Below are 230686 nucleotides of genomic sequence, written 5' to 3' on the forward strand. Positions count from 1 at the left end.
CGATCTCCTCCGGGGACATAATCAGTATGTCGGAAGATCTCTAAAAGTGAATGGTTCGGATTACAGGGATGCTTACAGGAGCAAGAGTAAGACGGGAAAGCATATGATTGTTTTTCATGCGACTTTGCAAAAGTCCTGTTAAACAAGTTTGGAAGATTCCATGAGTTCAAGTGTTTGCCCATCAGGGCTTTGCACGTATATCACTCGGGTCCCGAGTAAAGGGCCCGAGGTTATTTCTTGAGGGTATCCGGGCGCTTTCCAGCCGTACGCAGATATTTTTTAGGAAAAACCTCAAGCAATAACCGATACTGTCTATGCGGAATTCTGGTGAGTGTCAGGACTCAATCAAGCCAGTAAAACCCATAAATGCCAGCGACATCAGTCCTGCAGTGATGAGTGAAATCGATGACCCTTTAAATGGGGCAGGCACATCTGCAACGGATAGACGTTCACGCATCGCGGCAAAGAAAACCATCACAATCGAAAATCCTACTGAAGCACCAAAACCATAAATAGCAGCTTGCATAAAAGTATGGTTGAGGTTTCCACTAATCAAGGGTACGGCGAGCACTGCGCAGTTTGTTGTGATAAGCGGAAGAAAAATCCCCAATAGACGATAAAGTGTTGGACTAGTTTTACGCATCATCATTTCTGTGAACTGAACAATCACTGCGCTCACCAAGATATAAACCAGAATTCGCAGATAGGTGAGGTTTAGAGGGATAAGCATTAGGTGGTTGGCCAACCAAGCAAAAATTGATACCGAGGTGATAACAAAGGTTGTCGCCAAGCCCATCCCGATAGCCATTTCAATGTTGCGTGAAGCCCCAAGAAACGGGCATAACCCTAGAAACTTAACTAACACAAAGTTGTTAACTAGGACAGTGCCCAGGAAAAGGAGCGCATATTCAGACATAATGTTTTCCGTAACAAGTTGAAATATATGATCACGTACCGTGCCTACAGTTTCAACCCCAAAAAAAGTATGACAACACTCAAAGCCAAGTGTGCAAAAACAGTTTTTCGTCGATTTACTAGTCTTGATAAGCGGCAGGTCCACGCCATGCTCAAAGGCCTATTGCTCCAGTACATAACAGAAGCGTAATCATTTTTTAAACATCCGTAAAACTATAACAAAAAATACCGGTACAAAAAATATTGCTAATAAAGTCCCACTTATCATGCCACCGAAGACCCCAGTTCCAATGGCATGTTGAGTGCTGTCACTAGCGCCACTTGCGAGCATCAAGGGTACGACTCCCAGCGTAAAGGCCAGTGAAGTCATCATAATTGGCCGTAATCGTTGTCTGGCTGCCTGCAAGGTCGCAGCGACAATATCCATACCCTGCAAACGTAATTGTCTGGCGAATTCAATAATCAATATGGCGTTTTTGGTCGAAAGTCCAATGATTGTTATCATTCCCACCCGGAAAAAAACATCATTCGACATATTAGCAACCATTACCGCAAACACCGAACCCGCCAACCCCAACGGAACGACTAATATTACAGCAAAGGGTATTGACCAGCTTTCATAGAGTGCGGCAAGCACCATAAACACTACCAGGACGGATAACAAAATAAGTGCTGGAAGTTGAGACGCTGATTCTCTTTCCTGTAGCGAACTACCTGCCCACTCGGCTCTGAATCCCGTAGGTAATACACTCGCAAGGCGATCCATCTCTGCCATGGCGCTACCGCTTGCTTTCCCCGGTGCAGCACTTCCGGTCACTCTGATTGCGGGATAGCCCTGATAGCGATTTAATTGTTGTGGGGCCTGGACCCAAGACGGCGTTACGAAAGAAGAAAGTGGTACCATTCCACCTGTTTTGTTTTTGACCGATACTTTCAGTAAGTCAGTTAACTGCATTCTGTAAGCGGTATCAGCCTGGACTATAACCTGCTGAACGCGGCCGTCATCCGTGTAGTCATTAACATAATAAGAGCCAGAAGCAGCGGAGAGCGCCTGGTTAATCTCATCAAATGACACACCGAAAGCTTCGGCTTTTTCCCTGTCCACATCCAGAGAGACACTTACTCCTTCGGGAAGTCCGTCAATGTGGACATCCGTTAGCAGCGAACTTTTGTTAGCATGTGTGATGAGTTTTTCGGCTGCCGCTTTCAAAGCAGGGTAACCTTTTCTTGCCCGGTCTTCGATATACAGCGTAAAGCCCGATGACGTCCCCATATCAGAGATAGCAGGGGGCAGCAGGCTCAGCGTAGCGGCGTCAGATGCTTCCCCCAAAGCAGTTTGCACAAAATCTGCTTCGCCCTGAGCTGTCGCGCCGTTTCGATATTGCCAATCTTTTAATGTGGTAAACGCCATCGCAGTGTTAGAGCCCGACCCGGAAAAACCAAACCCGAGGATCATCACATTACTTTCGACAGCTTTACGCGTCGCAATGACATCCTCAAAACGCTTCACGGCTGCAAGTGTTCGTTCCATAGTGGCATCTGAAGGCAGTTGGATGGATGACATAAAGTAGCCTTGGTCTTCATCCGGCAAAAATGATGAAGGTAGATTTTGCAGAGCAACCAACAGTAAACCGCAAAGCGCGGTATAAAACAGCAACATCCTTCCAGTTCGTTTCAGTACATATCGCAGTCCTGATTCATAATGAGCTGATACGGCATTAAAATTGCGATTAAACCAGCCCGAAAAACCTTTTTTATCCCCATTTAGTTGAGTATGCGGTTTTAGTAAAGAAGCGCAGAGCGCCGGAGTCAGCGTCAGCGCCAAAAATGCCGAAAAGAGAATCGATACGGCCATAGAGAGCGCAAACTGACGGTAAATAACACCAACTGAACCACTGGCGAACCCCATAGGAATAAATACGGCGGTTAACACCAGAGTAATGCCGATAATGGCGGGGGTAATTTCGTTCATCGCCTCACGAGTGGCCTCTTGTGGTGACAATCCCTTCTCTTCCATCAACCGCTCAACATTTTCCACCACTACGATCGCATCATCTACAATGATGCCGATAGCTAACACCATGCCAAACATGGTCAATACGTTGATAGAAAAACCGCATAACAGCATGATGGTGAACGTACCCAATAACGCCACTGGAGCCACAATAGCAGGGATCAGCGTACAACGGATTTTATGCAGGAACAGCAACATCACCAAGAAGACCAAAACCATCGCTTCAATAAAGGTATGGATAACTTTTTCAATCGACAGCTTGACAAAGGGTGCCGTATCAAACGGTACTGAGAACGCCATCCCTTGTGGCAAGTCAGCAGAAAGCTCTGCAAGTCGTGCATGAATACCGGCTGCCGTACTGATTGCATTAGCCCCCGGAGCAAGTTGGATCGCCGCCGCCGTCGCAGGAAAACCATTTTCACGTATCGCAAAGGCATAACTTTGTAGACCAGACTCCACCCGGGCAATATCTGCCAGCTTTAAGCGGGCGCCGTTGGTATCCGCTCTAATCGTAATATTGCGGAACTCCTCTATCGAAGCGAGCTGCCCTTTCACTATAAGCGGATACGTCACACGCTGGTCGGATGCAGCAGGCTCATTGCCAATACGGCCTGGTGAAACCAGAACATTTTGTTGGCTGAGCGCAGTGATCACTTCATTAACTGACAGCTTAAAAGTGTACATCTTGAGTGGATCCAGCCAGATGCGCATAGCCTTTTCCGCACCAAACAACTGGACTTTACCTACGCCGGGAACACGACGTAGCTCATCACTAACATTACGGGCAAAGTAATCGCTCAAATCAGCTTCCTGATATGTACGGGAGGGCGATTTCAATCCCACCATCATCAAAAATCCTGAGTTTGCCGCTTCTACACTTACGCCATTCTGCCGCACCGCCTGTGGAAGGCGCGGTTCAACCACTTTGATTTGGTTCTGAATATCCATTTGGGCAAGTTTGATATCGGTCCCAGGCTTAAACGTCACCGTAATGGATGCTGAACCCGAAGTGTCGCTGGTTGACTCAAAATACAGCAGGTGATCCACCCCTGAAATTTCACGTTCAAGCAGAGAGACAACCGATGTGTTCATTGTTTCCGGCGTAGCACCGGGATAACTCACGGATATCGTCACGGTAGGCGGGGCCACTGCTGGATATTGAGCCACCGGCAGTTTAGGGATCGCCAGAATACCACTTAGGGTAATAAATAACGCTATCACCCAGGCAAAGACAGGACGCTCAATAAAAAACTGAGACATTGAAGTTAATCCATATTGATTTCTGAATTATAAAAAAGACTGGCGTGATTTACGCCATTTTTTAAGCATGGAAGCGATCATTCCTCTTCCTCTTCCTCTGTGCTTACTCGCTTACCAATATCCTTAAGCTGCGAATATTTCTCCAGCAACTGTGGACCATCATCAAGACTGGTGGCAAACATCCACATATAGGTCATCACTGAATAAATATGCCCGGCACTGATCCCCTTCGACTTCGTCATCCAGATAATGGTCAGACTAAATAACATGGCGACAAGCACACCAATCGACAGGTACCCCGTAGCTTCACGGTCAGAGAGGCGTATACGTAATTTCGCAAGCGTAGAATAATGTCGCTTCAAAGATAACGTTGTAGCCTTTGTAACAAAGTCAACCTCCTTCTCAAGACGATTATTCAGCTTGTTATATAACGCCTCATTTCTCTGGGTAAAACCGGGTAGAAAACAGGCGAGAAAAGCCAGAATGACCAAACAGGCAATGCCTGCCCAAGATTCGATAATCAACAACATTACCGCCGCACCGATCATCGATACCAACGAAGTAATGAGCATAGGCAAGTGCAATTCAAAGAAATCAACAAACTCTCTCGACAACGCTACTCGCGCCGCAACGGTTGAGTGATTAAGATTATTTTTACGTTGCGTCATGACCACAGAAACCGCCAGAACCGCATAAATTCTGGTAAAAGTGCGGGTATCCACGCTTCTGCGCGCTGCGCCTAGGCACCAGATAAATAATATCATCAGCCCATAAAGCACGGCATTTAATGTCTGCCCCGACAGTATGGCGTTAATGGAGACACCAGCAATAATCGGATACAACAGATAGGTGACGTTTTCGGCAACAACCAGCAAAAAGGTAAAGAACAACTTTTTGCGGTGGCGACTGGCCAGTGATTTCAAGGTACCGGAAGCACTTCCGCTTGCGGAGTGCACAGGGAGATTTTCAGTGGTCATTAGTGACAACTCTGTTAAAATAGAGCAATCGCTCAATAATGGAAGTATGCTATTTGAGCAATTGCTCAAAGTCAATAGGGGTGACAGATGCAAGCTAAATCTGAGCTAATGAGAGAGAAGATTCTTAAGGCTGTTGTTGAATTGTTTATCGAGAAGGGTGTTGAAAAGGTTACAACGCGCGATCTGACAGAATATTTAGGCATATCTCGTAGCCATATTTATCACTACTTTAAAGACTGGCAGACCCTGAGTCTTGCTGCAGTAACAAACTTTATGAACGACGAACTCGAAGAGTTTCGTTCACTCATTCAGCCTTTATCCGCTTGTCAGAAACTGGCGGAATATATTGATGGTATGATATCCAACTCTCCAGATCCGACACGAAAGTTATATGGTTATTTATGGTCACTCTCAAGCTATGACAAAGCCTACGCGAGCTTGATGCAGACTTTTTTGGGGGAATGGCATTTGGTATTGGCGAGCATTATTCAGTCAGGTATGGACGAACGCACGTTTCACATTGTCGATGCGCAACGCGTGGCACGGCAATTAGATGCCATGCTATTTGGTTACAGTGAACACCTGTTAACCTTACCCTCCGAAGGTTTAGTGAAGCAGGTGAAAGAAGATATAGACGATTTTATTCACCGAAATATACTGGCATTTTGACGAAGATTTAACCAAAAACTATTGTTCTAAACAGCGAAAATGGCGCATGGCAGATTTTTCATGCGCGGCTTTCTATTGACTCAGAAGAGGGGGCAATGATGGTTGCCACACTCATTTTGCGTATAGAGTATGGCGTTTATTCTTAAGTCAGCAGAGTTTTTTTTGCATAAGCACATAGCTGTAAAATTCATTGATTTTTTTTCTGGTCATGTAACTCCATAATCAGATGTGGGGCCAGAAAATGTTCTACCGGAATAACAGTATTAATTTTAACCGCTTTCACGATTTCAATTACCGAAAAAGTATTTTGGATCAACTGCGTTCTTAGCACCTCAATTTCTGCATGTAGCTGTTTATTTTTATCTAACAATGCTTGTCTTGTTTTCCTGTTAACGTATAACTGTTTTTCTTTAGGCTGCAGGTTTAGCGGATGCAGCTGCTGATCAACATAAACTTCAATCAGGCGTTTACGGACAGGATTGCTCAGTGTGCTTAAATGCTTTTGGGCAGATGAGGGGGCTATTATCCCATACAGGCTGTGCACCATTGCACCAGATAGACTCTGAAACCCCTGGCTGTTGTGACTGCGTAGCGAAAATTTGTTTGGCGTAAGCGTTCGATAATTATCCCGGCAAAGCTGCAAACGGATGTGTAGACGCGAGGCTAAAAGTGTTAATGCTTTGGGCGTGTCGTCCCGGTATGCGGGTGATATGTAAGTGTTAATCAAAAAAGAAAGAAAATGGATCACGGGTACCTAAGGGGATACAGCAACGGCATAGAGGTTTCCGTGTCCATCAGGATCCATTGCCGTTTGCAGCCTGAGATAGCCAACTGGTTTACTGAATACACGACATTTACCCCACAATTACTACGGACATGAAGAGAATGTACTCTGTACCTAATGCAAGAAACGAGAGGGGGATCCAAAATTCTAACGTATTGATTTATCAGTTAGTGGAAATGTCTTATGAAGTTAGTTACCACTGTAGGTGATTTAACATAATATACATTATGCGCACCAAGGTGGTGGTACGTAGAATCTGGGCTTTTGGCCTTTGTCATGGCTTTCACCCATATAATGCTTCAGGCTGATCTTTGCGCCAACCACACTGTACGTCCTCCGCATTCAGGATCTTCGAAAACCGTCTTCAGGACATCAAAACCATTTTCATGCAGCAACTGCCGGTACTCTGTTGGTGCTAAACTTGAATGATACAGCGGCTCCCCTTGAAACATACCAATGGCTTCGCCATCACTGGTGCCACTGGTAAACATCAATACCGCTTTGCTTTTGGCATGCGCTGCGAAAATCGTAAATATCCGGCGTTGGTCATCTCGCGGCAAATGGAAAAAACTATCCCAGGCAATCAGCCCATCAAACATTTCACTGAGCGCCAATGTGCGCATATCCATCACACGCCACTGTTGATGTGGGAGTTTTTTCTGACATGCATCAATCATCGATTGCGAACTATCAATCCCCATCACGTCAAAACCCCGCTGAGTAAAATACGCAGCGATTGGCATTCCATTTCCACATCCGATATCCAGAATCCTACCGGTGGCTGGCACTAAACTCAAAAACCTGTCCAACCATGGCTGCTCAAAGAGATCCGTTGAACGTAGTTTTCCCCAGGCTTCTGCATGCCGTTCGTATAAAGCCATGATGCTCCCGGCTGAAAAATGTGTCATTTGCCCTCCCATACTTTCAACATATGCTTGAATCCTATACGTAATGACCAACATGTTATGATGACCGGGCATTGATTTGCCGCAAATCACGGCTAATGGCTTAAATATAGCCTCAAAACACCCTCTTTTTAGATCGCGCTACGTGAAATCTGAGGAGCGGTGGCTACATTCACCTTGCAGACTTCATCAAAACGCACCGTTCTAATCCGCTACCGAAGGCATAAAACCAGGCTTTTACCCTGGCTGCGTATCAGGATGCCTGACCCAATATATGCATTCCAGCTGTCAACAATGCCATTTATATTTGTGACGTTGTAACATGGCTATCAACCATGGGGTGTCTATGTAGGCTATGCATTTATGACCTATTACGGCGTAATAACAACTTAATCAAGGTTACGCAGAATGGGATTGAGTGACAGTGTCACTCACCCCATTCTGTTAATCACTCTATAAATAACCGTTTACCAGCAAGACCTTAGATCACATATGAAAGCAAGAAAGTCATGCCCAGTGCCAATACCGAAGCGATAAAGGTTGCTGTGGTGTAGTACTTGAAGGTTTCATTTAACGTTGCGCCACAATATTGCTTCACCAACCAGAATAGCGAATCCGTCACGATGGTACAGCCTATAGCACCAGACCCAATGGCAATCGTCACAATCTCCGGGCTCACATTGGGATAAAGCGACAACATTGGCGCGACAATGGCCGTCGCCCCCATCATAGCTACGGTGGCTGAGCCCACGGCGGCATGCAAAATAAGCGCGACTAACCACGCCAGCAGAATCGGATGCATATGCAGGTTGGACAGCATCACTGCCAGGGTGTCAGCTAAACCGCTGGTTTTCAAAATGCTATTGAATGCTCCGCCAGCACCGATGATCAACAAAATATTGGCGATGGAAGAAAAACCGGTTTCTGTGTGGCTTAACAGGGCGCTCATCCCCATATGTCGACGGATCCCAAGCACGTAGTAAGCCACGAACACAGCAATAAACATGGCGATAATCGGGTTACCGATAAACTCCATGGCAGCAAACAAGTGCCCTTCTTTATTCATATTGAGTTCGGCGACCGTTTTGACAAGCATCAACACGATCGGCAGCAAAACGGTAAACAAGGTTGCGCCAAGGGATGGCAATGTATGTTCTTCCCGCACGGCCAGATTGGAAAACTCTGGTGGTACCGCTTTAAACGGCAGGCGCTTGCCCAGCAACTTCAGGAACAGCGGCCCCCCGACCAATGACGCCGTCAGCCCGACGATCAGCCCATAGACAATCACCGTGCCTACGTCTGCGCCCAGCTTGTTCGTTACAAACAACGCTGCTGGATGAGGAGGAACAACACAGTGCACCGCCATCAATGCAGTACACAGAGGGATCGCCAGCTTTAGCAATGAGGTTCCCGTTTTTCTGGCGATGGAGAATGCCAGCGGGATCAGCAAAACGACCCCCACCTCAACAAATAGGGTGATGCCGCAAACCAAACCGACCAACACCATAATGACATCGACAGAAAGCCAACGGCAGCGCTGTAGCGCAATACCAATTCGCTCTGCCGCCCCAGAAACCTCCATCATCTTGCCCAGGATGGTACCCAACCCGATGACGGCCGCCAAAAAGCCCAAGGTGCTGCCGATGCCGTTTTCGATGGCATTGACCATATCAATCGGCCCCATGCCCATCATGCCGCCGACAAAAAAGCTCGCGAGCAACAACGCCAAAAACGGGTGAAATTTAAACCTAACGATAGTCAAAATGATAAGCGCAATACTGGCGATCAGCGTGACAGCAACCCAAACGTGTGAATCCATAGCCTCATCCCCTGCAATTAACCTGCCTTCATTGGACAGGAAAACGACGAACGGTGACAAACGATAAAAATCCACGCTCACATGAGTAAAACAGAATCAAACGAGTGACTTACGCCAAGAAATGGTGCAATTTAGCGACATGGGTCAAGTTTACTCACCAAACAAGTGCGTTAAGCGAAGATATTTTTTAAGCTCCAGGGGGCGTTATGGCGGCAAATCACCTGTTAACGGGTCAGCATCGTTCACTTAATGGTTGGCAATTATCACGGTTATATACCTTTGAAGTGGCAGCGCGTCATGAATCATTTGCGATGGCAGCTGATGAGCTTTCGGTCAGCCCTAGCGCCGTCAGTCATAACATTAATCAGCTTGAGGCGAATCTGGGTATTCAGCTGTTTGTCCGCTCTCATCGTAAGGTGGAACTCACCACAGAAGGCAAACGGGTTTTTTGGGCGCTGAAATCGTCGTTCGGTACACTGAACCAAGAGATTTTGGATATCAAAAATCAGGCGTTGTCCGGGTCATTAACCGTTTACTCACGGCCATCGATCGCCCAGTGTTGGATCGTGCCGGCACTGGCGGATTTCTCTCGCCGTTACCCTGCCATCAATCTGACGATTCTAACCGGCAATGAAAATGTGAACTTCCAGCGGGCGGGGATCGATCTGGCGGTGTACTTTGATGCGACGCCGTCTTCACAGCTGCATTATCAATACCTGATGGACGAGGCGATCATCCCCGTATGTAGCCCGGAATATGCCAATAAATTTGAGCTGGTCAACTTTCCGGGCAACCTTTCCCATTGCACCTTACTTCATGATAGGCAAGCCTGGAGCTATGACTCCGGCACCGATGAATGGCACAGTTGGGCTCAGCATTTCGGCGTGAATCTGGATACCTCTCCGGGAATAGGATTCGATCGTTCCGATTTGGCAGTCACAGCAGCGATGAATCACGTCGGCGTTGCTATGGGCCGTAAACGCTTGATCGGTAAACAACTCAGTACCGGTGAGCTCGTGGCACCCTTCCCCAAAATGGCGTTGAAATGCGATCAGCACTACTATGTGTCGACCCTTTCCGACCGCCAGTGGCCAAAAATAGATGCGTTCATTGTTTGGCTAAAGGCATTGGGAGAGCACCCCCTGTAATTAGCGACGCCACGTGGAAATGATACCCGGAAATAATGCCACACGTCGTAAAGCAGGCGTTAATTCCCCTTGTTGATTGTTTCTTCAATTAACGTGGCATTGCCGGTGAAAAATCCACCGGTAAAGATATAACACCAATTTTATTGCCAGTATTATTTATCAATGTAACCAAGGTGTCTTTTAATGGTGAAAATGGTTGATAACGTGAGATGAATGGCATTTTACTTTGCGAATTAGCTCAGCATGCATAAAATGTTTTAACATTTACGGCATAAAACAGTACAATCCTGCCCGTTAATATCGCGCTATTTTAGGATATATGTGTCGTTAATTCGAACTGCCACATCGCGAAGTTCTCTCCCTGCCTGTTTGGGGATTTTTGCGATCCTGATGTTGTTCATTGCCCCGGTGATCTCTCGATCGCTGGAGCATGCACGTGTCGGGCAGTCTGAATCTACGGGTATGCCTGATTGCGGTATGGATATGTCGATGCCCATGCATCATGAGCCGCCGCAGGACCAGACCAGTAAGGCCAGCCCGCACAGCATGCCGATGTCCATGCAGACCGGCAGCCATAATATGGCGATGATGATGGATGACAGCGCCTGTGGATATTGCGTATTGCTTATCCATGTACCGCTGTTGGACCTGGCTTATTCCCCTCTGTTTTGGTCAGGTTCGTTGCTGTCGCGCGCGCCACCGGCCCATTATATCTTTCCATTATTCGTCCATGTGATTCACGCCGAGTCGCAACCCCGCGCTCCACCAGCATCACTTCCTCTGATTTAAAAAATTAATAGACCGCAGCCAAATGACGCCTGTTGAAACTGTTCAACCAGGTGGGTTACTTATGCCTATAAATTCTACCGCTGCCAGTCATTATTCATCACCCCCCTTCTGACGTTATTTTTTACGCCGGAACTGGGCCAACCCTTTATTAACGGCGGCGTTATGCTCCGGGCGTACTCACGTCTCAATAATACCCGGTTGTGATGAAAACTATTTTTAGCGTCGAAATTTGCATTAAGGAACGATGATGTTCGGAAAAACCAAAAACTATACCAAGCGCCCTCTGTCACTGCACATTAGCGCGGCAATGCCCCTGTTTCTTCTGGCGGCCTTTAATACGCATGCAGCAGAACAGCACCAGCATGACTCGGCGGTTAAAAAGAATGACGGTGACGTGATCACCGTGACTGCACCGCTCTATTCCCCCATGACCATAGTGACATCACCGAAAACGCCACGCCAGCCGGTACCCGCCAGTGATGGCTCGGATTATCTGAAAACCATCCCTGGCTTCTCGCAGATCAGAAATGGCGGTACCAATGGCGATCCGGTGTTCCGCGGCATGTTTGGCTCACGGCTAAAGATTCTCACCGACGGGGGGGAAATGCTGGGTGCCTGTCCAGCAAGAATGGATGCCCCAACCTCGTATATTTCACCAGAAAGCTACGACGTGCTGACCATCACCAAAGGCCCACAAACGGTACTCTGGGGGGCGGGTTCATCGGCAGGCACCGTGCGTTTTGACCGCGAACGCCCGCGCTTTGATCAACCGGGTATCAAAGGCAATGCCAGCGTGTTGGCCGGTTCTAATGGGCGCTGGGATGAAAATATCGATGCCAGTCTGGGGGGCGAACAAGGTTATCTGCGCCTGATGGGCAACAAATCCCGCGCCAACGATTATCAGGACGGTAATAGCGAGCGCGTGCCGTCGCGTTGGGACAAATGGAATGGCGATCTGGCCATTGGCTGGACGCCAGACAGCGACACCCTGCTGGAAGTGACCATGGGCCGCGGCAATGGCGAAGCCCGCTATGCTGGCCGCAGTATGGACGGATCACAGTTCAAGCGTGAAAGCCTCGGGATGCGCGTGGAGAAATCCAATATCGGCGAGGTGTTAGATAAAGTGGAAGCTCAGGTGTATTACAACTACGCCAACCACATTATGGATAACATGACCCTCCGCTCTCCAGGGCAAGGCGGTATGGCAATGGGGCATATGGGGATGTCCATGCCAATGCACAGCGCCGGTATGGCCATGCAGTTGGATCGACGTACCGTCGGCGGCCGCGTGATGGGCACCTGGTTGTGGCAAGATTTCAAGCTGGAAAGCGGTATGGATACCCAAACGAACACGCACCGCAACAAACAGGGCAACGATTGGCAAAAAGATGCGCAATTCCATAACTACGGCGCCTTTGGCGAGCTGACCTGGACCGCAACAGAACAAAGTAAGGTTATCAGCGGTGCTCGCATCGATCGCAGCCTGGTCGATAACGATAAATACGGTAATGACACTGAGCGTTCAGACACATTGCCGAGCGGGTTTACCCGTATCGAGCATACCTTATCTGGCCTTCCGCTAATGGTGTACGCCGGGATAGGCTATACCGAACGGTTCCCTGACTATTGGGAGCTGTTCTCTCCGACCTTTGGCCCGAACGGCAGTAAAAACCCGTTTGATAGCGTGAAGAGTGAAAAGACCACGCAAATCGACATTGGCGCGCAGTACACTGACAAACGCTTTAACAGCTGGGTTTCGGCATACCTTGGCCATGTGAATGACTTTATTCTGTTCAAGTATGATCCGCACCACGCGCGTATCAGCCAGGCCGATAACGTCAACGCCACAATTATGGGTGGTGAGATGGGTATGGGTTACCAACTGACCGAACATTGGAAAACGGATGCCAGCCTGGCTTATTCCTGGGGTAAAAACACCACCGATAACCAACCGTTGCCGCAGATCCCACCGTTGGAAGCACGCTTTGGTTTGACCTATGAGCGCGGCGACTGGAGCAGCACGGGCCTTTGGCGTGTGGTTAGCAGCCAGCACCGCGTAGCGATCAACCAAGGTAACGTTGTGGGCAAAGACTTTGCCGACAGTCCGGGCTTTGGCGTGCTTTCGGCTAATGTGGCGTATAAGGTTAATCCACATGTCAAACTCAGCACGGGTCTGGATAATATCCTCAATAAAACCTACAGCGAGCACCTCAACCTGGCGGGTAACAGCACCTTCGGTTATTCATCCAATACGCCGGTCAACGAGCCCGGGCGCACACTCTGGGCCAAGGTTAATGTAACCTTCTAAGCAGAACCGGGCGATGCGCCGTCATCGCCCGGCAAATGCCCCTCAGGGTACATTATCAATGTAGGCTGTGTCTTCGCTCCCAGGCACGTTGAATTGCCTGGATGAACCCTGAATGATGTCTTATGTTTTCTCTCCCACCTTACTACAACAAGGCGCAGCAATACGCCACGACAGAATGTTATCCTGTCGCGTCAATAAATTCACATTAGAAAAATGAGAGGATCGGTGTCATTCCTCGTGCTGAATCCCGAATCGAATATAATAATATTTTCATTTTCCATTGGTTCTTTCCGGTAAAAACCACTCATTATTCATTGGTATTTTTAGAAAGACATTTTTGTCGATTGAAAATAGCAATGGCTATTGCATTTCATGCATCAGGCTATAATCATGTAAACCTAATAATTCAAAAGCTCAGTATTACGGAATCGTTCCCATCAGAAATATATTATAAAATAAATTTCTCCAACCTTTCCGACCAGTCCTAAAACCTTAAGAATTCGGCACTTAATCTTATGGATCATGGCATTTGAATAAGTCAAATTCACAACACGAATAAACTGGATTCACTCTAAAGTGCAGATTAATTTGACTGGTTAATTAGCATTTTACGGCATATATCACCGAATCAATCGATCGAGATTTCATATCGAAGACCAAATTTTAATAGACACCACCTATCGTTAGGTTGATTTAAGATCGGTTTAAACAACCTGACATTCAACATTCGAGTCATTATAGTGAGCCCCACAAAAATATAGATTTTAAAAATCAATAAAAACCCTACAAATAAAGACGACGCTATCAAGTTAATACGGCACGCCTTTGTGTTTTTTTCCTGAAAACAACGCGGAAAGATTGGGATTTTTATGATTTGTAAATTTATTTCAATAACGGTAATGAAAGCGAAAAATAGCATGATAATCCCTTCGGGAATGTCTCTCGGCCTATGCTTTCTATTGCCTTCTTTATTTCCTGCGCAGGCAGCATCAATCAGAATTTCTCCGGTTAATATCGAGATGCAGGCGTCGCAGAAGGCAACCGCCTTGAACCTAACAAACTCTGGCACTGAAGCCGTCAGTTTGCAGTTACGCGCCTTCGCCTGGTCGCAGCAAAATGGGCAGGATCATCTTGCTCCAACCTCAGAACTCATGATTAGCCCCCCCGCCGTCACCGTACCTGCGGGCGCTTCTTATACCGTGCGTGTGGCACGTACTGCCGTGGCCCCAGCGTCTTCTGAGTTAAGTTATCGTTTACTGATTGATGAATTACCCCGCCCGGTTGATCCAAGAACGTTCAATCCAGGTATTTCAATGATACTGCGGACTTCCCTTCCGGTTTTCGTGGTTGACGATAAGGCTTTCGCCCAACTGGTCTGGCGCACCTGGCAAGATGCCAACGGAATACATGCCGAAGTCCACAACACCGGTAAGCGTCACGCCAAAATCAGCCAACTCACACTGAGCGTCAACAACGTTCCCGTCAGCTTTGGCGCGGGTTTAAACGGCTATGTTCTGGCGGGGACATCACGAACGTTCACCGTGACGCAGCCAAACGCACGGGTGAAACTGACAAAAGGTCAATCAGTCACCCTGAGGGCCAAGGATGGCTACCTGCCGATTGAAGAAACGCTGTATGCGCAGTAATCCAAATTCGTGCCCTTGGTATGGTGCACTGAACAAGGCGATGATTGGCTTGCTGTTCAGCGCTACACCTCTGGCTTTTGCCAGCCAGATTGAACCCGGGCACCTCACGGGCACCCAATCGCTGCTTTTAGCCGTTACCCTCAATGGGTCATCCACCGGAGAACTGCTTGCGGTTCAGCGTTTTCCCGATGGGCATTTCAGCGCGTCTGCGGGCGATTTACGCCTTTTACGTATAAAAGTGCCTGCCGCCATTGCGGATACGGCACCGCAGGCGCTAAACGAGTTGCCTGGCATCCGCGTGCAATATAATGAAGCAACGCAGACATTGGCATTGTCGATCCCTGAGAGCCAATTGAACGCCTACGCGGTCAATATTGGTGAAGCGAATCTGGCACCTGACTTCTCGCAGATCAGCGCCGCGCCGGCGGCCATTCTTAACTACGGGGTTTACCACAGCCGCACCGAGGGTAAAAATCAGTTGGCCGGTTCAGCCGAGGCCTTGTTTACTGGGCGAATGGGCGTGATTTCAACCAGTGGATTGTATAACGGCAGTGGTAACTATAACGGCAGCAAACAGGTACGCCTGGATAGCTACTGGCGCTATATCAACCCCGAGAGCGTACGGGCTTATACCGCCGGTGACTTTGTCAGTAATGCCTTGGCCTGGAACAGTAGCGTCCGACTGGCCGGTTTCCAGTGGGCCAGCGCCTTCGATCAACGCTCAGATTTGGTCACGGCCGCCTTGCCGGAGTTCTCCAGTTCTGCGGCATTACCTTCCACGCTCGACTTATTTGTCAACCAACAAAAGGTTTACTCAGGCGCTGTGCCTTCAGGCCCTTTTGATATCAAATCACTGCCTTATGTCTCGGGGGGAAATGTAACCCTGGTCGCGACCGATGCTACCGGTCGGCAAATCACCACCACTCAGCCTTACTACTATACCGCCAGGTTGTTGCAGCCAGAGCTGTTCCAATTCTCGCTGGACGTTGGGGTTCCCCGTTTTAACTATGGCAGCAAAAGCGACGATTATGACAACACGCTGTTTGCTGCCAACTCCCTGCGTTATGGCTTAAACCGTTCAGTCACACTGGAGAGTCACAGCGAATTCTCCGCTGACGGGCTGGCTAACCTGGGGGGCGCAGTGTCTCACGGACTGGGTGGTTACGGCGTGATCAGCAGTTCCTGGTCAGCCAGCCGTTATGAAGACTATACCGGCCAAAAAACCAGCGTGAGTATTGAAGGCCGTATTGCAGGCGTGCAGATGTATGCCGGTACGGTGCGTACCTTTGAGGACTATTTTGACCTCGCGCGGGTATCCAACACCCGCCTGGCACGCAGAAACACCCTAAACAGAGTGGCAGACAAGACGGATTACTGGCTGGCCAATACGGCCCAAGCCAGCGTTATCGACCGCCTCGGTGTCAATATGACGCCGTTCGATCGGCTTTCAACCAACATGAGCTACAACCGCATCGTCAGCCAGAGCGACGAAACACGCACGCTCAATTTGTCTGTATCGCGGGCGTTGAGCCAAAGCAGCACGTTGTCTGCCAACCTCTATTCGGATCTTAATCACAGCGGCCGGTACGGTGCCTTTCTGACGCTCAATATCTTTCTTGGCGGCAATATCAACGCCGCGGCGGGGATCAGTCGTGACAACGGGGTGACCGGCTTTAGTCAACGCATTTCCGGGGTGGCCGATCAGCGTCAGGGAGCCGTTGGTTGGGGTGTCGCCAATACGACGTATCAAGGCAAAGACGATCAGCGGAACGCTTACATGAGCTATCGCGCAGCTCTGGCTCAGTTACGCGCCCAGATCAATCAGTACGGTTCTGCCACCAGCAGTGAGTTTTCGGCCGAAGGGGCATTGCTGGCCAGTGACAGCGGTATGTTTGCCACCAACAAAATTGGCGATGCCTACACCATTGTGAAAAATGCCGGCCCACATGTCGACGTACTTCAGGGTGGCGTGCGTATGGCGACCACGAACAGTAATGGCAGTGCACTGCTGCCCGATACCCGCCCTTATTACAACCAAAGTGTGTCTATCGATCCTGCGACCTTACCGGACGGTTGGGAAGCTGCCGCCACCGAGCGTACGGCGCTGTCAGGCTATCGCCAAGGCGCGGTGGTTGACTTCGGAACCCGAATCAACCATGCCGCAATCGTCCTTCTGCAGGATCGCCATGGGCAGCCTATCCCGCCGGGCTACCCGGCGCGTCAGGATAACGGCGACGTTAGTCTGGTCGGCTATGAAGGGCAACTCTATGTAAAAGGCTTAGTGGCACACAACCACGTGACCGTCGATCTCGGTGCTGCCGGTCAGTGTTCCGCTCGCTTTGATTATGACCTAAAGGGTCCGGTTCAACCCATGATTGGCCCAGTGAGGTGCGAATGAAAATGCCGTTATCTTCCCCCGTTGTCACTTGCAGGTTGCGGCCCGGCACGGGGAAAACGCTTTGGACTTACAGCCTGGGGATCTTGCTGGTGAGCAGCTCACTGGTCGTGCCCACCTCCGTTCAGGCCGAGATTTCATCGCCATCCTGTCAGTTCACCGGTGGCCAAATGAACCTTGGAACCTATTCCTCCACGACTGCGGTCGACAGTGCCCAGACAATTGGGTTTAGCTGCGCGGTTGGTTTCTCATGGGGCGATCCCGATCCGCGTGCAACCTTCAGGTTGTGCCTGACGATGGGGGAAGATCCGGGAAACCAGGCAGGTTACCAGCCCTGGCGCTATCTGAAGAACAATAACGTGACCGGCACCGGTGAAGCGTATCTGGCCTATAACCTGTATGCCGACAGCGCGCACTCGCAAATCCTGATGCCAGAGAATGCCGGAACGCCTCTGGTCGTCGACTTTACGCTGTCTGCCGGGAACGGCAGCACCTATGTCAGCAACAATGGCAGTATCCCCATTTATGCACGGATTGCCAGCGGCCAGGGTGCCTTGCCGGCCAACATTTATCACAGCTATAACCCGCCGTTCACCCTGCGTTTTCAGGCCGTAAGCGGTGGGACTCCGCCCGCGACCTGTGACGGTGGCTCGTCCACCACCACCTCTGGCGGTATCCAAATCATTACACAGGTCACGGATAGCTGCAGCCTCAGTACGCGTGGCGTCAATTTTGGCACCCTCGATGACGTTGGCCAGCTTAAAACGGCGCGCTTCGCCGAAGGGGCGGTAACCGTACAGTGCAGTTCAGGCAAGCCTTATACCCTCTACCTGGGGAGTGGTAACAATCCTGCCTCTGATGGATACCGGCGAATGGCCAACGCACAGGCGCAGCTTCCCTATCAACTCTACCAGGACAGTGCCCACACCCGAGTTTGGGATGAAACAGGCGGCACAACGCAAACCGGCGGGATAGGCGGTGTCAGTGGTGCAGGCAACGGTGCCAGCCAAACGCTAACGGTCTATGGACTTATTCCGGCGGGGACCCCGGTGCCTGGTAACGTCGGGACTTATTCGGACACGGTGATGGTCACCGTAGCCTACTGAACAGCCGCTTCTGCGGTTCGTTATTTATCAATACTCAAAGGGAGTTTTCCATGCGCAATACATTCGTACCTTTCGCCATTCTGTCCAGTCTGGTTGCTACGCCGGTTATGGCCGCCACGACAACGGCAACACTTACCGTACAGGCAGTCGTTCAGTCTTCCTGCTATCTGGATTCTAACGCGGGCTCGACCCTGGGCAATGCCCTACTCGATTTCGGCACCCTTTCCAATCTGGAAAATAATGTCGATGCCGAGGCGACCACGGCCGGTTCGGCCCTGTCGATCATTTGCACTAACGGTACCACTTATGACGTTGCGGCAAACCTTGGCAGCAATGCCGACGACCAGCAACGTCAAATGGCGAATGGCAGCAATCGCCTGCCGTACAACCTGTTCTCAGATAACGCGCGCAGCACGCAAATTGCCAATGGCACCACCTTCGCTAGCGGAACGGGTAATGGTCTGTCGCAAAACATCAATATCTATGGCCGAATCCCGGCAGGCACCGCGCTACCAAGTCCAGGAAACTATCTGGACACAGTGACTCTGACAGTGACTTACTAAGATATTTTCACCGCCTCAGTCTCCTGGGGCGGTGAAAAAGAACGGTTTTGGTTAGGAAAGAAGCAATGACACAAATATCAGCAACATTGGTTGATTTCACCGCGAGCATGAAGCACATATTTCCTCAGTTTTTGGAAACTGTGCCGATGCCCATAAAAATGACCCACTATTTCTCAGAGAAAAATCTGACTGATTTCACGCATGATTATCAACACCACAGCAAAAGCATTATCATTTTTTACCTTTCCGATCGTCTCAGTAATCTTGATAGGGAAAAAAGTGTGATAAGCGATTTTCGAATGCTCAACCCAAGACAGACGGGCTTTATCATCTCTGGTGGCGACACTTTGATCATTCGAAATCTTATTACCTCCCTGCCGTACGTGTTGCTGCACAAGGATGAGCCGACCCCCATTCTTGCCTATTATCTGATGCAAGGCTGTTGCAATAGGTATGTACATAGTCCATTAATCAACAAAATCAATGAAATGGAGATTCAGCCTCCGTTAAAAGCACGGGTGCAAAATCTCAATGATAGAGAGAAAGCGGTCATGTATGACTTTTTGATGGGGATGCAGTTGGAGGCTATTGCCCAGAAACGGCAATCACCCAAAAAAACCATTGCCAGCCGCAAGTACAGCGCCATGAGAAAACTGGGCATTGATAATAAAATGCAGCTACTGCTGTTAGATCCAGAATGGTTGACGCTCAGCGAGCCGATCGAAGCCATCAGCAGCGATGTTTCTTTGAGCAATACGGCATCCAGAAGAATCACTCGCCCGCGTTCAAAGCAGAAGCGGCCAAATTGGTGAGCGAGCAAGAATATTCGGTGAATTAACCAGCCTCAACAAGGCATCCGTGCCCCCCGTTTGAAAGTGGATAACGGGAGCCCGTGGCCAAACCAAAATTACATTGAATTAACGTCTTTGAGATTACAATGTTGGGGCAGTGACTACACATGCCAACACCGGGGTTAGCGTCAAAGCCACTCGCCCCAACATTGTTCCCACCGCACCTCGCTGAAGGGCATACTCCCTCCCTAAGTGTTATTGCTTCCAATCCCTAAACTCGCTAAGATCGCTTAAAATATATTTTAAATATTAAACAAAATGAATAAATCTGAGTCGACCCCAGATGCCCGTTTCCTGAATTTACCCGCGGGCTATTTTGGCATGGTATTGGGTATCATTGGCGCAGGCTTTGGGTGGCGTTATGCCGCCACTATTCTGCCTGTCCCCGCTCTCGTCGGTGAAGGGCTGGTGGTCATCGCTACCCTCATCTGGTTTCTGTTGAGCTGCGCTTTTATATACCGGTTATGGCGTTTTCCTCTCAGCGTGAAAGCCGAGATTAAACATCCTCTCATGAGCAGCTATGTCAGTTTATTCCCCGCCACGACTATTCTGGTCGCCATTGGCATTGTGCCCTGGTGGCGTTCACTCGCCGTCGCTATGTTCACGGTGGGCGCCGTGGCGCAACTGAGCTATGCCGCCTGGCAAAGTGCCGGCCTGTGGCGAGGAACACACCCTGCTGAAGCCACTACCCCTGGGCTCTACTTACCCACGGTCGCCAATAACTTTATCAGTTGCATGGCTTGCGGAGCACTGGGGTTCCAGGATCTGGGTCTGCTGTTCCTCGGGGCGGGTGTCCTTTCCTGGCTGAGCCTGGAACCGGCTATTTTACAGCGCCTGCGCAGTCACGGGGAAATGCCGGAACCGGTACGGCTTTCTCTTGGTATTCAACTGGCACCGGCGTTGGTCGCCTGTAGCGCCTGGCTGGCGGTTAATGGCGGTGAGGCGGACGTACTGGCCAAAATGCTTTTTGGCTACGGTCTGCTGCAGCTGTTGTTTATGGTCCGCCTGTTTCCCTGGTATCTGAAAGGCCCCTTTAATCCCGCATTCTGGAGCTTTTCATTCGGGCTTTCTGCGCTCGCCACAACCGCCCTGCATTTGGGGCATGCCAGTCACGGGGGGATATTACCCACCCTCGCCTTGCCCCTTTTCATTTTCAGCAATGTTCTGATCGGCCTGTTATTCGTTCGTACACTGATTTTGCTGTTTCAGGGTGACTTACTGAAATACGCTAAACATCCCTGAAGGCAAGGAGCAGGCTCTCAGCTTACCGACGCGACGATATGTTCGCGCAACCATTGGTGTGCCGGGTCACGGTGGGAACGCTCATGCCACAGCATTGCCATTTCGAACCCCGGAATCTCAACGGGCGGTTCAACGACCTGCAAGGCGCTATTATTACGCACCAGGCGTGAAGGCAGCATCGCCACCAGCTCTGAGCTTGCCAACACCGACATCACAAACAGGAAGTGTGGCACAGAGAGCACGACTCTTCGGCTTAACCCGGCGTCTGCCAGCACGTTATCCGTCACACCGAAAAACCCCCCGCCGTCCGGCGACACCATGACATGCTCCAGCATGCAAAACTGAGCCAGTGACGGCGTTTTTTGCAGGCCTGGGTGCCCCGCACGACCGACCAGCACATAACGTTCACTAAACAGGATCCGCTGACGCAGATTAGGCGGCGAGCCTTCACGCGTATGGAAAGCCAAATCAATCTCCCCCAGTTCTGCCTGTTTCGCAATGCGTGACGGTGCCGTTTCAATCACAGCCAAGCGGCTATGCGGCGCCGCAGTGCGTAAGCCAAGCAACGACGGTTGAACAATGGTCGATTCACCGTAATCAAAAGCGGCCACGCGCCAGATGTTGTCCGCAACCTGAGGATCAAAGGGTTTCGCAGGTGATACTGCGCGGTCCAGGGCTTCAAGCGCCAGACGCAAAGGTTCGCGCAATGCATCGCCACGCGCGGTCGGTCGCATTCCGCGTGGCCCAGGCAGCAGCAAAGGATCGTTAAAAATATCCCTAAGCTTGGCAAGATGAACGCTGACAGAAGGTTGGGAAAGGTTCAGTCGCAGCGCCGCACGGGTCACATTATGTTCAGCAAGCAAAGTATCCAGCGTGACCAGCAAATTAAGATCCAGTCGTCTGATATTATCCATGGTAATACCTATAATATTAGAAATTCATTTCTAATATAGCTGACAACAGCCTACTCTGGCCTCCATCAATTACTGGAGGTCCTACAATGAACGTCTTACTCGTCTATGCTCACCCTGAACCGCAGTCACTGAATGGTTCACTCAAAACGTTTTCAATCCAACATCTCAAGGCCGCAGGCCACGAAGTTAAGGTGTCTGATCTGTACGCCATGCAGTGGAAAGCCACGCTTGACGCAGACGACAGTACAGCAGAACCCGGTGCGCGTTTTGATCCCTCCAGGGATTCTCAACATGCGTTTGCTCAAGGCCTGCAGAGTATGGACATCACACTTGAGCAGGAAAAACTGCGCTGGGCAGATACCGTTATCCTGCAGTTTCCACTGTGGTGGTTCTCAATGCCGGCGATCCTTAAAGGCTGGGTTGAGCGCGTCTATGCGTTTGGATTTGCCTATGGCGTGGGAGAACACTCCGACTCACGTTGGGGAGATCGTTACGGTGAAGGAACCCTGGCTGGCAAACGCGCAATGTTGATTGTGACGACTGGGGGATGGGAGTCTCATTACGCGGCTCGGGGTATCAACGGCCCGATCGATGACATTCTGTTCCCTATTCAGCATGGGATTTTGCATTACCCGGGCTTCGACGTGTTACCCCCCTTCGTCATTTATCGTACCGGCCGAATCGACGAGGCTCGATTTGCCCAGATTAGCCACGCGCTGGGGCAACGTCTGGACAACTTAGGGCAAACCGCTCCCATTCCTTTCCGCCGTCAGAATGCCGGTGAATATGATATCCCGGCATTAACGCTGAAACCCGACATTGCCCCTGAGCGGGTGGGGTTTAGTGCGCACATCGAATCGTGATCACGTGCACCCTATTTAGGGTACTGTGCATCGTATATTACGCCATATGAGCAATAAATGACCGATAGCCCGTAGCGCTGCGGGTAATGTCGTTATTATTCAATTTATCCGCAGCAACATCCGATGCCGACTCTGTTCCGTAGAACGCATAATACGCACTATATTTCGCACTTACATAGTTAATGGTTATTTCAAATGGCCGTAAGACGTCGTCCAGTGCATATTTATAGCGCCCCGAGGTTGAATAGTCCTGCTCCCTGATACCGGCGGTCACTGCTAATGCGACTTTACGATCCTTCATCTTATAACCGCTGCCGGATCCATAGGCCCAGCCGTAGGTGAGCACATCGTCAAGCCACTTCTTCAGCAACGGCGGTGAGCTGAACCAGTAAACCGGAAACTGCAACACGATTTTTTCATGTGCTTCAATAAGTTGCTGTTCTTTCTCAACGTTAATCTTCCAGTCGGGGTAAGCATTATATAATTCATGAACGGTATAGAGTTCAGGATATTTACGTAACTCCGTCAGCCAGGCCTTATTTATCACTGAACTCTCTATATCAGGATGTGCAACCACCACCAGCGTTTTCATTTGATTTATTCCTTTGGATTAGTTCACTGGGGGTATCATATGTTATGCTTTTTTAATGTAAAGTACGCACCTTAACGATATATACTAACCCGCAGGATAGTATCAAATGCCAAATAACGAAATATGCAGCCCGACAGGCGTTAGCCTTGAAGAGACCGGATATGGCTATACGCTGTCGGTGATCAGCGGGAAATATAAAATGATAATTATGTATTGGCTTGCGCAGTATAAGCCGGTTCTCAGGTTCAATGAGCTCCAACGCTGTATTGGCACTATTTCGTATAAAACGCTCAGTGCGACGCTAAAAGAGATGGAAAAAGACGGTATTATCTCCAGAAAGGAATATCCTCAGATCCCCCCCAAAGTTGAGTACAGCCTTTCAGCACGTGGACGCTCATTGATCCCTATCATCGATCTACTCTGTGCTTGGGGAGAGGAACACCGCGAGCCTCCTAAGAACGGCGAATAAATCGCTGTTCCGTCATCTGCTGCCCCCATTGTGTACCCGGTTGTTCATCTGTAAGCACAAAACCGACGCCTTCATACAGGTGCCGGGCAGCATCCAGTCCTTTGAACGTCCAAAGGTGTGTTTCATCAAAGCCTTGCTCGTCACAAAAACTAACGGCATGGTTCAAAAGCTGACGGCCAACACCACGACCGCGTAAACTGTCATCAATAATGAAAGCGCGCAAATGAGCGCGGTTATCCCCCAAGCTTTCACCATCAATGGAAACAGAACCAACGATACGATCCCCGCTCAATGCGGACCAGGTTTGGTTCTGTGGGTGTGACAGTCGGTTCGCGAGCTCGGACAGCATCGAACCGACGGTAGCTTCAAAGAAGGCACCGAACCCCACCGCACGTGAATAATATTGCATGTGCATTTCCAGCGCTCTGCCGACAAATCCGGGCAGATAACCGCTCACGATCTCGATAGGCGGAACAGCAACCGATGCTTCACCCAAGCGATGTGCCCGCAATGCAGCGGCATAATGCTGTAAACCCTCGGCAATGCCGGCACTGGCCCCAACCGGTAGCTTTTCCAGGGCGTTAAGTACCTGATGTTCGGCAAATCTATTGATCCCTGCCAGGGTCTTGCGCCCTTTTTCCGTTAACCGCAGTATCTTTTCTCGTGCGTCCCGCTCACTGGGCTGTGTGATCAGTTCTCCGGTTTTGATCAACTTGTTCAACATGCGGCTGACGCTGGATTTCTCCAGATTGAGTACGCTACACAGTTCTGCCGCAGTATCTACATGCCGATCCCCGATTTCAATCAATGCATGCACGGCTGAAGGCGGCAGATCTGTCCCTGCAAGGGTACTGCCCATAAAACCCAATTCACGCACTAAGTGGCGGGATGCATCCCTGATGGGGTGTAAATACGGACTGGATTGCGTTATCGACATGATTGGTACTCTGATATGGTTGTATTGTACAACCATATCAGAGTTATTCAGGAATTCAAACAGCCGCTACGGCCGGAGAAAAAAATACACACGCAGTTATTCTGGCGCTGAGGACAGGGGTAAAGACGCTGATTCAGGCGCAATCCCCCCTAAATATTAGGCGACGCCCTCGCCTTTTTTTAGCTCTTTCAGGTATTTGTACACTGTCGCACGGCCGAGGGATAACACGTTGGCGATATAATCGGCGGCACTTTTGGCTTTAAAGGCGCCTTCTTTATATAAATCGATCACCAGCTGCTTTTTCTGCTCGCGGGTTAAAGACCCCAGCGATGTGTTTTGTTGACGAATCCACTCGTGCAGGAAGGTATTGATCTTCTCCTGCCAGTCATCTTTGAACAACTGTTGCGGCTGAGGCTGTAAGCGCGTGACCGACAAAAACATATCCAGTGCATTCCTGGCGTCCTCAAACATGGCGGTGCTCAGATTGATGCACAAGAGATAACGGGGGGATCCGTGCTCATCCCGGGCGGCAATACTCACCGAGCGCATTTTTTTGCCGTCCCAATTGAGCTTTTCGTATGGGCCAGTGACCTGACCATCACTGTCGAGTTCAAAATCTTCCAGACCGGCGTCATCACCTGGTTTGCGTTTTGACAGATTATTGGCAAGGTAGGCAATTTTGTTGGTTGAGACATCGTGTATCACCACTTCCACGTTAGGAAAAAACAGCGCAGCGATGCCGTCAGCGACTGACTGCAATAATTCAAGTTGGGACGTGGATTTCAACACGTTGCTCTTTCTCCGTAGCGATTATGCCATGATGACAGTGGTCAATTTCTATCATCCGGTCAGCCGCTTAGCATACCTTAGTTGCCATTGAATGCCGAGCAAGAGAGCGGTATTCCTCCCTTGGCTCACCGCTGCGGTGATGAAACATGTTGAACCCGAGGCGGTACAATACCCCCTGCCTTTTTGTTAACGGAAAGTGAATATCGTCACGAATCATAAAACGGTGGCGCGAACAGCGCTATAGCCTACATTTTGCGTGAACTGTCCGTTAATGGCATAAGATTTTTAATATATCAGCCAGTTGAGGCTATTTTCGCTTAATAAAAATACGATGGCAGGCCGTGTTTACATGAATTCCACTCAGCCGTCAGGAAACGGCATTGTCAACATGATGGTTAAATAAAATGAAACTTTTTGATCACATTCAAGCTTCTGACAAATAGATAAAGGCAAAAATTATGCGTTTTTTGTGCATAAAGTATGAATACCTCGCCGAACCTCCTGACAAAAGTAATTAACTATTCATTTTTACGGCTCAAAACCCGCTGGCAACCGGCTTCCAGCCCGATGAGGGGGGGCTAACAAGCGGCATTTTTAATGGTAAATTTAGCGTCGCAAAAGTGTTATGCACTTAGTAATCCACGGTTAAACAAAATAAATACCTCTATATAAAAAAGGTTGGTTATGGAAAAGCTATCCTACGCTTCAGAAAGCAGCACAACGGCCTGGGCCACCTATCTGCAACAAATCGACCGCGTTGCGCCTTACCTCGGTGATCTGTCGCGTTGGGTCGATACCCTGCGTCACCCTAAGCGTGCGCTAATTGTCGACATCCCTCTGCAGATGGACGACGGTTCGATCCGCCACTTCGAAGGTTTCCGCGTTCAGCACAACCTGTCGCGCGGCCCGGGTAAAGGCGGGATCCGCTACCACCCAGACGTTGACCTCGATGAAGTTATGGCGCTGTCAGCCTGGATGACCATCAAATGTGCGGCAGTCAACCTGCCATACGGTGGTGCCAAGGGGGGGATCCGCGTCGATCCTTTCAAACTGTCTGAAGGCGAGCTGGAAAGATTGACCCGCCGCTACACCAGCGAAATCGGCTTTATCATCGGTCCACAGAAAGATATCCCTGCACCAGACGTGGGTACCAACTCTAAAGTGATGGCCTGGATGATGGATACCTACTCCATGAACCACGGCACCACTATCACCGGCGTAGTCACCGGCAAACCTATCCATCTGGGCGGGTCTCTGGGGCGTGAAAAAGCGACGGGTCGCGGTGTGTTCGTGACAGGTTGTGAAGTGGCCAAGCGTTTGGGCGTGCAAATCGAAGGTGCCAAAGTTGCGGTTCAAGGCTTTGGTAACGTAGGTAGCGAAGCAGCCCGCCTGTTTGTTGGTATCGGCGCGCGTGTGGTGGTTATTCAGGACCACTCGGCAACGCTGTTCAACGCTAACGGCATCGATCTGGCTGCATTGACCGAATGGCAAGCCAAGAACAAGCAGATCGCCGGTTTCCCTGGCGCGAGTGAGATCGAAAGCGAAGCATTCTGGTCTGTTGATATGGACATTCTGATCCCCGCGGCGCTGGAAGGCCAGATTACCCGTCAACGTGCAGAAATTCTCACTGCCAAGCTGGTTCTGGAAGGCGCTAACGGCCCAACCTACCCAGATGCGGACGACGTTCTGCGTTCACGCAACATTACCGTTGTACCTGACGTTATCTGTAACGCCGGCGGCGTAACCGTGAGTTACTTCGAGTGGGTACAGGACATGGCCAGCTACTTCTGGAGCGAGAGCGAGATCAACGAGCGTATGGACAAAATCATGACCGACGCTATGGTCCACGTTTGGAACAAGTCAGAAGAGAAAGAGTGCAGCCTGCGCACCGCGGCTTATATCGTCGCTTGTGAGCGCATCCTGACCGCCCGTAAAGAGCGTGGCATTTACCCAGGTTAATGCATTATTCATCCCGGCTTGCTTTGCAGGCCGGGATATTTCCCTTCCCTCCCCGCGTTAAACCGTTTCACGACCTTTCCAGTGCCGACCTTCGTTTCAGGCGAACAGCGTTTCTTCAATATAGATTCATTCGCGCCCTGCACGCGCCACCGACGACGCCAGCGCAACCGGGCAAAACCGATTGCGCTGCGCCGGTTCGATTCAATGTGAGGATTCGTTGATGCCACCGGCGATCACCGACATGCCGCCGTACCCGACCATCAGCGCGTATTGAATCACGCTTTCAATCAGTTTGGCCCGAGGATCCTTGGTCACGGCGATAGGAAACTCGAGTATACCGCCGAAATTAAAGGCAAAGTTTGCGATAGACTCCGGGATCAATGATTTATAGCTGGTGTTCCACTTCTCATGATTTTCAATAATATTCATGATAACCGGCACATTCCAGACCAGATTGATCACCGACTCCACACCGGCAGATATCGTAGTGGCCAGATGTCCCGTTGGCAACGTCGCAAGACGGATGTTAACGAACCCTTTGACAATACTTATCCCGGTCAGCGTATTGTTCATTTGTTGCCACCAGGTGGCGGTCTGCGCATTGATCAATGTCGCCAGATTGGGGGAAACATAAGACACATTGGCAATCGCCCCCACCAAAGCCAAAGTTTTTGGCCAACTAGCCGCGAAACTGCCATCGCCTTCCTCAGTCACGCGTTGCAGTGAAAGGACCACCACCAGTCCTACGCTGCCTGCTAAGGCAAAGAAAGCGGAGACCAGACCAAACACCTTCAGACGTGCATCATCCAGTACCGGCGTTTCAGCAGCGCGATATCGGTTGGCACCAGGCAGCGAAGAGGACGCCAGCGTGAAGAACTGTTGGCGGACCTGTTCAAAATCTTCGGCCTCCAGTAATCCTTGAGTGAATGCATCCCCTTGCGGGAAGGGAGCAGCGCCAAGGGCGATTTTACCGACCAGGGTGGCCGGGATGGCGGCGATAAAACAGAACAGGTCCAAGAAGGAAAGTTCGTCGCCGGTTAATTCTTTGTATAACCAGGAAATCACGGGAATATCAAGAGACGCGTCCAGTAAGCTCAGAAAACCCTCAGCCAATTGAACAAACACATCGATAGCAGCAAGCAGAATGTTCTCCGTGGTTTGCAGTAGGGTATCAACAATAATCGCGGTGAATTTCTGTATGATCTGAGTCACCGACAACGTATCAAACTGGCCGATAATATCCGTTTGGATCGCGTTATAGGCGCCCACTAACGTGGCCTCTTCGCTATCAAGCAAGTTAAGCAGGTCTTGAAAAATCGCCTGATCCACCGAAGGGGAGCTGAATGTCGAACTCGCGCTCGACATATTGCCTTGATAATGGTGTAAACCGAGCTGAGCCGGCGCGCTGTTTTGCCCATCCAACGGTGGATTTACGGCGCTGGTGCCAGCCGGCGTTTGGTTAAACCCCGGAATATCCGCCCATCTATTGATATCGTTTTGCAACGCGAGAAAAACCGCAGACACTTCCGTCTTGAGGCCACTCAAGCTGTTCACGCTTTGCTTCACCCATTGGGTAAACACGTTTTTCATCACGCGATGGGTAATAAGGATATCCTTGAATTCGAACAGGAACTCCAGGAACTGGATCAAGTCCGTAATAGCCGTTTTGATGGCGTTAAAGACCCAAACCGCAGCCTCCACCACTTTTTCAGCAGCGTCCAGTACCGCCGCGTAGACCTTCCCGGCAATCCTGGCAATGAAGTTCCACGTTTTGCTTGCGGCATCCTCAATGATTTGAATAACGGCTTCCACTCCCGACGCCAACCAACTGAAAAGATCACCGATGTCGACCCACAGGGCATCTATCCCATCGACGCTCAATGTGGACGATGTAGGCGACATTTGTTGCGCCAATGCCGTTTTCTGCAAAGCGGCAGTGCCCAATGTGCCGTAAACCTCGCCTAACTGACTATTTGATGCGGCAACACTTTGCAGTTCCGCATTGGAGACGCCGGCACCGATCAAGGGGCTGGACGAGCCGTCAGCATGGGTAATGGTGGCCTGCTTCAGGCTGTCGACGCTATTAAGTTGCGCGATTTTCCGCATCGGTTTGTCCATCGGGTCCACCAGCGTGGCTGGCCCATTGGCGGGTAATACGCTCAATCGGGTCCCGGTCAGGCCGTTTATCCATTCAATGACGGTTATGCTGCCAAACTCATCGGTATTTATCTGAATGCCGGCGGCATCAATAATATAATACAAATGATTGATATAGACGCCGACTCTGGAACCGGCGCTGATGGAGACCCTCTCCCCTGCAAGCGGTTGGTTATTCTCATCGCTGACCTGGATCCGGGTGGTATAGGAGCTGTACTTTTGGGTATCTTTAATATCCGGCGAAGGCAGCGTAATACTCTGTGACGTCCACAGCGTATTGTCGGTCGATTTCACCCATTTATTCAACAGATTGCCCGCTACCGTGAAGAAGGTGTTGCCGTCGTCCACCCGATTCAGATAAGGCGAGAACTGATCGACCGCAGTGACGATCGGCAATGGATAGCTCCATGCTGAAGGCGATGCCAGCTCTTGACCCAGTGGGCAGCGAAGGTAAAAAATCTCGTCGCTGCCATTCAATCCCCAGACAACGGACATATTGTTGGACTGCGCAGCGTACATTTTTCTCACGCCGTTAAATAGGTTGCTTTGCGCCAGTAAAACACCCATGGCGCCATCCGTCTGATTATCACTCGCAAAGCAGTAAAGCCCACCGTTGCTGCAAACATACAGATCGCTGGACATATTAGGTTTACGGCAGGAGGCAATGCTGTCGGCAATCAGGTTGCCGGGGAGTGATAAACGGGCCGAAAGCGCCGGTATATCAGGGTTGAACACATTGTACAGCGGCTGGAAAATCAACTGCGGGTTACCGTCGACCTGTCCGGCAGTATACAACCCATCGATGGTCGGTTGGTGAGGGCTACCGGACAAATACTGGCGGCCCAAACAGCTACTGTAGCTGCCGGCCTCCAAATCTATCGACACATCGTGCGGCATCCAGGCGGGCGTACCCAAGGTGTTGATGTAATAGCGGGAAATCAGATGCTCAGCGCTGCTGGGATCCCTTAATATATCGACAACGATATATTGTTTGTTGTTAAGGGTCTCGCTCAGAAAAACGCCGGCAATAGTGATGTTCTTTGCCGGGTTATCAAACGGATACTGAACCCACACCGGTTTTTTTAACCAATCGGTATCGGCGTTGGAATTGCCCAGGCTCAGAAACAAATGATCGTTTACGCCGTCATTAAGCACCATCGCCAGGCCAACGGTGCCATCAACCACACTTTGCCCCGCATCGAACATTTTACAAACAATGTTACTCTGCCCGGGAAAACTCTGCGCAATCTGCCCGGCGCTGATGTTGTTTTTTTCCCAACCGGTATCGTGTTTTATCGTCTCTTCGGTTGCGTAAAACGCGCCGTCCGAACCCACTGAAAACAAAAGCGAGTTGCCACTGCGGGTTTGGAGAGCTTCAAACTGCTTCTCCGGCGACATCAGTAACGTCTGTTTGTAATTTTTCATCAACTCTACCGAGACTTCTACTTTTGGCGTAGTCATATTATTTACCTTCTCAGAATTTAGCCGGCTTAATCGACTTGGCTGTCAGTCCTGGTTGAACATACGAAATATGTGAAACCAGGTCCTGATTGTTAGAAAAATCTACGTCTTTGAAGGTAAATGTTTTGCCTCCAGGGAAAACGAAACGCTGGGCAACGTTTAACGGCATACTGTGGAATCCGGTCTGAGAAAAACTGCCGGCCCAGTCGGCAACATCACTAACCAGATCATTAAGACCGGTAAAGAGTTCAATAAACCAGTTGGTGCTCGGTGTAGCATCGGAATTGTCGACAGGTACTGAAATCAGACTGGCTGATAAATGCCCTTCTTGGTCGATAGCCAATGTATAGGTATCTGTAATTGTCTTGTTTATTGCCTTCCAGCTTTCCGAGGACTGCAGGGATCGAATATAGACCGACACGACAAATTTCTGCTCAACGACAATGGTATTGCCGGTAAAGGTAACGGTAGCATTGTATGTCGTACCCAATGTCATCTCGCCCATGTCGCCGCCAAGCCCTGCGTCATCATTGTCGGAAGAGCTGTAGGAATAGGTTAAAATAGTACTCCCCGTCGCCGGAATATCGACGGTCGGCATTTGATAAGGGGTCATGGACCAACTGTAATTGATCGTCGTATCAAGAAAACCGGAAAGCCAGACTCTCACCCAGGCCTTATAACAGTTTGCTGATACGTAATTGGATAGCTGACTTTTAAAATAATTTGCGAAGGTATTCCTGTTTATGGCAATAACACCGTCAAAACTGGACTCTTCGGCAGGTTCGACCCAATTCCAGGAGAAAGGTACCGCCGGTGGAAGGCTGTTTCCATTGACTTCACACAGATAATTAAGCGTATTTAAATCATTAGTGCTGGTACTGCTCGGTGTATAGGGGCTGACCTCAAGTTCCATTTTAGTCAACTTTAGGGTCGACGGATTGTTGTCGGGCGTGTTCTGTACGATAGAGTAATTCAACACAGGTTGGGCATTGGCTTTCATTGCCGTGAAATAAGCCCCTAAAAACACTTCGGATAATACCGTGTAGGCCGGTGTGCCTGGCGTAACACCACTGATCGTTGGCGTTGACTCCAGCGCTGCGTTATCTAAATCAAAAAACAGTTGCTGTACGCTGAAAGCATCCGGTCCCAGATTGTTAAGCTGTTCCTGAACGTCCGGCGGCAGATCGGCATTATCCATAATTTGTTTTAATGAAACGAGAGAGGTAAAAAGCCAGGGCGAATTGGTAGGTTGTGTGGCACTGAAAAAACTGGTCAGGCCATGCCTGCCAAAGTTGCAGGTCACGACCGTAAACTGCGCGCAAATAAGATTGAAAATGACTGATTGGCTAGTGGGTTGCAGCGTAACGATATCAGGAATTGCATTAGGCTCTATGTCGGCAGGAATACCTATAGCAGCCTCAAAGGCAAAATAGAAATTGCTGTTATTAATATTTTCTATTTCAGGTGTCATGGGGTCTCCCTGACTCCAACTTGGCACGGTTAGCGGATCGGTTCCCTGAGTTTGCTGCAAGAGTTCATCTCGGGATATAGCTACCGGCTGGCCTTGATCGTCTTGATTCCAATACATCTTTACCGTGGGGAAGACGGAATTGTATAAATATTCTTTCATCGTTCCATTAATACTGGCCTGAGAAGTGGCTACGACAAAGTCATAACCATAGTGAGAGTCTGATAAATTAGATTGATTTGCACTCATGATAAAACGCCTCCTCGTTGCCTACTGAGTAAGCAAAGATATCGTTAAGTTATATTTAGCTGCGCAATAAAACTCCTGAGTTTTAAATTACCTAAAAAATCCACACTGAATACCCGCAAGCGCGAACAAACAAGCAAGTATCATTACTGTTATTAAGCACGGAATTATTGCTCAGAAAAATTGGCAATATATTCCCACGAGTTGGTTTATGAACCCGTTACGTATCGATAAATATGGCTCGGCATACGCACACCCGCTAATACATGCAAGTAATATACATTGTTAGCAGGTTAATAATAATGCATTGTAATGGCTGTGCTTTGTTTTCGACACGAATTTTCCGCGAGAAAAATTAACACGCCACAAACCTATTTCCAGCAGAAATTTTAATATAGGATACCAGTAGGTATATGCAAGTAACCTGACTGATATAAATATCCTGCATTAAAAATAACAAGACTAACAACATGATTATGTTGTTAGATTTAATTTATTTATCTTATTGAAAGAAATTTTTCATCAAAAAGCCCTTAATCAATACCTGTTAAGTTGCTTTCATGATGCGAGTAAAATAATACCTATCACCGCAGGCCGTTTCCAGGCGTATCGACGCGATACCGCAGAGAAGGCAAGCCACTGCCTTGATTCTGGTTCGCGCTCCCTGCCCGCATAAGCTATATGTTAGGGATCCTTTCCCCCTCCGGAGAACGTCCTCATGAGTAAGAAAAAGATCCTGATGCTGGTCGGCGACTATGCCGAAGATTATGAAACTATGGTGCCGTTTCAGGCATTACAGATGATTGGTCACCAGGTTGATGCGGTTTGCCCCGACAAAGTTAAAGGCGACTACATCATGACGGCGATCCATGATTTTGACGGTGCGCAAACCTACAGTGAAAAACCCGGCCATCGCTTTACTTTGAATGCAGACTTTTCAACCGCGAAAGAAGAAAACTATGACGCCTTGTTGATCCCCGGCGGCAGAGCCCCTGAGTATCTGCGCTTGAATCCGCAGGTTATCAAACTGGTACAGGCCTTTGATGCGGCACGTAAACCGATCGCCGCCGTTTGCCACGGCCCCCAGCTGTTGGCCGCTGCCGGCGTTTTAAAAGGGAGAACCTGTAGTGCCTACCCGGCCTGTGCCCCAGAAGTGCAGTTGGCCGGCGGTCACTATGCGGATATCGGAATCGATCAAGCCCACGTCGACGGTAATCTGGTCACGGCCCCGGCATGGCCTGCACATCCGCAATGGTTGGCAAAATTCGCGGAAATATTGCAACAATAGAGTTACAACGTCACATATACGCCTATCGGTCTTTTATCGGTTAGCGTTACCGCACTCTTACAGTACCCTGGCAAGGATTGCTTGCGGTTGGGGTAAATACCGAGAGTCATCAAGACAGGGGCGACATCAGGGCCATCACAGGCTTCCCCGTCGCCCTGCTTCTCAGTCAGAATAAAGCACCTACACGCCATGCTCCGGGGGGCGCTTGAAAAAATTTTCTACCTGCTCCGACGATTTTGAAAAGGGAATAGCAGACTGAACTTTTGTTGCACACATTGTGATTTTCACCTATGCTTTTTGCCAAGGTGATGGTGTTCCACCTTTCCCAACCGCCGGACTGTCCAGTTCGGATGATGACGCCTGATATACATTTTTGCTTTTATCCTTAGGCACGTATGTCAGGTACCGTTATGAAAAAAATTAGCGTTTTCTTCTTCATTCGTTTCTCTTCTGATACCTCAGAGGAGACGGCAAGATGATCTACGTCTTTGGCCATCAAAATCCCGACAGTGACAGTATCTGTAGCACTCTTGTGACCGCGGACTGGCTAAACATGCTTGGGAAGGCCGCAACTGCATTCCGACTCGGTGAAATCACCGCTGAAACTGCGTTCATTCTGCAGCAAGCCGGTGTTGAGCCCCCTCCACTATTGATCGAAGATCTGAATGGTAAACCGGTCTGGCTGGTCGACTTTACCGATGCGGAACAAGGCCCCCTTTCTTTAGCTCTCAGTAATATTATCGGCATCATTGACCACCACCGGCTAGGCACTGTCATGACGCAAAATCCTCCCGACGTTTGGATACGGTCTGTCGGATGCAGTGCCACAATCATCTGGCAAATCCTTGCCCGTGAGAGCCAACTGCCTATATCCAAAGCTCAGGCGACCCTGATGCTAGGAGCCATTTTGAGTGATACTGTCGCCCTCAGTTCACCGACCACTACCCTCCATGATATTGCCGCCATAGAGGCTTTAATCCCCATCAGCAAGCTTAACTATGACGCCTTTGTTAAGGGCTTGCTGGCCGCTAAAACCGATATCCAAGGGAAAAATCCCCATACTCTTCTCATGAGAGATGCCAAACGCTACCAAATTGACGGCCTGTCGGTGTTACTTTCACAAATTGAAATCGCAGCCATGTCTGAAGTAGAAACCCTTCTTCCAGACCTTATTGCCGCGCTTGAGAAGGAAGGTCATTCCGGCGATGTCGATATAGCAATAATGGCTTTCACGGATATTTTTCAAAAAAACTCAACGTTATATTTCTCAGAAAATAATGCACTCAACTTCACCTGTTTGTCCTTGCCGGGGGTTATCAGTAGGAAAAAAGACATCCTCCCCTGGCTGACGAGGGCTATATCAAGGTTATCGAGGTAGTCAATGCCAATGTATAAACATGCTCTCTTATTGATCAGCGATGAGTCTGACGGACAACGTCTACTCCAAAGTGTTGCTCACCGTCTTCAGGAACAAGGAACGGCTATCACCCTTGGACACCTCACTTCGGATTACCGTGAACTCGATATTGCCTCTGATTCTTTAACAAAAGACCGCCAGTCTGCCAACGTTATCGCGGCAAAAGCCATGTTAAGCAGGCTAGTGGTATCAGCCGGCTTCCCTGTTGATGTAAAAGAAATTGTCACGATCGATCGATTCCAAGACGTCGATATCTGCATCACTGACACAGGTGTTGATCTGGTCATTCTGGGCCATAAAAACAGGCTGTTTGGGATGTTCTCATCACATTCCATTGCGTTTATTAACCGCCTGACCGTCGATGTGTTGATTAAACATATTTCTACTCACTGATATACGAGGTTTATATGAGCTTTATTATTGAGAAGATTGTTGCCCGAGAAATTCTGGACTCCCGAGGTAACCCGACCGTTGAAGTCGATGTCATTACCCCCTGCGGCACCTTTGCAAGAGCCTCTGTACCTTCCGGAGCCAGTACGGGTTCCCGTGAGGCCATCGAGCGGCGCGATAATGATAAAACTCGCTTTGGAGGAAAAGGCGTCCTCAACGCAGTCGAAACTATTAACACCAAGATTAATGACAGCCTTAAAGGGCATGATGTACGCGATCAGCGTGGCATAGATGACATTATGATTGCTCTGGATGGAACGGATAACAAGGAACATCTGGGTGCAAATGCTATTTTGGGCGTGTCATTGGCGGTAGCACGACTCGCCGCGCAGTTATGCCATACGCCTTTGTACCGCTATCTTGGCGGTATTGGGGCAAATCTCCTCCCTGTGCCGTGCATGAATATCATCAACGGGGGGGTTCATGCCCGTGGACAAGGTGCTGATTTTCAGGAGTACATGATTGCGCCTTACGGAGCACCGACATTCAGGGAGGCCATGCGCTGGGGTAGCGAAGTCTATCATTCACTCCGCCAAGTCCTTCTTGAAAAGGGGCTGTCGACAGGTGTGGGAGATGAAGGTGGCTTTGCACCTGCCGTTTCTTCTAATCGTGAGCCCCTGGAATTGATTGTTCTGGCGATTGAGCAAGCGGGTTATCGCCCAGGCGAAGATATTGTCATTTGTATGGATCCTGCCTCTAGCGAGTTTTATCGTAACGGCAAATATCACTTGCACACAGAGAATACCGAGCTTACTTCGCAGGAGATGACGAACTATTACCAGACATTGGTTAAAAACTTCCCGATTGTTTTGATTGAAGATGGCCTCGCTGAGGATGATTGGACAGGATGGAAAATTCTCCACGATACATTGGGAGACCAGGTAGAACTGGTAGGTGACGACATATTCGTGACCAACGTGAAGTATATTCAGCGCGGTATTGACGAAAACCTCGCCAATGCCGCATTAATTAAACTTAACCAGATTGGATCCCTCAGTGAAACCTTTGACGCAGTTCAGCTTTGTCATGACAATAATTGGGGGGCTTTTATCTCACACCGCAGTGGTGAAACAGTGGACAGTTTTATCGCTGATATGACAGTAGCAATGCGCGCCGGCCATCTAAAAACGGGTGCGCCATGCCGGGGGGAGCGTATTGAAAAATACAATCAACTCATGAGAATTGAGGATGAGTTAGGCTCATCGGCAAGATTTGCAGGGAAGTCTGCCTTTAAATGAGCTTATTGTGCGTCTGCCCATGGGTTTCGGGTCTCATGTTAATTCCCTCAACCCCGTTATGTTGGACAGTTTGCATGACGCGGTTCATGGGCCCACGTTCGGTAGCGTGCCGAATGTGGGCCTTTTAATGTCATCAGAATTATCATTATTAAATGAACATTCATGTTCTTACTCTTTTTATACTTACTTCAGCGCCACATTACTTTAATTGCTCAATCAGAAAATGGATATCATAAAGCCAGCGCTTGGCCCGGGCCGATCGCACCAGCATATAAACATACAACGGCCGGATCCGTTCTATTTCAAGATCCCAGTGATGACTGCGACGCGTTGATGAAGAAAATAACAGGGCTGATTTTGATGCTGGCCTGAAATATAACTCATGGCTGTAATTGCTGCTGTCGATGAGAAAAGCGTCGAAGTAGCCGCGCATCAAGGTCTCCGATACCGGTAACGACAGGTTTAGCTCTTTGTTTATTTCCGTATTCAGAGTAATGGCTACCCCCCTTTTAAGGAGGCCGGATGGATTATACCGCTCAATTACCGAGATCACCTGTTGCTGAATATCACTTTCCATTTCAACCTCAATGTATTTGGCTGCGCGAATGATGCAATACCATTCAGACTCTGTTGATTGTGACGAGTTCTTTTCAACGAGGTTATTTTCCTTTTCTTTACACTTTCACCACAGAATGGGTATAAAAATACGCAGAGCGGCGTCACTCCACCCTGCGTAATAGCGTTACTGCTGTCGACAAAGTTTATTGGGTTAGCGAGGCATTATTGGCAATGACAGCGTCACTGTGTTTCTCTGCCGTAATACCGCCCCCCAACACCTTATACAGCGTAATCAGGTTCTGGTACTCGGTTTGCCGTGCTGTAATCAACGACTGACGGGCGGTATACAATGTCCGTTGCGCATCCAGCATCGTGAGATACGTATCCACACCATGTCGATAACGCAGCTCCGCAAGGCGGTAATACTCTTGCGACGCCGCCACATAGCCCGTTTGCGCCGCCAACTGTTCCTGAATAGTCCCTTTACGTGCTAACGCATCGGCCGTTTCCTGGAAGGCCGTCTGTACCGCTTTTTCATAGGTAGCGACATACAGGTCTTTCTGCGCTTTGGTGTAGTTCAACTGCGCCGTGTTATAGCCCCCGGTGAAGATCGGCAAACTGATGCTCGGCGCAAAGGACCAAACGCCGACGCCCTTACTAAACAGTGATGACAACTCCCCGCTGCCCACGCCACCGCTGGCGGTCAAGCTGATCGACGGGAAGAACGCCGCGCGGGCAGAGCCGATATTGGCATTCGCAGCCTTCAGATTATGCTCGGCCTCCAATACGTCAGGCCGGTTCAGCAACACCTGCGATGACACACTGGCCGGTACCTCTTTCATGATGTTTGACAGCGCTTCAATCCCCGTTGGCAGCAGGTTTTCTGGCACGCTTTGCCCCACGACCAGGTCCAGGGCATTTTTTGCCTGGGCGGCACTGGTGGTGTAACTGGCCACGTCCGATCGTGCCTGCTGATACACCGTGTCCGCCGAAGCGACGTCGACCATCGACAGAATGCCGTTTTGTTGGTTTTTGCGCGTCACCGCCAAGGATGCGCTGGCGCTTTCCATGGTGCTCTTAGCGACGGTGAGGTTACTGCGCGCAGCCGCAACATTCACCCAGTCAGTGACAATATCGGCGATCAACGTCAGCCGGGTACTTTTCGCGGCTTCTGACTCCGCCAGATAGGTTTCAAAGGTGGAACGTGACAGGCTGCGATTTTTGCCGAATAAATCCAGTTCAAATGCACTGGTGCCTGCCGTCGCTTCATAGCTCTGGCTTATCGCTGTCGCATTACCGTTGCCGGTCAGCGCACGACCACGGCTGCCGTCCACACCGGCATTAACGGTTGGGAACAAATCGGAACGTTGTTCGCCGTACAGCGCCCGCGCCGATTCGATATTGGCAATGGCTTCACGCAGGTCGCGGCTGCTGCTCAGCCCCATCGCCACCACCTGCCGTAACTTGGCATCGACCACATAGTCACGCCAAGGGATATCCGTGTAGCTCAATGACAATTTACCGGAAGGCGCTGTATAAGCCGCCCCCTGCGGTAAATTGGCCGGGACCGGCGCTTGCGGGCGCTGGTAGTCAGGATCCAGCGAGAGACACCCCGCCAGGAACAGCGGAAGTGTCAGAATGATTAAACGTTGCAGCACATTATTCTCCTGCCTGTGGCGCACTATTTTTTACTGGTGTGGCGTGGGTCGTTTTGCGTGAAAACATCCGTCGCACCAATACGTAGAACAAAGGAACGAAGAAGATAGCCAGCAACGTCGCCGTGAGGGTGCCGCCAATGATCCCCGTGCCAATGGCGATCCGGCTGTTGGCCCCTGCACCGCTGGAAACCGCCAACGGCAAGACACCGGCGGTAAATGCCAGGGAGGTCATCAGGATGGGGCGCAAACGCATGCGGGAGGCTTCTATCGCTGCGGCGATTAAGGTTTCACCCCGTTGGTATTTCTCTTCGGCAAATTCAACGATCAGGATCGCGTTCTTGGCCGACAAACCGATAATGGTCAACAGCGCCACCTGGAAGTAAATGTCATTTTCCAGACCGCGCAGCGTGATCGCCAACAGCGAGCCAACCACGCCCATCGGTACCACCATCATCACAGCAAACGGAATGGACCAACTCTCATACAGCGCAGCGAGGCACAGAAACACAACAACCAGCGAGATGGCATACAGCGATGCCGCTTGCCCACTGGTCAGGCGTTCCTGGTAAGAAAGGCCGCTCCACGAGAAACTGCTGGCAGAGGAGAATTTCGCGGCCAGCGCTTCCATTTCATCCATCGCCGTGCCAGAACTGACGCCCGGTGCGCCCTCACCGGTAATTTCAAAGGACGACAGGCCGTTGTAGCGTGATAAGTTTTCCGGTCCGTAGATCCAATGGGAGGCGGCAAAGGCCGAAAACGGTGTCATGCTGGTGGTACTTGTACTGGATGTCCCGCGCACAAACCATTTATCGAGGTCTTCCGGTTTGGCGCGGTATTCCACATCCCCTTGCATATAGACTTTTTTCACCCGGTTGCGATCGATAAAGTCGTTGACGTAGGTGCTGCCGAACGCGCTGGTCAGGGTACTGCTCACGTCGCTGGCGCTAAGGCCCAACGCCTGCAATTTGTCATTGTCGATCTCCACCTGCAATTGCGGCGTATCCGGCAACGTATTGGCACGCACGGCGCTCAGGTTTGGGTTTTTCCCCGCGGCGGCGATGATCTGATCGCGCATCCCCTGCAATTCTGCGCGGGTAGTTGCCCCTTTAGCCTGCAACTCGAAGGTAAAGCCGTCAGACTGCCCAAAGCCGTCAATTGCCGGTGGACTCATTGAGAAGACCTGAGCGTCGCGAATCGTGGCGAAGTGCGCCATTGCACGTTTGGCTATCGCGTCGGCGGTATTCGCAGCGCCGGTGCGTTGGCTCCAGTCTTTCAGGCTGACAAAAGCCATACCGGCATTTTGCCCGCTGCCGCTGAACCCAAAACCATTAATGGTGAAAATAGTACTGACATTGGCCTTCTCATCGTTCAGGAAATAATCCTTCACCACGTCGCTGACCGCGGATGTACGGGCATTTGTTGCCCCAGCCGGCAAGGTATACTGCACCATCACCACGCCCTGATCTTCGTTGGGCAAAAAGCCGGTCGGCAATCGCATATACATCACTGCGGCGGCAATCAACAGCAGGCCGTACAGCAGCAGATACCGCATTGGGCTGTGGATCACCCGGCCCACCTTGTCGGCGTACTTCGCTTGCAGACGGTTATAGCCGCGGTTGAACTTGCCAAGCAGGCCTTTGTTGGTCAAATCCTCATGGGTGGGTTTCAGCAAGGTTGCACAGAGGGCCGGTGCCAGCGTCAATGCCAGGATCACCGACAGCACCATAGAAGCCACAATGGTGACGGAGAACTGGCGATAGATCACCCCGGTCGAACCACCAAAGAACGCCATCGGCAGGAATACCGCTGACAGCACCATGGCAATACCCACCAGTGCGCCAGTGATTTCCGACATCGATTTTTCCGTCGCCTCACGCGGCGGCAGTTTTTCTTCCCGCATCACACGTTCGACGTTCTCCACCACCACGATGGCGTCATCGACCAACAGGCCGATCGCCAACACCATGCCAAACAGCGTCAGCGTGTTGATCGAATACCCGAAAGCGGCGAGCACACCAAAGGTCCCCAGCAATACCACTGGCACGGTAATGGTGGGGATCAGCGTAGTGCGTAAATTCTGCAAGAATACAAACATCACGATCACGACCAGCACCACCGCCTCGAACAGCGTTTTCACCACTTCTTCGATCGAAATGTTGATAAAGTCGGTGCTGTCTTTCGGATAGGCGACCCTGTAGCCATTCGGCATGGACGTTTGGTATTCCGCCACCTTTGCCTTCACCAATTTGGCGGTGTTAAGCGCGTTGGCCCCGGCAGCCAATTTAACCGCAATGCCGGATGCCGGGTGGCCATTCAACCGAGCGCTGGAAGAGTAATCCTCGTTACCCAGCTCAACCCGCGCTACGTCGCCCAGACGCACCAGCGCCCCGCTGCTGTCACTTTTCAAGATGATATTGCGGAACTGCTCCGGCGTTTGCAGGCGTGATTGCGCCTTCACGGTGGCGGTCAGTTGCTGATCGGCACCCGAGGGTAAATCGCCGATCTTACCGGCGGAAACCTGGGTGTTTTGCGCTTCAATAGCCGTTTCTACATCGGATGGCATCAGTGAATAGGACGCCAGCTTGGTTGGGTTTAGCCAAATGCGCATCGCGTATTCTGAACCGAACACCTGCACGTCGCCGACGCCGTCGATACGTGACAAGGGATCCTGAATGTTACTCACCAGATAGTCAGAAATATCCGCCATGCTGGCCTTGTCCGTCTCGTCATACAGGCCGACGATCAGCAAAAAGCTGCTCTGGGATTTCTTCACCGTCACCCCTTGGGCGGTGACCTCGGCCGGCAAGCGGCTTTCCGCCTGTTGTACCTTGTTCTGCACCTGAACCTGAGCGATATCGGGGTCAGTGCCTTGATCGAAGGTGACGTTAATGCTCACTGAACCGTCGGAACTGCTGGTCGCCGAAAAATACAGCAGCCCATCCAGGCCGGTTAGCTGCTGTTCAATCACCTGGGTAACGCTGTTTTCCAGGGTTTCCGCATCTGCGCCCGGATACGTAGCGGAAATGGAAATCTGCGGTGGTGACACGTCAGGGTATTGCGAAATGGGCAGCGAGTTGATCGACATCAGTCCGCACAACATGATGATGATCGCAATCACCCAGGCAAACACGGGCCTGCGAATAAAGAATTGCGCCATGGTTACTGATCCCCGCCGTTAGCCACAGCGGTACCCGCCGGTTTTTGCACCTCAACCGCCTTGACCTCCGTGCCGACAGCCACCTTGTTCGTGCCCTCGACGATTAACCGGTCCCCCTCATTAAGCCCCTGACTGACCAGCCAACTGCTGCCAATAACGCGCTCGGTGGTGACGGTGCGCTGCTCAACCTTGTTTTGGGCGTTAACCACCAGCGCAGTCGCCTCACCCTTAGCGTTGCGGGTTATACCCTGCTGTGGCGCCAGGATCCCCTTGGGATCAACACCGTTATCGACTTTGGCGTGAACATACATGCCGGGTAATAATTCGTGTTCTGGATTGGGGAACACGGCACGCAGCGTGACAGAGCCCGTAGACTCATCTACCGACACTTCTGTCAGTTCGAGCTTGCCTGCATGAGAATAAGGCGTACCGTCTTCGAGATTGAGGGTTACCGGCGTGACATCGTCACGTTGTAACGAAGCCTGCTGTTTGCGTAATTTCAGCAGTTGAGTGCTGGACTGTGTGAGATCGACATAGACAGGATCGAGCGCACGAATGGTTGCCAGCGCATCCGTTTGGCTGGCAGTCACCAGCGCACCGGGTGTCACCGACGAAATACCAATACGGCCGGAGATAGGCGCGCGTACCTGCGTATAGGCAAGATTGATTTTGGCCGTTTCCAGCGTCGCCTTGTACTGTGCCACCGCGGCAACGGCCTCCAGGTAGGACGCCATTGCATCATCTGCGTCTTGCTTGGACACACCGTTCTCTTTGACCAAAACAGCATAGCGTTGTGCTTTCAGGCGACTGGCGTTCACCGTGGCTTGAGCACTTTTCACCTGTGCGGCCGCTTGATCATAACTGGCCTGATAGGTTGCAGGGTCGATTTGATACAGCACCTGGCCGGCGTTGACTTCTGCGCCTTCGGTAAAGAGGCGACGCTGGATAATGCCTTCCACCTGAGGACGGACGTCCGACGTCATGGTGGCGTTCACTCGACCGGTCAGATCGCTGCTCAGCGTTACAGATTGGCCATGCAGTGTCGCCACCCCCACCTCCTGTACGCCACGGGCGCCTGTGGGGGCGCTGCCACTTTGGCCATCACAAGCGGCCAGTAACAACGACAGGCTGACAAGAAAAACCTTTTTCCTTTGCATCGACTTTCTATCCTATTGAGAACGTTTATTCTCAATATATAGAAAGCGACGTTTTTAGTCTGACAGGGTTACGTAAGGATTCAGTAAAATTGCATCGCAGAGCATGAAGAGAGCCGGTGCGCACCTGCTACGCACTGGCAAGCGAACTATTTCTTTCGAAGCGGGATATCTTTCAGCAACCAGGTTAACGCAAATGCCAGTGCCATCACCACGGCGGCAATTTGGTACACCGAGTGAATCGCACCACCGAATGCCTGCAGGTAGTCCTGTTGCAGCGCCGCGGGCAGATGATGCACGGCACTTGCCCCCAGTGAACGTGGCAACTCAGTGCCTTCAGGCAGCAAAGCGGCCAGACGGCTGTGCAGCACGTTGGTAAAAATCGCGCCAAATACGGCGACGCCAATAGACCCCCCGATGGAACGGAATAGCGTAGCACTGGACGTGGCGACCCCCATATGTTTCGGCTCTACGCTGTTTTGTGCCGCGAGGATCATCACCTGCATCACCATACCCAAGCCTAACCCCAACAGGCTGATGTAGAGATACAGCAAATGCACCGGGGTCGAGTTTTTCAACGTACCCAGCAGTATCATCCCCGCCAACGCACACAGCGTGCCGATGATCGGAAAGATGCGGTATTTGCCGTGTTTGCTGATCAACCGTCCGCTGATGATGGAGCTGATCATAATCCCCCCCATGAGCGGCAGTAATTGCATCCCCGCCTGGGTCGGTGTGGAATCCTTCACCACCTGCAGATACAACGGCAGGAAGGTCACCGACCCAAATAGCGACATACCGACGATAAAGCCTATCAATGCACACAACATAAAGGTGCGATTACGGAACAGCCCTAACGGAATGATCGGTTCGCTCGCCAGCCGCTCTTCGTAGATAAATCCGCCTATCGACACCAGACCAAACGCCAAAATGCACCACAATTGGCCGTCAGACCAGGCCATTACCGTGCCACCCTGGCTGGTAAACAGGATGATACAGGTCAACGCTGCCGCGAGATAACTGGCGCCCAGGAAATCAATCTCATGTTTGACCCGGTTAACCTTGGATTGGAACACCGCACCAATCACTAACAGTGCGAAGATCCCCAGTGGCAGGTTGATATAGAAAATCCAACGCCAAGAGAAATGTTGCACCAACACCCCACCGATCAGCGGCCCAACCACCGTCGCCAAACCAAAGACCCCACCAAATAACCCTTGATAGCGCCCACGATCGGCCGGTGGGATCACATCACCCACCACGGCCATGGTCACGACCAACAAACCACCCCCACCCAGCCCTTGCAACGCACGCATCAGGATAAGCTCCGTCATATTCTGCGCTAACCCGCACAGCACGGAACCGAGCAAGAAGACCACAATGGCTATCTGTAACACGATCTTGCGTCCGAACAGATCGCCGAACTTGCCATACAGTGGCACCACAATGGTCGACGCCAGCAGATAGGCGGTCACCACCCACGACAGGTTCTCCAGACCACCGAATTCGCCGACGATAGTCGGCAACGCAGTAGACACAATCGTCTGATCGAGCGCCGCCAGTAACATGACCAGCAGCAGTGCTGAGAACAACAAACGGATCGAGGGGGCCTGTTCATGCACCCTGCCGTTTTCTTCGTTGCCTGCTACGTTATCCGTACCCATGTAAGTGAGCCCGCTTGTAATTAATTAATTGAGTAATTAATATATGAACTATTCTTTTCTCCGGTCAATGGATCTCACCGCGATGACAGCACAAAACGTTCAAAAACCACGGCGCCCCGGTCGCCCTAGCGGCAGTGCTAATGGCGCAGAAAAACGCGAGCATTTACTCGACACCGCGCTGAATATGTTTGCCCGTCAAGGCATTGCCGATACGTCGCTGAATGCCATTGCCCGTGAGGCCGGCGTAACCCCTGCCATGCTGCACTACTATTTTCACAACCGCGAACAGTTGCTGGATGTGCTGATAGACGAGCGTTTTCTGCCGGTTAGGCTTGCTGCCGGCAGCGTGTTTGACGCCAATACAGACGATCCCGTGGCCGCCTTCACCCAACTGGCACAGCGATTTATCGACATCTCGACCGATCACCCATGGTTTGCGCCACTGTGGTTACGTGAAGTGATGAGTGACAACGGCATTTTGAAACAACGCATGAACGAGCGATTTGGGGATACGCAACGCAAAACAGCGCTGCAATCGATCATTCGCTGGCAAGCAGAGGGCAAGCTCAATGCAGGCCTGGAGCCGTCGCTGATGTTTATTACCCTGTTTGGCATGACGCTGTTGCCCTTAGCCACCGCGCCAAAATGGCACCGTAATGACGATGATAATCCGTTGAACGCCGATGTTATCGCCCGTCACGCCATTACGCTGCTGACTCAAGGGCTGGGGCCACAGCGCTAAAGATGAGCACGCTTGAAAAACTGGAATTAATGATTGTGCGGTAAAGCCTACAGATGAGAGAGTGTCACATCACCGCTTTAAGATTGAAGGGATTAACGATGACACAGGAAAGGCGTAAGAGATTGGCACTGGTCGCTGCTGTCGCTTTTGCCATTTATTTGATAACGCATATTGGCGAGTTTGATTTCCCCCTTTCCCTGGCTAAAGCCTGCCTTGCTTCAATCATTGTCACCCTGCTTTACGCATTCCTTTCAAGCCACTTCTGGAAAAAGTATGTTCTGAAGCTAAAGGATTATCAATAAGTTACCCTTTGGCTAACAGGCGTGAAAAATACGTTTACGCACCATCGGCATAATAACCGCAGGGCCAAAAATGACCCTGCTTGACGATGTGCCGTTTACACTGCCGGCAGTTGGTTGGTCACGCAGTGAATCCCCCCACCGCCAGCGGCAATGGCGTCAATATTCAGCTGCACCACGTCACGATCGGGGTAAAGCTCTGTTAACAAATTCAACGCGGCGGCATCCGCCTCAGCGTCGCCAAACTCCGGGGCGATAACCGCACCGTTGATCACAAAATAATTGATATATCCCGCAGCAAAATCCGGATTGCCCTTGCTGAAACGGCTGCGGCGTGGATCCATCGGGGGCGACATCGTATGCACCTTTAACTTGCGACCATCGGCATCGGTTGCTTGTTTGAGGATAGCCAAATGGGCCTGCGTCACCTTGTGATCGTAAGAGTCAGGATCGGTATCTAAATTAGCCACCACCACCCCTGGGCTGGCAAAGCGGGCATAAAAATCGACGTGGGCATCCGTAATATCCTTACCTTTAATTCCCGGCAGCCAGATAATTTTGCGCAGGCCGAGCATCTCTTTTAACTCTTGCTCAACCCGGTCACGGCTCCAGCCAGGGTTGCGGTTAGCATTGACCCAACTGCTTTCGGTCATGATCCCGGTGCCATGGCCATCCACCTCAATGCCGCCGCCTTCTCCCACCAGTCCGCTACGCCGTATATTGGCGACGCCGTAATGTTTCGCTTCAAACGCCGCCAGGCGCGAATCATAAGTATGCTGCTGTTTGTTGCCCCAACCGTTAAAGTTAAAGTCCACGGCCCCCAGCTTGCCTTGATTGTTAACCACAAAGTTGGCGCCAATGTCGCGCATCCAAATATCATCAAGCTCAGTGATAATGAAGGTCACATTGTGGGTACCGCATTTCTCTTCTGCCAGTTGCCGTTCTTTCTCCCGGCAAAATACCGTTAACGGCTGATATTGCGCGATGGCACAGGCAACTCGCCCTAAAGCATCCTGTACGCCCGACGTGTAGTCGGCCCAAATTGCCCGCTGCGCACCGAAGGAGATAAACGCGCGCTGCTGCACCTCTCCTTCATCAGGCATACGCCAGCCCTCTCCAGGTATAGCCTGCGCAGCATGGGCGGGTAGCGACAGCCCCATAGAGGCCGTTAGGCTCATGCCGGCAATCAGGGATGCCTGCTTAATAAATTCGCGACGCGTTGACATGGTTTGCTCCTGTATTGCCGTCATTAAAATAAGATATTCTGTTCAGTTGAAAACGGCGTGATTTCGATGTAGTACATGTTAAGGCTTCCAATACGGCCGGAACAAACGATACATTTAGCAGACACCTGATTAGATAGGCTTATCGATAATGTTAAAACACTGGCCCCCCATGAACGCACTACGCGGGTTTGAAGCCGCCGCCCGGCTAGGCAGCTTCCACCAGGCCGCAGATGAACTGCACCTCACCCAGTCTGCTATCAGCCAACAGATACGCAGCCTGGAGGCCTTTCTTGAACAACCTCTGTTCTTTCGCAGCGGCCGCAGCGTCAGCCTTACCGACGCCGGTCACGATCTCTATAGCACCGCGCAGGTGATGCTTCAGCAACTGGCCATCGGTATCCGTCGTTTGGATCAGTACCGTAAACCCAATCAGCTGATCGTCAACACAACCCCGGCGTTTGCCCGCCACTGGTTGGTACCGCACCTGAAGAGTTTCAATCGCCTGCATCCCGATATCGATCTCTGGCTATTTACGACCTTTGACCCGCCGGATATGGCGACAGAAACCGTCGATCTGGCGATCCGCGACGATCTCAGTGCCCAGGCGGAATGCAGCTTCAAAATATTGCTTCAGGATCGGCTCTATCCGGCATGCCACCCTGACGTGCTGAACGTCGTAGCCGCAGAGCGCACCACTTTGCACGGCGAACGCGAAATGGACTGGAGCCATTGGGCCATTCAGGGCGGCGTCAACATCGGGCAAAGCAGCCATGGGCTGAATTTCTCAGACCCAGGGCTGTTGCTGGATGCCGCCTGCGACGGCCTTGGCGTCGCGTTGGTCAGCCAACTCCTGGCACAGCACGCGCACGACAGAGGGCTGCTGATGCCGTTGACGGAGCAAAAGGTGCGCGGCCCCAATTGGGCATGGCTTATTCACCGCGACAGTGAAAACAACCCGTTTACCCAACATTTTTGTGAGTGGCTGCTAACCCAATTGCCTTCCGCAGTTTAACGTTTTAGCTCACGGTTCCAGACGGTGAATACAGCACGCCAGTTTGTGCAGTGCTACTTTCAATCAAGCGCCCAAACACGCAAACACAATGGCGCTAAGTGATTGTTGAGATTGAATTCACCTGTCATCGTTCAATTCGAAAAGGAACCGCTATGCATTCTGTCATCTTGAAAACATTAGCACTTAGCGTGGCGCTTGCCACCTTCAGCCCCGGGGTATTGGCCGCGAATCTGAGCGCCGGTGCCGTGGCAGCACCGGATCAATACGGTGCAAAAGTGGCTGCACAAATTTTGCAGGCGGGTGGCAATGCCGTAGATGCTGCAGTAGCCACCGCCTTTACTCTCGCAGTGACTTACCCTGAAGCCGGTAATATTGGCGGCGGCGGCTTTATGACGCTGTACGTCGACGGTAAACCCTATTTCCTCGATTACCGGGAAATTGCGCCAAAAGCGGCAACCAAGACCATGTACCTGAATAAAAACGGTGACGTCATTGAAAACCTTAGCCTGGTGGGCACCAAGGCAGCCGGGGTGCCCGGCACGGTGTTAGGCCTGTGGGAGGCACATAAACGCTTTGGCAAACTGCCGTGGGCAGAGTTACTGACCCCTGCTATCGGCTACGCGCAGCAAGGGTTTAAGGTGGCCGAACAGCAATATCAGTACCGTGAAGACGCCAATAAGCTGTTTGCCGGTCAAACCAACTTTGGTGATTACTTTGGCAACATGAAGCCCGGTGTCGTGTTTAAACAACCTGAGCTGGCCAAAACGCTGGAGCGCATCGCCAATAAAGGGGCTGAAGACTTCTATCAAGGTGAAACAGCCAAACTGCTGGTGGCGCAGATGCAGCGTGATGGCGGCCTTATTACACAGTCTGACCTGACGGACTACCGGGTGAAATGGCGCGATCCGATGCAAATCGCCTGGCGTGGTAACATCATCTATACCGCTCCGCTCCCCAGTTCCGGGGGGATCGCGCTGGCACAATTATTGGGGATAAAAGAGGACCGTGCCGCTGATTTCAAAGGTGTCGCGCTGAATTCCGCACGTTACATTCACCTGCTGTCGGAAATTGAGAAGCGTGTCTTTGCCGATCGCGCAGACTATCTCGGCGATCCCGACTTCACGCATGTGCCCGTCGACAAGTTGGTCGCCCCGGGCTACCTGCAAAAACGGGCGGCGGAGATCAATCCCGTCGCGATCTCCCCGACCGAGAAGGTGCGCCCAGGGCTTGAACCCCATCAGACCACCCATTTTTCGATTGTAGATTCTCAGGGTAATGCGGTCAGCAACACCTACACGCTGAACTGGGACTTCGGCAGCGGCGTGGTGGTGAAAGGTGCCGGCTTCCTGCTGAATGACGAAATGGACGATTTCAGCGCCAAGCCTGGGGTGGCCAACGCCTTCGGCGTTGTCGGCAGTGACGCCAACGCCATTGAGCCAGGCAAACGCATGCTTTCTTCCATGAGCCCAACCATCATCACACGTGACGGCGACGTGAGTCTGGTCATTGGGACGCCGGGTGGCTCACGCATCTTCACCTCGATTTTCCAGGTAATAAACAATATCTACGATTACCAATTGCCGTTAGAAAAAGCGGTGGCTGCGCAGCGCGTTCATCATCAACTGTTGCCGAAAGACACCATTTTCTACGACGGTTTTGCCCCACTGACGGGCAACGTGGCCGAACAGCTGAACGCGATGGGCTATAAATTGGAGGATCAAGGCTGGTATATGGGGGATATTCAGGTAATACGCGTTAACGGAAACACACCGGAAACGGCCTCTGATCCCCGAGGCCGCGGCATGGGACGGGTGGTAGAAAAGTAATCTAACATGGCCGACCAACAGGTCGCATCGTGGGTCGGCCATCATTGCGTTTCAGCTTGCGGGTTAATTACCCGCCGGTTTTATCCACTGCACCCTTCGCCAACTCACCGTAAACCACCTGCCCGCGGAAACCACGGCGCACCTGCTGGAATAATTCACGGAACGCCGGATAATCCTGCGCCTGACAAAGGGTAGCCTCACCGTGAATGGCATTCAGCTGTAATGTGTGATTGACGGTGACCTGTTGCCCCTCTCGCTGCCATTTAACCTGATAGTTACCCGCGGTATTACGGAATTGCTGATCCTTTGGAATAGCAATAATGGGAACATTCGCAGGCAATTGCAGACGATAGGTTTCATCAAAGCGTTGCGCATTGCAATAGAATGGCGTTTCGTTCGTCAACGCGGCCGTGGTCGTATACAGTGTGCGGAAAGACTTGCCGCCCGGCGGATTGGGCACTGTCATCCCACCCACTACGCCAAAATCGACATAGTCATCGGCCTTGAAACGGAAGCTGTAACCAAACGGCTTGTTAAGATCCAGCGGATCGCCGCTCATCGCTACCTGCCCACGTCCGTCGATGCCGGAAGAAGACATGATGGACTCCTCGGTTCGCGTCCGATTATGCGGGTTGATTTTCGAGAAATAACCCCGCAGGTTAATCTCATCAACTTCACTCAATTTTCGTTCGGTTTGCCCACGCATCGTGCCCGACTTATCGAATACCACATCCACGTTGAGTGGGCTTTCCGTCCGTTGTGCGTCATTGTTCGGGGTATGTGCCAATGTCGCGTCACGCGTCAATAACACCGGAACGCCCAGGTCGCCCTCCGGCAGTTGACCGAAGCGCGCCCAAGGACTGGTGGAATCCAGATACAGGTCAAATTCGGGCACGTAAGTGATGGCATGGTTAAAGCGGCCCAGCAGCGGCACTTCAGGCAGGATCGGCCCTTTCATCATGCCAATCAACACGGGCGAACTCTCTATCCCCTTGGCCGCCAACAACGCCTCTAACAGCACCACATGATCCTTACAATCGCCATAATGGTTGTCGAGAATACTTTGTGCAGAATTAGGCTCCAGCCCGCCGTTACCCAGGTACACAGCAACATAACGGATATTCTGTGCCACCCAGCGATACATCGCCGCGGCCTGTTCACGACGATCGTCAATGCCGGCTGTGATGTGATCTGCCATTGCCTGCACTGCCGGCGTCACCTTGGCCGCTTCACTGGCCTTCAACTGATAGGCTTTTGCCAACTGTGGCCATTCACGGTAGGTACTGGCCATAATGGTTGGGCTGAAAGTCCAGCGGTCCGCCGCCCAATTCTGCGTCTTCAGCGGTACGCGTCGTTGGTAATGCCAACGCCAGTAAGCCTGCCCATCACGGATCTGCGGTTTATCACTGCCTTCCACATCCCGGGTATAAATATGCATGGGCAAATCTGCCGGTGCCTGCAAATTGACCTCGGCATCATCAAATTGATCGAATACGCTAAAGGTTTCCCACAGGCCAAAATAATCCGGGAAGTAAGGCACATTTTGGGTTTGGCGCAGCTGATAGAGGATACGAGAACCCGGTGCCAGGTTGGGGAAGACGATCACCTTCACTTTACGATCGGCATACACGGCCGCTGACGCGCTGGAGTAGCTTTCCTGGGTATAAATTCGGTCGGGGGCAACATCATGGCGTTGACCGTCAGCCGTCAGTGTATAGGCAGAAACCACCTCCAGCGTTTCCATTTTTTCACTGTAACCCAATCGAATCTGGCTGAATTTCTCGACCGCAGCCTTGGTTTTGAGCAGGACTTCATAACTTTCGGTCTTCACGCTATGGGCATTGGCAAGAACCTGATAGTCAGCGCGGTAACGAACAAAGCTGAAGTCATTGCTGACTGCCGCCTCTTGCCCTGCGGGTAAGGCCGCGTCGGCGGCCAGCAACGTGACAGGATGTACCGCCGTCAAACTGGTGAGTAGCAGTATTGAAGGGATCGCTATTTTCATTTTCATTCCTTTGACAAAGAGTAACCGGCCGTAAAGCACCGCATCCATAAAACGCTAGCACAACACTATGACAATGATTCAGGTGCAACAAACCCAGGAGCGCACTGATGCGTTATTGCCTCAATGCCCCCACGACTAGCCTTGTTCTATCAGCATGACCGCCGTGGTATCCGCTTCCAGGGCTTCAAAGATGTGCTCTCGATCGGCGGAATAACGGATGTAGTCCCCCGCGCCCAGCTCCACTGGCTGTTCTGTCGGCCCAATTCGCGCTCTGCCACTGCTGATAATCACATGTTCAATGGTACCCGGCATATGCGGCCGTGAAATGCGCGACTCCCCCGGCTGTACACGCAGGCGGTAAATATCTCTTTGTGCCCCCGGCGGGCAGGTTGCCAACAGCGTGGCGGCATAATTGGCGTGTTCAGAAACGGTAGTAACCCCTTCATTGGCGCGGATCACCTGAACGTGCTGACGGGGTTGGGAGATTAACCGGCTTACCGGCACATCCAGGGCCATGGCCAACGCCCACAATGTTTCCAGGCTGGGATTACCGCTACCGGTTTCCAGTTGCGAGAGCGTTGATTTGGCAATGCCCGCCCGGCGTGCCAATTCGGTAACCGTTAACCCAATCCGCTCACGCTCTCGGCGGATTGCGGCAGAAAGCAGGCCAATGGGTGTGGCGCTGTTGCTGGCATTATCGCTCATTGTTCACCATATCATCCGTTTGTTCGACTTGACGAACACCCAGTAGGTGTTCATCATAATGTTCAGTTGTTCATTTTAATGTCTTACATTCACGGCGACAAGCGCTTATCACATCAGGGAGAAAATGAATGAAAATAAAAACCAGCGGTGTGCTGCAGATGAGCCTCGCGATGGTAATTTCCGGCACCGTGGGCTGGCCGGTCGTTTTACTGGGGCAGCCGGCACCCACGGTGGTTTTCTGGCGCTGTGCGTTTGGTGCGCTGGCAATGTTGATCGTTTGTGCCTTGCTGGGTCAGTTAAGAAAAGGCGTGTTAACTCGCCGTCAGGCGGCCATTGCGGTACTCGGTGGTCTAGCACTGGTGTTGAATTGGACGCTGCTTTTCGGCGCTTATTCCTACGCGTCAATTGCCGTGGCAACCGTCACCTATCACGTCCAGCCTTTTATGTTGGTCGGGTTGGGCGTGTTGTTTTTTGGTGAAAAAATGACGGCGAATAAACTCGGTTGGCTGGTGCTGGCCTTTGGTGGCATGTTGCTGATCATTACAGGTAAACAGGATACAGGCAGTTCCAATGCCCATTACCTTACCGGGGTGTTACTGGCGCTGGGCGCGGCCTTTATGTATGCGGTAGCAGCCGCTATCGTCAAGCAGTTGAAAGGCGTACCGCCGCATCTGCTCGTACTCATTCAGCTCACCGTTGGCATGGTGCTGCTGGCCCCCTTCGCCGGTCTGGCTTCCTTGCCACCAACAGCCCATACCTGGTTGCTGCTGGCCACTCTCGGCTTGCTGCATACCGGCTTGATGTCTTCGCTGTTGTACAGTGCGATCCAGAAAATCCCCACCACTCTGATCGGGGCTTTATCGTTCATCTACCCATTAATGGCGATTCTGGTCGACTGGGCCGTATTCGGACATCGCCTTAGCCTGATGCAATTACTGGGCGCTGCGGCCATCTTGTTGTCGGCGGCCGGCATGAACTTTGGTTGGCAGCTGTTGCAGGCGAGTAAAGCCGCTCCTCAGGCCGGAGATCGCTAACGGGTTACCCCTCAACAGAGGCGTTATTCCCCGGAGAACCGCATGTTACGGCGCGCTGTTACCGGTTTTACCCCCTTGGTCACATTACCGGTAACACCCTTTTTTAACATCCTTCAGCGTGATATCTGTCGCAAAACCGTCTGTGGAAAACCGCTTTTATAGCAATAACGACGTTACGCTATTTTTGAACAGGTGAAACCATGACGACCCATACGCCCGATGAAGTGCTGTTAATTGCCCCAGTAATGGAAAATCTGCTTGCTCGCCTTGAGGCGACCTTTGTCGTGCACCGCTTATATGAACACGCGGATCCGGTTGCTTTCCTGGCGGCCAAAGGGCGTTCCTTGCGTGCCATTGTCACCCGTGGCGATATCGGCGTCACAACGGCGGTTCTCGAACAGTTACCGCAGTTAGGGCTGATTGCCGTGTTTGGCGTAGGAACAGACGCCATTGACCTGAGCTACACCCGTCAGCACGGTATTAAGGTCACCATCACCTCCGGCGCACTGACTGAGGACGTGGCCGATATGGCTCTTGGGCTGCTACTGGCTACCGCGCGTCAACTGTGTCACAACGACCGCTTTGTCCGCGATGGCCGCTGGTTACACGAGGCACCAGGCCTGTCAGTGCAGGTGAGCGGTAAACGACTGGGCATTTTTGGCATGGGGAATATCGGCCGTGCTATCGCTCAGCGCGCCGCCGGGTTCAACATGCGCATCCAGTACGCCAGTCACCAACAGGACAGCTCACTGCCCTACACCTATTACGCGGATCTGCTGGCATTGGCGCGGGAAAGTGACTTCTTTGTGATCGCCATTTCCGGCGGCAAGGACAGTGCAGGCCTGGTGGATAAAGCGGTATTCGATGCCCTGCCATCACATGCACTGGTGATCAACATTGCCCGCGGCAGCATCGTCAATGAAACCGATCTGATCGCGGCACTGCAAAGCGGCGCCATTGCCGGTGCCGGGCTCGACGTTTATGCCCACGAACCGCAGGTGCCCGCCGCGCTGATCGCCATGGATAATGTCGTACTGCAACCGCATATTGCCAGCGCCACCCAAGAAACGCGGCAAAAAATGAGCGACATCGTGTTTACCAACGTTGAAGCCTTTTTTAACTATGCGCCACTGCCCCACGCCATCGAATAAATAACGCGTTTTCTTTCGATTTTATTACCGCCGAATAACAGAACCTCGCGCTCTGGAGGTTCTCCCTGCGTCCTGTAAAGAGAGATCGCCATGGATAATAAAATACCCAACACCCGCTGGCTGCGGGTCATTGCCCCGATCCTGATTGCCTGCATCATTTCCTTTATGGACCGCGTTAATATCAGTTTTGCGCTGCCCGGCGGTATGGAAAGTGATCTAGGGATCACCAGCCAAATGGCCGGTTTAGCCAGCGGCATCTTTTTTATCGGCTATCTGTTTTTGCAGGTTCCCGGCGGCCGCATCGCGGTTAACGGCAGCGGTAAACGCTTTATCGCCTGGTCATTGTGCGCCTGGGCCGTGGTGTCTGTAGCGACCGGTTTTGTCACCAATCACTATCAACTGCTGGTGCTGCGCTTTGTCTTGGGTATTTCTGAAGGCGGCATGTTGCCGGTAGTACTGACGATGATCAGCAATTGGTTTCCAGAAAAAGAGCTGGGCCGAGCCAATGCCTTTGTCATGATGTTTGCGCCGTTGGGGGGCATGCTGACCGCACCGATTTCTGGTGCCATCATTAACCAACTCGATTGGCGCTGGTTGTTTATCCTCGAAGGTGTGCTGTCGTTAGTGGTTTTAGCCGTCTGGTGGCTATTGATCAGCGATCGGCCACAAGAGGCGCGTTGGTTACCGGCCCGCGAGCGAGAATATCTGGTGGCTGAACTCACGCGGGAACGTCAGGCCCGCAGCAGAACACAACCGGTCAGCAATGCCCCGCTGAAAGACGTATTCCGCAATAAAGGGCTAATGAAGCTGGTGCTGCTGAACTTCTTTTATCAAACCGGTGACTACGGTTACACCCTGTGGCTGCCTACTATTCTGAAGAACCTCACAGGCGGCAATATGGCCTCTGTGGGCTTCCTGGCCATTTTACCTTTCGTGGCAACCTTGTTGGGGATTTACCTGATTTCTGTCCTTACCGACAAAACCGGCAAGCGTCGGCTGTGGGTGATGGTGTCATTGTTCTGCTTCGCTGCCGCCTTGCTGGCATCGGTGGTGTTACGCCATAACGTGGTGGCCGCCTATATCGCGTTGGTGGTTTGTGGTTTCTTCCTGAAAGCGGCAACCAGCCCATTCTGGTCAATGCCCGGGCGTATTGCCTCTGCAGAAGTGGCCGGTGGCGCACGTGGCGTCATTAATGGCTTGGGCAATCTGGGGGGATTCTGCGGACCTTATCTGGTGGGCGTGATGATTTATCTCTATGGGCAAAACGTCGCGGTGTGCGGATTGGCGGTGTCGCTGATCATTGCCGGGATCATCGCATGGCGCTTGCCAAAAGAGTGTGACCTGACCGACAGCGAATCGGCGCATGACGCGCTGCTGGACAAGGCCAAACGGGCCTGAGCGACAACAAAACCACAAGCGGGCAACGGCAAAATTTGCTATGTTAGCCCGCTGATTAAGGTCTGTTGTTACTCGTTGGATAGGTCTATGTTTACCCATAAAGCAATTGCCGAACTCAATGCACTGGAGTTGATGGTTTATAACTACGTCATCAAGAATAAGAACCCCGTGATATACATGACCATTCGCGAGCTGGCGGAGGCCGTCGGGGTATCTACCACCACGGTACTGCGTTTTTGCAAAAAAATGGGCTGTGAGGGTTATTCTGAATTCCGCATTCGCTTTAAGTTGTATCTTGAACAGACCGAAGCGCCACCGATAGATTTCGGCACCAGTGAAATAATCAGTTTCTTTAAAAGTATTAACAACGACGAATTCAACCAGCTTATTGACCAGGCGGTACAATATATTGCCGCCGCAGAACGTATTATTTTTGTTGGCGTAAGCACATCGGGCGCATTAGGGAAATACGGTGCGCGTTTCTTTTCCAATGTAGGTAAATTCAGCACCCATATTGATGACCCTTATTACCCTATCAACAGTGACATGTATAAAAGCGCTGTCGCCATTATGCTTTCCGTGTCTGGCGAGACGGAAGAGATCCTGCGTCTGGCCAGCCAGTTCAGCCTGCATAACTGCAAGATTGTCAGCATCACCAACAATGAAACCTCATCGCTGGCGCGCATGGCAGACTTCAACCTCTCCTACCACGTGCCACCGCAGCTGATCGCCGGGCACCATAATATCACGACCCAAATCCCGGTTATTTACATTATTGAAACCATCGGCAAGCGATTGGGTCATATTAGCGCCGCGAAATAAAACAGCCTGTTTTTTTAATGTAACAAGTCACCCTAAGGGGCGGTTTGTTATATCGTGACATTCAATTCCAGCTTGCTACTATATTCTCATCCGTGACCTTTCATGAATAATGGAATGAGAAACCAACGATGAAACAACAACAGTTACCGAAAGATTTTCTGTGGGGTGGCGCCGTCGCTGCGCACCAGGTTGAAGGCGGTTGGGATCAAGGGGGCAAAGGCCCTAGCATCGCAGACGTATTGTCGGGCGGTGCACACGGCGTGGACCGCGTGATGACCGACGGTGTGCTGGAAGGCTATCGCTACCCCAACCACGAAGCGGTGGATTTCTACGGTCGCTATAAACAGGATATCGCGCTGTTCGCAGAAATGGGGTTCAAATGTTTCCGTACCTCGATCGCCTGGACCCGCATTTTCCCTAAGGGTGATGAGCTTGAGCCGAATGAAGCCGGCCTGCAATTCTACGATGATCTGTTTGATGAGTTGTTGAAATACAATATCCAACCGGTGATCACCCTGTCGCACTTTGAGATGCCCTATCACCTGGTGAAAGAGTATGGCGGTTGGAAGAACCGTCAGGTGGTCGATTTCTTCGTGCGTTTCAGCGAGGTGGTACTGCGTCGTTATCAGCATAAAGTGAAGTACTGGATGACCTTTAACGAGATCAACAACCAGAGCAACTACCAGTACCCATTGTTTGGCTATTGCTGTTCCGGCGTGGTGTATACCCAAGAAGAGAACCCAGAGCAGACGCTGTATCAGGTATTGCACCACCAGTTTGTCGCCAGTGCTCAGGTGGTTAAACTCGGTCACCAGATTAACCCGGAATTCAACATTGGCTGCATGCTGGCCTGCGTGCCCTTCTACCCGTTCTCCTGCAAGCCAGACGACGTCATGTACAGCGTAGAAGCGATGCATTCGCGCTACCTGTTCACCGACGTGCAAGTGCGCGGCTACTATCCGTCGTACCTGCTGCGAGACTGGGAACGCAAAGGCTTCAAGATTGAGATGCAGCCGCAGGACGAACAAACCCTGCGCGAAGGCTGCGCGGATTACATCGGTTTCAGCTACTACATGAGCAATGCTCTGAAGGCCGATGCGGTAAGCACTGGCGATGCGATGTTCGACTTCCCCGGTAACGTACCAAACCCGCATGTAAAAGCGTCCGACTGGGGATGGCAGATTGATCCCGTTGGGCTGCGTTACTCGTTGAACGTGTTGTACGAACGCTACCAGAAGCCGTTGTTTATCGTTGAAAATGGCTTTGGCGCCTTCGACAAGGTCGAAGCTGACGGTAAAATCAACGATGATTATCGCATCGACTACCTAAGCGCACATATCGAACAGATGAAAAAAGCCGTGATCGACGACGGGGTTGATTTGATCGGTTACACCCCTTGGGGCTGTATCGACTGTGTCTCCTTCACCACCGGGGAATACGGCAAACGCTACGGTTTTATCTACGTCGACAAACACGACGACGGTACCGGCACGCTCGAGCGTTCGCGCAAAAAGAGTTTTGACTGGTACCGAAGGGTTATCGCCAGCAACGGCGAACAGCTGTAATACGCCCGTTCCCCCTGTGAGCCACATTTTGTGGCTCTTTTTTATTGTGGCATAGTCATGGCGCAGTCACATATTACTCCCTCCAACCGTCTGCATTTAAAAGAGAAGGATCGATGATGAGTGAAAGCATTCACCAAACCATAATGCAGGAACCACAGATGCAAAACGCAACAACGCACTCGGTTGGACACAGCGTCAACCTGTACCTTGTGAACGCCTTTACCCGGGAGAATTCTGGCGGCAACCCTGCTGGGGTCGTTCTCTACCCGCCCGACCTGAACGTTACGCAAAAAATCGCTATTGCGCGGCAGGTCGGTTTTTCCGAGACCGCATTCGTCTATACCGGTGACGACACAGATTTTAAGGTGGAGTTTTTTACGCCTGAAGGCGAGGTGGATTTTTGCGGGCATGCGACGGTAGCCGTTTTCTCTACGCTGGTTTCGCTCCATCTGCTTAAGCCGGGCCAGTATAGCCAAAAAACCAAAGCCGGTATTCTGAGTGTCGCCGTCAGCCCCCACGATGTCGTTATGGAGCAGACTCTCCCTATCACCCGGCCAGGGCCTGATGTTGAATCTGTTGCGCTTGCCCTCGGCATTCACCCCGAGGTCATTGTGGGGACCGGTTTGCCCATCGCTGTGGTCTCAACGGGATTGCCGGACATCATTGTCCCCGTACAGCCTGGCCAGTTAGACAGCCTGCAGCCCGACGATGAAGCGATCGCCAACCTGAGCCGCCAATTCGATGCTATCGGTTTCCACGTATTTGAACTGAGTCGCCAAGCCCCCATCACCGCCCACTGCCGGAATTTCGCACCGCTCTACGGTATCAGTGAAGAGTCCGCCACCGGCAGTGCCAGTGGCGCTCTGGGATGCTATCTGGTCAATCATGTCCTGCCCGACGATACCCATTTTCTGTTCGAGCAAGGGCGAGCCATGGGTTGCTCGTCTCTGATCCAGGTGACGATTGATACACAGGCGCGGACCATTAGCCGCGTTAGCGTCGGTGGGCAAGCCATTATGATCGGCACAAAAACGGTGGGGCTTTAAAACGTCCACATAAGCACAGGGGTGTGGCCTGCCCGGCATCCTATTTTGCCGGGTTAAATTTAGTGAAGCTTGAGACCACCGCAGTGCCTGGGTCTGGGCAGATCAAAGGCCTTTGGCAATGCCGCGGGTAGCCAATTGCGCCTGGCGGTTATACCCCTTGGCACCCTTTACAAAGATGGCGCAAGCGGTGATTAACGCCGGAATGGCGATAATGGCAAAAATGCGGTCGAACCCCCACCCCAGCGCCAGCATTTCAGCTCCGGCGAAGGCGCTCAGAATGGCGCCAATACGCCCAACGCCGTGCATCCAACTGGAGCCGGTAGCCCGTGCTTCTGTAGGATAATAATGCGCAGACAGCGCATTCATGCCGGTATTCGCGCCGTTCAGGCAAAAACCGCAGGCCAAAGCCACCATGCCAAGCATGACCGTGCTATGGGCCACCAGCCCGATCAATAACGTGAAACACGCACCCAACAAATAGATTACGCCCAACGCCCGGTGCGGATTAACCCGATCCATTAACCAACCGGTAATCAGCGAACCGAAGGTGCCACCTGCCTGATACAGAGCGGTAATCACCGCAGCCTGCGCCACACTCATGCCGATACCTTTAACCAACGTCGGTAACCAGCTGCCCAGCAGATAGACCAGAAACAGCGCCATGAAATAGCCCAACCACAGCATCAGGCTACCGAACCAATACTGTCGTGAGACCACAATCTGCATTGCGCCTTTGCCGGGTTCCACCTGTGTCGGCAACCTGTAACGCGTATAGGGATTTGTGCTACCGGGGGCCAGTTTTTCCACAATTTTGCCAATGCGTTGCTGGCTGGCACGTTTGGCCACCAAAAATCGCACCGACTCCGGCAGCTTGGCGATTAACAGCGGTACGCACACCAGTGGCAGTATGCCGCCCAGTAATAAAAGTGCATGCCAGCCCCTGTGCGGAATGATCCACGATGCGGCAAATCCCCCCAGCGCAGCACCGAAAGTAAAGCCGCAGAACACCACGGTGATAACAAAAGAGCGTTTCTTTTCCGGTGCATATTCAGAGATCAACGTGCCCACATTAGGCATCGCCGCTCCCAGCCCCAGTCCGGTCATAAAGCGGAAGAAAATCATTTGATCAATATTGTGTGAGAATGCGGTGGCCAGCGTCCATACGCCAAAAAAGAACACGCTATTGATAATGATCACTTTGCGACCCAACCAGTCTGCCAACGGACCGGACAGTAATGCCCCTATTGTCAGGCCTATCAGCGCCGCACTGATCACCATACCCAACTGATGATTACCCACGCCCCATTCGTTTTTCAGCTCCGGTGCGATAAACCCCATCAGGGTAATGTCGAATCCATCCAGGGCGATAACAATGAATCCCAGCAAGATGATCAGTTTCTGGTAGGCACATATCGGACGATCGTTGATCAGCGTTCGAACATCAATTTCGTTTGAAACCACAATTTTTCCTTCGCACAAACGCTCAGCATGCCCATGTTCAACCATCGAACAAACCGTGAATTATCGTGCTGCTACTGTAAGAATTCCTGCACGGGTCGGCAACGGAGATTATCGATAATCCGATGCTTTTCGAACCGCAAGGTACATTTTCAACAGTAAGAGATATCACCCCGTCAGCACCAAGCAGGACATTAGGCTGCGCGTTTACCCCGTCATTGCCCTTAACATCCGTAAAACTCGCCGTTATAAAGTGGAAAATAGTCTTGTTTAATGGCAGTTGAGACGTCTATCATTGCTGTTCGTTTACATTTCCGCAACATGATGCCCTTCTCAAAAGTGAAGAGGCGGCGGATTGTATTGACGGGTCACCCCGGTTACTCTTAACCGGTGTCCCCATAAAGATAAGTGACTGATGTTTTGAAGAATGATGAGATCCCTGCCACCAAGCGCAAAAACGACCCCGTCGGCCTGAAGCAACGCATTTTCGCTGCGGCACTGGCTGAGTTTGCCGAAGCGGGCCTAAAAGGCGCTCGCATGGAGAACATTGCAGAGCAGGCTGCGACCACCAAACGTATGGTGGTTTATCACTTCAAGAATAAAGAATCGCTCTACCTGGACGTGCTTGAGCACGTATATCTGCATATACGCGCTCACGAAACGGGGTTGGATTTGCAAGCACTGGCCCCGGTAGAGGCCATGACCCGGCTGGTAGAAGAAAGCTTTAATTACCACGCAGAACACCCTGACTTCATCCGCGTGATCTGCATGGAAAACATGATGCGCGGTCAGTATATCCGCCAGTCACCACGTATTAAGGCCTTGAATCAGAGCGCACTGACACTGCTGGAGGCGATATTGCAGCGCGGTAAGCAAGAGCGGCTGTTCACTCCAGACGCCAGTGCCGCTGACGTGCATCGATTGATCAGCAGCCTGTGTTTCCACTATGTCGCCAACCAGTATACTTTTAATACCCTGTTTGAAAGCCATGAACCGCCCGAAGATCAGGTGATTCATAACCGTCAGTTGGCGGTTGTGGCGACCCTGCGTTACCTGGCGTTGGGACGGTGATGACCAAGGATACGCTCAGAAAGAACGTATCCTGCGGGGTAAAAGTGCACCAGATCTTAGGCTGTTGTCGCACTAATCAACCTGTTGTGCGTTAGCTAAATATTTGGCCATTTCCGCTTCAGGCACCATACCACCGCCCGTTGCCCATACCAGATGGGTAGCACTCTTCATCTGCGCCTCATTCAGCCCCTGACTTGCCAGCCACTCGGTATCTGCCGTGACACGCCATGGCCCCGGCATACCGGCCAAGGCAGAAGGCTCAAGCTGAATGTGCTCATGACGATCCAGCAACCCCAGAAGCGCAAACATCTCATCATCGCTGAGCGTGTAAAAACCGGAAAGCAGGCGCTCCATGGCGCGCCCAACGAAGCCGGATGCGCGTCCAACCGCCAGGCCGTCTGCCGCGGTGTGGTTATCAATGCCCAAATCCTGAACGGCAATGCCATCGTGCAGTCCGGTGTGCACACCCAGCAGCATACAAGGTGAGTGCGTCGGCTCGGCAAAAATGCAGTGCACATGGTCACCAAAAGCCAGTTTCAGCCCAAAAGCGACCCCGCCGGGGCCACCGCCGACACCACAGGGCAAATAAACGAACAGCGGATGTTGGGCATCAACCTGAATGCCTTTCTCGTCAAACTGACGCTTCAAACGCCCACCGGCAACGGCATAGCCCAGGAATAACGTCTGTGAGTTTTCATCATCAATAAAGAAACAGTGTGGATCCTGCGCGGCCTGCAAACGGCCCTGTTCCACGGCGACGCCATAATCTTGTGCGTATTCAACTACGTTGACGCCATTATCACGCAGCTTCTGCTTTTTCCATTCACGGGCATCTGCCGACATGTGCACGCTGACGCTGAAACCCAGTCTGGCACTGATAATGCCGATCGACATACCCAGGTTACCGGTTGAGCCCACCGCAATGCGGTAGTTGCTGAAAAATTCGCGGAACTCCGCCGAGAACAACCTGGAATAATCGTCCGTTAACTGCAGTTTCCCTGCTTCCAGAGCCAGTTTCTCTGCATGTGTCAGCACCTCGTAAATGCCCCCGCGGGCCTTGATCGACCCGGAGATTGGCAGGTGGCTGTCTTTTTTCAGCCATAAACGCCCGCCTAACGGCAGGCTATAGCGCCGATCGAGCGCCGTTTGCATGGCAGGAATCGCGACGACATCAGATTCAATCACCCCGTTGGTGATGCGCGTTTCCGGGAAGGCGGCGCTCAGATAAGGGGCAAAACGCATTAACCGTTGTTCCGCATCGGTCACGTCGGCAGCGCCAAGACCGACAAAGGGCAGCCCCGCGTTCAACGTGGTCGCTCGTGGGTTGAACCAGGTCACCGGTTTAAGGTCGATCAGTGCCTGCACCAGCGGGAATTGGGTAACCCATTGCTGAATCTGTGTCTTTTCCATTTTTGTTCTCTACGCTGCACAAAGGTTAGCTCTAGGGTGCAGCGATTCGTCGACGCTGACAAATGATAAAAATTCAGCCCTGCGTGAGCAGGGTTGATGCAAAAAGGTGATTTGCGTCAATTTACACCCCAGGATGACGCTTTGCATTACACAGAATCACCTAACTGCCCCACAGCCAATATGACTGCGGGGCAGTTAGCTGCGATGTTATCCGCGAGCTGCCGCCTCTAACGCCGCAACATCCAGTTTGACCATCTGCAGCATCGCCTCGGTTACCCTTCTTACCTTCATGGCATCGGGATCGTTCATCAGCTCTGTCAGTCGCTTGGGAACAATCTGCCAACTCAACCCCCAGCGATCGCGCAACCAACCGCATTGCTCAACACGACCGCCGTCGCTCAACGCATCCCACAGGCGATCAACCTCCGCCTGATCTGCGCATTCGACCATAATGGAGAAACTGTGGTTGAACGGATCCAAAGGGCCCGCTTCAATCGCTGCATACCGCTGGTCACCCAGCGTAAAAGCCGCCAGTTTTACGCTGCCTGCCGGGCCGCTGGGGGTGTCGGCAGGCAATGTGGAGTGCCAGGTTAGGGAAGAACCGGGGATCAGATCGATGTAACAGCGTAGTGCTGCATCCATGTCTTTCTCAAACCACAAGTGTTGGGTTATTTTCACAATATCCCCTCCGCTATTGGTCCAGGATAGATTCGAAGCCGCCGAAGATCATTCGCTTGCCGTCAAACGGCATTTTTTCGCCCAACGCTTTCATACGCGGGTCGGTCATCATCTTCTGATTCGCCTCATCGCGTACGGCCTTAGACGGGTATTCGATCCAACTGAATACCACAACTTCATCAGCTTCAGCCTTAACCGCACCACGAAAATCGGTGAGTTTGCCATCGGGGATATCATTACCCCAGCATTCGACGATCCGCGTGGCACCGAACTCTTTAAACAGGGGGGCCGTTGCGGCGGCCAGTTTTTGGTACGCCTCCTTATTGGCGGCGGGTACCGCCACCACAAAACCTTCAACATATTTCATCGGAGATTCCTCTTGTCTGTTCGACAGTCGGTGTGGCGCAGACGGAGCTGCCTACGCCCTCTTCCATTTTAGACGCCATTGGCGGGGGCAACCATTTACACCCCCGGGGGGCTCAAAGGTCGGGGGTGTTTCGAGGGAGTAACTCTGGCGTTGCGACCCGGTTCCGGCCACTGTTTTTGGCTTTGTATACTGCTAAGTCCGCGATTTTCAACAGGTTGTCAAGATTCTGTTCGGAACCGCCAATGCAGGTAACCATGCCGATGCTCACCGTGATTTGCAAATGGTTACCGGCTGGCATGGTGATAGATTCAATTTCAATTCGTCGACGCAAGCGCTCAGCCAGCGACATCGCATCTTGCGGTTGTTCGATCGGCGCCACGATCGCGAACTCCTCTCCTCCCATGCGGCCAAAGAGATCGTGCTCGCGCAGGTCCCCCATGATGGCGCGGGTAAAGGACAACAACGCCACATCGCCGCCAGCGTGGCCAAAACGGTCATTGATCGATTTAAAATAGTCGATATCCAGCATCATAATGCAGACCCGTTCCCCTTTTTGGCTAACCAGGCGCGTGCCACGCTGCATAAAGGCGTTGCGGGTTAATACGTGGGTCAGCGCATCGTGGTTCGCTACGTGCTCTAACCTGCGCAGCAGTGCATTTCGGGCAAAATTCATGCTGGCGACAGCGATCGGCCCCAGCGCCAAAAGCGCCACGCCCAACCGCATCGACACCGTATTTTGCAATATCGTCATGTCGAGATTAATAGCGATCAGCCCCAGATCAATCGCCAGATGGCACCACAATACATAGGCCAACACGGCAATCATCGTACTGAACAGCGAAAACGTCATCGCCAGCCACAGCAGGATTGGCATGGGGAAAATCACCGCGCCGGGGCCGCCAATCACGACGCTGCAGATACAGGCCATCGTCAGCAGGATTAACACGGCGACCTTTGTGCAGATGTTGTACCACTGACTGCGCAAGGTCACTGCCTGCGTAATGCTGCGCAAATACCCTTTCCAGTCTGCCGGTAAAGCCAGAATAAACGGCATTAACGTAATGTAATTGGTGAACTCAGAAGACAACCACAGCGCCAATGAAGGCAGATATTGACGACCGAACAGCAACACTGAAGCCCCTGCACCCAGTAACCCCGTTGCGGTCGCACTCGCCAGGCAGATAGCAAACAGATAAATACTGGACGAGGTACGTTCCAGGGCACGAATTTGCGGCGGCAAAAGCATAAACAGATAATATCCGACCGCCACACCCGCCATATTGGCCCCATTGAGCAATAGGGCTTTGCCCAGCGTACTGCCGGTGAGTAAATCGGCTGCCAAATAACCCAGCATGGCCATCGCCCACCCCACAGGGCTGGCGAGTTTAGGGTAACGCACCAGAACGGCCAGCAACACGGCATTGGTCGGCCAAAATGTCGCCAAAAGGCCGGTAGGTCGGCTTTCAATGCCAAAGATACAGGTTGCAAACACCAGCAAAAGAACGATCACTGCATGCTGTAATTTTGTCGCGCCAGATAACTCGGTGGTGTGCATCTTGCTTCCAGAGGCTTGCGAAGAATACGGATAAAATCTAGCCTGCATAATGGCAACGGATAGCCCGTCTGCCATGCCTGACGGTGCACGTAAAACGCGCAGCCAGACTCATATTATTGCCACTTTTAGCGGGGTTGGCACCCGTTAATTAACGCTTTAAAAATACTATTATGTATCAATCTGTAGCGTTATGTAGTGGCCGAATTCCCATGCTCCCTCGCCTGTGGCGCGTCGTGTTAAACGAGGCCAGATTGCGCTTCACCACAGCGCAAAAGCGTAGCGCGCGGTTTTGGCTGCAAAGCTCCAGGATCGCGTTTCCCCCAATCAGACAAACATTCACTATTCAAATCGTGCATATGCAAATTATAATAAAAATGATAATCGTTATTATTTATTAATTTGATATGGAATTGTATGCACCAGGTAGAAAGTCATCGTCTGAATAAAACAAAAAAATGTCAGGTTTTTCGTTCAATTCCCCTGCTTGTCAGCGTCTTACCGGCACTGCCTGTGGCCACCGCCCAGGCAGAGGACGAGTCGCTCACCGTCACAACCAGCTCCTTGCCAGCAGCGGGCTACAGCACGGATAGCGCGTCCACCGCCAGCAAAACCAACACCCCACTCAGCGAAGTGCCGCAATCTGTCAGCGTTGTCACACCTGACGTCATTAACGACTTCCAGGTCAAAAGCGTCAACGATGCCATGAAATTCGTCAGTGGCGTGACACAGGGTAATACGCTGGGCGGCACTGAAGACGGGTTTGTCAAACGTGGTTTTGGTGTTAACTCGGACGGTTCAGTATTCATCGACGGCGTTCGTAGTAATCAGGGCTTGAGCATGGACGCCACCACTGACCGCGTTGAGGTGCTTAAAGGCTCGGCGTCGTTGCTGTATGGCATTCTCAGCCCTGGCGGCATCATTAACCTCATCAGTAAAAAACCGCAATACGACTGGAACACCCGCCTCAGCGGTGCCACTAACAGTTTTGGTGGCGGCAGCGGCACGGTCGACGTCACCGGGCCACTCGGCAACGGTTTTGCTTTTCGTTTTATTGCCGAGCGTCAACACGAAGATTACTGGCGCAATTTTGGCACCGATGAGCATACGCTGATTGCACCGTCACTCAGTTGGTTTGGCGATAAAGCGTCATTCAACATTGCCTACAGCGAATACAAATACGATATTCCTTATGACCGCGGCACGGCCTTTATCAATGGCAAGCCTGTCGATATTCCTTATAACCGCCGGCTGGACGATTATGCCAACCACGCATGGGGCAAAAACAAACGCCTCAACGCACATTATGACTACGCACTGGACAGCACCTGGACCACCCGTTTCAACTATGCCTGGATGCAACGTCGCTACGACAGCAACGAAGTGCGTGCCACGGCGATCGACACCGCCACGGGAATTGTTTCACGCCGTGCGGATGCCAACCGCGGCTTCAACCACCAGACAAACTATTATTCCTGGGATGTGATCGGGTCGCCGATCGCACTTGGCATGCAACATGACCTGTTGGTGGGCGTCGACTATGAGAAAAATGAGACCTACAAGGCCTACTCCTACCGCGGCAAGGTGTCAAAAACCTTCAATATGTATGATCCTGCCTACGGTGAAACGCCGGTGACCAACAGCAGTACTTACAATGATGCCCTGAGTAATCTACGCAGCACCTTGTACAGTCGTTCGGTCTACGCCAAAGACAGTATTCATTTAACCGACCAGTGGATTGCCGTCCTCGGCGCCCGCTACCAGTCTTATTACCAAAACAACAGTAATGGCTTCCAGAACCCCAAAAACACGCTGAACGACAAGGATGACAAATTCCTGCCGCAGGCCGGTGTGGTGTACAAGCTCACGCCGGCTGTTTCACTGTATGCCAACTACAGCCGCTCTTTCACTCCGTCCACGGCCGTGGATGACAACGGGAACGTTGCTACGCCTGAAACCGGCACTACCTACGAGGTTGGCGGTAAATGGCAAGTGACCCCAGTGGTCGATGCTACGCTGGCGCTGTACCGTATAGACGAAAACAATATGTCGATCTTTATCAACGGCGTCACTCGCAGCATTCCAAAAGCGCGCTCTAGCGGCGTTGAACTGGAGCTAAACGGAGAACTCGCCCGCAATTGGGATCTGACCGCCAATTACAGTTACGACAAAACCGAGATTGTCGAAGATAACCTCAGCCCGGATAACGTCGGTAACCGCCTGGTGAACGCCCCAACCAACATGGGGAGTCTCTATCTCAGCCACCGCATGACGCTACCTGCGGTACCGGGTGATGTACGGCTGGGCGGAGGGGGCCGCTATGTGGGCCGTCGCGCAGGCGATCCGGAAAACAGTTTTACCATGCCTGCCTACACGGTGGCAGATGCGTTTATCGCTTGGGACAGTAAGCTGGTTGGCAAACACACCCAGATCAAGCTGAACGTCAAAAACTTGTTCAACCGCGAATATTATGCGTCCAGTGCGGGTAACCTGCGGGTCATTGAGGGGGAACCGCGCAGCCTGAGCCTGCAGGCAACGGTAGATTTCTGATCGTGACTCCCCGGATGCCGTCCGGGGAGTTGTGTCTTCCGGCAGAAGATAAAAAAACACCCTGTGGGTTCACAGGGTGACAACATATCCTCTGTGGGTACGGTGTTATTTCAGGTTAAGCATCTTCCCGAGTAAAATATCTGTTGATTCGAGCATGTCCGTATCAATACCTGCGGAGGGTGTGAAGGTCAACTCACCAAAAATAGCTTTGCCGTTGGAGATATAGAAATCAACGCGGACAAACTCAAAGGGTTCAGATAATATTCTGGCGTACTCAAAGAGCGCGTCATACCCATCAGGTTTCACAAAGGCGTCAATCTCTTCCTGGCTAAGTGCCAAACAGTCTTGGCTATAACACAAGAATTTGAAGTCTTTATCAAAAAAGTAATATTTCGGCGTGCCGGTTTCCCTGCCGACACACAGCAACGTGCAGTAAGGAACACCGTGGAAGCAGTATATTTTATAGTCATCAGGCCCCTGGCCACTCGATGACGCGATGAACTTTTCACCAATGATTTTTTTGTTAATATTCTTATAGTTTAACTCTGCATAGACCTTCCAGTAGTCACTTTCCATCCAATTTTCAATGGTTTTAGCTGCTTGTGTAATATCTAGCGAGCCTTTGTCCTGGCAAATCAAATTGTAACCAGAACCGTGATTACCTTTAATCACAAACTTTTCCGGCAAAGACGCCCATGGGATTTCATGAACAGAGTCACAGGCGAAATAGAGTTCATTAAGGATCTCCTCACAGCCTTTCTCTTTTATATACTCCCTCACTGCATATTTGTCTGCACATTGCGTGATTAATGCATTGTTACTGTAATCGTTAAGTTTCAGATAATTTATCTTTTCGTTCCACGTGGCCGGAGGGTTTAAATTTAATGTCTTCCCGAAGGCCTTTTTATATATGTATTTCGCTTTAAAAGTCGGCGAGAATGTTGCCAGTTGATTCATGATAAATTTATTAATGTGTTTTCTCATACAACCTGTCTCATCATGGGGTAAACGCGGTGCCCAACAAGAACTCAATAACGTCATCGTGATTGGCCGTTATGGCTCACTGCGCCATTGAATGATCGCCGGGGCCGTACTCAAATCAAATTGGTTTTGGCCGAGAACCCGGTTAAGAATGCGGGCAGCTCGCCAGGCCATCAGGCTGAGCTGGGGATCGGCAATACCGTGGTGATGCATGCTCGCATTGACGGCAAACAAACAGTTCTCATGCGCCCCTTCCCGCTCAAGGGTAAAATCAGGGGCAATACGGTACTGCCCATCATCCGTGGTTGAAAAACGTTCGGACAAGGCGTCAAGAAACACGGGGCGGGCCTGTTCATACCCAGTAGCAAAGATCACCACGTCCACATCAAAGGCTTCTCGCCCCTGATCCAGATGGTGTTCCGTCTCTAACTGATAAAAATTATCTTTGGTGTTAAGGGCCGTCACTGAACGGCTGGGAAGCAGGCGTACCCATCGTTTATTCTGAAGGACATCAAACTGGTGATACATGGCGCGATAAATGGCCAAAAGCGACTCGCTGGTGATCCCATCAGACGTCATTTTTTGTTCGCGCAGCATGTGTTGTTTGGCTGAACTGCCGAGCGTGTAGAAATTCTCAACGTAATCAGGCGTAAAGTACTCGTTAGCAAAGGCAGCTTCGTCCAGCGCGTTGTAGTTGTTACGCCGAGATATCCAACTCAATTGTTCTGGTTGGCCCCATTCCCCCTGAAAAATATTGAGGAACAGATCGGCCCCGCTTTGCCCCCCGCCGACAATTGCCACACGCTTCCCCTTCAGATTGGGTTTGCGGAACATCATTTCGCTCGCGTGGAAACACCGATCATTTTGCTGGGTCACACAGTCTGGCAATTTGATTTTTTTGCCAATACCGACACAGACATGCTTCGCGTAAAACACATCATTCTGGGTGGTGACAACAAAATGCCGCTGATTCTCATCAAAACTCACGGCCTGGACGTCCTGGTTGAATGCCAGCGACGGCAGGCCCGTTGCCGCCCAACTGAGATAATCGGCAAACTCTTCGCGCGAAACGGTATGTTGCTCTGTATTGAGGAAACGGTAAAATTTCTTTCTTTTCACCAGATAGTTGAGAAAACTGTAAGGGTTGGTGGGCGCAACGGCCGTCACCAAATCCTTCAAAAAGTTGGTCTGCATACTGCAGTCCGCCAGGATCATGCCTGGATGCCAAGAAAAATGCGGTTTACGCTCGAGGAATTTGCAATTAAACCCTGCGATTTCGCTTCCAAGTGCCGCAATGCTGAGGTTGGACGGACCGATGCCAATACCGATAAAGTCCAAACACTGGTTCATTGAGTGTGCTCCTGAGTGAATAATTAGATTTATAGCGCTCTATTTGTGGCCTTGGAAATAACGCAACTATCATCACGCATGGCATTAGGATAATTACCCATCAAGGCGAAAGTCTTAATTAAAATCGACACCATTACCCTTTTCCCCATGCGTCATACCATAACGGTCATTGGGCAGGGTATTATAATGGTCATAGCATCCCGTCATCTCACGCTCACAAAAGAGCCAACATATCTTACTTTTGATAACTCACTTTCATTTTAAATAGACGTTGCAGAGTCATGAAAAAAGAATGCTTAGGGAAATGATCTTGAGGAAATAAAAAACAGGTTAACAAAGGATTTCATAACATGTCCCTATGTTAATCTCCCTATTCCACATAGCATCATCCTTAATGAGACATTGCCTAACCAGACTAGCGCTAAAGCGGCTGCCTGGCATGTGAAAAAAGATAATATCAACGCCCTTCCGAGCGTTGTTAATGTAAAATTAAAAGTGAAATCGTAAAAAAATCATAAAACTTCACTTTTGTTTAAGCTTCATTGTAGATATGCCCCATTAATGGCATGCATCACAAAATACAAACATTCATTTATTATCAATGGTTTGCAATGAAAAACAAATGAATCAGGAGACCTTAGGTCTCTGACACTACGAGATCTGTACAGATTCCGCCCACTTACGCCTTGTCTTGCACATTTTGCAAAATTTTCTCTTGCTGCGATGCGATGTAGATACTTAATTGACGGAAATAAACGAGCGAAGCCTGTTCCGCTAAAAAAGAGCAACGACCAAGAATACAAAAGGAACATTTCGTGCGATTTTTTATCCATCACTCAGGCGTAGGATTTTTAATTTCCAGTAGTTTCCTTGCTAACATAGTTCCAGATCTTGCTGGATAACCAGACCGTATTTTAATCTTTGGTGTAAGAAGCAATGGTGAGAGTGTGTTGTGATTCGGTGCGTATTGCAGAGTGGCCATGAATTATGGGTAAATATCTGAAGGGTATTCCCCGAACACAATCGCTGTATTCGGGAAAATGCGTGATGGTTTAATCAAAACTGGAGGCGTCAGGCCATTGGTATATCCGAGCCTCATAAGGACGTAGGCATTGTTGCTCATCATGATGACAATAATTGCCCAATAACCGTTGCCCCTTATCCAAGGCCAACACGTGCGGATCTATCTGCAAAGATTCGCGACTCAAATTGCACAACACCAATACCTGCCGCTCATCCAGGGTGCGGGTGTAAGCATATATTTGCGGGTGTGCCGCCAGGTGTAATTGGTATCGGCCGTAGACCCACACGGGATCCCGTTTACGCAGCCGAATTAACGCCCGGTAAAAGTTCAGCACTGAATCAGGTTCTTCTCGCTGACGCGCCACGTTGATTTGCGCGTAGTTGGCATTCACCCTAAACCAGGGTTCGGCACGGCTGAAACCGGCATTGGGACCGTCGTCCCATTGCATCGGCGTACGCGAATTATCGCGCCCACTGCGGCCCAGAAACGCCAGGATGTGTGCCTCGTCCATCCCTTGCTCGCGCAACATGGCAAAGCGGTTTCTGGCAGCAACATCGTTAAAATCAGCCAGGCCGTCGAAGCGGGTGTTGGTCATCCCCAGCTCCTGTCCCTGATAAATAAAGGGGGTTCCCTGCATTAAAAAATACATCGTGGCGATGGCGGTAGCACTTTCGCGCCAATACTGCTTATCGTCGCCCCATTTCGACACCACGCGGGGAATATCGTGATTTTCGACATACAGTGCATTCCATCCTTTCCCTTCCAGCAATGTCTGCCAGCGGGTAAAGATGCTTTTTAGCCCCATCACGTCCATGCCTGCATCCGGCGCCTGCTGATGCCGTGTTTCCCACAGCTTGACGTGCTCAAACTGGAAAATCATATTCAACCGGTGATGCTGTTCACCCACCCAATCTTCGCCCTGCTCGGCCGAAGCGCCGTTCATTTCCCCCACGGTCATGATGTCATAACGGTTGAACACCTGTTCACACAGGTCATCGACATAATCGAGCAGGCCGTCATAATTCAGGTGACGTTCGAACGACGGCACGTAACGCAGGCCCAGCGGGTTGGGCATATCCGTTAGCCCCGGCTGTTTTTTCATATGGCAGATGGCGTCGATACGGAATCCATCAATGCCCTTATCCAGCCACCAACGCATCATGTCGTACAGCGCCGTACGCACCTCTGGGTTCTCCCAATTCAGGTCAGGTTGACGTTCAGAGAACAGGTGCAAAAAGTATTGTTCACTGCCAGGATCATACTTCCAGGCCGAACCGTTAAAAATGCTCTCCCAGTTGTTGGGTTCCGCCCCTTTTTTACCGTCGCGCCAGATATACCAGTCACGTTTGGCGCTCGATTGGGATGATCGTGACTCAATAAACCACGGGTGTTCGTCAGACGTGTGGTTCACCACCAAATCAAGTATCAACCGCATCCCCCGCGCATGCACCTCTGACAGCAGACAGTCAAAATCCTCCATGGTGCCAAATTCCGTCATTATGGCCTGATAATCACTGATATCGTAGCCATTGTCGTCGTTTGGCGAACGGTACATCGGACAGATCCAAATCACGTCTATGCCCAGCCACTGCAAATAATCCAGCTTGGCCGTAATGCCATTCAGATCGCCAATACCGTCCCCGTTGGAATCCATAAAGCTGCGCGGGTAGATTTGATAAACCACCGCCTGTTTCCACCACCGAACCTTTTGTCCGCCGCCCATATCCCGTTTCCTTTACTCAATTAATGCGTCTTTTCCGACGCCAGAATGCGCTGAAACGCCCGCCCCTGACGATCGAACAGATAACAACACTCCACCGGCAGGCGAACGCCCACGGTATCACCGGCCTCAATAGCCGAGCGTTCAGGGTTGCGCAACACCCAGGGTTCGCCGGCATTGCCGTTATCCAGATAGAGGTAGGTTTCATTGCCCATGTGTTCAACAAACATCACTTCGCCTTGAAACTCGCACTCTGCATGCTCCCCACCGCGAATATGTTCCGGACGAATACCGACGTTTACGCTCTGGCCTTCTGCCTCAGCGGGTGTAGCAATCGGCAGCACCAGCGCCTTGCCGTTATCCAGCTCGACCACGCTTTGGCTTTCACCGGCGCGCCGTAAAATCGCCGGGATCAGATTCATCTTTGGCGACCCGATAAACTGTGCGACAAACTCGTTGGCCGGCTGGTCATAAAGTTCCAGCGGCGTGCCCACCTGTTCAACATGGCCTTGGTTCAACACCACAATGCGGTCTGCCAGCGTCATGGCTTCCACCTGATCGTGGGTAACATAAATAATGGTCGACCCCAGCCGCTTATGCAGCGAAGCCACTTCCATGCGCATTTGTACCCGCAGCGATGCGTCCAGGTTGGAAAGCGGTTCATCGAACAAAAATAATTTGGGCTCGCGGACAATGGCGCGACCAATAGCAACCCGTTGCCGTTGCCCACCGGAAAGATCTTTCGGTCGGCGTTCCAACAAGGGTTCAAGTTGCAAAATACGGGCGCTGTCGCGCACGCGTCGGTCGATCTCTTCGGCCGAATGGCCCGCCAACTCCAGTGCAAACGCCATGTTTTTATAGACACTCATGTGCGGATAAAGCGCATAAGATTGAAATACCATGCCAATGCCGCGTTCTGCCGGCGTATCGTCGTTGACGTAGTGACCATCGATATACATGCCGCCGCTGCTGATCTCCTCCAGCCCAGCGATCATCCGCAACAAGGTGGATTTTCCGCAGCCGGAGGGGCCAACAATCACCACAAATTCCCCACTGTTAATGTGCAAATCCAATGACTTGATGACCTCTGCGTTAGCGCCATAGCGTTTTTGCAGTTTTTCCAGCGTGAGTTGCGCCATATTCCTCCCGTTCGCATCGCAGTTGGCATTAACGGGGCGCGAGTTCACGCCCCGTTATCCGGCTTATTTCAAATAATCGAGCCACGGGCTCTGGCTTGAGATCATCACATCGACCAGTTCAGGGATTGCCCGGCATTTGTCGTTGACCGAATCCACCAGCAGTGCCTGGATCACCAAATCGCGCGAGCCTTCAATCACTGCATCGGCGGTCAGATCGTGGATAGCAATCTGGTTACTGAGCAAGCCACCAATGCCTGCAGGCATATCCACTTTTATGCCATGCACCCCTTTGCGATCGATAATGGCCGGCACCTCGACGGCAATGAACGCCGGCAACTGTTTAATAAACCCCAGGTTGGGGATATTCACCGCCGACTCTTCATAGCCGGAATCCGTCAAGATCCCTTCCATGATCGGCACCACGCGTTCTTTCAGTTTCAATTCGATTTTCGGCTGCACATGGCCCAGGTAATTGCGATAGAAGGTGTAGAAATCGAGGATGCCGCGATGATCGCTGACCTCATTCGCCCAACGAATATACTCGCCAAAGTGGCTGTCGCCGGTGATTGGCAAGTGATGGAATTTCTCCAGAATCTCTTTAAACAAGGTGCGATCGGCCCAAGAATAGGCACTGTCTTTGCCACCCAGCGCCTCTCGCTCGGTGCTGCCTTCTGTCTGAACCCATGTGCCGTGAGTGCGGGTGTAGTCCAGGATGTCGCTGTAGCCTGGCAAACGGGAAAAATAGTCCGGCGCCTTGGCTCGCACGTCGCCATAAGCATCTTGACCACTGTCTTTGTAGCTGGCCTCCAGCAAGACGCTAAAGTGATTGAGCCCGGCGGCACGCAGCGTGAGGTTGTCGAATGACGTTCCGAGCATTTCCGGCAGATAGCGCTCAAGTGACGCAATTTCGTGACACATACCGACAAAATTGAGCTGCGGGAAGCGGCGATGCACGGTAGTACAAATGCGACTCATCGGATTTGAGTAGTTAAATACCCAGGCATTGGGGCAAATGTCGGCAACGTCAGCGCAAATGTCGAGGATCGGTGGAATAATCCGCAGCGAGTGGAACAAACCGCCAGGGCCGCCATTTTCACCATACACCTGCTGAATGCCATACTGCTGCGGAATTTGCCAGTCGAGATCCCACAGCGCAAAGCGATCGCCCACTTCGATGGAGATAATCACAAACTCAGCGCCCCTCAGCGCGGTTTTACGATCGGTCGTGGCGCTCACCGTAAAGGGCAGATCTTCAGCGGCCAAAAAGTCCCGGGCCGTTTTCTCAGTCACCGCCAGTGCGGCCGGGTTGATGTCGTGCAGCACAATCTCACTGCCGTACAGCGTTTTGCTCTGGAAGATATCCCCCAGCGTGCCGTAACCGAATTGCGCACTGCCTGCTCCCACTAAAACGATTTTTGTAGCCATTACTTTTCTCCTGCTTCAGGGTTAATCGAAAATCAGCCTTTTACTGCGCCGTTGGTTAATCCGCTGACGATTCGGCGCTGGAAAATCAGAACCAGTGCGATGATCGGCAGTGTGACGATGACCGAGGCCGCCATGATGGTGCCCCAGGGGAGTTCGAATTGAGAGGCGCCCTGCAACATGCCGATCGCCACAGGGACGGTGCGTTTGCCGCTGGAGATGACAAACGTCAGGGCAAACATGAATTCATTCCATGCGCCGATAAATGCCAGCAGTCCGGTGGTCACTAGCGACGGCCCCATAATGGGTGCAAAGATACGGGTGATGATGGTCCAGGTGCTTGCACCGTCGACAATCGCCGCCTCTTCCAATTCTGCCGGGATCGCTTTCATAAAGGTGGTCAGTACCCAGACGGTAAAGGGCAATGAAAAGGTGGTATAGGACAACACCAACGCCCCGAGGGAGTCATACAGCTCCATAAAGCGCACCAACTCGAACATGCCGGACAGTACCGCCACCTGCGGGAACATTGAGACGCACAAAATGGTGAACAGCAGATATTTGCGACCGCGAAAACGAATGCGCGCCAGGGCAAACGCGGCGGTAATCGATACCAGCAGACAGATACCGACCGTCAGCGTTGCCACCACGATAGAGTTCAACAAGCTGCGAGCAATGCCGTTATCGATCAAGGCTGTCAGATAATTGCCCCAATTCAGGTGGCTCGGCAGATAGGCAACCTGGAACAGGTCCTGCCCCGAACGCAATGAGGTGATCAGCGCGTAGTAGAACGGAAACAGACAGATGATGCTGGCCAACGCGGCGCTGGCAAATATCAGTATCTTATGACCCTTTTGTTGCTGTTGGCGGCTCAGTTTCATGCCTGTTTCCCCTTGTCATTCAGGCGACTCAGCGTGAGGAAACACGCAGCGATGCCCGCAACCATCATGAATACCAACACGGAAGCTGCCGAGCCGGATCCCATTTCCTGATAGCTGACCATGCGATCGCGCGCATAGCCGGACACGGATACCGTGGCCTCGCTGTTGGAGGTCAGCACATAGATCAGATCAAACACCCGCAATGCGTCCATGACCCGGAAAATCAGCGCGACGATCATCGCCGGCATGATCAGCGGCAAGGTGATGCGGCGAAACCGCTGCCAGGCATTGGCACCATCGACCCGTGCCGCCTCGTATAAATCCCCCGGGATCAGTTGCAGCGCGGCCAGCAGCATCAAGGCCATGAAGGGTGTGGTTTTCCAGACATCGGCAATCACCACCGCCCACATCGACAACCCCGGCTCCGCCACCCAGGCCAATGGGGTCGAGATGATGCCGGTCTTGAGCAGCAGGTCATTGACCACACCGTACTGATCGTGAAACATCCAGCCCCACATTTTGGCGGACACGATGGTCGGAATGGCCCAGGGCACCAAAATCGCAGTACGCACGAGCCCCTGGCCGCGGAATTTCTGATGCATCAGCAACGCCAGCAACATGCCAAACACCAGCTCCAATGACACCGACAGCAGGCTAAACCGCAGAGTATTGCCTACGGCCAACCACCACAGTGGATCCGCCAGCACGCCGTAATGATGCCCACCCTCGGTCAGGTCCAGATAGTTGGCAAAACCGACAAACCGGTAGTCATCTGGCGCATCCAGCATGGCGTCGGTAAAGCTGTAAAACAGCGTACGCAGCAGCGGCCAACCCGCGACGACTGCCAGCAACAGCATTGCCGGTGCCACCAAGAGCCAGGCGATGCGACTACGCCGTTGCTGATGATTCAACGTGCGGCGCCTGGCGGAACGTTCCGCCTTCGGTGCCGGGGCCGCCGTTAGGGATAAAGCGTGCGTCTCGCGTTTCATGCGTCTGACTCCAACGGTTAATGGGGATTGCACTGCCTTCAACGCCATCCTCTGGCTTTAATCCGTTCCAGTCGCTGTTGTAAATCCGCCACAGCAGTGACACCGTCACTATCTCCGCGCAATACGTTAAACGTGGCGTTGTAGATCGCTTTCGAAACCTGCGCGTACTGCCTTTTGGTTTGGGTTGCCGGGCGTGGCATTGCCTGCGCGAAGATGCCTTTGAAATCGGCTAAATACGGTGCCTGCGCCAGGACCTGGGGATCGTCGTACAATGCCATCCGTGACGGTGCCAGGCCCATTAATGCCAGCGCCCGTTTTTGCGATTCGGCATCGCTGACAATTTTCAGCAGCGCGATCGCCGCCTGAGGGTTCTTGGTATAACCGTTGATTGCCCACTGCCAGCCGCCTAATGCGCTGACGGACTCACCTTCAGCGCCCTTCGGCAACGGCGTTACGCCGACCTTTCCACGTATTGCACTGCTGCTGTCCTGCGCCAATACGTAGGCGTAGGGCCAATTGCGCATAAATAACGCATCGCCGTTTTGAAACACCGCCCGCGACTCTTCTTCCATGTAACCGAGTGCGCCCTTTGGCGTAATTTTGCCTATCCATCCGGCGGCCATATTTAATGCCTGTGCGGCCTGTGGATTGTTGATGGTGATATTGCCCTGGGCATCAATAAAACTGCCGCCGTTTTGCGACGCCACCCACTCGAGTGCGTTGCACGTCAGCCCTTCGTAGGATTTCCCCTGGAACACGAGTCCCCAAAAATTCTTATGGCCGGCGGCACGCTCCCCCTGCTGAATACGCGTCGCGATGCGGGTCAAGTCGGCCCAGGTCGCCGGGGGCTGCTCGTCGTATTTTTCCAGCAAGTCCTTACGGTAATAGAGTGCGCCACTGTCCAGATAGGCCGGTACCGCTTTAACCCGGCCATTAACCACATTGTTTTGCCAGGCGGCGGGGAAGAAATCCTGCTTGATGTCGCTCACGCTGTCGGTCAGATCCAGCAGATGTTTGTTCAGCACGCCTATCCACACGGTATCGGCCTGGAACAGATCGATGGCGCTGGAATCTTTGGCGGCAAACAGCTGCTGAAATAACGACAGCTTTTCATCGGAGGCCGGGGGAAGATCGATAAATTCCAGGGTATGGCCGGTCTGAGCCTCAAAACGTTGCTTGATCTCATTGCAATACTGACGCCCTTCTTTACTGGGCGCACACTGCATACGCAGCGTATCGGCCAGCGTTTGACCGGACATCAGCGCCAGTGTGGCGGCAACCATACTCGGTATCAGTCTTCTCATTGCGTCCTCTCTGGTGGCGGCTGGGAATACCGGCATCTCCCCGTCATACTTGAAGCTGCATCTGTGTTGGCTGCACCCGCGCACCCCAGTCACGTAGTTAACTAAGCGCCTGGGGATTTACGGCCATGCCGCCTTGATGCAACGCCAATTATTTTGGGTATAGCAGCAAAACTATCGAAGGCGGGTCATTGGCGGAAATCGTTTTTCATCGCTACGATATAGAAACTTTCTATATCACCAGTGGAAAATATGATCGTGGACAAAATTCTGCGGCAGTTTATCGAAGTGGCAATGTTCAAAAATGTGAGTCATGCAGCAAACAAACTCTGTTTGAGTCAGCCGACATTGACCCACAACATGAAGAAGCTGGAAGAGAACCTGGGAGTACAGCTGCTGGAGCGCACCTCAACGGGCGTGAAAACCACCGAATACGGTGACTTGCTGCTGGAGCAGGCGCAAATGATGCAGCGAATTTACGATAATACATTGATTAAAATGGCGTTTATCAAAGCACGTCAAGAGCAAAGCCTGCGCATGGGCACAGGCCATGCGTGGTGGTACATGTTCGTGCGTGACAGCTTCAATGCCTACCGTAAGTTACATCCGCTGGTGAATATTCATATTGATCTGGGCAACCATCTGCGTTTGATGGATCTGCTGTTGGGGGGCGATATTGACTTGTTCATCGGCCATGAAATTCAGGGATTGAACCCCAAGGCCGGCATCAGTTTTTTGCCGTTATTCAGCACCACCGACAGTATGTTTGTACGACGCGGGCACCCGCTGCTCGGTAAACCGGTAAGCCCGGATGCGTTGCTGGATTATCCCTGCGTTGAGCTGACGCCAGATGAAAGTCGCTATCATCATATCGTGGAGGATATGCAGCCGAAAAAGCTGGCACGTAACCGTCTGCACCTGGCGGAACGGGTGATTTGCTCAACCAACTCGATGATGTCGGCCGTAGATATGATCAATGATTCCGATGCAATTTTGTTAGCGTATCCCTCCTGTATGGCGGGCTACTTTGCCGATTATGGTATTGAGCCGCTGACGTTGATTCAACAGGGCCAACGCTGCACCGTCGGTATTTACCTGATGCGCGAAAAAGCGGATGCCCCCCATCTGATGCAAATGCAGGCGTTAATGCAGCAGCATCTGGAGCAGATCCGCCCTTTGTTGGTGTAATTACTTTTCGCCGCTCAATGCGACCAGTGCCTGATATAACGGCCGGGCATTCCCCGGTCCTACCACCAACTGATACTCGGTGGTCCGCTGTGGCGTTTCTACCTCCAGCAATGCTTTAACGCCTGGCAACTGCGTTATGCTTTGCCGCTCTAACCTTGTGCTATCACACAGTTCTGCCCTGACACGGCTGGCACAGTAACGCAGTTTGGTCAGGTTTTCTGCGCCGCCCAAGGCGGCAAGTACCGCTGTCGCCAACTGTTGTTTTTCCATGATGCCTCCTCAAAAAAATTGCCCTATGCCACCGCAGCATAGGGCCGCTGAGCGGCCGAAGTGAAATTGGTTTATTCCGGGGTGATATAGATAAGTTCTATAACGCATGATCGGACGCTCTCGGCGCCTTGCAGTGCATATACTTAAGAACGTGTTCAGATCGGAGGTAACTGAGATGAAGGCAATGATCCCCCTGTTTTTGATCCTGATGCTTTCTGGCTGTATCGGTAAAGGTGGCCCACAGGACGTGCCGCCACCGCCGGTGCATAATGATCCACAGACCTGCAATAATACCGGCGCCAGCGCCAACAGCGATTGCTCCCAATCTGTGGTGCCCGCTATGCATTAAGTGACCTCGGCCCACCTTTCACGGTGGGCCTTTGTGCCACCGGCAGATTACGACGACTGCTCTTCGTCGTTAGCCATATTTCTCGCCTGCTGCTTCATAAATACCACTTCCTGCGGGCTGGACATATTGACCCGTTGCGCGCGCAGCAGTTTGAGAATATTGAACAACAGCTCGCTTTTGGTGGCCCCAACCATGCGCGGACTTGCCACATACCCGGTCACACTGAGGATGATGCCATCCGGGCCGAGCTGGCTGAAACGCACATAGGGCGCAGGTGCCTCGAGAATAGCGTCATACTCTTGGTAGGCACTCAACAAAATATTACGTACCTGTTCCGGATCGATGTCCGTTGGGAAGGTCAGCGCAATCGTCACTACCCCCTGTGCGTTCCCCATCGTCGCGTTACGGACGTTTTGTGAGATTAACTGGGAGTTAGGGACAATCATTGTCGAACGGTCACTGAGTTGAATCTCGGTAGCACGCACGTTAATACGGCGCACATCCCCTTCGACACCGCCAATACCGATCATATCGCCGACTTTCACTGGCCGTTCGGTCAGCAGGATCAAACCGGAAATAAAGTTCTTCACGATCTCCTGCAAACCAAAACCGATACCGACCGATAACGCACTCACGATCCACGCCAGATTGTTCCACTGAATACCCAACGCAGCCAGGGTGATCAAGATCAGTAACACATAACCAACGTTACTGAATAACGTGACCAATGAGGCACGAATACCGATATCTGAAATGGTTTTCGGCAGTAATTCCTGACTGAGCCAACGCTGCGTCACCCGCAGAATGTAAATGCCAATGGCCAGGCAAATAACCGCATTAATCAGGTTACCCGGCACAATATTCAGCCGCTGTAATCCTTCACCACTCAGGATGGCAATAATTTTTTCGAGCAACGAGTTCGGCGTGGTGGTACCAAAAGAACCGTTAAACAGCGAGACGATCATCAACAACAGCAAAGAACATTTGGCAATGGCGGTGAAGATGATGGCCATTTGTTCCAGATGACGGTCTTTAAAGTTAAAGGACTTTTTGAGCATCTTGCCACTGGCGGTCTGCGGCGAAAAGATTGCGCCACACAGATCGGTCGCGAACAGCAGCAGAAAATAAAACGCCATCAATACCAGAGCTATCCAGATCACCTGATAGGTCAGGAAACGGGCGAACGCGATATACCCCACCAACAACGAGAATAAGATCACTACTGAGCATACCAACGTGCCCATGTGCAGCAATCCGCTGATGGTTGAGCGTTTCTCTACATGCTCGCCCTGCTGTTCCAGCTTACGGCGGATACGCTGAGAACGTAGCGGCATCGCCAGCAATACCATGCCGATCAAGCCAGCGACCAAGCCATTGCCGAAAATGGTGGTGCTCAGGCTGGCGCTGACCACGTTATTGATCAGTTCCACGGTACCAAACGCCAGTGCCAACCCAGCCAATAGCGGTGAAAAATAACGCAGCCCGGAAGCAACGGCATCATCCATCGAGGCCAGGCGCCATGATGGCCGATTGAGCGACAGTGTCGCACGTCCCAGCCCGGCAATCAGCGCACAGAAGATCCCCAACCGGTTAAAGCCTTCGGCGAAGTCCTCGAGCATTACCGGCAGCGGTTGCACGCGGGTAAAGGAGATATACAGCAAATTTAACGCAATACTGGTGGTGATCACGGTGACGGTGACGGTCATCAGCGCCATAAAGCTGCGGCGCAAGCGCCCGTCCGGCAGAAAACGAATACTTGCCCAAGCCAGAAAACGCTCAGAGAAGTAACGCCCCCACGACCAGATAACCACGGCCAGTACCAGCAAACCGAGTGTGCCGTAACGCGAGTCCTCTTGCCAACTGGCGTCCCAGGCTTGTTTCATAGCAGCATTGAATTCATCCAATCGCTGCATGTCACTGTCGGAAGGTTGCACCACCGGCGACCAAAACTTGGCGCCCAGCACGCTGCCGGTGTTCAACGCCAACTGGGTTTTGAACGCCACACGACGCAGATCGCTGATTTGTTGCCCAAGGTCGAGCACGCTGGCTTTCATGGCCTGCGCCCGTTTTACCGCATCGTCGAGTTGCTTTTTGCTGTTGTTCAAACCATTACGCTGCTGCACCACGGCTGCGGTTTCTGCCATCGCCCCGGCGGCCGGCGGTGGGCCTAATACATCGAGTTGCGCCTGCAATTTTTCCTGCGCCGGTTGCAGTTCGGTCGCGAGCTTGTCCAGTCCAGCGGCCAGATCGTCGGTGACCAGCTTCAGCTTGCTGAGTTGGTTATCATTATCCGCCTTGGAAACCTGCTGTTTGATGCTATCCAACTGTTTCTGGTAGTTCTTTAGCGCGGTAGCAGGATCCAGCTGGACTTCGGCGGCAGGGGTATCATCCTGTGCAGCGACGCTGGTCAGCGGTGCCAACTGCAAGCCAAACAGCAGGAACAGGAAAAGAAGAATTTGACGGGGCTTTAACATAAATTCATTGCTCGGCATTTGCATGATAGACAGACGACGCAGGCGGGTCGATATACACCGACCCGCCTGGCTAATCATAAACTGTAGTTATGATAACTGCTTAATCTCCGCTTAAATATCAGTATTACTCCCATTCAGCACGATTATTGATGCCGCCCTATCACTCGGCTTGCAACCGGTTGAATTACGGTAAACTTTCCCCTGACGTAACCGATCAGTAGCGTGACTCACAGTGGCATAACCGACCAAAGCGCTTTATACTCAGCGCACCCATTTACCAACATTATAAAAAGGAGGATTACTATGCCGATGTGTGAATTGTTTTTTTACTCACACTTCTATAGTAATTGCCGCTGCTCAAGCATTACCGGTATCGTGCTGCGATAACCCAGGCTTGAGCGAAGCTTACTAAAATTTGAGTCCCTTCCCTCCGGCTTACCGGGTTATCGTCAGCGATGTTTGACGATAGGCATTTGCATGCCTGTAACTCTTGAGTAAGCAATGAGCACATTATTATCTGCACAATCTGTCGGTTTCGACAACGCGTTCGGCCCTCTGTTGGTCGAGGTTTCCTTCAGCCTGAAAAAAGGCGACCGCATTGGTTTAATCGGCCATAACGGCTGCGGCAAAAGTACCCTGTTGAAAATCCTTAGCGGTGATCTCTCTGCCAGTACCGGCAGCGTGACGCCTGCCCATCAGTGCCTGATGGCACGGGTAGAACAACACCTGCCTGATGAACTGCACGGCTGCACCCTGCTCGAGGCAGTACTGGCGCGATTGCCAGAAAATCAGCGCGTCAGCGAAAGTTGGCAGGGAGAAGTCCTGCTCACCAGCCTGGGTTTTGCGCCACCGTCATGGACGCTAACCGCCGGCACCTTGAGCGGTGGGCAGCATACTCGTCTGCTGCTGGCACGTGCGTTAATCCGCCAACCGGATCTGCTCCTGCTGGATGAACCCAGTAACCATCTGGATCTTCCCACCTTATTGTGGTTAGAGCGTTTTTTGCAAAACTGGTCTGGCAGTTTTGTTCTGGTATCTCACGATCGCTACCTGTTGGATCAGGTCACCAACTGCACCTGGATCTTGCGTGACAAAACACTGCAATTCTTCCGCTTGCCATGTACTGCAGCACGCAAGGCGTTAGAGGAACAGGATGCCGCAGATGCGCATCGCCGTCAGGCGGAACAGAAAGAGATCGACCGGGTCGCCAAAAGCGCCCATAGGTTGGCCGTTTGGGGCAAGGTTTACGATAATGAAGACCTGGCTCGCAAGGCTAAACAAATGGAAAAACGCGTTGATCGGATGAAAGAAGAGCAAACCACGTTGACGGCGGGCAGCCAATGGCGGCTTAAGCTTAACGGTGAGGCGCTGGATGCCGATCGCCTGCTGGCTTTGCCGCAGTTGGACGTCCGTCCGGCCGCTGATGCGCCGGTGCTGTTTCACCTGGCGCAGCTGCGGGTCAAAAGCGGTGACCGTATTGCCATCGTCGGGCGTAACGGCTGCGGCAAGTCTTCACTGCTGCAGCACCTGTGGCGGGAATACCAAGGCGCGGCCAGCCAGGACGCGGTTTTCCATCCTCGGGTACGCATCGGCTATTACGATCAAAGCCTGCAACAGCTGCGCGATGACGACACGCTGAGCGAAGCATTGACGCATTTCGCGCCGCTAACCGAAGAACAGCGGAAAATGGCCCTGATTGGTGCCGGCTTCCCTTATCTGCGCCATCAGCAACGTATCAGCACGCTGAGCGGCGGTGAGCGATCGCGCCTGCTGTTTGTCGGGCTGACACTGGCTAACCATTCTTTATTGTTGCTCGACGAACCGACCAACCATTTGGATATGGAAGGTAAGGAAGAGCTGGCCGATACCCTGCGCCAATTTGAAGGCGCTGTGATGCTGGCCACTCACGACCGGATGTTGATCGAAAACAGCTGTAACCGTTTCTGGCTGATTGATAACCAGCAGTTGGAAGAATGGCACGATCTGGAGCCGGTCTACGCACGAATGGCCGAAGAACGTGACGCTCAGCCAATAGCAGCGCCAGGCCGGGTTCTCACCGCCAGTGAGTTACGCCATGATGACGAAGAAATGCTTCTTGCGACGTTGTTTGAAGTGGAAAACAAACTGCAGGAGGATCTGGCGCGTAAGCCAAAGCATCAAAAAACGCACTTGCAGCAACAGTGGCGCGAGGAAATCGCCATCCTCACCGCCCGGTTGAATCTGGACTAACCTTCACAGGCCGCCTATCGGCGGCCTTTTTCTTTTCGGTGGTGATATGAATCTTAATCTCCGGCTGGCAACCCGTGAGGAACAGCCACTGCTGGCGGCCATGCTGCCCGACTACCTGCGAGAATTGGGCGCCGATGTGGACTACCCGCATTTGTCACATTATTGGCGCGAAAGCGGCCGGTACCCGTATTTGATTTTAAATCAGTCGCAGCCAGTGGGGTTTGCGTTGGTCCGCACGCTGGATCCCATCCCGACAATGGAAATGGCAGAGTTCTACATCACCAAACCCTGCCGCAAATACGGTATGGGTAAAACGGTTGTGCAAACCTTGTTCAGGTTGCATCCGGGTCACTGGCAGTTGTCAGTGCTGGCAGATAATCCCGGTGGCCTCGCATTTTGGCTGTCGCTGGTCCCCCCGACAGCCTACCGCGCGTGGATTGAGCGACCGGGTAATCGGCCTCATTGGCGGCTGACATTCTCGGTAGGTATGACGCCCTGATAACCCCATAGACAACCAAGGGGAACGCGGCCTCAAATACCGGGTTTTGGCTTAATGGGTTCCACGTGCCCTACTGCCCGAGAAATCGTTGGATAGCGTGCGCGCAGTTGGCGCTCGATGCTGTCTACCGCTGCATGAGCTGACACAATGGAGGCCGCCGGGGATACCCGACAATGGAAATTGACGATGATACCGCCGGTGGTTTTACGGGCGCGAATATTATGCACGTCCTGCACCATGTCTCCACCCTCCACTACCGTTTGCAGTATCTGACGAATATGGGCCAGTTCATCCGGTGCCACATCCTCGCTGGCAATCCAGTGATGGGTTTGGGGCTCCAGGTGCGTTTCAATCTCTGTCTCTTCACCAATCGCCTGTCGTAGCAGCGTTTCGATTTCGCTGGCGATGTCGTGTGCCTGCGCCACACTGGCGCTGGCCGGGACCGCCAGATCCATGCTGATCGACATCCGTTCGGGCAGCTGTTGTAGCGCCAGATTTTGCACCACGGCACCGTGGTTGGCAGCAATCACCCGGATGCGGGTCGCCATGTCTTCGTCACTGCGGGTTTGTGGGTTGGCAATCACCGTGGCTTCGGCATGTGCGTACTGCTGTTCCAGGCGTTCTGCAATAGACTGTTTTAACGCGTTAATGCGCTCTAACGGCAAAGTACGACAGACGGCGACAGTGACTTCAATGAACAAGCTGGCCCCTGCGTTACGAATACGAATACTCTCGGTTGCCAATATCGCTGGGAAGGTGTCGAGCAATGCGCTGATTTCTTCCTTGGCTCCGGCGGGTGCCGTGTCCATTAACGAATCGAAAGAACGTTTTCCCAGTTTCAGCGCCGCGACCACAATAAAACAGGCGACGATCAAGGCTGCAATGGCATCTGCACGGTTGAAACCCAACAGAACAAAAACCATCCCCAACAGCACAACGGCGGAAGCCAGCATATCGGAGAAAAAATGCAGCGCATCGGCTTCCAGTGCCGCACTGTCAGTGGCTTTTGCCACACGGTTCAATGCTTTAACACGGAAAAAATCGACCAGGATAGAGATCAACAGCACGGCGATCACCACGGGCGCTGCGACGATTTCATGGGCGTCGCCCAGCAGGCTTTTGCCCGCTTCATAAACAATCCAACCTGCCGCCCCTAGTAGCAGCAGCACTTCAAACAGTGCCGCCAGGTTTTCGACCTTGCCGTGGCCAAAATGGTGATCATCGTCGGCAGGTTTATCGCTGATACGTACCGCCAGCCAGGTAATGCTGGTGGCAACAAAATCGGTGAGAGAGTGGATCCCTTCTGAAATAAGGCCAATACTCCCGGTAAAAATACCGGCAGTAAATTTACCGACGGCCAATAGCCCGCTCGCTATCATGGAGTTTCTGGCAACGGATTGCTTTTCATTTTGCATATTACGACTCACATTCAAATGGGTAATTCATTTTTTTATTTTAGTAGACCATTGCCAGACAAAAGCAACCAGCAGCATAGTACCCGAGAATGTCAGCATTAAACTAGAAAGGAATTCTGATTTTCCGGTTGAATAAAAATAAATCTCATTCACACCAACAGAGATCATCAAAATGGCATAAAGTAAGCCAAGAATAGAAATAATCATTATCGTTATACTCCATAAAGCCGCATCCTGCGGTCAGCATTTAAGCGCATCCTCCCCGTCGTAAATAAAGCACGTCGAGGAGGATGCATCCAGGCGGATCTTTAGCGTTCATTAATCATCCCATTTAGTGCTCATATAGGCAGCTAGCAAGCCCAGCGAGCTGATAACACTCAGGAATCCTACAAAGATTGTCATGTTTCCCATTATTTCGTCCTCGGTTAGTTATTATCGATAAATGCCTCTTTAATTAAAAAGCGGATGGGGTCATTGCTCATGGATATTTACGCGTCTCCTGTTTTGTCAGATAAAATTCCCGCTCCGGCAGAGACACGGAGCGGATACGTGTTTAAATCTCCAGAATGTACTGGGCGATTTTGAAATAAATAATCAAACCGGTGCCATCAATAAAGGTGGCAATAAACGGCGCAGAGACCACCGCGGGATCAATACCCAGGCGTTTGAGCAGCATGGGGATAATCGAGGAAACAATGGCGCTCCAGACGGTAATGGCGACCAATGACAGACTGACCACCAATGTCACGTCCATCCCTACGCCCATAATCCAGGCCCGCACCCAGGCAGCCACGCCAATGGTGATGGCGATCAGCAGCGAGGTGGATACCTCCTTGCGGATTACCGCCCCCAGATTGCGCAGGCTCACCTCGCCCAACGCCATGGCCCGTACCAATGTAGACGTGATTTGAGTACCGCTGTTACCGCCGGTGCCGATCAGTAATGGGATGAAAAACGCCAATGCGATAGCGGCTTCCAACTGCTCTTCAAACGCCTTTAATACATTACCGGTATAGGCTTCTGCGACAAACAGCATCAGCAACCATACCGAACGCTTGCGCCATAACGCCCAAGGGCTGGTTTCCAGATAAGGTTTGTCCAGTGGCAGACTGGCACCCTGACGCTGTGCATCCTCGGTATTTTCATCTTCGATCAGCCGGGCAATTTCTCGTTCGCCCAGCACGCCCACCAGCGTATTATTCGCCACCACCGGTACCACATCCAAGCCGCCCTTAGCCAGTAAATGAGCGACATCATTACGATCGTCATCGGGGGAAACCTGGAAATAGCTTTGGTTGATCATCACCCCAACGGCTTTATCATGATCGTCGCACTGCAGGAGTTTTTTTACCGACAATGTGCCACGTAAATGATAATCGTCGGCGGTAACAAACAACTGCGTCGGAATTTCTTCGGTTTTAAGTTGCGAAAGAAAATAATCTTTTGCGTTATTAACCGTCATATTGCCGGGGATAGTAATGAAATCGGCATTCATATAGCCCGCGACCGAAGACTCATCATGAGTTTCAGCAGAGGCAAGCGCCGAGGATGGGTGATTTTGATGTAACTTCATTATGTTAGTCCCTATTTCTGTTTGAACTTCAACAGCGAATCGCATAGGGGCGTTAACCACAGAGGGAGTGCAGACAGCCTATCTCCGCGTCCAGGTTTTAGCACTATACAACGTATCTGATGTATTCATCAGAAGTTACCTTGGGCTGAACCTTAATCCGATAAAGCCTGTCTTAACCTTGGGCATCTCTCGATGTCGTCAGATCAGTAACCTGTGTTTGTATAGGAGCCTCGCCAAACGAGATACTGCATATAAACTACGGGGGGCAGTATAGGCGCGGTTTTTTATCGATGAGGAAAAAGTTGGCTAACCGTTTATGAAACATTTAGAAAAAAGTTTCGCGACAAAATAATAAATGCGGGCCAGTACCCTCCCGGCCCACGCGTTATTCTGTCGTTAATGAGCGAGAATATACACATTCTTGTCGTACAGCGGCCCCTGCCGGGTAAAGTCGATACCTTTCACATAGGGTTTGACCAGAGTGGCGTTCGCTTCGTAGTAAACCGGTGCCACTGGCGTGTCTACCGCCAGCACGTCTTCAGCCTGTTGGAAATAGCGTTGTACCTGCTGTGGCGTCTGCGCCGCGGTCGCCTGGTGTAACAAACGATCGTAATTTTCGTTGGCATATTTGGCTGAATTTTCACTGCTGGTAGCGCGGAACACGTTCAGGAACGTAGACGGATCATTGTAGTCTGCCAACCAACGGCTGAAAGCCACGCTGTACTGCCCATTGTTGATATTGTCCAGCACCACCTTCCGTTCCTGGCTCTGCAAGGTGACGTCCACGCCCAGGTTCTTTTTCCACATCGCACTGCTGGCGATCACTATTTTCTTGATGGTGGCATCGTTGCTGTACAGCAGCGTGAAACTTAACGGATGTGCCGCATCAAAGCCCGCTTCCGCCAATAGCTTTTTCGCCTGTGCGATACGCTGTTCGCGTGGCCACCCTGCTTCTTGGCCCGCTTGCAGCGTAAAACCACCTGCACCGGTTGGCGTAAACGTCCAGGCCGGCTGTTGGCCATAGCCCAGCACTTTGGTGGCTATGATCTCTTTATCCAGCGCCAGATTTAATGCCTGACGCACGCGGACATCATTGAAGGGAGCCTGCCGGTTGTTAAAGGCAAAGTAACTGGTCGACAGCAGTGGATAGGTGATCAACTGTTCATCACCCAGGCTGTTTTTTAACTGCCGGTACAATTCCGGCGGCGCACTGTAGCCCAATTCAATTTCACCGGCTCGGAAACGTGCCACTTCAGGGAACCCCTGTAACGGCAGGAACGTCACTTTATTGAGCACCGTGCGGGCGTTATCCCAATACTGGCTGTTGCGTTCCACCACCACTTTCTCATTCACGACCCACTGCGTCAGACGGAACGCCCCGTTGCCAACAAAGTTCTGCGGTTGAGTCCAATTTTTGCCGTATTTCTCCACCACGTTTCGATTCACCGGCAGCACAGGAAAATGCACTAACTGCTTAAGCAGATAGGAGTTTGGCTCAACCAATGTGACTTGTAGCCTGTGTGCATCCAACGCTTTCACACCCAGCTCGGTTGGCGGTTTGCTGCCGGCGTTAATCTCTGCCGCGTTTAGCACATAGGCCGACGCCAAATAGCTACCATAGGGGGATGCTGTTTTGGGATCGGTGAGGCGCCGCCAGCTGTAGACGAAGTCATCGGCCGTCACCGGATCGCCGTTTGACCATTTGGCTTCCGGCCGCAAATAGAATGTCCAGACATTGCCCTGCTGCACCCATTTTGTCGCCAGCGCGGGGATCACTTCACCGTTTTTACCCACCCGCAGCAAACCTTCAAAAACGTCATTGAAGATATAAAACTCTACGTTACTTTCTGCCAAATTCGGATCAAGCGTTGCCGGCTCATAACCATTGGCCCGGACCAGTTCCTGTACGGTGGCCAGTTGAGCCCCTGCAGGCACGTCGGCGGCGTTAACCGGCACCATCGCCTGTAAAGACAAGATGATTAGACCGGCTAATCCGTTAAGTTTGAATGAATACTTCACGTCGATATCCCTTATTGGTGTTTTGTCGACGTATATATACAGTGAAGCAGTTGAATAAATTAAATGATTAAACGCTATGACTCATAACCAAATAAGCGCGTACCGAACAACATGAATTTCTTTCACAATCAATCGAATATCTGCTGCGTTGGTGAGCCTGTTTGATACTGGTCGAGACGGCGGTTGGCGCTTCCCCATGGCAGCGGGGATCATTGTGATCAACGAAAAGAACAGCGTGGCTTCCGGCGCGTTCTTCAGCTAACGAATACGTCGCGCACGAATTGAAGATGAGGGTTTGAACATAATAAATACTGATGAGAATCAGGTATCAAGGCAGATTATTCAGGCTGAAACTTAATTTTTCCTTAGGATGAGATAATTAGTGAGCAAAATCTAAAAATAAATTAATACGAATCGTTTTCACTATCATTATTAATGTTCTTATATACAATCAGGGCAGCCCAACGCCCGTTAGGCACATTTCGCTTTTATTCTCTGCACTCTCTTAATAAGGATGACTGTATGAAGCTGCGTTTCTCTTCTCTCGGCCCGATTGCCTTGTTGGCATCGTCCATGATGCTGGCGTTCTCGGCCAATGCGGCATCCCAGGATGACGGTATCGTTATTTATAACGCGCAACACGAAAACCTGGTGAAATCCTGGGTTGACGGCTTTACCAAAGACACCGGCATAAAAGTGACCTTGCGTAACGGCGGCGACAGCGAATTGGGCAACCAACTGGTGCAAGAAGGCACCGCATCCCCTGCCGACGTATTTCTGACGGAAAACTCCCCTGCGATGGTGCTGGTAGACAACGCCAAGCTGTTCGCTCCGCTGGACGCAGCAACACTGGCGCAGGTTGAACCGCAGTACCGTCCGCAGCACGGCCGCTGGGTTGGCATTGCCGCCCGCTCAACGGTGTTCGTTTACAATCCGGCGAAACTGACAGAGGCACAGCTGCCTAAGTCCCTGCTGGATCTGGCCAAGCCGGAATGGAAAGGCCGCTGGGCCGCGTCACCTTCAGGTGCTGACTTCCAGGCTATCGTCAGTGCATTGCTGGAGCTCAAAGGCGAAAAAGCCACGCTGGAATGGCTGAAAGCGATGAAGACCAACGCCACCGCCTATAAAGGTAACAGCACCGTGATGAAAGCGGTCAATGCCGGCCAAATCGACAGCGGGGTTATCTATCACTATTATCCGTTCGTCGATGGTGCAAAAACGGGCGAAAACAGTAAAAACATCAAGCTTTACTATTTCAAACACCAGGATCCAGGCGCGTTCGTTAGCATCTCTGGTGGCGGTGTGCTGGCATCCAGCAAGCACCAAAAACAGGCACAGGAGTTCGTTAAGTGGATCACCGGTAAAAACGGCCAAGAGATTCTGCGTACGAACAACGCCTTCGAGTATGCCGTCGGTGTTAATGCTGCCTCCAATCCAAAACTGGTACCGCTGAAAGAACTGGATGCACCAAAAGTTGACGCTTCGTCGCTGAATGGCAAAAAAGTGGTCGAGTTGATGACCGAAGCCGGGCTACTGTAAGCCGGTTTATCAGTACAGAGAGCTTTCAACCCTATGTCGAATATAGGTTTCAACGCCGCGGGCTCAGCCCCGCGGTACGCTTCGACCCGGCGTCATCATCGGCCCGGGCTGTTTATCGTGGCAACGGCCATTTTACTTTCCCTGTTGGCGCTATTGCCGCTGGGGTTTGTCATTAGTGTGGCGTTTGAAACCGGCTGGCAAACGGTTAAAGCTCTGGTATTTCGCCCCCGCGTGGGCGAATTGCTGCTCAACACTCTGCTGTTGGTGATCTTCACCTTACCCATCTGTGCACTTCTTGGGGTGACGCTAGCCTGGCTGACTGAACGTTCGACGTTGCCGGGGCGCCGCATCTGGTCTTTATTGGCGACAGCACCGCTGGCAGTACCCGCCTTCGTGCAAAGTTATGCCTGGATCAGTTTGGTGCCTTCAATGCACGGACTGGGCGCGGGTGTCTTTATTTCTGTGCTCGCCTACTTCCCGTTTATTTATCTGCCGGCCGCCGCGGTTTTGCGCCGCTTGGATCCCGGTATTGAAGACGTCGCCACCTCGTTGGGTAGTCGGCCATTGGCTGTCTTTTTCCGCGTGGTGTTACCGCAGCTAAAACTGGCCATTTGGGGCGGATCACTGCTGATCGCACTGCATTTACTGGCGGAATACGGCCTGTACGCCATGATCCGTTTTGATACCTTTACCACCGCCATTTTCGATCAATTCCAGTCTACCTTTAACGGCCCGGCCGCCAACATGTTGGCGGGTGTGCTGGTGCTGTGCTGTCTGGGGCTGCTGCTGCTGGAGGCCGCCAGCCGTGGTCGGGCGCGTTATGCCCGCGTCGGCTCTGGCAGTGCCCGCAGCCAGACCGCGTATCGACTTGGCAAAATGGCCACCCTATTCGGCCTGCTACTGCCAGTGTGCCTCACGGCGCTGGCACTGGGCGTTCCCTTTATTACGCTAGCCCGATGGCTGGCGCTCGGTGGGCTTGACGTGTGGCGTAACGCCGAGTTATTGCCGGCCTTGCTGCAAACATTGTCGCTGGCCGCCAGCGGCGCATTACTGATCACCTTGTGCGCCATTCCTATGGCCTGGTTGTCGGTACGCTACCCGGCGCGGCTCTATCGCGTGCTGGAAGGCTGCAACTATGTCACCAGTTCACTGCCCGGCATTGTGGTCGCGCTGGCGTTGGTGACCATCACCATTCACAGCTTCCGCCCCATTTACCAAACAGAAATTACCTTGCTGCTGGCCTATTTATTGATGTTTATGCCACGAGCCTTGATCAACCTGCGCGCCGGTATTGCTCAGGCGCCGGTCGAGCTGGAAAACGTGGCACGCAGCCTCGGGCGTTCACCGGCTCAAGCGTTATGGAGTACCACGCTGCGCCTGGCGGCCCCGGGTGCAGCCGCCGGGGCGGCGCTGGTGTTTCTGGCCATCTCCAATGAGTTGACCGCCACTCTGCTACTGGCACCCAACGGGACGCGCACGTTGGCGACCGGTTTCTGGGCATTGACCAGCGAGATCGACTATGTGGCGGCAGCCCCTTACGCTTTGATTATGGTGGGGCTGTCTCTGCCATTGACCTGGCTTCTTTATTCTCAATCCAAACGCACGGCGGGATTATGAGTACGCTTGAACTACACGGCATCAGTAAGTCCTATAACGCAGTTAAGGTGCTGGAGCATATTGATTTACAGGTCGAAGAAGGCAGCCGTACCGCGATTGTCGGCCCTTCGGGCTCTGGGAAAACCACGTTGCTGCGCATCATCGCGGGTTTTGAAATTCCGGATAACGGCCAAGTGATGTTACAAGGCCAGGCGATGGCCAACGGCAACGGTTGGGTACCGGCACACCTGCGTGGCATTGGCTTTGTGCCACAGGACGGCGCGTTATTCCCACACTTTACCGTGGCAGGCAATATTGGATTCGGTCTAAAGGGAAGCAAACGCGACAAACAGTTGCGCATTGATGCATTGATGGAGATGGTGGCGCTGGATCGCCGCCTTGGAGCACTGTGGCCGCACGAGCTGTCCGGCGGACAGCAACAGCGGGTGGCCTTGGCACGTGCATTGTCTCAGCAACCCAAACTGATGTTGCTCGATGAGCCCTTTTCCGCGCTCGATACCGGCCTGCGCGCCGCGACCCGCAAAGCCGTGGCCGAGCTGCTGGCCGAAGCCAAGGTTGCGTCGATTCTGGTGACCCACGATCAAACCGAAGCCCTGTCATTTGCCGATCAGGTCGCGGTGATGCGTAATGGGCGTTTGGCGCAGGTCGGCCCACCACAAGATCTCTATCTGCGACCGGTGGACGAGCCGACAGCCACCTTTTTAGGGGAAACGCTGGTGTTGTCCGCAGAGCTTGAACAAGGCTGGGCCGATTGCGCTCTGGGCCGAATTGCCGTGGACGATTGTCAGCGCCGCGGGCCTGCGCGCATTATGCTGCGCCCAGAACAGATCCAAATTAGCCAGTCTGTGTCACAACAGCAGAGCCAGGCGATCGTGACCAGCATTGATTTTGCCGGTTTTGTCTCGACCTTAAATCTGCGCATGACCGGCAATGACACGGCTATCGAGATTAAAACCGTCAGCCGAGAAGGCATTCGTGCCGGTTCCCACGTCAGCCTGAGTATCATCGGTCAGGCGCACATCTTTGCCGAGTGATGCCGTAGTGGGCGAGTTATCGCCCGCTACCCTGCTGGCCATTTGAGTCGTCTCAATGATCTTCTGCTCTGCCCGCAGCAATGTCGGCACGCAGGCCAATACGGAAAAACCTATCGCAGCCATCACTTAGTAAAACCCCTTCTATCAACTACGATTAATCTGTGACCGGTGTAATCATTCATCCGTCCGGAGATAACCCACAGAGGATTATCATAATTATTCATGCTGTTTGAGCCGCTTCTCTTTAACGCGGCTAAGAAAGGTTAATTATGGCACGTACTACCCCCCTCGAACGCTACCGCAACATCGGCATTTCGGCGCATATTGATGCCGGCAAAACCACCACGACCGAGCGAATTCTGTTTTACACCGGGGTCAGTCACAAGCTGGGCGAAGTGCACGACGGCGCAGCCACCATGGACTGGATGGCACAGGAACAGGAACGCGGTATTACCATTACCTCGGCAGCAACAACCTGTTTCTGGAACGGCATGCAGCATAATTATCCGCAGCATCGTATCAATATCATCGACACCCCAGGCCACGTGGACTTTACCATTGAGGTCGAACGTTCCATGCGCGTGCTGGACGGCGCGGTCATGGTTTATGACTCGGTGGGCGGTGTACAACCGCAATCAGAGACCGTTTGGCGTCAAGCCAATAAATACAAAGTGCCACGTCTGGCGTTCGTCAACAAAATGGACCGCGTCGGTGCGGACTTTTTCCGCGTACGTAAAATGATGATCGAACGTCTGAAGGCCAATCCCGTGCCGATTGTCATTCCTATTGGCGCCGAGGACCACTTCACCGGCGTGGTGGACCTGGTACGCATGAAGGCCATTGTGTGGGACGAAGCGACGCAAGGCATGAGCTTCAGCTTTGAAGAGATCCCCGCAGAACTGCGCGACATTGCCCAAGAGTGGCGAGATAAAATGATCGAAGCCGCCGCCGAAGGTTCGGAAGAACTGATGGATAAATACCTTAATCAGGTGCCGTTGAGCGAAGAGGAGATCGTTCGTGGCCTGCGTCTGCGCACGGTGGCGGGTGAAATCCAGCCCATGCTGTGTGGTTCAGCCTTCCGCAATAAGGGCGTGCAACGCATGCTCGACGCGGTGATCGAACTGATGCCTTCGCCGCTCGACGTTCCGCCCATGGAAGGCCACGATGAGCACGACAAGATTGTTATCCGCCGAGCGTCCGATGACGAAAAGTTTTCCGCGCTGGCGTTTAAACTGATGACCGATCCTTTTGTTGGCCAACTCACCTTTGTGCGGGTTTACTCCGGTGTACTCACCAAGGGCAGCAGCGTTTATAACCCGATCAAAGGCAAGAAAGAGCGTATTGGTCGCATCGTGCAAATGCACGCCAACGATCGCAAAGATGTCGAAGAGCTGCACGCCGGTGATATTGCCGCCTGTGTGGGACTCAAAGACGTCACGACCGGTGACACCCTGTGCGATCCTAACGCCATCATCACGCTGGAAAAAATAGTGTTCCCAGAGCCGGTGATCGCACAAGCCATTGAGCCAAAAACCAAGGCCGATCAGGAGCGAATGGGGATTGCGCTTCAGCGGCTCTCCTCCGAGGATCCCTCTTTCCGCGTGCGCACGGATGAAGACTCCGGCCAGACCATTATTTACGGCATGGGCGAATTGCACCTGGAAATTATCGTCGATCGCATGCGGCGCGAATTTGGCGTGGCAACCACCACCGGCAAACCGCAAGTGTCTTACCGTGAGACGATACGCAAACGCGTGACCGACGTAGAAGGTAAATTCGTGCGTCAATCTGGCGGCAAGGGGCAGTACGGCCACGTGGTGTTGACGGTGGAACCCAATGAACCGGGTAAAGGTTTTGAGTTCATTGATGAGATAAAAGGCGGCGTTATTCCGGGGGAATTCATTCCGGCGGTAAAAAAAGGCGTACTGGAAGCACTGAATAATGGCGTGTTGGCCGGTTATCAGGTGGTCGATGTTAAGGTGCACCTGACCTTCGGTTCATACCACGACGTTGACTCTTCAGAACAAGCGTTCCGCATGGCGGCGATCTTTGGCTTCAAAGAAGCCTGCCGTCAGGCAGACCCGGTAATCCTCGAGCCGATTATGTCGGTAGAAGTAGAAACGCCGGAGGACTACGCCGGCAGCGTGATGGGCGATCTGTCGTCTCGGCGCGGTTTGGTGCAAGGGATGGAGGACCTCCCGGGCGGCGGCGGCAAGGAAATTCACGCCAAGGTGCCGCTGTCCGAGATGTTTGGTTATTCAACTACCCTGCGCTCAATGTCGCAGGGCCGCGCGACTTACACGATGGAGTTCAGCCACTACGCTGAAGCCCCCCATAATGTGGCCGAAGAGATCATCCACCACAGCAAACGCTAAAACCCGCACCTGTCGTGTCCCCACGGCAGGTGTTACTCCTTCGCAGCCAGTGACACCACCACCGGCTGCGGCTTAATCCGCATCGCGTACACCACGCCAATCATCAGGCAGGCAATGCCACCGACGGTCAATAACGGCGGCCACGCCTGACGCAGCATAAAGGTATAGGCGAGCCCTGCCAGAATTTCGAATACGATCAGCGGCCCCACCAACACCGTCGGCAGACGCTGGCTCGCTTCATTCCAGCACAGTGCGCCAATCCACGAGCAGAATATGCCAATAACAAGCATCAAAGGAATAAACAGTTCCGGCCTTGGCCCAAACGGCAATGCAAACGCCGGTTGGGTCATCGCCAACTGGCCGCAAACCAACACGTAGCCCACTAACGCCAGCGGTAACGTCACCAGCCCCTGCGCCGTCGCCCAGGTTGCAGGCCTTTGATTTGGGTTTTCTCGTAACCAGCGGGCATTGCGCAGCGGGAACCAGGTCCAACATGCTACCGCCACTAATGCCAGCCCCAGGCCACTGGTATAGCGCCAGACATCGACAGGTGCCTTATTGCCTTGCAGCTCGGCAACGTTAACCAGTGCCAACCCGAAGGCGATCAACAGCAAGGCTGGCGTGAGTTTACGCCATGAAAGTCGCCCATCCTGTTGGCTGTAAAACAGATTGGCAGTGACCGAAATCACCACCGGCAACGTGCCGATAATCATGGTGGAAACCGGTGCCCCGGTACGTTGTATCGCACTGGCCAGGCACAGGTAATACAACAAGTTACCTATCGCCGTCAGTTTTAATGCTTCCCACCAATCATTACGGTGTAACTTTTTCAATCGACGACGATCAAACCAGGCCAGAGGTAACGCAATCAGGCCAAAAGCCAGGTAACGCCCGGTGGACTGCAATGCCGCAGGATACTCAGGAATTAACACGGGGCCGACAAAAATCAGCCCCCACATCAGCCCGGCAGACAAGGCAAATAACACACCAACAAACATAGTGACTCCGTCAACAACCAGGTACAGCAGCCTGAACCCGTGAATGATATTGGGTGTCAGCCTAATCGACCCGTCAGGGGGAATATTGTAGCAAATTGCTGTTTTACTCACTTTTCGTAGGGACGGGGAAATTCTGCTGCAACGTTGAACGTCTGCAACTTAAGTCCACTCTTGCCATTTAATTGCATAAAAACACGGCCCATTTAAAAAGCCTGCATTGTATGCAGGCTTTCCTTTGGTGCTGGCAGAAATCAGTGCGTCACGCCTGAGTCAATGTTTTTACTCCCACGCGCTGATAGCAAAGGTTCCCTCAGGTTTCACTGGCAAATACTTTTCATAGTAACTTAGGTAATTCTTAACCGGATCAACATCTTTAAACTGTTCTGGATAAAGTGACTTTGCAATAAACTGAATCATGGCAAAATCAGAGAGCGTTCTTGATGCACCTTGATATACACCGAAGAGTTGCTTATTTTTAATGGCTGGCAAAGAACTCCAGCCCTGGCGTGTAGAGAACCTAATAAGCTGTTGAATTGAGATGTTTTTATCAACACCCACCCCCATCGAAAGCGCTGAAGCAATCTTGTTGTTTTCTCTTCCTGAGATGAAAATAGCATCAGGCTTCGAAACGAGAAGTTGTTCTGGATTAATCACGCCCCACCACTCAAAAAGCGGTTCAGCGATATTGTCTGCCCCCGCAAGCTTCAGCATCGCTCCCCACATATTCTTACCGTAAGTGAAGGAGTAATCATCAGGACCTTTATTGCCAAACTCGATATAAACTTTGGGTTTCTTTAATCCTGACGCAGCCACTCTACGTTGTACATCGGCAATGTTATTAGCGTATAACGCTGACAATTCCTGAGCGCGTTTTTCTTGCCCTGTCAGTATGCCAAATATTTTTGTTGAGCTGACATGTCTTTCTACAGTTTGCGCATTGTAGTCTACCACGACGACCGGAATGTTTAATTCTTCAAGGCGAGAGACTTCATGTTTAAGAGCAACGTATTGCCACTCTGCCAAAATAATAACGTCGGGTTTCAATGATATTATATTTTCGAGCGAAATATTATGCAGGTCCACTTCGCCAATATCGGCGATACGGGCCAGCGATGGCATATGCTTAACATACATATTCCAATTCGCAGGGACTTTCCCTCGCCAGGCCTCACGAGAAATACCAATGACGCGTTCGTACGCGGCTTCCCCGCCGACAGCCATGTAGTCTTCAAAGTAAAACCCCAAGATCGCCCTTTTGACGGGGGTCTCAAGCGTAACTTGCCGCCCCAGGACATCCGTTAATGTCGTGGTGGCAGCATTTGTGGTGCCAGACAGGGTTAACAAAAGGGTAAAGAACGTACAGCTTATGAAGTTTCGAACGCCCATAAAATAGCAATCCTCAGGAGTTGGGGTTGTTCTAATAATTTTTCATTTCATTATTCTGAATGCAAAAACGCAAATGATAATAATTTCCATTAAGCTTTATATCAACCAGAATCGCTGTGTCTATTCACGGTTAGAGGTAAAATTCTGCGCGTGACAACCCCTTCAGCATGACTCGCCAGATAATTTTGCTAATGCAGCATAAAAAAAAGAATTATAACGTTAACGGAAAATACATTTTGGACAGAGAACAATCAGCATTCGCCTACTTAGCTTAATGTCGGTGGTAATGACGGAAAGGGTATTAGGCCACGCATTGCCCCTATTTATTGCGCGTTATTCGGTGCCCTTCATCTGACGCATCTTGTGGCCCCTCTTTTCAGCGGCCTCCAACTTGTTTTTGATAGCGGACAGGAGTGACACCGTAACGATTAGCAAAAGCCCGCGTCAAATGCGCCTGATCGGTTAATCCCGTTGCCGCCGCGACCTGTGCCGCAGGTATACCGCGCTCCAACATCTGTTTGGCCTGCGACAAACGGATTGCCATCAGCATCTGCTGGGGAGATACATGGTATTCGGCTTTGAATTTACGTAGAAAATGATAGGGACTGAGAGACACCAACGATGCCAGTTGGCCCAATGTAATCGCAGCGGAGAAGTTATCGTGCAGGTAACTTTTGACGATATCAAAACGGTGCGTCGACTCGGCCTTCAACGATCTTGATACCTGGATATGAGGGCGAAAAACGGCGACGATCTGCAATAACAAACTGTCAATCGTAAGCGGGTCATCAGTTTGCCACAGGGCGGCCAGCATGGCGGACAGTTGCCGCGCCGCTAACGGATCCTGGCGGACCGCATCGGTAAACCAAAACCCCTGCTCACCTGACAATAGCTCCAGCGTCGCCGGCTCCAGATACAGCATGCGGTAATTCCAGCCACCGACGGTTTCCGCCTGGCCGGTATGCAGTTCGTCGGGGTTCATCAACACCAGTGAACCCGGCGCCGCCACATGTTGCGCGCCACGGTAACGGAAACGCTCAGCACCAAAATCGACGGTCCCGATGGCAAAAGCGTCATGCGAATGCGGTTCAAAGGCATAGCGTTCAATATGGGCATGATAAAGTTCTACACCCGGCACCTGCGGCAAACGCCGAAACTGTGCGCTGTCCTTTTCAAAGGGAAACGCTAATGGAACACCCTGCACCGTACCGTCCTGCTTCAATGTTGCTGATGCCGATATGATAGTCAACACAACGGGTTTTGAGTAGTGCACTGCCCGGTACTCTGGACGCTGCGGCTCATTCAGCGTAGGGTATTTTACCCAGTGTCCGGTACCTGCAATTCAGCGCCGGGCTATCGATTATCCCGCCGCAGAGTGGGAACACGGTCTTTAATCCCCTGAAAGTAAGAGGCAACAATGTATCCAGATACCCAACTCTATATTGACGGACAATGGTGCAACGCAGTTGCTGGCAAAACCACGCCGGTCACGAATCCCGCCACCGATGAGGTTATTGGCAACGTGGCTCACGCCACAGCAGCCGATCTCGATCTGGCGCTGACCGCAACCGAGCGCGGCTTCAAAATTTGGCGTGAAACCTCTGCCTATCAGCGGGCCAACCTGATGCGTAAAGCCGCAGCATTGTTGCGTGAACGTGCCGAGAAAATTGCCCTGATCATGAGCCAGGAACAGGGTAAACCGGTGGCGCAGGCCAAGGTTGAGATCCTGAACTCGGCAGACGTGATTGACTGGTTTGCCGGCGAAGCCAGCCGCACTTATGGCCAGATTATTCCATCCCGCAGTCAGGATGTTCAACAGCAAACGCTGAAGCTGCCGGTAGGCCCGGTTGCTGCGTTCACGCCGTGGAACTTCCCGATTAACCAGATTGTGCGCAAGCTGTCCGCCGCTCTGGCAGCCGGGTGTTCAATCATCATTAAAGGGCCGGAAGAAACCCCGGCCTCGCCGGCAGAGTTGATTCGCGCCTTTGCCGATGCCGGCATTCCCGCTGGCGTGATCGCGTTGGTTTACGGCACCCCAGCAGAGATTTCCGAATACCTGATCCCGCACCCTGGCATTCGCAAAATCTCGTTCACCGGTTCCACCCGCGTGGGCAAACACCTGGCGGCGCTGGCGGGTCAGCACATGAAAAAGGCCACCATGGAGCTGGGCGGTCATGCCCCAGTGCTGATTTTTGACGATGCCGATCTCGACACCGCGGCGAAAGAGCTGGCACTGGCCAAGTTCCGTAATGCCGGACAGGTCTGCATTGCACCGACCCGTTTCCTGATCCAGCAAGGCGTTTATGAAGCCTTTGTCGAGAAATTCACCGCAGCAGTACGCGATATCAAGCTGGGCAACGGTCAGCAGGACGGTGTGACCATGGGGCCAATGGTGCTGCAACGCAGCGTAGATGCCATAGAAGCCTTCGTGAAAGATGCCATTACCAAGGGGGCCAAAGCCACCACCGGCGGAAAACGTGTAGCAGGCCCTGGCAATTTCTTTGAGCCGACGGTGTTGCGCGACGTCCCCTTGAGTGCTCGTGCGATGTCTGAAGAGCCGTTTGGCCCGGTCGCCCTGCTGCGGCCATTTGCAACCTATGAGGAGGCTATCGCCGAGGCCAATCGCCTGCCTTACGGTTTGGCAGCCTACGCGTACAGCCGTAGCATCGCGACCGTGAACGCGTTGGGACGCGATGTGGAAAGCGGCATGCTCAGCATTAACCACATTGGTTTTGGCCTGCCTGAAACGCCGTTTGGCGGGGTGAAAGACTCTGGTCACGGCACCGAAGGCGGCAGCGAAGCGATCGAATCTTACCTGGAAACCCGCTTTGTCACCGTCGCGGGCCGTTAATTAACCTAAGCGAAAAAAAATGCCCCGTTCTCACGGGGCATTTTATCATCGGGCCTTGTCGAACAGTTCCCGTGCCGCCGGGGTTAAACCCAGCATATGGATGCAGGCATGTACCATGCCCGGCAGCTGTTCACAGCGCACCGCAACCCCGTCCTCCCGCAGACGCCGGGCATAATCCTCCGCCTCATCGCGCAACGGATCATACTCGCAGCTCAATATGGTTGCCGGGGGCAACCGGCTTAACGTTGCTGCATGCAAGGGTTCTGCGTAAGGCTCTGGGTGATCGCGCTCTTCAGGCAGATACTGACGCCAGCAAAATTCCATCACTTCCCGCGTCAGAAAATAGCCTTGTGCGTAGTCGACGTAGCTGGCCGTATCCATAGCCCGGCTCAAGGCCGGGTACAGCAACAGCTGATGTTCAATCTGCGGGCCATCCCAGTCGCGAGCCAATAGCGCAACGGCCGCGGCCAGATTCCCCCCCGCGCTGTCACCACCAACCGCGATACGTGTGGCATCGAATCCCCACACATCCGCCTGTTCAATCACGCCGCACAATGCCTGATACACGTCGTCCAACGGCCGTGGATAGGGATGTTCCGGTGCCAAGCGATAATCAACCGACAGGATCATGCGGCCTGTGGCATTGGCCAGTGCCTGACAAGGCTGGTCATACAGCGCCAGTGAGCCCAGACACCAGCCGCCACCGTGGGCGTACAACATTGCCGGTATGGGGGCACGCGCATCCACGCCCAATGGCGTGTAAGCACGAATAGCAATATTGTGCCCGTCGCTGGCGGTGACCCATCCGTTCTTGATCCCGCCACTGGCCTCGGGCTCACCTTGCAACTGCAACAGCCCGTTTTCTGCTGCCGCACGCATCTCAGACAGAGATTCCGGTGCGGTTGCCTGCGCCGCGTCAGCCAGGAAGTGGGCAATCTGCGGATTAAGCGGCATCAGCCTGGCCCTCCAGCAAGAAAGGTACCACCAACGCAATAAACGCCTCATGGGACTCTTCGGTAATGAAATGCCCACACTCGGCAACCGTTTCACCACGCAGGTTAGTGGCGTTATCGCGCAAGGTGAGAAAAGGCGCATCTCCGGTGGCGTGATCGGCTCCAATGGTCATCACCGGCATGGTCAGGCGGGTTTCAGCCCGACGCTGATTTTGCCGTATGGTTTCCGGAATGGCGCGGTAGTAATCAAAACCGGCCCGCAGGCTACCCGGTGCCGAATAGGCCGTGATATACGTTTCCGCCGCGACCCGATCGCGGCGATAAGACCAACGATTAAAGATATAGCTGAGGTACTCTCGCTCACGGCCCAACGTCAATGCCTCCGGCAGGTCCGTCAGTTGGTTGAACATGAAGTGCCACAGGAAAATGTTCTGGTCGGCGGGCACAAAAATCGGCGGTGCGGGTGCAAGCCCAGGGATCACCGCCTCCGTCAGTACCACCCCCGTGACCGCCTGTGGGAAGTCACTGGCCATCGCGTACCCGATCCACATCCCTATATCATGACCGACCAATTGATAACTCGGGTACCCAAGCTGCAGCATGGTCTGGTGCAGCGTGGCAGCGACACTGCCGGTGTCATAGCCGCCCACAGGCTTGTCTGAATCCCCGATACCCGGTGGATCTACCGCGATGGCTTTAAAACCGGCTGCCGCCAGCGCTTGCATAACATGCCGCCAGGTGTACCAGGTTTGTGGCCACCCAGGAATCAACAGCACCGGGCGACCTTCGCCAAGCGTTACACAGTGAATTCGGTTGCCATTTACCCGCGCATAGACGTGTTCTGGCTCAGGTCCATGTTGCGTGGACCCGTTATTTTGCAGTGTCATCGGTGTTCTCCGTGAAGGATTAAGGTGGCTCAGCGCAGGCCAAGCAAGGCATTGATTTGTTGTTGGTCAACCGGTGCGCCGGCAAAATCATCAAACACCTTGTCGGTGACGTTGATGATATGGTCACGAATAAAGGCTGCGCCTTCACGGGCCCCGTCTTGTGGGTGTTTCAGGCAGCATTCCCATTCCAGCGTTGCCCAGCCTTGATAACCGTGCTGCGTCAGCCGTGAAAATATGCCCTTGAAATCCACCTGCCCATCGCCCAGCGAGCGGAAACGCCCTGCGCGTTCAGTCCAGGATTGATAACCGCCGTAGATCCCCTGCCGACCGGTCGGATTAAACTCCGCGTCCTTGACGTGGAACATGCGAATAAAATCCTTATAAATATCAATATAATCCAGATAGTTAAGTTGTTGCAGCACGAAGTGACTCGGGTCGAACAGTATCTGACAGCGCGGATGGCCGCCAACGCGCTGATGGAACATTTCGAAGGTCACGCCATCGTGCAAATCTTCGCTGGGATGAATTTCATAGCACAGGTTCACCCCTTGCTCGTCACAGGCATTGAGTATCGGCAGCCAGCGCTTGGCCAACTCATCGAAGGCCGTTTCAATCAGCCCCGCCGGTCTCTGTGGGAACGGGAACAAATAGGGCCAGGCCAGTGAACCTGAAAACGTGCCCATCTCAGTCAGCCCCAGTCGTGCAGAGGCTTTGGCCGCCAACAGGAGCTGCTGGTGCGCCCACTCACCGCGTGCCTTCGGATTGCCGTGTGAAGCCGGTGGCGCAAAGCTGTCACATAGCGCGTCATAAGCCGGGTGTACCGCCATCAGCTGACCAAAAATGTGGGTGGTCAGTTCGCTGACCTCCAGCCCATGTGCTGCCAACATACCGACCAGATCGTCGCAATACGTCTGGCTTTCTGCGGCCGTTGCCAAGTCAAACAGGCGGCTATCCCAAGCGGGGATTTGCAGGGCTTTAAAACCGGTTTTCGCGGCCCAGTCGGCTATCGCCGGCAGGCTGTTAAAGGGGGCAGCGTCGTCGCTGAATTGTGCGAGGTGCAGGCTTGGACCTTTCAGGGTTTTCATCGTAAACTCCTATTGTTTGTTGATCGACAAACAATATGCTTAAATACATTCCTCAGCAAGCGAATTTTAAAAAATCGTTGGTATTAAGGTGGATTTAAGCGATCCTATTTCACTGAAAGATCGGCAAATAAGGGTAGATGAATGGCAGGCAGACCACGCGAATTCGACCGCGAACAGGCATTAGTGAAGGCACGTGACCTCTTTTGGCGACAGGGTTATGAAGGTACGTCGATGTCGGATTTGGTTGCCGAGCTGGGCATTGCCTCCGCACGTATTTACAAGGCGTTTGGTTCAAAAGAGCTTTTGTTCCGTGAAGCCATTGCCTGTTATGAAAGCCATGAAGGTGGGTTTGCCGATCGCGCATTCAGTGAAGAAAGCAGTGTGCATACGGCAATAAAACGCATGTTATACGACGCCGTGGCACTCTATAGCCGCGCTGATGCACCACAAGGCTGCATGGTGGTTTCCTCTGCAACCAGTGTCAGCGACGAAAACGCCGGTATCAAAACCTGGTTGGCAGAACACCGCCGGTTGCGCACTCAGGGCATTATTGAGCGCCTGAAGGCTGCGGTAATCGTGGGCGAACTGCCACCCGAAACCGATGCCGAAAGCCTCGGTGATTATTTTGCCGTCTTCCTGCACGGCTTGTCGGTGCAGGCTCGCGACGGCGTCACGGAGGCACGTCTGCTGGCGGCGGTGAACGTGGCGCTCACCGCGCTTGGCAACGGCGAATAACCTTCTGATTACTGCGGGTGCGTCGCGTTCTTTACAAAATCCGCAATATAAGGATTGGTATTTTCTGGCTTATGAGTCAAGGCAACCTGATACAGGATCGGCTCCCCAATAAGTTTGCAAAAAGAAACATTTGCCCATCCATTTTTTTGCATAAACTCCGGGACAAGACTGACCCCTAACCCCGAAGCAACCAGGCCGACAATCGTTTCCATCTGCAATGCTCGCTGGACAACCTCTGGAATAAACCCTTCCTTTTCACAGGCCTCCGTAATAGAACGATAGAGGCCAGGCCCTTCCTGCTCCGGGAATAATACCCAGGGTTCCCCCGCCAGAGCAGCAAGCGGCAAAGCACCGCTTGCGTTATCCGGGTGTTTTTTTGGCAAAACGGCAACCAGCGGACAGCTAAAAAATCGGTGATAAGAGAGTTTCTGTATTGCGTATTCAGGAACGGGTAACACCACAATGCCAACGTCAAGCGAATCATCCAGAATGCCTGCCACCTGACGTGCGGTTGTCATTTCTTTCAACTCAAGAACAACCTTCGGGCAGGAGACGTGAAAACGAGCAATCATGTCAGGAAGCAAATGTCTGATGGCAGTGGCCACAAAACCGATACGCAAAGTCCCTGTCATTCCCTCGCCAGCACGTCGGGCCAACAACATCGCCCTTTCCATCTGCATGAGCGTCGCAACCGCTTCCTTCTGCAACACCTTTCCTGCTGGGGTCAGTGCCGTGATTCGATTTGTTCGCTCAAAAAGCCGGGTACCCAGCGTCTCTTCCATATGACGGATCGCTTTTGTCAGCGGGGGTTGAGCCATATGTAAACGCTCTGCTGCTTTCCGCATATTCATTGTTTCCGCAACAACCAGAAATTGGCGCAACTGACGCAGGGTGAGCATATCGCGATACCTTTAATGTATTAAGAAAGCACCACAATAGTATTAGACACATCATGGAAGCCACATGAATATACTCCCTGTATATATTCGTGGAGCAGAAAGGACAATGAACATACTCAGATCATTATCACTGCCTTACCGAAGCATAAATATGCTGGCAGCCTTCCTGATGATGTCGGCATCATGCGCGCTAGGCGCGTCAGAAGAAAATGACCTATCCAACCCGATCAGCCGTACAGAGAGATATGTTGCACTTGAGAATGGAGAACGGCTCCACATTAGGGAAGTCAGACTGAAATCAAGCAGGACGACACCACTTTCGCCGGTTCTACTGATTCATGGTGCCCGTGTTCCCGGTATCGCCTCTTTTGATCTGCCCGTTAAGGGCGGCTCTCTGGCAGCAGACCTGGCACAGACAGGGCTTCAGGTGTATATCCTTGATCTGCGGGGGTATGGGTTATCAAGTCGGCCAGTTGAAATGGATGCACCACCTGACCAGTCAATGCCGTTGATGCGCACTGCAGATGCCGTAAACGATATCGCCCACGCCGTACGTGCTATTCAAACATGGAATGGTTCCCCCCGCATTAGTCTCCTGGGATGGGCTACCGGGGGTCACTGGGCAGGCGCTTACGCGTCGCAGTACCCCCAGAATGTTGAACGACTGGTTCTTTATAATACGCTTTATGGCGGAAGCGCCCATCACCCATCACTGGGATATGGCTCGCCACTGGAAGACCCTCGGAACCCCGGGCATTTCAACACGGCAAAATTTGGCGGCTGGGGTCTGAGCACGCGAGACAGTCTGTTTGTTGTCTGGGATAAAAGCATTCCCATGCTGGATAAAACTCAGTGGCGTGATGAAACGGTTAAACGCGCTTACGGTGATGCGGCTCTGGCATCGGACAAAACGTCACAACGCAGAACACCGCAAAGTTTCAGGGCGCCAACAGGTGCAATGGCTGACAGCTTTGAACTGGCCACGGGCAAAAAACAGTGGTCCGCAACCGCATTAACTAACGTTCCGGTGTTGGTTATCCGCTCTGAGCGGGACTTCTGGAGCCGGCCCGAAGATGCTGCGGCCATCATGAAAGATGCCCCCCTGGCAGAGATGCTGGCCATTCCTGAAGCCACACATTTTGTCCATCTTGATCGGGATAACGCCGGCAGAAAACGCTTTCTCGAGGGCATTGCCACATTTCTGGCACAACCGCATTGATCGGTAAGTGGGGCCCCTCTGCCTAGAGGGACTCCGCCCTGGTTCCCCTGCTCGGTAGAGGCACATGAGCCTCATGGTGCTTTGCTCATTGAATGACCGAAATAGTCTTGAACTCGCTAAAAACACCTTAAGTGACCAGCCTTAGGCAGCAGGCGTCCCCTTCGACAGAAACGACGGTGCTCAATCTTCCGGCAGATCGAAGATCACCAGCGTGCCCTCGCTGCCTGGTAATACGCGGTGTGGCACGCCAGCAGAAGCCTGATATAGCTGGCCGGCCCTCACCACAATTTCGTCCCCCGCCACCTGCAACCGCAGTTGGCCGCTGATCACCAGGAGGCCTTCGTTGTAATCATGCACTTCTTCCTCACTGCTACACGAGTCCATGCGCAGCACTTTGATGTTGGCCGAGCCGACATGTCCCAATACGCGGGAACGCCATGCCTGCGGAAGATCGGCAGCCAACGCGGTAAGATCGAACAATGACATACACCCTTCACTCACAAGCAGCGCCCATCGCGCTACCGCAATGTACCCTCTCCCACGCAGACAGTTAAATAACCAATGCTTTTAACCTATAGCCAAGCGCCTCAAACCGGCACCCGGCGGCTAATTTCAACAACCTGATCGCTGGGCAAATAGTAATAATCGGTTACGTGCATACCGTTGCGCACCATCAACGCAAAAATGTTGCGCTGCCACGCCGGTAATCGGTCATTGGCCTCGCGGCGTACCACGGTTTCATGCCCCAGGTAATAGGTCGCGTCATCAAAATTCAGCCCGGTTTTCTGCGCCTCTGCATGGCGTAATAAGCGGGGAATATGGGGCCGCTCCATAAAACCGTAGCTGGCGATTCCGCACCAGAACCCCGGTGACTGTTGTCGGATGACCAACCGCTCGGCATTCGCTACGCGGGGTTCGTTGACGATCATAATATTCAGTGTCAACACGGTGGCGTGCAGCGAACCGTTACGCTTAACGTGCCACTTCATCACCGGCGGCGTGCCATTTAGCGTACGAGTAAGAAATATTGCAGTGCCGGGTACACGGGGGATTTTTTGCTCTTCAAGGTGTGCCAGGAAATCCGTCAACGGCACGCTTTTTTCCCCCAAGGTGCGGGAAGCCGCGATCACCCCGCGATGCCAGATTAGCATCACGCCGTACACCAGAGTGGCCAACAGCAACGGGACATAACCGCCCTGCATCACCTTGCTGAGGTTGGCCAACAGGAAACTGAGATCGACGATAAAAAAGCCGCCTGCCACCAACAAACTGGTGACCACTCCCCATCGCCATACCTCTCGCATCGCCACAAACAGCAGCCCGGTGGTCATGATCATGGTAAGCGACACGGCGATGCCGTAAGCGGCAGCCAAATTATCGGACGACTTGAAGAACACCGTCAGGAAGACGGTGACCGCCATCAGCAACCAGTTGATGGCACCGATGTAGATTTGCCCGTAGCTTTCCTCCGTGGTCTGTTTCACCTGCAGGCGTGGCAGCCAGCCAAGCTGGATAGCCTGACGGGTCATGGAGAAAGCCCCGCTGATGATAGCCTGGCTTGCGATGATGGTGGCCAACGTCGCCAGGATAACCAGAGGGATTTGCAGCACCGGCGGACACAGGCGGAAGAAGATATTTTGGGTCACGTCGGCGCCAGACAGAATGAGCGCAGCCTGTCCGGCATAGTTCAGCAATAGGCTGGGGAAAACGATGCCAAACCACGCGAGCCAGATCGGCTTTTTGCCAAAATGCCCCATATCGGCGTACAGCGCCTCTGCACCAGTGACACAGAGGAAAACGCCACCGAGCACCAGAAAGCTGGTCACCCCATTAGAGAACAGGAAGTTAACGCCGTACAAAGGATTCAACGCCATCAGCACCGCAGGATGCTGAATAATCCCCCAGATGCCCAAGGCCGCGATGGAAAAAAACCACAGCGCCATAATCGGCCCAAACACCCTACCGATGCGTGCAGTGCCGAGCGGTTGAATAGCGAACAGGCTGACCAAGATGGCCACCGCCGCCGGCAAAATATAGGGCTGCGATTCAGGCAGAACAATGTTAAGCCCTTCCAGCGCCGACAGTACGGAGATCGCCGGGGTGATCGCCCCATCGCCGTAGATCAATGCCGCACCAAACAGGCCGGCAAACAGCACCATTGGGCGGGAGCTGGTCTTACTGACCAACAGCGACATCAAGGCCATGATGCCGCCTTCGCCACGGTTATCAATACGCATCGCGAACATTGCGTATTTCAACGACGTAACGATCACCAGTGTCCAGAAAATAAGCGACAACAACCCAAGAATCACGGGTACCGAGGGGGTATCGCCAGAGAGAAACAGCACCGTTTTGAAGGTATACAAGGGGCTGGTACCAATATCACCAAACACCACACCCAGTGCGCCACCTGCCAACAGAGTTAAGCTCGACTTGTTGGGTTGTTCCGTGTCACTGCCGGCAGACATAACGTAATCCTCTTTGAAAATCGAACGGTCATCCTGTCTTAGTCTATGAATTATTATCGCTTCCCCCCAGCAAAGCTACTGCACGATCACGATAATCTGAATTGTCATCCGCCATCGGTACACTGTGGCATGACAGCCACTGAAACGACGTCTGCTGAGTAACGGTTTAAAAATGCCGGTTGGTAATGGTCTATAGTCGTTGTGCTGCCATTACCCTCAAAACTCGACCAATTTTGGTTTAAAGAGAGGTTAGATGAACGTCAGGCTCAATATACACGCCTCCGCCCGGCGTTTACTGCCCAACGGGTGGGATGTTATCGCCTTCCCGATGATTATCGGCACTATTGCGATGATGGCTGTTGGCCTGCATCAAACGATGCAGCCAATCATGACGCTAAAAACCCAGGCGATCTCTCTTGATCCCGCTAACCTGCCTGAATATGCCCTGCGCACCACCTTGCGCATGCTTATCGCCATGGTGGCAGCGCTGATATTTTCCTTGGTTTACGGCACGCTGGCAGCCAAGAGCCGCCGTGCGGAAAAAGTGCTGGTGCCTATTCTCGATATTCTTCAGTCGGTGCCGGTACTCGGTTATATTTCCTTTACCGTGACCTTCTTTATCGCACTGTTTCCCGGCAGGGTGTTAGGCGTCGAACTCGCCGCCATCTTCGCGATTTTCACCAGCCAAGCCTGGAATATGACCTTCAGTTTTTATCAATCACTGCGCACCGTGCCACGTGATTTACTGGAGGTGTCGCGCGGTTTTCATTTGAGCCCCTGGCAGCGTTTTTGGAAGCTGGATGTGCCGTTTTCAATGCCGGGCCTGATCTGGAACATGATGATGTCGATGTCTGGCGGCTGGTTCTTTATCGTGGCGTCTGAAGCCATTACGGTCGGTAATAACACCTTTACGCTACCCGGTATTGGCGCCTACCTCGCACAGGCGATACTGAGTAAAGATCTGCACGCGGTCGGTTGGGTACTGCTCACCATGACCGTGGTGATTTTGGCTTATGACCAGTTGTTGTTCCGCCCATTGGTGGCGTGGGCAGACAAATTTCGCATGGAAACCACCCGCTCAGCCCATGCGCCAAACTCGTGGGTGCTGAACCTGATGCGCCGCACGCGACTCATTCACCTGTTATTGACGCCCTTGGGTGCACTTCTGGCCAAGACCGCACGCCTGCGGCTCAATCTGCCGACAATAAGACGCCGCCGAGCCAGCAACGTGCAACGGCAAAAACGCTCGCGCCTGATCGACCTATGCTGGAGCGGCCTGCTGATCCTGCTGACGATCGCCATTGCTTATCACGTGATCCTTTATGTGCAGACCGGAGTGACGCTGGCGGACGTCGGCCATGTGTTGGTACTGGGTCTCATTACGTTGTTGCGCGTCACCGTACTGATCGCTATTTCATCGCTGATCTGGGTGCCGCTTGGGGTGCTGATTGGGCTGCGCCCTGCGTTGGCCGGCAAAGTTCAGCCTATTGCCCAATTTCTGGCCGCCTTCCCAGCCAACCTGTTGTTTCCCGTATTCGTCATCACCATTGTGCACTTCCACCTCAATCCGGATATTTGGCTGTCGCCACTGATCGTGCTCGGTACCCAATGGTACATCCTGTTCAACGTGGTCGCGGGCACCAGCGCCTTCCCCAACGACTACCGAGAAGCCGCTGCCAACTTCCATATTCGTGGTTGGCAATGGTGGCGTCAGGTCATGCTGCCCGGCATTTTCCCGTATTACATCACCGGGGCCATTACCGCCTCAGGTGGCGCCTGGAACGCCAGTATCGTGGCAGAGTTCGTGCAGTGGGGCAGCACGCAGGTCACGGCACATGGACTGGGCGCCTACATCGCACAAACCACCACCGCGGGCGACTTCCCTAAAATCATTTTGGGCATCGCCGTGATGTCGTTATTTGTCACTCTGTTCAATCGCCTGCTGTGGCGTCCGCTGTATGCCTACGCCGAATCCCGATTCCGCATCGATTAAGGAAGCGTTCAGATGTCAGATCCAGAAAACAGGGTAGCGCCGCTCGCCGGCACGGAAATTTTAGCGGTAAAGAACATCGACCACGGCTTTAACACGACGCACAGCGAACTGCTGATCCTCAATGACGTTAATCTGTCTTTACGGGCCGGGGAGATTGTCGGGTTGCTGGGGCGGTCTGGTTCCGGTAAATCAACGTTGCTGCGGATCATTGCCGGGTTGATCGAGCCCACATCAGGCACGGTTGACTATCTTGGCCAACCGTTAAGCGGCCCGGCCAAAGGCATTGCCATGGTGTTTCAGACCTTTGCCCTTTTCCCCTGGCTCACCGTATTGCAAAACGTGGAGGCGGGACTGGAAGCCTTGGGTGTTGCCGCCAATCAACGGCGTGAGCGCGCGCTGGCCGCGATTGACCTGATCGGTCTGGACGGCTTTGAAAACGCCTACCCGCGTGAGCTTTCAGGCGGCATGCGCCAACGGGTCGGCTTTGCCCGGGCCTTGGTGGTGGACCCAACGCTGCTGTTAATGGATGAGCCCTTCTCCGCGCTAGATGTGCTGACGGCGGAAACACTGCGTACCGACCTGCTCGATTTATGGAACCAGGGCCGTATGCCGATTAAGTCCGTGTTGATCGTGACGCATAACATTGAAGAAGCGGTGTTTATGTGTGACCGAATTTTGGTGCTGTCCTCCAACCCCGGACGGGTCGTTGCTGAAATCAAGGTGCCGTTCAGCCACCCACGTAATCGGCTGGATCCGTTATTCCGCCGTCTGGTGGATGACGTTTACGCCAAAATGACCGCCAGACCGGTGGATGAGAGCGTTAAAAAAGGCCTGAAGCTTGGCACGCGTTTACCGCATGTTTCCACCAACCTGATTGCCGGTCTGATAGAAACGTTGGCTGCCGCGCCTTATTTCGGCCGCGCCGACATGCCGGACATCGCTCATTCGCTCCACCTGGAAGTGGATGATCTATTCCCGATCGCCGAAGTGCTGCAATTTTTGGGTTTCGCAGATGTCCGTGAAGGGGATATTTTTCTGACACCCTCAGCGCGAATCTTTGCCGACTACGATGTCCAGGCACGTAAAGTCATGTTCGCCGAGCATTTACTGCGCTACCTGCCGCTGGCCGCGCTGATCAAAACTGTGCTGGACGAACGCCCGGGCCACCGTGCGCCGCGTATGCGCTTTGAGCAGGAACTGGAGGACTCGCTGTCTGACGCCGCGGCGAAGGAGACACTGGACACCGTCATTAACTGGGGACGTTATGCGGAAATCTTTTCCTATAACGATCAGACCGAGTTTTTCAGCCTGGAAGACGTCGAATTCTGAATCAAATTTGGCGCGGGGTGTTCAAACCCCGGCCTCTTTCAACAACCAGCGTTGCAGATCCAGTCCCTCCGGCGACAGTTCACTGTCTTGCCGCACGCACAGGTAATAATCACGGCCGTCGTCGATCGCCAGATCGAACAGCTTAACCAGTTCACCACTGTTCAGGTAAGGCGTGATCAATGGCTCGCGCATCAGGGCGCACCCCAACCCGGCCTGCACTGCCGCCAAGGTCAATAAACCGTCTTCAAACATCGGGCCGGTGCTGCGTAAGGGGCGCCGCGCCCCGGCTAGCTGAAACCACTGCATCCAGGTCGTGCGTTCTTCATCATGCAACAGCGGCAGTGGCGAGAGTTGATCTGGCGTATCGAACACCCCGTGTAGCTTGATAAAACCCCGGCTGCACACGGGCACCATTTTACCGGACATCAGTTTTTCACTGCGATAACCTGTCCATTGCCCGGCACCAAAACGAATCGAAATATCCGCAGCGTCACTGAGATAGTTACGGTGATTAGCGTACACCACGTTAATGTCGGTCTCGGGGTTCTCACGTAGAAAACCCTGTAGCCGTGGAATAAACCACCCCATGCCAAACAGCGGGATCAGACTGATGGTCACCTGTCGGGATGCTGATTGCTCTCTCACCTGCTCCGTCGCCTGACGCAGTACGTTAAACGCCGAGCGTATCGAACGGTAATAGTCCCGCCCTTCATTACGCAGGATCAGCTTACGCCCTTGGCGTTCGGTCAGCGGCATCTGCAGAAATGCCTCCAGGGTTTTGAGCTGATGGCTCACCGCCGAGGGTGAAATCCCCAGTTCTTTCGCTGCGCCGGTAACGCTGCCCAAGCGGGCAATAGCCTCAAATGCCCGTACAGCACGAAGCGGCGGATCGTTGGGTAACGGCACTGCATATTGTTCTGTTTTTTTCATATATTGGCTATTTTTGTGAAAATACAGCGAAGGTTTAAATTTAATATACAGATAAATCAACCTATTAAAAACACGCGTTTTTTGTATAAGAAATTATTTTTCCGTATTTTACAATTTTTTTTAATTCTCTAGTGTGAGCGTCCTGAATCATTATTTTTCGGGACTCTCCCCTATGGATACGCTGATACAGCAGACCGTCAACGGCCTGATGCTCGGCAGCATTTATGCGTTGATCGCCCTGGGCTACACCATGGTTTACGGCATCCTGCGCATCATCAATTTTGCCCACGGTGATGTGTTGATGGTTGGCACACTCAGCGCACTGTCCGCCATCTGCGTGTTACAGCACCATTTTCCTGCGCTGTCGCCGTATGCCGTGCTGCTGCTGGCGGCACTTATCGCCATGGCGGTCTGCGCCCTGGTATCGATGAGTATCGAGCGTCTGGCCTATCGCCGCCTGCGCAATGCGCCGCGCCTGGCGCCCCTGATCAGCGGGATTGGCGTTTCGCTGCTGCTACAAACGTTGGCCATGCTTATCTGGTCGCGTAATCCGTTGATGTTCCCGCAACTGTTACCCATGTCCCCTATCGCGCTAACTCAAGGCAGTGCTGAACACGCACCGGCGGTGATCACCGGGACGGGCATCGCCACACTGGTCGTTGCCGTACTGGTGATGGTCGGGCTGTTGTTCTTGGTCGAACACTCACGCTTTGGCCGCGCCATGCGCGCCACGGCTGAAAACCCCCAGGTCGCCAGCCTGATGGGTATTGATCCCAACCGCATCATCATTCTGACCTTTGCCCTTGGCGGTGCTCTCGCGGCCGTGGCAGGCATCATGATGGCCAGTAACTACGGCAATGCCGGTTTCTCCATGGGCTTCCTGCCCGGCATCAAGGCCTTTACGGCTGCCGTACTGGGTGGGATCGGCAATCTGCGTGGCGCGATGCTCGGCGGATTACTGCTAGGGCTGTTTGAATCACTGGGCACCGGTTATCTCGGCGAACTGACCGGCGGGACTTTCGGCAGCAACTATCAGGATGTGTTTGCCTTCCTGATTTTGATTGCCGTGTTGGTGTTCCGCCCATCCGGGCTGCTAGGCGAACGCGTCGCTACCCGCGCCTGAGGACAAAAATGACTATTCTGACCACCATGATACATACCGACAGCCCACACCGCGCCAGACTCGGCGTAGTCTTGTTTATGCTCGGCCTGGTGCTGGCCCCCTGGGTGGCCGGTGCCGCAGGCGGCAACTATTGGGTACGGGTGATCGATTTCGCACTGCTGTACCTGATGTTGGCACTGGGGCTGAACATCGTGGTCGGCCTCACTGGCCTGCTGGATATGGGGTTTATCGCTTTTTACGCGGTAGGTGCCTATCTGACCGCGCTGTTGTCATCCCCACATTTGACCGAACAGTTCCCGCTGCTATTGCACTGGTTCCCGAATGGCCTGCATCTGTCGATTCTGTTACTGATCCCCTTGGCTGCACTGCTGGCAGCGCTGTGCGGCATTTTGCTGGGGGCACCCACGCTGCGGCTTCGCGGTGACTATTTGGCCATCGTCACACTGGGTTTCGGCGAGATCGTGCGTATTCTAATGCGTAATCTGGATCGCCCCCTCAACATAACCAATGGCCCGAAGGGGATTTCCGGCATCGATCCCGTCTCATTGTTTGGCCTGACGTTTTCCGGCATGCACCAATGGTTTGGCCTGCGTTTTTCGTCGCTCTACCTCTATTACTATCTGTTCGCCGCATTGCTGTTGCTGATCCTGTTTATCTGTCTCCGCCTGCAACATTCGCGGGTTGGCCGCGCCTGGACCGCCATTCGCGAGGATGAAGACGCTGCACGCGCCATGGGCATCAATACGCGTAACTTCAAGCTGCTGGCATTTGCCATTGGTGCCACCTTTGGCGGTATTGCCGGGGCGCTGTTTGCCGCGTTTCAGGGGTTTGTCTCGCCAGAGTCCTTCACCTTGCAAGAGTCTATCGCCGTCTTGGCCATGGTGGTTTTAGGCGGAATGGGCCACATACCCGGCGTGATCCTCGGCGCTTTGTTACTGGCCGCGCTGCCAGAATTGCTGCGCAGTACCATGGGGCCACTGCAACAGGCGTTATTTGGGCAGGTGTGGATCGACCCGGAAATTATCCGCCAACTGTTTTACGGGCTGGCGTTGATTCTCGTGATGCTCTATCGCCCTGCGGGCTTGTGGCCGGCACGCCACCCACAAGGGGCAACGTCATGACGCCACTCCTCACGCTCAGTAACGTCAGTAAACGCTTTGGCGGGCTCACCGCTGTCGATGACGTCAGCATCAGTATTCGTCAGGGGGAGATTTACGGCCTGATTGGGCCGAACGGTGCAGGAAAAACCACCTGTTTTAACCTGATCACCGGCCTGTATCGCGCCGACAGCGGCGAATTCCGTTTACAGGATCGCCGCTACAAACCACAGGCCATAGATAAAGTGGCGCAAGCCGGTATTGCGCGTACCTTCCAGAATCTGCGGTTGTTCAATGAAATGAGCGTGTTGGAAAACGTGATGGTCGGCTGTCATCTGCGTACCCGCAATGGGCTCTGGGCGGCAATTTCACGCCACCGTCGCGCGCGGCAAGAAGAGCAGGCAACGCGGGAGAAGTCCTACGCGCTGCTGGAGTACGTCGGCATCAGTCAATTTGCCGATTACCGCGCCGGCGATTTGTCCTATGGCCATCAGCGTCGGTTGGAAATTGCCCGCGCATTGGCCACCGAACCCAAATTGCTGGCCCTGGACGAACCGGCGGCAGGCATGAATGCTGCCGAGAAAGTGGCGTTGCGCGATCTGCTGCAACGTATCCGCGAAAGCGGCAAAACCCTGCTGTTGATCGAACATGACGTCAAGCTGGTGATGGGATTGTGCGACCGCCTGACGGTACTCGACTACGGCAAAGTTATTGCCGAAGGCGAACCTGCTCAGGTACGACGCGAACCTGCCGTGATCCGTGCCTATCTGGGAGGGGCTGCTCATGTCTGAACCGTTACTGGCAGTCAAACAACTAAAAGTGTCCTACGGCGGTATTCATGCCGTTAAAGGCATCGATTTTTCGGTGAACAGCGGCGAACAGGTGACATTGATCGGTGCCAACGGTGCCGGAAAAACCTCCAGCCTGCGAGCACTAACGGGCCTGCAGCCCTTCGGGGGCGAGATCCTGTTTGAGGGACGCTCTATTCGCGGCGTACCGACACATCAGCTATTGCAACAAGGGCTGGTCATGGTGCCGGAAGGACGCGGTATTTTTGCCCGCATGACGGTACTGGAAAACTTGCAGCTCGGTAGTTATTTGCGACGTGACAAAGCAGCAGTACGTCAGGATATGGAACAGGTTTGCACCCTTTTCCCACGTCTGCGCGAACGGCTGCAACAGCAGGCCGGGCTGCTTTCCGGCGGCGAGCAGCAAATGGTGGCAATGGGCCGCGCCTTGCTCAGTCGCCCCCGGCTGTTGGTGTTGGATGAACCCTCGATGGGGTTGGCACCCATTGTGGTCGAAGCCATTTTTGAGGTCATCAAACGTCTTTCTGGTGACGGTGTCACGCTACTTTTAGTGGAACAAAATGCCCGGCTGGCGCTGGCATCAACCGACCGCGCCTATGTGCTGGACAGCGGCAGTGTGAGCCACTGTGGACGCTCTGCCGACATGTTGGATGATGAAAAAATCAAACAAGCCTATTTGGGTGAATAACCTTTTTATTTTTAATCACACCGGGAGCTATACATGAACAAGATAACTCGCTTGAAGCCGCTGGCACTTGCCGCCGCCGTTTTGGTTAGCCTGAGTGCGGCATCACCGGCTTTGGCCGATGAAACTATTCTGATCGGCCTGGCGGGTCCGTTGACGGGCCCTTCCGCGCGCATCGGCAAAGATTTGGAGAACGGCGCGCAGCTGGCGATCGCCGATGCCAATGCCCAAAAACCCACGCTGAAAGGCAAGCCGGTCATCTTTAAACTGCTGTCAGAGGACGATCAGTCCGACCCACGTACTGCGGTTGCCGTAGCCCAACGCTTGGTGGACGAAGGCGTCGCAGGTGTGGTGGGCCACTGGAACACCGGTACCAGCATACCGGCAGCACGCATTTACCACGATGCCGGCATTGCCCAGGTCGCGCCCGTCGCCACCGGCCACGGCTATACTCAACAAGGGTTCGATACCAGCTTCCGCGTGATGGGCCATGACGATGACGGTGGCAATTACGCGGGTGAATATGCGGCCAAGGTACTCAAGGCCAAGCGTATTGCGGTAATAGATGACCGTACCGCCTTCGGACAAGGGCTGGCAGATGAGTTTATCAAGTCACTGGCGGCGCAAGGAATTCAGCCGGTAGCGCGTGAATATGTCGACGACAAGACTGTCGATTTCAGTGCGGTATTAACCACCCTGCGCAGCAAGAACGCTGATCTGATCTTCTTCGGCGGTGTTGATTCTCAGGCCGCTCCTCTGGCCCGTCGCATCAAACAACTGGGGATGAATACCCAATTAATGGGTGCCGGTGGTTTTGTCAGCCAGACGTTCCTGACGCTGGCGCAAAAAGAAGGTGAAGGCGTCGTCGCACTGGAGCCCGGTTTGCCGCTGGAACAGATGCCAGGCGGCAAGGCCTTTGAGCAGGCCTACCGCGACCGCTACAAAACCCATATCGAACTGCATGCGCCGTTCGCCTACGACGCCACCCGGGTATTGATTACTGCCATGGAGCAAGCGGGGTCTGCCGATCCAGCCGATTACCTGCCGGCATTGCGCACCATTCATTATCAAGGTGTTACAGGCACCATTGCATTCGATTCGCAGGGCAACCTGCAACAGCCGAGCTTCACCCTTTATCGGGTCGTTGACGGCAAATGGCAGCCGCAGAGCGTACTGGGCGGCGCAAAAACACAATAAGAAATCCGCAAGGCAATGAGGAGCAAGGCGATGAGCGATGCAAAAAACGAATTGGGTATTCTGGCCCGGCGACGCATAGAGGCGGAAATCATTAAACCGATCTATCAGATTCTGGTGCGTGAGATAGGCAAGGAACGCGCACAGGCGGTGATCGGCGAAGCCATCGAAAACGCCGCCATTGAGGCGGGCAAAAACTTTGCTGCGCAGGAGCCCAATGGCGCCGATTTGCAGAGTTTCGCCGCCTTGCAGTACCTGTGGGAAAAAGACGATGCGCTGCAGGTAAAGGTGATCTATCAGGACGAACAACATTTCGACTATAACGTTACCCGCTGCCGCTATGCCGAGATGTACCATCAAATGGGATTGGGCGAAATCGGCCATTTGTTGTCTTGCGCGCGCGACAGCCAGTTTATCGTTGGCTATGCGCCGGATGTCGAGCTGCAACGTACCCAAACCATTATGTCCGGTGCGTCCTGCTGTGATTTCCGCTATGCGACCAAACCGCAGGGAGAGAAGGAATGACACAACGGGTGAATGGGGAGCGCCTGTGGCAAAGCCTGCGTGATATGGCACAGTTTGGCGCCATCCCGAAAGACGGCGTCACCCGGCTGGCGTTGAGCGAAGAAGATCGCCTGGCACGCGACCAGTTGCGTGACTGGGCACTGGAAGCCGGTTGCAGCGTGCGGGTCGATCGCATGGGTAATATGTTTCTGCGCCGTGAAGGTTCTCGCCCAGAACTGGCGCCGGTGATCACCGGTTCCCACGTTGACTCTCAACCCAACGGAGGACGTTTTGACGGCATTTATGGCGTGCTCGCCGGTCTGGAGGTGATCCGCACTCTCAACGATCGCCAGATCACCACGGAACGTGCCGTTGAGGTCGTCAACTGGACTAACGAGGAAGGCGCACGCTTCGCCCCGGCGATGATCTCCTCGGGGGTGTTTGCTGGCGTATTTGACCTGGCGTACGGCCTGTCGCGTCGCGACGATCAGGGTGTCAGCATCGGTGAGGCATTGCAGAAAATCGGTTATGCGGGTGAACATGCGGTAGGCGGAATGCCGATTCACGCCGCCTTTGAACTGCACATTGAGCAAGGGCCGATTCTTGAAGCAGAAAACATTGAGATTGGCGTGGTGACAACGGCGCAAGGGCAACGTTGGTATGAACTGGAAATCACCGGTTTTAGCGCCCATGCAGGTACCACACCGATGGATCGCCGTCGCGATGCCCTGCTCGGTTTTGCCGCCATGGTTATTGCCGTCAATAACATCGGTACGGATTTCATGCCCGACGCCCGCGCCACGGTGGGCATGGCACAAATTAGCCCCAATTCGCGCAATGTGGTACCCGGTAAGGTGTTTTTCAGCGTCGAATTCCGCCATCCGCAAGAGAGGGTACTGGAACAGATGGAACAGCGGCTGTTAGCGGCCGTAGCCGAGGTTGGTACCAAGGGTCTGAGCGCCCACGCCGAACGTATTTTCCAGTATCAACCGATACGCTTTGATCAAGGTTGCATCGACAGCATTCGGCAAGCCGCACGGTCACTGGGCTATTCCCACCGCGATATGGTTTCCGGCGCGGGTCATGACGCCTGCTACCTGAGCCGGGTTGCGCCGACGGCGATGATCTTCATTCCCTGCGTGGAAGGCATCAGCCACAACGAGCTGGAAAATATTTCCCGCGAATGGTCGACAGCCGGTGCCAACGTACTGCTTAACGCATTACTGGCGCAAACCCATGCCTGAACACATTGCCCCGGCCCTTCGGTCGGGGCAATAAAAAATATTCAACAAACTGGTTGAATATTCGCCTGCCTGTTCTATATTCAACCATATGGTTAAATTATCTTCCTCACAGCTGGACGCCATTTTCCGAGCGCTTTCTGATCCAACGCGTCGCGCGATACTGCGTACGTTGGCCGATGGAGAGCACAGCATTGGTGAACTGGCCGCGCCGTTGCAGATGTCGTTTGCCGGCGCCTCCAAGCATATCAAAGCACTGGAGCTTGCTGGGCTGGTGCAACGCACCGTGCAGGGAAGAAACCATATCTGCCGGCTTGAACCCGAGCCAATGGCACAAGCCATGCAATGGCTGCAAACCTACGAGCATTTCTGGACAGAGCGGCTGGATGCGCTGGAAATCGCGCTGCTGCAGCCCGAACCGAATCCTCCCAAGGAGTGAACCATGAACGACTACGGCATGATTATTGAAACCGGCACGCTGCGCATTCAGCGGCTGCTTCCCGGCCCGATCGAGCGAGTATGGGCCTATCTGACGGAATCCGACAAACGCGCCACCTGGCTGGCCGCCGGCGATATGAAACTGGAAAATGGTGCCCAGGTTGAGCTGGTGTTCCGCAATTCTGACCTCACCGGCGAGCATGAACAAACACCGGCCAAATATAAAAACCTTGGCTGCAGCGTCAGCAATATCGGTCACATCACCTGCCTTTTCCCCCCACGCCTGCTGAGCTTTACCTGGGCGGAACAAGGACAGAGTCGCCCTTCCGAAGTGACCTTTGAACTGACTGAACAGGGAAATGCCGTGCTGTTGACGGTGACCCATCGCCGCTTGGCTAACCGCGACGAAATGCTCAGCGTCGCCGGAGGCTGGCACACGCATTTGGATATCCTGGTCGATCGCCTGCACGATCGTCAGCCACAGCCGTTCTGGAGCACCCACGCCAAGTTGGAAGAAGAGTACCGGGCCAGACTCTAGTCAGCTTTCATCCCGGCGTCTGAACGCCAGATAGCCGGTCACCAGCGTAAAACCGCCGACCAGCAACACCAGCAAAATAAAGCCGTGGTGGTTGCTGGCCAGCGGGATCCCTCCCACGTTCATCCCGAAGAAACCCGCAACGATATTGATCGGCAGCGCCAACACGGTGATCACTGTCAGGGTATAGAGCGTACGGTTATTCTGTTCCATCTGCTTGGCGCCAATCTCCTCCTGCAACAGACGAATGCGCTCGGTAAGACTGGCGAGATCGTTCAACACCACGGTAAATTCTTCCGTGAATTGGCGCAGATCTTGTACCACGTCGCGGCTCAACCAGGCCGGTGGCCGGTTGAGCAAACGGAACAGCGCCGCAGGTTCCGGTGCCAGTAAACGCTGAAAACGCAGCAGCATACGGCGCATACGCCCCAGTTCTGTACGGTTTCGTTTAACGTGATTACTCAATAGGCGGTCTTCGATGGTATCGACATACTGGTTGGCCTGTCGCACCACTTGCTCAAGCACGTCCTCCTGTTCTTCCAGCAGATGCGCCAGCAGTTCGGTCGATGATGTCAGTTGTAGCGGCCCCAACCGGCTCAGCAGCCGTTCGATTAAACGCAGAGGCTTGTGCCGTACCGTGACCACCAGCCCGCTACGGCAATACAGCCATAACGTCGCGATCTCTGGATTGTTTTCTTTAGGGTGAAAAATCACGTCGTTGAGCACGGCAAACAGATCGTCGCCCTGACGTTCAATACGCGTGGTATGTGAACCATGACGGATCTCATCGAAGAAAAAGTCGGAAATAGCGAAGTGATTTTTCAGCCATTTCTCAGCGGCTGCATGGTTCAAATTGAGATGTAACCAGATAAAACCCTCACCCGGTGACAATGTCTGATAAGCCTGACAAGCCTGCTGCGATGAAACGCGTAGCGGCGGCTCTGCCGTGCGGAATACGTGGCCATAAATCAGCCCGGTGACCTCATCATCAAAATCAAGTTTGTGCAATTTTTCCGCAACCGTTTGAGCCATAAATCTTTATCCTGAATAACCACACCAATTAATAATCAGCTCCAGCATTTATATCAATCTTTAAATGCCAACGTTAATTATTTTCACTTTTCCCGATGATTAATATTACCGTCATAAAAAAGTCACATTGTTTCCCAATACTTTGATGGCAACAGCGTACGGCTCCGTCAGTATTCTAAATGAAGTTTATCGGGAAGGTCCTTTATGAGCGAAAACAGCGCCGTTCAAGCAGGTGCACCATCTGCATCCAGCCTGCCAAAAATCTACCAAAAGAACAGTCGACTCACTGTTCTTTTTTTTGTGTTTTTATTAGTACTGGGGATAGCTTTTGCCGGGGTTAATTTATTTAACGACGTGAGTGATGCGGGTGCGGTATATACCAGTTACCTCCCGTTCCTTTTATTAGGATTAGCGCTACTGATTGCATTGGGCTTTGAATTCGTTAATGGTTTTCATGATACGGCCAATGCCGTTGCCACGGTGATTTATACCCACTCATTGTCGCCGATGGTGGCGGTTGTTTGGTCAGGCTTCTTTAATTTTCTCGGCGTGCTGCTTTCCAGCGGCGTGGTGGCGTTCGGTATCATTTCGCTGCTGCCCGTCGAGCTGATCTTACAGGCTGGCACCGGTAACGGCTTCGCCATGGTTTATGCGCTGTTGTTCTCGGCGATTATCTGGAACCTCGGTACCTGGTGGCTCGGGTTACCTGCCTCGTCATCTCATACGCTGATTGGCTCAATCATCGGCGTTGGGGTGGCCAATGCGCTGATTCACGGCCGCACCGGCACCAGCGGCGTAGATTGGGGACAAGCAATCAAAGTGGGCTACGCTCTGTTGCTTTCGCCGGTGATCGGCTTTGTGTTTGCCGCATTATTGCTGCTGGCGCTGAAAGTCTTTGTCAAAAACCGCCAACTCTATACCGCCCCTAAAAACGACTCGCCGCCGCCGTTGTGGATCCGCGGTTTACTGATCCTGACCTGTACGGGGGTTTCCTTTGCTCATGGGTCCAACGATGGGCAAAAAGGAATGGGTTTGATCATGCTGATCCTGGTCGGCACCATGCCCATTGCCTATGCGCTCAACCGCTCAATGCCACCCGAGCAAATCCCGCGGGTCGCCGCACTGGCAGAAGTCACCAAAAACCAATTGCTGAGTCAGTTTCCGGCCGTCAACCAGGCACAACCGCGCGACGTGCTGACCGGCTATGTGCGGACCAGCGAACTCTCCCCCGACGTCGTGCCTGCACTGGCCCAATTGACCGGCGCCATTGGCGATCAAATCCGCCAGTACGGTTCGGTCGACAAGATCCCCGCTCAGGCCGTGTCTAATACCCGTAACGATATGTATCTGGCGTCGGAGGTCATTAAACACCTGAAGTCGGAAAAACAACTTCACCTATCCGCCGACTCGCAGCGCAATCTGGATGCCTTGAAAAGCGATCTGGATAGCGCCACCCGCTTTATTCCGTTCTGGGTCAAAGTGGTCGTGGCCATTGCCCTTGGGCTGGGCACCATGGTGGGCTGGCGACGTATCGTCGTGACCGTGGGCGAGAAGATCGGTAAAAGCCATCTCACCTATGCCCAGGGGGCCAGCGCCGAGCTGGTGGCGATGACTACCATCGGGGCTGCAGACATCTTTGGGCTGCCGGTTTCCACCACGCATGTGCTGTCATCCGGCATCGCCGGCACCATGGCAGCCAACCGCTCCGGTCTGCAAATGTCTACCCTGCGTAACCTGCTGATGGCCTGGGTCTTGACGTTACCGGCCTCGGTGCTGCTTTCCGCTGGGCTGTACTGGATTTTCAACCATTTCTAAAACCGGGCTAACACGGAGAATTAACCATGTCTATGCATGAATTTAACCGCGACGAGAGCTTCAACCAGCGCTTGCTGCAAGAATTTTACGACAGCTATGACGAAGAGCTGGAAATGGAGCTGGACGATCTGCGCTTTGACGATACCGAAGTGGACAGCGACTCGAAAAAGGCGTGGCGCAAACAGTACTTCCGCGAATTGCTGCGCTTACAGGGGGAACTGGTCAAACTGCAGGACTGGGTTATGCGTACCGGCCATCGGCTGGTGATCATTTTTGAAGGCCGTGACGCTGCGGGCAAAGGTGGGGTGATCAAACGCATCACTCAGCGCCTGAACCCGCGCACCTGCCGTGTGGCTGCACTGCCGGCCCCTAACGATCGCGAACGTACCCAGTGGTATTTCCAGCGTTTTATTGCCCATCTGCCGGCCGCAGGCGAAATGGTACTGTTCGATCGCAGCTGGTACAACCGTGCCGGGGTGGAGAAAGTGATGGGCTTTTGCAGCGACGAAGAATATGAAGAGTTCTTCCGCAGCGTGCCAGAGTTCGAGAAAATGCTGACGCGCAGTGGCATTCAGATAGTGAAATACTGGTTCTCAATCACCGACGACGAGCAAGAGTTGCGTTTTCTCAGCCGCATCCACGACCCATTGAAGCAATGGAAACTCAGCCCGATGGATCTGGAGAGTCGCCGCCGCTGGGAAGACTATACCGAGGCCAAAGAAGTCATGTTAGCACGCACTAACATTCCTGAAGCCCCCTGGTGGGTAGTTCAGGGTGTCGACAAGAAAAAGGCGCGGCTAAATTGCATCAGTCACCTGCTTGAGCAACTGCCCTATGAAGAAGCGGAGGGCAACGTGATCACCCTGCCACCACGCAAACGCAGCCCGGATTACAACCGTCATCCGGTTCCGGACACCATGGTGGTTCCAGAAGTGTATTGATGTCTATAGGGAGGCGGTACGCCGTCTCCCTGCGTTTTTCTCGCTACAATACCCCCCAAGATTCCTGACCCGTTGTATCAACACCCTATTTTCTCCACATTTGCTGTGCAGACTCTTTCTGATACTCATTCATCAGTCAGGATCATAGTTACGGTTGCCATGTCTTTATTTAATTCCACTGTTCGCGTTCACGCATGCCGCTTCGGCGCCATTTTGGTTCTTGCTCTGCTCTTCCTGCTGCCAGCCGCACAAGCCGCTGCGCCGCTGGCGCTGCACTCGACATCCGTGTTGGTCGTCAATCAACGAACCGGTAAAGTCCTGTATCAGAAGAAGGCTAACCGCGTGCAACCCATTGCCTCGCTGACCAAGTTGATGACAGCCATGGTTACGCTGGACAGCAAACGTCCACTGGGTAACAGAATGCAGGTCACGCCATCGGACCGCGATCTGTTAAAGAAAACCCACTCGCGCCTGACTATCGGCTCAACGCTCAGCCGCCGGGATATGTTGCACATCGCGTTGATGTCATCGGAAAACCGTGCCGCGTCGGCGCTGAGCCGCAACTACCCCGGCGGTCGTAAAGCCTTTGTGGCAAAAATGAACCAGAAAGCACGTGCCATCGGCATGAAGCATTCACACTTTTACGATCCGACCGGACTGACCCCAAGAAATGTCGCCAGTGCCAACGATCTGCTGAAAATGGTTAATCATGCCTACCGTTATCAGACCATTCGACGTTTTAGTACTGACAAACAGCAAATCGTACACCCTGGCCGAGGCCAGTTGGTTTATCGTAGCTCCAATGGGTTAATCAACAATCCCGCCTGGAAAATCCAGTTGCAAAAGACCGGGTTCACCGACGAAGCAGGCCATTGTCTGGTCATGCGGACCCTCATCAAAGGGCAGCCGGTGGTCATGATCCTGCTCGGTTCCCAGCAGCGCTACGGTCACTATAGCGACGCCATTCGCCTGAAAACCTGGCTGGAATCCTGATCCGATTCGGGCGCGCTAATGACGCGCCTTTTTCCGTTCTGCGCATATCTAAATTCGTTTTTTATCAATGGAATATCCTATCCCCAATCAGTATTACGTCCGGGGCATGCAGCATGGTATTTGTCATGAATAATTGATGATAAAGGAGCGGAAAAATGGCTTATGCCCTGAGCGTGTTGGAAAAAAGTCCGATAGCCGAAGGAGAAAGCGCTGCACAGGCGCTCACACGCACGCTGCACCTGGCGCAGCAGGCTGAAATTTGGGGTTACCGCCGTTTCTGGCTGGCAGAACATCACAACACTGCGCAACTTGCCTGCCCTTCGCCCGAAGTGCTGATTGCCTATTTGCTTGGGCAAACGTCACAGATCCGCATTGGCTCCGGCGGCGTCATGCTGCAACACTACAGTGCTTATAAAGTGGCGGAAAACTTCAATCTCTTGGCGACACTGGCGCCAGGCCGGGTTGATCTGGGGGTGGGCAAAGCGCCGGGGGGGCTGCCACTTTCGACCCAAGCGCTACAGGCCGCTCATGACCAACAGAATAAACCGGATTTTCCTCAGCAACTCGCGCAGCTCAATGCCTATCTGAATGATGACGCGCAACCGGGCCTGAGCGCCACGCCGCAGCCGTCACAACCGGCACAACGCTTTCTGCTGGGTGCCAGCGAAGAAAGTGCTCAGTTGGCTGCCGAACACGGCTGGGCCTTTGTCTTTGCTGCTCACCTCAATGGCAATCAGGACGACATTAAACGGGCGCTAGTCCATTACGCCACGCAAAGCGGTGGCCGCAACGCCCTGCTGGCTGTCGCGGTGATCGTCGCCGACAGTGCCGAACAGGCCAACGCACTGGCGTCAGGGATCCAGCAATACCGAGTACACGTAACCGGTGGCCAAAGCGTGACGGTCGGCAGCCTGGAACAGGCGGAGAGTTTTGTGCAACAAGCTGGCGCGACCGATTACCGCATTGAACCCCGCGAAAGCCATATCCTGCGGGGCACCGCTCAGCAAGTACGCCAGCAGCTGGACCAATTGCACCAGCAATATGGCGTGGAAGAGTTTGTGATTGATACCCCCATCACCCAGCCCGCCGCCCGTCTGGCCTCTTTACGGCTATTGGCGCAGGTTTGATTCCGGGGTTAGTTCACCAGAGTACCCGCACCGATAGCAACAACCAGATCCTGCGCCAGTGTTTCCAGCTGTGCTGGGATCAGGTTAGCCAAACTGACACGGATCGCCGGGCCGCTTTTCAGGCGGAACGGCTCACCGCTTTGTACTAACCATCCGCGCTGCGCCATGATTTGACTGGCTGCGGCCTCTGAACGTACCGGCAACCAAATATGGACGCCTTCGCCCGGCGGCAAGGGGATACCACTCAACGCATGTAACCGTTCCGTCAACGTATCGCGCCGTTGCTGATAGGCATGTTGCGCCCGCACCAGCAAACCATCGCGCTGCGCTTGCGCCCATAGTTTAACGGCAATCTGCTGCAAGATATGGCTGACCCAACGCTCGCGAATGTATTGATCCGCACGCATCGCTTGCAACAGTGGCGGCTTGCCGCAGGCCAGTGCAATACGCAGGTCCGGGCTGAGAAACTTACTCAAGGACAACACATACAAACCGTTATCCATGTCACAGGGCAAATACAAAGGCTGCTGTGACAACGGCCCCCAGAAATCGTCAACGATCGCCAAACACGCAGGATTGGCCGCTAAAAATTCACGCCAACTTTTGGCGCGAGCGGCGCTTAGCGACATGCCTGTCGGGTTCTGTGCTCGCGGCGTCAGTATCACCGCGCACCCTTGCGGGCCGGCCTCTTTCTCGGGCAAGCGGCACCCTTGATCGTCTATCGGCAAGGGCAGCGGTTTGAGGCGAAGATGCCGCAACAGCGTCAGTAATGGCGGCCAGCAAGGGTCTTCCACCCACACCGAGGCTCCCGGCGTAGCATGGCTACGCAGTGCCTTCTCAATGGCATCAAGCGCGCCGGAAAACACCGACATCTCACCTGACGATGCCCCTTGTTGGGTTAGCCATTCGCCTGCACGTTGACACAGCGCCGGCAAATCGCCGCTAACGTCATAGCCGTTCTGCTGTGGGAAGACATCTTCTGCACCGAGCGACAGGGCCGGTAACAGTGTGGCGTCCAGGTTGCCGCTGGCCAAATCACGCATACCTTCAGGCACTTGCCTGACATTTCGCGCAGCCATCAAGGGTTGCTCAAGCACTTGCGTCCCTGCACGGCCGCGGGTGGCGACCAAACCGGCATCTCGTAGCTTGGCGTAAGCACTGGCGACCGTATTGGGATTGACCCCCAATTCCACGGCCAGTTGGCGTACAGGTGGCAACAAATCACCCGGTTGCAAATCACCCTGCTTTATCTGCGTGCTGAACTGTTCAGCAATCTGGACAGCACTGCCGCCTTTTGCATACAATGAACCCATACATAAAACCTTTTTGTATTAGTTCAAACAAGATTACCTGTTTCGAACGTAAAAGTTAAGGGGTAAAGATGGAAAAACATTACGTACTCGATATTCAACATGACGGAAAAGCCTTCGCCCGTCTGCAGATGCTCACACCTTGGGCAGAGGCTCATCTGCAACAGGCGCAGGCGCTGTTTCCCGCCGAACAGGGTTATCAGTTACAGGTAAACCAGGTCAAAGAACGCCGGATAGTTTATCAAAGCGGTATCGGCGGCATCACAATTTTGGGCGATACCCTGGAACTTGCCCCTTACCCCAACACCACAGAGGGACAACAATGAAAAAAGTGGTCGCTATCAGACATGTCAATTTCGAAAATCTCGGTATTTTGGGTTCACTGCTTTCATTACGTGGCTATCAGATTGATTATTACGATGCCGGTCGTGACGACATCCGCGCCATTGATAATGAGGAAACCGATTTGTTGGTGGTGCTTGGCGGGCCGATCAGTGCCGCACAGCATTTTGCCGGCCAACAGCACTATCCATTTCTTAATGACGAGCTGGCGCTGGTCACACAGCGGTTGCAGCAAAAACGGCCTACACTCGGCATCTGCCTTGGTGCACAGGTGATGGCTAAGGCCTTGGGAGCTGATGTCATCTCGCTCGGCGTGAAAGAAATTGGCTTCGCCCCCCTGACCTTAACGACACATGAAGACTCCGTGCTGGCCCCCTTGGGCGCAACGCCAGTGCTGCACTGGCACGGCGACATGTTTATGATCCCGGAAGGGGCAACCTGTCTGGCAGGGACCGAGATTTGCCCTAATCAGGCATTCGAATACCAGGATTTTGCCCTTGGGCTACAGTTTCATTTGGAAGCCGATCATCGCGACATTGAACGCTGGCTGGTGGGCCATGCCTGTGAGTTGGGGTTGGCGGGGGTCATTCCGCAGCGTTTACGCCAGCAGGCCGCGCGTTACGGCACAGAGTTAGAACAACGCGCTCGGCAGGTGTTTGCACAGTGGCTGGATAAAATTGAACCAAGGAAGTCCTAGATGCATCAGATTTCTCAACTACAACCACCGCAGATTGATGTGATCAGCATTCAATCCCAAGTGGTGTACGGTAGCGTCGGCAACGGTATCGCCTACCGCACCTTACTGAAAAAAGGGCTGGAAGCCTTGCAGGTACCCAGCGTGCTCTTTGGTTGCCCGCCTTACTATGGCGCCCCCAGTGGAGGTGTCATTTCCGCGGAATGGTTCAGCGGTTTTCTGGAGGATTTGTTGACCCGCGGTGTCATGTTGCGCACCCGAGCCGTCATTGTTGGCTATCTGGGCGATGTCCGTCAGTGCCACATACTGGAAAACTGGTTACAGCGTGTACGCACTATCAATCCGCAGATAAAAATTTATATCGATCCGGTGATGGGCGATTATGGCGAAGGCATTTATGTCGATGAACGCATCGTCGGCTGCTACCGCTCCCCCTTCCTGACGTTAGCCAATGGTCTCACCCCTAACGGGTTCGAGCTGGAGCAACTGTGCGGGCACCCATTACTCAGCCGCGAACAAACCCAGCGTGCCGCAGGGGCATTGTTGAATGACACCACCGAGTGGGTGTTGGTAACCAGTGCGCCGGGGGTAGCAGAAAACGACGACGAAGTAGGGTTGCTGCTGGTCAGCCGCCACGAAGTGCAAAGCTATACCCACCCTAAAATCCAATCGAAGGTCAAAGGCACCGGGGATATGTTCACAGCTTTGCTCGTAAGCCACCTTCTACAGGGTAAAAACCTCAACGAGGCCATCGTCACGGCAAGTGGCGAGGTATGCGACGTGTTGGCAGAAGCGGAGCATTTTGGTTGGGAGGAAATTGGCAGTTTGCGTGCCTTGAAATAGGCCGGGGGTGACGGGGCAGCTGGCTGCCCCACTCGTCTGCCTAACGCTTTTTCTTTTTATTGAAGTCCAATTCGAATGCAAACACTGCGCTCTGAATTTTTCTTTCCATTGCCAAACCCAACTTCATAAAACGGCATGACAGGCGCGAAAAATGCACTAATTTGTCGTCGTCATCCAGCTCTTGATCTTCGTTGATCACCACCAGTTCCATATTGACCTTGAAGCTGCCGTAGCTGCCAAGATCCAATAACGCCTTTTTGAACTGAAAGCCAGGCTGAAGGTTTTCCGGCAATGGGCCATCCACGCGTAAACCGACGCCACCCGCAGAGAGATCGTGGATCCTCAGTTGGTACTCGCTGCCGTCGGCATATTCGCCGCTGCAGAGAAATTCACGCCAGTGTGGCGTCGTCACGCGGAACTGACGACGGCGCTGAATGTAGACCAGTTCCTTCGGCAATTGAGTTGAACATGCATTAACGCCCTGATGATGAGTGGTTTCCGCCTTACCGACAGAGAACTCGATCTTCGCATCATGGCTTTCGATCACAATGGTACATTCGCCGTCGACAACCGTCTCCGCCTCATCGCCACTGAACACGATGTTATCCGGCCCGACACTCAGCAACAGACTCTGAAACTGCTGTCGTTCATTGACAACTCGCAGTGGCGTGCGCTGTTTACAAATTTCGCGCAAAATCGCCAGCACTTCAAAGCGCTCCTGCTTGATAAACAATCCGTTATCATTTTGCTCCACTCGTCGCTCCTGACTCTTCCCAATGACGATTTACACATTCCTTACAGTTATCATCTCTGGGAATATTCCTAAAGTCAAATTTGCCAACGATGCCAAGCCTGTGGCAGCAGTCTGGCGAAGCGTTTTGTCCAGTTCTGCTGGCCTTGTTGATCGGCGATCAGATCCTGGCGGATCTCAATGCCGACATAGGGAAGCTGTCGCCGCTCTGCATGCACCGGCAGCGTGTAATCCGTGGCGTCGGTCATGGCGTAGGGTTCGTTGATCCCCACGTCCAAATCCCCTTCTTCTCGCAACAGTTCAGCCAACAGCAAGGCGAATTCCGGGTGGCGATTAAACAGCAGTCCCACCTGCCATGGCCGCGCACTCCCTTTAAATACCGGCGTGAAACTGTGCATCGCAATAACCGCCGTTGGTAAACCGGCACGTTGACGCTCGTCCAAGGTATCGGCAATGGTGCGGTGATAAGGCAGAAAAATCTCATGCTCACGGGCTAAACTTTGTTCAGCATGAATACCGACATTGCCGGGAATTGGCGTCAGTTCGGACACCTGCGGTATCGAGCTGGCAATGCCGGGCGTACGGTTACAGTCAATCACTAATCGTGAGTAACGCTGGTGAATCAGTGTGGTATCCAGTTGGCGGCTGAGGTGACGTGAAACGCCTAGTGCGCCAATGTCCCAACCGATATGGCGGTCAATCTCCCCCGCCGGCAAGCCCAGATCACCCAAACGTTGGGGGATTGCCTGGCCTGCGTGATCGCACAGCAATAAAAAGGGAGCGATACCCTTTGCTGTTTCAACCGCCACGGCGGCGGGGTCATCCAGGGTTAATAAAGACGGGACAAACGACTGTGGCATGAAAGACTCCGACGCTGGAACAAAGCCTTATCTTAGGCTATATCCCACCGCCGGCGCCAAGGCTCGGATTAGATCAAAAATGCATGAATGAGAAGCTAATCATTCTATGCACGCATCCTGGGGCTGATGTACCGCAATGTAACGCTGGAAACGCGCCGGTTTAAGCCGGGTCAGATCGACCAATACCAGACCATCAATGCAGTTATTGAATGCCGGGTCGGTACCAAAATCAATAAACTGTACCCCGCCCGGTTCACACAGCTCGGTATATTGCTTGTATAGCGTTGGGATAGAGCAACCAATGTTGCTCAGCAGGCTTTTCAGTCTGACCAGGTCTTCCTGATAGTTATCGCCGGCAAACTGCGCCAACACCTGCGGCAATGAGGCAGGATAAGGTTGACGAGACTGCGCCAACGCATGATTGGGCGAGAAGTACAATCGGTAGAAGGCAATCAACAGGTCACGCGCCGTTACCGGCATACCGCCGGAAATGGAAACCGGGCCAAAGAGATAGCGGTACTGTGGGTATTTTGCCAGGTAAGCGCCAATGCCAAGCCACAGATAGTCCAGCCCGCGCTTGCCCCAATAGGCCGGCTGAATGAAGCTGCGGCCCAACTCAATGCCCTGCGCCAGTATGGGTGCCATATCGCGGTCATAATGGAAGAGGCTGTTACTGTAGATGCTTTCCAGCCCTTTGCGTTCTAGCTGCTCGGCGGTTGGAATAAAACGGTAAGCACCGACGATTTCCAACTCGTCCGCGTCCCACAACACCAAGTGGAAATAGTCGTCGTCATAGCTATCCAAATCCCGACGACGTCCCGACCCTTCACCAACGGCCCGGAAGGCGATTTCACGCAGCCGACCCAGTTCACGCAGGATGGGCGTACGCGCCTCATCCTGACGGCGATACAGGAAGATCTCTTTGCCGTCCGGCGTTACCCCTAACCGCTCACAGTTTGCCAGCGCCTTTTTCAGTTCCAACCGGTCTTCCGGCAAGGCAATCGGCGATTCACTGGCAAACAGTCCTTCTTTCCCCTGACCCAGTCGGTATACGTGACGACGGAAGCGTTCCGCCAGATCTTTAGCACTGGTGTGCCCATCGTGCCAGTTGGCGAACGGGATACGCCCTCCAACACGGATTTTGATACGACCCCCTTGCTGTTGGAACATTTCCCGCACCAGCAAGAGCGTCGACAGAGGGCGATAAACCATCGACGTGAAATAAAACAGGTTGCTGTTACGCGCACTGATGTGAATGGGCACAATAGGCGCACGTGCCTTGGCCGCCAGGCGCAAGAAGCCGGTATGCCAGTGACCATCACGTATGCCTTTCGGGCTCATACGTGATACCTCTCCGGCGGGGAACAGGATCAATGCGCCCTGTTTATCCAGCTGCGCCTGCATGCCTTCAATTTGCTTGCGGCTGGTCTTATACCCCACATTGTCAACCGGCACGAACAGGCTGCGCAGCGGTTCAATGTAGGTCAACAATTGGCTGGCGACCACTTTGACATCCGGACGTACCGCCGCCACCGCACGCAGCAGCACCAGCCCATCAAGCGAGCCGATCGGATGGTTCGCGACTAACACCACCGGGCCTTGACTGGGAATATTTTCCAGATCGCCATCCACTAATTCACAACTGAGGTTGAAGTAGTCCACCACCTGCTCGATCAAATCCAGCCCTTTAAGGTGTGGATAGTCGGCGGCAAACTGTTTGAACTCTTTTTCGAAGAGTAATGATCTCAGCAGGCTACGCTGCCAGGCAGGGGTTTTGCGGTGTGGAAATGCATCATGCAACAGAGAGTCCAAGCTAAACATCGCGTTATCTCCTGGCTTAGTCGCTGCAAACTTAAGCCAGCGCTATGACCCTAACATGTCAGTATCATGACAAAAAAATGAAATCCCTCGACCTATCAGGTATAGCAAATAATTGAAAACTTGGTGGCAAGGGTGTGTCCCTCGCCACCTGCGTCGCATTTTCTGCCGCTCCCTACAGCAAGGCTTCGATACGTTTGTTGACCGCTTCGCGTAATCGCAGCAGTGGATCCGCCTGATGCGGGTAGTGTTTAAAGGTGATGCGCATCCCCAATTCCTGTTCAATCAGCGCCTCTACCGCTGCACGATCGGTCAGGCTTTCCAACAGTTGCAGAGCGCGCATGTCCTGCAACCCTTGATGCAACACCCGCAGGCGTAACGACTCCACGGGCTCCCGATTATCGCCGGGATAGACCACAAAGGCATCGCCAGACGGAAACGCGTTCCGGCAGTCCGTCACGGCATAGGGATCGAGTTTTTCTCGTGAATGGCCGCTGTTATAGAAGTTGAAGCCCCAATGCAGAAAACCCGTGATGTCGTACAAATAAAGCTGGATACCCAAAATACGGTTGCGTGCCGAGGGCTGGGCGAAGAAACGGTTGGCTACCTCCTTTTTTTGTACGCAGCAGTAATAAGCCCATAACCCCGGCACCCGGTTTTCAATAAAAGGTTCTATATGATCGGTCGCCGCAACCGGTGTCTCCACCAACCCCTGCTGGTAAAACGCATAGTCTGACAGGGCATCAAACGTACGGAATCCCGCCAGTAGTGGACGTAACGTCATACTGGCGCGTTGGTAAGCGGCGATGTTTTCCAGCGTCGGTTCGTCAGAAATATGGAACCACACGCGCTGCTGCAACTGCCTATCGCGGAACCAGCCAGTCAGCGCCGGCAACAACGCCTGCAGGAACTGTTGATACTCTTGCGCATGTGCGTCGGTATGCCAGCCAAACAACGGACGCAGTTGCCCTTCAACCTCCACCATAATTTTCGGCGCATGCGCGGCACCCCATTGGGTAAACAACGGCGCAATCTCAAAGTGTTCAATACCTTCCTCCTGAGCCAGGTCTACCCACTGGGCCAGGCGTTGGAAATCAAACCGATACCCTTGTGTTGACTGCTGCACCCCCACCAGTTGCACGGTGGTTCGTTCCCCACCGATGGCGGTATCCAGCGGTGGCGTGAAGATTGGCGTCAACAGCATGTTGACCCCACTGTTGACGGCGCTGCGGACAAAATTACGCACCGCCAGCCAGTATTCGGGGCTGAATACCTCGAGACGGTAATAGTCCGCCAGGCAATCAGAATGCAGCCATTCGGTGTGCAACAGGGTTTGCGGGGGCAGCACCTCGGGGACGATATGCAGCGTCAGCGTCGCGCTGGCCAGCACTTCATCAGTCGCAACATCAGACAGCGTGAGGGTTAACGGAGAGTCCCCACCGGCAACCGGCGTCGACGGTGGCGTAAAGGTCAGCCACAGGCTGCCATAATAATGGGTGGCGGCAAAGAAACGACAATCGGTCACCGGGGCCAACGGATCGGGAAATAACCCCGGTTCAGTCCGCAGGTAGTTCTCATCGGTCTCGGCATAACAGGGAAAATGACTGGGCACAGACTGAACCTGACGCACGCTGATATACTCTGCCAGCGGCCCTTCGAGGCGGTACCTTAATTCTCGCCGCGTTTCATTACCCGTCGGATGTAAACAATAGACCCCTTGCCAGGAAACTATTTCGTTACTCAGCCCACTGAGTGTATTTATCTGTGAAATCTGTGGTGCATTGCGGCTATGAAATACTTTTTCCAGACAATGGGTAAAGGTTAATGAAAGGCGCATAACATTAATCTCTCTTTAATTGTTAAATACCGATGAGTGATTTTCAGGCTAAACCCTTTTATCGCAGCAAACAATAGCGGCAATCAAAAATCGATGACAAGCCTGTTCAGGCGTTGCGATATACAATTTTTTTGTTTATTTGCATCACAAAAATGAAAGATAGCCAAGCCTGCACAATAATAATGTTTTTAATCCCCATTATGGTGCAAGGGTTATCACTTATTCCTATGACCGCCACAGTCCGTAAATGGCGTGCGGCAGGGCTAAAATCACCCCAAAAGGTTAATGACTTGTAAACGAATGGCGCTTTCGGTTTGACCCTAAACCCTTTCGATCTTAACAACAACGAAACATTCCCGCCCCATTTTTGGGCAGATCGGGGTGTATTGACACATTGAAAGTTAAGGGATAGAAAGAATTCACGTTACGAAAATATTTATTCGTCGTTCACCGAGGGGAAAGCAATGTCACCGATAAAAAATACCGGCCGTCTTCTTGTGCACTCTGCCATCGCGGCTGCGTTATTATTACCAACCATGTTATATGCCGCAGATCAAATAACTTTGCGCTATGCCGTATGGGACAGAAACCAATTACCTGCCGAACAAGAAATTGCCAAACGATTTGAAAAAGAAAATCCTAACATCAAAATAGCGATAGAATTAACCCCATCAGCGCAATACTTTGTAAAATTAGATTCAGCAGCGGCTGGCGGCGTTGCCCCTGATATATTCTGGATAAACATGCCCTATTTTGTGCAATATGCCAAGAATGGCATTATGCAACCCTTAACACCTTATATGACCGGCAGCAGCGTTAACGTAAATAACATCGTCGCCAGTTCGGTGAAGGCTTATCAGTATGACGGTCAGCAGATGGCTATCCCCCGCGACGTAGACTCCATTGCAGTTTGGTACAACAAAAAGCTGTTTGACCAGGCTGGCGTCAGCTACCCCACCAACGACTGGGATTGGGACACGCTGAAAAGCAAAGCGGCAGCGTTGAAAACCGGCTTGAAAGGCAGCGCCTTCCCCCTGGTGATGGATCTGAGCATTGACGGCCAGGACAGCTATATGAATCTGCTGTTCCAGAACGGCAACCATATTGTGCCGAAAGACGGCCAGCCAACCGATATTGCCAACGATAAGTCGATCTGGGTGTATCAGCAGTTGCAAACCATGATGAAAGACGGGCTGATGCCAAGCGCTCAACAAATGAGCGAAGTCAAAACCGAAAATATCTTCCAGTCCAACCGTGCTGCAATGGTGTATGCCGGCTCATGGTTGGCCGCGCCCTTCGCCAATAACCCGCTGATTAACGACCATATCGGCGTAGTGATGATGCCAAAAATCGAGCGTCAGTCTGGCGTCGCACACAGCCTGGCATTCGCCATGTCCGCCAACAGCGCCCATAAACAGGAAGCCTGGAAATACATCGAATTTATGAGCTCCGAAGCCTCGCAAGCCGAGCTGGCGAAGGTGGTGATCCCAGCCAACAAGGTGGCTGCCAAAGTCTGGGCTGCGGAGATTAAAAAAGTCGATGTCACGCCGTACATTCAAACCCTCAACGTGACCGAGGCTTACCCAACCGCCGGGACCAACACGCCAAAGTGGCAGAATATGTGGATTGCCAGCCTGAAGAAAATCTTCATGGGCGCGGATGCCAAGTCTGAAATGGACAAATCGGTCAAGAAGATCGAACGCGTCATGGAGCAGTAATCACCCCGTGCCGGTAGCGCCTGCCCGAGGGCGCACCGGCTGCGGACACCGCAGAGCAGTTACAGGTGAGGAATGGCAACATGTCGCTGGCAGAAACGGCTACGGTCACCCTAAAACAACAAAAAAGTGTCCCTCGACCGGCACTCAGCCGCCTGGAGCGCGCCGAGCGCTTTTGGGGATGGGTAATGATTTTACCGCTGCTGATTGGGTTGATGGTTTTCTATTTCATCCCTTTTTTGCAGAACATCTTTTACAGCTTCACCGATCTTAATCAGTTTATGCGCTGGACTACGTTCAGCGTTGATAACTACGTCAATCTGTTTGAGGACGACGATTTTTATACCGCTGCCGGTAACACGCTGTTCTACGTGGTGGTCTGCGTCCCTGTCAGCCTGAGCCTTTCCCTGTTGCTGGCGATTGGCTTGAACCAGAACATCCGCGGCAAAGCGGTGTTGCGCACGTTACTGTTCCTGCCTGCAGTCACCATGCCTGCCGCGGTGGCGATGGTTTGGCAATGGCTGTTTAACAAAGACTTTGGCCTGATTAACCAGGCGATGGGTTTCTTGGGTATTTCGCCGGTGGCCTGGCTGTCCGATCCGGACGTGGTGCGGATCAGCGTTTCCATCATCATTATCTGGTCGTCACTGGCGCTGAAAATCATCATTTTGCTGGCCGGGTTACAAAGTATTCCACGCCAACTGTATGAGGCCGCAGACATTGACGGCATCAGCACCCTGCGCCGATTTTTCTGTATCACTCTGCCGATGATGGTACCGACGCTGTTTTTCGTCTCAGTAATGAGCTTTATCGAGATCCTGCAAGTCTTTGACGTGGTGTTCCTGATGTTTGACCGCGCATTGGTGGAAAGTGACGTGATGACTGTCACCAACCTGTTCTACAAATATGCCTTCTATCTGCAGGAGAAAGGCTACGCCTCTGCCATAACCGTGGTGCTGTTCGCCGTCACCCTACTGATCACCCTGATTCAAATGGTGATTGGCAAACGCCTGAAAGTCAGCTGAGGAGCCATGACGATGAGCATAAGTAAAAAAACACTGGTTTATCTGTTTATGGCCCTGGCGGCGCTCGCCTCTGTCGTCCCTTTTATCTGGATGCTGGTTACCTCACTGAAAACGCAGGCCGAGAGTATTCAGATCCCGCTAAAACTGCTGCCGACGCACCCCAGCCTGCAGGCCTACGGCAAGATCATGCATGAAATTCCGTTTACTGATTTTTATGTGAACTCGCTGCTGGCGACATTCTTTACCGTCACACTACAAATGGTCATCGCCACCATGGCCGCTTACGGTTTCTCGCGCTTGCATTTTCGCGGCCGCGACGCGGTGTTCCTGGTCTGTATTTCCATTCTGATGGTGCCTGGTCAGGCGTTTCTGATCCCGCAATTCCTGGTAGTGCAGAAGTTGGGCTTGGTAAACAGCATCACCGGGCTGGTGTTGCCAGGCATTTTCAGTATTTATGCCACTTTCCTGTTGCGTCAGTTCTTCCTGGCGGTGCCAAAGGAGATGGAAGAAGCGGCGTTGATTGACGGCTACAGCTACTTCGCTATTTTCTGGCGCATCATGCTGCCCCTGATTCGCCCCGGCATCATCGCCTGCATCATTATTAATGGCCTGTGGAGCTGGAACAACCTGATGTGGCCGCTGATCGTCAACACCACCACCGAGAAACTGACGCTGCCCGTTGGACTGGCATCACTGTCAAGCCGTGCCGGGGTGGAATATCCGTTACTGATGGCCGGCGCGCTGATGGCGGTCATCCCCATGCTGATGCTGTTCATTCTTTTCCAACGCTACTTCATCCAGGGCATCGCCAGCGCTGGGGTAAAAGGCTAACCGCGAATACAAGGTAACTAACATGGCCGGTATACAGTTAAACAATGTGAAGAAGGTCTATCCCAATGGGTTCAATGCTTTGCATGGGGTCGATCTGGACATCAAAGACGGCGAATTTATGGTATTTGTTGGCCCCTCCGGCTGCGCAAAATCCACCCTGCTGCGAATGATCGCCGGCCTGGAAAGCGTCAGCGAAGGCCAGATCCTGATTCACGACCACTGCGTCAACGACACCATGCCGAAAGATCGCGGCATTGCGATGGTTTTCCAGAACTATGCGCTCTATCCCCATATGACCGTCTACAAGAACATGGCGTTCGGTTTGATCGGCAAAGAAAGCAAAGCCGAAATTGATCGCCGTGTGCGGGATGCGGCCGAAAAATTGGAAATCACCAATCTGCTGCAACGTAAGCCAGGTCAGTTGTCGGGTGGCCAGTGCCAGCGTGTGGCGGTCGGCCGCGCTATCGTGCGTAAACCCAAGGTGTTTTTGTTCGATGAACCCCTGTCGAATTTGGATGCCAAGCTACGCGTCTCGATGCGCGTGCAGTTGATTGAATTGCATAACCAGCTGAAACAGGAAGGTGCGGCTGCCACCATGGTCTATGTCACGCACGATCAGGTAGAGGCGATGACCATGGGAGACCGTATCTGTGTGATGAACCGTGGCGCCATCATGCAGGTAGACAAACCGATCAACCTGTATCACCAACCCGCTAACCGCTTTGTCGCCGAGTTCATCGGCAGCCCATCGATGAACCTGCACGATATGGCGATTACCCGCACCGCTCAGGGAATTGGGCTACGCATCGGTAGCGAATATCCACTCGAACTGCCACCGGCGCTGCAACAGCAATTAGAAAAATACCCGCACCCGCGCGTATGCCTCGGCATTCGTCCAGAGTCCTTGCGGTTGTGCGCTCCCGGCAGTGCCAACTGCTTCCCGGCAAAGATCGTCACCATCGAACGCATGGGCAACGAAGAATTGCTGCACTGCGAGCTGGCTGAGCTGCGGTTTGTGCTTCGTATGGCGTCACAACCAGACTGGGAACCGCGTTTGGGAGAACAGATCCACCTGGCTTTCGATCTGTCCCGCGCACACCTGTTTGATGAAATCAGCGGCCAAAACCTCAAATAACAAGATCGGAGAATGTGCAATGTCGTCATCTCAACAAAATGGTTATGCCGGTCGCCCGGTGAAGGTACTGGTTATTGGCGCCGGAGCGCGCGGGGAAATTTATTCACGTTACGCGTTGGCACACCCGGATTTCATGCAGGTGGTCGCCGTGGCAGAGCCGCGTGATGTTTATCGGCAACAGTTTGTCGAACAACATGGCATAGCGGCAGATAAGGTATTCACTGACTGGCAGCAGGCGGCCAACGCAGGAAAACTGGCCGATGCGGTGCTGATCTGTACCCAAGACACGTTACACCTCGAGCCCGCGCTGGCCTTCGCCAGGCAGGGTTACGCCATGCTGCTGGAAAAACCGCTGTCACCGGATGCCAGTGAATGCCGCACCATCGTTGAAGAAGTGATACGTCAAAAGCTGATTTTCTCGGTTGGCCATGTGTTGCGCTATACGCGCTATACCCAGAAACTGAAGCAGCTGCTGCGTGATAACGTGATTGGTGACATTGTCAGCCTGCAGCACCTGGAACCGGTCGGTTACTGGCACCAGGCTCATTCCTTCGTCCGCGGTAACTGGCGCAATGACGGTGAAGCCGCTTTTATGCTGCTACAAAAATCCTGCCACGACATCGACTGGATCCGCTACATCATGGAGCTGCCCTGCGAGCAGATCAGCTCGTTCGGGGGTTTGCGTCACTTTCGCCAGGAAAATCAACCTGCGGGTGCGGCGGACAATTGCCTGGACTGTTCAGTGGAAGCCCATTGCCCTTATTCCGCTAAACGCATCTATCTGGGCGACGACCACAAAGCGACACCGGGCTTCCTGCGGGTGTTAACGCCAGAGGTCAGTCAGCCACACCTGTTGGCGGCCCTGCGCGAGGGGCAGTATGGCCGCTGTGTCTACCGTTGCGACAACAACGTCGTTGATCATCAGGTGGTCAACATGCAATTTGCCGGTGGACGCACCGCGTCCTTCACCATGACGGCGTTCACCCGCCTTGAAGATCGCAAAACCCGCATTTTCGGCAGCCACGGTTGTCTCGAGGGCGACGGACGCTTCATCCGTATCACTTCGTTCGTTGACGACAGTGAAAAGGTCTACGACGTTGATGAGGCTGAAGATCTGCATACCATGTCCGGTCACGGCGGCGGCGATTACTATCTGATGCAGCATTTTATCGACGCTATTCGCACGAACGACCCTTCACAGGTGCTGTCAGGCCCAGCGGAAACGTTGGAAAGCCATTTGATGGTGTTTGCGGCTGAACGTGCTCGCCGTGAATCTACCGTCATCACCCTGAGCGGAGCCTGAAACGTGGAGGTATCACAGATGCGCTACGGCTTCGACATTGGGGGAACCAAGATCGAAATGGCAGCCTATGACCAACAGCTTACGCAGGTGTTTTGCCAACGCGTCAGTACCCCTACGGGCAATTACCGCGAATTTCTGTCCTGTATCCACCAATTGGTGGATCGTGCCGACCGCGAATTGCATACCCAAGGCAGTATCGGCATCGGCTTACCCGGCGTAACCGATCCTCGCAGCCGCCGGCAACTGGCCGTCAACGTGCCTTGCCTGACCGGTCACTGTCTGGCTGACGATCTGGCCCAAGCATTGTCGCGGCCGGTTGAAATTGAAAACGACTGCCGTTGCTTCGCCCTTTCCGAAGCCAGCACGCCACAGACAGAGCATCTGGCGCTGGTGTTCGGCGCGATTATCGGTACCGGTGCCGGCGGTGGCCTGGTCATGAACAAACAGTTGCATAAAGGCCGCAATGGTCTGGCCGGTGAATGGGGCCACACGCCGATCTCTGCTCAGTTGGCACAACGTTACGATTTGCCGCTATTCACCTGTAATTGCGGCCTGACCGCCTGCTTTGAGCGCTACGTATCCGGCAGTGGGTTGCTGGCGTTAAGCCGCCATTTTGGCCACCCTGCCGATACGGTACCGGCACTGATCGCCAGTTACCGGCAGGGACAGCCAATGGCACAGCACCTGATGGTGATGTACGTCGATATTCTGGCCAGCGCGTTGGCAAGTCTGCAGCTGTTACTGGACGTGGACGCCTTCGTGCTCGGCGGTGGGCTGTCGAACGTCAAGGAGTTGTATTCCCTCCTGCCGCCGGCCATGGGCCAGTGGTTGTTGCCCGGCACGGAACCGGCGGCAGTCTACCCGCCAGTGCACGGCGACAGCAGTGGCGTACGCGGTGCTGCGCTATTACGTCAAAGCTGGCAATAAAAAACAATGAAAAGGCGAACAACAAGAAATGAATGGCGCAGCTTTCACCCTGCTTTTGGTAAATGACAGCAAGCGATGAGTTTTCGCCTGATTAATAACGGATTACCCATTTTCACTTTATTTATTCGCTGCTTTCGGTTTGACTGCAATCGAAAGATAAAATCAACATAAGCAATTGATACATATGATTTTTTATAAAATAACCGATTGCATTTCACTGTTTCGTTTGCTGTAATTCGACACGAACAACTGAAAGCACTCCTGCCAGATTAGCTGCGACGCATTGCGCCGCGGCCGGGTATGACTACAGCTAAATCAGGAGTCACGCGTTAATGATCAATACCGTAAAACGACGGGAATTAATTATCGACCAGCTTTGTCGCGAAGGCTCGGTGCGCGTCGAACAACTCAGCGCCCAGTTTTCGGTTTCCAGCGTCACTATCCGCAGCGATCTGCGCCAGTTGGAAAAAAGCGGCTGCGCCGTACGTGCCTATGGGGGCGCAATGCTCAATAAGCAGTTCGCCTTCGATCGCCCGTTGCAGGACAAGGGCCGTATCAATCGCGATGTGAAATTCGCCATTGCCTGTGCGGCAGCCGAATTGGTCAATGACGGCGATGCCATCATTCTCGATTCCGGCTCCACCACCAGCCAAATGGCACAGCAGTTAGCCGGCAAGAAAGATCTGGTTGTGATGACCAATGCATTGAATATCGCTTTCGAACTGGCCAACAACGAACAGGTGGATTTGATGGTGGTAGGCGGCAGCGTACGGCGCAAATCCTGGTCGCTGTATGGACCGGCAGCAGAGCAGCACATGCGCCAGTTCCGGTTCGACAAGCTGTTTCTCGGCGTTGACGGCTTTGATCTGCTCAGTGGTATCACCACACCAGACCCCGGAGAAGCGCAACTCAACCGCGCTATGTGCGATGTCGCACGCGAAGTGATCGCCGTCGCAGACGCCAGCAAATTTGGCCGCACCAGCTTTTGCATGATCCGTGAAATCGGCCAAATCCAACGTTTGGTCACTGACAGCCGCATTCCGGAAAGCTACCTGCATGCGCTGAAGCATTTAGGGGTCGACGTCATTATCGCCGACCGTTAACAGACGTTTCTTAAGGAGTTTTCAACATGAATGGTTATTTTGCTTACGATGCGGGCTGGCTGGAGCAACGGCATGCGTTGCATACCGCACGTGAAATCTGGCAGCAGCCGGACCTCTGGGCCGCCCTGCACCAGCAACTACACGCGCAACAGGCGCAGTGGCAACCTTTCCTTGCCCCGTTACTGTCGAATCCCCGTTTGCAGATTGTGCTTTGCGGTGCGGGCAGCTCCGCCTTCGCCGGTCGTGCGCTGGCGCCATGGCTCCGCGAGAAAACGGGCCGTGATGTGGTGGCTTATGGCACCACCGATATTGTCGCTAACCCGCACCAATACCTCGACTTGACGCGCCCTACGCTGCTGGTTTCTTTTGCCCGCTCCGGCAACAGCCCAGAAAGCGTGGCGACGGTGGAATTGGCCGATCAGTTGCTGCCCGAAAGCTATCACCTGATGCTGGTGTGCAACCCGGACAGCAAGCTAGCGCAGTACGCACACCAACGCGATAACGTTTGTTCGCTGGTGATGCCGCAAGGCTCCAACGATCAGAGCTTCGCCATGACCTCCAGCTTTAGCTGCATGATGCTGTCCGCAGCGCTATTGCTGGGCCCCTATTCCCTTGCCGACGCGCAACGGCCACTGAGCGCCATGGTGGAACGCTGTCGTGAACTTCGCGAGACACTGCAACCTCAGGTGAAAACCTTGGCTGCCAGTGGGTTCAGGCGCTACATCACGCTGGGTGGCAGCTGTTTTACCGGGCTTGCGGAAGAGGCATCGTTAAAGATGCTGGAACTGACAGCCGGTCAGATTGTTACCCGCTACGACTCCCCGCTCGGTTTGCGTCACGGGCCCAAATTTATGGTCGATAGCCAGACATTAGTCCTTCTGATGTTCTCCAGTGGCGACTATGCCCGTCAATACGATCGCGATTTGTGGAACGAACTGCAGCGTGACGGTTTGGCGATGCAGATGGTCGGCTTGACCGGCAGCACACAACCACTCAGCGACATGATACTGAATCTGCACCATGCCGAGGATGACGTCTGGTTACTGTTCCCCTACTTGTTATTCACTCAGATGCTGGCATTTGAAAGCTCGCTGGCGCTGGGCCTGACGCCGGATAATCCGTGCCCGACCGGTGAAGTTAACCGCGTGGTGAAAGGCGTTACCATTTACCGCTATCCGTCTTCTGTGGCGTAAGGAGCCCCTATGTACCTGATATCCAATCGCGAAATGCTGTTAAAAGCGCAGCGCCAGGGTTATGCCGTACCCGCGTTCAACGTGCATAACCTGGAAACTGTACAAGTGGTGGCGGAAACCGCCGCAGAGCTGGGATCCCCGGTGATCATGGCAGGAACGCCCGGCACTTTCAGCTATGCCGGTACCGACTATTTGATCGGCATCTGTCAGGCGGCAGCGCACCGTTACGATCTGCCCTTTGCGCTGCACCTTGATCATCATGAAGAAATGGATGATATCGAGTTCAAGGTCAAAAACGGCATCCGCTCAGTGATGATTGACGGATCGCACTTGCCCTTCGCACAGAACATCGCCAAAGTCGCCGAAGCCGTCGCCTTATGCCACCGCTATGGGGCCAGTGTGGAAGCAGAACTGGGTCGCCTGGGTGGCCAGGAGGATGACTTGATTGTCGACTCCGCAGACAGTTTCTTTACCGATCCCGCCGCCGCGCGAGAGTTTGTCACCGCTACCGGCATAGACTCGCTCGCGGTAGCCATTGGTTCTGCCCATGGGCTATACCAGGGTGAACCCAAACTGGATTTCGAACGCTTGGCGCTGATCCGTGAGCACGTCGACATTCCCCTGGTGTTGCACGGCGCATCCGGAATTCCTGAAGCCATGGTGAAACGCGCGATTTCGCTGGGTGTATGCAAGGTCAACGTGGCCACTGAACTGAAAATCGCCTTTGCTGATGCCGTGAAGAGCTATTTCGCTCAGCATCCGGACGCCAACGATCCACGCAAATACATCGTACCCGGCAAGCTGGCAATGAAAGAGGTGGTCGCAGAGAAGATCCGCATTTGCGGTAGCAGCGGTATGCTGTAACCCAGAATAGTGCTTTATGTTTGGCCGCAGTGGCATTGGCAACTGCGGCCAGGGGCGTTTTTACCGTGACACAGTTCACAGTACATCCGCCACGTTCGCCTGCTAATCATTAAGCCGCCTTCACTATGATCTAAATCATGGTTTTAGCCACACCCCCTCCCTATTATTAAATCCGCAACACAAAGAATTAAGAATAGTATATAAACCATTCGCAATTGCGCTGCGTAAACTTGTTCGAGAATCGTCATTAACACCTATTTTGTCTTTATTTAATTGGCACCACTTATTTGTTTTTCATTTTAGAAGAGGAGTTAATAATGAAGCGTTCTCTTATCGTACTCGCACTTCTGGCCCTTATTCCCGCAACCTTACAGGCCGCCACAGGCTCCAGCCACCCTGTAGCCTCAGGCACCATTCGCTTTGTCGGCGAAATCACGTCGCCAGCCTGTAACATTAAACAGAGAAATGAAGAACTCGTTTCCAATTGCTTCGGCACAGGTTCAACAAACGGCAACGGCATTGTCACAACGTCATTAAACAATATGCCATCTGAATTGGTTTCTAATGTAACCACCGAATCAGTAAATAATGACCATCGATTAAAGAACATCACGATAAGCTACAAGTAACTCGTAGTGATGTTTATTGTTAACACTGTTTTAACTGATAAAATAATATTTGTATTTTATAAATTTATTTTATCACTTCGCACCCTGAACTATGCTCTGTTCACATCATTACGTTGAAATGGGCAACCCCCGGTTGCCCATTTTCATGTCCGAAATCCGCCATCGCTCCGCTGCATTTCATGTAATAATCTGCCCATCAAACGAGAGGAGTGATCAAAATGCAGACTTTTTTTATTGACCGTATGGCGACGCCAGTGGGCGAGCTGGTTTTGATTGCCGATGAGCAGGACCGCTTGCGCGCTATCGACTGGACCGAACACGAAGTACGCCTGATGAAGCTGCTGAACACACATTACCGGGCCGATCGTTTTCAACTGGTAGACAAGCACAATCCTGGCGGCCTGACTGACATCATGCAGCGGTATTTCTCCGGTGAGTTGGACGTGATCAACAGCGTGCCGGTAATGACAGCAGGTACAGAATTCCAGCGCACGGTGTGGCAGCAGCTGCGCCAGATCCCGTGCGGTGAGATCATTACTTACGGAGAATTGGCAAAGCGCATCGGTCGCCCAACGGCCTCCCGGGCGGTCGGCATGGCAAACGGCTCTAACCCAATCAGCATCGTGGTGCCTTGTCATCGTGTGATTGGTTCACAAGGTGCCTTGACCGGCTATGCCGGCGGTGTTCAGCGCAAAGCGTGGCTGTTGAAACATGAAGGGTATTTGCAAAACGATCTGCTTTAATCAGCCATTGGCGGGATATCGCAGGAAAAGTGCGATATCCCGGCGCTATTAGCGTGGGACGTAATCCGGCGGTGCCCCGCGATCCGTTGGCGGTGGGTAATAGTCCGGCGGAACCGGTGAGGCTTGTTGCATATCCGCGCTGCCGTAGCCATAGGCCACCGGTACTTTATTGCCTTTGGCATACATACATTGGCTGTAGACCGTATCGTAGCGATCTTGCAAATCTCCAGAACTCTCCGACGCGCCGCCGCTGGCCATTGAACTGCCTACCAATAATCCACCGCCGGCACCAATAAGCGCCCCTGGCCCCGCATTACCCGATGCCGCACCGATTAATGCCCCCGCGGCCGCACCAACCAGCGTACCCGCTGCGGCAGTACCCGCCGCATTATTAGACGCGCTCTGGGCACCGCCATTCACGCTATTTTGCGCATAGCCGCGGCACATCGCCTCATCACGATTAAATTGTTCATAGTTTTTGCCGGTGCCCGGTAAAGCCATCACATCCGGACCGGTCGGCGGCGAAACGCAACCACACAGCCCGGCAGCCAAAGCCAGTAACGTAAAAACAGGAAAAAATTTCATCACTGATCCGCCTTAGAGTCACCGAGATGTCGGGCCATCTGTTACCACTTTCATCCAACCGTCAGGGCAACGTGCTACTTGCGGGTAATAGCCCGCGGGACGTCGGCAGTAGTACGCGTAATTGGGTGCCTTTTCTATGTAGTTCTGCGGCGGCGGCGGTGCTACATACACCACCGGCGGTGGCGCATAATAAACCGGAGGGGGTCCCCAAGGGATACCAATCACCACGTTGGGACCGTAGTACCCGTGGCCATAGTATCCGTGACCATAATAACCATGACCGTAATAGCCATGCCCATAGTAGCCGTGTGCAAACGAGGCAGCGCTGGCCGACATCAATGCTCCGGCCGCCAGCATCAATAACATGACCTTTTTCATCATTCACTCCTGAATCTGATTGTCACCACACCCATAGTGAGCAAGATAACGCCACGGAGCGTTTTATCTGCGGCAACGATTGGGATGAATGCGATCGGTTTTCGCCAGCAAATGTGTACAAATATTGACTTGATACGGCGGAAAGCACCTTGGATGAGCAGGGTTAAATATTGCTTACCTAAAAATCCGCGGTGTGGGCCTGACTTTCTCTTTCACCTGCGGTCACCAGCGTATCGGCAATCTGCCGGTGTAAGTAACAAATAAATCAAAACATTTCAGGTAACTAAAGAATAATCGGCGGCATGGCCGCGTGAAATTCGCACAGAATGCCCCCGTTCTTATTAATGCCACCCTTATCACCTGCCGCAAAAGATGTTAAAATTGACGCATATCAATTATTGAATGAGCGTAATCTATGATCCCGGAAAAACGCGTGATTCGTCGTATCCAGTCTGGTGGTTGTGCGATCCATTGTCAGGATTGCAGTATCAGCCAGCTGTGTATTCCTTTTACTCTTAATGCCCATGAGCTAGACCAGCTCGACAACATTATCGAAAGGAAAAAGCCTATCCAGAAGGGCCAGACCCTGTTCAAGGCCGGCGATGAACTGAAATCGCTGTACGCTATCCGCTCCGGGACAATCAAGAGCTACACCATCACCGAACAAGGCGATGAGCAAATCACCGGCTTCCATCTGGCGGGCGATCTGGTGGGTTTTGATGCCATTGGCGGATTAAAACACCCGAGCTTTGCTCAGGCGTTGGAAACGTCCATGGTGTGTGAGATCCCTTTCGAAACGCTGGATGATCTCTCGGGTAAAATGCCGAATCTTCGCCAACAAATCATGCGTCTGATGAGCGGCGAGATCAAAGGCGATCAAGACATGATCCTGCTGCTGTCGAAGAAAAATGCCGAAGAGCGCCTGGCGGCGTTTGTCTACAACCTGTCACGTCGTTTTGCTGAACGCGGCTTTTCACCACGCGAGTTCCGCCTGACCATGACCCGTGGCGATATCGGCAACTATCTTGGCCTGACGGTAGAAACCATCAGTCGCCTGCTTGGGCGCTTCCAGAAAAGCGAGATCCTGAGCGTTAAAGGCAAATACATTACCATCGAAAACGTCGACGCCCTGTCGGTGTTGGCCGGTACGCCACGTATTAACGTGACCGTAAACGCCTGATCCTATGCTGGGTTAGTAATTCCACAGAATTATTGACCCAGCACAACCTCTGCTGCTGTTCTGTTTTTCAATGTTGGGTTACTCTGTAAATTGACAGACTGTTGATTTTCAGCTGTAAGGAGGCCCTATGGCGAAGTATCAGAATCTTCTGGTGGCTATTGACCCCAATCAGGATGACCAGCCGGCATTGCGTCGCGCGGTGTACCTGATAAAACGCAATGGCGGGCGCATTAAGGCCTTCCTGCCTATTTACGACTTCTCATACGAGATGACGACCCTGCTCTCTCCAGACGAAAGAACGGCGATGCGGCAAGGCGTTATTAGCCAACGTGCCGCATGGATCAACGAGCAATGCCGTTTTTACCTCGACGAAGGCGTTCCTATTGAAATCAAAGTGGTCTGGCATAACCGCCCTTATGAGGCGATTATTCAGGAGGTGATCGCCGGCAAGCACGATTTGCTGCTGAAAATGGCGCACCAACATGACCGCCTCGAATCCGTCATTTTCACCCCAACCGACTGGCATCTGTTACGCAAATGCCCTTGTCCAGTGTGGATGGTTAAAGATCAACCCTGGCAGGACGGCAGCAAAGCCGTGGTTGCCGTCAACCTGGCCAGTGAAGAGCCCTACCACGATCCGTTGAACATCAAGCTCGTCCAAGAAACGGTTGAGCTGGCGCACAATGTTAACCAAACGGAAGTTCATCTGGTCGGCGCCTACCCGGTTACCCCGATCAATATCGCCATTGAATTGCCCGATTTTGACCCCAGTGTTTATAACGACGCCATCCGTGGGCAACATCTGATCGCCATGAAGGCGCTAAGACAAAAGTTCTGCATTAACGAAGAATTTACCCACGTTGAAAAAGGCCTGCCTGAAGAGGTCATTCCCGATTTAGCGGAACATTTACAGGCGGGTGTGGTGGTGTTGGGTACGCTAGGCCGTACCGGCATTTCTGCAGCCTTTATCGGTAACACGGCAGAACACGTGATCGATCATCTAAAATGCGATCTGTTGGTCATTAAACCGGATAACTTCAATTGCCCGATCGAAGCTGACGAAGACGACGAGCACGACGACGAAGATTGATGTTTGCCGCATAAAAAAACGGGCCTGATAGGCCCGTTTTTATTTGCTTCCGTTACGCCTGCAGCGCACGCAGTATCGCTTCCACACTCTCTTTGGCATCGCCAAACAGCATTTGAGTGTTCTCTTTAAAGAACAGCGGGTTCTGCACGCCGGCATAGCCGGTGTTCATTGAACGTTTAAAGGCGATGACGTTCTGCGCTTTCCACACTTCAAGCACTGGCATACCGGCAATTGGGCTGCGCGGATCTTCCAGCGCGGCTGGGTTCACCGTGTCATTAGCCCCGATCACCAACACGGTATCGGTATCGGCGAAATCGTCGTTGATTTCGTCCATCTCCAGCACCACGTCGTACGGCACCTTGGCTTCCGCCAACAGCACATTCATGTGCCCCGGCAAGCGCCCAGCGACGGGATGAATACCGAAGCGCACCTTGACACCACGTGCACGCAGTTTCTCGGTAATCTCCGCCACCGGGTATTGTGCCTGCGCGACAGCCATACCGTAGCCTGGGGTGATGATCACCGACGTGGAGTTCTTCAACTGCTCGGCCACGTCTTCCGCCGTGGTTTCGCGATACTCGCCCATTTCTTCCGCATTACCGGTCGACGAGCCGTCAGTCCCGAAACCACCGGCAATCACGCTGATAAACGAACGGTTCATCGCCTTGCACATAATGTAAGACAGAATGGCCCCTGAAGACCCCACCAACGCACCGGTCACGATCAGCAGATCGTTGCTCAGCATGAAGCCCGCCGCCGCCGCCGCCCAGCCAGAATAGGAGTTGAGCATCGACACCACCACGGGCATATCGGCACCGCCGATGGAGGCCACCAGATGCCAGCCAAACGCCAGTGCAATGGCAGTCATCAGCACCAATGCCACAGCCTGCCAGCCCACGCTGTCGGCACGAACGAACACCACCAGCAACAGGAAGGATACGACCAGTGCAGCCAGGTTCATTTTATGACGATTTGGCAGCGCCAGCGGTTTGGACGAGATAATGCCGCGCAGTTTACCGAACGCGACAATCGAACCGGTGAAGGTCACCGCACCGATAAAGATCCCGAGGAAGACTTCGGTCAGATGGATATTTTCCATCACCGGCTCCATCGGTGCGCCGTGATCCAGGTAGCTATTTAAACCCACCAGCACCGCCGCCAGGCCAACAAAGCTATGCAATACTGCCACCAACTCTGGCATTTCGGTCATTTCGACCTTTTTCGCCAGATAGACACCGATAGAGCCACCGATAATCATCGCGATGATTATCCAGCCTACGTTGCCGGAATCCGGCCCCAGGATGGTGGCGATCAGCGCAATGGCCATCCCGGCAACGCCGAACAGGTTGCCCCGTTTCGACGTTTCATGGCGCGACAGGCCTGCCAGACTGCAAATAAACAAAATAGCGGCAACAATGTATGCAGCTGTAACTAATCCTCCAGACATGTGTTACCCCTTAGTTCTTGCGGAACATCTTCAGCATGCGCTGAGTGACGGTGAATCCACCAAAAATATTGATGCTGGCGATCAGTACGGCGATAAAGGAGAGGAAACTCACCCAGCCACCGTGACCAATCTGTAATAACGCACCGACCACGATAATCCCTGAGATCGCATTGGTGACCGACATCAACGGGGTATGCAATGCATGGCTGACGTTCCACACCACGTAGTATCCCACCACGCAGGCCAGCGCAAACACGGTAAAGTGAGACAGGAACTCTTTCGGTGCGGCGTCAGCCAACCAGCCAAACAGAATAATCGCCAGCGCCATCAGGCCGTACTTCAGCCAAGGTGAAACCGGTTTTTCCACTGGTTTGGCGATCGGGGCCGCTGCCTGTGCCTGTTTAGGCTGGGCGGAGACCTGGATTGGCGGGGCCGGCCAGGTGACTTCGCCACTGCGCACCACGGTAACGCCGCGGATAACGGTATCGTCGAAGTCGACATCGATTTCACCGTTTTTCTCTTTCGACAGCAGCTTCAGCAGGTTGACCAGGTTGGTGCCATAAAGCTGTGAGGATTGGGTCGGCAGGCGGCTTGGCAGATCGGTATAACCTATGATTTTCACGCCGTTGTCAGTCACGGTGACGCGATCGGCGACGGTTAGCTCACAGTTACCGCCGTTTTGCGCAGCCAGATCGACAATCACGCTGCCTGGCTTCATCGACGCCACCATCTCTTTGGTGATCAACTTCGGCGCAGGTTTACCTGGGATCAAGGCGGTGGTCACAATAATGTCGACCTCGGCTGCCTGTGCAGCAAACAAGGCCATCTCGGCTTTGATGAAGGCCTCGGACATCACTTTGGCATAGCCGTCGCCACTGCCCGCTTCTTCCTCAAAATCTAACTCGAGGAATTCCGCGCCCATGCTCTGCACTTGCTCTTTTACTTCCGGACGGGTATCAAAGGAGCGAACAATCGCCCCCAGACTACCTGCCGCGCCAATGGCCGCCAGACCCGCTACGCCAGCACCGATGATCATCACCTTGGCCGGTGGAACCTTACCGGCAGCGGTAATCTGGCCGGTGAAGAAGCGGCCAAATTCGTGTGCGGCTTCAACAATTGCCCGGTAGCCCGCGATATTGGCCATTGAGCTTAATGCATCCATAGATTGCGCACGTGAGATACGCGGTACCGAATCCATCGCCATCGCTGTGACATTGCGTGCAGCCAGCTTCGCGATCAATTCAGGATTTTGCGCTGGCCAAATAAAGCTGACCAGGGTGCTGCCCTCACGCATTAACGCGATTTCGTCCTCAAGCGGCGCGTTAACTTTCAAAATCAGATCTGACTGCCAGACATCGGCAGTATCGGTAATCGTCGCCCCTGCCGCTTCATAAGCGACATCGTCAAAGCTTGCCAGTTTACCCGCCCCGCTTTCGATCGCGACGGTAAAGCCCAGCTTCAGCAGTTGTTCCACCGTTTTCGGCGTTGCTGCAACCCGAGCTTCATTGGCCAACCGTTCTCTTGGTACACCAATACGCATAATGTTCCCTTCTCACCTGTCTTTGATGATGTTTATTATCTTCTACCCCATAGCGATGGCGCCGGCTGACAAGTTTTTTCTTAACCTTGTCGGCAGCAAATTAAGGCGTCATCTATAACCTACTGAAAATATGATCGATGATCCATAATTGCTTACGTATTCAGGTCTGTTTTTACATAAAAATCTGGGCAACGTTATGACAAATCGCAATTTAAAGTTAAAAAGCCCGCTGGAATGCCGTTTTAACGGGCACATTGTGATTGTCTTTCACTGGGTGACATCTGGCATCACGCGGCTGGAACGCATGAAAGTTATAAAATTGTGAATAATTAACACTTATGACATCAAAGGCTTTATTATTGAAACTTATGGTGATTCTGCACAAAATAATCGGCACTCGCCTTTGTGGGATTTGTCTCATGGGATGACATAAAATGCTGAGACACTGGTCGAGATTACATGTAATAATCGGCGGCTGAATTACACCTAAACAGTTCAGCACGTTATAAACGTTAATGCGCTAGGCGAAAGGATTTTTTATGAAGCTGAAGAACACGATCATCGCATCAGCCTTGTTATCACTCACTGCCCTGTCTGCTCATGCAGCGCAAGAGTTAACTCCTGAAAAAGCAGCGGCGTTGAAGCCGTTTGATCGCATCACGATTACCGGCCGCTTTAATGCCATCAATGAAGCCGTTGATGCCGTTTCTCGCCGTGCAGACAAGCTGGGTGCAGACGCCTTCTACATTCAGGATAGCAATAACAGCAACAATGGCGGCAACTGGCGCGTCACCGCAGACCTTTATCATAAAGATGCGCCAGAAGTGAGCAAAGAGCCAAAATACCGCGTTATTAATGGCGTCACTGAACTGCCGAAAGAGCAAGCCTTCCTGCTGGAGCCTTACGATACGGTAAGCGTCAGCGGCTTCTACCGCAGCCAGCCAGACATCAACGATGCCATCACCAAAGAAGCGAAAAAGAAAGGCGCGGCCTCCTTCTTTATCGTGCGCCAGGTTGATGCCAACCAGGGGGGCAACCAGTTCATCACGGCTTACATTTACAAAGCCGATGCTCCTAAGCGTGTTGTTCAGAGCCCGGATGCGATCCCTGCCGACTCTGATGCCGGTAGAGCCGCGTTGGCTGCCGGTGGTGCTGCTGCTGCCAAGGTTGAAATCCCGGGCGTGGCATCTTCAGGTTCGCCAAGCCGCGACGTAGGCCGTTTCTTCGAGACGCAGTCTTCTACCGGTCAACGTTATACCGTCACGCTGCCAAATGGCACCAAGATCCAGGAAGTGAACAACGTGACTGCTGCGCAGATGGTGCCGTTTGATTCTGTGACCTTCACTGGCCACTTCAACAGCATGACTGACGTCTCCACCGAAGTGGCGAAACGTGCAGCCGAGAAAGGCGCCAAGTACTATCACGTGACCCGTCAGTGGCAGAACAAGAGCGGCGGCAACCTGACCGTCAGCGCCGACTTGTTCAAATAAGTTCCACTTTAAGGTTTACCATCGGGCAGCCATTGAGCTGCCCGTTTTTTTGTTGCATATCCCCTCACTCAATTGAATAGTTTTTTGTAAATTTCGCATATTCAATCATTGCATCCACGCCGATCCATCCGTAAAATTTGCGCCAATTTTTAGGGCTATTGTCTATTTGTTCAGTAATTGCCATTACGTTGTTACTGCCAAGCAGTTCCCTCCCAGTTGTTTATTCTGCGTTCAGGATCCGTCATTGGAAAAAAAACTAGGTCTTACCGCGTTAACGGCATTGGTACTCAGCTCAATGCTGGGCGCCGGCGTTTTCAGCCTGCCGCAAAACATGGCGCAGGTCGCCAGCCCTGCCGCGCTGTTGCTGGGTTGGGCGATTACCGGCGTGGGCATCCTGTTCCTGGCTTTTGCGATGCTGTTACTTACCCGCTTACGGCCTGATCTGGACGGCGGTATCTTCACCTATGCGAAAGAAGGTTTCGGTGAGCTGGTGGGTTTCTGTTCTGCCTGGGGTTACTGGCTATGTGCGGTGATTGCCAACGTTTCTTATCTGGTGATCGTGTTCGCTGCACTGAGTTTATTCACCGATCGCGGCGGCGAGGTCATTCTGGGTGACGGTAATACCTGGCAGGCACTGTTGGCCGAGTCTGTGCTGCTGTGGATCGTGCATGCATTGGTGTTACGCGGCGTACAAACGGCCGCCAGCATCAATCTGGTCGCAACGTTGGCCAAGTTGTTGCCCCTGGGAATGTTCGCCGTCTTGGCGGCGATAGCGTTCAACATGGATGTGTTTACCCTGGATTTCCACGGGGTCGCGCTGGGTAAACCCGTGTGGGAACAAGTAAAAAACACCATGCTGATTACCCTGTGGGTATTTATCGGGGTAGAAGGTGCCGTGGTGGTTTCGGCGCGGGCACGTCATAAAAAGGATGTCGGCCGTGCTACCATGCTAGCGGTGATTTCTGCGCTGGCCGTGTATTTGCTGGTCACGCTGCTATCCTTGGGTGTTGTGCCACGCAGTGAATTAGCCGAGATGCGCAACCCGTCCATGGCCGTGCTGATGGTTGATTTGATTGGTCCCTGGGGTGATGTGATCATCGCTGCCGGATTGATCGTGTCAGTCTGTGGCGCCTACCTGAGCTGGACAATCATGGCCGCCGAAGTGCCGCTTCTGGCCGCACAACATGGTGCCTTCCCCAAAATATTCCGTAAGCAAAATAAGAATCACGCGCCGTCAGCGTCCCTTTGGCTGACCAACATTGCGGTACAGTTCGCTCTGGTGTTGATTTGGCTCACAGGCAGCAACTACAACTCCTTGCTGACTATCGCGTCAGAAATGATTCTGGTGCCCTATTTCCTGGTCGGCGCCTTCCTGTTCAAGGTGGCAATCCGTCGTCAGGATAAACGCCTGATGTTCGCTGCGACAGGTGCCTGCTTGTATGGGATTTGGCTGCTTTACGCATCAGGATTGATGCACTTGCTGATGTCGGTTCTGTTATATGCACCGGGGTTATTGGTATTCATCTATGCCAGACGTGGGCATGATGACGTCAAGCTGCTGAATCAACTGGAAAAAGGCAGTATTCTACTGTTGCTGGTGGCAACGGTGCCGGCGGGCTGGTTTATGCTGCAATAAGTCGTGTATGACCGGGTGGGACCACCCGGTTAATTACCTTGGGAGATGCGCAGACTGATCGTCATGCGTTCTTCAACCTGAGAAATGATAACGCCCTCGACACACTCTTGTTGAATGGTCGCCAATTGCTGCGTATCCAATGCATACGGCAATTTAATCTCAAATACCGCCAAGCCCTGCTGCTGAGCCAGATCTATCAGGCGTACAATATTGGCTTCGTCGCTGACCTGGGTGGACACGACCTGCAACGCCAACGCCTTCAAATGCTCTTTCCGCGTTTGTGTGGCACTTGCCTGAGACTTCAATACCATGCCAAAAAATGGCATCACACCGTAGATTGCATCAACAAATCGCCAGTGCTTCTTGCACGATGCAGACAGAAATTCCATGTAATCAAAGCAGATTTTTTCACTGCGGGCGACGGGTGCAAGGTGACTGCTGTTCATCCCTTCCTCTCATTGCCTGGGTATTACATCCTGAAATGGATAATCGATGCGAAGCTTTAACGAATTTCCGCCGTATAATGGCATAATTCCCCTATTGTTTGCCAGTCTGTCCAGGAGCTTTAATCAATGGAACATCACAACTCAGCCCCGGTGCTGATAACAGGCGGCGCACGCCGGATTGGTCTGGCACTGGCCAAGTCATTCTTGCAACGCGATATTCCCGTTATCATTGCCTATCGCAGTGACTACCCGGCGTTGAACGAGCTGAAAGGACTGGGGGCAATCTGCATTCAGGGGGATTTTTCAACGCACGACGGTATCTACCTTTTTGCCGAGCAAGTCCGTCTAATCGCGCCTAAACTGCGTGCCGTGATCCACAACGCCAGTGCCTGGCAGGCAGAGTCGCCAGAAGTACCGCCAGAGCAAGTCATGGCAGCGATGTTGCAAATTCACGTTTACACGCCTTATCTACTGAATCAATTGCTGGAACCCTGCCTGCTGGGTCAGGGACAAGCCGGGGCGGATATTATCCACCTAACCGACTATGTGGTGGAAAAAGGTAGCGATAAACACATTGCCTATGCGGCCAGTAAGGCTGCATTGGACAACATGACGCGCTCATTTGCCCGCAAGCTGGCACCAGAAGTTAAAGTGAACGCCATCGCGCCGGCGCTGATTATTTTCAATCCAGGTGACGATGAGCCTTATCGTCAGCAGGCACTGGCAAAGTCACTGATGAAAATCGCCCCCGGCGAGAGTGAAGTGGTTAACCTGGTGAACTACTTGCTCAGCAGTCGTTATGTCACAGGCCGTACCCACGGCGTTGATGGCGGACGTCCGCTGCGTTAGCACAAAGATCTGCATGGCGTATCGCGGAACCCCGCGTTATGCTGAACGCCGTTATTCTGATAAAACCGCTGAATATGCATAAAATTGTTTTTGTAGAAGACGATCCTGAAGTCGGCAAGCTGATTGCCGCCTATCTGGGCAAACACGACATTGAAGTGTTGATTGAGCCGCGTGGCGACAGTGCGCAGGCACGCATCGAGCTGGAGCAGCCGGATCTGGTCCTACTCGACATTATGTTGCCTGGTAAGGACGGCATGACGCTGTGTCGCGATCTGCGTCCGACCTTCCCTGGCCCGATCGTCCTGCTTACCTCACTCGACAGCGACATGAACCATATCCTCTCCCTGGAAATGGGCGCCAATGATTACATCTTGAAGACCACACCGCCTGCGGTGTTACTGGCTCGGCTGCGACTGCACCTGCGTCAGCACAGTAATCAACCCAAGGAAGAGTCGAGCCAGCCGATCACCCAGCACAATGCGTTGCACTTTGGGCTGTTGTGCATCGACCCGGTCAACCGTCAAGTGACGCTGGGCGAAGAGACCATCACCCTTTCCACCTCAGATTTTGATCTGCTGTGGGAATTAGCCACTCACGCAGGTCAAATCATGGATCGTGAAGCCTTGTTGCAGAACCTGCGCGGCGTGAGCTACGACGGCCTTGATCGCAGTATAGACGTGGCCATTTCGCGCCTGCGTCGCAAACTCTATGACAATACCCTTGAGCCATTCCGCGTAAAAACCGTGCGCAACAAAGGCTACCTGTTCGCTCCGAACGCCTGGGAGTTCGTGCAGCAATGAGAAAGCTCTTTGTCCAATTCTTCCTCTTGCTTTTCGTGTGCTTCCTGGTGATGGCAATGCTGGTGGGGCTGGTGTACAAAGTCACCGCCGAACGCGCCGGTCGCCAGTCGATGGACGATTTGATGAAGAGCTCCTTATACCTGATGCGCAGTGAACTGCGGGAAATTCCACTGAAAGACTGGAATAAAACCATCGCGACGCTGGACTTAAATCTGTCGTTCAAGCTGCACATCGAACCCCTCGGTAAACAGGATCTGAGTGAGGATCTGAAGAAACGGCTTCGTCTTGGGGAGATCATCGCCCTCGACGATCAATACACGTTTATGCAACGCATTCCGCGTAGCCACTACGTGCTGGTTGTCGGTCCCATACCCTATTTGTTCTATCTGCATCAGATGCGGCTGCTGGATTTGGCACTGCTGGTGTTTATAGGCATGTCGCTGGCGTTACCGGTTTTCCTGTGGATGCGACCGCACTGGCAAGATTTGCTCAAGCTTGAAAACGCGGCTCAGCGACTCGGCGCCGGGCATCTTGACGAGCGCACCCATTTTGACCCAACGTCCAGTCTGAACCGGCTGGGGGTGGCGTTTAACCAGATGGCGGATAACGTCAATACCCTGATCGCCAGCAAGAAGCAGTTGATCGACGGTATCGCTCATGAATTGCGCACACCGCTGGTTCGTCTGCGCTACCGACTGGCAATGAGTGAAAACCTGTCAGATAGCGAACAACAAGCTCTGAACCGCGACATCGGCCAGTTGGAGTCGCTGATCGACGAACTACTTACCTATGCACGGCTTGACCGTCCGCAGGTCGCACTCAATATTGAACCGCTCGATTTACCCAAGTGGCTAGAAGATAAGGCTGACGATCTGCGCCTAATCCACCCTGAACGCGAAATAGAGCTGGATATCCCCCATACCGGTGATTTTGGTGGCGTTGATTTGCGGTTGATGGAGCGGGTGCTGGATAATCTGGTAAACAATGCGCTGCGCTATTCCGAACAACGCCTGCGTATCGGCTTGTGGTTTGATGGTGACAACGCCTGTCTCCAGGTAGAAGACGACGGGCCTGGCATTCCGCCGGAAGAACGAGAGCGGGTATTCGAACCCTTTGTCCGTCTGGATCCAAGCCGTGATCGCGCCACGGGTGGCTGTGGGCTGGGGCTGGCCATTGTCCACTCTATTGCTGTCGCCTATCAGGGCCAGGTTTACGTCGATGCCAGTTCTCTCGGCGGCGCTTGCTTCCGCTTCTGTTGGCCGGTCAAACCCAATTTCAATTTAAAAGCAGACCCGGTGTAACCCTGCCTACGCAATTGCTTGAAAGGCCTGGAGGGTTCTCCGGATTACAATAATATGGAGCTAAACGATGACATCTGCACATACCCCTTCACCTTCATATGACGAGCTACGCGCCCTTTTCACCCGGTTGTCGCGTTTCGGTCACCTGTCAGCCATTGCCGGTTGGGACATGCAAACCATGATGCCATCGGGCGGCAGTAAAGCGCGCTCAGAAGCACTGGCGGAACTGAGTGTCTTGCAACATCAAATTTTGACGGCAGAAAAAACCGGTCGCCTGTTTGAACGTGCCCAACAAGAAACACTTGATGACATCGATCAGGCCAATCTGTTAGAAATGCGCCGCCAATATGACAACGCAGTGCTGGTGCCTGAGTCATTGGTTGAAGCCAAATCGCTGGCGGGTGCACGCTGTGAACACGCCTGGCGCGCCCAACGTCCGGCCAATGATTGGGACGGCTTTTCAGAAAACCTGCGTGAAGTGGTCAAACTGAGCCGCCAGGAAGCACAGATCCGTGCTGAAGCGGCTGGTTCCAGCCGTTATGACGCCTTGCTGAACCTGTACGAGCCGGGTATGCGCAGCAGCGATATCGACCGCATCTTTGGCGATCTGAAAACCTGGTTGCCTGACCTGCTGCAAAAAGTGGTGGCCAAACAGGCTCAGGAACCCTGCCTTATTCCGCAAGGCCCGTTTAATGTCGATACCCAACGCCAACTGAGTTTGAGCGTGATGAAACTGCTCGGCTTTAACTTTGATGGTGGCCGCGTGGACGTCAGTGCACACCCATTCTGCGGCGGCGTTCCGGAAGATGTGCGCATTACGACTCGCTACAACGACAAAGAATTTCTGACGGCCCTGCTCGGTATTGTGCATGAGACTGGCCATGCCCGTTATGAGCAAAATCTGCCGCGTGAATGGCTGGGTCAGCCCGTAGCACAAGCGCGTTCTACCGCTATTCATGAATCGCAGAGTTTGTTGTTTGAAATGCAATTGGCGCGCAGTAGCGACTTTCTCAAGATTCTGCGTCCACTGATCATCAAACAATTCGGTGAGCAACCGGCACTGGAAGAAAATAACTTCATCCGCCTCAACCAACGCGTGAAACCCGGTCTGATTCGTGTAGACGCTGATGAGGTGAGCTACCCGGCCCACGTGATCCTGCGTTATGAGATCGAGAAAGCCTTGGTCGAAGGCGACATTGAAGTGGAAGACATTCCAGCGCTGTGGGGCGAAAAAATGCACCGCTACCTTGGTTTGGATACTGTCGGTAATTATCGGAATGGTTGTATGCAAGATATCCACTGGACCGACGGTGCCTTCGGTTACTTCCCGACTTACACTCTCGGTGCCATGTATGCAGCGCAGCTTTTCCAGACCATCGGCAAAGCGCTACCTACACTGAACAATGATATCGCCGAAGGCAACCTGACCCCACTGTTCCAGTGGCTGAAGAATAATATTTGGCGTCACGGCAGCCGCTTCCCTACCGATACACTGATCACCAATGCAACCGGTGAACCCTTGAATCCAAGCTACTTCCGTAAGCATCTGGAAAGCCGCTACCTGTAATGCATTCCCCAGGCACGGCTAACCCCGTGCCTTTTTTCCCCTGTTTGACCGTCATTGCGTCATAACCCACTGTCCCTACTTGCGACACCTTGGTTACAGAGTGGAGGTTGGCTACTCACTTAATGTATGTTGTAACTAAAATAAGATTAAGTGATAACCGCCGCAAAGGTGTATATCCGCTCATTTATCATCGCCATTCGCGCCAGACAGCGCATACGCCGGTTGATATTCGCCCCGCCATCCGGGCCCCAAAAACCACGATGTACATTAGGTTACACGCCGAAACCAATCACTCACGGAAAGCATTCCGCGGTTTGCCTACTATCTTAACACCGGCCCCGCAGTGGGCTTGATACATGATGAGTAACTTGAGGAATCAACAATGAAAAAAGTATTAGCTCTGGTTGTTGCCGCTGCAATGGGTCTGTCTTCTGTTGCTTTCGCTGCTGACGCTGCCACCACCACGACCGCACCTGCGGCGACCGCTACCACCACCATGGCTGCACCGGCCAAAACAACTCACGTGAAAAAACATCACGCGAAGAAAGCACCGGTACAAAAAGCGCAGGCGGCTAAAAAGCACCACAAAGCCACAGCCAAAAAAGCCCCTGCTCAGAAAGCACAGGCAGCCAAAAAACACCACAAAAAATCCAGCCATAAAAAAGCTGCGTAACAGCAATCTGATGTGAGGCTCCCCTCACCAGTCCAGGCTTGAGTTTTCCAACACCCGGTTCGCCGGGTGTTTTTTCATCGGGGGTTCTCATCATGCTGCGTCGCTACTTATTTGAAATTATTTTGGCCACTCTGATCCTCTGCGGACTGATCGCCGCCTTTTTTTATCTGTAGCTGCACAGCCTTTCTGGATTAGAAATTATTGAAAAATCAATCACTGCCCATCCACACGGCAACGAAATCAGTCTATAGTTACCATTCAGTGTGTTTATGGATGACCCGTATTTTCCAGGCAAGAAACTTATGCGCATAACCGTTTTGCTGTTGCTGTGCTCATTTCCGCTCGCACTTTCCCTTTCAGCTCGGGCTGATAGCCCATCCGACGCGTCGGCTGCTGAGCAAACCCGCCTATTTTTTGGCAAAGATGAACGCGTTAAGGTCACTGAAACCGACGGTTGGCCGTGGCAGGCGATTGGGCAAGTGGAAACCGCCAGCGGTAACCTGTGCACCGCCACGCTTATTTCCCCTCATTTGGCACTTACTGCCGGTCATTGTGTACTGGCACCTCCGGGCCAACTGGACAAAGCTATCGCGCTGCGTTTTGTTGCCGGTAATAAAACGTGGAAATACCAAACGAGCAATATTGAAACGTTAGTTGACCGCAAGCTGGGCAAAAAGCTCAAACCTGACGGTGATGGCTGGATTGTTCCCCCCGCGGCGGCGGCTTATGATTTTGCGCTGATTCGCTTGAAGGATAAAAATACCTTGCCGATTAAACCGCTGCCACTGTGGCAAGGCGACAGCAAGGCGCTGACCCAAGCGATGAAACAAGCCAAACGCTTAATTACTCAGGCGGGGTATCCGGAAGATCATTTGGACGACCTTTATAGTCACCAAAACTGTAAAGTGACAGGTTGGGCCCAGCAAGGTGTTCTGTCGCATCAGTGCGATACACTCCCCGGCGATAGCGGCTCTCCGTTACTGCTGAAAACGGCCGATGGGTGGTCGTTGATCGCCATTCAAAGCTCCGCACCGGCGGCTAAAGATCGTTACCGTGCCGATAACCGAGCGCTGGCCGTCACCGGCATTCGTGATGCGCTCGACGCATTGGCAGCCGGAAAGTAAGCTATTCCCCTCCGGCGTGGGTCTCCGCGCCGGTTGTTTCTCTTTCGTCTCCTTTCATAAACCGCTTGGGTGTCGTGCCGGTAAACTGGCGGAAGAAAGCGATAAAGGCACTGTCGCTGGAAAAACCCAAACGCTGCGCCACTGAACTGACCGACGACATTTCCGCCAACAGCGCTATCGCCCGCATCAACCGCCATTGCTGACTCCATTGTTGATAACTCAGCCCAGTCTCGCGCTGGAAAATACGCGTTAGCGTTTTGGCGTGCAAATTCAGTTGCTGTGCCAATACACTCAACCCCGGTAATTCATCGTGCCTATCGAGATCCTCCAGCCAAAGGGCCAGACGAGAGTCGCATGGCAGTATCAGGCCGGTATTCTCAAGCCGCGCCATATGCAGTTCGTTAACCAGTACCGGCACCAGATCTCGTGCTGACGGGCATTCAATAACCTGGTTGAGTGGCCAGTAAGCGATACGCTCAATCACCGCGGCCAGCAAAGGATTGGCCGCCAATATTGCACACTCATGCGACATGTTGGGCGCTAACGCAGGCTCCAGATAGATCGAGCGATAAGCTACCTGTCCGTGCAGTTGAACCCGATGCCGGATACCACCAGGGATCCACAAGCAACGCGTTGGCGGCAAAATCAGCCAACGGTCGGCCAGCGTCACCGTCATGCATCCACGTGCGGCATACAGCAACTGCGCACGTCGATGTTCATGCTCTTCAGAATCATGTTTGGCCAATTCCGCTGCAATCCCCAGCAACGGGGCCGGCAGAATATCTGGGTCAAACACATCCTGCTGGGTAATGAATGCCATCGAATTGTCTCTTTTTCGTTGTTTTTTGTCCTTATGATTGTAATCGAGCATGTAGCCTTTCCCTATACTGGCGCGATTATTCACTCGTAAAGGTTTATCTCCATGTCACGCTTACCATTGCCATTAATGGTTGCCGCCATAATGGCTCCACAAGTGCTCGAAACACTCTATAGTCCGGCACTCACGGCAATCCGTGCCGATTTCAACGTCAGCGCTGCTCAGGCCAGCCAGACGCTGTCGATCTATTTCTTTGCTTTTGCCTTAGGCGTTGCCTTCTGGGGGGTGATGTGCGATCGGCTCGGCCGCAGAATGACAATGCTTGCAGGGCTGTCGTTCTATCTTGGCGGTGCCGTTATGGCGCTGTTGAGCAACGATTTCACGCTGCTATTGGCCGCCCGTGCCACCATCGCGTTTGGTGCAGCAGTCGGTTCCATCGTAACGCAAACCATGTTGCGAGATGTTTACCAGGGGCATGCTCTAGGGAAAATCTTTGCCACCCTCGGTATTGCCCTCTCTGTCAGTCCGGTGTTGGGCATGTTGGCGGGGGGAATATTGGTCAACTGGGGTGGCAGTATGGCGATATTCGCCGCTCAATGGGTGCTGGCTCTGGTGCTGTTGATTTGGTGTTGGGCCGCACTGCCGGAAACACAGTCGGCAGACTCCTCGACGGTTTCTTCGGCAAGCAGCGGCTGGATTATCCTGCGGGACCGACATATCTGGTCTTGCGCGTTATTAGTGGCGGGCTTCAATGTCATGGTGTTCAGCTACTTCAGCCTGGCCCCCTTTATGTTCGAACGATTGGGGCTGAGCAGCCAGCAGTTTGGTTACTCGGGCATTGTTCTGGCACTGGGCAGCCTGCTCGGGGCGCTGGTGAACCGTCATCTGTTAGCCAGGGGCATCGGCGCTGAACGTCAGATCCTGATGGGCAGTCTGTTAGCATTCGGCGCCGCACTGGCTTTATGTTACTGGCAAGACAGCCTGATGATGCTGCTACCCAGCATGTTGATCACCCTGGCTTTCGGGTTGGCGATCCCCAACGTATTGAGCCAGGCGCTGAATAACTACCGACAGCAATTGGGCACCGCCGGCGCAATTTTTGGCCTGCTCTACTACCTGCTGATTGGTGTCGGGCTCTCTCTGGCTGCCCTTGGGCAAGACCTGGCAACGACACTGCTGGTGTGCAGCCTGCTGTGTCTGAGCTGTGCAGGCTGCCTGTTAGCGTCGCTTAACCAGAAAGCTGCTCCATAGTCTGCAGAATACGTTTGTCAGAGATAGGGTAAGGTGTCCCCAGCTGTTGAGCGAACAAGCTCACGCGCAGCTCTTCAATCATCCAGCGTACCTCTTTCACCTCATCATCCTGCTGTCGCTTCGGCGGCAGCTTGTTCAGCCACTGTTGCCAAGCCTGCTGTACCTGTTCCACCCGCAGCATCTGTGCACGATCGCGGTGTGGATCGACAGCCAACTTCTCCAGGCGACGCTCAATCGCCTGCAGATAACGCAGCGTATCCGGCAAACGCTTCCAGCCGTTGTTGGTCACAAAACCGCGATACACCAAGCCACCGAGCTGAGCTTTAATATCCGACAGCGCCAGTGCCAACGATATATCCACCCGGCCTTTCAACCTTTTGTTGATGTTAAACACCGCCGTCAGGATTTGCTCAACCTGCTTAGCGACCCCAACCACGGTTTCGTTCAGTTCGCCACGCACCAATTCCTGCAGGCGGGCAAAGTTTTCCTCCTGCCACACCGGCCCGCCATGTTCTGCGATCAGTTTGTCGATGCCACACGAAATGCAGTCGTCGATCAGATCCAACACTTTGCCGTAGGGGTTGAAGTACAACCCCAACTTGGCTTTGTTAGGCAGTTTTTCATGCAGATATTTGATTGGTGAAGGAATATTCAGTAACAGTAAGCGGCGAGTACCCTGCCACATTGCTTGCTGTTGCTCTTGTTCGCTGTCGAACAGGCGGATCGCTACGCTGTCTTTTTCGTCCACCAGCGCCGGATAGGCTTTCATCGAATAGCCGCCGCGTTTCTGCTCATAAAACGCCGGCAATGTACCAAAGCTCCAAATGTGCAGATTGCTTTGTTCCAACCCGTCGTCCGCCACCGCAGATAGCGTCTCTTGCACTTTGTCCTTCAGTTGTAATTTCAGCGCCGTCAGATTTTTTCCTTCGAGCAGGGTTTTGTGTTTTTCACCCACCACCCGGAACGTCATCTTAAGGTGATCGGGCACCTGATCCCATTGCCAATCATCACGTGACACCGTCACACCTGTCATGCGACGGAGTTCGCGTTCTAACGCATCAAGCAACGGCAATTCCAACGCAGTCACTCGCCCAAGGAAGGCTTCTGCGTAATTGGGTGCCGGTACAAAGTTGCGGCGGACGGGTTTGGGTAACGACTTAATCAAGGCAATCACCAATTCACGGCGAACGCCCGGAATTTGCCATTCAAACCCCTTTTCTTCTACCTGGTTCAAAATGGGCAACGGAATATGCACCGTAACGCCGTCGGCGTCGGTACCCGGCTCAAACTGGTATGTCAGACGCAGTTTGAGATTGCCTTGGTACCACGTGTTTGGATAATCCAGCGCGCTGACCTTATTGGCGCCATCCTTGATCAGCATCTCTTTTTCAAAGTTGAGCAGATCCGCATTCTGCTTACTGGCGTTTTTCCACCAATGGTCAAAATGGCGCCCGGACACCACATCATTCGGGATGCGCTGGTCATAGAAACTGAACAGGGTTTCGTCATCCACCAGAATGTCACGGCGACGCGATTTATGTTCCAGCTCTTCCACTTCTGCTCGCAGCTTCAGGTTGGCGCTAAAGAACGCATGGCGCGTTTGCCAGTCGCCCTCCACCAACGCATGACGGATAAACAACTCACGACACAATAAAGGATCGATGGTGCTGTAGTTCACCGCGCGCGCGGCAACAATCGGCAAGCCGAACAGCGTCACTTTCTCACTGGCCATGACCGCTCCCTGGGATTTCGACCAGTGCGGTTCACTGTAGCTATGCTTCACCAAATGCTGAGCCAGCGGCTCTATCCACTCCGGCTCAATCCGCGCGGCAATTCGCCCCCACAGGCGGCTGGTTTCCACCAGTTCGGCCACCATGGTCCATTTCGGTGGTTTTTTGAACAGTCCTGAGCCAGGGAAGATCGAGAAACGTGCGTTGCGGGCGCCGGTGAACTCCTGTTTGTCGGCATCTTTCTGACCGATATGTGACAGCAAGCCGGTCAACAGCGCGGTGTGCACGCTGCGATAATCGGAAGGCTCACTGTTCACCGGCAGCCCCAATTCTTTCACCACCTGGCGCAATTGGGTGTAAATATCTTGCCATTCACGTACCCGCAGGTAGTTCAGGAAGTCATTGCGGCATAGCCGGCGGAACTGACTGGAAGAGTGTTCTTTTTGCTGCTCTTTCAGCCAGTCCCACAGATTCACGTAGGCCAGGAAGTCAGAGTCTTTATCAGCGAAGCGGCGATGTTTTTCGTCCGACGCCTGCTGTTTGTCCATTGGCCGTTCACGCGGATCCTGAATAGACAGTGCCGCGGTGATGATCATCACCTCGCGCACGCTGCCGCTTTTTTGTGCCTCCAGAACCATACGCGCTAACCGGGGATCAATGGGTAACTGTGCCAATTGACGCCCTTGCGGGGTGAGCTGGTAATGGCCGTTTTCCGCTGTTTTAATCGCCCCCAGTTCTTCCAGTAGGCGCACGCCATCCAGAATATTACGCTTGTCCGGGGCCTCCACGAACGGGAAAGCGGCGATATCGCCCAACCCGAGTGAGGTCATCTGCAGGATGACCGACGCCAGGTTGGTACGTAAGATCTCCGGATCGGTAAACTCAGGCCGTGACAGGAAGTCTTGCTCCGCATACAGGCGAATACAAATACCGTCCGATACACGCCCACAGCGGCCTTTACGTTGGTTAGCCGACGCTTGCGACACCGGTTCGATCGGCAAACGCTGCACCTTGGTGCGGAAACTGTAGCGGCTGATACGGGCGGTACCCGGATCAATGACGTACTTGATACCCGGAACGGTCAGTGAGGTTTCTGCCACGTTGGTCGCCAGCACAATACGCCGGCCGTGGTGCGACTGAAATACTCGGTTCTGTTCGCTGTTCGACAGCCGAGCATAGAGGGGCAAGACTTCGGTATGTGGCAGATTCAGACGGTTCAGCGCGTCGGCGGTGTCGCGGATTTCGCGCTCACCGCTCATAAAGATCAGGATATCCCCCGGCCCTTCGCGGCCGAGCTCATCTACCGCATCGAAAATCGCCTGCAGTTGATCGCGATCGGTATCATCGGCGTCATCCACGACGGGACGATAACGTACCTCCACCGGGTACGTACGGCCGGAGACTTCGATAATCGGCGCATTATTAAAATGGCGCGAAAATCGCTGCGGATCGATAGTGGCGGAGGTGATGATAACTTTAAGATCTGGCCGCTTAGGCAACAATTCACGCAAGTAACCGAGGATAAAATCGATATTCAGGCTACGTTCATGCGCCTCATCGATGATCAACGTATCGTACTGCATCAGCAGCCGATCCTGTTGGATCTCTGCCAACAGGATGCCGTCGGTCATCAGCTTGACCAGGGTATTTTCCCCAACCTGATCGTTAAAACGCACCTTATAACCGACACTGCCACCCAACGGCGTTTCCAGCTCGTCGGCAATGCGGTTAGCGACGGTACGTGCCGCCAAACGCCGTGGCTGGGTGTGACCAATCAACCCCTTCACCCCGCGCCCAAGTTCCAGACAGATCTTCGGTAACTGGGTGGTTTTCCCCGAGCCGGTTTCACCGGCGACAATCACCACTTGATGATCGCGGATGGCCTGCAGAATATCCTGCTTTTTCTGGCTGACCGGCAGATTTTCCGGGTAGGTGATTTTCGGGCATGTCGCCGCACGCGACTGCACTTTACGCAGCGCGGTGGTTATGTCACTTTCGATTTCAACGGCCGCCGCCAACTGAGCATCGGTATTTTTGATTTTTCGTGCGCCTTGCAGGCGACGTTGCAGGCGTTGTTGATCACGGAGCATCAGCTCGCCCAGTTGGGCAGACAATGCCGCGAGCGGAGATTTCACGTTCGGTATTCCTTGTTTCATCGCTGCTGTATCAAGCGTTAGCAACGGTATAATGATGTTTTAGCCATTTTTCAGCGTTAGCCGCGCAGAATATCACAAGCCGCTTTCTCCCCATAATCCCGCTGTTTATGTCTCAACAGGTTATTCAATAAAATCGAACAAAGGTCTCGAAATATTGCGCTATCACTGATGAAAAAATGTGAATAGAGTGTACTGCATGCAAGGGACGCTTCGTCCTGATGTCACTGTCATAACGTAAGGAATTAACGATGAGCAAAGTATTGGTTCTCAAATCAAGCATCCTGGCGGGCTATTCTCAGTCAAACCAACTGGCCGATTTCTTCGTTGAACAGTGGGCCAATACCCATGGCAACGACACCATCACCGTGCGTGACTTGGCTGCACAGCCAATTCCGGTGCTGGACGGTGAGCTGGTTGGCGCGCTGCGCCCTTCTGATGCGCCGTTGACTCCGCGTCAAATCGAAGCACTGGCGCTGTCCGATGAGCTGATCGCTGAGTTGCAGGCCAATGACACTATCGTTATGGCAGCACCGATGTACAACTTCAACATCCCAACCCAGTTGAAAAACTATTTCGACCTGATTGCCCGTGCCGGCGTCACTTTCCGCTACACCGAAAATGGCCCTGAAGGCTTGGTAAAAGGTAAACGTGCCATCATCCTGACCAGCCGCGGTGGCATTCACAAAGGTACGCCAACTGACCTGGTAGAACCTTACCTGCGTCTGTTCCTGGGCTTTATCGGTATCACTGACGTTGAGTTCGTGTTCGCGGAAGGCATCGCCTACGGCCCAGACGTCGCGACCAAAGCACAAGCCGATGCCAAGGCTGTACTGGCACAGGTTGTTGCCGCCTGATGACCCACACAGGGGCGTTATGCCCCTGCGAAGTCGCAACGGAAAGCCCCAAGTCCTGTCACACCTGCATTACCCTCATAAAAATCCAATGCTGTATTTTATTGCGCGCCTGATGGCGCGCTTTTTTTTATTTCTTCAGCCACTGACCGTTAATGCCACGTACATACTCCCCTGCGGGTGCACGCGACACCAGTTTCTGCCCGGCCATACGCGCCACATCGTCGATGGCGATATGGTTACCATCCGCAACTTGCTGGTATTTCTCAGTGCGCCCGGCATTGATACTTTTCACCAACGTCAGCGTTTCGGCATCCTGCTTCACCGGTGCGATATAACCGCTGAGCGTTTCCCCTACGCGCCCCTGCAGCTTGGCTTCATCCAGTGTCAGTGCCATCGCCATGCTGCTGAACAACCAACCGGCGCCAATCAAGCCTAAGTAACGTTTTTTCATGTTGGCTCCTAGAATAAACCGCTTTGGTCTTTCAGCAGATTTTCGACGTCTTTATCCACTTTGATGTGAATTTCATGTTCGATCTTCACATTCATGTTGATGGTGATCGGATCTTTAGGTGTAGCGACCTCGATGCGCGGCACGCAGCCGCTCAGCATAGACGTGCTCAGCACGGCAACCAGTAAAGGTCCGCTAATAATTTTCATGGTTGTTCCCCTGGTTTTGAGAGGGCCTGCTCAAGCCACTCCTGTAAATTGTCGCCAAAGCGCAAACTGCGCCAAAGCTGAAACACGTTTTCTTGATGGCTATAGTTCAGGATAACCTCCCGCTTGGCGCTTTTTTGCGGATTGACGCCGTCAATTCGGGCTTTCAGCGTCAACTCACCGAGGTTGTCGAGATCAACGCGGGCCTGTGAGCGGTTGATCTCCATATAGCGCAGCCAATCAATCGCCGCACCGGTCGCCAGATTGTTGCTGCCAATCGCATCGGCCATGTCTTTGTCCAGCCGCAGCGTCAACATGCCCGAATTGGCGATCCAACCGTTATGCACCAACCATTTGGGGTGATTCAGATACAGCGGTAATTCACCGTTAACCCGCCCGGACATCGCAAACTGTTTTGGCTTCAGGGCGGTAAACAACGCGCTGAGGTCAACTTTGTCTAATTTCAATACGGCGGCGTCATGCTGCGGCATTCTCAGCGCCGACAGGCTGATATGCCCATTCAAGGCGTCCATGCCGACATTGCTCAACGTCAGAGGGGCTTGATCGCTGTAAGGATAGGTGCCTTGAAGATCGGCAGTGATGTTCTGCACTTCAAACAGGTTACTGAATGATTTGATGCGCAGCATCACCGGTCGCTTGGCACCCAACTGCCACAAATGGTTTTTCAGCCGGTACGACATGACGAAATCCAGACCGCTCATCTCACCGTCTTTCAACCACATACCGCCATTTTTCACCACCCAATGGCCCCCCGCCTCAAAGCCTTGTTCCCGAGCGGCGGAAAATGCAGATTGAGCGTAAAACTCACCATCGCGCAGTTTGATATTCAGATCGGGCGAAATCAGTGGCTGGAACACGTTCAGCGGCTGTTTAGGCCACCAGCCTTCACCACGTAAACGCTCACCGTCCCAGCGGCCACGTAACGCGATGGGCCCTATTTGCTCAGCCTGCAACTTGCCCTGTAACTGGAAACTGTCCGGCGTCTTGCCCTGCAGTTGCAGTGACAGCACGGGCGCGGGCAGGTAACCACCCTGAGTGAAGTTCACCTTGCCCGAGACCAGTTGCAGCTCACCGTTGAACGCGGGATTTTGCTCATCACGCTGCCATCGCAGCGGCTGGCTGAGACTCAGGCGCGGCGCATCTACCGTCACGATGCTGTACTTCAACTGGTCAAAACCGGTAGAAAGGCGATCGAGAGTCAGTGTACTGTCCTGCCAACTGCCGCTGCCGGCGACGTCCCAGGCGGCTTGTAACGGTGGCAATTGCCCATTGCCCCAGTAGCGCCATTGCCAGTTACCGTGATCTGGCCAAAAGTCCTGCGCTTTGCCATCCAGATGCAGCTTGAAACGGCCCCAGTAACTGTCACTGGCGTTAATAATGGCCTGCAAACGCCCCGTAATACCGGCAGCAGTGACTTTTACGCCAGCCAGCGGCAAACGAGCCTCTTCCAGCTTCATTTCTGGCGTAGCGCTCCCCCACAGGCGTAACAACGCCCCTGGCTGTAATACCAGCGTCGGGTTGAGGATAGTGCCGCTGATAATGCCGGGAATCGAGGCGGTCATCGAGAAGTCGGCCAGATTCGCCTGTCCGGTCAGTTGGAAGCGCAGATTACTGTCGATCAGCCCGATTTTACCCGGCCCCAACGTCAACACCGCATTGCCTTTGCCATTGTGACCGTCGGTGATAACGTTCAAACGAGCGCTGATCTGGGTTTCATCAAACCCTTTGCTCCAATCGTGCAGTGCAATGCTCACCCCGCCGTTAAGCGGCTGCTGGCTGTATGGCCAGTGCCACTCACCCTGCGTAATACTGACCTGCTGTGGATTGATTTCCCACGGCAATGTTGCCAAAGGTTTGTCTTCACCCTTTTCCGTCAGCGTCAGCACACCCTGTTGCTGTTGCCAGCGCATATCCAACAGCAACGGCTTTTTCAGGTAACCGGTCTGCATTTCGCCCTGTAGGGCCCCCTGAGCCGGGATGCTGTCCAAATCCAGCGGAATGGCGATTTTCCCCGTTAGATGCAACGGCTGCGGGCTGTTTGGTGCAGACAATGTCAGGTCGTTGAGTGTCAATTGTTGATGCGGGTCCAACAACGCGTCAACGCTGATGTTTGGCCCTTGATACTGTAAACGCTGGCCCTCTGCGGAGGAATGGACCTGCAGTTTTCCGGCATAGTATTGCCATGGGGTCACTGCGAGATTCTTGATGGTGATATCCAATAGCGGCAATTGCTTTTGCAATTGATCTAACGCCAGTGGCGCACTGCTGGCGTCACCGGGAGGCAATTTTGATAAACAGGCGGTATCGATAGTCAGCGTGTCGCTGACCAGTTGCCAACGCCCTTGATGATAAGCCAAGCGTGTCGGTCCGACGGCGGCAAGTAAGCAGTCCTGCGCTAAAAAACGGGCGCCATCCAACTGCAATGCCCCTTGTTGCCACTGCAGTTTGCCCTGCAAAACCAACTGGCTACCTTGCGGCAACCAGTGAGAAAGCACGCGGGGTAGCCAGCGCGGCAATGTTTGCCATAGCGCCAGCAGCAGGATCAACGTACTAACCACAATCCCTATGAATACTTTCAATCGCTTAGTCATTAAATGATTGCTTCATTCCTGAGTGAGGCACTCTTTTTCGGACCCAAGGCCGTTTAGGGTAAGTCTATGCCTGAATTAGCAATAATGATGGCATGAATTTGACATAGGGTGAAGCCGAGGCCGACGAAGATACCCCGTACAGGCACTTTTACAGGCATTGATACGGAGCCTGTAAGCTTTAGTTACATATTCACCGCATGTATATGACCTGTTTCAGACTTTTGTTATTGTCGTTACATTTGATCATTAATAGTCTTGCAATCATTCTAACAAAAGTCAGCTGCTAGCTAACTATACTAGAGAAGCCATTCCCCACTCCCCCGTGGGGATTTTTTTTATCCTCTGCTCAGCAACGTCCCTTACCCTCCTGCACACACTGAATATCCTGCCTGTTTCAGCGTCGCCAGCTACCTTTATTGATACAGCTTCACCTGATGACCCATACCACTTTTTAGCGTTACCGACATGGGCTAACCAATTGTAGAATTTACCAAAATCTGTTAAATTGATCACAAAATCACGCGGGAGAAACCACGATGAAATTGGCGATATACAGCACCAAACAGTATGACCGTAAATATCTCGAACTGGTGAATCAGCAGTTTGGCTTCGAGCTGGAGTTCTTTGACTTCTTGCTTAGTAAAAAAACCGCCAAAAACGCCGCCGGCTGTAAAGCTATCTGCATCTTCGTCAACGACGACGGTAGCCGTGAAGTCCTTGAAGAGCTGGCGGCATTAGGCGTCGAAATCCTGGCGCTGCGCTGTGCGGGCTTCAACAATGTGGATTTGGATGCCGCCAAAGAATTGGGCATCAAGGTGGTGCGCGTACCGGCCTATTCACCCGAAGCCGTTGCTGAGCATGCGGTAGGGATGATGATGTGCCTTAACCGCCGTATTCACCGCGCCTACCAACGCACCCGTGATGCCAATTTCTCGCTCGAAGGGCTGATTGGGTTCAATATGCATAACCGCACTGCCGGGGTCATCGGCACCGGTAAAATTGGCGTCGCCACCATGCGTATCCTGAAAGGGTTCGGCATGAAACTGTTGGCTTATGACCCATACCCAAGCGATGAGGCTCTGGAATTGGGTGCAGAATACGTCGATCTGAAAACGCTGTACGCACAGTCTGACGTGATCACCCTGCACTGCCCGCTAACGCCGGAAAATCACCACCTGCTGAACACCGACGCTTTTTCAGCCATGAAAGATGGCGTGATGATCATCAACACCAGCCGTGGCGGTCTGATTGATTCATCAGCAGCGATTGATGCGTTGAAACAGCAAAAAATCGGCGCTCTCGGTATGGACGTGTATGAGAACGAACGTGACTTGTTCTTCGAAGACAAATCCAATGACGTGATTCAGGACGATATTTTCCGCCGTCTGTCAGCCTGCCACAACGTGCTGTTTACCGGTCATCAGGCTTTCCTGACGGAGGAGGCGCTGACCAGCATATCGGAAACCACGTTACAAAACGTGAACCTGTTGGATCGCGGCGAGAACTGCCCTAACCAGCTCAATGCCTGATTTTTATACCCTGGATAATTGGCGTTGCGTCGAGGCGGCAAGCCTGTAAATCCCCGGGAGCCTGGTCAACCAGGTGACCGGGGTGAGCAGACGCAGCCAACAAAGAGGCAGTTTCAAGTATGACGGGTTTAGCAAGGAGAGCCGATGAACAAGCCTATCTTGGTGGCGTTAACGGTGCTGCTGTTAGCCGGGTGTGGAATGAATCAGAAAAGTAAGACGGTGACAGAAAGCGATCTGTTGCATCATCACTTTGTGCTGCAAAGTGTCGACGGTATAGCGGTGACGCCAGGGCACGGCAATGGGCCTAATATCGAGTTCGGTGAAACAATGCACGTTTCCGGTGCCATGTGTAACCGCTTCTTCGGCAATGGCCAATTGCAAGACGGCGTATTGACGGTGCAAGGCCTGGCCTCTACCCGCATGCTGTGCACCGATCCGCAGCTCAACCAGTGGGACGCAATGATCGGCGACGTGCTGAGCAACGGGGCAAAAGTCACCCTCAGCGCACAGCAGTTAACGCTGAGCGGCGGTGACCATACCCTGATTTATAAACTGCGCGATTGGGTGCAGTGATCCCTGTGCACCAGGCTGCCCGGCGGCCTGGTGCGCTTTTACGTTAGCCGGCGCTCGCGCAGGCGCCCCGGCCCAACGTGGATTCTTCGCACTGTTTGCCATTCGGCATCTGACACATTCTGATCGCCTCGCCGTTCAAGTTGTGGGTCACGGTAGTGACGCCGCCAACGATGGCGCAGTTTGCGCTAGTCTGTAAGCTATTGATTCTTGCACTGTTGCCTTGTTGGACTGGTTCTTCATTCTTGCTGCTGCAGGCTGCCAAAAGCAATACGGCACTGGCCAGCACCCATTTAGATGTTGTCATTATTCCACTCCTGAACCCGGAACTTCGCTGTGTAAAATCGCCATTGCTGATAACTCGCATCACTTTATTGCGGACGCGTTTTGTTATCTTTGATGCAAACCTATTTAATCTAGCCTGATATATAAATAATGAAAATATATTCCTGCAATTATTTGGCGTTTATTTGAACAGCGCAGTGATTATTATGGTTACCGGGTTTTTCCGTCTTGTCGGCAGCGCAGATGTCGAACCCTCAGTGCGAGGCCCGAGAGCGGGTTAACCTTGGGCGAATTGAGGGGACGGTTGAGGACCTGCAGGCGATTTCAGCTACGCCGAATGGCACAAAACGCAGGCGAGAAAACAGTGCTGATGTTGCTGACAGATGCAGGTGAAACACTGCCGAGAGAAAAGCAATGATTATAATCAATCCATTATTTTCAGTTATTTATTACTGCAATTTTCAGCCAGCGCCGCTGAATGTCACGCTGGCTATTTTTATGTTGGAATAAGGATCAATGCGCGGCAGTTTTTGACAGTAAATTAATCACCAGTACCCCGGCAATAATTAATCCCATGCCAAGTACAGCAGGCAGATCCAGCTTTTGTTGATAAACAAATACTGCCGCAATCGACACCAGAACAATGCCCATGCCCGACCAGATAGCATAAACAATCCCCAATGGCATGGTTTTCACCACCATTGACAGCCCCCAGAAAGCCACACCGTAACCAATCACGACCACCAGTGACGGCCATAGGCGGGTAAAGCCCTCAGAGGCTTTCAGCATGGTTGTCGCGATCACTTCTGCAACAATTGCCATGGCCAAATACATAAATCCACTCATCGTTTTTTCTTCTGTAAGTTTGCCGTTTTACCAGTATGACGTGCCGGAAATAAATTGTCGTTAAACAAGCATGACAATTCTCCATCACAGAACGGTCTCAATTCAAGAAATATCCGTTTACACCGATTTTTGTCGATTTATCGTCCGCCACACAAACGCGATAAAGAGCCAATATATCCCTCTGCTAGACTTTTGTTAATTATTGCAAGAGGTGACTCCTGCAGCTTTTTGAGCAATGAAAGGTAAAGTCGATGATTACTACAGATGGTAATAACGCAGTCGCTTCCGTCGCCTATCGCGCCAGCGAAGTGATTGCCATCTACCCAATCACCCCCAGTTCGACCATGGCAGAGCAAGCCGATGCCTGGTCCGGTGACGGCCGCCAGAATATCTGGGGAGACGTACCGCGAGTGGTGGAAATGCAGTCCGAAGGCGGCGCTATCGCCACGGTACACGGGGCGTTACAAACCGGTGCGCTGTCGACGTCGTTTACCTCATCGCAGGGCCTGCTGTTGATGATCCCGACGCTGTACAAATTGGCCGGCGAACTGACGCCCTTTGTACTGCACGTCGCCGCCAGGACGATTGCAACTCACGCGCTGTCAATTTTCGGTGACCATTCAGACGTCATGGCCGTACGCCAAACGGGGTGCGCCATGCTGTGTGCCAGCAATGTGCAGGAAGCGCAGGACTTTGCGTTAATTTCTCAAACCGCCACCCTCAACAGCCGCCTGCCATTTATTCATTTTTTTGATGGTTTCCGTACCTCGCATGAAATCAACAAGATCATACCGCTGAGCGACGACGTTCTGCGCCAAATGCTGCCACAGGATGCGATTGATGCACATCGCAGCCGCGCCCTGTCGCCAGACCACCCCGTGGTACGCGGCACCTCCGCCAATCCGGACACGTATTTCCAGTCGCGTGAAGCCACCAACCCTTGGTACAACGCCGCGTGTCAGCATGTGATTGATGCCATGGACACATTCGCCCAAATTACCGGGCGGAAATACCAACCTTTTGAATATTATGGCCACCCGCAGGCCGAACGCGTGGTGATCCTGATGGGTTCTGCTATCGGCACCTGCGAAGAAGCGATCGACGCCCTGCTGACCCGTGGTGAAAAAGTCGGCGTGTTGAAAGTCCGGTTGTTCCGGCCATTTTCCGCGCAGCATCTGCTCAGCGTTCTGCCGGAGAGCGCAAAAAAAATCGCCGTACTGGATCGCACCAAAGAGCCGGGGGCATTAGCGGAGCCGCTCTATCTGGACGTGATGACCGCGCTGGCCGAAGCCTTCAGCCGTGGTGAACGTGCCAGTATGCCAATGGTCATTGGAGGCCGTTACGGGTTGTCCTCAAAGGAGTTCGGGCCAGACTGTGCATTGGCGGTATTTAACGAACTGGCATTGGAAAAACCGCGTCCGCGCTTTACCGTCGGCATTTTCGATGATGTCACCGGCCTTTCTCTGCCACTCAGTGAAGACCCCCTACCGCAGCGTGCTTCGTTGGAGGCACTGTTCTACGGCTTGGGCAGCGACGGCTCCGTATCCGCCACCAAGAACAACATAAAAATCATCGGCAACAGCACACCGATGTACGCGCAGGGCTATTTCGTTTACGACTCTAAAAAGGCCGGCGGCCTGACAGTGTCACACCTGCGCGTCAGCGAGCACCCGATCAACTCGGCCTATCTGGTCAGCCGCGCCGACTTTGTAGGCTGCCACCAGTTGCAATTTATCGATACCTACCAGATGGCGGAACGCTTGAAACCAGGGGGTATCTTCCTGCTCAATACTCCATACGGTGCCGAAGAGGCCTGGTCACGTCTGCCGCAGGAAGTGCAGGCGGTGCTGCTGCAACGTCAGGCGCGTTTTTACATTATCAACGCGGCAAAATTGGCGCGTGAATGCCGGCTCGGTGCGCGTATCAATACCGTGATGCAGATGGCGTTCTTCCACCTGACCCAGATCCTGCCAAGCGACGTCGCGCTGCAGCAATTGCAGGACGCCATCGCCCGCAGCTACAGCAGCAAAGGTCAGGACATTGTTGAACGTAACTGGCAGGCGCTGGCCGCCACGCTCGACGCACTGGTTGAAATCCCGCTGCAGCCGGTTAACGACAATAGCCCAATGCGCCCTCCCGTGGTCTCCGACGCGGCACCCGACTTTGTCAAAACCGTGACTGCCGCGATGTTGGCCGGACTGGGTGATGCACTGCCGGTGTCGGCCTTCCCGCCTGACGGTACCTGGCCGGTTGGCACCACCCAGTGGGAAAAACGCAATATCGCCGAAGATATCCCCATTTGGCAGCCGGATCTGTGCACCCAATGCAACCACTGCGTGGCCGCCTGCCCGCACTCCGCGATTCGCGCTAAAGTGGTACAACCGGAAGCGATGGAACATGCTCCTGCCTCACTGCAATCGCTAGATGTGAAGGCACGCGATATGCGTGGCCAGAAATACGTCCTGCAGGTAGCCCCGGAAGACTGCACCGGCTGTAATCTGTGCGTTGAGGTGTGCCCGGCGAAAGATCGCCAGAACCCGGACATCAAAGCGATCAACATGGCGCCGCGCCTGGAGCATTTGGCTGAGGAAAAAGCGCATTACGACTTCTTCCTGCAACTGCCGGAGATCGATCCTGCACAGCTCGAACGGATCGACATTCGCACGTCGCAGCTGATCTCACCGCTGTTCGAATATTCCGGTGCCTGTTCCGGCTGTGGCGAAACGCCGTACATTAAGCTCTTGACCCAACTTTATGGCGATCGACTACTGATTGCCAACGCCACCGGCTGCTCATCTATTTACGGTGGCAACTTGCCTACCACCCCTTACACCACCAATGCCGAAGGCCGCGGCCCTGCCTGGGCCAACTCGCTATTTGAGGATAATGCAGAGTTTGGTCTCGGTTTCCGATTGACGGTCGATCAGCATCGCAGCCGCGTGTTGCGTCTGTTGAACAGCCTGGCACCGCAGTTGCCGGCACAGTTGGTTAATGCCCTGCAGATGGATGATATCGCTCCGGAACCTCGCCGCCAGCAGATTGCTGAACTGCGCAGTCTGCTGATGCAGATTGAAGGTAACGACGCACGCCAGCTGGCGACCGACGCCGATTATCTGGTGGACAAATCTATCTGGCTGATTGGCGGCGATGGCTGGGCTTACGACATCGGATTCGGTGGGTTGGATCACGTCCTCAGCCTGACCGAGAACGTCAACGTACTGGTGCTGGATACCCAATGCTATTCCAATACCGGCGGTCAGCAGTCGAAGGCCACCCCACTGGGCGCCGTCACCAAGTTCGGCGAGCACGGCAAGCGTAAGGCACGTAAGGACTTAGGCGTCAGCATGATGATGTACGGCCACGTGTATGTCGCGCAAATCTCGCTGGGTGCGCAGCTCAACCAGACGGTGAAAGCGATTCAGGAAGCCGAGGCCTATCCGGGCCCGTCCCTGATTATCGCCTACAGTCCTTGTGAAGAGCACGGTTACGATCTGGCACTCAGCCACGATCAAATGAAGCAGTTGACCGCCACTGGCTTCTGGCCGTTGTATCGCTTCGATCCGCGTCGTGCAGATGAAGGTAAAGCAGCACTGGCACTGGACTCACGGCCACCCAACAGCAACCTGACCGAAACCCTGCTCAAAGAGCAGCGCTTCCGCCGCCTGAACTCACAGCAGCCGGAAGTCGCCAGCGCGTTGTATCAGGCCGCCGAGAAAGAGCTGAAGGAAAAGTACGACTTCCTCAGTCTACTGGCCGGTAAAGGAGAAAAAACCTCCGCTGAGTAAATCATTGGGGCGCGACCGGTTCGCGCCCCGCTTCCAGCCAGCTTTGCCGCTGCGCCTCTTTCACCGCACCGCGTACGTAACTGCTTTTGCCCTGCCATTGCCTGACGTCAAATTGCGCTTTTTCAATCACCGTTTGATAGCGTTTGGTTTTCAGCATGCTGTCGGTTTGGATCAGCAGCGGAACAAGACGAACCCCGACCCGATCCAGACTCGGATAAGGCCACGGGTGCGCCGCATCAACATAAGGCGCCATAAAATCCAGCGCAGCCAATAATGAGCTGCCCTGTTCTGTAGGGTAATGCCAGAGATCGATGCCCTGTCGCTGTGCCAAACCCGCCATCAGGACCAAGGCTTGCAGATTAAAGTAACTGTAGTGAAACGAACGAGTACGCAGCAGTTCCTGCGGTTGCGTCCCGTTGACGGCAAGCTGCACATCCAGCTTATGCTGCATCAAAACGGCCATATCACGCACCACGTCGTCACGCCCGAGCCAGGCAGCAATGCCCGCTACCTGCACGGTATACCAACTGCCGTGATTATTCTTTGCGGCGCCCTCCTGTTTACCGGCTGGGCTGTGTAACAACCAGTCAAGGTAACGGGCAAACCATTGCCGCATCTGGCTTTCATCTTGCGCCGTCCACCCCGGAGTCTGTTGCAGCAATAACAGGCTGTCGACAATGCGAATGGCAAAATAGCGCCCATCGAGAATGCCATTACCGCGCCCGCTGTCGCGGCCCGGAATACCCTGAGCGTAGTTGAGGTTTGGGTTCATCCGCGTTGATGGATCGATGAACCAGGTACGGATCAGCCTAATCGCCCGATCGCTGTAACGTTGCTGACCGGAGAAATACCCCGCCAATGCCAGTGTTTGTACCCGCTGGGTGAACTCTGCCAGCCGCACGCCATCACTCTGTTCATTTTTACTGGCCGGGTTCACCTGCCCATCGCGACGAACCCAAGGCAACCCATTGGGTTTACTCGCATCCGGCCACCAATAGGCCCCCAGGCTCAGGTAGTCATGCCTGTCTCCGCTCGGCGGGGTCAGGCCTTTATCAGTGACGCTGAGCAACGGCTTTCGCAGTGCGCTGTCAGCATCACGTATCAGGCGTTGATAGTTGGCATCCCCCTGAGTCTGTGCTTTTACCTGTGACAACTGCGGCTGCTGCAAGAAAATACAGCACTCAACGGCGTTAGCGGCAAAAGGCGTCAGGCAAAGCAAGAGGGCTGCACGCAGGCAGGTACGTATCATCAGGCAGGTACCCCATTATGATCATGAGTGACTGAGAGTATCCTGCCCGGTTTTGTGTGTCCCGACAGATAAAAAACGTTTCTGAGCGTAAAAACGCACGGACACTGGCGCTTGTGAGCCACCCCCTAAAACTTTTCCGAGAGGATCATCTTGCCCAACAAGGAGATAACTGACGATCGTCTCGCCCCTGACTTTCTTTATGGTTGTAATGGCTAAAATTCGATTATACTGTATATAAAAACAGTATAGAGAAATGCACCATGAAACACTTTTTACCCACACCAACCCCAGAGAAACAGCGCATTCCGCTTTACGCCGATAATGTCCCGGCTGGCTTTCCCAGCCCCGCGCAAGACTACATACACGCACGGATTGACCTCAACGAATACTGCATTAGCCACCCTTCGGCGACGTACTTTCTGATCGCTTCCGGAGAAAGCATGATCGAAGCCGGGATCACCGACGGATCCATGCTGGTGGTTGATCGAAGCATTGGCGCCTGCCACGGCGATATCGTGATCGCCAGCATCGCAGGCGAGTTCACCGTTAAGCGCCTGTGTCTGCATCCTGTCGCGCAGCTTGAGCCGATGAATCCGAAGTTCCGGCCAATACCGCTGCGGGATGACAACGACGAGCAGAATATCGTCGGCGTGGTCGTTTCAACCATCACGAGGCTGAAATAATGTACGCCCTGGCCGACGTGAACAGTTTTTATGCGAGTTGTGAAATACTGTGGCGCCCAGACCTCCGTGGGCGGCCCGTTGTTGTGCTGTCTAACAACGACGGCTGTGTGGTGGCGCAGAGTAAAGAGGCTAAAGCCCTGGGCCTGAAAACAGGTGCGCCCTACTTCAAAATAAAGCATGATTTTGAACGTGCAGGCGGTATCGCATTCAGCAGCAACTATGAGCTGTACGCCGATATGTCGATGCGAGTGATGGCCGTGCTCGAAGAAATGGCCCCCCGTGTTGAAATTTACTCCATTGACGAAAGCTTCCTTGATCTTGCCGGCGTACAAAATTGTGTCGATTTGACAACGTTCGGGCACCAGGTTCGCGACCGCGTTTTGCAATGTACCGGCCTCACCGTCGGTGTCGGTATTGCCCAGACCAAGACGCTGGCAAAACTGGCGAACTTCGCAGCGAAAAAATGGGAACAAACCCGCGGTGTGGTTGATCTTTCCAACCTGGAGCGGCAGCGAAAATTAATGGCAAAAGTGCCGGTAATAGAAGTCTGGGGTATCGGGCGACGCTTAACCAAAGAGCTGCAGAATATGGGGATCAAAACCGCACTGCAATTGGCGGATGCCAGCACCACAATGATCCGCAAGCATTTCAGCGTGGTAATTGAACGCACAGTGCGTGAACTGCGCGGTGAACCCTGCTTGTCGCTCGAGGAGTTTGCCCCAACCAAACAGCAGATCATTTGCAGCAGATCATTTGGTGAACGCGTCACCGAATATGGTGATATGCATCAGGCAATCTGTATGCATGCTTCCCGCGCGGCAGAAAAACTGCGTGCAGAGCACCAATATTGCCGGAATATCAACGCATGGGTTAAAACCAGCCCCTTCTCGGCCAACGAAAAGTATTATGGCAACACCGCGAGCATCATGCTCAGTACACCAACGCAAGATACGCGCGACATCATCGCAGCAGCGATTCGGTGCCTTGATAAAATTTGGCAGCCCGGCCACCGCTATCTAAAAGCCGGCGTTATGCTGCAAGACTTTTACTCGCAAGGCGTAGCTCAGTTAGACCTGTTCGATGAATATCAGCCACGCCCCAACAGCGAACGTTTGATGGCCGCCCTGGACAAAATCAATCAGTCCGGGCATTCAGGGGTGTGGTTTGCCGGACAAGGAAACCAGCAAACATGGTCAATGAAGCGTGAGTTTCTCTCTCCGGCTTACACCACACGGGTGGAAGATTTACCGCGTGCTCGCGTGTACTGAAAATCGGCAATCAGCCTTTGCGGCCAAGAGCGTATGGATGAAATACCCAATCAGCCCATAGAATGCTAAACTCGCTGCCTAAAACGTCATGCCCATAGTGCCCCCAATTGAGAACGAGCACGATTTAATGTCAGAAAATCAAACCATTAGCCAAAAAGAGCAGTACAATCTCAACAAGTTGCAAAAGCGTCTGCGTCGTAACGTGGGCCAAGCGATCGCCGATTTCAACATGATTGAAGAAGGTGACCGTATCATGGTCTGCCTGTCCGGTGGCAAAGACAGCTACACCATGCTGGAGATCCTGCGTAATCTGCAGCAGAGCGCACCGGTCAACTTCTCACTGATTGCGGTAAACCTCGACCAAAAACAGCCTGGTTTCCCCGAGCATATTCTGCCAGCCTATCTGGAAAGCCTGGGTGTGGAATACAAGATCGTTGAGGAAAATACCTACAGCATCGTCAAAGACAAAATTCCCGAAGGCAAAACCACCTGTTCGCTGTGTTCACGCCTGCGCCGCGGGATCCTTTACCGCACCGCCACCGAACTGGGCGCGACCAAAATTGCCCTTGGCCACCACCGTGACGACATTCTGCAAACGTTGTTCCTCAACATGTTCTATGGCGGTAAGCTGAAAGGCATGCCACCGAAACTGATGAGCGACGATGGCAAGCACGTGGTCATTCGCCCGCTGGCTTATTGCCGTGAAAAAGACATTGAGCGTTTCTCGATCGCCAAGGCATTCCCGATTATTCCATGTAACCTGTGTGGTTCGCAGCCTAACCTGCAACGCCAGGTCATTGGCGATATGTTGCGTGACTGGGATAAACGTTACCCGGGCCGTCTGGAAACCATGTTCAGCGCAACGCAGAACGTCGTGACCTCGCACCTGAGTGACTTTAACCTGTTTGATTTTAAAGGCATTCATCACGGTAGTGAGGTTGTTGACGGCGGGGATTTGGCCTTTGACCGCGAAGACCTCCCCATGCAACCGATCGGCTGGCAACCGGAAGATGCGGATGACGCCACCCCGGTGCGTTTAGACGTTCTCGAAATTAAGTAAGTCGATATACCGCCCGCACTCTGCGGGCGGTTCCTTTCCTTCCCCGTTTTTGATCCCGCTCGCAATTTCAGCAGAATTCGTCGGACAGTGCGGTTTTTATCCTATACTGTGTTTTTATACAGCAATCAGGAGATTACCGATGAACATCACCCCCTGCTTATCCCACGTTTCTCTCGGCAGCAATAATTTTGAAGCCGCAGCTGATTTTTACGATCGCACGCTTGCCGCATTAGGCTGCCGACGGGTGTTAGAACATCCTGGTGCTATTGGCTATGGGCGTGATTATCCGGAGTTCTGGTTGCAGATCCCGATCGACGGTAAACCGGCGACAACCGGTAACGGTCTGCATGTGGGATTTTTCGCCACCAGCAAACAACAGGTTGATGATTTCTACCGCCAGGCGCTGCAGGCCGGCGCAAAAGATGAAGGTGCTCCCGGCTCACGACCGCATTATGGTGAGGCCTACTATGGCTGCTTTGTGCGCGATCTGGACGGGCACAAGATCGAGGCCAGTTTTTGGGATGAGAGTGCCGCCTGACGGGGAAAATGACAGACAAAAAAATGCCGGTGATTAAACCGGCATCGTATGAATCAATGTGCTATGCAGTAATTCTAAATATAAGAAAGTAAGACAATTATGGAGCACAACGCCCATCGCTTGACGTTGCATTCACCTGCGGGAGAGATCATGCCCCATTTCCCCCCCGGAAAAGTTGATATCGCTCAATGTTAACCGGGTTTTCAGGGCTTTTTGGTTACAGCCAACGGCGCCGCTTCAGCCACCAGCCCACGCCTAGCACCAGAGCGAGCAGCATCAGGCAAAACGACCCAAAACCAAAGGGCGCTGTATTGCCAGGGATGCCACCAAGGTTGACACCAAACAGCCCGGTCAAAAAGGTGGTCGGTAAAAACACCATCGCCAACAAAGACATTGTGTAGGTACGGCGATTCATCGCATCGGCCATTACGGTGGTGATTTCGTCGGACAGGATCGCGGTACGTGCAATGCTGCCGTCCAGGTCATCCAGCCCTCGCCCCAACCGGTCGGCGATATCCTGCATACGGCGACGATCATCATCGTTCATCCAGGGCAGGCGATCGCTTGCCAAACGGGAAAATACGTCACGCTGCGGCGCCATGTAGCGACGCAGTACAATCAATTGTTTGCGGATCAACGCCAACTGCCCGCGTTCAGGGATTTGTTGCTCTAACAGCGCATCTTCCAGATCGATGATCTTATCGTGCAAGTCTTCGATAAATTCACTGGCATGGTCTGTCAGCGCATCGGATATTTCCACCAGCCAATTACCACTGTTGGTCGGCCCGCTGCCATTTTGCAGATCGTTCACCACCTGATCAATGGAGTACACCTTACGGTGACGGGTAGACACGATCAGTTTGTCGGTCATATAAACACGGATCGTCACTAACTGATCCGGCCGCGAGTTAGTGTTGAAATTGATACTGCGCAGCGTGATCATGGTGCCATCGCCAACCCGACTGACGCGCGGTCGCGAACTTTCTCCAGATAACGCCTCCCTTACCGCATCCGGCAACAGCGGCGTGGTGGTCAGCCACTCGGCGCTAGCTGAATGAGCATAATCGAGATGCAGCCAGCAAGGTTCGTCGCAGGTGACTTTATCTTCGTAATCAATCGGTGTTACGCCACCCTTGCCGTCAAGCTGGTAAGCATACACTGCGTCAGGAACCTGTAACTCGCGCCCCTCAATGACTTCCATTCCTCATCCCCTCTGCTTTTCAGTTATCCGAGAGTCTAGCGTTATTGGTATGCAGATCAAAGACCAAGCTGTAAGGGTTGGTTTCTCCCACGCTCCGACCCGAACTCACTATACTTGTGCATACCAAGGAGTGACTGAATACCCGGTGGGAGAGAATCATGTTTGACAGTAGTGCAACGGCAGAATGATGATAATGAAAACAATAACGCGGCTCTGCCGTCTGGTGAGCCTGTCTGGGCTCTTGTACGCTTTCTGCCTGCACGCCAGCCCAGCACTGAACCACTATGCTGAAACTTACCCGCTACAACTGGCGGGGTCAGGCCAACTGCCGTACTTTGTGGCTAAACCGCAGGCTAACTCCCCACGCTCTGCTTTGGTCGTCATTCATGGCCACCCGCGAGATGCCGGTAAAACACTGCAGGCCGCCATTAAGGCCGCCCAACTGTCTGCCAGAACGGGGGACACGCTGCTGGTCGCCCCTCTGTTCCCCGTCAGTGGCAGCCAGGCCACGCACTGCCATTCACCGGGAGTCCCAGCCGCTCAGGCAGGCGACGCGCTGTGGAGTTGCAGTTCCTGGATCGAGGGAGGCCTCGACACTCTGGGGCAAACCAGCTCATTTACCGCACTGGATCGTCTGGTTGCCGAACTGAAAATAAAATGGCCGCAAATACAGTCGATCACCGTTGCTGGTTTTTCCGCCGGTGCGCAATTTGTGCAACACTATGCTGGATTTGCCAAACCGCCTGCCGGCGTGGCGCTGCGTTATGTCATCGCTGACCCAGGCAGCTGGCTCTATTTTGATCGCCAACGGCCACAACCGATAGAGAACACACACCCTGCCGACTGGCGCAACTGTAACCAAAAAGGACGCTGTCGCTTTGATTGGGTTGTGAGCAATACGGACGCTTGCCCGAACATCAATCGTTGGAAATACGGCATTGATTCTATGCCCCCTTTTCTCGGACAAAGCCCAGAGTCTGTACGTCAACGCTATGCAATGGCAGATATCACCTACATTGAAGGCGAGAAAGATACCGGTAATGCACCGGGCACGTTCTACAAGATACTCGATAAATCCTGCGCGGCGCAGGCTCAAGGCCCTTATCGGCTGCAACGCGGTATCGCCTATGCCGCTTACGATCGGCAACTTTTCGCCCCGCACGCCAAGCATGACTTACTGATTGTGCCCGGCTGTGCGCATGACGTAGCCTGCGTATTTCCGTCTTCTCTTGGCCGCAAGGCATTATTTAAGCAAGACGCAGACTAATAATCACCGAGATGAAATAAAATCATTTCCAATCTTGGCGAATAGAGTGAATAAAGCGCTGGCGATGATGCCATTATTATGACTTAACATATTCACAGCAATTTTAATTCAAAATAACAATAAAAAATCAACATAAAGCTGTTCCAGCTCAAATTTCAGAGGCATATACTTCCCTAACTACGAGGAGGTAGTTATGTTACGTGACCATTTAAAATTAGATGACAGCGATACGCTGGAAAAAATCCGCAGTGTCAGTTTTCAAAATCAGGGCCAAGAAGAAATCAGTGAGTTTATCGTCAAGAACGCCCAGGGCGCACACGTTGGCAACGTCTCAGTCCATGACCATTTGAGTACCCGCCGTTCCTATCCAACCAGTTATCGCATTACCCAAACAGATATGACAGGTCGCGTACTGGTCGATGCCATGCGGGACAGCTTATAAGCGATAAATAACGCTACGCGTCGTACCAGGATTAATTGTCCAAATAAAAATAAGCCCATTTTGCTTGAGCCTGAATGATTGCCATGGATGAAATAAACGCCAGAGGCTTATTTTATTCTTCGGCAAGCAAACGTAATCCGGCCCCGATTAACGGAGCCGGATTAACTGTCATTAATGTTGGGTAATATACATCGTTTGGCTGTAGGCCACGTCTTCCGGATTGGTGATCGGATAGCCCTTCACCCAAGGCTTGATTAATCGACCATTGGTGTACTGGTAAATTGGCGCAATCGGTGCCTGTTCGGCGATGATCTGTTCCAGCTTGTTGTAGTCTGTGGTCAGGGACGCGGGATTGGTTTCACGGCTGGCCTGTGCCAACAGTTTGTCATAATTCGCACTTTTGAATTTGGCGATATTGCCGCTGTGGGTAGAGCTCAACAACGACAGGAAAGTCGATGCCTCGTTGTAATCTCCCACCCAAGAAGCGCGCACCACGTCGAAATTGCCGGTATTACGGCTATCAATGTAGGTTTTCCATTCCTGGTTTTGCAGCTTGACGTCGATACCCAGCGTTTTCTTCCACATTGAGGCCACGGCAATCGCTATTTTCTGATGACTTTCCGAGGTGTTATACAACAGTGTCAGCTTCAATGGATTATTCGGGCCATAACCTGCGGCCTGCATCAATGCCTTGGCTTGCGCATCCAGCTCCGCCTGCGGTTGTTGTTGTAACAAGCTCACTTCAGGTTTAAACCCGGCGGTGACGTCCGGCGTGAAGTGGTAAGCCGGTTTCTCACCGGTACCCAGCACCTTCTCGGCGATAATCTTGCGGTCGATGGCGTAAGACAAGGCTTTACGCACCCGTACATCGTTGGTGGGTGCACGTTGGGTGTTGAACGCATAATAGTAGGTACCAAGCTGATCCGGCGTGTACACCTGCCCCGGAATATCTTTCAGCAACTTTTGATACATATTCTTCGGGAAGGACTCCGTGATATCGATATCGCCGGCCAGATAACGTTTGGTGGCGTTGGACTCCTGGTTGATCGGTACAAAGGTCACTTTCGTCAATACCGTATGCGCGTGATCCCAATAGTGTTCATTTGGCGTCAATACCAGCTTCTCGTTGACCACCCGCTCTTGCAGTTTGAACGCACCGTTACCGACCAGATTGCCGACTTTCGTCCAATCGTTGCCAAATTTCTCCACGACGGTCTTGTTCACCGGGAACAGACTGAAGTTGGCAGTCAGGCTGACAAAATAAGGCACCGGCTTGTTCAACTGCACTTTGAAGGTGTAGTCATCCAGCGCCGTGACGCCCAGTTTGTCGGCAGGTAATTTACCGGCAATGATCTCATCCGCATTCTGGATACCCGCAAGTTGAGCAAACCAGGCAAAGGGGGACAAGTTTTTGGGCTCAACCAGCCGTTGCCAGCTATAAACAAAATCCTTTGCCGTGACAGGGTCACCATTGGACCAGCGAGCATCTTTGCGCAACGTGAAGATATAGGTTTGGTTATCTGCAGTTTGCCAACGCGTGGCAACACCAGGGATCACCTTTCCGTTGGCATCCTGATTCACCAATCCTTCAAACAAATCGCGCGCTAGCTGCGCTTCCGGCAACCCCACCGCTTTGATGGGATCCAGTGAGGCCGGCTCATCTTTAATATGACGAACAATTTCCTGTTTTTCCGCCAGAATGGTGCCTGGGGGAACCTGTGCGGCCATCGCGCTGTTCAATCCTGCGCCGATCGCCACTGCACACAATGCCAAACGAAAACCCTGTTGAATTTTTTTTCTCGTCATTCTGATTCATCCCCAGTTAACCATCTGAATTTTTTATCTTATAGCACAAGAGTAGACTCACCTAGAGTTCGAGACGGACAAGATGCAAAAACTGGGGGCCAGGCAATAAAAAATGCCCGCACGACAATGTCGATACGGGCATTTTTACTTCAGACGTTTTTACTCGTAAAGGTGAATGCTATTGATGCGGTAGCTGAACTCTTCACCCTCTTCTTCATCAAAAATGGTGAAGAAACCTTTTTCAGCCAGTGGTTTGGCAGAAATATCGGTTTTCTGCATCTGGCGCGATTCGGCATCATCATAGCCATAATCGAGATAGAAGCTGTTTTTCTGGTAGTCGACGTGCAGGGTAAACGGATAGTTTGACTCATCTCCACGCCCGTCGTCGTTCTTCACCACGCCAAACCACTCCCCCTGACGGATCTGGTTTTCTTCGTCCACGCCACACAGCAACGTAATGGTATCCTTATCATTTTCGCTATAGCTGGCGACTATTCTGGCTACTGGCATGTTAAATCCCCTTGCTGGTTATTGGCTTAGCTTCTGCCGTTAGTATATACCCGTAATACTTGAAGCTGCATCTTTGTTGGCTGCCCTTACTCACCCGAATCACTGACTTGAGTAAGCTCATCGGGATTCATGCGGTTGCCGCCTCGATGCAACTCCAATTATTTGGGGTATAACAACAGCAACCTGCCTGGTGCGGTTTAATTAGCATTTTCGCTGCAGCCGGTTCACACATTGCGCAAAGGGTGCACAAATGCTCTGGGAAAGAGAAGCAAAACCGTAATACACTGAATAAAATGATAATCACTCTCGACCTTTAAATCAGGGACTACAGCATGATCCAGCATCGACCGCGCAGTGAACGTGGCCAATTGGCCGTTGCAGGAGAGAATTACGGCAGTTCGCTGTTGGGCGCGCCGCTCCTCTATTTCCCAGCGGCCATCAGTGGCCCAGAAACCGGGCTGATCATCGCTGGCACCCACGGTGATGAGGGTGCCGCGATCGTTACCTTGTCCTGTGCACTGCGCAGCATCGCGCCAAACCAATTACGTCATCATGTTGTGCTGGCGGTCAATCCTGATGGCTGTCAGCTTGGGCTACGTGCCAATGCCAACGGCGTTGATCTCAACCGTAATTTTCCTGCGGCCAACTGGCGTTCAGGCGACACGGTTTATCGCTGGAACAGCGCAGCAGAGGCCCGGGATGTCAAGCTCTCGACCGGCGGTCGCCCTGGCTCCGAACCTGAAACTCAGGCACTGTGTCATCTGATCCATCGGCTGAAACCACACTGGGTCGTGTCGTTCCACGAGCCCTTGGCCTGTATTGAAGACCCAGCCAGCTCTCGGCTAGGCGTTTGGCTTTCACATAAGTTTGCCTTGCCGCTGGTAACCAGCGTTGGCTATGAGACGCCAGGGTCATTCGGCAGCTGGTGCGCCGATTTGTCGCTGCCCTGCATTACCGCAGAATTCCCACCGATATCAGCCGATGCCGCCAGCGAAAGTTACCTTGATGCCATGGTAGAGTTGCTGACTTACCCGGACTAAACCAGTTATGGGGCGAGGTTAATCGCCCCACATTCAAAATCCAGCCCTAGCTCAACGTCCTTCGCCAACCAGGTCGGCCCATCCAGATCGACAAAACGCGCCCCCGGCGCCAGCGGCAACGCGGCATTGATCGCCCGCGAGGTGCACAGCATGCACCCCAGCATAATGGCAAATCCGTCTTCCCGTGCCTTCTCAGCCAGCGCAAGCCCTTCTGTCAAACCACCGGTTTTGTCCAGCTTGATATTGATCATTTGATAGCGGCCAACCAATTTGGCGAGATCACTGCGGGTATGGCAACTCTCATCAGCACAGATCGGTAACGGATGGATAAAGTTTTCTAGTGCGCCGTCATCCGTCGCCGGTAGCGGTTGTTCCAGCATCGCCACGCCCAAATCCGCGAGCAGTTGGCAACGGGCCGCCAGGCCTTCGACCTGCCACGACTCATTGGCGTCGACGATCAACGTCACATCCGGCACTGCCGAACGGATCGCCACCAGCCGTTCGCTGATCAAATGGTTGTCCAGTTTGATCTTCAGCAATCGCGCGCCCTGCTGCTCAAGCTCCCGTGCGGCGAAAGCCATCGCTTCCGGCGAACCGATACTGACGGTTTGCGCCATCAAAATACGTTCTGGTTCTACAACGCCACTGCGCTGCCAAAGATTCTGACCATTCAATCGGCATTCCAAATCCCACAATGCAGAATCAACAGCATTACGTGCAGCACCTGCTGGCATAAGGGCTTGCAGTTGCTCACGCGTCACACCTTGCTCGACGGCCGGCGCCACGTCAGCAAGCTGCGCCATCACCGAAGTTTCACTTTCACCATAGCGGGGATATGGCGTACATTCACCGATGCCACGCACGCCCTGCTGTTCAATTTCGACCACCACCACGTTGGCTTCAGTACGGCTGCCGCGGGCAATAACAAAGGCAGTATGCAACGGCCAGGCTTCTGGGTAAAAACGCATGCTTCTCATAGCGGCTCCTGGGCGGAAATAGCGCATAAAGTCGGACAGATGCGCGGGCGGTTTTTTCAACACACTCTAATATATACAACTATTTAGCAAACTTTATATATCCAACCCACAATTGTTGACATAAACTGAGGCCAGGGTGTGAACCTAATGTTAAACACGGGCCGAAAGGCACGTCTATTAGGCTCATGCCCTTTGTACGTACCCAAATAAAGGAATCAAGCTAATGACTCAGACAGTACATTTTCAAGGTAACCCGGTAAGCGTTGCAGGACACCTGCCACAGTCAGGCGAACAAGCCAAAGCCTTCTCACTGGTTGCCAAAGACCTGTCAGACGTAGCGCTGAGCAGCTTCGCAGGGCAACGTAAAGTCCTGAACATTTTCCCAAGTATTGATACTGGCGTTTGCGCGGCGTCAGTACGTAAATTCAATCAACTGGCCAGCGGTCTGGATAATACCGTTGTGCTGTGCATTTCCTCCGATCTGCCATTTGCACAGTCACGTTTCTGTGGCGCAGAAGGTCTGAGCAACGTCGTCACTCTGTCTACCCTGCGTGGCGCAGAGTTCAAACAGGCTTACGGTGTTGAAATCGCTGAGGGTCCGTTGGCGGGTCTGACTGCCCGTGCCGTTGTGGTGTTGGATGGTCAGGACAACGTGCTGTACAGCGAACTGGTGAATGAAATCACCAACGAGCCAGACTACGATGCAGCGCTGGCTGCGCTGAACTAATAAAAAAGACCGGTAATTCACCGGCCTTTTTACCTTGAAACGGGCGCTTATTGCGCCCGTTTTTTTATTCTTCGCTTTCCTCTGCCGGCTTACGGCTATTTAAGCCATACTCCCGCAGTTTATTGGCGATCGCGGTATGCGAAACCCCCAAACGCTTTGCCAGTTTTCGCGTACTGGGGTAAGTACGGTACAACCGCGTCAGCACTGAGCGTTCAAAACGTTTGCTGATGTCGTCAAGCGAACCGTCCAACACTTCATCACCCAGTGACATCTCAACGTCAAACTCCGGCAATACAATATCTTGTGGGCGTAATTCGAAGCCTTCGGTTTGTGTCAACGCACGGTAGATTGCGTTTTTTAACTGCCGCACGTTGCCCGGCCAGCCATATTTACTGAGGAAACTGCCCAGATCGCTCGCCAGCTTTGGTCGCGCTACACCCTGCTCATCGGCAAAGCGCGCCACAAACAGCTCGGTCAGCGGCATAATGTCTTGCGGGCGTTCACGTAACGGCGGAATGGTAATGGTCAGTACGTTAAGGCGGTAATAGAGATCCTCGCGGAACTCACCGCGCTGCACCAGCTCAATCAGGTTTTTCTGCGTCGCGCAGATCACGCGCACATCCACATGCACTTCGTGTTCTTCACCGACCCGGCGGAAAGTGCCATCGTTAATAAAGCGCAGGAGTTTTGTCTGCATGCGCGGGGACATTTCACCGATTTCATCCAGCAGCACCGAACCACCGTGCGCCTGCTCGAAGAAGCCCTTCTTGCCTTCAAGCGCATTGGGATACGCACCCGCGGCATGACCGAACAGTTCACTTTCCGCGACATCATCCGGCAATGCGGCACAGTTCAATGCCAGGAACGGTTGCTTGCCCCGCGGGCTACGCAGGTGACAAGCACGGGCCAGAATATCTTTGCCAGTACCGGTGTCCCCCACAATCAGCAGTGGTGCATCCAGCATCGCTAACTTGCGGGCCTGGTCCAACACGTGACGCATTTTCGGGCTGGCGGCGACGATATGATCAAACTCGGTATCATCATTCACCGACAAATTCTGTAGCTGACGCCCCATACGTGCCGTAGATTTCAACATCACTACCGCGCCTACGGCGGCACTCTGCTGGTTTTCGTCTTCCAGATAGATTGGCGTGATATCCATCAGGAAATCCTGGCTGCGGATCACGACACGTTCAGATTGCGGCGTCGTCTGTTCGCTCTCCAACCAGCGGTTGAAGTTATAACCCCCAATCAATGCAGTCGCGGTCTGATTACGGATCTTGTCTTCGCTGAAACCGAACAATGCCTGCGCTGCCGGGTTGGCCAGTTCAACCTTGCCTTTCATATCAATTGAAAATACCGGCTCCGGCATTGACTCCAACAGCGCACGCAGCGCACGGTGTTCACGCTCAGACGGCATGAAATTCACAGTACGGACATCTGTCACGCCGGCAATACGGCGGATCTCCGCCATCAGCGCACGGAAGGTGTCAAAGTCCAATTGGGAAAAGTTGAGGTAAATGCGGCCAATGGGATCGATTTCGATGCCACGTAAATCGATGCTGCGCAATACCAAAAGATCGAGCAACTCTCGAGTCAGACCGAGACGGTCTTCGCAAAAAACTTCCAAACGCATCAGTATTGGCCTTATCTCAGCAGGTGCGGGGATGACTGGCGATGATGATACTCTCTCACCTCAAGCGGTAGAAGCAATCTGTCAGCAAAAGTTGACAGAACTCTGATTTATCGCTGTTGTTGATGATTTTAAACGCAAGTGAATAACACCATCGGCGTCATTTTAGCTTATCTGTAGAGTGTTATCACAACCATCAATAAATTAGCAGATAAATATAATGCATTTGCAGGGGGATCGTCTTTCGTCAAGTGAGGGTTACGTCTTGGCGTTATCGAGGGCTGATCGAGGGCGAAATAAACAACGGCGCCAAAAGAGGCGCCGCCGATCGGTTATTTGGCTTTGTTGTCGCTTTTTTTCAGCGTGTCTTTCAATTGCCCCACCAATTGGCTGCGGAAATCACCCAGCTTTGGTTTTTCCCCTTCAAGCCAGGGCAACGGGCGGCATAGTTCCATCGCCTTGATACCCAGTCTGGCAGTCAGTAAGCCGGCCCCGATCCCCTGCGCCGCACGGGCAGAGAGTCTGGCCGCTAAATCTTGCGACATCCAATCCATACCCACTTCACGCACCAATTCTGACGCGCCGGCAAAGGCAATATTCAACAACACCAACCGGAACAACCGCAGACGACTAAAGTAACCCAGTTCGATGCCATACAACGCCGCAATGCGGTTGATAAGACGAATATTACGCCACGCGATAAACGCCATATCCACCACCGCCAGCGGACTGACAGCGATCATTAACGTAGACTCGGCTGCCGAGCGGCTAATTTCACGCCGCGCCTGGTTATCCAGTACCGGTTGTACCAACTTGGCATAGAGCGCGACAACTTCACGATCGTTTTGAGTTTCATGCAGCGATGCCTGCCAACGTTGCAACGCGGGGTGCCCCTGATCGAGGCCTGCCTGGCGCGCCAGTTTTTCACAAAACTCACGCCCTTTACCCAGCCCGTGGCTATGCAGCAGCTCACGCGCGACATCGCGTTCTTCTGCACGCTGGCGCAACCGATATAACCGACGCCACTCGGTCACGACCGAGCCCACACCGGCAAAGACGATCAAACCGCCTGCCACGCCGCCACCCAGGGCGATCCAATCCTGCTGTACCCAGGCGGTATGCACCCACTGTACGCCCTGTGCCACCACGCTAATGCCAAACAGCCCCAGCCCAGCGGTGACCATTTTGCGCCACAGACTGCGTTTGGGTTTCAGCGCCGCGTTAATAATGCCTTCGGCGCGCCCTTCTTCCTCTTCTTGTTCTAACTCCGGCGCCGCAGGGAAAAAGTGCTCAGCCTGCTGTTCGTCAAACGCCACATTGGCGCGCAACACAGGCTCTTGCGGCGCTTGTAACGGTTCTTCAAAATCGATACGCGGTTTTATCGGCTCGCTCATCGCAATTTATCTCCCAGTAAAAACTCCATTACCGCGTCCAAACGGATATGCGGTAATGGACTGTCCACACTCATGGCGCGTGGACGAAACTCATCGAAATGGAAGCCCTGATTCTGCCAAAATGCCGGCCCCGGCAAACGCGCGGGGACTTCGCCGGGGAATACCGTCAGCGGTGCGCCGTCGTTCAGGCGGTTGCCCTTTAACGCCGGGATCCGCTGCCCCTGGTGGTCAACAATGCCACTTTCAGTGGCCTGCACCGAAGCCAGCCCGACGCAATCCATGCTGATCCCCTCAAACGCGGCATTCTGCCATGCCTCCTGCACTAACTGTTGCAACAGCGACACCAAATTGGCGTGTTGGTCGGCAGTGATGTGATCGGCCTTGGTGGCAGCGAACATCAGTTTATCGATGGTGGGTGAAAATAACCGGCGAAACAGCGTACGCTTACCGTAGTGGAAGCTCTGCATCAATTGGGTCAGCGCCAGCCGCATATCGTTAAACGCCTGTGGACCGCTGTTGAGTGGTTGCAGGCAATCCACCAGCACGATCTGACGATCGAACCGGACAAAATGTTCTTTATAAAAGTTTTTGACGATCGTCTGGCAGTAATAATTGAAACGCGCTCGCAGCATGCCGATGTTGCTGTGTTTATCTGCCTGTGCCAGTTTCAACTCACCGAGACTGTCCACATTTGGCCATGGGAAGAACTGCAATGCGGGTGCGCCTGCCAGATCGCCCGGCAGTACAAAACGGCCCGGCTGAATAAAATGCAGCCCTTCGCTTTTACAGCGCAATAGGTAGTCGGTATAGGCTTGGGCGATCGCCGCAAGCTTGTTTTCATCAGCCGGGGCGAGCGGATCACAACTTTTGCACAGTTCCAGCCAAGGTTTGGCCCACTCGGCACGATCGCCCTGCAGTAAGCCCGCCATTTGACGCGACCAGGCCAGGTAATCCTGTTCCAGCATCGGCAAATCCAACAACCACTCCCCTGGATAATCAACAATCTCCAGATACAGCGTTGAGGTGTCTTTGAAATGGCGGAGCAGTGAATCATTGGAGCGGTAACGTAGCGCCAGACGAATTTCGCTGACGCCACGGGTCGGGGTTGGCCAACTTGGCGGTGTGCCATAAAGCTGTGCCAGCCCTTCATCATACGTAAAACGCTGAATGCCAAGATCGCGCTGCGGGATACGCTTTACACCCAGCAGCCGCTCTTCACGCACGGGTGAGAACAGCGGCATGCGCGCACCGCTGTGAACGTGCAACAATTGATTGACGAAGGCAGTGATAAAAGCCGTTTTTCCGCTACGGCTAAGGCCGGTTACCGCCAGACGCAGGTGGCGATCCATTCCGCGGTTGACCAGCGACGTTAACTCATTTTGCAGTCGTTTCATTGTTCTCCTTGGCATAACGCCCAAATACTTTGTTCAGGCCTTTGCGGAACAAGGGTTCCAGAACCAGCGCCAGTACAAAGCGAATCGGTTTGCGACCGACGGTCCGCAACAGCCAGCCGGCCGCGCCTGCAGGACCGTAATTCAGTAACGCTATGATGATGACTTTAGACAATGTCTTCAACATTGCACCGGCTCCTTGTTTAAATCCACCGGATTTAACGGTGTTTACGGCATGGATTTTGTTCACTATCAATGCCCTCCGGCACAGTTGGGTTCAAAAGGATGTCACGGGTGCAATGCCTGACCTGCGCCAAGCACAGGCCTTCGCACGCTATAACTTGCGGAAACGACTCTGCACGCCAAAGGTATCCGACGTCACATAACGCTCAACCTGCCGCAATTGCTGTTCGCCACTGCCCAATTCATATTCAAGCTGGTCAAGCAACTGCCGCGGTGATTTTTGCTGTTCGCCTTCGAAGCGGCTGGCCGGTGCTTCGTCCAACACAAACACCAACGCGAAATACGCGATCAAGGTGAAGAAAAACAGCCCGAAGAACATCGATAACACCACAATCACGCGGATCAACCGCACCGGCACGTCAAAGTAATGGGCTAAACCGGCGCAGACCCCCTTCAGCATCCCTTCCTCAGGAACGCGATAAAGCTTTTTGCTGCCCAGAGTCGTGTTCATCAAGACTGTCTCCAGTTCGGGTGTTCTGCATCGAGGATCTCTTCCAGCGCCTGGATGCGTTCACGCATGCGCTTGGCATCTTCGGCCAACTGCGCCAACCGCTGCATTTCCTGATGGCTTAGCTGGATGCCGTTTTGTTGCCGATTGCTGTAATGCAGCCAAAGCCAAATCGGTGCGACAAACAACACAAAGATTGTCAACGGAATGGCAAGTAATAGAGCACTCATTTCTTTTCCTTCTCAATGCGTGTTGGGTTGGCGGCCACACCACCGTGGCCGCTGCCGCCTTACTCAGAGCGGTTCATTTTAGCTTTCAGCGCCGCCAGTTGCTCACTGATCGCGTCGTCAGCTTTTAATTCGGCAAATTCTTGATCCAGAGACTTCTTTTTGCCGATGATGACGCTTTCTGCCTCGGCTTCCATATGGTCAATGCGGCGTTCGAACTGTTCGAAACGCGCCATTGCCTCATCCAACTTGCCGCTGTCGAGCTGACGGCGTACGTCGCGGGAAGAGGACGCGGCCTGATGGCGTAATGTCAGGGCCTGCTGACGAGCACGAGTTTCGGTTAGCTTGTTTTCCAGCTCGCCGATTTCGCTTTTCATACGGGCCAGCGTTTCTTCTACGGTAGAGACTTCATGAGTCAACGTAGCGATCAGGTCAGCCACTTTTTGTTTTTCGATCAGGGCCGCACGCGCCAGATCTTCTTTATCTTTACGCAGTGCCAGTTCAGCTTTGTCCTGCCAGTCGCTAAGCTGGTTTTCACCCTGCTCAATGCGGCGCAGCAATTGTTTCTTCTCCGCCAGCGCGCGTGCTGAGGTAGAGCGGACTTCAACCAACGTGTCTTCCATTTCCTGGATCATCAAACGCACGAGCTTTTGCGGATCCTCTGCCTTATCCAGCAGCGTATTAATGTTGGCGTTCACGATGTCGGCAAAACGAGAAAAAATACCCATAATTCACTTCCTCTTGGTTCTGATGGCGTCTGAAGCGCCGCGTTAGGTCATACAGATTGCCCAAAGACTTAATCAAAACCCGTGCCAACTTTTATATTGTTGAATATAAACGATTATTTATTTTTGACTCTCTACACACATACTGTAGAGTGATTATTTTCACCAAACATTGGCGAATTTCATCATGAGCGAACAGTTAGAAAACCTGCTGGGCGAAGCAAACGCCTTTGTCGAAGTATTGGAGCAAGTCTCGAAACTGGCAAAGCTGAACAAACCGGTGTTGGTGATCGGTGAGCGCGGGACCGGTAAAGAGTTGATTGCTCACCGATTACATTACCTTTCCAATCGTTGGCAGGGGCCGTTCATTTCACTTAACTGCGCCGCATTGAACGAAAACCTGCTGGATTCAGAGCTGTTCGGCCACGAGGCGGGGGCCTTTACCGGTGCGCAAAAGCGCCATTTGGGCCGCTTTGAACGTGCCGACGGCGGTACCCTATTTCTCGACGAACTGGCCACCGCCCCCATGTTGGTGCAGGAGAAACTGTTAAGGGTCATTGAATATGGTCATCTGGAACGCGTCGGCGGCAGCCAGCCATTACAGGTTGATGTGCGCCTCGTGTGCGCAACCAATGACGATTTGCCTGCACTGGCTGCGGCGGGTAAATTCCGTGCCGATCTGCTGGACCGGCTGGCATTCGACGTAGTCCAGTTACCACCGTTGCGTCAGCGACAACAAGACATCATGTTGCTGGCCGAGCATTTTGCGATTCAAATGTGCCGCGAGCTGTCGCTGTCATTGTTTCCTGGATTTACCGAGCGGGCCAAAGACACCTTGCTTGGCTATCACTGGCCGGGCAACGTGCGCGAATTGAAAAACGTGGTGGAGCGTTCAGTGTATCGACACGGTACCAGCGCCAGCGAACTGGACGAGATTGTCATTAATCCCTTTGCCCAACGGGCAAGTTCACCGCGGCCTTCTGAACACGTCACCCGTGAGGATGGCCCCTCTCTACCAATGGATTTAAAAACGTGGCAGTTGGCACAGGAAAAGTCGTTAATCGAAGCGGCGCTGCAACAGGGGAGATTTAATCAGCGCAAAGCGGCTGAACTGCTGGGGCTGACCTATCACCAGTTGCGCGGCATGCTTAAAAAGCACGCGTTATTGCAAAATGGTGAGGCGGACGAAGAATAACAGGCAAAAAAAAAGCCAGCACCCGAGCTGGCTTAAAAAAACACTGGAAGCAATGTGAGCAATGTCGTGCCTTTCACAGCTGAACCACCGTGTACGTGGCCTTCCGTGAACTGCCAAATGATGATAATAGTTATCAGTATCATCTGTAAAGCACTTTGTTGAGAATTTTTCTCATTACCACACTGTCATTGTGCAATTACCACTCAGGGAAGGGATCTGCCAGCTCATGCCAATAATCTACCCCCGCCGCCATTTCCTCATCACTCAGCAGGCAAGCGTCAAGTAAACGCGTTATTTCAGCCTCCTGCAGGTTTTGTCCGATAAAGACCAATTCCTGACGCATATCGCCAAAGGGTTCCACCCAGTTGTCCATAATATGCGCCCGGGTCTCTTCATCTTGTGGCCAGTTTTCCTGGGCAATCGCACGCCAGAACGTGCCCGCCAGCCCATAATGAGCGATGCCACCGGCCTGACTCCACTGTCCAGCCTGACGCGGGCGTGTCGCCAACCAGTAGAACCCTTTGGAACGTAACAGCTTGCCACCGCCCCAATCGCCATTAATCACGCGGTAAAACTTATCGGGTGCAAAAGGCCGTCTGGCCCGGTAAACGAAACTGCTGATGCCATAGTTTTCTGTTTCAGGCAGATGTTCACCACGCAGTTCCTTAAGCCAACCCGGTGCCTGCTGTGCTTTATCAAAACTGAAGCTGCCCGTGTTCAATACCGCCTCCAATGGCACCTTGCCGGGGGAGATGGCGATAATAGTGGCGTCCGGATTCAGACTGGCGAGCAACGCCATCACCTCACCCTGCTGTTCTGGGGTCAGCAAATCCGTTTTGCTGACCAGCATCACATCGCAGAACTCAATTTGTTCTATCAGCAGATCCGCCACGCTGCGTAAATCGTCTTCACCCAGGCTTTGCCCTGCCTCTTGCAGCGTTTGTGCCTGCTGGTATTGCTGGATAAAATTCACCCCGTCCACCACGGTGACCAACGTGTCCAACCGGGCGAATTGCGACAGGCTTTCCCCTTGTTCGTCTTCAAAGGTGAAGGTTTCTGCCACCGGCAAGGGTTCGGAAATGCCACTGGATTCGATCAGCAGATAATCAAAACGACCGGCCTGCGCCAGTTCACGCACCGAAATCAGCAGATCTTCGCGCAATGTGCAGCAGATACAGCCATTGCTCATCTCCACCAATTTTTCCTGCTGGCGATCAAGCTGAACTTCGTTCTCTACCAATGCGGCATCGATGTTCACTTCGCTCATGTCGTTAACGATCACCGCCACACGCATGCCCTGGCGATTATTCAGGATATGGTTCAATACTGTGGTCTTACCGGCGCCGAGAAAACCGGAAAGCACGGTTACGGGTAATGGATTCATGGAATTCCTCACTCAAAACTCATTGCGTAATGCCTGGTAGCCGCGAACCAATTCAACGTTGGTGGCCGCTACCTCTTCAGAAAATTGCAGGGCGTTGCGATCAACCTGCGGATACAACGACAGATCGCTGTCGGCGCCGACACGTTCGGTTGAGGGGATATACAGGTTTTCCGGGAGCGTCACCCCGTCCACCACCGCGTTGTAGCGCACCACACACCCGGAGCCGATGTGGCAATTGAACAGCACGCTGTTAAAGCCGATAAACACCCGATCGTCGATACGGCACGGGCCATGAACGATGGCACGGTGGGCAATAGAACTAAAACTGCCGATGGTGACCGCCGCGCCGCTTTTCGAATGGATCACCACACCGTCCTGAATATTGGAATGGGAACCGATAATGATCGGATCCATGTCACCTGCTGCATTCAGCTCATCCGCGCGGATCACCGCGTACGGCCCTACGTAGACAAAATCTTCAATAATCACCCGGCCGCAGATAATGGCGGTAGGGTCGATATAGGCTTTCGGCGAGACCTGCGGCAAATGGCCACTCGGGTTTTTACGTAGCATCCTGATGTTCTCCCCAACTCAATTCCGCCACTGCATTGTGTGCATGCAAGCTCTCTTGATGCTCCACACGCAGCGAAAAGGCACGGTGACTGCACTGGCTGCGCAATGTTCGGTACAAACGGCGCGCAGCGTCCTCACAAAACATCAGGTTCTGCCCGTTGGCCAGTGCAAATGCCTGCTCATCCCGGCGTTTCACCAACGTCTGCAACGGCGTCCCCAACGCATGCTCGATACGGTCAATTAAATTGATCACCGGCAAGACCGTTTCACCGTCATTCAATGTGATCGTCACCCAAGCCCAACTGCGTTGACTGTGAGGTGTGGCAGGCATTCCCTGTTCTCCCAGCCAATCGATAACCTGCTGTTGGTCAACCGCGTCCGGTGCCTGTTCGAAATCAAACTGAAACTGTTGCTGTGCCAGTTGGCGACTCAGCGCCGCCGAACTTGGGCAAGTAGAGGAATACGGCACACCGACCGTCAACGACAGCGTCATTAGGGTTGTCAGCGTGGCGTCAATTTTCAGCGGATAGGCTTTCCAGCCACGGTGAGGTGACAACAACGCCGGACGTGACAACAGCAGTTCGCCGCTGATACTCAGATTTGCGCGATCGCTGTTCTCCGGCTGGGACGCCAAAAAAGCCCGCAGCTGGTCGGCAATGCGTTGCGGCGTCAATTCCCCTTGCGTTAATTCATCCAACGCCAGATAAAGACGCGACATATGTATGCCTCGCGAACCCTGCTGGTTGGCACGCAGATTGATCCCAACGTTGACCCGAGCCATCAGCGGCTTACCTGCCAATTCCAGCGGCAGAGCAATCCCTTGCATCCCGACCCAATCGAGCCCGACATCACTCATTGCGCCCTGCCATGCCTGTGCATCCGGCAGCGGCTGGCAGGGTGGAAGTGCAACCTTGTTCATACATCCCCTTGCGATTATTGGTACATTGCCAGAGAACGGTAACATGAATTTGTAATGTTATAACATAACAAATATAACTTTTTTGCCGACGACCGCGAATTGTTCAATCAAGTAGCAGAAAACTCAGCCATTTTGCTCAATGGATTGGGCTGTTCGCCAGAGTGCGATACACTAATGCTATTGCTTATTAACCCATGAAGCCTCTATGCGTGGTTTACCCCTTTGGATCTTGTCGTTGTGCCTTGCGAGTTCAGCTCTGGCAGCGACACCCCCTTCGCCCGCTGCGGTGCAGCCGTTGCCGGATATCCGCCAGAGCGGTTTTGTTTATTGTGTCAGCGGCATACTCAATACCTTTAACCCGCAGATGGCCAGCAGCGGCCTGACCGTCGACACGTTGGCCGCACAGCTTTACGATCGCCTGTTGGATGTCGATCCTTACACCTATCGGTTGATCCCCGAACTGGCACAAAGCTGGGAAGTGCTGGATAACGGCGCAACTTACCGTTTCCATCTGCGCAAAGATGTGCCATTCCAGACCACGGCCTGGTTCACACCGACCCGAAAACTGAATGCCGACGATGTGGTGTTCAGCTTTGAGCGCGTGTTTAACCAGAAACACCCGTATCACGACGTTAACGGCGGCGAATATCCGTACTTCGATAGCTTGCAGTTTGGCGACTCGGTACAAAGCGTGAAGAAGCTCGACGACTATACGGTAGAAATTCGGCTGCAAGCGCCTGACGCCTCCTTCTTGTGGCATATCGCTACCCATTATGCGCCCGTGCTGTCGGCAGAATACGCAGATGACCTGACGCGTGAAGGCCACCAAGAAATGATCGACCGTGAACCTGTTGGTACCGGGCCGTTCCTGTTAAATGAATACCGGTCCGGGCAATATATTCGTCTGGCGCGCAACGATGTTTACTGGAAAGGCAAACCGCGCATGCCACAGGTGGTGATCGATCTGGGTGCCGGCGGCACCGGTCGGTTATCCAAATTGTTGACCGGTGAATGTGACGTGCTGGCCTATCCTGCCGCCAGTCAGCTTTCGATTCTGCGCGATGACCCGCGCCTGCGTCTGACGCTGCGGCCGGGCATGAATATCGCCTATCTGGCCTTCAACACCCGTAAACCGCCGCTTAATGATTTGAAAGTCCGTCAGGCAATTTCACTGGCGATAAACAACCAACGCCTGATGCAGTCGATTTACTACGGCACGGCGGAAACCGCCGCCTCAATTCTGCCGCGCGCCTCGTGGGCCTATGATAACGAAGCACATGTCACTGAATTTGACCCGGCCAAATCCCGCGAAATACTGAAACAGGCGGGTATTGAGTCGCTAAGCCTGCGCCTGTGGGTGCCAACGGCATCGCAATCCTATAACCCCAGCCCGTTAAAGACCGCTGAATTGATCCAGGCGGATCTCGCTCAGGTCGGCATTAAAGTCACCATCGTGCCTGTCGAAGGCCGTTTCCAGGAAGCCCGCTTGATGGAAATGAATCACGATCTGACCCTCACCGGCTGGGCCACTGACAGTAATGACCCGGACAGTTTCTTCCGCCCGCTGCTGAGCTGCGCAGCAATCCGCTCGCAAACCAACTATGCTCACTGGTGTGACCCAGGGTTTGATGAAGTGCTGCAAAATGCCCTGCTGTCGCAGCAATTATCACAACGCATCGAAAACTATCAGAAGGCGCAGAAAATACTTGAACAGCAACTGCCGGTGCTGCCGCTGGCGTCTTCATTGCGTCTGCAGGCCTACCGTTACGACATCAAAGGACTGGTATTGAGCCCGTTCGGCAATGCGTCATTCGCCGGGGTGTACCGTGAGTCTGCGGAGGGGCCGAAAAAGTGATTATCTTTACCTTACGCCGTTTCTTACTGCTGCTGATCACGCTGTTTTTCCTGACGTTGGTCAGCTTTAGCCTGAGCTATTTTACGCCGCGCGCACCACTCAACGGTGCCGCTCTGTTGGATGCCTATCAGTTCTACTTTGTCAGCCTGCTGCATTGGGATTTTGGCGTTTCCAGCATTAACGGCCAGGCGATCAGTGAACAATTGCGAGAAGTGTTCCCGGCAACCATGGAACTGTGCATTCTCGCTTTCACCCTGGCGCTGTTTATCGGCATCCCTCTTGGCATTATTGCCGGCGTGATGCGTGGTAAATGGCAAGACACCGCCATCAGCACCTTTGCATTGCTCGGTTTTTCGATGCCCGTGTTTTGGTTGGCGCTGCTGCTGATGCTGTTTTTCTCATTGCATCTTGGCTGGCTGCCGGTTTCCGGCCGCTTTGATCTGCTGTATCAGGTTAAACCTATCACCGGTTTCGCCCTGATTGACGCCTGGCTGTCCGACTCACCTTATCGCACTGAAATGATCGGCAGCGCACTGCGCCATATGATCTTGCCGATTGCCGCGCTGGCGGTGGCACCGACAACCGAAGTGGTACGCCTCATGCGCATCAGCACCGACGATGTCCTCAGCCAAAACTACATCAAGGCCGCGGCCACCCGGGGTTTATCCCGGTTCACCATTATTCGCCGCCACGTGCTGCATAATGCACTGCCACCGATCATTCCCAAGCTGGGGCTGCAATTCTCCACGATGCTGACGCTGGCGATGATCACCGAAGTGGTGTTCAGTTGGCCAGGCCTCGGGCGTTGGATGATCAACGCCATCCGCCAGCAAGATTATGCGGCAATCTCCGCCGGCGTCATGGTGGTCGGTACCTTAGTGATCACCATTAACGTATTGGCTGATATTTTAGGTGCTGCCACCAACCCACTGAAGCATAAGGAATGGTATGCCCTTAGATAACGTATACCGCGAAAAGAAAATGCCAAGCCCGCTACTCTATACTTGGCGGATTTTCTACGGTGATGCATTGGCGATGATTGGCTTCTACGGCGTGATAGCGTTATTGCTGCTTTCGCTGTTTGGCAGTCTGTTGGCACCTTATGCGCTTGATCAGCAATTCCTCGGCTATCAGTTATTGCCGCCCTCCTGGTCGCGTTACGGCAACGTTTCCTTCTTCCTCGGCACCGACGATCTTGGCCGCGATATTCTCAGTCGTCTGCTGACCGGTACCGCGGCCACGTTTGGCTCGGCGCTACTGGTGACCCTTGCCGCCGCCCTTGTCGGGGTGATTCTCGGGGTGTTCGCCGGGGTGACCCGTGGCCTGCGTTCTGCGGTGCTGAATCATATTCTCGATACCCTGCTTTCCATTCCTTCGCTGCTGCTGGCGATCGTCGTGGTCGCTTTCCTCGGGCCAAAACTCGAGCACGCCATGTTAGCCGTTTGGCTGGCGCTGTTGCCACGCATGGTGCGTACTATCTACAGCGCAGTGCACGACGAGTTGGAAAAAGAATATGTGGTGGCCGTACGTCTCGACGGCGCCTCCACATTGCAAATCCTGTGGTACGCCGTAATGCCTAATATTGTCGCGGTGCTGGTGACCGAGTTCACCCGCGCATTGTCGATGGCCATTCTGGACATTGCCGCCCTGGGCTTTCTCGATCTTGGCGCACAGCTCCCGTCCCCGGAATGGGGGGCCATGCTCGGCGATTCGTTGGAACTGGTGTACGTAGCCCCCTGGACCGTGATGCTGCCAGGTGCAGCGATCCTGTTCAGTGTGTTGCTGGTTAACCTGCTGGGCGACGGTATGCGTCGTGCAATCAATACAGGGGTGGAATAATGCCATTACTTGATATCCGCAACCTGACAATTGAATTTATGACTGCCGAAGGGCCGGTCAAAGCGGTTGACCGCGTCAGCATGACGCTGAGCGAAGGTGAAGTCCGCGGGCTCGTGGGCGAATCCGGCTCAGGCAAAAGCCTGATCGCCAAAGCCATCTGTGGCGTCACCAAGGACAACTGGCGCGTCACCGCTGACCGTTTCCGCTTTGATGATATTGATCTGTTGCAGCTAACGCCACGTGAGCGCCGCAAGCTGGTTGGCCACAATGTTTCGATGATTTTCCAGGAGCCACAGTCCTGTCTGGATCCTTCTGAAAGCATTGGTCGCCAGTTGGCACAGGCAATCCCCGGTTGGACCTATAAAGGCCGCTGGTGGCAACGCATTAACTGGCGCAAACGTCGCGCTATTGAGTTATTGCACCGTGTCGGCATCAAGGATCATAAGGACATCATGGGCAGTTTCCCTTACGAGCTGACCGACGGCGAGTGCCAGAAAGTGATGATCGCCATCGCGCTGGCTAATCAGCCGCGCCTGCTGATTGCCGATGAACCCACCAACGCGATGGAACCCACCACCCAAGCGCAGATTTTCCGTTTGCTGGCGCGCCTGAACCAAAACAACAACACCACCATTTTGCTGATCAGTCACGATTTGCAAATGATGAGCAAATGGGCCGATCGGGTTAACGTGCTGTACTGTGGCCAAACGGTAGAAAGCGCCCAGTGCGAAGATCTGCTGGCTGCACCGCATCACCCTTACACGCAGGCGTTAATCCGCGCAATGCCGGATTTCGGCCGCGCATTGCCGCATAAAAGCCGCCTCAACACCCTGCCTGGAGCCATTCCGTCCCTGGAGCATTTGCCGATCGGTTGTCGTTTGGGGCCGCGCTGCCCCTATGCGCAGAAAAAGTGCATTGAGACACCGCGTCTGCGTCCGGTAAAAAACCACCTGTTCGCCTGCCACTTCCCGCTGAACATGGAGGAGCAATAACATGGAAACGCTGTTGGAAGTGCGCAATCTGAGCAAAACCTACCGCTATCGTACCGGGCTATTTCGCCGCCAACATGTCGAAGCGGTGAAATCGGTTAGCTTTACCCTGCGCGAACGGCAAACGCTGGCGATTATCGGTGAGAACGGTTCGGGGAAGTCAACATTGGCCAAGATGTTGTCCGGCATGGTAGAGCCATCATCCGGCGAACTGTTGATCGATGACCATCGACTTAACTACGGCGATTATCGCTATCGCAGTCAGCGGATCCGCATGATATTTCAAGATCCGAGTACCTCACTCAATCCGCGCCAGCGTATCGGCCAGCTGCTTGATGCTCCGTTACGGCTTAATACGGACATGGCTGCGCCAGAGCGCGAGCAACAAATCAACCAGACATTACGCCAAGTGGGGATGCTGCCCGATCACGCCAATTATTACCCGCACATGCTGGCCTCCGGCCAAAAACAGCGAGTGGCGCTGGCCCGTGCGCTAATCCTGCAACCCAAAGTGATTGTGGCTGATGAAGCATTGGCCTCGTTGGATATGTCGATGCGCTCGCAAATCATTAACCTGATGCTCGAGCTACAAGAGAAGCATGGCATCTCCTATATCTACGTGACTCAGCATCTGGGGATGATGAAACACATCAGCGATCAGGTCATGGTGATGCACGAAGGGGAAATCGTTGAGCGCGGCAGCACCGCCGAGGTATTGGCTTCGCCGTTACATGATCTGACCAAACGTCTGATTGCGAGCCACTTCGGCGAAGCGCTCACGGCTGACGCCTGGCGGCGCGACGGCGGTAGGTTCTGACAGCCAGCCTAACGAAGACAACCCGCTCCCGAGCGGGTTTTTTACCGCCGGAATTCAGCCGGCCCTTAGCCAAAAACCTCAGATACAAACTACATTTTTGTTATATATCATTATATTTTATTCCATTCAGTTATTGATTAGCACGTAACATTATTTTATCTCGCCAATCGAATCGGTGAGGATATCCCCTACGTTGAGCTTCTTAAACGACAGGATATCGCACTGATGAACAACCTACGCCATCGCCGACTCGCGCAGTTTTTGCTCGCTTTAGCCGCAGGTTTCTCTGTTTATGGTCACGCACTGTGTTGCGATGGCCAGCGCTAATCCTGTCATTTCATGCCCGCTTTCGGGCATGTTGCCTTTTGCCCTGCCGCCGTTGCTCGCCGCACCGGTGGCTGTTGCTCTTGATTAAGGATTATCCTCTATGGAACTACTACGTCGACAACATAATGCCCAGTGGTATCACGAAACCCAAAGCAGCGTACGCGGGGAGCAACCACTGGAGCCGCAGGCGGCAGGTACTCGCGACCGGTTCTTACTCGGGCTGGGTGCCTTTGCCGACGAAGCGCTGAACACCGCACTCACTGCCCGGGCTGGCGTATTCAACGCCTCGCTTGCCAGTTACCACGTGTTGTTTCCCGATCGGGTCGCGTTAACACGAGCAGTGACACTGTCACCCTATGACCGCCTCAGTACCGCGTTGACCGTAGCCCAGGTCACCGGTGTTCAGTCTCTTTGTAGTCATTACGCGGCCCGCCTTGCCCCGCTTTACAGTCCCGATGCCTCACGTGAAAGTAATATCCGTCTCGCACAAATCACTCAATATGCACGCCAGCTTGCCACACAACCAACGTTGATTTGCCGTAAGGCGCTGCAACAGTTGAGTGACGTCGGGCTGAGTCCGGCGGATATCGTGACGTTTTCGCAAATCATCGGTTTTGTCAGTTATCAGGCAAGAGTGGTTGCGGGTGTGGCCGCATTAGCTGGGCGGCCGGCAGGCGTGGTTCCGGGCTTCCCCAAGATAGACGATGCAGCAGGGATAGAATTCACGGAAGAAGAACTGAGGTGGCAATCCCGGTTATCGGTTGTTGAATTGGACAGCGCTCGCGCGGAGCAATTAGACGTACTTGATCAGAGCCACCCCGATGCCCGCAGCGAATCATATTACCTGTTGCTGGCCCACGATGCCCCAGCGCTACGTGAACGCAATGGCGTATTTAACAGCATTAATGCTGACGGGTACGGCTTATCCGGGCGGTTGAAAGCGCTGGCAACACTGGCGGTTTCTCGTATTAACGGCAGTCGTTACTGCGCCTCAACCGTGGCACAGGATATCCAGGACGACTCGCTGACGAATGCGCTCTTTGCCAGCATTCACCACGGGCTGGTAAGTGTGAATAATCCCGTCTCTCATGCGGTGATCGGTGTTGTCACAGACCTGACCCGCACGCCGGAAAAATTCACTCCACGCAGCGTACAGCCGTTGTTTAACAGCGGCCTGAACCAGGCACAGGCCTTGGACGTCATTCTGACTGGCGCACTCTACGCCTGGGAAAACCGTTTACGCCAAACCCTTGGCGACACACAGGGTGTCAGCGAAAGCCAAGCGGAAGCGTTATCGTAACAACCAGCCGCGCGCAGCATCAAAGAAGTGCTGCGCCAACGGTGATGCACGCCCAGGCTCAGCAACAACAACTGCGGCATGGCGCGGCATGGCAGCGATAGCGACCGGCCGGTGATGCAACTCAGGCATCATGGTCGGCAACAGGTTGCCAGGCGGGAATAACCCACAGCCCAACCCGACAAAAATCCCCTGCAGTAACTGGAATATCGACGTAGTTTCCATACGAACATGCAGCGTCAAACCGGCCTCGCGAAAGTTTTGATCGAGGTAACGACGGAAGTAACGCGTCGGTTCCGCCAGGCACAGTGGCAATGCAGCCACGTCCTCCAACGTCAGTGGCGCGTCGCCGACTAATTCGGGAAAGTGTTCAGGGTGGAAAACCAACTCAACGCCAGCGTCCGCCAAGGGCTGCGACTGAAAGTGCAGCTCTTGCAACGTGGACAGTTCAAAGAAACCGATACCGATATCGACAGTATGCGCCGTCAGCGCTTCGAGTAGCTGATCGGCGCTCAACACCGAGACCCGGTAATCTAATTGGGGAAATCGCTCGCTGACCGCCTTTAGCATTTGCGCCAAGGATATACTGCATTGCGGTACAGCACCGATCCGCAACGTGCCGTTCAGGCCGTGCTTAAGCGACTCCACCTCCAGTTTCAACCCCTGATAAACCGATACAATCTCACGCGCCCACGACAGCACCCGCTCTCCTTCGGCAGTGAAACCTTCGAAGTTGTTACCACGGTTGATCAACGCCACGCCAAGCTCTTTTTCCAAATTTTTCAGCCGCATAGATAACGTCGGCTGGCTGACAAAGCTGGCCTCCGCCGCGCGGCCAAAGTGGCGTTCACGCTCAAGATTACACAGGTAGATCAGTTGCTTAATATCCATAAAACGGCTCAGTGAATCACGACTGGCTTGAGTATATCATTGCTACAGAATTTCGGGCGCCGCGCCCAGCGCCCCAAGCATCAGATTTTCAGTTTTACCGCATCCATCAGTCGCGAGAACATGCCGCCTTGTTTGATCTGTTGCAACGCCACCAGCGGTAACGTCTTCAACAGGTTACCGTTGTCACTGATGCGAATTTCACCCACCGGCTGCCCTGGTTCCAGTGGTGCATCCAGGCGCGTTGCAGTCACCACATATTGCGCCTTCAGCTTGTTCGCCTCCGTTTTCGGCAGGCTAATGTATTGATCCTGCGCGCTACCCACGGCGACCTCATGGCGATCGCCATACCACACCTTTTCCTGCCCCAAACGTTGCCCAGCGCTGAAAAGATGGACCGTGGCAAAATCACGCAGGCCCCAGGTCAGCAATTTGCGGGCCTGCTCTTCGCGCCCTTTCGCGCTTTTACCGCCCATCACCACCGCAATCAACCGGCGGTCACCCTCAGTCGCTGAAGCAATAATATTAAAACCGGCAGATTCGGTATGACCGGTTTTCAGCCCGTCTACCTGCAATGCTTTATCCCACAGCAACCCGTTGCGGTTCTGCTGGGTGATGCCATTCCAGGTCAGCGATTTTTCGCTGTAGATATGATATTCCGCCGGTTCACTCATGATGATGGCGCGTGAAATTACGGCCAAATCACCGGCGGTGGTGAACTGGCCCGGGGCGTCCAAGCCGTGGACCGTTTCGAAATGCGTATTTTGCAGGCCAAGCTGGGTGCTCTTTTCATTCATCAGCTTCACGAACGCCGCCTGGCTGCCCGCGACATAATCGGCCATCGCCACGCAGGCGTCGTTGCCGGAGTCAATGATAATGCCTCTACTGAGATCGCGAACCGTGACCCTGTCACCTGGCTTCAGGAACATCAGCGATGATCCCTTGAATACCGGATTCCCCGCCGCCCAAGCGTCTTTACCCACCGTCACCACGTCATCCAGACCGATTTTGTGTTGGTCGAGCGCATGATCAATCACCAACCCAGTCATCAGTTTGGTCAGACTGGCCGGATTACGACGTTCATCTGCGTTTGCCTCAGCCAGCACCTGGCCGGTGGTATAGTCCATCAATACGTAAGAGGCGGCGTCTATCGCTGGCGGCGTATTGAGTGGAAAGTTAAGGGGGGCATCTGTCGCCTGAGCTGCCAACGGCAGCAAAATACCGGTTATCACCGCCAATGTTAAATGCTTCAATCACTGTTCCTCAGGCCCTGGGGGCTAAATAAAATACCAATATAATCTGAGGCATAGACTGCATTAATCGGAGGTAAAGCGGAATCAATACTCTTTTTCAGCGGGTGTCATTATGCAACGATTTGTATGTTAATCATTTCTACGCGATAGACTTGCTCTATGCCGCCATAGTCCTATTCGATTAGACGCCCGTGCCTCACCCTCCTAAACTTGTGACATAAACACTGAAAACGCTTAAAAAAGCGTTCACTTTTTAGCTACAACCACCTGCGAAGACCAATATGAAATTCAAACCGTCAATAAAGCCTTATACCGGCGCGGCGGGCGGCTGGGGTTCACTCGAAGCCACCACTCGCTATGTACTCGACAGCAAACAGACGCTGAAAAACCTGCGTAATCTGATGCGTGTGAATAAAGCGCGCGGTTTCGACTGCCCGGGCTGCGCCTGGGGCGACGACAATCACAGCACCTTCAGTTTCTGCGAAAACGGCGCGAAGGCCGTCAGTTGGGAAGCCACACGTAATGCGGTTGAACCTGAGTTTTTCGCTGCCCATAGCGTCAGTACCTTGCTCCAGCAAAGTGACTATTTCCTGGAGTATCAGGGGCGACTCACCCACCCGATGCGCTATAACGCCGAAACCGATCATTATGAACCGATCGCGTGGCCGGATGCGCTGGCGTTAATCGCCAAGCACATCAACAGCATGGACAATCCAAACCAGATTGAACTCTATACGTCGGGCCGTGCCAGTAACGAAGCTTCATATCTGTATCAATTGTTCGGTCGCATGCTCGGCACCAGTAATTTCCCTGACTGCTCCAATATGTGCCACGAAGCCAGCGGCGTGGGGCTAAAACAGAGCATCGGCGTCGGTAAAGGCACCATCCGTATGGATGACTTTGAAAAAGCCGATGCGATTTTCGTGTTTGGTCAAAATCCCGGCACCAATCACCCGCGCATGCTGCACAGCCTGAAAAACGCCGCCAGTCGCGGGGCCCGTATCGTCAGTTTTAACACGCTGCGCGAGCGTGGGCTTGAACGCTTTGCCGACCCGCAAAGCCCCATTCAAATGCTGACACCTAAGTCATCACCGATCAGTTCTGCCTACTTCCAGCCTAATCTCGGTGGCGATATGGCGGCGGTGCGCGGCATGGTGAAAGCCCTGTTGGAAGGTCACCGCCAGCGTTTGGCCGCCGGTGAGCCCGGCCTGTTCGATTTAGCCTTTATCGAGCAGCACAGTGTCGGTGTAGAGCGCTATTTGGCACAGGTCGACGCCACCACTTGGGATCAGATCACCCATCAGTCCGGCCTGAGCGAGGCGCAGTTGCGCCAGGCTGCTGCCATTTATCAGGGGGCTGAGCGCGTGATCTGCACCTGGGCGATGGGCGTGACACAGCATAAACACTCTGTGCCAACGGTGCGTGAAATCACCAACTTGCAGCTGCTGTTCGGTCAATTGGGCAAACCCGGTGCCGGACTGTGCCCAGTGCGTGGTCACAGTAATGTGCAAGGCAACCGGACTATGGGCATCGATGAGAAATCCCCTAAAGCCCTGCTCGACAGCCTGGAGAAACACTTTAACTTCTCGCCACGCCGTGAACAGGGCCATAACACCGTCGAGGCCATCGAAGCGATGCTGCGCGGCGACGTTAAGGTATTGTTGGCGCTGGGCGGTAATCTAGCCGCTGCGGCACCCGATACCGAACGCACCGCACGTGCCTTACGCTGTTGTGACCTGACGGTGCATATCAGCACCAAACTCAACCGTAGCCATCTGGTGACTGGCAAAGACGCCCTGATCTTGCCTACGCTGGGCCGGACAGAACAGGACCTGCAGGCCAGCGGCCCGCAATACATCACGGTCGAAGACTCCTTCAGCATGGTGCATGCCTCTGAAGGCGTCGGCAAGCCGCTAGCAGAAACACAACGCTCTGAAACGGCAATAGTCTGCGGTATCGCTGATGCCGTATTGGGCAACCAACAGCTCGACTGGCTGGAACTGGCAGATGACTACTCATTGATTCGCGATCATATCGCCGCCACGATCCCTGGTTTTGAGGATTTCAATCGTCGCTGTGATCAGCCCGGCGGTTTCTATCTGGGCAACGCTGCCGCAGAACTTCGCTTCGCCACCCCCAGTGGTAAAGCAGAGTTCGGCTCGGCACCGTTACCGGACAGTTTGTTCCCGCAACTGGATGGCCGTCAGGCGCCCTTCACGCTGCAAACCTTGCGCTCACACGATCAGTACAACACCACTATCTACGGGTTGGATGATCGCTATCGTGGCGTGTATGGCCAGCGAGAGGTGTTGTTTATTCATCCTGAAGACCTGGCCGCACTGGATATGCAAGACGGTGAATTAGTTGAGATCGAAACCCTGTGGAATGACGGTATAACCCGCAAGGTCAGTGGTTTCAAGCTGGTGAGCTACGATATCCCGCGCGGTAATTTGGCCGCCTACTACCCCGAAACCAACCCGCTGGTACCGCTGGCCAGTTTTGGTGATGGCACCGGCACACCGACGTCCAAGTCAATACCGGTCGCTATCCGTCGTTGCGTCGCACAGCCCACGTTACGCATTGCCTGATCTGCTGCGCCCGGTTTACGCCGGGCGCACTAATAGATCGATAGCCGTCTGCAACTCCTCAGAGAGTTGATGGCGGCGCCATACAAAGTACAGATTGCTCACCCCTTCCGCCCCCATCTCCACAACGTTCAGCGCCTGCGACGGCAAAATCATCGGCAGCAACGATCCTGGAATGCAGGCCACGCCGCAGCCCGCTTTTACGCAGGCCGCCATCGACGTGTATGACTCCATCTCCAGCGCCATACGCGGCTTCAGTTGCCGTGAGGCTAGCCAGTGATCTATTTTTAGACGGAAAGAGCACTCGCGACTGAAGGTATAAAACTCCAACTGCGCCAAAGTTGCAGCGTCTAACTGCGTTACGGATGCCGGTATCAGCAGCACCAGACGTTCATCAAATGCCACACGGCTGGCCAGCAGTGGGTGTTCTATGGGGCCGTCTGTCAGCGCCAGATCGAGCTCACTGTCAATCAGCATCCGCTCCAGCACCAACGAGTCCCGGCTCAGCACATTGACCTGCATTTGCGGTTGGCTGCGGCGCAAGTGGGCAATACGGTCAGGTAAATGGCTGATCAGCGAAAAGTCCAGTGCCCCAAGATTCAGCAAACCCTGCGGCTGCCGGCCGGCGAACAGATGTTGACTGCGTGACGCCAGAGCCAGAATTTCGCCTGCCTGCTGATAGAACAACCGGCCTTTGGGTGTCACATACAGCCGATTTTTATCGCGGAAGAACAGCTCACCGCCAAGTGAATCCTCCAGCTCTTTGATGCGTAATGTCACGTTGGAAGGCACACAGTGCAATTCCCGTGCAGCGGCGGCAATGGTTTTATGTTCAACCACGGCGCAGAAAAATTTAAGCTGGCTCAGCTTCATGAAGCATTCACTTTTAATGAGTGTTTTGGTTAAAAACAATCACTTTAGATTAGCATTAATTTACCCTAGAGTCGTATCAACAACCTAAGAGGGATCCCTATGCCACTGAATGATTTACTGACGCTGCCGGGCGTGACCGCACAACCGGAAACGGCCACCGACGGCTACGTGTTCAACCACACCATGATCCGTGTGAAGGACTTAACCAAAGCGCTGGATTTCTATACCCGCGTGCTGGGCTTTACCCCGGTGTATCTGGAAACCTTCAACGAAGCTGCGTTTACCATTTGCTACCTGACCCGCAGCCCGCGTGACCAGATCCCACAGGATGACGATGCCCGTAAACGCTGGGCACTGAACCAACCGGGCATTCTGGAGCTGACCCATAACCACGGTACCGAACAGCAAGCCGATTTTCATTACCACAACGGCAACAGCGAGCCGCGTGGCTTTGGCCACCTCTGTGTGACCGTGCCGGACGTGCGTGCTGCCTGCGACCGTTTTGAACGGCTTGGCGTGACGTTCCAGAAACGTCTGCATGAAGGTCGTATGAATTACGTGGCCTTTATCAAAGATCCCGATGACTACTGGATTGAAATTCTGCAGCCCTCACCGCTACAGGACTGATCTGCCCCTCGTTTCCCCCGGCGTCTCAAGCCGGGGTTTTATTCCTGCCTTTTGAATACTCAATATTCCGCAAAATCGCGCCCCAACGCAGGAAAACCGTGACGTTAGGCTTGCCCGCAGCGGGTGATTCGCGTAAAACTGTCAGCCGCAAATCTTGCCACTCACAACCCATTCACTGGACGATATGTTTCAAGATAACCCGCTGCTGGCGCAGCTTAAACAGCAACTTCACTCTCAGACCCCGCGCGTTGAAGGCGTAGTAAAAGGGACTGAGAAAGGCTTTGGCTTTCTTGAGGTAGACGGTCAGAAGAGCTATTTCATTCCACCCCCGTACATGAAGAAAGTGATGCACGGTGACCGAGTGACCGCGACGCTGCATACCGAGAAAGAACGCGAAATCGCCGAGCCGGAAACCCTGATCGAGCCTTTCTTGTCGCGCTTCGTCGGCCGTGTGCAAAAGCGCGATGACCGTTTGTCCATCGTGCCCGATCATCCGTTGCTGAAAGACGCGATTCAGTGTCGTCCTGTGCGTGGTTTGAACCACGACTTCCAGGCTGGCGATTGGGCGGTCGCAGAAATGTGTCGCCACCCGCTGAAAGGCGATCGCGGCTTCAACGCCGATCTGACCCAATTCATTACCGATGGCGAAGATCACCTTGCGCCGTGGTGGGTTACCCTCGCCCGTCACAATCTGGAAAAAGAAGCACCGGAAATGATCGCTACCCGCGAGCCGGACGCCTCTTTGCCACGTGAAGATCTGACCGCGTTGAATTTTGTCACCATTGACAGCGCCAGCACCGAAGATATGGACGATGCGTTGTTTGTGCAGGACAACGGCGACGGCACGCTGCAGTTGACCATCGCCATTGCCGATCCGACCGCTTACGTCGAACAGGGCAGCGAGCTGGATGAAATCGCCCGCAAGCGTGCTTTCACCAACTATCTTCCGGGCTTCAACATCCCTATGTTGCCGCGCGATCTGTCAGACAACCTGTGTTCACTGCGCCCTAACCAGCGCCGCCACGTGTTGGCTTGCCGCGTAACCATCGGTGCCGACGGCGCGTTGGCCGATGACATGCGCTTCTTTGCCGCTGAGATCGAGTCTAAAGCCAAGCTGGTTTACGACGAAGTGTCCGACTGGCTGGAAGACATTGCCGGCTGGCAGCCGCCAAGCGATGACATTGCACAACAAATCACGCTGCTCAAGCGTGTGTGTGATGCCCGTAATGCATGGCGCCACCAGCATGCGTTGGTGTTTAAAGATCGCCCTGATTACCGCTTTGTATTAGGCGAGAAAGGCGAAGTGTTGGAGATCGTGACTGAACAACGCCGTAGCGCCAACCGTATCGTTGAAGAGTGCATGATCGCTTCCAACGTCTGCGCCGCTATCGTACTGCGCGACCGTCTGGGCTTCGGTATTTACAACGTGCATACCGGTTTCGACCCGCTGCTGGTTGAACAAGCGGTTACCGTTCTGCAAGCCAACGGGGTAGAAGCTGAAGCCGAGAAGCTGCTGACGTTAGAGGGGTTCTGCGAACTGCGCCGCCATCTGGATGCACAGCCGACCCAATTCCTCGACAGCCGTATCCGACGCTCCCAGACCTACGCCGAGATCAGCACGACACCGGGCCCGCACTTCGGCCTGGGGCTGGAAGCCTACGCGACCTGGACCTCACCGATTCGTAAATACGGTGACATGGTTAACCACCGTCTGCTGAAAGCGGTTATCACCGGCCAGCCCGCCGAAAAACCGCAAGATGAAGTGACCATTCAACTGGCTGAACGCCGTCGTCTGAACCGCATGGCGGAACGTGACGTGGGTGACTGGTTGTATGCACGTTACCTGAAAGACAAAGCCGGTACCGATGAGCGCTTCAACGCAGAAATCATCGACGTAACGCGTGGCGGTCTGCGGGTACGTTTGCTGGACAATGGCGCAGTGGCCTTCATCCCAGCACCGTTTATTCACGCGGTGCGTGACGAAATGGTCTGCAGCCAGGAAACCGGCACGGTCCAAATCAAAGGTGAAGTTGTCTACCGCCAAGGTGATAGCCTGCAAGTCACCATTGCCGAAGTGCGTATGGAAACCCGCAGCGTCATCGCCAGACCGGCGGCATAACCTCGTGAGATAGCGCTCACACAAGACAAACACCGGCAGGTAAGCCTCCGGTGTTTTTTTTTGCCATGTGATGCAGTCATCGACCGGGAACAGGTAGACCTGCCTGCACGGGCAGAGCCTGATAACACATGGATAACAGCAATTATCACTTAAAATATAAAGGATTATAAAAATGACCGATTGGGATAAGGAAATCGCACGACACAGGGAAACCAAAGGGTTCTTTTCCACGTTTTTGTTGATGGTAGCCCTGACATTTCTACCACTGCTCTTCCCCAACAGGGAAAAACTGCAAGCCGAGGGATGGCTGGTCCCTATATTACTGGTGATTGAGTTTGTCGTTATCGTTCCGCTATACCTGAAATTTTATAAAAACCGCCCTTCTTTTGGTGCCGGTAATTTCAAACCCGCTTCATTCTTTGGTTTTCTATTGATCATTTTGGCATTGCAATTTATTGCACCACCTTTACTTGGCATAACCAAAACGGAAAGCTGGGTCATTGAACAGGTTTCACGCCAAGGTAACGTGTTTTTCTTGGTGCAGCTCACCCTGATCATCCTCGCCCCCATTTATGAAGAAATCGTCTTTAGAGGCTGCCTTTATGGCGCATTTCAAACCTGGTTTGCCGGCGGTAAAATCGGGGCAGCGATAGTGACATCGATTCTTTTTGCCTTACTGCATACACAATATGCGGATGCGCGCATGCTACTCATTCTGTTTTGTGTTTCATTGACGCTGATAGTCGCCAGGGTCAAATCAAACGGTCTGTTAATGCCCATCAGTCTACATATATCCATGAACGGCATCGTGCTGGGTGTCAGTTATTGGATAATTTAAACCTGGGTGTAAATAGCTACCAGGCGATGCTACAGCGTCGCCTTTTTTATTGCAGGACCGGGTCGCGCCACAACTTCATCACATTGTTTTTACGCCATTACTCAATCTGCTTCACATTTCTCATCCGACCTGCTGTTCTTCACGCGCAAAACTCCTACTTTTAATCTGTACCTAGTCTCCATAAGAACACGCCTTTTATTTCTGCACACCAAGGAGTTGTTGAACATGAAAAACGTCAAGTCCGGGATCATCTGGCTGGTGGTGGCGTTGGTCGGTGCATTTGCCTTCGCCATGCTGGCACTCAGCCGCGGGGAACATGTCAATGCGGTTTGGTTGGTAGTAGCGGCGATCGCCTGTTACAGCATCGCTTATCGCTTCTATAGCCTGTTTATTGCCAAGAAAGTATTTGAGCTCGACGATCGCCGCATGACACCGGCTGAACGTCATAACGACGGACTCGATTACGTCCCCACCAACAAATGGGTGCTATTTGGTCACCACTTTGCTGCTATCGCCGGGGCTGGGCCATTGGTGGGTCCGATTTTGGCGGCGCAAATGGGCTTTTTGCCCGGAACCATCTGGATCTTGGTCGGGGTGATGTTGGCCGGTGCCGTGCAGGACTTCCTGATTCTGTTTATATCTACCCGCCGCGACGGTCGTTCGCTCGGGGAAATGGCCAAGCAAGAACTTGGGGCCTTCGCGGGAGTGATCACCATGCTCGGTGCACTGGGCGTGATGATTATCATCCTGTCTGCATTGGCATTGGTGGTGGTAAAAGCCCTGGCAGACAGCCCATGGGGCTTGTTCACCATCGCCGCGACGATTCCCATCGCGCTATTTATGGGCGTGTATATGCGTTTCATCCGGCCAGGTAAAATCGCCGAAATATCGGTGATCGGCTTTGCACTGATGCTGCTGGCGATTATTTACGGCGGCAATGTGGCACAAGATCCCTACTGGGGTCCATTCTTCACGCTGCACGGCACCACGCTGACCTGGGTGCTGGTGGTTTATGGCTTCGTTGCCTCGGTACTGCCGGTATGGTTGCTGCTGGCGCCGCGTGATTACCTGTCCACCTTTATGAAGATTGGCGTCATCATTGGGCTGGCAGTTGGCATCGTCTTTGCCATGCCGGAAATGAAAATGCCCGCAGTATCACGCTTTATCGACGGTAGCGGCCCTGTGTTCGCGGGTTCACTGTTCCCATTCCTGTTTATCACCATCGCCTGTGGTTCAATCTCTGGCTTCCATGCGTTGGTGTCCAGCGGCACGACACCAAAACTGGTAGAGCGCGAAAGTCACATTCGCTTTATCGGCTACGGCGCAATGCTGATGGAGTCTTTCGTGGCCATCATGGCGCTGATCTGCGCCTCGGTCATCGACCCCGGTGTTTACTTCGCTATGAACTCCCCGGCAGCGCTGATCGGCACCACGGTGGAGAATGCCTCGCAGGTGATTAATAGCTGGGGCTTTATGATTACCCCAGAAACGCTGACGCTGATTGCCAAAGACGTCGGGGAGCATTCAATCTTGTCTCGTGCCGGTGGCGCACCGACCTTTGCCGTGGGGATGGCACACATCATTACTGAGGTGTTTAACAGCCGCGCAATGATGGCGTTCTGGTACCACTTCGCCATTCTGTTCGAAGCGCTGTTTATTCTGACCGCCGTCGATGCCGGTACCCGTGCCTGTCGTTTCATGGTGCAAGATTTGGTGGGTGTTGCGATCCCAAGACTGGCCAACAACCGTTCGTGGTTCGGCAACCTGGCCGGTACCACCGTTGCCGTCGCGGGTTGGGGGTTCTTTGTCTATCAGGGGGTGGTCGACCCACTCGGTGGTATCAACACGCTGTGGCCTTTATTCGGCATCGGCAACCAAATGCTGGCATCAATGGCCTTGATCCTGGGTACCGTCGTGCTGTTCAAAATGAAAAAGCAGCGCTATGCCTGGGTAACAATCCTGCCGACAGTCTGGCTGTTTATCACCTCGATGACCGCCGGCTGGCAAAAAATCTTCCACGAGAAGCCAAGCATCGGCTTCCTGGCACAGGCGAAGAAATTCTCTAACGGCATTGAACAAGGCACGCTGATTGCGCCCGCGAAAACGCTGAAGGATATGGAAACTATCGTTTTCAGCAACCAGATTAACGCCGCACTGTGCGCTTTCTTTATGCTGGTGGCAGTCACCATGCTGGTCTCCGCCTTCTTTGTGATACGCCGTGCACTGAACGCCAACCAGCCTACTGCGCACGAATCGCCGATCGTTCTGCGTGAGAACGGCTGAATGAATGTTTTGTTAATCAGGGCGCTGCGGCGCCCTTTTCTTTGCTTATTTCACACGGCTCAGTTCAGCAAGTTTGTTCCAAACGCGCCCTGCCAGTCCTGCTCGAATTTCTCTACCGCCGCCTGAACCGCTGGGGCCGCAAGAAATTGCTCTGCCACGTCAACCGGTAACGTGATGGCCTGACAGCCCGCCAGCAAGCATTCCAGCGCCTGACGCGGCGTTTTAAAACTGGCTGCCAGCACCCGTGCATTCGGTGCATGCAGCGTTAACAGCTGTTGCAGCTCATGAACCATCTCGATGCCGTCACCGCCCTGGGCATCCAGACGGTTAACATAAGGGGCAACATACTCGGCGCCAGCCAGTGCCGCCAACAACCCCTGACCTGCACCATACACTGCCGTCCCTAGCGTGGGGATCGACATGGACGTCAGTTTTTTAATCGCTGCCAGCCCCTCTGCGGTCGCGGGTATTTTCACCACCAGCCCTGGGACTCGCTGATGCAGCAATGCTGCTTCTGCCACCATACGCTCGGCATCGTTGGCCATCACTTGCGCAAACAACTTGCCGGTGCCGCCCAGGGCATCACGCAGCGCGGGCAACACTTCCCAAATGGGTTTGCCTTCTTTGGCAACAATGCTCGGATTGGTGGTGACACCATGCAATGGCAAGATGCGCGCCAGGCGTTTGACTGCATTTACATCAGCGGTATCGAGATAAAGCTCCATTACGGACTCCTGAATCTTCTGTGGGCGAATTCAAACTCTCATCATAGTAGGACATACAATGCGTTCATATTTGATCGAAATCAAATCAACTTTCATTCGAAACAACTTTAATGAAATAAGAAAAGCAACCGAATGACAGGTGACTCGTGATATTCAATCTGCAGCGCTATTCCACCCACGATGGCCCAGGTATTCGCAGCGTAGTCTTTCTCAAGGGCTGCTCGCTGAGTTGCCGCTGGTGCCAAAACCCGGAAAGCCGTGCACGACAGGCCGATCTGTTGTTCGACCCACGCCAGTGCCTGAGCGGATGCATGTTGTGCCGTGACGCGAACCCGCAGGCAATCCAGCGAGTAAACGACGATCTGGTAATCCAACGCGAACGACTCAATCACGAAGATTATGCCGCATTGGCCGCCCATTGCCCAACCGGCGCGCTCAGCCTGTGCGGAAGCGCGATAAATATCGACGAGATCATGGCCGACGTGTTGCGCGACCGCCCCTTTTATCTGCGGACCGGTGGCGGCCTGACGCTGTCCGGTGGGGAACCCTTTATGCAACCGACAGTCGCGGCCGAACTGCTGCGCCGTGGACGCGAAGCCGGTATTCATACCGCCGTGGAGTCCTGCTTGCACACCCCTTGGTCGTACATCGCCCCCTCGCTCCCCTGGCTTGACCTGATGCTGGCGGATTTGAAACACGTCGATGAACGGCGCTTTAAACAGTGGACCGGCGGATCCGCCAAACGGGTGATGGACAATTTTTGTCGACTGGCTGAGCACGGCACCCAAACTGTCGTGCGCGTACCGCTGATCCCGGCGTTTAACGCCGATCGCCACTCTGTCCGCGCAATTGTCGATTTCGCCGCCGATGAAGCCGGCGTCAAAGAGATTCATTTTTTGCCGTACCACACACTGGGCATCAACAAATATCACCTGCTCGGCGAACCCTATCATGCTGCCCGAACCCCACTGGATGCCCCCGAACTGCTGGCCTATGCCGAGCAGTACGCCGAAACCAAAGGGCTGACTGCTATTTTGCGAGGATAACATCATGACCACTCTGGACTTGACCACCCTGACCGAACGCACCCTGGCCCACAAGAACGCGCTGATACATATCGTTAAACCGCCTGTTTGCACCGAACGCGCACAGCACTACACCGAAGCCTATCAACAACACCTGGATAAACCCTTGCCGGTGCGTCGGGCGCTGGCACTCGCTAACCACCTGGCCAAACGTACCCTGCGCATTGACAATGATGAGCTGATTATCGGCAACCAGGCCAGCAAATTGCGCGCCGCGCCGATCTTCCCGGAATATACCGTCAGTTGGATCGAAGACGAGATTGACCAGTTAGCCGATCGCCCCGGCGCCGGTTTTTCCGTTAGTGAGGAGGACAAGGCTGTACTGCACCAAATTTGCCCATGGTGGCGGGGCCAGACGGTACAGGACCGCTGCTATGGCATGTTTACCGATGAGCAAAAAACCTTGTTGGCCACAGGCATCATCAAAGCCGAAGGCAATATGACCTCGGGAGATGCCCACCTGGCGGTGAATTTCCCATTGCTGTTAGAGAAAGGCCTCGACGGGTTGCGTGACAAGGTAGACGAGCGCCGCAGCCGAATTGACCTCACCGACTGGCATGAGTTACAGCAGGAACAATTCCTGAAGGCTATCGACCTGACCCTGACGGCGCTGAGCGCCCACATCCTGCGCTTTGCCGAACTGGCCCGCAGTATGGCACAGGCAGAAAGCCGTCACTGGCGGCAGGAAGAGCTACTGACCATCGCAGAAAACTGCGAGCTGATCGCCCACCGACCACCGCAGACTTTCTGGCAGGCCCTGCAGTTGTGCTACTTCATTCAGTTAACGCTACAAATTGAATCCAACGGCCATTCGGTGTCCTTTGGCCGTCTCGACCAATATCTGTACCCTTGGTATCGCCGCGATGTCGAGTTGGAGCAGACTCTGCCGCGTGAGCGTGCCATTGAAATGCTGCACAGCTGCTGGCTGAAACTGCTGGAGATCAACAAGATCCGTTCTGGCACCCACTCCAAAGCCTCGGCAGGCAGCCCGCTGTATCAAAACGTCACCATCGGTGGGCAACAACTTATCGACGGTAAACCCTGTGATGCCGTCAATCCTTTGTCTTACACCATCCTGGAATCCTGCGGTCGCCTGCGCTCGACCCAGCCGAACCTCAGTGTGCGTTACCACGCGGGAATGAGCCGTGATTTTCTCGATGCTTGCGTGCAGGTGATTCGTTGTGGTTTTGGCATGCCGGCGTTCAACAACGATGAAATTGTTATTCCCGAATTTATCAAGTTGGGTGTAGAACCGCAGGATGCCTATGACTATGCGGCGATAGGCTGTATCGAAACTGCCGTTGGCGGCAAATGGGGTTACCGCTGTACCGGCATGAGTTTTATTAACTTCGCACGCGTGTTACTGGCAGCGTTAGAACAGGGGCGCGACGCCACCTCTGGCAAGGTTTTCCTGCCACAGACGCTTGCGCTGTCGCAGGGTAACTTCACCCATTTCGATCAGGTGTTGGGGGCCTGGGACGAGCAAATTCGTTACTACACCCGTAAATCGATTGAAATTGAGTGCGTGGTCGATAGCGTATTGGAAGAGAACGCACACGATATTCTCTGTTCGGCACTGGTGGATGACTGCATCGAACGGGGCAAAAGCATCAAGCAAGGCGGTGCAAAATACGATTGGGTTTCAGGTTTGCAAGTCGGTATCGCTAACCTGGGCAATAGCCTGGCGGCGGTTCGCAAGCTGGTGTTCGAACAGGGCGTGATCGGCCAACAGCAGTTAGCGACGGCGCTAGAGAATGATTTCGACGGGTTGAGTGGCGAACAGCTACGCCAGCGGCTGCTCAACGCCGCGCCAAAATATGGTAATGACGTGGATGAGGTTGACCAACTGTTGGTGCGCGCCTATCAGACTTACATTGATGAATTGAAGCAATACCACAACACCCGTTTTGGTCGTGGCCCGATTGGCGGCACCTACTACGCCGGAACATCATCCATTTCGGCCAATGTGCCGTTTGGCGCAGCGACGCTGGCAACACCGGACGGACGCAAGGCACATACGCCGCTGGCGGAAGGTGCCAGCCCTGCCTCCGGCACCGATCATCTTGGCCCAACCGCCGTGTTCAATTCACTGTCCAAATTACCCACCGCGTCGATCCTTGGTGGCGTACTGCTGAACCAGAAACTCAACCCCGCGACATTGGAAAATCCACGCGATCGCGAAAAGTTGATGTTGATGCTGCGCACCTTCTTTGAGACATACCGAGGTTGGCACGTTCAGTACAACATCGTGTCGCGGGAAACTTTGCTTGAAGCGAAGCAACATCCTGACCAGTATCGTGATTTAGTGGTCCGCGTTGCTGGATATTCCGCTTTCTTTACCGCATTATCCCCTGACGCGCAGGATGATATTATTGCGCGAACAGAACATACTATTTAAACAATAAATATTAGCGGCTGCACATTGGTGGCCGCACATCAGGTTGATATGAATTCAAGACAACAGACAATATTGCAATTGGTTAACGATCGCCGGCGCATCAGCGTCAGCGATTTGGCCGCTGCCACCCAGGTTTCAGAAGTGACGATACGTCAGGATCTGAATTTGCTGGAAAAACGCAGCTATTTGAAGCGGGTACATGGTTCCGCATTGGCATTGGAAAGCGACGACGTCGACGCGCGGATGATGTCCAACTTTACGCTCAAACAGAAGTTGGCGCAGTATGCTGCTTCGCTGGTGAATGACGATGAAACCATCTTTATCGAAAGCGGCAGTACCAACGCATTGTTGGCTCGCTATATTGCCGAGCGTAAACGCATCACACTGATCACCGTCAGTCATTATATCGCCAATCTGCTGAAAGAAACCGACTGCGAAGTGATCGTGCTGGGTGGTTTATATCAGAAAAAAAGCGAAACCGTCGTCGGTCCGTTGACCCGTCAGTGCATTCAACAAGTTCATTTCAGTAAAGCGTTTATTGGCATAGACGGTTACCACGCAGAGACCGGGTTTACTGGGCGCGATATGATGCGTGCCGATGTGGTCAACGCGGTGTTGGCTAAGGGTGTCGAGAATATTGTTCTGACAGACTCCTCCAAGTTTGGTCAAATCCAGCCCAACCCATTAGCACAACAGGGTGAGGTTCATCGGGTGATCACCGACTCACGGTTGGCGTTGGAGTATCAGCATCAGTTGAAACGTCAGGGAATACGCTTGGATATGGTGAACGATTAGCCGTTCAAACAGCAGTGAGGGCCGCCCGTTCGCTGCCCTCCTTAATGTTACTGACCGTAGTAGGCATTTTTGCCGTGCTTGCGCAGGTAATGCTTGTCCAGCAGAGTTTGCTGCATGTTCCCCAGCCCCGGCATCAGCTGGCGTGAGAAAATCCCCATATAGGCAATCTCTTCAAGCACCACCGCGTTATGCACCGCATTCTCCGCATCTCTTCCCCAGGTAAAGGGGCCATGTGAATGAACCAGCACAGCCGGGACTTTAGCCGGATCCAACCGACGGTCGCCAAAGGTTTCGACAATCACCCTGCCAGTCTCCCACTCATACCGACCGTTAATCTCTGCATCCCGCATCTGTCGGGTACAGGGAATGTCACCGTAAAAATAATCCGCATGTGTGGTGCCCCAGGCAGGAATATCCAGGCCTGCCTGCGCCCAAATAGTCGCATGACGCGAATGGGTGTGGACAATCCCACCCGCTGACCCAAACTCAAGATAAAGCACGCGGTGTGTATCGCTATCTGAGGACGGTTTTTTTTCACCCTCCACCACTTTCCCCGTTTCCAACTCTACCACCACCATGTCGTCACGGGTCATCGCCGCATATTCCACTCCCGAGGGTTTGATCACCATCAGACCCTCCCGGCGATCGACAGCGCTGACATTACCCCAGGTGA

General features: G+C 53.1%; 196 protein-coding genes, 1 pseudogene and 2 riboswitches (1 of these 199 cut by a window edge). Of the genes and pseudogenes, 108 read left to right on the plus strand and 89 right to left on the minus strand.

The features are described from left to right. Positions 1 to 138 precede the first annotated feature (138 nt). The 4 genes and pseudogenes from AC2FC2_RS11665 to AC2FC2_RS11680 all read right to left on the minus strand — a co-directional run. Positions 139 to 279: pseudogene (locus tag AC2FC2_RS11665) on the minus strand (VOC family protein); the annotation flags it as partial. A gap of 55 nt (positions 280 to 334) precedes the next feature. Continuing rightward, positions 335 to 916: an electron transport complex subunit RsxA gene (gene rsxA / locus AC2FC2_RS11670; RefSeq protein WP_265553241.1), complete on the minus strand. Its 582-nt coding sequence runs from the start codon at positions 914 to 916 to the stop codon at positions 335 to 337. A gap of 189 nt (positions 917 to 1105) precedes the next feature. Then, positions 1106 to 4189, minus strand: a complete 3084-nt coding sequence (locus AC2FC2_RS11675; protein WP_265553243.1) for a multidrug efflux RND transporter permease subunit — start codon at positions 4187 to 4189, stop codon at positions 1106 to 1108. Positions 4190 to 4266: 77 nt separating this feature from the next. Then, positions 4267 to 5166: an ABC transporter six-transmembrane domain-containing protein gene (locus AC2FC2_RS11680; protein WP_490659252.1), complete on the minus strand. Its 900-nt coding sequence runs from the start codon at positions 5164 to 5166 to the stop codon at positions 4267 to 4269. 87 nt (positions 5167 to 5253) lie between these two features. Between AC2FC2_RS11680 and AC2FC2_RS11685 the strand changes: the two genes are divergently transcribed. Further along, positions 5254 to 5835, plus strand: coding sequence for a TetR/AcrR family transcriptional regulator (locus AC2FC2_RS11685; protein ID WP_265553246.1), 582 nt, complete (start codon positions 5254 to 5256; stop codon positions 5833 to 5835). 187 nt (positions 5836 to 6022) lie between these two features. Here the strand turns inward: AC2FC2_RS11685 and AC2FC2_RS11690 are convergent, their stop codons facing one another. The 3 genes from AC2FC2_RS11690 to dsdX all read right to left on the minus strand — a co-directional run bounded on the left by AC2FC2_RS11690 (position 6023) and on the right by dsdX (position 9343). Continuing rightward, the gene (locus AC2FC2_RS11690) at positions 6023 to 6583 is read right to left on the minus strand and encodes a hypothetical protein (protein ID WP_490659253.1); all 561 of its coding nucleotides are present in this window, start codon (positions 6581 to 6583) and stop codon (positions 6023 to 6025) included. A 335-nt stretch (positions 6584 to 6918) separates the two neighbouring features. Then, positions 6919 to 7527, minus strand: coding sequence for a class I SAM-dependent DNA methyltransferase (locus AC2FC2_RS11695; protein WP_490659254.1), 609 nt, complete (start codon positions 7525 to 7527; stop codon positions 6919 to 6921). Positions 7528 to 8005: 478 nt separating this feature from the next. Further along, positions 8006 to 9343: a D-serine transporter DsdX gene (gene dsdX, locus AC2FC2_RS11700; RefSeq protein WP_265553251.1), complete on the minus strand. Its 1338-nt coding sequence runs from the start codon at positions 9341 to 9343 to the stop codon at positions 8006 to 8008. A gap of 206 nt (positions 9344 to 9549) precedes the next feature. On the opposite strand from dsdX, the gene dsdC reads away from it, so the two are divergent. The 9 genes from dsdC to tehA all read left to right on the plus strand — a co-directional run bounded on the left by dsdC (position 9550) and on the right by tehA (position 21391). Then, the gene (gene dsdC, locus AC2FC2_RS11705) at positions 9550 to 10491 is read left to right on the plus strand and encodes a DNA-binding transcriptional regulator DsdC (protein WP_404759603.1); all 942 of its coding nucleotides are present in this window, start codon (positions 9550 to 9552) and stop codon (positions 10489 to 10491) included. Between the two features lie 321 nt (positions 10492 to 10812). After that, complete coding sequence (locus AC2FC2_RS11710; protein WP_490659255.1) at positions 10813 to 11280, plus strand: DUF2946 domain-containing protein; 468 nt, start codon at positions 10813 to 10815, stop codon at positions 11278 to 11280. Between the two features lie 307 nt (positions 11281 to 11587). Beyond that, a complete protein-coding gene (locus tag AC2FC2_RS11715; protein WP_490659337.1) occupies positions 11588 to 13588 on the plus strand; it encodes a TonB-dependent copper receptor in 2001 nt (666 codons plus the stop codon). Positions 13589 to 14523: 935 nt separating this feature from the next. Then, positions 14524 to 15234 (plus strand): fimbrial biogenesis chaperone, encoded by a 711-nt coding sequence (locus AC2FC2_RS11720; protein WP_490659338.1) that lies wholly within the window; start codon positions 14524 to 14526, stop codon positions 15232 to 15234. Further along, a complete protein-coding gene (locus AC2FC2_RS11725) occupies positions 15224 to 17632 on the plus strand; it encodes a fimbria/pilus outer membrane usher protein (protein ID WP_490659256.1) in 2409 nt (802 codons plus the stop codon). Before AC2FC2_RS11720 ends, AC2FC2_RS11725 begins: the two co-directional genes overlap by 11 nt. Next, the gene (locus AC2FC2_RS11730) at positions 17629 to 18735 is read left to right on the plus strand and encodes a Csu type fimbrial protein (protein WP_490659257.1); all 1107 of its coding nucleotides are present in this window, start codon (positions 17629 to 17631) and stop codon (positions 18733 to 18735) included. The genes AC2FC2_RS11725 and AC2FC2_RS11730 overlap by 4 nt, the downstream gene beginning before the upstream one ends. A gap of 50 nt (positions 18736 to 18785) precedes the next feature. Then, positions 18786 to 19298 carry a Csu type fimbrial protein gene (locus tag AC2FC2_RS11735; protein ID WP_265553263.1) on the plus strand — a complete coding sequence of 171 codons (513 nt, stop codon included), beginning with the start codon at positions 18786 to 18788 and terminating at the stop codon, positions 19296 to 19298. 65 nt (positions 19299 to 19363) lie between these two features. Beyond that, positions 19364 to 20110, plus strand: coding sequence for a helix-turn-helix transcriptional regulator (locus AC2FC2_RS11740; RefSeq protein ID WP_490659258.1), 747 nt, complete (start codon positions 19364 to 19366; stop codon positions 20108 to 20110). A 297-nt stretch (positions 20111 to 20407) separates the two neighbouring features. Continuing rightward, positions 20408 to 21391 (plus strand): dicarboxylate transporter/tellurite-resistance protein TehA, encoded by a 984-nt coding sequence (tehA, locus tag AC2FC2_RS11745; protein ID WP_490659259.1) that lies wholly within the window; start codon positions 20408 to 20410, stop codon positions 21389 to 21391. Between the two features lie 17 nt (positions 21392 to 21408). On the opposite strand, the gene AC2FC2_RS11750 is transcribed toward tehA, so the two are convergent. Next, on the minus strand, positions 21409 to 22305 hold the full coding sequence (locus tag AC2FC2_RS11750) for a LysR family transcriptional regulator (RefSeq protein WP_404759596.1): 897 nt from the start codon (positions 22303 to 22305) through the stop codon (positions 21409 to 21411). 86 nt (positions 22306 to 22391) lie between these two features. On the opposite strand from AC2FC2_RS11750, the gene AC2FC2_RS11755 reads away from it, so the two are divergent. After that, a complete protein-coding gene (locus AC2FC2_RS11755) occupies positions 22392 to 23168 on the plus strand; it encodes an NAD(P)H-dependent oxidoreductase (protein ID WP_490659260.1) in 777 nt (258 codons plus the stop codon). Between the two features lie 37 nt (positions 23169 to 23205). On the opposite strand, the gene AC2FC2_RS11760 is transcribed toward AC2FC2_RS11755, so the two are convergent. Further along, a complete protein-coding gene (locus tag AC2FC2_RS11760) occupies positions 23206 to 23760 on the minus strand; it encodes an NAD(P)H-dependent oxidoreductase (protein WP_265553272.1) in 555 nt (184 codons plus the stop codon). A 106-nt stretch (positions 23761 to 23866) separates the two neighbouring features. Between AC2FC2_RS11760 and AC2FC2_RS11765 the strand changes: the two genes are divergently transcribed. Beyond that, positions 23867 to 24229, plus strand: coding sequence for a winged helix-turn-helix transcriptional regulator (locus AC2FC2_RS11765; RefSeq protein ID WP_209633483.1), 363 nt, complete (start codon positions 23867 to 23869; stop codon positions 24227 to 24229). On the opposite strand, the gene AC2FC2_RS11770 is transcribed toward AC2FC2_RS11765, so the two are convergent. Beyond that, positions 24213 to 25166 carry a bifunctional helix-turn-helix transcriptional regulator/GNAT family N-acetyltransferase gene (locus tag AC2FC2_RS11770; RefSeq protein ID WP_490659261.1) on the minus strand — a complete coding sequence of 318 codons (954 nt, stop codon included), beginning with the start codon at positions 25164 to 25166 and terminating at the stop codon, positions 24213 to 24215. The two genes, AC2FC2_RS11765 and AC2FC2_RS11770, sit on opposite strands and share 17 nt — an antisense overlap. 156 nt (positions 25167 to 25322) lie before the next feature. After that, positions 25323 to 25955 carry a helix-turn-helix transcriptional regulator gene (locus tag AC2FC2_RS11775; protein WP_490659262.1) on the minus strand — a complete coding sequence of 211 codons (633 nt, stop codon included), beginning with the start codon at positions 25953 to 25955 and terminating at the stop codon, positions 25323 to 25325. Between the two features lie 684 nt (positions 25956 to 26639). Here AC2FC2_RS11775 and AC2FC2_RS11780 point away from each other — a divergent pair. After that, the gene (locus AC2FC2_RS11780) at positions 26640 to 27914 is read left to right on the plus strand and encodes a Glu/Leu/Phe/Val family dehydrogenase (protein WP_209633491.1); all 1275 of its coding nucleotides are present in this window, start codon (positions 26640 to 26642) and stop codon (positions 27912 to 27914) included. Between the two features lie 201 nt (positions 27915 to 28115). On the opposite strand, the gene AC2FC2_RS11785 is transcribed toward AC2FC2_RS11780, so the two are convergent. Both AC2FC2_RS11785 and AC2FC2_RS11790 read right to left on the minus strand, forming a co-directional pair. Then, entirely contained in the window at positions 28116 to 31532 is a 3417-nt protein-coding gene (locus AC2FC2_RS11785) for a hypothetical protein (protein ID WP_490659263.1), read from the minus strand. Between the two features lie 13 nt (positions 31533 to 31545). After that, on the minus strand, positions 31546 to 33249 hold the full coding sequence (locus AC2FC2_RS11790; RefSeq protein ID WP_490659264.1) for a hypothetical protein: 1704 nt from the start codon (positions 33247 to 33249) through the stop codon (positions 31546 to 31548). 715 nt (positions 33250 to 33964) lie between these two features. On the opposite strand from AC2FC2_RS11790, the gene AC2FC2_RS11795 reads away from it, so the two are divergent. From AC2FC2_RS11795 to eno, 4 genes are all read left to right on the plus strand, one after another. Continuing rightward, positions 33965 to 34534 (plus strand): DJ-1/PfpI family protein, encoded by a 570-nt coding sequence (locus AC2FC2_RS11795; protein WP_490659265.1) that lies wholly within the window; start codon positions 33965 to 33967, stop codon positions 34532 to 34534. Between the two features lie 295 nt (positions 34535 to 34829). Further along, positions 34830 to 34904: riboswitch (Fluoride riboswitch) on the plus strand. 105 nt (positions 34905 to 35009) lie between these two features. After that, positions 35010 to 35912 carry a DHHA2 domain-containing protein gene (locus AC2FC2_RS11800; RefSeq protein WP_490659266.1) on the plus strand — a complete coding sequence of 301 codons (903 nt, stop codon included), beginning with the start codon at positions 35010 to 35012 and terminating at the stop codon, positions 35910 to 35912. Between the two features lie 3 nt (positions 35913 to 35915). After that, the gene (locus tag AC2FC2_RS11805) at positions 35916 to 36344 is read left to right on the plus strand and encodes a universal stress protein (protein ID WP_490659267.1); all 429 of its coding nucleotides are present in this window, start codon (positions 35916 to 35918) and stop codon (positions 36342 to 36344) included. A 14-nt stretch (positions 36345 to 36358) separates the two neighbouring features. Next, positions 36359 to 37639, plus strand: coding sequence for a phosphopyruvate hydratase (gene eno / locus AC2FC2_RS11810; protein ID WP_490659268.1), 1281 nt, complete (start codon positions 36359 to 36361; stop codon positions 37637 to 37639). Between the two features lie 199 nt (positions 37640 to 37838). Here eno and AC2FC2_RS11815 read toward each other — a convergent pair whose 3' ends face one another. From AC2FC2_RS11815 to AC2FC2_RS11835, 5 genes are all read right to left on the minus strand, one after another. Next, on the minus strand, positions 37839 to 38216 hold the full coding sequence (locus AC2FC2_RS11815) for a DUF1493 family protein (RefSeq protein WP_209633498.1): 378 nt from the start codon (positions 38214 to 38216) through the stop codon (positions 37839 to 37841). A 184-nt stretch (positions 38217 to 38400) separates the two neighbouring features. After that, complete coding sequence (locus tag AC2FC2_RS11820; protein ID WP_490659269.1) at positions 38401 to 39855, minus strand: efflux transporter outer membrane subunit; 1455 nt, start codon at positions 39853 to 39855, stop codon at positions 38401 to 38403. Position 39856: 1 nt separating this feature from the next. Beyond that, positions 39857 to 43012 (minus strand): efflux RND transporter permease subunit, encoded by a 3156-nt coding sequence (locus AC2FC2_RS11825; RefSeq protein WP_404759589.1) that lies wholly within the window; start codon positions 43010 to 43012, stop codon positions 39857 to 39859. 2 nt (positions 43013 to 43014) lie between these two features. Further along, entirely contained in the window at positions 43015 to 44169 is a 1155-nt protein-coding gene (locus AC2FC2_RS11830; protein ID WP_490659270.1) for an efflux RND transporter periplasmic adaptor subunit, read from the minus strand. 146 nt (positions 44170 to 44315) lie between these two features. Then, positions 44316 to 45830, minus strand: coding sequence for an MDR family MFS transporter (locus AC2FC2_RS11835; protein ID WP_490659271.1), 1515 nt, complete (start codon positions 45828 to 45830; stop codon positions 44316 to 44318). A gap of 43 nt (positions 45831 to 45873) precedes the next feature. On the opposite strand from AC2FC2_RS11835, the gene AC2FC2_RS11840 reads away from it, so the two are divergent. Next, positions 45874 to 46572, plus strand: a complete 699-nt coding sequence (locus tag AC2FC2_RS11840) for a TetR/AcrR family transcriptional regulator (RefSeq protein WP_209633506.1) — start codon at positions 45874 to 45876, stop codon at positions 46570 to 46572. Between the two features lie 98 nt (positions 46573 to 46670). Next, positions 46671 to 46874 (plus strand): hypothetical protein, encoded by a 204-nt coding sequence (locus AC2FC2_RS11845; RefSeq protein WP_209633508.1) that lies wholly within the window; start codon positions 46671 to 46673, stop codon positions 46872 to 46874. A gap of 95 nt (positions 46875 to 46969) precedes the next feature. On the opposite strand, the gene AC2FC2_RS11850 is transcribed toward AC2FC2_RS11845, so the two are convergent. Then, entirely contained in the window at positions 46970 to 48097 is a 1128-nt protein-coding gene (locus AC2FC2_RS11850; protein WP_490659272.1) for an agmatine deiminase family protein, read from the minus strand. Between the two features lie 148 nt (positions 48098 to 48245). On the opposite strand from AC2FC2_RS11850, the gene AC2FC2_RS11855 reads away from it, so the two are divergent. After that, complete coding sequence (locus tag AC2FC2_RS11855; protein ID WP_490307493.1) at positions 48246 to 49109, plus strand: LysR family transcriptional regulator; 864 nt, start codon at positions 48246 to 48248, stop codon at positions 49107 to 49109. A 152-nt stretch (positions 49110 to 49261) separates the two neighbouring features. After that, a complete protein-coding gene (gene ggt / locus AC2FC2_RS11860; RefSeq protein WP_490659273.1) occupies positions 49262 to 50935 on the plus strand; it encodes a gamma-glutamyltransferase in 1674 nt (557 codons plus the stop codon). Between the two features lie 67 nt (positions 50936 to 51002). On the opposite strand, the gene AC2FC2_RS11865 is transcribed toward ggt, so the two are convergent. Together AC2FC2_RS11865 and AC2FC2_RS11870 are read right to left on the minus strand one after the other, a co-directional pair. Further along, entirely contained in the window at positions 51003 to 52940 is a 1938-nt protein-coding gene (locus AC2FC2_RS11865) for a DUF3857 domain-containing protein (protein ID WP_490659274.1), read from the minus strand. Positions 52941 to 53075: 135 nt separating this feature from the next. Next, entirely contained in the window at positions 53076 to 53645 is a 570-nt protein-coding gene (locus AC2FC2_RS11870; RefSeq protein ID WP_209633518.1) for a helix-turn-helix domain-containing protein, read from the minus strand. A gap of 128 nt (positions 53646 to 53773) precedes the next feature. Here AC2FC2_RS11870 and AC2FC2_RS11875 point away from each other — a divergent pair, with 128 nt between their 5' ends. The 6 genes from AC2FC2_RS11875 to AC2FC2_RS11900 all read left to right on the plus strand — a co-directional run bounded on the left by AC2FC2_RS11875 (position 53774) and on the right by AC2FC2_RS11900 (position 60661). Next, positions 53774 to 54679, plus strand: coding sequence for a DMT family transporter (locus tag AC2FC2_RS11875; protein ID WP_490307491.1), 906 nt, complete (start codon positions 53774 to 53776; stop codon positions 54677 to 54679). A gap of 200 nt (positions 54680 to 54879) precedes the next feature. Then, entirely contained in the window at positions 54880 to 55830 is a 951-nt protein-coding gene (locus AC2FC2_RS11880; protein WP_490307490.1) for a 2-hydroxyacid dehydrogenase, read from the plus strand. 90 nt (positions 55831 to 55920) lie between these two features. Continuing rightward, positions 55921 to 57228: an MFS transporter gene (locus AC2FC2_RS11885; protein WP_490307489.1), complete on the plus strand. Its 1308-nt coding sequence runs from the start codon at positions 55921 to 55923 to the stop codon at positions 57226 to 57228. Positions 57229 to 57315: 87 nt separating this feature from the next. After that, positions 57316 to 58050: a MurR/RpiR family transcriptional regulator gene (locus AC2FC2_RS11890; protein WP_265553304.1), complete on the plus strand. Its 735-nt coding sequence runs from the start codon at positions 57316 to 57318 to the stop codon at positions 58048 to 58050. Positions 58051 to 58178: 128 nt separating this feature from the next. Further along, on the plus strand, positions 58179 to 59615 hold the full coding sequence (locus AC2FC2_RS11895) for a 6-phospho-beta-glucosidase (protein WP_265553306.1): 1437 nt from the start codon (positions 58179 to 58181) through the stop codon (positions 59613 to 59615). A 158-nt stretch (positions 59616 to 59773) separates the two neighbouring features. After that, positions 59774 to 60661 (plus strand): PhzF family phenazine biosynthesis protein, encoded by an 888-nt coding sequence (locus tag AC2FC2_RS11900; protein ID WP_490307488.1) that lies wholly within the window; start codon positions 59774 to 59776, stop codon positions 60659 to 60661. A 102-nt stretch (positions 60662 to 60763) separates the two neighbouring features. On the opposite strand, the gene AC2FC2_RS11905 is transcribed toward AC2FC2_RS11900, so the two are convergent. After that, the gene (locus tag AC2FC2_RS11905; protein ID WP_490659339.1) at positions 60764 to 62125 is read right to left on the minus strand and encodes an MFS transporter; all 1362 of its coding nucleotides are present in this window, start codon (positions 62123 to 62125) and stop codon (positions 60764 to 60766) included. Positions 62126 to 62539: 414 nt separating this feature from the next. Between AC2FC2_RS11905 and AC2FC2_RS11910 the strand changes: the two genes are divergently transcribed. Next, positions 62540 to 63190 carry a TetR/AcrR family transcriptional regulator gene (locus tag AC2FC2_RS11910; RefSeq protein ID WP_209634210.1) on the plus strand — a complete coding sequence of 217 codons (651 nt, stop codon included), beginning with the start codon at positions 62540 to 62542 and terminating at the stop codon, positions 63188 to 63190. Positions 63191 to 63262: 72 nt separating this feature from the next. On the opposite strand, the gene dsdA is transcribed toward AC2FC2_RS11910, so the two are convergent. The 4 genes from dsdA to AC2FC2_RS11930 form a co-directional block, all read right to left on the minus strand. Next, complete coding sequence (gene dsdA, locus AC2FC2_RS11915; RefSeq protein ID WP_490307487.1) at positions 63263 to 64600, minus strand: D-serine ammonia-lyase; 1338 nt, start codon at positions 64598 to 64600, stop codon at positions 63263 to 63265. 207 nt (positions 64601 to 64807) lie between these two features. Beyond that, positions 64808 to 65278, minus strand: a complete 471-nt coding sequence (locus AC2FC2_RS11920; RefSeq protein WP_209633537.1) for a VOC family protein — start codon at positions 65276 to 65278, stop codon at positions 64808 to 64810. A gap of 13 nt (positions 65279 to 65291) precedes the next feature. Further along, positions 65292 to 65645, minus strand: a complete 354-nt coding sequence (locus AC2FC2_RS11925) for a DUF1428 domain-containing protein (protein ID WP_209633539.1) — start codon at positions 65643 to 65645, stop codon at positions 65292 to 65294. Positions 65646 to 65757: 112 nt separating this feature from the next. Further along, complete coding sequence (locus tag AC2FC2_RS11930; RefSeq protein WP_209633541.1) at positions 65758 to 67200, minus strand: GGDEF domain-containing protein; 1443 nt, start codon at positions 67198 to 67200, stop codon at positions 65758 to 65760. Between the two features lie 414 nt (positions 67201 to 67614). On the opposite strand from AC2FC2_RS11930, the gene AC2FC2_RS11935 reads away from it, so the two are divergent. Beyond that, on the plus strand, positions 67615 to 69747 hold the full coding sequence (locus AC2FC2_RS11935) for a TonB-dependent siderophore receptor (protein ID WP_490659275.1): 2133 nt from the start codon (positions 67615 to 67617) through the stop codon (positions 69745 to 69747). A gap of 105 nt (positions 69748 to 69852) precedes the next feature. Here the strand turns inward: AC2FC2_RS11935 and AC2FC2_RS11940 are convergent, their stop codons facing one another. The 8 genes from AC2FC2_RS11940 to AC2FC2_RS11975 all read right to left on the minus strand — a co-directional run bounded on the left by AC2FC2_RS11940 (position 69853) and on the right by AC2FC2_RS11975 (position 80557). Beyond that, positions 69853 to 70731: an ATP-grasp fold amidoligase family protein gene (locus AC2FC2_RS11940; protein WP_490659276.1), complete on the minus strand. Its 879-nt coding sequence runs from the start codon at positions 70729 to 70731 to the stop codon at positions 69853 to 69855. A 69-nt stretch (positions 70732 to 70800) separates the two neighbouring features. Next, entirely contained in the window at positions 70801 to 72078 is a 1278-nt protein-coding gene (locus AC2FC2_RS11945) for a lysine N(6)-hydroxylase/L-ornithine N(5)-oxygenase family protein (protein WP_209633547.1), read from the minus strand. Between the two features lie 1052 nt (positions 72079 to 73130). Then, on the minus strand, positions 73131 to 74825 hold the full coding sequence (locus AC2FC2_RS11950; protein ID WP_490659277.1) for a glycoside hydrolase family 13 protein: 1695 nt from the start codon (positions 74823 to 74825) through the stop codon (positions 73131 to 73133). A gap of 20 nt (positions 74826 to 74845) precedes the next feature. Beyond that, positions 74846 to 75961 carry an ABC transporter ATP-binding protein gene (locus tag AC2FC2_RS11955; RefSeq protein WP_209633552.1) on the minus strand — a complete coding sequence of 372 codons (1116 nt, stop codon included), beginning with the start codon at positions 75959 to 75961 and terminating at the stop codon, positions 74846 to 74848. 63 nt (positions 75962 to 76024) lie between these two features. Next, positions 76025 to 77386: a family 4 glycosyl hydrolase gene (locus AC2FC2_RS11960; RefSeq protein ID WP_490659278.1), complete on the minus strand. Its 1362-nt coding sequence runs from the start codon at positions 77384 to 77386 to the stop codon at positions 76025 to 76027. 32 nt (positions 77387 to 77418) lie between these two features. After that, positions 77419 to 78264, minus strand: coding sequence for a carbohydrate ABC transporter permease (locus tag AC2FC2_RS11965; RefSeq protein ID WP_490659279.1), 846 nt, complete (start codon positions 78262 to 78264; stop codon positions 77419 to 77421). Next, positions 78261 to 79253 (minus strand): carbohydrate ABC transporter permease, encoded by a 993-nt coding sequence (locus AC2FC2_RS11970; RefSeq protein ID WP_209633558.1) that lies wholly within the window; start codon positions 79251 to 79253, stop codon positions 78261 to 78263. The genes AC2FC2_RS11965 and AC2FC2_RS11970 overlap by 4 nt, the downstream gene beginning before the upstream one ends. Before the next feature lie 38 nt (positions 79254 to 79291). Then, the gene (locus AC2FC2_RS11975) at positions 79292 to 80557 is read right to left on the minus strand and encodes an ABC transporter substrate-binding protein (protein ID WP_265553320.1); all 1266 of its coding nucleotides are present in this window, start codon (positions 80555 to 80557) and stop codon (positions 79292 to 79294) included. Between the two features lie 249 nt (positions 80558 to 80806). On the opposite strand from AC2FC2_RS11975, the gene AC2FC2_RS11980 reads away from it, so the two are divergent. Then, positions 80807 to 81742, plus strand: a complete 936-nt coding sequence (locus AC2FC2_RS11980) for a LysR family transcriptional regulator (RefSeq protein WP_209633562.1) — start codon at positions 80807 to 80809, stop codon at positions 81740 to 81742. Here AC2FC2_RS11980 and AC2FC2_RS11985 read toward each other — a convergent pair whose 3' ends face one another. After that, positions 81743 to 82012 (minus strand): PTS sugar transporter subunit IIB, encoded by a 270-nt coding sequence (locus AC2FC2_RS11985; protein ID WP_209633564.1) that lies wholly within the window; start codon positions 82010 to 82012, stop codon positions 81743 to 81745. Between the two features lie 175 nt (positions 82013 to 82187). On the opposite strand from AC2FC2_RS11985, the gene AC2FC2_RS11990 reads away from it, so the two are divergent. Further along, complete coding sequence (locus AC2FC2_RS11990; RefSeq protein WP_209633565.1) at positions 82188 to 82361, plus strand: hypothetical protein; 174 nt, start codon at positions 82188 to 82190, stop codon at positions 82359 to 82361. 47 nt (positions 82362 to 82408) lie between these two features. Here the strand turns inward: AC2FC2_RS11990 and AC2FC2_RS11995 are convergent, their stop codons facing one another. Continuing rightward, a complete protein-coding gene (locus AC2FC2_RS11995; RefSeq protein ID WP_209633567.1) occupies positions 82409 to 84835 on the minus strand; it encodes a DUF3772 domain-containing protein in 2427 nt (808 codons plus the stop codon). A gap of 501 nt (positions 84836 to 85336) precedes the next feature. Between AC2FC2_RS11995 and AC2FC2_RS12000 the strand changes: the two genes are divergently transcribed. Both AC2FC2_RS12000 and AC2FC2_RS12005 read left to right on the plus strand, forming a co-directional pair. After that, positions 85337 to 87064, plus strand: a complete 1728-nt coding sequence (locus AC2FC2_RS12000; RefSeq protein WP_490659280.1) for an ABC-F family ATP-binding cassette domain-containing protein — start codon at positions 85337 to 85339, stop codon at positions 87062 to 87064. Between the two features lie 46 nt (positions 87065 to 87110). Further along, complete coding sequence (locus AC2FC2_RS12005) at positions 87111 to 87563, plus strand: GNAT family N-acetyltransferase (RefSeq protein ID WP_490659281.1); 453 nt, start codon at positions 87111 to 87113, stop codon at positions 87561 to 87563. Between the two features lie 32 nt (positions 87564 to 87595). On the opposite strand, the gene AC2FC2_RS12010 is transcribed toward AC2FC2_RS12005, so the two are convergent. The 5 genes from AC2FC2_RS12010 to AC2FC2_RS12030 all read right to left on the minus strand — a co-directional run bounded on the left by AC2FC2_RS12010 (position 87596) and on the right by AC2FC2_RS12030 (position 92570). Beyond that, positions 87596 to 88978: a cation diffusion facilitator family transporter gene (locus AC2FC2_RS12010; RefSeq protein WP_490659282.1), complete on the minus strand. Its 1383-nt coding sequence runs from the start codon at positions 88976 to 88978 to the stop codon at positions 87596 to 87598. A 27-nt stretch (positions 88979 to 89005) separates the two neighbouring features. Then, positions 89006 to 89185 (minus strand): hypothetical protein, encoded by a 180-nt coding sequence (locus tag AC2FC2_RS12015; RefSeq protein WP_037415475.1) that lies wholly within the window; start codon positions 89183 to 89185, stop codon positions 89006 to 89008. A 111-nt stretch (positions 89186 to 89296) separates the two neighbouring features. After that, positions 89297 to 89389 (minus strand): protein MgtS, encoded by a 93-nt coding sequence (gene mgtS / locus AC2FC2_RS12020; protein ID WP_147284273.1) that lies wholly within the window; start codon positions 89387 to 89389, stop codon positions 89297 to 89299. A 142-nt stretch (positions 89390 to 89531) separates the two neighbouring features. Further along, a complete protein-coding gene (gene mgtE / locus AC2FC2_RS12025) occupies positions 89532 to 90596 on the minus strand; it encodes a magnesium transporter (protein ID WP_209633571.1) in 1065 nt (354 codons plus the stop codon). Positions 90597 to 90626: 30 nt separating this feature from the next. Further along, a riboswitch (M-box (ykoK) riboswitch) is annotated at positions 90627 to 90800 on the minus strand. A gap of 147 nt (positions 90801 to 90947) precedes the next feature. Then, positions 90948 to 92570 carry an ABC transporter substrate-binding protein gene (locus AC2FC2_RS12030; RefSeq protein ID WP_490659283.1) on the minus strand — a complete coding sequence of 541 codons (1623 nt, stop codon included), beginning with the start codon at positions 92568 to 92570 and terminating at the stop codon, positions 90948 to 90950. Positions 92571 to 93092: 522 nt separating this feature from the next. Between AC2FC2_RS12030 and AC2FC2_RS12035 the strand changes: the two genes are divergently transcribed. The 4 genes from AC2FC2_RS12035 (at position 93093) to fusA (ending at position 99135) form a co-directional block, all read left to right on the plus strand. Then, positions 93093 to 94109: an iron ABC transporter substrate-binding protein gene (locus tag AC2FC2_RS12035; RefSeq protein ID WP_265553333.1), complete on the plus strand. Its 1017-nt coding sequence runs from the start codon at positions 93093 to 93095 to the stop codon at positions 94107 to 94109. A gap of 33 nt (positions 94110 to 94142) precedes the next feature. Further along, positions 94143 to 95726: an ABC transporter permease gene (locus tag AC2FC2_RS12040; RefSeq protein WP_209633574.1), complete on the plus strand. Its 1584-nt coding sequence runs from the start codon at positions 94143 to 94145 to the stop codon at positions 95724 to 95726. Next, on the plus strand, positions 95723 to 96760 hold the full coding sequence (locus tag AC2FC2_RS12045; RefSeq protein WP_209633576.1) for an ABC transporter ATP-binding protein: 1038 nt from the start codon (positions 95723 to 95725) through the stop codon (positions 96758 to 96760). Before AC2FC2_RS12040 ends, AC2FC2_RS12045 begins: the two co-directional genes overlap by 4 nt. A 269-nt stretch (positions 96761 to 97029) precedes the next feature. Further along, positions 97030 to 99135: an elongation factor G gene (fusA, locus tag AC2FC2_RS12050; protein ID WP_209633578.1), complete on the plus strand. Its 2106-nt coding sequence runs from the start codon at positions 97030 to 97032 to the stop codon at positions 99133 to 99135. Positions 99136 to 99167: 32 nt separating this feature from the next. Here fusA and AC2FC2_RS12055 read toward each other — a convergent pair whose 3' ends face one another. The 3 genes from AC2FC2_RS12055 to AC2FC2_RS12065 all read right to left on the minus strand — a co-directional run bounded on the left by AC2FC2_RS12055 (position 99168) and on the right by AC2FC2_RS12065 (position 102723). Further along, positions 99168 to 100133 carry a DMT family transporter gene (locus AC2FC2_RS12055; protein WP_490659284.1) on the minus strand — a complete coding sequence of 322 codons (966 nt, stop codon included), beginning with the start codon at positions 100131 to 100133 and terminating at the stop codon, positions 99168 to 99170. Between the two features lie 279 nt (positions 100134 to 100412). Then, positions 100413 to 101519, minus strand: coding sequence for an ABC transporter substrate-binding protein (locus AC2FC2_RS12060; protein ID WP_265553337.1), 1107 nt, complete (start codon positions 101517 to 101519; stop codon positions 100413 to 100415). Positions 101520 to 101895: 376 nt separating this feature from the next. Then, positions 101896 to 102723 (minus strand): AraC family ligand binding domain-containing protein, encoded by an 828-nt coding sequence (locus AC2FC2_RS12065; protein ID WP_490659340.1) that lies wholly within the window; start codon positions 102721 to 102723, stop codon positions 101896 to 101898. A 213-nt stretch (positions 102724 to 102936) separates the two neighbouring features. Between AC2FC2_RS12065 and AC2FC2_RS12070 the strand changes: the two genes are divergently transcribed. Continuing rightward, entirely contained in the window at positions 102937 to 104370 is a 1434-nt protein-coding gene (locus AC2FC2_RS12070; RefSeq protein ID WP_490659285.1) for an NAD-dependent succinate-semialdehyde dehydrogenase, read from the plus strand. A 45-nt stretch (positions 104371 to 104415) separates the two neighbouring features. On the opposite strand, the gene AC2FC2_RS12075 is transcribed toward AC2FC2_RS12070, so the two are convergent. Genes AC2FC2_RS12075 through AC2FC2_RS12085 form a run of 3 tightly spaced genes read right to left on the minus strand, consistent with a single transcriptional unit; the run spans position 104416 to position 107295 of the window. Beyond that, positions 104416 to 105324: an alpha/beta hydrolase gene (locus tag AC2FC2_RS12075; RefSeq protein ID WP_490659286.1), complete on the minus strand. Its 909-nt coding sequence runs from the start codon at positions 105322 to 105324 to the stop codon at positions 104416 to 104418. After that, on the minus strand, positions 105314 to 106210 hold the full coding sequence (locus AC2FC2_RS12080) for an alpha/beta fold hydrolase (protein ID WP_490659287.1): 897 nt from the start codon (positions 106208 to 106210) through the stop codon (positions 105314 to 105316). The genes AC2FC2_RS12075 and AC2FC2_RS12080 overlap by 11 nt, the downstream gene beginning before the upstream one ends. Positions 106211 to 106239: 29 nt before the next feature. Next, positions 106240 to 107295, minus strand: a complete 1056-nt coding sequence (locus tag AC2FC2_RS12085) for a sugar phosphate isomerase/epimerase family protein (protein WP_490659288.1) — start codon at positions 107293 to 107295, stop codon at positions 106240 to 106242. Positions 107296 to 107436: 141 nt separating this feature from the next. On the opposite strand from AC2FC2_RS12085, the gene AC2FC2_RS12090 reads away from it, so the two are divergent. Further along, positions 107437 to 108030, plus strand: coding sequence for a TetR/AcrR family transcriptional regulator (locus AC2FC2_RS12090; protein WP_265553348.1), 594 nt, complete (start codon positions 107437 to 107439; stop codon positions 108028 to 108030). Positions 108031 to 108038: 8 nt separating this feature from the next. On the opposite strand, the gene AC2FC2_RS12095 is transcribed toward AC2FC2_RS12090, so the two are convergent. Beyond that, positions 108039 to 108929, minus strand: a complete 891-nt coding sequence (locus AC2FC2_RS12095) for a LysR family transcriptional regulator (protein ID WP_490307465.1) — start codon at positions 108927 to 108929, stop codon at positions 108039 to 108041. Positions 108930 to 108993: 64 nt separating this feature from the next. Here AC2FC2_RS12095 and AC2FC2_RS12100 point away from each other — a divergent pair, with 64 nt between their 5' ends. Then, entirely contained in the window at positions 108994 to 110148 is a 1155-nt protein-coding gene (locus AC2FC2_RS12100; RefSeq protein ID WP_490659289.1) for an alpha/beta hydrolase, read from the plus strand. A 180-nt stretch (positions 110149 to 110328) separates the two neighbouring features. On the opposite strand, the gene AC2FC2_RS12105 is transcribed toward AC2FC2_RS12100, so the two are convergent. Both AC2FC2_RS12105 and AC2FC2_RS12110 read right to left on the minus strand, forming a co-directional pair. Beyond that, entirely contained in the window at positions 110329 to 110634 is a 306-nt protein-coding gene (locus tag AC2FC2_RS12105) for a cupin domain-containing protein (protein WP_490659290.1), read from the minus strand. Between the two features lie 101 nt (positions 110635 to 110735). Beyond that, a complete protein-coding gene (locus tag AC2FC2_RS12110; protein WP_209633598.1) occupies positions 110736 to 112616 on the minus strand; it encodes a potassium transporter Kup in 1881 nt (626 codons plus the stop codon). 253 nt (positions 112617 to 112869) lie between these two features. On the opposite strand from AC2FC2_RS12110, the gene AC2FC2_RS12115 reads away from it, so the two are divergent. Next, positions 112870 to 114609, plus strand: a complete 1740-nt coding sequence (locus AC2FC2_RS12115) for an ABC transporter permease (RefSeq protein ID WP_490659291.1) — start codon at positions 112870 to 112872, stop codon at positions 114607 to 114609. A 12-nt stretch (positions 114610 to 114621) separates the two neighbouring features. After that, positions 114622 to 115938, plus strand: coding sequence for an ABC transporter ATP-binding protein (locus AC2FC2_RS12120; RefSeq protein ID WP_490659292.1), 1317 nt, complete (start codon positions 114622 to 114624; stop codon positions 115936 to 115938). Positions 115939 to 115959: 21 nt separating this feature from the next. Here the strand turns inward: AC2FC2_RS12120 and AC2FC2_RS12125 are convergent, their stop codons facing one another. Next, positions 115960 to 116868, minus strand: a complete 909-nt coding sequence (locus tag AC2FC2_RS12125) for a LysR substrate-binding domain-containing protein (protein WP_490659293.1) — start codon at positions 116866 to 116868, stop codon at positions 115960 to 115962. 172 nt (positions 116869 to 117040) lie between these two features. Here AC2FC2_RS12125 and AC2FC2_RS12130 point away from each other — a divergent pair, with 172 nt between their 5' ends. The 9 genes from AC2FC2_RS12130 (at position 117041) to AC2FC2_RS12170 (ending at position 124497) form a co-directional block, all read left to right on the plus strand. After that, positions 117041 to 117991 carry a branched-chain amino acid ABC transporter permease gene (locus AC2FC2_RS12130; protein ID WP_490659294.1) on the plus strand — a complete coding sequence of 317 codons (951 nt, stop codon included), beginning with the start codon at positions 117041 to 117043 and terminating at the stop codon, positions 117989 to 117991. An 8-nt stretch (positions 117992 to 117999) separates the two neighbouring features. Continuing rightward, positions 118000 to 119112, plus strand: coding sequence for an ABC transporter permease subunit (locus AC2FC2_RS12135; protein WP_265553362.1), 1113 nt, complete (start codon positions 118000 to 118002; stop codon positions 119110 to 119112). Next, complete coding sequence (locus AC2FC2_RS12140; RefSeq protein ID WP_209633610.1) at positions 119109 to 119879, plus strand: ABC transporter ATP-binding protein; 771 nt, start codon at positions 119109 to 119111, stop codon at positions 119877 to 119879. Before AC2FC2_RS12135 ends, AC2FC2_RS12140 begins: the two co-directional genes overlap by 4 nt. Beyond that, the gene (locus AC2FC2_RS12145) at positions 119872 to 120585 is read left to right on the plus strand and encodes an ABC transporter ATP-binding protein (protein WP_209633612.1); all 714 of its coding nucleotides are present in this window, start codon (positions 119872 to 119874) and stop codon (positions 120583 to 120585) included. Before AC2FC2_RS12140 ends, AC2FC2_RS12145 begins: the two co-directional genes overlap by 8 nt. Positions 120586 to 120618: 33 nt before the next feature. Beyond that, the gene (locus AC2FC2_RS12150) at positions 120619 to 121779 is read left to right on the plus strand and encodes a branched-chain amino acid ABC transporter substrate-binding protein (protein WP_490659295.1); all 1161 of its coding nucleotides are present in this window, start codon (positions 120619 to 120621) and stop codon (positions 121777 to 121779) included. Positions 121780 to 121809: 30 nt separating this feature from the next. After that, entirely contained in the window at positions 121810 to 122301 is a 492-nt protein-coding gene (locus AC2FC2_RS12155; RefSeq protein ID WP_209633615.1) for an L-2-amino-thiazoline-4-carboxylic acid hydrolase, read from the plus strand. After that, positions 122298 to 123524 carry a Zn-dependent hydrolase gene (locus AC2FC2_RS12160; protein ID WP_490659296.1) on the plus strand — a complete coding sequence of 409 codons (1227 nt, stop codon included), beginning with the start codon at positions 122298 to 122300 and terminating at the stop codon, positions 123522 to 123524. Before AC2FC2_RS12155 ends, AC2FC2_RS12160 begins: the two co-directional genes overlap by 4 nt. Before the next feature lie 88 nt (positions 123525 to 123612). After that, positions 123613 to 123960 (plus strand): ArsR/SmtB family transcription factor, encoded by a 348-nt coding sequence (locus AC2FC2_RS12165; RefSeq protein WP_209633619.1) that lies wholly within the window; start codon positions 123613 to 123615, stop codon positions 123958 to 123960. Positions 123961 to 123963: 3 nt separating this feature from the next. Continuing rightward, a complete protein-coding gene (locus tag AC2FC2_RS12170; RefSeq protein ID WP_209633621.1) occupies positions 123964 to 124497 on the plus strand; it encodes an SRPBCC family protein in 534 nt (177 codons plus the stop codon). Here the strand turns inward: AC2FC2_RS12170 and AC2FC2_RS12175 are convergent, their stop codons facing one another. Then, on the minus strand, positions 124498 to 125526 hold the full coding sequence (locus tag AC2FC2_RS12175) for a transporter (protein WP_209633623.1): 1029 nt from the start codon (positions 125524 to 125526) through the stop codon (positions 124498 to 124500). A 204-nt stretch (positions 125527 to 125730) separates the two neighbouring features. Here AC2FC2_RS12175 and AC2FC2_RS12180 point away from each other — a divergent pair, with 204 nt between their 5' ends. From AC2FC2_RS12180 to AC2FC2_RS12195, 4 genes are all read left to right on the plus strand, one after another. After that, positions 125731 to 127341 carry an inorganic phosphate transporter gene (locus AC2FC2_RS12180; RefSeq protein ID WP_209633625.1) on the plus strand — a complete coding sequence of 537 codons (1611 nt, stop codon included), beginning with the start codon at positions 125731 to 125733 and terminating at the stop codon, positions 127339 to 127341. Positions 127342 to 127367: 26 nt separating this feature from the next. Beyond that, positions 127368 to 128282, plus strand: coding sequence for a polyphosphate kinase 2 (gene ppk2 / locus AC2FC2_RS12185; protein ID WP_209633627.1), 915 nt, complete (start codon positions 127368 to 127370; stop codon positions 128280 to 128282). A 159-nt stretch (positions 128283 to 128441) separates the two neighbouring features. Continuing rightward, the gene (gene pbpG, locus AC2FC2_RS12190; protein ID WP_209633629.1) at positions 128442 to 129275 is read left to right on the plus strand and encodes a D-alanyl-D-alanine endopeptidase; all 834 of its coding nucleotides are present in this window, start codon (positions 128442 to 128444) and stop codon (positions 129273 to 129275) included. A 155-nt stretch (positions 129276 to 129430) separates the two neighbouring features. Continuing rightward, positions 129431 to 130402: an LLM class flavin-dependent oxidoreductase gene (locus AC2FC2_RS12195; protein ID WP_209633632.1), complete on the plus strand. Its 972-nt coding sequence runs from the start codon at positions 129431 to 129433 to the stop codon at positions 130400 to 130402. Between the two features lie 8 nt (positions 130403 to 130410). On the opposite strand, the gene AC2FC2_RS12200 is transcribed toward AC2FC2_RS12195, so the two are convergent. Next, positions 130411 to 131715 carry an aminotransferase class I/II-fold pyridoxal phosphate-dependent enzyme gene (locus AC2FC2_RS12200; protein ID WP_209633633.1) on the minus strand — a complete coding sequence of 435 codons (1305 nt, stop codon included), beginning with the start codon at positions 131713 to 131715 and terminating at the stop codon, positions 130411 to 130413. Positions 131716 to 131783: 68 nt separating this feature from the next. Here AC2FC2_RS12200 and AC2FC2_RS12205 point away from each other — a divergent pair, with 68 nt between their 5' ends. The 3 genes from AC2FC2_RS12205 to AC2FC2_RS12215 are packed head-to-tail and all read left to right on the plus strand — an operon-like array spanning position 131784 to position 133591. Then, a complete protein-coding gene (locus AC2FC2_RS12205; protein ID WP_209633635.1) occupies positions 131784 to 132038 on the plus strand; it encodes a hypothetical protein in 255 nt (84 codons plus the stop codon). Beyond that, positions 132035 to 132751 carry a glutamine amidotransferase gene (locus AC2FC2_RS12210; RefSeq protein WP_490659297.1) on the plus strand — a complete coding sequence of 239 codons (717 nt, stop codon included), beginning with the start codon at positions 132035 to 132037 and terminating at the stop codon, positions 132749 to 132751. The genes AC2FC2_RS12205 and AC2FC2_RS12210 overlap by 4 nt, the downstream gene beginning before the upstream one ends. Continuing rightward, on the plus strand, positions 132752 to 133591 hold the full coding sequence (locus tag AC2FC2_RS12215; RefSeq protein WP_490307451.1) for a PfkB family carbohydrate kinase: 840 nt from the start codon (positions 132752 to 132754) through the stop codon (positions 133589 to 133591). Positions 133592 to 133631: 40 nt separating this feature from the next. Here AC2FC2_RS12215 and AC2FC2_RS12220 read toward each other — a convergent pair whose 3' ends face one another. The 4 genes from AC2FC2_RS12220 to AC2FC2_RS12235 all read right to left on the minus strand — a co-directional run bounded on the left by AC2FC2_RS12220 (position 133632) and on the right by AC2FC2_RS12235 (position 138857). Next, complete coding sequence (locus AC2FC2_RS12220) at positions 133632 to 134345, minus strand: flagellar brake protein (protein WP_209633641.1); 714 nt, start codon at positions 134343 to 134345, stop codon at positions 133632 to 133634. 74 nt (positions 134346 to 134419) lie between these two features. Beyond that, positions 134420 to 135202 carry an N-formylglutamate amidohydrolase gene (locus AC2FC2_RS12225; protein ID WP_490659298.1) on the minus strand — a complete coding sequence of 261 codons (783 nt, stop codon included), beginning with the start codon at positions 135200 to 135202 and terminating at the stop codon, positions 134420 to 134422. 99 nt (positions 135203 to 135301) lie between these two features. Continuing rightward, entirely contained in the window at positions 135302 to 137023 is a 1722-nt protein-coding gene (gene olsF, locus AC2FC2_RS12230; RefSeq protein ID WP_490659299.1) for an ornithine lipid synthase OlsF, read from the minus strand. A 172-nt stretch (positions 137024 to 137195) separates the two neighbouring features. Beyond that, complete coding sequence (locus AC2FC2_RS12235) at positions 137196 to 138857, minus strand: DUF4091 domain-containing protein (protein ID WP_490659300.1); 1662 nt, start codon at positions 138855 to 138857, stop codon at positions 137196 to 137198. 464 nt (positions 138858 to 139321) lie between these two features. Between AC2FC2_RS12235 and AC2FC2_RS12240 the strand changes: the two genes are divergently transcribed. The 11 genes from AC2FC2_RS12240 (at position 139322) to ogt (ending at position 150325) form a co-directional block, all read left to right on the plus strand. After that, positions 139322 to 140575, plus strand: coding sequence for an ABC transporter substrate-binding protein (locus AC2FC2_RS12240; RefSeq protein WP_209633650.1), 1254 nt, complete (start codon positions 139322 to 139324; stop codon positions 140573 to 140575). 80 nt (positions 140576 to 140655) lie between these two features. Next, positions 140656 to 141597 carry a carbohydrate ABC transporter permease gene (locus AC2FC2_RS12245; RefSeq protein WP_490307447.1) on the plus strand — a complete coding sequence of 314 codons (942 nt, stop codon included), beginning with the start codon at positions 140656 to 140658 and terminating at the stop codon, positions 141595 to 141597. 12 nt (positions 141598 to 141609) lie between these two features. After that, the gene (locus tag AC2FC2_RS12250; protein ID WP_490659301.1) at positions 141610 to 142428 is read left to right on the plus strand and encodes a carbohydrate ABC transporter permease; all 819 of its coding nucleotides are present in this window, start codon (positions 141610 to 141612) and stop codon (positions 142426 to 142428) included. A gap of 22 nt (positions 142429 to 142450) precedes the next feature. Beyond that, positions 142451 to 143563: an ABC transporter ATP-binding protein gene (locus AC2FC2_RS12255; RefSeq protein WP_209633656.1), complete on the plus strand. Its 1113-nt coding sequence runs from the start codon at positions 142451 to 142453 to the stop codon at positions 143561 to 143563. A gap of 19 nt (positions 143564 to 143582) precedes the next feature. Continuing rightward, positions 143583 to 144866, plus strand: a complete 1284-nt coding sequence (locus tag AC2FC2_RS12260) for a Gfo/Idh/MocA family protein (protein ID WP_490659302.1) — start codon at positions 143583 to 143585, stop codon at positions 144864 to 144866. An 18-nt stretch (positions 144867 to 144884) separates the two neighbouring features. Then, positions 144885 to 145793, plus strand: a complete 909-nt coding sequence (locus AC2FC2_RS12265) for an ROK family protein (protein ID WP_209634215.1) — start codon at positions 144885 to 144887, stop codon at positions 145791 to 145793. Positions 145794 to 146125: 332 nt separating this feature from the next. Next, entirely contained in the window at positions 146126 to 146896 is a 771-nt protein-coding gene (gene agaR / locus AC2FC2_RS12270) for a transcriptional repressor AgaR (RefSeq protein WP_209633661.1), read from the plus strand. Between the two features lie 26 nt (positions 146897 to 146922). Then, positions 146923 to 148089 (plus strand): SIS domain-containing protein, encoded by a 1167-nt coding sequence (locus AC2FC2_RS12275; protein WP_209633664.1) that lies wholly within the window; start codon positions 146923 to 146925, stop codon positions 148087 to 148089. A 9-nt stretch (positions 148090 to 148098) separates the two neighbouring features. Further along, the gene (locus tag AC2FC2_RS12280; protein ID WP_209633666.1) at positions 148099 to 148953 is read left to right on the plus strand and encodes a tagatose bisphosphate family class II aldolase; all 855 of its coding nucleotides are present in this window, start codon (positions 148099 to 148101) and stop codon (positions 148951 to 148953) included. A gap of 317 nt (positions 148954 to 149270) precedes the next feature. Next, the gene (locus AC2FC2_RS12285) at positions 149271 to 149582 is read left to right on the plus strand and encodes a YmdA family protein (RefSeq protein WP_209633668.1); all 312 of its coding nucleotides are present in this window, start codon (positions 149271 to 149273) and stop codon (positions 149580 to 149582) included. A 218-nt stretch (positions 149583 to 149800) separates the two neighbouring features. Continuing rightward, positions 149801 to 150325, plus strand: coding sequence for a methylated-DNA--[protein]-cysteine S-methyltransferase (ogt, locus tag AC2FC2_RS12290; RefSeq protein ID WP_209633670.1), 525 nt, complete (start codon positions 149801 to 149803; stop codon positions 150323 to 150325). Positions 150326 to 150373: 48 nt separating this feature from the next. Here ogt and AC2FC2_RS12295 read toward each other — a convergent pair whose 3' ends face one another. Continuing rightward, complete coding sequence (locus AC2FC2_RS12295) at positions 150374 to 150910, minus strand: glycine zipper family protein (protein WP_490659303.1); 537 nt, start codon at positions 150908 to 150910, stop codon at positions 150374 to 150376. 18 nt (positions 150911 to 150928) lie between these two features. Next, positions 150929 to 151288: a hypothetical protein gene (locus tag AC2FC2_RS12300; RefSeq protein WP_209633674.1), complete on the minus strand. Its 360-nt coding sequence runs from the start codon at positions 151286 to 151288 to the stop codon at positions 150929 to 150931. 415 nt (positions 151289 to 151703) lie between these two features. Between AC2FC2_RS12300 and fnr the strand changes: the two genes are divergently transcribed. Both fnr and uspE read left to right on the plus strand, forming a co-directional pair. Next, a complete protein-coding gene (fnr, locus tag AC2FC2_RS12305) occupies positions 151704 to 152468 on the plus strand; it encodes a fumarate/nitrate reduction transcriptional regulator Fnr (RefSeq protein ID WP_012145310.1) in 765 nt (254 codons plus the stop codon). A 127-nt stretch (positions 152469 to 152595) separates the two neighbouring features. Beyond that, complete coding sequence (uspE, locus tag AC2FC2_RS12310) at positions 152596 to 153558, plus strand: universal stress protein UspE (protein ID WP_209633676.1); 963 nt, start codon at positions 152596 to 152598, stop codon at positions 153556 to 153558. 52 nt (positions 153559 to 153610) lie between these two features. On the opposite strand, the gene pntB is transcribed toward uspE, so the two are convergent. Then, a complete protein-coding gene (gene pntB / locus AC2FC2_RS12315) occupies positions 153611 to 155005 on the minus strand; it encodes a Re/Si-specific NAD(P)(+) transhydrogenase subunit beta (protein WP_209633678.1) in 1395 nt (464 codons plus the stop codon). Positions 155006 to 155015: 10 nt separating this feature from the next. Further along, positions 155016 to 156545, minus strand: a complete 1530-nt coding sequence (pntA, locus tag AC2FC2_RS12320) for a Re/Si-specific NAD(P)(+) transhydrogenase subunit alpha (protein ID WP_490659304.1) — start codon at positions 156543 to 156545, stop codon at positions 155016 to 155018. A gap of 539 nt (positions 156546 to 157084) precedes the next feature. Here pntA and ydgH point away from each other — a divergent pair. After that, positions 157085 to 158035 (plus strand): DUF1471 family protein YdgH, encoded by a 951-nt coding sequence (gene ydgH, locus AC2FC2_RS12325; protein ID WP_209633682.1) that lies wholly within the window; start codon positions 157085 to 157087, stop codon positions 158033 to 158035. A 244-nt stretch (positions 158036 to 158279) separates the two neighbouring features. Continuing rightward, entirely contained in the window at positions 158280 to 159671 is a 1392-nt protein-coding gene (locus AC2FC2_RS12330; protein WP_265553413.1) for an amino acid permease, read from the plus strand. Between the two features lie 29 nt (positions 159672 to 159700). Here the strand turns inward: AC2FC2_RS12330 and AC2FC2_RS12335 are convergent, their stop codons facing one another. After that, entirely contained in the window at positions 159701 to 160117 is a 417-nt protein-coding gene (locus tag AC2FC2_RS12335; protein WP_037415624.1) for a hypothetical protein, read from the minus strand. 126 nt (positions 160118 to 160243) lie between these two features. On the opposite strand from AC2FC2_RS12335, the gene folM reads away from it, so the two are divergent. From folM to AC2FC2_RS12370, 7 genes are all read left to right on the plus strand, one after another. Continuing rightward, positions 160244 to 160966, plus strand: a complete 723-nt coding sequence (folM, locus tag AC2FC2_RS12340) for a dihydromonapterin reductase (protein ID WP_209633687.1) — start codon at positions 160244 to 160246, stop codon at positions 160964 to 160966. Between the two features lie 74 nt (positions 160967 to 161040). Continuing rightward, entirely contained in the window at positions 161041 to 161766 is a 726-nt protein-coding gene (gene rstA, locus AC2FC2_RS12345; RefSeq protein WP_037415986.1) for a two-component system response regulator RstA, read from the plus strand. Then, complete coding sequence (rstB, locus tag AC2FC2_RS12350; RefSeq protein WP_404759541.1) at positions 161763 to 163067, plus strand: two-component system sensor histidine kinase RstB; 1305 nt, start codon at positions 161763 to 161765, stop codon at positions 163065 to 163067. The genes rstA and rstB overlap by 4 nt, the downstream gene beginning before the upstream one ends. Before the next feature lie 67 nt (positions 163068 to 163134). Further along, on the plus strand, positions 163135 to 164634 hold the full coding sequence (locus AC2FC2_RS12355; protein ID WP_265553417.1) for a carboxypeptidase M32: 1500 nt from the start codon (positions 163135 to 163137) through the stop codon (positions 164632 to 164634). A 382-nt stretch (positions 164635 to 165016) separates the two neighbouring features. Continuing rightward, the gene (asr, locus tag AC2FC2_RS12360; RefSeq protein ID WP_265553419.1) at positions 165017 to 165307 is read left to right on the plus strand and encodes an acid resistance repetitive basic protein Asr; all 291 of its coding nucleotides are present in this window, start codon (positions 165017 to 165019) and stop codon (positions 165305 to 165307) included. A 92-nt stretch (positions 165308 to 165399) separates the two neighbouring features. Further along, positions 165400 to 165480, plus strand: a complete 81-nt coding sequence (gene ydgU / locus AC2FC2_RS12365; RefSeq protein WP_490307730.1) for a small membrane protein YdgU — start codon at positions 165400 to 165402, stop codon at positions 165478 to 165480. A gap of 129 nt (positions 165481 to 165609) precedes the next feature. Next, complete coding sequence (locus AC2FC2_RS12370; RefSeq protein ID WP_061806348.1) at positions 165610 to 166431, plus strand: trypsin-like serine peptidase; 822 nt, start codon at positions 165610 to 165612, stop codon at positions 166429 to 166431. 1 nt (position 166432) lies between these two features. On the opposite strand, the gene AC2FC2_RS12375 is transcribed toward AC2FC2_RS12370, so the two are convergent. After that, positions 166433 to 167251, minus strand: a complete 819-nt coding sequence (locus AC2FC2_RS12375) for an AraC family transcriptional regulator (protein ID WP_490307441.1) — start codon at positions 167249 to 167251, stop codon at positions 166433 to 166435. A gap of 102 nt (positions 167252 to 167353) precedes the next feature. Between AC2FC2_RS12375 and AC2FC2_RS12380 the strand changes: the two genes are divergently transcribed. Beyond that, positions 167354 to 168499 carry an MFS transporter gene (locus AC2FC2_RS12380; protein ID WP_490659305.1) on the plus strand — a complete coding sequence of 382 codons (1146 nt, stop codon included), beginning with the start codon at positions 167354 to 167356 and terminating at the stop codon, positions 168497 to 168499. On the opposite strand, the gene hrpA is transcribed toward AC2FC2_RS12380, so the two are convergent. Further along, positions 168477 to 172364, minus strand: a complete 3888-nt coding sequence (gene hrpA / locus AC2FC2_RS12385; protein ID WP_490659306.1) for an ATP-dependent RNA helicase HrpA — start codon at positions 172362 to 172364, stop codon at positions 168477 to 168479. The genes AC2FC2_RS12380 and hrpA overlap by 23 nt on opposite strands. A 269-nt stretch (positions 172365 to 172633) precedes the next feature. On the opposite strand from hrpA, the gene azoR reads away from it, so the two are divergent. Next, on the plus strand, positions 172634 to 173239 hold the full coding sequence (azoR, locus tag AC2FC2_RS12390) for an FMN-dependent NADH-azoreductase (protein ID WP_037415646.1): 606 nt from the start codon (positions 172634 to 172636) through the stop codon (positions 173237 to 173239). Between the two features lie 127 nt (positions 173240 to 173366). Here the strand turns inward: azoR and AC2FC2_RS12395 are convergent, their stop codons facing one another. The 3 genes from AC2FC2_RS12395 to AC2FC2_RS12405 are packed head-to-tail and all read right to left on the minus strand — an operon-like array spanning position 173367 to position 176505. Next, the gene (locus AC2FC2_RS12395) at positions 173367 to 173690 is read right to left on the minus strand and encodes a YdbL family probable chaperone protein (protein WP_209633702.1); all 324 of its coding nucleotides are present in this window, start codon (positions 173688 to 173690) and stop codon (positions 173367 to 173369) included. An 8-nt stretch (positions 173691 to 173698) separates the two neighbouring features. Next, a complete protein-coding gene (locus tag AC2FC2_RS12400) occupies positions 173699 to 173896 on the minus strand; it encodes a YnbE family lipoprotein (RefSeq protein WP_209633704.1) in 198 nt (65 codons plus the stop codon). Continuing rightward, on the minus strand, positions 173893 to 176505 hold the full coding sequence (locus AC2FC2_RS12405) for a YdbH family protein (RefSeq protein ID WP_490659307.1): 2613 nt from the start codon (positions 176503 to 176505) through the stop codon (positions 173893 to 173895). Before AC2FC2_RS12405 ends, AC2FC2_RS12400 begins: the two co-directional genes overlap by 4 nt. A gap of 536 nt (positions 176506 to 177041) precedes the next feature. Here AC2FC2_RS12405 and AC2FC2_RS12410 point away from each other — a divergent pair. Together AC2FC2_RS12410 and hslJ are read left to right on the plus strand one after the other, a co-directional pair. After that, positions 177042 to 178034 (plus strand): 2-hydroxyacid dehydrogenase, encoded by a 993-nt coding sequence (locus tag AC2FC2_RS12410; protein WP_209633709.1) that lies wholly within the window; start codon positions 177042 to 177044, stop codon positions 178032 to 178034. Between the two features lie 144 nt (positions 178035 to 178178). Continuing rightward, complete coding sequence (gene hslJ / locus AC2FC2_RS12415) at positions 178179 to 178607, plus strand: heat shock protein HslJ (RefSeq protein WP_490659308.1); 429 nt, start codon at positions 178179 to 178181, stop codon at positions 178605 to 178607. A gap of 43 nt (positions 178608 to 178650) precedes the next feature. On the opposite strand, the gene AC2FC2_RS12420 is transcribed toward hslJ, so the two are convergent. Together AC2FC2_RS12420 and AC2FC2_RS12425 are read right to left on the minus strand one after the other, a co-directional pair. Next, positions 178651 to 178911 (minus strand): DUF333 domain-containing protein, encoded by a 261-nt coding sequence (locus AC2FC2_RS12420; RefSeq protein ID WP_209633713.1) that lies wholly within the window; start codon positions 178909 to 178911, stop codon positions 178651 to 178653. Positions 178912 to 179402: 491 nt separating this feature from the next. Next, on the minus strand, positions 179403 to 179735 hold the full coding sequence (locus tag AC2FC2_RS12425; protein WP_209633715.1) for an SMR family transporter: 333 nt from the start codon (positions 179733 to 179735) through the stop codon (positions 179403 to 179405). Positions 179736 to 179986: 251 nt separating this feature from the next. On the opposite strand from AC2FC2_RS12425, the gene nifJ reads away from it, so the two are divergent. Continuing rightward, positions 179987 to 183520 (plus strand): pyruvate:ferredoxin (flavodoxin) oxidoreductase, encoded by a 3534-nt coding sequence (nifJ, locus tag AC2FC2_RS12430; protein ID WP_490659309.1) that lies wholly within the window; start codon positions 179987 to 179989, stop codon positions 183518 to 183520. A 1-nt stretch (position 183521) separates the two neighbouring features. Here the strand turns inward: nifJ and AC2FC2_RS12435 are convergent, their stop codons facing one another. Beyond that, the gene (locus tag AC2FC2_RS12435) at positions 183522 to 184766 is read right to left on the minus strand and encodes an alginate lyase family protein (protein WP_265554177.1); all 1245 of its coding nucleotides are present in this window, start codon (positions 184764 to 184766) and stop codon (positions 183522 to 183524) included. A gap of 263 nt (positions 184767 to 185029) precedes the next feature. Between AC2FC2_RS12435 and umuD the strand changes: the two genes are divergently transcribed. The 4 genes from umuD to AC2FC2_RS12455 all read left to right on the plus strand — a co-directional run bounded on the left by umuD (position 185030) and on the right by AC2FC2_RS12455 (position 188318). Continuing rightward, entirely contained in the window at positions 185030 to 185452 is a 423-nt protein-coding gene (gene umuD, locus AC2FC2_RS12440) for a translesion error-prone DNA polymerase V autoproteolytic subunit (RefSeq protein WP_209633720.1), read from the plus strand. Further along, positions 185452 to 186720, plus strand: coding sequence for a translesion error-prone DNA polymerase V subunit UmuC (gene umuC / locus AC2FC2_RS12445; protein WP_490659310.1), 1269 nt, complete (start codon positions 185452 to 185454; stop codon positions 186718 to 186720). The genes umuD and umuC overlap by 1 nt, the downstream gene beginning before the upstream one ends. Positions 186721 to 186847: 127 nt before the next feature. Further along, positions 186848 to 187780 carry a tRNA 2-thiocytidine(32) synthetase TtcA gene (gene ttcA / locus AC2FC2_RS12450; RefSeq protein WP_209633724.1) on the plus strand — a complete coding sequence of 311 codons (933 nt, stop codon included), beginning with the start codon at positions 186848 to 186850 and terminating at the stop codon, positions 187778 to 187780. A gap of 139 nt (positions 187781 to 187919) precedes the next feature. Continuing rightward, positions 187920 to 188318, plus strand: a complete 399-nt coding sequence (locus AC2FC2_RS12455; RefSeq protein WP_209633726.1) for a VOC family protein — start codon at positions 187920 to 187922, stop codon at positions 188316 to 188318. Positions 188319 to 188535: 217 nt separating this feature from the next. On the opposite strand, the gene zntB is transcribed toward AC2FC2_RS12455, so the two are convergent. After that, complete coding sequence (gene zntB / locus AC2FC2_RS12460; RefSeq protein WP_209633728.1) at positions 188536 to 189519, minus strand: zinc transporter ZntB; 984 nt, start codon at positions 189517 to 189519, stop codon at positions 188536 to 188538. 193 nt (positions 189520 to 189712) lie between these two features. On the opposite strand from zntB, the gene AC2FC2_RS12465 reads away from it, so the two are divergent. Then, on the plus strand, positions 189713 to 190786 hold the full coding sequence (locus AC2FC2_RS12465) for a hypothetical protein (RefSeq protein ID WP_490659311.1): 1074 nt from the start codon (positions 189713 to 189715) through the stop codon (positions 190784 to 190786). A gap of 193 nt (positions 190787 to 190979) precedes the next feature. After that, positions 190980 to 191228: a hypothetical protein gene (locus tag AC2FC2_RS12470; protein WP_209633732.1), complete on the plus strand. Its 249-nt coding sequence runs from the start codon at positions 190980 to 190982 to the stop codon at positions 191226 to 191228. A 171-nt stretch (positions 191229 to 191399) separates the two neighbouring features. Here the strand turns inward: AC2FC2_RS12470 and AC2FC2_RS12475 are convergent, their stop codons facing one another. Next, complete coding sequence (locus AC2FC2_RS12475) at positions 191400 to 193034, minus strand: peptide ABC transporter substrate-binding protein (protein WP_209633734.1); 1635 nt, start codon at positions 193032 to 193034, stop codon at positions 191400 to 191402. A 159-nt stretch (positions 193035 to 193193) separates the two neighbouring features. Then, positions 193194 to 193544, minus strand: a complete 351-nt coding sequence (locus AC2FC2_RS12480; protein ID WP_265553442.1) for a hypothetical protein — start codon at positions 193542 to 193544, stop codon at positions 193194 to 193196. Between the two features lie 332 nt (positions 193545 to 193876). On the opposite strand from AC2FC2_RS12480, the gene mpaA reads away from it, so the two are divergent. After that, positions 193877 to 194584 carry a murein tripeptide amidase MpaA gene (gene mpaA, locus AC2FC2_RS12485; protein WP_209633738.1) on the plus strand — a complete coding sequence of 236 codons (708 nt, stop codon included), beginning with the start codon at positions 193877 to 193879 and terminating at the stop codon, positions 194582 to 194584. A gap of 5 nt (positions 194585 to 194589) precedes the next feature. Here mpaA and ycjG read toward each other — a convergent pair whose 3' ends face one another. Further along, a complete protein-coding gene (gene ycjG / locus AC2FC2_RS12490; RefSeq protein ID WP_490659312.1) occupies positions 194590 to 195561 on the minus strand; it encodes an L-Ala-D/L-Glu epimerase in 972 nt (323 codons plus the stop codon). Positions 195562 to 195784: 223 nt separating this feature from the next. On the opposite strand from ycjG, the gene tpx reads away from it, so the two are divergent. Then, the gene (gene tpx, locus AC2FC2_RS12495) at positions 195785 to 196288 is read left to right on the plus strand and encodes a thiol peroxidase (RefSeq protein ID WP_037415704.1); all 504 of its coding nucleotides are present in this window, start codon (positions 195785 to 195787) and stop codon (positions 196286 to 196288) included. A 64-nt stretch (positions 196289 to 196352) separates the two neighbouring features. Here tpx and tyrR read toward each other — a convergent pair whose 3' ends face one another. The 7 genes from tyrR to pspA form a co-directional block, all read right to left on the minus strand. Continuing rightward, entirely contained in the window at positions 196353 to 197924 is a 1572-nt protein-coding gene (tyrR, locus tag AC2FC2_RS12500) for a transcriptional regulator TyrR (protein ID WP_490659313.1), read from the minus strand. 329 nt (positions 197925 to 198253) lie between these two features. Beyond that, positions 198254 to 199315 carry a TIGR01620 family protein gene (locus AC2FC2_RS12505; RefSeq protein WP_404759529.1) on the minus strand — a complete coding sequence of 354 codons (1062 nt, stop codon included), beginning with the start codon at positions 199313 to 199315 and terminating at the stop codon, positions 198254 to 198256. Further along, positions 199312 to 200709, minus strand: a complete 1398-nt coding sequence (locus AC2FC2_RS12510; RefSeq protein WP_490659314.1) for a YcjX family GTP-binding protein — start codon at positions 200707 to 200709, stop codon at positions 199312 to 199314. The genes AC2FC2_RS12505 and AC2FC2_RS12510 overlap by 4 nt, the downstream gene beginning before the upstream one ends. Beyond that, positions 200690 to 200956 carry a phage shock protein PspD gene (pspD, locus tag AC2FC2_RS12515; RefSeq protein WP_265553456.1) on the minus strand — a complete coding sequence of 89 codons (267 nt, stop codon included), beginning with the start codon at positions 200954 to 200956 and terminating at the stop codon, positions 200690 to 200692. Before pspD ends, AC2FC2_RS12510 begins: the two co-directional genes overlap by 20 nt. Positions 200957 to 201040: 84 nt before the next feature. Continuing rightward, positions 201041 to 201400, minus strand: coding sequence for an envelope stress response membrane protein PspC (gene pspC / locus AC2FC2_RS12520; RefSeq protein ID WP_209633750.1), 360 nt, complete (start codon positions 201398 to 201400; stop codon positions 201041 to 201043). Then, positions 201400 to 201627 (minus strand): envelope stress response membrane protein PspB, encoded by a 228-nt coding sequence (gene pspB, locus AC2FC2_RS12525; RefSeq protein WP_012145351.1) that lies wholly within the window; start codon positions 201625 to 201627, stop codon positions 201400 to 201402. Before pspB ends, pspC begins: the two co-directional genes overlap by 1 nt. Positions 201628 to 201686: 59 nt before the next feature. Continuing rightward, a complete protein-coding gene (gene pspA, locus AC2FC2_RS12530; RefSeq protein ID WP_037415723.1) occupies positions 201687 to 202352 on the minus strand; it encodes a phage shock protein PspA in 666 nt (221 codons plus the stop codon). A 184-nt stretch (positions 202353 to 202536) separates the two neighbouring features. Here pspA and pspF point away from each other — a divergent pair, with 184 nt between their 5' ends. After that, positions 202537 to 203544 (plus strand): phage shock protein operon transcriptional activator, encoded by a 1008-nt coding sequence (gene pspF / locus AC2FC2_RS12535; RefSeq protein ID WP_209633752.1) that lies wholly within the window; start codon positions 202537 to 202539, stop codon positions 203542 to 203544. Between the two features lie 196 nt (positions 203545 to 203740). Here pspF and zigA read toward each other — a convergent pair whose 3' ends face one another. Genes zigA through folE2 form a run of 3 tightly spaced genes read right to left on the minus strand, consistent with a single transcriptional unit; the run spans position 203741 to position 206420 of the window. Next, positions 203741 to 204928, minus strand: a complete 1188-nt coding sequence (zigA, locus tag AC2FC2_RS12540) for a zinc metallochaperone GTPase ZigA (protein WP_209633754.1) — start codon at positions 204926 to 204928, stop codon at positions 203741 to 203743. 12 nt (positions 204929 to 204940) lie between these two features. Further along, the gene (locus tag AC2FC2_RS12545; RefSeq protein ID WP_265553463.1) at positions 204941 to 205501 is read right to left on the minus strand and encodes a gamma carbonic anhydrase family protein; all 561 of its coding nucleotides are present in this window, start codon (positions 205499 to 205501) and stop codon (positions 204941 to 204943) included. After that, a complete protein-coding gene (gene folE2, locus AC2FC2_RS12550; protein WP_265553465.1) occupies positions 205491 to 206420 on the minus strand; it encodes a GTP cyclohydrolase FolE2 in 930 nt (309 codons plus the stop codon). Before folE2 ends, AC2FC2_RS12545 begins: the two co-directional genes overlap by 11 nt. Positions 206421 to 206625: 205 nt before the next feature. Here folE2 and sapA point away from each other — a divergent pair, with 205 nt between their 5' ends. The 6 genes from sapA to AC2FC2_RS12580 all read left to right on the plus strand — a co-directional run bounded on the left by sapA (position 206626) and on the right by AC2FC2_RS12580 (position 213547). Then, on the plus strand, positions 206626 to 208275 hold the full coding sequence (sapA, locus tag AC2FC2_RS12555) for an ABC transporter substrate-binding protein SapA (protein WP_490659315.1): 1650 nt from the start codon (positions 206626 to 206628) through the stop codon (positions 208273 to 208275). After that, a complete protein-coding gene (gene sapB / locus AC2FC2_RS12560; protein WP_209633762.1) occupies positions 208272 to 209237 on the plus strand; it encodes a putrescine export ABC transporter permease SapB in 966 nt (321 codons plus the stop codon). The genes sapA and sapB overlap by 4 nt, the downstream gene beginning before the upstream one ends. Next, a complete protein-coding gene (gene sapC / locus AC2FC2_RS12565) occupies positions 209224 to 210114 on the plus strand; it encodes a putrescine export ABC transporter permease SapC (RefSeq protein ID WP_209633765.1) in 891 nt (296 codons plus the stop codon). The genes sapB and sapC overlap by 14 nt, the downstream gene beginning before the upstream one ends. Then, entirely contained in the window at positions 210114 to 211106 is a 993-nt protein-coding gene (sapD, locus tag AC2FC2_RS12570; RefSeq protein ID WP_209633768.1) for a putrescine export ABC transporter ATP-binding protein SapD, read from the plus strand. Before sapC ends, sapD begins: the two co-directional genes overlap by 1 nt. 1 nt (position 211107) lies before the next feature. Beyond that, the gene (gene sapF, locus AC2FC2_RS12575; RefSeq protein WP_209633770.1) at positions 211108 to 211920 is read left to right on the plus strand and encodes a putrescine export ABC transporter ATP-binding protein SapF; all 813 of its coding nucleotides are present in this window, start codon (positions 211108 to 211110) and stop codon (positions 211918 to 211920) included. A 427-nt stretch (positions 211921 to 212347) separates the two neighbouring features. After that, entirely contained in the window at positions 212348 to 213547 is a 1200-nt protein-coding gene (locus AC2FC2_RS12580) for a CMD domain-containing protein (protein WP_490659316.1), read from the plus strand. Here the strand turns inward: AC2FC2_RS12580 and AC2FC2_RS12585 are convergent. After that, a complete protein-coding gene (locus AC2FC2_RS12585; RefSeq protein WP_490659317.1) occupies positions 213539 to 214435 on the minus strand; it encodes a LysR family transcriptional regulator in 897 nt (298 codons plus the stop codon). The two genes, AC2FC2_RS12580 and AC2FC2_RS12585, sit on opposite strands and share 9 nt — an antisense overlap. Before the next feature lie 80 nt (positions 214436 to 214515). Continuing rightward, positions 214516 to 215685, minus strand: coding sequence for a serine-type D-Ala-D-Ala carboxypeptidase DacD (gene dacD, locus AC2FC2_RS12590; RefSeq protein WP_490659318.1), 1170 nt, complete (start codon positions 215683 to 215685; stop codon positions 214516 to 214518). Between the two features lie 281 nt (positions 215686 to 215966). On the opposite strand from dacD, the gene AC2FC2_RS12595 reads away from it, so the two are divergent. Next, entirely contained in the window at positions 215967 to 218273 is a 2307-nt protein-coding gene (locus AC2FC2_RS12595) for an FdhF/YdeP family oxidoreductase (RefSeq protein ID WP_490307428.1), read from the plus strand. Positions 218274 to 218288: 15 nt separating this feature from the next. Here the strand turns inward: AC2FC2_RS12595 and AC2FC2_RS12600 are convergent, their stop codons facing one another. Then, positions 218289 to 219143, minus strand: coding sequence for a LysR family transcriptional regulator (locus tag AC2FC2_RS12600; protein WP_490659319.1), 855 nt, complete (start codon positions 219141 to 219143; stop codon positions 218289 to 218291). 99 nt (positions 219144 to 219242) lie between these two features. Between AC2FC2_RS12600 and gloA the strand changes: the two genes are divergently transcribed. From gloA to AC2FC2_RS12620, 4 genes are all read left to right on the plus strand, one after another. After that, positions 219243 to 219770 carry a lactoylglutathione lyase gene (gene gloA / locus AC2FC2_RS12605; protein WP_490659320.1) on the plus strand — a complete coding sequence of 176 codons (528 nt, stop codon included), beginning with the start codon at positions 219243 to 219245 and terminating at the stop codon, positions 219768 to 219770. 184 nt (positions 219771 to 219954) lie between these two features. After that, positions 219955 to 221889 (plus strand): exoribonuclease II, encoded by a 1935-nt coding sequence (locus tag AC2FC2_RS12610; RefSeq protein ID WP_490659321.1) that lies wholly within the window; start codon positions 219955 to 219957, stop codon positions 221887 to 221889. 172 nt (positions 221890 to 222061) lie between these two features. Continuing rightward, on the plus strand, positions 222062 to 222727 hold the full coding sequence (locus tag AC2FC2_RS12615) for a CPBP family intramembrane glutamic endopeptidase (RefSeq protein ID WP_490659322.1): 666 nt from the start codon (positions 222062 to 222064) through the stop codon (positions 222725 to 222727). Between the two features lie 225 nt (positions 222728 to 222952). Beyond that, the gene (locus AC2FC2_RS12620; RefSeq protein ID WP_265553485.1) at positions 222953 to 225010 is read left to right on the plus strand and encodes a carbon starvation CstA family protein; all 2058 of its coding nucleotides are present in this window, start codon (positions 222953 to 222955) and stop codon (positions 225008 to 225010) included. Between the two features lie 59 nt (positions 225011 to 225069). Here AC2FC2_RS12620 and fsa read toward each other — a convergent pair whose 3' ends face one another. After that, positions 225070 to 225735, minus strand: a complete 666-nt coding sequence (gene fsa / locus AC2FC2_RS12625; RefSeq protein WP_265553487.1) for a fructose-6-phosphate aldolase — start codon at positions 225733 to 225735, stop codon at positions 225070 to 225072. Between the two features lie 146 nt (positions 225736 to 225881). On the opposite strand from fsa, the gene AC2FC2_RS12630 reads away from it, so the two are divergent. The 3 genes from AC2FC2_RS12630 to AC2FC2_RS12640 are packed head-to-tail and all read left to right on the plus strand — an operon-like array spanning position 225882 to position 230013. After that, complete coding sequence (locus tag AC2FC2_RS12630) at positions 225882 to 226781, plus strand: glycyl-radical enzyme activating protein (protein WP_490659323.1); 900 nt, start codon at positions 225882 to 225884, stop codon at positions 226779 to 226781. A 4-nt stretch (positions 226782 to 226785) separates the two neighbouring features. Beyond that, positions 226786 to 229218 carry a formate C-acetyltransferase/glycerol dehydratase family glycyl radical enzyme gene (locus AC2FC2_RS12635; protein ID WP_490659324.1) on the plus strand — a complete coding sequence of 811 codons (2433 nt, stop codon included), beginning with the start codon at positions 226786 to 226788 and terminating at the stop codon, positions 229216 to 229218. Between the two features lie 48 nt (positions 229219 to 229266). Next, positions 229267 to 230013, plus strand: a complete 747-nt coding sequence (locus AC2FC2_RS12640; RefSeq protein ID WP_209633795.1) for a DeoR/GlpR family DNA-binding transcription regulator — start codon at positions 229267 to 229269, stop codon at positions 230011 to 230013. 47 nt (positions 230014 to 230060) lie between these two features. On the opposite strand, the gene araD is transcribed toward AC2FC2_RS12640, so the two are convergent. Next, positions 230061 to 230686, minus strand: partial view of an L-ribulose-5-phosphate 4-epimerase gene (gene araD, locus AC2FC2_RS12645; protein WP_404759458.1) — the 3' portion only. 70 nt of this gene lie beyond the right edge of the window; 626 of the gene's 696 nt are visible here — the last part of the coding sequence; the start codon falls outside the window, past its right edge — the gene reads right to left on this strand; its stop codon occupies positions 230061 to 230063.

Source organism: Serratia sp. CoH_122_TC_1, assembly GCF_058191755.1.

Bases quoted from the DNA above. Each gene is read 5' to 3' on its own strand.
- AC2FC2_RS11970 (WP_209633558.1), bottom strand. From the start codon at position 79,253: ATGAAACGCGAGACGCACGCTTTATCCCTAACGGCGGCCCCGGCACCG.
- AC2FC2_RS11715 (WP_490659337.1), top strand. From the start codon at position 11,588: ATGCCCCTGTTTCTTCTGGCGGCCTTTAATACGCATGCAGCAGAACAG.
- tyrR (WP_490659313.1), bottom strand. From the start codon at position 197,924: ATGCGTTTGGAAGTTTTTTGCGAAGACCGTCTCGGTCTGACTCGAGAG.
- AC2FC2_RS11770 (WP_490659261.1), bottom strand. From the start codon at position 25,166: ATGTCGATAACGCAATCCAGTCCGTATTTACACCCCATCAGGGATGCA.
- AC2FC2_RS11880 (WP_490307490.1), top strand. From the start codon at position 54,880: ATGACGACCCATACGCCCGATGAAGTGCTGTTAATTGCCCCAGTAATG.
- AC2FC2_RS12510 (WP_490659314.1), bottom strand. From the start codon at position 200,709: ATGAAACGACTGCAAAATGAGTTAACGTCGCTGGTCAACCGCGGAATG.
- AC2FC2_RS12355 (WP_265553417.1), top strand. From the start codon at position 163,135: ATGACATCTGCACATACCCCTTCACCTTCATATGACGAGCTACGCGCC.
- AC2FC2_RS11845 (WP_209633508.1), top strand. From the start codon at position 46,671: ATGACACAGGAAAGGCGTAAGAGATTGGCACTGGTCGCTGCTGTCGCT.
- AC2FC2_RS12055 (WP_490659284.1), bottom strand. From the start codon at position 100,133: ATGTTTGTTGGTGTGTTATTTGCCTTGTCTGCCGGGCTGATGTGGGGG.
- AC2FC2_RS12585 (WP_490659317.1), bottom strand. From the start codon at position 214,435: ATGGATATTAAGCAACTGATCTACCTGTGTAATCTTGAGCGTGAACGC.
- olsF (WP_490659299.1), bottom strand. From the start codon at position 137,023: ATGTTTAGCTTGGACTCTCTGTTGCATGATGCATTTCCACACCGCAAA.
- AC2FC2_RS12010 (WP_490659282.1), bottom strand. From the start codon at position 88,978: ATGCAAAATGAAAAGCAATCCGTTGCCAGAAACTCCATGATAGCGAGC.
- AC2FC2_RS11755 (WP_490659260.1), top strand. From the start codon at position 22,392: ATGAACGTCTTACTCGTCTATGCTCACCCTGAACCGCAGTCACTGAAT.
- ttcA (WP_209633724.1), top strand. From the start codon at position 186,848: ATGTCAGAAAATCAAACCATTAGCCAAAAAGAGCAGTACAATCTCAAC.
- AC2FC2_RS11935 (WP_490659275.1), top strand. From the start codon at position 67,615: ATGCACCAGGTAGAAAGTCATCGTCTGAATAAAACAAAAAAATGTCAG.
- AC2FC2_RS12095 (WP_490307465.1), bottom strand. From the start codon at position 108,929: ATGCTCACCCTGCGTCAGTTGCGCCAATTTCTGGTTGTTGCGGAAACA.
- AC2FC2_RS12140 (WP_209633610.1), top strand. From the start codon at position 119,109: ATGACGCCACTCCTCACGCTCAGTAACGTCAGTAAACGCTTTGGCGGG.
- AC2FC2_RS12610 (WP_490659321.1), top strand. From the start codon at position 219,955: ATGTTTCAAGATAACCCGCTGCTGGCGCAGCTTAAACAGCAACTTCAC.
- AC2FC2_RS12180 (WP_209633625.1), top strand. From the start codon at position 125,731: ATGAGCGAAAACAGCGCCGTTCAAGCAGGTGCACCATCTGCATCCAGC.
- AC2FC2_RS11835 (WP_490659271.1), bottom strand. From the start codon at position 45,830: ATGGGTACGGATAACGTAGCAGGCAACGAAGAAAACGGCAGGGTGCAT.
- AC2FC2_RS11830 (WP_490659270.1), bottom strand. From the start codon at position 44,169: ATGCAAAGGAAAAAGGTTTTTCTTGTCAGCCTGTCGTTGTTACTGGCC.
- AC2FC2_RS12110 (WP_209633598.1), bottom strand. From the start codon at position 112,616: ATGTCTGCCGGCAGTGACACGGAACAACCCAACAAGTCGAGCTTAACT.
- AC2FC2_RS11940 (WP_490659276.1), bottom strand. From the start codon at position 70,731: ATGAGAAAACACATTAATAAATTTATCATGAATCAACTGGCAACATTC.
- AC2FC2_RS12075 (WP_490659286.1), bottom strand. From the start codon at position 105,324: ATGCCGCTTAATCCGCAGATTGCCCACTTCCTGGCTGACGCGGCGCAG.
- AC2FC2_RS11795 (WP_490659265.1), top strand. From the start codon at position 33,965: ATGAGTAAGAAAAAGATCCTGATGCTGGTCGGCGACTATGCCGAAGAT.
- AC2FC2_RS12175 (WP_209633623.1), bottom strand. From the start codon at position 125,526: ATGGCTCAAACGGTTGCGGAAAAATTGCACAAACTTGATTTTGATGAT.
- AC2FC2_RS12465 (WP_490659311.1), top strand. From the start codon at position 189,713: ATGAAAACAATAACGCGGCTCTGCCGTCTGGTGAGCCTGTCTGGGCTC.
- umuD (WP_209633720.1), top strand. From the start codon at position 185,030: ATGAAACACTTTTTACCCACACCAACCCCAGAGAAACAGCGCATTCCG.
- AC2FC2_RS11805 (WP_490659267.1), top strand. From the start codon at position 35,916: ATGCCAATGTATAAACATGCTCTCTTATTGATCAGCGATGAGTCTGAC.
- zntB (WP_209633728.1), bottom strand. From the start codon at position 189,519: ATGGAAGTCATTGAGGGGCGCGAGTTACAGGTTCCTGACGCAGTGTAT.
- AC2FC2_RS11725 (WP_490659256.1), top strand. From the start codon at position 15,224: ATGCGCAGTAATCCAAATTCGTGCCCTTGGTATGGTGCACTGAACAAG.
- AC2FC2_RS12240 (WP_209633650.1), top strand. From the start codon at position 139,322: ATGTCACCGATAAAAAATACCGGCCGTCTTCTTGTGCACTCTGCCATC.
- AC2FC2_RS11895 (WP_265553306.1), top strand. From the start codon at position 58,179: ATGAAACAACAACAGTTACCGAAAGATTTTCTGTGGGGTGGCGCCGTC.
- AC2FC2_RS12410 (WP_209633709.1), top strand. From the start codon at position 177,042: ATGAAATTGGCGATATACAGCACCAAACAGTATGACCGTAAATATCTC.
- AC2FC2_RS12200 (WP_209633633.1), bottom strand. From the start codon at position 131,715: ATGGGTTCATTGTATGCAAAAGGCGGCAGTGCTGTCCAGATTGCTGAA.
- AC2FC2_RS11950 (WP_490659277.1), bottom strand. From the start codon at position 74,825: ATGGGCGGCGGACAAAAGGTTCGGTGGTGGAAACAGGCGGTGGTTTAT.
- AC2FC2_RS11680 (WP_490659252.1), bottom strand. From the start codon at position 5,166: ATGACCACTGAAAATCTCCCTGTGCACTCCGCAAGCGGAAGTGCTTCC.
- AC2FC2_RS12470 (WP_209633732.1), top strand. From the start codon at position 190,980: ATGTTACGTGACCATTTAAAATTAGATGACAGCGATACGCTGGAAAAA.
- sapA (WP_490659315.1), top strand. From the start codon at position 206,626: ATGCGTGGTTTACCCCTTTGGATCTTGTCGTTGTGCCTTGCGAGTTCA.
- ggt (WP_490659273.1), top strand. From the start codon at position 49,262: ATGCATTCTGTCATCTTGAAAACATTAGCACTTAGCGTGGCGCTTGCC.
- hslJ (WP_490659308.1), top strand. From the start codon at position 178,179: ATGAACAAGCCTATCTTGGTGGCGTTAACGGTGCTGCTGTTAGCCGGG.
- AC2FC2_RS12045 (WP_209633576.1), top strand. From the start codon at position 95,723: ATGAGTACGCTTGAACTACACGGCATCAGTAAGTCCTATAACGCAGTT.
- AC2FC2_RS11730 (WP_490659257.1), top strand. From the start codon at position 17,629: ATGAAAATGCCGTTATCTTCCCCCGTTGTCACTTGCAGGTTGCGGCCC.
- AC2FC2_RS11815 (WP_209633498.1), bottom strand. From the start codon at position 38,216: ATGGAAAGTGATATTCAGCAACAGGTGATCTCGGTAATTGAGCGGTAT.
- AC2FC2_RS12455 (WP_209633726.1), top strand. From the start codon at position 187,920: ATGAACATCACCCCCTGCTTATCCCACGTTTCTCTCGGCAGCAATAAT.
- ycjG (WP_490659312.1), bottom strand. From the start codon at position 195,561: ATGAGAAGCATGCGTTTTTACCCAGAAGCCTGGCCGTTGCATACTGCC.
- AC2FC2_RS11685 (WP_265553246.1), top strand. From the start codon at position 5,254: ATGCAAGCTAAATCTGAGCTAATGAGAGAGAAGATTCTTAAGGCTGTT.
- AC2FC2_RS12250 (WP_490659301.1), top strand. From the start codon at position 141,610: ATGAGCATAAGTAAAAAAACACTGGTTTATCTGTTTATGGCCCTGGCG.
- rsxA (WP_265553241.1), bottom strand. From the start codon at position 916: ATGTCTGAATATGCGCTCCTTTTCCTGGGCACTGTCCTAGTTAACAAC.
- AC2FC2_RS11855 (WP_490307493.1), top strand. From the start codon at position 48,246: ATGTTAAAACACTGGCCCCCCATGAACGCACTACGCGGGTTTGAAGCC.
- AC2FC2_RS12335 (WP_037415624.1), bottom strand. From the start codon at position 160,117: ATGAACAGCAGTCACCTTGCACCCGTCGCCCGCAGTGAAAAAATCTGC.
- dsdA (WP_490307487.1), bottom strand. From the start codon at position 64,600: ATGGAAAAGACACAGATTCAGCAATGGGTTACCCAATTCCCGCTGGTG.
- asr (WP_265553419.1), top strand. From the start codon at position 165,017: ATGAAAAAAGTATTAGCTCTGGTTGTTGCCGCTGCAATGGGTCTGTCT.
- AC2FC2_RS11890 (WP_265553304.1), top strand. From the start codon at position 57,316: ATGTTTACCCATAAAGCAATTGCCGAACTCAATGCACTGGAGTTGATG.
- AC2FC2_RS11790 (WP_490659264.1), bottom strand. From the start codon at position 33,249: ATGAGTGCAAATCAATCTAATTTATCAGACTCTCACTATGGTTATGAC.
- AC2FC2_RS12620 (WP_265553485.1), top strand. From the start codon at position 222,953: ATGAAAAACGTCAAGTCCGGGATCATCTGGCTGGTGGTGGCGTTGGTC.
- AC2FC2_RS11785 (WP_490659263.1), bottom strand. From the start codon at position 31,532: ATGACTACGCCAAAAGTAGAAGTCTCGGTAGAGTTGATGAAAAATTAC.
- AC2FC2_RS12480 (WP_265553442.1), bottom strand. From the start codon at position 193,544: ATGCCAGTAGCCAGAATAGTCGCCAGCTATAGCGAAAATGATAAGGAT.
- AC2FC2_RS12165 (WP_209633619.1), top strand. From the start codon at position 123,613: ATGGTTAAATTATCTTCCTCACAGCTGGACGCCATTTTCCGAGCGCTT.
- AC2FC2_RS12120 (WP_490659292.1), top strand. From the start codon at position 114,622: ATGTCAGATCCAGAAAACAGGGTAGCGCCGCTCGCCGGCACGGAAATT.
- sapC (WP_209633765.1), top strand. From the start codon at position 209,224: ATGCCCTTAGATAACGTATACCGCGAAAAGAAAATGCCAAGCCCGCTA.
- AC2FC2_RS12265 (WP_209634215.1), top strand. From the start codon at position 144,885: ATGCGCTACGGCTTCGACATTGGGGGAACCAAGATCGAAATGGCAGCC.
- AC2FC2_RS11760 (WP_265553272.1), bottom strand. From the start codon at position 23,760: ATGAAAACGCTGGTGGTGGTTGCACATCCTGATATAGAGAGTTCAGTG.
- AC2FC2_RS12040 (WP_209633574.1), top strand. From the start codon at position 94,143: ATGTCGAATATAGGTTTCAACGCCGCGGGCTCAGCCCCGCGGTACGCT.
- AC2FC2_RS12375 (WP_490307441.1), bottom strand. From the start codon at position 167,251: ATGGCATTCATTACCCAGCAGGATGTGTTTGACCCAGATATTCTGCCG.
- AC2FC2_RS11870 (WP_209633518.1), bottom strand. From the start codon at position 53,645: ATGAGCGATAATGCCAGCAACAGCGCCACACCCATTGGCCTGCTTTCT.
- dsdC (WP_404759603.1), top strand. From the start codon at position 9,550: ATGGCGGCAAATCACCTGTTAACGGGTCAGCATCGTTCACTTAATGGT.
- mgtE (WP_209633571.1), bottom strand. From the start codon at position 90,596: ATGCGATTCGCTGTTGAAGTTCAAACAGAAATAGGGACTAACATAATG.
- AC2FC2_RS11675 (WP_265553243.1), bottom strand. From the start codon at position 4,189: ATGTCTCAGTTTTTTATTGAGCGTCCTGTCTTTGCCTGGGTGATAGCG.
- AC2FC2_RS11740 (WP_490659258.1), top strand. From the start codon at position 19,364: ATGACACAAATATCAGCAACATTGGTTGATTTCACCGCGAGCATGAAG.
- AC2FC2_RS11975 (WP_265553320.1), bottom strand. From the start codon at position 80,557: ATGAGAAGACTGATACCGAGTATGGTTGCCGCCACACTGGCGCTGATG.
- AC2FC2_RS12000 (WP_490659280.1), top strand. From the start codon at position 85,337: ATGAGCACATTATTATCTGCACAATCTGTCGGTTTCGACAACGCGTTC.
- AC2FC2_RS12205 (WP_209633635.1), top strand. From the start codon at position 131,784: ATGGAAAAACATTACGTACTCGATATTCAACATGACGGAAAAGCCTTC.
- zigA (WP_209633754.1), bottom strand. From the start codon at position 204,928: ATGAATCCATTACCCGTAACCGTGCTTTCCGGTTTTCTCGGCGCCGGT.
- AC2FC2_RS12405 (WP_490659307.1), bottom strand. From the start codon at position 176,505: ATGACTAAGCGATTGAAAGTATTCATAGGGATTGTGGTTAGTACGTTG.
- AC2FC2_RS11850 (WP_490659272.1), bottom strand. From the start codon at position 48,097: ATGTCAACGCGTCGCGAATTTATTAAGCAGGCATCCCTGATTGCCGGC.
- AC2FC2_RS12215 (WP_490307451.1), top strand. From the start codon at position 132,752: ATGCATCAGATTTCTCAACTACAACCACCGCAGATTGATGTGATCAGC.
- AC2FC2_RS11865 (WP_490659274.1), bottom strand. From the start codon at position 52,940: ATGAAAATAGCGATCCCTTCAATACTGCTACTCACCAGTTTGACGGCG.
- AC2FC2_RS12280 (WP_209633666.1), top strand. From the start codon at position 148,099: ATGTACCTGATATCCAATCGCGAAATGCTGTTAAAAGCGCAGCGCCAG.
- sapD (WP_209633768.1), top strand. From the start codon at position 210,114: ATGCCATTACTTGATATCCGCAACCTGACAATTGAATTTATGACTGCC.
- AC2FC2_RS12105 (WP_490659290.1), bottom strand. From the start codon at position 110,634: ATGTCATTGTTCGATCTTACCGCGTTGGCTGCCGATCTTCCGCAGGCA.
- AC2FC2_RS12225 (WP_490659298.1), bottom strand. From the start codon at position 135,202: ATGCCACAGTCGTTTGTCCCGTCTTTATTAACCCTGGATGACCCCGCC.
- folE2 (WP_265553465.1), bottom strand. From the start codon at position 206,420: ATGAACAAGGTTGCACTTCCACCCTGCCAGCCGCTGCCGGATGCACAG.
- AC2FC2_RS11875 (WP_490307491.1), top strand. From the start codon at position 53,774: ATGAAAATAAAAACCAGCGGTGTGCTGCAGATGAGCCTCGCGATGGTA.
- nifJ (WP_490659309.1), top strand. From the start codon at position 179,987: ATGATTACTACAGATGGTAATAACGCAGTCGCTTCCGTCGCCTATCGC.
- AC2FC2_RS11930 (WP_209633541.1), bottom strand. From the start codon at position 67,200: ATGCACACCACCGAGTTATCTGGCGCGACAAAATTACAGCATGCAGTG.
- AC2FC2_RS12380 (WP_490659305.1), top strand. From the start codon at position 167,354: ATGTCACGCTTACCATTGCCATTAATGGTTGCCGCCATAATGGCTCCA.
- folM (WP_209633687.1), top strand. From the start codon at position 160,244: ATGGAACATCACAACTCAGCCCCGGTGCTGATAACAGGCGGCGCACGC.
- AC2FC2_RS11900 (WP_490307488.1), top strand. From the start codon at position 59,774: ATGCAAAACGCAACAACGCACTCGGTTGGACACAGCGTCAACCTGTAC.
- mgtS (WP_147284273.1), bottom strand. From the start codon at position 89,389: ATGGGAAACATGACAATCTTTGTAGGATTCCTGAGTGTTATCAGCTCG.
- AC2FC2_RS12300 (WP_209633674.1), bottom strand. From the start codon at position 151,288: ATGAAAAAGGTCATGTTATTGATGCTGGCGGCCGGAGCATTGATGTCG.
- AC2FC2_RS11980 (WP_209633562.1), top strand. From the start codon at position 80,807: ATGATCGTGGACAAAATTCTGCGGCAGTTTATCGAAGTGGCAATGTTC.
- pspF (WP_209633752.1), top strand. From the start codon at position 202,537: ATGAGCGAACAGTTAGAAAACCTGCTGGGCGAAGCAAACGCCTTTGTC.
- AC2FC2_RS12135 (WP_265553362.1), top strand. From the start codon at position 118,000: ATGACTATTCTGACCACCATGATACATACCGACAGCCCACACCGCGCC.
- AC2FC2_RS12145 (WP_209633612.1), top strand. From the start codon at position 119,872: ATGTCTGAACCGTTACTGGCAGTCAAACAACTAAAAGTGTCCTACGGC.
- AC2FC2_RS12005 (WP_490659281.1), top strand. From the start codon at position 87,111: ATGAATCTTAATCTCCGGCTGGCAACCCGTGAGGAACAGCCACTGCTG.
- AC2FC2_RS12635 (WP_490659324.1), top strand. From the start codon at position 226,786: ATGACCACTCTGGACTTGACCACCCTGACCGAACGCACCCTGGCCCAC.
- fsa (WP_265553487.1), bottom strand. From the start codon at position 225,735: ATGGAGCTTTATCTCGATACCGCTGATGTAAATGCAGTCAAACGCCTG.
- ydgU (WP_490307730.1), top strand. From the start codon at position 165,400: ATGCTGCGTCGCTACTTATTTGAAATTATTTTGGCCACTCTGATCCTC.
- AC2FC2_RS12275 (WP_209633664.1), top strand. From the start codon at position 146,923: ATGAATGGTTATTTTGCTTACGATGCGGGCTGGCTGGAGCAACGGCAT.
- umuC (WP_490659310.1), top strand. From the start codon at position 185,452: ATGTACGCCCTGGCCGACGTGAACAGTTTTTATGCGAGTTGTGAAATA.
- rstA (WP_037415986.1), top strand. From the start codon at position 161,041: ATGCATAAAATTGTTTTTGTAGAAGACGATCCTGAAGTCGGCAAGCTG.
- AC2FC2_RS12255 (WP_209633656.1), top strand. From the start codon at position 142,451: ATGGCCGGTATACAGTTAAACAATGTGAAGAAGGTCTATCCCAATGGG.
- AC2FC2_RS12130 (WP_490659294.1), top strand. From the start codon at position 117,041: ATGGATACGCTGATACAGCAGACCGTCAACGGCCTGATGCTCGGCAGC.
- AC2FC2_RS11750 (WP_404759596.1), bottom strand. From the start codon at position 22,305: ATGGATAATATCAGACGACTGGATCTTAATTTGCTGGTCACGCTGGAT.
- AC2FC2_RS12125 (WP_490659293.1), bottom strand. From the start codon at position 116,868: ATGAAAAAAACAGAACAATATGCAGTGCCGTTACCCAACGATCCGCCG.
- eno (WP_490659268.1), top strand. From the start codon at position 36,359: ATGAGCTTTATTATTGAGAAGATTGTTGCCCGAGAAATTCTGGACTCC.
- AC2FC2_RS11800 (WP_490659266.1), top strand. From the start codon at position 35,010: ATGATCTACGTCTTTGGCCATCAAAATCCCGACAGTGACAGTATCTGT.
- AC2FC2_RS12195 (WP_209633632.1), top strand. From the start codon at position 129,431: ATGGCTTATGCCCTGAGCGTGTTGGAAAAAAGTCCGATAGCCGAAGGA.
- pspB (WP_012145351.1), bottom strand. From the start codon at position 201,627: ATGAGTGCTCTATTACTTGCCATTCCGTTGACAATCTTTGTGTTGTTT.
- pspA (WP_037415723.1), bottom strand. From the start codon at position 202,352: ATGGGTATTTTTTCTCGTTTTGCCGACATCGTGAACGCCAACATTAAT.
- AC2FC2_RS12615 (WP_490659322.1), top strand. From the start codon at position 222,062: ATGACCGATTGGGATAAGGAAATCGCACGACACAGGGAAACCAAAGGG.
- AC2FC2_RS11825 (WP_404759589.1), bottom strand. From the start codon at position 43,012: ATGGCGCAATTCTTTATTCGCAGGCCCGTGTTTGCCTGGGTGATTGCG.
- AC2FC2_RS12425 (WP_209633715.1), bottom strand. From the start codon at position 179,735: ATGAGTGGATTTATGTATTTGGCCATGGCAATTGTTGCAGAAGTGATC.
- tehA (WP_490659259.1), top strand. From the start codon at position 20,408: ATGAATAAATCTGAGTCGACCCCAGATGCCCGTTTCCTGAATTTACCC.
- AC2FC2_RS12035 (WP_265553333.1), top strand. From the start codon at position 93,093: ATGAAGCTGCGTTTCTCTTCTCTCGGCCCGATTGCCTTGTTGGCATCG.
- AC2FC2_RS12640 (WP_209633795.1), top strand. From the start codon at position 229,267: ATGAATTCAAGACAACAGACAATATTGCAATTGGTTAACGATCGCCGG.
- AC2FC2_RS12160 (WP_490659296.1), top strand. From the start codon at position 122,298: ATGACACAACGGGTGAATGGGGAGCGCCTGTGGCAAAGCCTGCGTGAT.
- fnr (WP_012145310.1), top strand. From the start codon at position 151,704: ATGATCCCGGAAAAACGCGTGATTCGTCGTATCCAGTCTGGTGGTTGT.
- AC2FC2_RS11965 (WP_490659279.1), bottom strand. From the start codon at position 78,264: ATGAAACTGAGCCGCCAACAGCAACAAAAGGGTCATAAGATACTGATA.
- AC2FC2_RS11780 (WP_209633491.1), top strand. From the start codon at position 26,640: ATGGAAAAGCTATCCTACGCTTCAGAAAGCAGCACAACGGCCTGGGCC.
- AC2FC2_RS12260 (WP_490659302.1), top strand. From the start codon at position 143,583: ATGTCGTCATCTCAACAAAATGGTTATGCCGGTCGCCCGGTGAAGGTA.
- AC2FC2_RS11840 (WP_209633506.1), top strand. From the start codon at position 45,874: ATGAACTATTCTTTTCTCCGGTCAATGGATCTCACCGCGATGACAGCA.
- AC2FC2_RS11925 (WP_209633539.1), bottom strand. From the start codon at position 65,645: ATGAAATATGTTGAAGGTTTTGTGGTGGCGGTACCCGCCGCCAATAAG.
- AC2FC2_RS12070 (WP_490659285.1), top strand. From the start codon at position 102,937: ATGTATCCAGATACCCAACTCTATATTGACGGACAATGGTGCAACGCA.
- AC2FC2_RS12370 (WP_061806348.1), top strand. From the start codon at position 165,610: ATGCGCATAACCGTTTTGCTGTTGCTGTGCTCATTTCCGCTCGCACTT.
- fusA (WP_209633578.1), top strand. From the start codon at position 97,030: ATGGCACGTACTACCCCCCTCGAACGCTACCGCAACATCGGCATTTCG.
- AC2FC2_RS12150 (WP_490659295.1), top strand. From the start codon at position 120,619: ATGAACAAGATAACTCGCTTGAAGCCGCTGGCACTTGCCGCCGCCGTT.
- AC2FC2_RS11945 (WP_209633547.1), bottom strand. From the start codon at position 72,078: ATGAACCAGTGTTTGGACTTTATCGGTATTGGCATCGGTCCGTCCAAC.
- AC2FC2_RS12420 (WP_209633713.1), bottom strand. From the start codon at position 178,911: ATGACAACATCTAAATGGGTGCTGGCCAGTGCCGTATTGCTTTTGGCA.
- AC2FC2_RS12285 (WP_209633668.1), top strand. From the start codon at position 149,271: ATGAAGCGTTCTCTTATCGTACTCGCACTTCTGGCCCTTATTCCCGCA.
- AC2FC2_RS12245 (WP_490307447.1), top strand. From the start codon at position 140,656: ATGTCGCTGGCAGAAACGGCTACGGTCACCCTAAAACAACAAAAAAGT.
- AC2FC2_RS12580 (WP_490659316.1), top strand. From the start codon at position 212,348: ATGGAACTACTACGTCGACAACATAATGCCCAGTGGTATCACGAAACC.
- mpaA (WP_209633738.1), top strand. From the start codon at position 193,877: ATGATCCAGCATCGACCGCGCAGTGAACGTGGCCAATTGGCCGTTGCA.
- AC2FC2_RS12595 (WP_490307428.1), top strand. From the start codon at position 215,967: ATGAAATTCAAACCGTCAATAAAGCCTTATACCGGCGCGGCGGGCGGC.
- AC2FC2_RS12545 (WP_265553463.1), bottom strand. From the start codon at position 205,501: ATGCTACGTAAAAACCCGAGTGGCCATTTGCCGCAGGTCTCGCCGAAA.
- AC2FC2_RS12080 (WP_490659287.1), bottom strand. From the start codon at position 106,210: ATGACACTGCAAAATAACGGGTCCACGCAACATGGACCTGAGCCAGAA.
- AC2FC2_RS11995 (WP_209633567.1), bottom strand. From the start codon at position 84,835: ATGTTAAAGCCCCGTCAAATTCTTCTTTTCCTGTTCCTGCTGTTTGGC.
- AC2FC2_RS11695 (WP_490659254.1), bottom strand. From the start codon at position 7,527: ATGACACATTTTTCAGCCGGGAGCATCATGGCTTTATACGAACGGCAT.
- AC2FC2_RS11765 (WP_209633483.1), top strand. From the start codon at position 23,867: ATGCCAAATAACGAAATATGCAGCCCGACAGGCGTTAGCCTTGAAGAG.
- AC2FC2_RS12060 (WP_265553337.1), bottom strand. From the start codon at position 101,519: ATGGGCGTTCGAAACTTCATAAGCTGTACGTTCTTTACCCTTTTGTTA.
- uspE (WP_209633676.1), top strand. From the start codon at position 152,596: ATGGCGAAGTATCAGAATCTTCTGGTGGCTATTGACCCCAATCAGGAT.
- agaR (WP_209633661.1), top strand. From the start codon at position 146,126: ATGATCAATACCGTAAAACGACGGGAATTAATTATCGACCAGCTTTGT.
- AC2FC2_RS11885 (WP_490307489.1), top strand. From the start codon at position 55,921: ATGGATAATAAAATACCCAACACCCGCTGGCTGCGGGTCATTGCCCCG.
- tpx (WP_037415704.1), top strand. From the start codon at position 195,785: ATGACTCAGACAGTACATTTTCAAGGTAACCCGGTAAGCGTTGCAGGA.
- AC2FC2_RS12155 (WP_209633615.1), top strand. From the start codon at position 121,810: ATGAGCGATGCAAAAAACGAATTGGGTATTCTGGCCCGGCGACGCATA.
- AC2FC2_RS12235 (WP_490659300.1), bottom strand. From the start codon at position 138,857: ATGCGCCTTTCATTAACCTTTACCCATTGTCTGGAAAAAGTATTTCAT.
- AC2FC2_RS11990 (WP_209633565.1), top strand. From the start codon at position 82,188: ATGAAGGCAATGATCCCCCTGTTTTTGATCCTGATGCTTTCTGGCTGT.
- AC2FC2_RS11985 (WP_209633564.1), bottom strand. From the start codon at position 82,012: ATGGAAAAACAACAGTTGGCGACAGCGGTACTTGCCGCCTTGGGCGGC.
- gloA (WP_490659320.1), top strand. From the start codon at position 219,243: ATGCCACTGAATGATTTACTGACGCTGCCGGGCGTGACCGCACAACCG.
- AC2FC2_RS12170 (WP_209633621.1), top strand. From the start codon at position 123,964: ATGAACGACTACGGCATGATTATTGAAACCGGCACGCTGCGCATTCAG.
- ppk2 (WP_209633627.1), top strand. From the start codon at position 127,368: ATGTCTATGCATGAATTTAACCGCGACGAGAGCTTCAACCAGCGCTTG.
- AC2FC2_RS12505 (WP_404759529.1), bottom strand. From the start codon at position 199,315: ATGAGCGAGCCGATAAAACCGCGTATCGATTTTGAAGAACCGTTACAA.
- rstB (WP_404759541.1), top strand. From the start codon at position 161,763: ATGAGAAAGCTCTTTGTCCAATTCTTCCTCTTGCTTTTCGTGTGCTTC.
- pntA (WP_490659304.1), bottom strand. From the start codon at position 156,545: ATGCGTATTGGTGTACCAAGAGAACGGTTGGCCAATGAAGCTCGGGTT.
- AC2FC2_RS12600 (WP_490659319.1), bottom strand. From the start codon at position 219,143: ATGAAGCTGAGCCAGCTTAAATTTTTCTGCGCCGTGGTTGAACATAAA.
- AC2FC2_RS12015 (WP_037415475.1), bottom strand. From the start codon at position 89,185: ATGATTATTTCTATTCTTGGCTTACTTTATGCCATTTTGATGATCTCT.
- AC2FC2_RS12210 (WP_490659297.1), top strand. From the start codon at position 132,035: ATGAAAAAAGTGGTCGCTATCAGACATGTCAATTTCGAAAATCTCGGT.
- AC2FC2_RS12100 (WP_490659289.1), top strand. From the start codon at position 108,994: ATGAATATACTCCCTGTATATATTCGTGGAGCAGAAAGGACAATGAAC.
- pntB (WP_209633678.1), bottom strand. From the start codon at position 155,005: ATGTCTGGAGGATTAGTTACAGCTGCATACATTGTTGCCGCTATTTTG.
- AC2FC2_RS11735 (WP_265553263.1), top strand. From the start codon at position 18,786: ATGCGCAATACATTCGTACCTTTCGCCATTCTGTCCAGTCTGGTTGCT.
- ogt (WP_209633670.1), top strand. From the start codon at position 149,801: ATGCAGACTTTTTTTATTGACCGTATGGCGACGCCAGTGGGCGAGCTG.
- sapF (WP_209633770.1), top strand. From the start codon at position 211,108: ATGGAAACGCTGTTGGAAGTGCGCAATCTGAGCAAAACCTACCGCTAT.
- pspC (WP_209633750.1), bottom strand. From the start codon at position 201,400: ATGAACACGACTCTGGGCAGCAAAAAGCTTTATCGCGTTCCTGAGGAA.
- AC2FC2_RS12085 (WP_490659288.1), bottom strand. From the start codon at position 107,295: ATGAAAACCCTGAAAGGTCCAAGCCTGCACCTCGCACAATTCAGCGAC.
- pbpG (WP_209633629.1), top strand. From the start codon at position 128,442: ATGTCTTTATTTAATTCCACTGTTCGCGTTCACGCATGCCGCTTCGGC.
- AC2FC2_RS12090 (WP_265553348.1), top strand. From the start codon at position 107,437: ATGGCAGGCAGACCACGCGAATTCGACCGCGAACAGGCATTAGTGAAG.
- AC2FC2_RS12395 (WP_209633702.1), bottom strand. From the start codon at position 173,690: ATGAAAAAACGTTACTTAGGCTTGATTGGCGCCGGTTGGTTGTTCAGC.
- AC2FC2_RS11720 (WP_490659338.1), top strand. From the start codon at position 14,524: ATGTCTCTCGGCCTATGCTTTCTATTGCCTTCTTTATTTCCTGCGCAG.
- ydgH (WP_209633682.1), top strand. From the start codon at position 157,085: ATGAAGCTGAAGAACACGATCATCGCATCAGCCTTGTTATCACTCACT.
- AC2FC2_RS12400 (WP_209633704.1), bottom strand. From the start codon at position 173,896: ATGAAAATTATTAGCGGACCTTTACTGGTTGCCGTGCTGAGCACGTCT.
- AC2FC2_RS11955 (WP_209633552.1), bottom strand. From the start codon at position 75,961: ATGGCGCAACTCACGCTGGAAAAACTGCAAAAACGCTATGGCGCTAAC.
- AC2FC2_RS11960 (WP_490659278.1), bottom strand. From the start codon at position 77,386: ATGGCTACAAAAATCGTTTTAGTGGGAGCAGGCAGTGCGCAATTCGGT.
- AC2FC2_RS12295 (WP_490659303.1), bottom strand. From the start codon at position 150,910: ATGAAATTTTTTCCTGTTTTTACGTTACTGGCTTTGGCTGCCGGGCTG.
- dsdX (WP_265553251.1), bottom strand. From the start codon at position 9,343: ATGGATTCACACGTTTGGGTTGCTGTCACGCTGATCGCCAGTATTGCG.
- AC2FC2_RS12115 (WP_490659291.1), top strand. From the start codon at position 112,870: ATGAACGTCAGGCTCAATATACACGCCTCCGCCCGGCGTTTACTGCCC.
- AC2FC2_RS12475 (WP_209633734.1), bottom strand. From the start codon at position 193,034: ATGACGAGAAAAAAAATTCAACAGGGTTTTCGTTTGGCATTGTGTGCA.
- azoR (WP_037415646.1), top strand. From the start codon at position 172,634: ATGAGCAAAGTATTGGTTCTCAAATCAAGCATCCTGGCGGGCTATTCT.